This is a genomic window from Novosphingobium sp. HNCC26DJ243 (assembly GCF_057180545.1).
The window spans coordinates 169,831-387,444 of record NZ_JBXUGN010000003.1 but is presented as its reverse complement, the minus strand read 5'-3'; the positions used below and the strand labels follow the sequence as shown (position 1 = coordinate 387,444).

Sequence of the window (217,614 nt, the reverse complement as noted above, 5' to 3'; positions counted from 1 at the left end):
GCCGTCGCCACGGAATTCATCGCGGCGATGGCGACGGGTTCGCCTTTGGCCACGCCCTCGCGCTGCAGGGCCGTCGCGATACGGTCGAGCATCGCATCCATGTCTGACCAGCCGATCGAAGTGTTCTCGTCGGCCAGTGCCACCGCGCTGCCCCGCCGCGCCGCATGGGCGCGCAGGATGTCGCTGAGCGGCGTAAACTCGGATTCGATGATCTGCTCGATCAGCATCGCGACGCCCCGTTGCGGGTTCAGTTGAAGGTTTCGCCCGCAGCGGCCTTGCGTTCCAGCAGCGGTGCCACGGAAAGCCCGTGCTTCTTGAGGCCTGCAACGACCGTATCGAGCCCGATGTGATCGGCCCAGAACATCGGACCACCGGTCCATGCAGGCCAGCCGTAACCGTTGAGCCAGACCGTATCGATGTCGCTCGCCCGCTGCGAAATGCCCTCGTCGAGGATCAGCGCGCCTTCGCTGATCATCGGGTAGAGCAGTCGCTCGCGGATTTCGTCCTTGCCGATTTCGCGCTGCGGCCTGCCGGTCTTCTGGCCCTCCTTGGCGGCGAACTGGGCGATGATCGCCTTCACTTCATCCGAAGGTGTGCGCTGGCGATTGTCGTCGTAATCGTAAAAGCCCTTCTTGGTCTTCTGCCCCCAGCGACCCACGGCGCAGAGCGCTTCGCGTAGCGTCTCGACGCGGGTCGGATCGCGGTGCCAGCCGATGTCGACACCGGCAAGGTCGGCCATCTGCCACGGTCCCATAGGGAAACCAAATTCGAGCAGCGCTTCGTCCACGTCCCAGTAGTTCGCACCTTCCATGATCAGCGCCTGTGCCTGCTGCTGGCGCTGGGCGAGCATGCGGTTGCCGATGAAGCCGAAGCAGACGCCCGATACCACGGGGACCTTCCCGATCTTCACCGCCAGCGCCATCACGGTGGCCAATTGTGCAGCGCCGGTCGCCTTGCCGCGCACGACCTCGAGCAGCTTCATGATGTTGGCAGGCGAGAAGAAGTGCATGCCGAGAACCGCTTCGGGCCGGCTCGTCGCCTGCGCGATCTCGTTGACATCGAGGTAGCTGGTGTTCGAAGCGAGGATTGCACCCGGCTTTGCCACCTTGTCGAGCCGGCCGAACACGTCCTTCTTGACGTCCATGCTTTCATAGACGGCTTCGATGATAAGGTCGGCCTCGGCCAGCGCGCCGAAGTCGAGCGTCGGATTGAGGCGCGCCATCGCAGCCTGCGCGTCGGCTGCGTCCATCTTGCCCCGCTTGACGGTGTTCTCGTAATTCCTGGCCATTGTCGCCACGCCGCGGTCCAGCGCTTCCTGCTTCATCTCGACGATGGTCACCGGGATGCCCGCGCTGAGGAAGTTCATGGTGATGCCGCCGCCCATCGTGCCGGCACCGATCACGCCGACGCGGTTGATCGGCAGCAGGGCAGTGCCAGCCGGAATATCGTCGATAGTCGCTGCCAGCCGCCTTGCAGCTTCGATATGCTCCTTGGCGCCGGTGATGGGGTCGGACATGGTATTCTCCTCAGGTTATGTCAGGCGCGGCTTGCGGCAAGCGCGCCATAGATCAGCGTCTTCAACTGACGCCGGATGGGATAGGTGGACGACGGGTAAAGCTGCGTCATGAAGACCGCATGGATTTTCTCGACCGGATCTACGAAAAACGCGGTCGAGAAGATCCCGCCCCAATAGAACTCACCGACCGAGCCGGGCACGAGGGCCCGTACCGGGTCGATCGTCATGCCGAATCCCAGCCCAAATCCGGCACCGGCATTGTGCGCTTCGCTGAACAGCGCGCGCGACATCTCGGTCAGGTCCGCACCGCCGGGCAAGTGGTTTGCCGTCATCAGTTGCAGCGTCTTGGGGCTGATGATGCGTGCGCCATCGGCGGCCCCTTGGCCGACCAGCATCCGGCAGAAACGGTGATAGTCAGCGGTCGTCGACAGCAGCCCGCCGCCGCCGCTCTCAAATCGCGGCACGCGGCGTGTCCCCGATTTTTCGGCGGGGTCGAACAATTGCGGAGGCCGGCCCGGCTGATAGGCCCAGGCGTCGGCGAGCCGGTGCGCCTTGTCGTCGGGGCAGTGAAACCCGGTGTCGACCATGCCCAGCGGCGCAAAGATGCGTCTGGCGAAGAACTCGCCCAAGCTCATTCCCGAAAGCCGCGCGACAATCACGCCGAGTACGTCGGTACCGACCGAATAATTCCAGCCCTCGCCGGGCGCGAACTCGAGCGGCAACCTGGCAAGCTGCTCGATGAAATGGTCGTTCCCCGGCAAGCTGGCATGACCGTCGAGCCGGGCCTTGCGGTAGGCGGCGTCCACGTTGGTGCGGTTCTGGATGCCATAAGTCAGGCCGGACTGGTGCGTCAGAAGATCGACCATGCGCATGGCCGGGGCAGGGCGGGCGGGCAGAAAGTCCTGCTCCGCTCCGCCACCGGTATAGACGCCGAGGCTGGCAAACTCAGGGATAACCCGCGTCACGAGATCGTCGAGCGCGACTTTGCCTTCTTCGACCAGCATCATGAACGCGATCGAGGTCAGCGGCTTGGTCATCGACGCGATGCGATAGATAGTGTCCGCCGCCATTGCCGTGCCGTCTTCGCGAGCCCGTCCGTTGGTGTGGCGGTAGACGGCCTCGCCATCGCGCGCGACCAGCACGTCGAGTCCCGGCAGGCGACCGGTCGCGATGTAGGTCTCGTCGAGGAACCTGCCGATTCGTGCGAGACGGTCCGGCTCGAAACCGAGGGCTGCAGGGTCGGCCAGGCTCATTGCATCATCTCCTCAACCGAATATCGCAACGCTCTGGAGCCCGCGCATAACTTCAAAGCCCTCGGCATTCCACATCCGCAGCGTCTCGCTGCTGAAGCCATCGGCCATATGGTTGGACCCCGTCTCCATCAGCCACCAGCCGTCCTGCGTCCGGGGATTGTCGCCCAGCAGCGTCAGCGACCAGTTGATCGAACTTATCGGCCCCTGGCGTTCCATCGCGCGCATGGACCCCGGCGGCAGGGCGTCCCCCAACAAGATCAGTTCGCCGATCGGATCAATCCCGCGCCGGTTCTTCAGCCGCACCCAGCGCCGCACCGCACCGTCGCGCAGACCGCCGGGAGGTTCTGCCCGCCGGATATCTAGGTTGCGCAGAAAATGCGGGCCGTCCGGCGCGCTCAGTTCGGTCATTTCGTGCCATGGCAGAAATCGTTCGGCGCTCGCCGCTGCAACGGTTCCGTTCGATGCCCTGCCATCGCCGAACAACCAAAGTCCACGATGCGCGAGCCCGCCCTCGCAAAACAGATCGGACTGGATCTGGCTGACGCTCCGGCCCTCGCGCAATACGCTAACGGCGATGTCCATCTGAGCGCCGACTGGTGCGACAAAGCCGATCTGGGCCCCACGCAACGGAGGCAGATCGGGCATCGCCTTGCGCACTGCGCTGTAGGCCAGAAAAGATGAGGCGCCGCCATACATCGTTCGGCCCTGCATCCAGCCATCGACGCCGTGCAGCACGTAGCGTTCGCCCTCGCGCGCCATCTCGGCCGCAATATCGCCGATTGCGGGCAAGGCCTGCACTGTAGTCATGCCCGGATCGCCGCGCGCCCATGGGGATTGCCTGACTGCAATGTCCTCTCCTCGCGCGTTGTCGCGACTCTTCGAAGACCAGTGCTAGTGCAAGTTTACGTTAAGGGAAAGGGCTCAAACCCGCGCAATTCCGCCAGTCGCGCAGCTTCCGCTACGGAACGCTTGACTGGTTGCCCAAGAAATATTTTTGCGGCCCCGGTTTTTGAACCGGGGCCGCCACGTCTCAGTGAACGCTTTCGCCCGTCGCCCGGCGCACGACCGGTGCCGCGCCGGCGCGCAGCGCGAACAGGACCAGCAGAATGTAGCATGCGCCCGGCACGATGAACGAGGTGACGAAGCTCGTCGCGTCGGTCACGGCACCTGCGATTGCGGGGATCGCCGCGCCGCCGATGATGCCGGTGCACAACAGGCCCGAAGTCGCCTCTTCGCTGGCGGTCGAGCGTTCGAGCGTCAGCGTGAAGATCACCGGGAACATGATCGAGTTGAACAGGCCGATCGCGAGCGCGACATATCCGGACGAAACACCGCCGACGAGCAGAACGTAGGCGCACATCGCAGCGGCAATCGCGGCAAACAGCGCCATCAGGCGGGCCGCCGGGAAGCGTGCGAGCAGGACGGTGCCGATCGCCCGGCCGACCATCGCGCCGCCCCAGTAGAACGAAACCGCCTTGCCTGCCTGTTCAAGGCTGACGCCCCAGATATCGGGCGTGTTGAGGAACAGCGCCATCTGCGTGCCGATAGCCACTTCTGCACCGACGTAGATGAAGATCGCGGCGGCGCCCAGAACCGCCCAGCGCGACGAGAACGCCTCCGTTGCCAGGGCCACGATACCACCGGTTGCCTGTGCCGACGGGGCTGCTGCGGCAATTCGCTTGCGGTTGATGAAGAAGAACACGAGCAGCAGCACCAGCAGGCCGCAGATCCAGAAATAGGCGCGGTCGATTCCTGCCAGTGCGGCCTCGCGCACGTCGGCGGTCAGAGCGGCGCCGTCGGCTACCTCTACGCCCTTCAGAAACAGCGAAGCACCCAGTGCCGGCCCGAGAAACGTACCGAACGAGTTGAACGTCTGCGAGAGCGTCAGGCGGAAGTGGCTGCCTTCGGGCTTGCCCAGCGCCGCGGCGAGCGGATTTGCCGCCACCTGCAGCACGGTGATGCCGGTCGCCAGCAGGAACAGGCCCGCCAGCACCAGCGGATAGGATGCAGCATTGGCTGCCCCCAACATTACCAGGCAGGCCACCGCCATTGTCGCGAGGGCCAGCAGGATAGCGGGCACCGCGCGCAGCTTGCCGATAATCGCGGCGGCCGGGAAGCTCATCAGGCCATAGGCGATGAAGAACGCGCCGGCCGAAAGCTGCGCCTCAAGCGTGGTCAGGGTGAAGATGCCCTTCACTGCGGCCACCAGCGGATCGATCAGCGAGGTGATGAAACCCCAGGCGAAAAACAGCACGGTAACAGCGGCAAAGGCCGCCTTCTGCGATCCGGCGGCAGGGGCACTGGCTGGCGTGGTCGACACGGCGAAACTCTCCTGTTCGGCCGCTCACCGGGCCGTACGCACCGTCTTAGCCATCGTTGGCAGCGTTGTCATGCCCCTGCGTGCGCATAGCTATTCGCGCTTGCGCCGCGATCAGCAGGCAAGGATTGCCGCGGGCATTTCACGCCGCAGCTTGTCGATCAGGAGCTGGACCTTGGGCAGCAAGTGGCGGCGCTGCGGGTAGACCGCCCAGATCGGATCATCGTCGGGCTGGAACGCGTCCAGAACCTTGACCAGATGCCCCTCCGCGATGGCCCGATTCACGTAGAACGCGGGCAACTGGCAAAGGCCCATGCCCGCGAGCGCGGCTTCGAACACGGCGGCACCGCTGTTGCACCGCCAGCGCCCCCGCGGCCTGAGCGAGCGGGTCTCGCCTTCGACCCGGAACCGCCACGCATCCGATGTGGCAAGGATGCACTCGTGCCGATCAAGATCGTCGACCGACTGCGGCGTTCCGCGCGCTTCGAGATAGCCGGGCGAGGCGCAAGTCACGATCCCGCGCGTTGCGACTTGCGTGCGGATCAGCCGGCTGTCGGGCAGGCTTCCGGTGCGGATCGCCAGATCGAACCCCTCCGAGACGAGTTCCACGACGCGGTTGGTCAGGTCGAGATCGACCGATAGCTTCGGAAAGTCCTGTACATACCCGCGCACGATCGGCGCAATGAAACGTTCGCCCAGCGCGGTCGGGCAGGTGATCCTGAGCTGGCCCTGCGGCTCACCCTGCAGGTCGAGCATGGCAATCGCCTCGTCGCGCTCCGCGATCAGGCGGCGGAACTGGTCGACAAGCGTGCGTCCGGTGTCGGTCAGGCTCACCGCGCGCGTGGTGCGATGGAAGAACTGCGCGCCCAGGCTCTGTTCGAGCCGCGCCACTGCCCTGCTTACGTGCGAAGTGGAGGTGCCGAGCCGCTTTGCCGCGCCGACGAAAGTGCCGGTATCGGCCACCGCAACCACTTCGTCGAATCCGTCCCAGCGATTGCTCATTGTTCTCGTCTTGCAACAGTGTTTCGCGTAGAGCGCGATTTAACAGGATCGTTGCAACTATGCTATCGCGCCGCCGATTGAAAGGGAGACCCCGAAAATGCAGACCCGCGCCGCAGTCGCCTTCGCCGCCAAGCAGCCGCTCGAAATCGTCGAGCTTGATCTCGAAGGCCCGAAGGCCGGCGAAGTCCTCGTCGAGATCATGGCGACCGGCGTGTGCCATACCGATGCCTATACGCTCGACGGCTTCGACAGTGAGGGGCTTTTCCCCAGCGTGCTCGGCCATGAAGGCGCAGGCGTGGTTCGCGAAGTCGGCCCCGGCGTGACTTCGGTCAAGCCCGGCGATCACGTGATCCCGCTCTACACGCCCGAATGCGGCAAGTGCAAAACCTGCCTCTCGGGCAAATCGAACCTGTGCACCGCGATCCGTGCCACGCAGGGCAAGGGCCTGATGCCAGATGGCACCACGCGCTTTTCCTACAAGGGGCAGCCGATCTTTCACTACATGGGCTGCAGCACCTTTTCGAACTTCACCGTCCTGCCGGAAATCGCCGTCGCCAAGATCCGTGAAGACGCGCCGTTCCAGTCGGCCTGCTACATTGGCTGCGGCGTAACCACGGGCGTGGGCGCCGTCACCAAGACGGCCAACGTGCAGCCCGGTGACAATGTCGTCGTCTTCGGCCTTGGCGGCATCGGCCTCAACGTGCTGCAGGGTGCGCGGATGGCAGGCGCCAACAAGATCATCGGTGTCGATCTGAATCCGGACCGTGAGGAATGGGGCCGTCGCTTCGGCATGACCGATTTCCTCAACAGCAAGGGCATGAGCCGCGAGGACACGGTGGCTAAGATCGTCGAGATGACCGACGGCGGCGCGGATTACACCTTCGATGCCACCGGCAACACCGAAGTGATGCGCACTGCGCTCGAAGCCTGCCACCGTGGCTGGGGTACCAGCATCATCATCGGCGTGGCCGAAGCAGGCAAGGAAATCAGCACCCGCCCGTTCCAGCTCGTCACCGGCCGCAACTGGCGCGGCACCGCATTTGGTGGCGCCAAGGGCCGCACCGACGTACCCAAGATCGTCGACATGTACATGACCGGCAAGATCGAGATCGACCCGATGATCACCCACGTCATGGGCCTTGAGGAAATCAACACCGCCTTCGACCTGATGCACGCCGGCAAGTCGATCCGCTCGGTCGTGGTGTTTTAAGGCACAGGTTGATTACAGAAAGGCAAGGGGCCGGCCTGACGTCGTGTCGGGCCGGCCCCTCTAATGTCACATCGCCGAAATGCCGCCGTCGAGCTTCAGCTCTGCCCCGGTCATGAACCGGCTCTCGTCGCTCGCAAGATAGAGCACCCCGGCCGCGATATCATCGGGCACGCCGACGCGGCCCAGCGGGATCTGTCGGGCGAGCTTGCCCATGACCACGTCCTTCTCGATATTTGCGTTCGTCGCGATGCCATCCAGGATCGGCGTATCCACGAAGGTCGGGTGGACCGAATTGCAGCGGATATCCCAGCCGCGCTTGGCGCAATAGAGCGCGACCGACTTGGTCAGCATCCAGACCGCCGCCTTGCTGGCATTGTAACCGGGCATCGTGTCGGAGGCGATCAGGCCCGCGATCGAGCTGATGTTGACGATCGAGGCGGGCTGGCTGTCGCGCAGCAGGGGCAGGGCCTTCTGGCAGCCGAGGAACACCGAATCCACGTTAATGGCAAAGCCGCGGTGCCACTCCTCCAGCGTGCAGGTCTCGATATTGCCGCGCACGCCCACGCCTGCATTGTTCACCAGAACCGATAGCCCGCCCATCGTCTCGGCAGCGAGCGCCATCGCGGCGTCCCAGTCGTCGGGGCTGGTCACATCGTGACGCATGGCAAAGGCGGTGCCGGCGCCACGCTCGGCATTGACGGCATCGGCGGTTGCCTGCGCACCCTCGCCGTTGATGTCGGTGAGCAGCACTTGCGCGCCTTCGCGGGCCAGCATCCAGGCGTGTGCCGCGCCAAGTCCCTGCGCCGCGCCGGTGACGAGCGCCTTCTTGCCGCTGACTCTGCCCATTGTCCGATCCTCTCGTTGCTTTCCGCTTGCGTCAAGGAAAGCAAGTGGCGCGCGTCGGCGCAAGCCCTGCAAGTGTCAGCCGACGATGCCCGGCGCCAGAAGCAGCAGCATCCGCACGTCGATGGCATGGCCCTGCGCGCGCTTCTGTTCGAGGAACTGCGAGATTTCCGTAAGGGCAACCCGGTGAACGGTTATGCCTTCGCCCTCCACGCCGCCACCTTCGGAAACTTTTTCAAGTCCATGTGCGCGGAACATCGTGAAAGCCTCGGTGACCATGCCTGGTGAGGAATGGAACTCGCCCAGCGACTCGACCCGGGCCGCGCGGTAGCCGGTCTCCTCCTCCAGTTCGCGCGCAGCGGCGATGGCCGGGGCCTCGTCCTCCTCGCCTTCCTGATCCCCGATCAGCCCGGCAGGCAGCTCTATGCAGGGGCGGCCCAGCGGCACGCGAAACTGTTCGACAAGGATGACGTGGCCATCGTCGATCGCCAGGATCACCGCCGCCTTGATGTTGCGGTTGCGACTGACATATTCCCAGCGCCCGCGCGTCTTGGCGACGATGTAGCGGCCTTGCCAGTGAACCTGCTCCGGGTGGTCGCGGTACTCTTCTTCGAGGCTCATGTTTTCGGGCTCATACTTCGATCAACCTGTCGGGAAGTTCGTTCACATCGTCGTCCGAGCGCGGGAAGTGCTGACCAAGCACCTTGCCCACCTCGCCCACGGCTGCTGCCATGCCTTCGGCCATGCGTCCGCCACGGATCGGATCGAGCATGGCTTTCATCGCGTGTCCCCACGTCTCGGGCGAAACCTTGGAGGCGATTGCGGCATCGGCGATTATCTCGGCGCGGTGTTCTGCAAGGCTCAGGTAGATCAGCACCCCGGTCCGCCCCGAAGTGCGGCTTTCCGCGCCCACGCGGAAGCAGGTGAGCGCGCGCTCGCGCACCCGGCCATTGCGCACGCGACGCGGGGTCAGCCACAGCCCCAGCGGCGTGAATCGCATCAGCAGGTACATGCCCGCAAACTTCAGCGTGGTGACCGTCAGCGCAAGGCCCAGCACCGCGCGCGGACTCCAATCGAAGGCCCAGAGGCCAAGCATGCGCTCGACCAGCGCGAGGTAGAATCCGGGAAAGATCTCCAGCGCACAAAGCGCCACGAACGCCGCGAGCGCGGCCCACACCAGCGCAACGTCATGATAGGCGTCCGAACGCGGCGTGACGATGGTGACGATCTCGCCCGCGCTCTGCGCCTCGGCTGCCGCCACGGCATCGGACACGATCTTGTGATCGGCCTCGGTCATTGTCGGCCCGGCCATCCTCAATCCAGCCATCACCAGTCCCCCGAAGCGCCGCCGCCACCGAAGTCGCCGCCGCCAAAGCCGCCGAAGCCGCCTCCGCCGCCGCCACCCCAGTCGGAGCCGCCACCGCCGCCCCAGCCACCCGGGTGGCGGTTGTCCGACGCTGCGCGGGCGAGCTCGCTGATGCCCCACAATACGATGCCGGGATCAATGCCGCTGCGCCGCTGCGCAAATCCGCGCTTTCGCCGCCCGAATATGCCCATGAACACCACGATCATCACGACCCAGAATATCGCCCCGGCAATCGTCGATCCGCCAGCGGAAGAGCCTTCGCGCTGTGCCGCCTTTGCTGCCTCGGCCACGGCTTTTGCGTCGGCAGGATCGCGATTCAGTTGCGTCAGGATCTGGTCGATCCCGGCATTGATACCGCCCGGATAGTCGCCCGCCTTGAAGCGCGGCGTAATCGCCCCTGAAATGATCCGCCCGGCGAGCACGTCAGGCAGATACTCTTCAAGACCATAGCCGACCTCGATCCGAACCTTGCGCTCGTTGGGTGCCACAAGCAGAATTAGGCCCTGGTCGGTGGACTTGCCGCCTACGCCCCACTGGTGGCCAAGCTCGGTGCCGTAGGTGGCGATTTCCTGCCCGTCGAGCGAGGCGACTGTCGCCACCACGATCGCCCGCCCGGTCTGCGCATTGTATGCCGAAAGCTTCTGCGACAGCGCCGCCTCATCGGCATCAGGAATGATGTTCGCCTGATCGAGCACCGGTCCTGCGGGTCTGGCAGGCATGGCCGCCTGCGCTGCGCCTGCCGCAAGCAGAAACAGCACGGCGACCGCTTGCCACAGTACCCGCACAAAAGCCCACCGGGGGCGGGTCATGTTACTTGCCCGAAGCGGCGGGAGCGGGCGCGTTCATGTCGAAGTTCACCGTCGGCGCGACCTCCGATCCGGCAGCCGCCTTGAACGGCACCATCGGCTTGGCACCGTGGATCAGCTTCGCGCCGATGGCATCGGGGAAGGTGCGGATGGTGGTATTGTAAGCCTGCACCGCCTCGTTGTAGCGCTTGCGACTGGTGTTGATGCGGTTTTCGGAACCTTCGAGTTGCACCATCAGGTCGGCAAAGCGCGCCTGGCTTTGAAGCTGCGGATAGTTCTCCACGACCGTGCGCAGTTGCCCCAAGGCCTGGGTCAACTGGTTTTGCGCATTCTGGAATTTTTCGAACTCCGCCGGGTTTGAAAGGTCATCGGTCGTAATGTTGATCGACGTGGCCGATGCACGCGCGTTGGTCACATTAGTCAGAATTGTCGTTTCCGAACCTGCCGCCGCCTTCACGCTTGAAACCAGATTTGGGATCAAGTCGGCCCGGCGTTGATAATCGCTCTCCACATCGCCCCAGCGGGCCTTGGCCTCTTCCTCGGCAGCGGGGACCGAGTTGATGCCGCATGCCGAAAGGCTTGCAGCGGCAACCGTGGCAAAAGCGATCTGTGAAAAGCGCGAAGCGGCCATCTTGCATCTACCCCTTTGGCAGGCCGCACGCGCGGCCCGCAATGCATGCAGAGATAGCGAACGGGGGCCGCACTTCAAGGGTGGGTCCGATGTGCAACCGATTGAGGCTTGTGACGTTCGGTCCGCAGTGCAACTGTTCGGAAGGGTCATATGGTTAACGACGTGAAGGGGGAAGTTGTGAGCATTCTAGGCGAATTCAAGACATTCATCGCGCGCGGCAACGTGCTGGATCTGGCCGTCGGCGTGATCATCGGCGGGGCGTTCGGCAAGATCGTCACCTCGCTGACCGAAAGTGTCATCATGCCTGTCGTCGGCTGGGTCACGGGTGGCGTGGATTTCACCCGCTTCTTCGTTAGGCTGGGCGACGTTCCGGCCGACTTCAAGGGCGATCCAAATGCCTATGCCGATCTCAAGGCCGCAGGCGTGCCGATGATCGGCTATGGTGATTTCATCACGCAGGCCGTCAATTTCGTGATCGTCGCCTTCATCATCTTCCTGATCGTCAAGGCGGTGAACCGCATGACGGAGAAGCCCGCCGAAGCGCCTGCCGCCCCGGCTGGCCCGAGCGAAGTCGAACTGCTGGCCGAAATTCGCGACGCTCTGCGGGCGAAGGGCTGAATTCACACCTTACACAACGCTGCACGAGGGGCAGGAGCAATCCTGCCCCTTTTCATTTTTGCCGCCGCCCCTATATGGGTCCCTGCCGGTTTCGACCGGCTATGGTGATAAATTGCGGCGTGCAATAGGCACAGCGGACCCGGGGGCGGTACCCGGCGGCTCCACCATCACTACCGTGTTCTTCGGGATGCGGGCCTTGTTGTCGCAAGGGTGTTGATGGGGCCGAACTAGGATCGACGTGTGTTGAAAAGCGCTGTTTTTGCCCGGGCTGAGTAACCCGTTCAAGGCTCAAAACTCACAAGTGCCAACGACAACGAAGCACTTGCTCTCGCTGCATAATTCTAGGGGCTAACGCCCTGAAGTTATAAGGTTAGAGCACGGTTCGGACCGAACCGGGTAACAGAATCGGAAACCGGGGGCTGGGGGCGAGCCTAGCAACAGAATCGCCCTACTACCCTTTTTATCTGCAAACTGCCGGTCGTGCTGAGCCTGTCGAAGCGCGCGTATTGCCGCGCGCCTATGCCTCAACGCGGGCCGCAGCCTCGGCGCGTGCGGCGCTCTCCATCCGCACCGCATCGAGGATCTTGGCACCTGCTACGAAGACCGCGCCGGTTGCCGCCAGAAACAGCAGCTTTCCGCCAAAACCCGGATACTGGAACATGTAGGCCTTGCCGCGCTCTACCGCCCCCAACGCCAGGGCATAGATGATCGCGAACGCCTCGAAGCGGGTCTTGATGACAAACAGGCGACCGATCTTTTGCAGCATGGGGGCAGTTATCCTCTTTGCCGAAGACCCTCGCAACCATCGTGCCAGTTCAAGTTTTGCTGGAAAGTGCCCAGTTAAACTTTTGTTCACTGTAAAGCGGGGCGACAAACAGCGGCATTAGGATAGTCGCCGAACGCTAGATCAGTTCCCGCAACTCCAGTGCGTCCAGCAGGGCCGATCTCGCGGCAATCACCGCCTGCGCCAGTGATTCTCGCCCAAGATCAACGGGATCGATCTGTTCTGGCCAGTGCCCAGCGACAATCCTTTCCAGCAGCGCGGCCTTGCCATCGTTCAGCAGAAAGCGGGGATCGACCGTGGCAGGATCTGCGACAACACGAAGGCGTAGGCAGGCAGGCCCGCCGCCATTGGCCATCGACTGGCGCACATCCACCGGCAATACCCGCCTGATCGGCCCGTTCGAGGCAACGTGCCCGTCCAGCCATCCACGTACCGAAGGCATTTCCCAAGCCTCGAGCGGGACGACGAGGCCCATCTCGCCTGATGGCAGCGTCAGCAACTGGGCGTTGAACAGGTAGCTTTTGATCGCATCGGCAAGACTCACCGCGCTTGCCGGCACAACCACGATCTCTGCCTCGGGAAGCTTGGCACGGATCGCCGCATAAGTTGCGTCAGGCTCGGCAAAAGCCTGTTCGTGCGTGAACAGCACGCGCTCGTTCGCCACCGCCACCACATCGTTGTGGAACGCGCCGGCCGCGATCGCCTCGGCCGATTGCTCGATGAACAGGCAGCGCGCCGGATCAAGCCCGTGAAGGCGCGCAACCGCGCGGCTGGCCTGTTCGTGCTGGCGCGCCGGGAAAGCGCCACCGGTCTTGCCATAGACGAACAGTTCGACGCCCGGCTTATCATGCGCGACACCCATGCGCATGTGGTTGGCTGCGCCCTCGTCACCAAAGCAAGGCGGCACGGCATCATGCACAGCAAAGTGCGCGGTGTCGCCAAATGCCAGCCGCAATTGCCGCACGGTGTCGGGCCATTCCTGCGAACGGTGAGGCATGGTCACCAGATTGGCCGCGGTCAGATGACAGCGCCCGTCGGCCGTATCGGGTGCCGGGCTCACCGTCGCGGCATTGGCCGTCCACATCGACGAGGCGGACCATGCAGCCGCGCGCAACCGGCGCTGCGCCGCATCGCTTTCGTCGATCGCATCGAGCCCAAGCGCGCTGAGCAGCACCGGGTTGGGGCGGGGGAGGGGCGCGAACAATCCCTGCGTCAGGCCCAGCGCGAGATTGTGACGCATCTTGGCGATGCCCTGCAAGGCGGCTGCGCGAGGATACGAGACTTCGCCGGCGTGACTGGCCGAGGCGAGGTTGCCCAGGCTAAGTCCGGCGTAGTTGTGACTTGGCCCGACCAGACCATCGAAATTGATTTCAACGAGAGACATGGAGCTTATCCTGCTGTTCAGCGGCTGACATGCCAAACGGTGTCCCCCACACCAACGCCGAGCGCCGCCGCGGCCACGGGATCCAGCACCAGTCCCTCCGGCCCGTTCGCAACTTCGGCAAAAGTGCAGCGATAATCCGCGAGCCGCCCCGTCGCCACCAGCGACTTGACCGTGCTGCCGCCGCCTTCGGGTGCTTTCACATGCGCCACTACAGACTTCTGCGCCTCGCAGATCGAGCGCACGCGGTCGGTGCGGGCGGTCATCGTCGGCCCGCCGTCGAAGATGTCGACATAGCCCTCGTAGGCAAAGCCTTCCTCCTCCAGCATGCGCATCGCCGCGCGGCCCGAAGGATGCGGCAGTCCGATGGCCGAGCGCGCGGATTCGGGAAGCATGGCGATATAGACCGGGTGCTTGGGCATCAGGTCGGCGATGAACTGGTTGCCGTTGATGGCGTTGAAATAGTCCGCTTCCTGAAAGCTCATGCCAAAGAAGCGTCCGGCCACACCGTCCCAGAAAGGTGACCCGCCGCGTTCGTCGATCACGCCGCGCAGTTCGGCAAGGATCTTGTCGCCAAAACGCTGACGATGCATCGCGATGAACAGGTAGCGGCTGCGCGCGAGCAGCATGCCAAGCCCGCCCGCCCGTTCGGACGGATGCAGGAACAGCCCGCCCACCTCGCTAGATCCTTCGAGATCGGTGACGAGGCCGAGCATCTCGGCGCGGAAGGTGCGGTTCAATTCCTTCGAATGCTGCGTCAGCGTTGCCATGCGATAGGAATAGAACGGCCACTGCCGCCCGACGCTGGTGAAGATCTGCGCCGTACCGCGCACTTCGCCTGTCGCGGTGTCCTCCAGCACGAGCACGAACAGTTCGTCCCTGAGGTTCTTGGGATCGCCTTCTTCCAGATTTCCGAAGCCCTCCGCCGCGCGCTCCAGCTTGGCCGTGAGCGATTTGCGGTCAGGCGGCAGGTTGGTGAAGCCGCCGCCGGTCAGCTTGGCCATCTCGTAGAGCGGTTGCAGGTCACTCGCGCGCGCGGCGCGGATACGGAACGTCATCAGCTTCCCCCGGATAGCCTGTGCAGGACGAGCGCGGACAGAGCCGCCCGCTCGCCCAGAGATGGCACGATCAGAAATTCCTGCGCCGAATGGATTGCCCCGCCGCGCACGCCCATCGTGTCGACCACGGGCACCCCGCATGTGGCGATGTTGTTGCCATCGCACACCCCGCCCGAGGCCTGCCAGCGGATCGGCTGGCCCAGCGCCTCGCCGCATTCGCGCACGAGGCCGAACAGCGCGGTCGCCTGCTCGGTCAACGGCTTGGGCGGGCGTGAGACCCCGCCGTGAAGGTGTATAGACACCTCGTGAAGTTTCTCGATCACCCTGGTTGCCTCACGCACGCCCGCATCGAACGCCTGCGCCAGTTCCGGCATGCGCGGGCGCACGTTGAAGCGCAGTACCGCGATATCAGGCACGACGTTGTTGGCACTTCCGCCATCTATCCGCGCCGGATTGACCGACAGCCCCGGAGCCTCGAGCGCCTTCAATCGCAGCGCCAGATCGGCAGCGGCAAGGATCGCGTTGCGCCCGTCCTGCGGATTGCGCCCGGCGTGGGCCGAGCGGCCGGTAATGATTGCGCTGTAATTGCCGCTCCCCGGCCGTTCGCCTGCAAGCGTGCCATCGGGAAGGGCGGACGGTTCATAGGTCAGCGCCGCCGCCTTGCCTTGCGCAAGTTCGGCGATCAGCCCGGCAGACGATAGACTGCCCGTCTCCTCGTCGGCATTGATCATCACGTCGTAGCCCACCGATCCGGCAATCGGGCTTGCCTCGAAGGCGGTCAGCGCCGCAAGGATCACCGCGATGCCCCCCTTCATGTCGGCGACGCCAGGGCCGTTCAGCGTTTCCGCGTCGAGCCATTGCAGCGTCTGGAAGGGATGGGTGGGCGCAAACACCGTGTCCATGTGGCCGGTGAGAAGATAGCGCCGCGGCGCATTGGGACGCACCGACAACACCAGATGCGCGCCGTTGGCCGTTTCGATCTCGCTGCCGTCGGGCGCGATGGCGGTGACCGGCGCAGGCGCAACCTGGCGCACCTCGCCCGGCAATGCGGCAAACGCGTTCGCCAGCATGTCCCATTGGAGCGAAAGGCCGGGCAGGTTGCCGGTGCCCGTGTTTACCGCGCACCATCGTTCGACCTGCGCCAGCATCGCAGCGGCGTCGATCCCCTCGATCAGGCCTTGTTCGGTTCTGGAAAGCTGTTGCATCTGTAACCGTCGTAGCGGTTCCCGCGTGCGGGGTGAACCCCCCTCTGGACTTTCGCATGATTGCCAAGCCGCCCTTGATGATGCATAGCCTGAGGCGTTCCTCCCCAGGTTCAACGGATTCGGCGCGCGCGGCATTGGCTGCGGGCGCAGATTATGTGAGCGATTGGACATGGGTGAAATGAACGGACGTATCGAGCGTAGCGGGCTTCAGGTTGATGCAGCCCTTGCAACCTTCATCGACAGCGAAGTCCTCGGGCCTTTGGGCCTTGATACCACGGCATTCTGGCAGGGCTTTGCCGGGCTGGTCGCGCATCACGCTCCGGTAAACCGCATGTTGCTCGACAAGCGCGATGCGCTGCAGGCCTTGCTCGATTCCTGGCACCACCAGCGCCGGGGCAAGCCTATCGACGCTGACGAATACCGCGCTTACCTGACCGAAATCGGCTATCTCGTGCCCGAACCGGAAGACTTCGCCATCGGCACGCAGAATGTCGACCGCGAGATTGCCTGCATGGCAGGTCCTCAACTGGTCGTGCCGGTGCTCAACGATCGTTTCGTCCTCAATGCGGCAAATGCACGCTGGGGCAGCCTTTACGATGCCTGGTACGGCACCGACGCGCTCGATGCCCCGCCTGCACGCGCCGGCGGGTATGACAAGGATCGCGGCGCCGCCGTGGTCCGCGCTGGTCGTGCATTCCTCGACATGACCTTCCCGTTGAATGGCCTGGGCTGGAGCGACTGGGATGGCGAGGGTATTCCCCCGCTGTCCAACGCCAGCCAGTTTGCAGGGCAGAAGCCGGGCGGGTTGCTGCTGTCGAACAACGGCCTCCACGTCGAGATCGTGTTCGATCGCTCAACTCCGGTCGGCCGGGACGACAAGGCGGGCATTGCCGACATCGTCATGGAAGCCGCGCTCACCACCATCGTCGATCTGGAAGATTCGATTGCGGCGGTCGATGCCGAGGACAAGCTGCTCGCCTATCGCAACTGGCTCGGCCTGATGCGCGGCGATCTTGAGGCAAGCTTCCAGAAGGGCGGCAAGACCATGACCCGCGCGCTGGAGGGCGATCGCGAATGGACGTCGCCTTCGGGCACCGCTTTCACGCTGCCGGGGCGCAGCCTGCTGTTCGTGCGCAACGTCGGCCACCTGATGACCAACCCGGCGATCCTTCTGCCCGATGGCAGCGAGATTCCCGAAGGCATCATGGATGCGGTCGTGACCTCGGCCATCGCTTGCCACGACGTCAGGGCGCTTGGTCCCCTGCGCAACAGCCGCGAAGGCAGCATCTACATCGTCAAGCCCAAGATGCACGGACCGGAGGAAGTCGCCTTCACCAACGATCTGTTCAACGCGGTCGAGGACCTGCTCGGGCTCGATCGCCACACGATCAAGGTCGGCGTGATGGACGAGGAGCGCCGCACGTCGGCCAATCTCGCTGCCTGCATCCATGCGGTGCGCGACCGCATCGTGTTCATCAACACCGGCTTCCTCGACCGCACCGGCGACGAGATCCACACCTCGATGCAGGCCGGTCCGATGATCCGCAAGGGCGCGATCAAGAACTCGGGCTGGATCGCGGCCTATGAAAAGCGCAACGTCTGCATCGGTCTGGCCCATGGGCTTTCAGGCAAGGCGCAGATCGGCAAGGGCATGTGGGCCGCGCCCGACATGATGCACGACATGATGCAGCAGAAGATCGCGCATCCCCGCACCGGCGCGAATACGGCGTGGGTCCCGTCGCCCACCGCCGCCACGCTTCACGCGATGCACTATCACCAGGTCGACGTGTTCGAAGTGCGCGAAGGCGTGGCGCAGGAACGCACGCCGGGCCTCGACGCGCTCCTGGCGATACCTCTGGCCGATGGCACCAACTGGTCCGAGGCCGAAGTGCGCGAAGAGCTCGACAACAACGCGCAGGGCCTGCTCGGCTACGTCGTGCGTTGGATCGATCAGGGCGTCGGCTGTTCGAAGGTGCCCGACATCAACGATGTCGGCCTGATGGAAGACCGCGCCACCTTGCGCATTTCCAGCCAGCACATGGCCAACTGGCTGCTCCATGGCGTTGCCACCAGCGATCAGGTCATGGACAGCCTCAAGCGCATGGCGGCCAAGGTCGATGCCCAGAACGCAAGCGATCCGCTCTACGAGGCGATGACCGGCAACTGGGAGGAAAGCCATGCCTTCCGCGCCGCCTGCGATCTCGTGTTCAACGGCGTCGACCAGCCCAACGGCTACACCGAACCGCTGCTCCATGCCTGGCGCCGCAAGAAGAAGGCGGCTTTGGCGAAGGTCGAAGAACCGGCGTGATCGGCGTTGACATGAACATGGGCGACATGGTCTTTTTCAGGCCATGACCGAACCCAAAGTGACAGGACCGGCGTCGTATTTCCCCTCTATTGAGAAGAAATACGGCAAGCCGATTGCCCATTGGAAGGCGCTGGTCCGTGCAGCGCTTCCTGCAAAGCACATGGAGCTTGTCGCCATGTTGAAGGATCAGCACGGCATGGGTCACGGGCACGCAAATGCGGTGGTGGCACACACGCTGGCCGAAGACGGTCGGTAGCATTCAGACCTTTGTCGTCAGCACCCGCGCAATGCTGACAAATTCGTCCACGCTCAGTGTCTCGGCCCGGCGCTGGCTGTCGATGCCCAGCGCTTCCAGCGCATCGAGCGCACCGGGCAGGCCCTTGAGCGACTGGCGCAGCATCTTGCGGCGCTGGCCGAACGCGGCCTCGGTCACCCGCTCGAGCATCCGCGCCGAGACGCCTTCAGGCATCGGCCCCGGCACGACATGGACGATGGCCGACATGACCTTGGGTGGCGGGGTGAAGGCGCTGCGGTGGACCTTCATCGCGATGCGCGGGGTCGAGCGCCACTGCGACAGCACGGCAAGCCGGCCATAGGCGTCCGAGCCTGGCGCGGCGATGATCCGCTCGGCCACTTCCAGCTGGAACATCAGCGTCAGCGATTTCCATTGCGGCGGCCATGCCTGCCCTGAAAGCCAGCCGGTGAAAAGCGCGGTGCCGACATTGTAGGGCAGGTTTGCCGCCACGTGCCACGCGCCATCGAACAGCGTTTCGGGCGCGACCTTGGTGGCATCTCCCTGGATCACGGTCAGCTGGCCGGGAAAGGCGTCCGACAGTTCCGCAAGCGCTGGCAAGCAGCGCTTGTCCATCTCGATCGCGGTCACATTCGCGCCTGCGCGCAGAAGGGCACGCGTCAACCCGCCCGGGCCGGGCCCGACTTCGAGCACGTTCTCACCCTTGAGCTTGCCCGGCACCGTGGCAATGCGGCTGAGCAATTGTTCGTCGAACAGGAAGTTCTGGCCGAGCGCCTTGGTCGCGATCAGTCCATGCCGGTTGACGACATCGCGCAACGGGGGAAGGTCGGTCATCGTCCCAGTCTCCGCATCGCGCATTCCCCCGCCATGCGGAGTGCCGCAATAGTCGGTCCGACCCGCGCCGCTCCGGTCCCGGCGATCCCGAACGCGGTGCCATGATCGGGTGAGGTGCGCACGATCGGCAGGCCCAGCGTGACGTTGACCCCCGCATCGAAATCGAGCGCCTTCATCGGGATCAGGCCCTGATCGTGATACATGCAGATCGCAACGTCATAGTTCGCCCGCGCCTCTGTGTGGAACATGGTGTCGGGCGGCAGCGGGCCGAAGGCGTCTATCCCGGCCTCGCGCAGCAGCGCCACGGCGGGTGCCACGATGTCCCGATCTTCCAGCCCCATGCGTCCGTCCTCGCCCGCGTGCGGATTGAGCCCGGCCACGGCAAGGCGCGGCGCGGAAATGTCAAAGTCGCGCACAAGTGCCGCTGCGGTGATTGCCGCACGGTTGCGGATCAGCTCGGTCGAAAGCAGATCGGGCACATCGCGCAAGGAGACGTGGACCGTGATCGGCACGACCCGCAAACTTGGCCCCGCCAGCATCATCACCGCGTTTCCAGGCGTGATGCCGCAGGCCTCGGCCACGAATTCGGTCTGTCCCGGATGATCGAAGCCCACGCGCGCCAGGCGGCTCTTGGCGACCGGCCCGGTAATCAGCGCGCCTGCCGCGCCCGATCGGACAAGCCCTGTCGCCGTGGCGAGAGCGGCCAGCGCCAGCGATGCGCCCGCGTCGTCAGGCTCCCCCGGACGATAGGGCAGATCCGCGAGGTCGAGCACCGGCAAAGCATCGGCAAAGCAGTCTGCCACCTCGTCCGGCGCCTTCACGGCGCAGACCGGCACTGCCAGACCGCGCCGCCGCGCCGCATCTTCGATCACCCGCGCCGACCCGATCACGAGGAACGGTGGCAGCGCTTCGGCATCGCGCAAAGCCCAGGCCGCCGCGGCCAGTTCCGGCCCGACGCCTGCAGGATCACCGATGGAGTAGGCCAGAGGCAACATCATGCGCCCCCCTTAAGGCGAGTGATCCCCACTAGGAACCACCAATCCCCGTTCGTGTCGAGCGCGGCGTTTCTCGCCTTCGCTCGGCACGAACGAGGGTGGTTTAAGGAACCCGCGTGCCTCAGTTGTATTCGATCACCGCGTCACGGCGAAGGTCGCGCAGGTAGGTCTGTGCGCGCTTATTCACGCGATCATCCTCGATCTGCGACATCAGCTCGTCGAAGCTCGGTCCGCTCGAAACCTGCGGATCGTCGCGGCCGCACAGCATCAGCACGCGCACGCCTTCGTCGATCGATCCGAACGGGGGCGTGGTCTGGCCGACAGGCAGGTTCAGCAAGGTTTCCTGCAGCGCGCCCGGAAGGTCGCGCGCCTTGATCTGGTCGTTGGCAACCACGGTCGCGCCGATCTTGGCGGCAGCCCCATCGGCATCGCCGCAGCCCTTGATCGTCTTGACCATGGCGGCGAATTCGGCGGCCTTCTTGCCGGCCACATCGCTGGTCGTGCCCTTGGGGAATTCGATCGAGATCTGTTTGAGGCTGAGCAACGCATCGCGCGGATCAGCGGTCAGCACCTGACGCTTGTCGATCAGGTACAGGATCGAGAACCCGCCCCGGATTTCGACAGGCCCTGCGAGCTGGCCAGGCGCCATGCCGGTTGCTGCCGCGCCCAGTTCCGAGGGAAGCTGGGCAAGCCGGATCCAGCCGAGATCCCCGCCCACTGCAGCGGTCGAAGCCTCGGAGAACTGGCGGGCATAGGCAACGAAGCTGCCGCCGCCCTTGAGCTGCTCGACAATCTTTTCGGCGTTGGCGAAGACCTGCGCCTTGTTCTCGTCGGTCGCGGCAAGGAAGATCTCGCCGATGCGGTATTCCTCTGTGCCCTTCGAGGCCTGGAGGCGCTGCATCATTTCCGTCACTTCGCCTTCCGACACGTTGACGAAAGGCTGGACGTTGCGGCGCAGCAGGTTCTGCCAGGCCAGTTCGCCACGGATCTGGCGCTTGAGCGAGGCGGACGATGAGCCGACGCGGGCGAGGTACTTTTCCAGTGCCTCGGGCGATTGGCCGAAGTTCTGCGTGGCAACGCGCTCATAAGTCGCATCGACCTGTGCGTCGTCTGCCGGAACGTCGGAAGCCTTGGCTTCCTGAATCTGCAGCGTTTCGTCGATCAGGTTGCGCAGCACCTGCATGCGCAGTCGCTCAAGCTCTTCGCCGCTGACCTTGTTGCCGTTGGCCGAGACGATCAGGGCGAGGCGCTGTTCGACATCGGTCCCGGTCACGATCTCGCCATTGACGATTGCGGTCGCGCGGCGGACGTTGGGATCGTTCTTGCCGAACATCACCGGGTTGGCCGGAATGTTGAGCGGCGAACTGGCTCCCTGCGCCAGCACGGGTGTTGCGGAAGTGGCAAACGTTCCGAGCGCGAGCGCAGCAGTTCCGATCGAGCGAATGGCCGCCTTGCGGGTGATCTTCAGCTTGGACATCATGGTCGGGTAAGTGGTCCTGTCGAACTGGCGCGCTCAGTTGGGTGTCTGGCGGCGGCCTTCTGGTATCCTCGGGCATTGGCTGCAAGCGGCTTAACGCAAGCTGAGTGGCGTATCACGTGCAAAAGGGCAAGTGCCGGTGCTTTTGCGCGCTATTTCACCCCGAGGTTCTTGAGCGAGAGCGAAATCTGGAACGAGTTGCCCCGCTCGGCGTCGCCGGTGGTCACATAATCGCGGCGCCAGGTGAACGAAACGTCGAGGCAATCGTCGGTATAGGCGACCCCGATGCGATGGCGCAGCATCTGGAAGCCGTCGGACGTCAGCGTCGGGTCTTCATTGCGGTCGGTCAGGTTGACGATTGCCGATCCGAATACCGAAAACGCACTGGTGATCGGCGTGCGCGCGGCGATGCGCAGTTCCTCGCGATCCTGCAGGTCCTCGAACGAACTGGTGATGTTGCGGTTGAGCCTGAGATAGCCAGCCTCGACGTATCGGCGGTGGTTGCCCAGCGTTGCGTCGAATTCGTTGCGGCGCAGCGCCAGCGTGTCCTTGTCGATGCGGAAGCGGTGCGTCAGCTTGACCACGTCGCCGAACCGCACGCTCGTACGCCCGACGAAATCGGAGGCGCGGCTGGTCAAGCCCGTGCCCGGCGGCAGGATCGAGTTCTGGTTCGACAGGCGATAGGACTGCCCGATGGTCGTCGCGATCCGCAGCCCCGGCCGCTGGTAGTTCCAGTCGAACCCATAAGTGAAGCGCACGCCGTCCTCGATCCGGTCATGCCCTGGAAAGCGGTTGAGCGCGAAGAGGTTCGTGTCTTCCAGATCGACCGAACGCGAATCTTCGTTCGGGATCTCGAAATTGCGCACCCCCGGCGTCGCCACCACTTGGAAACGCGGGGTCAGCACTTGCGCGCCGCCGAACAGGCTGCCCACGAAAGGCCATTTCACGTCGAGTGCAGCCGTGGCGATTCCGCGCTTCTGCCAACCGGGCAGCCCGCGATAGATCGCGGTCTCGGTCAGCTCGTTTTCGGCACTGTGATAGAGGTCGCCGCGGACGAGGCCGGTCAGCGTCACTTCCTGACCAAGCCCGGTGATCGTCCGCAAATCCCATTGCGCGCGGGCAAAGGCGCGCTGGCTGTCCTGTCCGGCGGTGCGCAGGATGGCGAGGCTGTTGGCCTCGAACTCGAACTTGCCCGGAACGCCGTCGATGATCATCCGACGGCGATAGTCGATCGCGGGCAGGGCGAGCGGAACCATGCCCTGCGGATCGTCGACGCGCACGGTCTGCGTCAGCCATCCCGCAATGGAGAGGTAGCTGTCGTCGTCGATCCGCTCGATATTGAGCGAGGAGCGCAACCGGTCGTCGCGGCTGATGTCGTAGCGGCGCAGGAAGGTACGGTCAGACGCGATGCGCCCGTTGCCGGTCAGGCTCCAGTGCGGCGAAAACTGCAGCTTCCCGTTGGCTTCCAGATAGCCGCGCCACGATTGCAGCTTGGCCGTGTTCACCCCGCCTACCGGAATGCGCGAGCTGCGCGTGGCATAGCCGGTGATCTGGAACGCGCCGAGATTGGTCAGATGCCGATACTTGGCCGTCAGCATCGGCAACGACTGGGTATAGAACGTGCCGGTCAGGGCCAGATCGCGATTGTCGGCGATGCGCCAGTACCAGGTGTCGCTGATTTCCGCGCCGTTCGATGCGCTGAGGCGGAAGTCGGGAATCAGCAGCCCGGTCTCGGCGCGGAAGTCGGAGGTGTGGCCAAGGCCCGGCAGCGGCAGGATCGGGATGCCGAACAGGCGCAGCGTCGCGCCATAGTACTTCACCCGCTTTTCCTTCGCGTCGAAATAGACGCGTGCGGCGGTAACTTCCCAGCTCGGTTTCTTGGGGCAGCCCTTGCCATCCTCGACCGAACAGCCCGAATAGGCTGCCGATTCGAGCATCATGTTGCCATCGGCGTCGCGCACGCCGCTTTCGGCCGCCAGCCGGCCGCCGGTACGCAGCACGATCAGCAGATCCTCGATCGCGCCGGCCTTGAACTCGTCGGTCAGCTCGATCCTGTCGGTATAGACGATGTTGCCGTCGTCATCGACGAGACGGATGTTGCCGGTCGCGTCGATCTTGCCGGTATTGCGGTTCCACACCACGTTGTCGGCGCGGACGGTTTGCTCGTCGCGGCGCAGCACCACGTTGCCCTCGGCGGTCACCAGTTCGGCATTGCTGTCGTAGCGGACCTTGTCGGCCTCGAACCTTACGACATCGGTCGCCGCCGATTCGCCGCTAACCGGCACTTGCGCCGGAGCATCCTGCGCATGGGCCGACGCGCTGGCGAAAACGCCCAGGCCCAGTGTCCAGCCTAGTCCAAGGCCCAGTCCAAGCGAGGTCATGGTCATACGCGCAAGGCGCAAGCGTCGTTCAAGGGCTTGCGGCTGCGGCCGCCGGGCGGGTTGCATGGCTTGCCTATCGCACCAGTGCACCCTAACTGCAATTCCACAATTTCCGCCTTGGCCACCCTTGCGCCGAAGCGTGATCTCTTTTCCGACAGGAGTGCCGAATGAAGGTCGTTTTCCGCACCAGCGATGCCCCGCTTCCCCGCCTCGTTGCCCGGCTGGTCACGCAGGATGCGCTGCCGTCCGATCTCGAAGCGGTCGTACGTGAAGGCGCGGGCGCCGCGCGCTTCACCGGCAAGGCAGGCCAGGTGTTCGAGGCCTTCGTCGCGTCCGACGGCGGCATGAAGCGACTGGCTCTGGCCGGTATCGGCAAGGCCGAAGGCGCCGAACGTCTTCCTGCACTCGAAAAAGCGGGCGCGGCGCTCACCGCCAAGTACCTGACTTCGGGTGAGGCATCCCTCGCCATCGACTTCACCGATGCGGGCCTGTCCGGCACTGAAGCTGCCGCCGTCCTGCTCGGCGCGCGCCTGCGCGGCTGGCGCCACGATGTCTACCGCACCAAGCTGGCTGACGAGCAAAAGCGGTCGCTGGCAGAAGTCGTTGCCGTCGGCGCGCCCGAAGGCACTGCGGCAGCCTGGGACGTCGAGAGCGCCGTGGCCGAAGGCGTCGAATTTGCCCGCGAACTGGTCGCCGAACCGGCCAACGTGATTTACCCCGCAAGCTTCGTCGAACGCGCCAAGGCCCGCCTTGAAGGCACCGGCGTCGAGATCGTCGTGCTCGGCCTTGCCGAAATGACTGCGCTCGGCATGGGCGCGCTGCTCGGCGTGGCACAAGGCTCGGTGCGCGAACCGCGTCTGCTCGCCATGCGCTGGAAGGGCGCTGCGGCAGAGCAGCCCACGGCCTTCGTCGGCAAGGGCGTCACCTTCGATACCGGCGGCATCTCGATCAAGCCGGCCGCCGGCATGGAAGACATGAAGTGGGACATGGGCGGCGCAGCAGCCGTCGCCGGCACCATGCTTACGCTCGCCCGCCGCAAGGCCAAGGCCGACGTGATCGGCGTCTGCGGCCTCGTCGAGAACATGCCCGATGGCAACGCGCAGCGCCCCGGTGACGTCGTCACCTCGATGTCGGGCCAGACGGTCGAAGTGATAAACACCGACGCCGAAGGCCGCCTCGTCCTGTGCGATGCGCTTACGTGGGTGCAGAAGGAATACAGCCCGAAGACCGTGATCGATCTCGCCACGCTGACCGGCGCGATCATCATTTCGCTCGGCCACGAATATGGCGGCATGTTCAGCAACGACGATGCGCTGGCGGCAAAGCTCGACAGCGCAGGGAAGGACAGCGGCGACAAGCTGTGGCGCTTCCCCATCGGCGCGGCCTACGACAAGCTGATCGACAGCCCGATCGCCGACATGAAGAACGTCGGCCCGCGTTACGGCGGCTCGATCACGGCCGCGCAGTTCCTCAACCGCTACATCGACAAGGGCGTCGCCTGGGCGCACCTCGACATCGCCGGGATGGTCTGGGCCGACAAGCCGGGCGCAACCTGGGACAAGGGCGCGACCGGCTACGGCGTCCGCCTGCTAGACCGCTACGTTCGCGACGTGCTGGAGGCCTGATCTTGACGCGGCATCTGCCTGCTTCCCCGGCCCGACTGCCCTTTGGCTATGCTCAGGGTGGTCGGGCCGGGGGAGAGGGCTGGTGCCGCACGCAATTCGCGGATGCGGATTGCGCACCCCGCAGGGGGCAAAGTTAATGCCAAAAATGCGGCGCAAGTCCGATCTGCCTAGCAAGACTTGCGCTGCCTGCGGCCTGCCGTTCACATGGCGCAAGAAGTGGGAGCGGGACTGGGACAACGTGAAGTTCTGTTCCGATCGCTGCCGGAGCGGGAAGGGGAAAGCGGTCTGATGCGCGTGGATTTCTACCAGCTTACCAGCGACCCTGCCGAACAGGTCCTGCCGCTGATCGCGCGCAACACGCTGGCAGCGGGTGAGCGGTTGCTGGTCGTGTCCGACGATGCGGCACAACTGAAGCGCGCCAGCGAAGCGCTTTGGACGCGCCTGCCGGAAACTTTCCTCGCCAACGGCCTTGCCACCGATCCCCACGCCGATCGCCAGCCGATCCTGCTCTCCGATGCTCCCGAACCAGCCAACGGCGCGAAGTTCCTTGCCCTTGCCGATGGCGTCTGGCGCGAAGGGGATTTCGAACGCGTATTTTTCCTCTTCCCCCCCGCCCGCATCGACGATGCCCGCGGCTGCTGGCGCATGCTCGGCACGCGCGAGGGTGTGGAGCGGCGTTATTGGCGGCAGGAACAGGGCAAGTGGAAAGAAGGGCCGTAACGGCCTGTCAGGTTAAACGCCGGGCCCGTTCGTGCTGAGCCTGTCGAAGCACGCGCGCAACATTCGCCTCGCTCGGCCCACGCTCCATGTCTTTCGACAGGCTCTGGACGAATGGAATGGAGAATTCCCACCAACCTTGCACCGCAGCGCAATCCCCGCTAGGGGCGCGCCCAACTGATTTCCCATCGTTCGCAAGGAACTTCTCATGGCGGTTACCCGCACTTTCTCGATCATCAAGCCCGACGCCACGCGTCGTAACCTGACTGGCGCGGTCACCAAGATGCTTGAAGAAGCCGGCCTGCGCGTCGTCGCTTCCAAGCGCATCCACATGACCCGCGAACAGGCCGAAGGCTTCTACGCCGTTCACCGCGAACGTCCGTTCTTCGGCGAACTGGTCGAATTCATGATCTCGGGTCCCGTGGTCGTGCAGGTTCTGGAAGGCGAGAACGCGATGCAGCGCAACCGCGACATCATGGGCGCAACCAACCCCGCCAATGCCGAGCCGGGCACGATCCGCAAGGAACTGGCCGAATCGATCGAAGCCAACACCGTCCACGGTTCGGATTCGGACGAGAATGCGGCGATCGAGATCGCCTACTTCTTCAAGCCCGAAGAAATCGTCGGCTGATCGGCAAGCCTGCCATCACGATAGCGAAAGGGCCGGGGCAACCCGGCCCTTTTTCTTTGCGGGCTAGGCGGTGAGCGCCGCCTGCCTGTACCAACCAGCAAGCCCCCACGCGATGGCTGCGATGCCAGCCAGCCCGAGCAGGATCGGCAGCGCATACCCCATGCCCGAAGCGAGCGCGGCGGCGGCCGCAAGGCAGGCCACCGAGCAGCCGAGGTCCCATCCGCCCTCGGTCGCCATGTTGAAACGCAGCGTGCTGCTCGACCGTTTTGCCATGGCATAGAGCGGCGAGAGCATCGCGGTTGCCAGCATCGGCGTCGCCAGCGCGCCCAGTGCGGTAGCGACCAGCGCGGGAAGGGGGGAAGCCCACGCGAGCGCCTTGAGCACCAGCACCCCGGCGCCGAGGCCATAGGCCAGCGCCAGCGAATGCGTGCCGCGCCCGCCATCAATCAGCTTGCCGATCACGAGGCTGCCCGCCGCCGCGCCAAGGCCCGCCAATGCCAGTGCGCCGCCGAAATTCTCGAAGCTTTGCCCGAGCGCGACGAACAGCGCGAGGTTCCACACGATCACCGCGCACCCGGCCTGCAATCCTTCGGCGAAGTAGAGCCGCCGCCCGAAGCGCACGATTTCTGGGTCCGCGCGCAGGCCGGGATCGATCACAGGATTGGCCGCGCCAAGCAATGGCAGCCCCGCGACTAGTTGCAGGGCGGCAATCACCGCAAAGGCAGCAATCGGCCCTGCGCCCGCGATCAGGAATCCGCCTGCAACCGGTGCGATGATGCCAACGCTCGCGTTCGTCGCCTGCTGGATGCTTACCTGCCGCCCCATCGCGGCATCATCGCCCGCCGCCGAGACATAGGCATGGTAGCCGGTCCAGTAGAGCACGCTGCCAAGCCCCGAGACGAGGATGTAGCCAACCAGCATTGCTCCCAGTCCGCCGACGAACGGCAGCATCATGAAGCTGACCGCGCGTACCGCGATGCCCAGCAGCAGCACGCTGCGCAATCCATAGGCATGGGCAAGCGGCAGGACCGCGCCGCGCAGCGCAAAGCGCGAGAGCAGGACGAGCGCCATGCTCACCAGCGCCAGTGCAGGGGAAAGACCCTGTCGCACGAGAAACCCCGCCACAAACAGCCCGCCGCTCGCCTCAACAAACGATTGCAGTGCGGTATGCGCGTAAATCCGTCGTATCGTCGTCAGCGCCATCGCAGCCTCAGAAGTCCATCATTGCGGAAAGACGGCGCGGGGCAACAGCTGCCCAGCTGCGCCGCAGCCAGTCGGCCACGTGATCCCAGTCCACATCGCTGCGGTTGAGGATCAGCCCGGCCCAGCCACTCGCACCGTAATAGGCAGGGCGGAACCAGGTGGCGGGATCCTGCTCGATCAGCGCGGCGAGTTCGTCGGGCCCGCTGGTCTTGACCAGGAGTGCGATGTGTTCGGTGCCATGGTGCTGGTCGTTGAAATGGGCAAAGTATTTGCCGCCCACGCGCCAGCCGGGCGCGCCATGGCTCTCGCGCTCCTCGATTTCCGGCAAGGCGGCGGCAAGCGCGCGGCACTTGTCGAGCAGCCACGCCGGATCGTTGCCGCGCGCCACGAACTTTGCCAGCACGCGCGAATAGAGCTGATGTTCGGCAAACAGCACCCGCGCCGCCAGCGTATCGCCGGTGTCGCCCGGAATGATCGCGACCGCCGTCTGTCCTAGAACAGGCCCGTCATCGAGTTCGGCGGTGACGAGGTGCACCGTGCATCCGCCGTGCGAATCACCGGCCTCGATCGCGCGGTCGTGGGTGTGCAGGCCCTTGTACTTTGGCAGCAGCGAGGGATGGATGTTGAGCATCCGCCCCTCCCAGCGCTTGGTGAACTCGGGGCTGAGGATGCGCATGTAGCCTGCCAGCGCGATCACTTGCGCACCTGCTGCCACCACTTGCGCTTCCATCAGCGCGTCATGTTCGGCGCGGGGAATGCCCTTGTGCGGCAGGCAGAACGTGGCGACCCCCTCCGCCGCGGCCAGCTTCAGGCCCGAAGCATCGGGATTGTTGGAGAGGACAAGCACGACCTCGTACGGGCAGTCATCCGCACGGCTGGCATAGAGCAGCGCGGCCATGTTGGTCCCGCTGCCCGATATGAAGACGGCGACTGGCGTGCGTTCAGCCAAGATGCACGGCTTCCCAGGGCTCGCGCGCCGACCATGTCTCGACGCTGCCGGTAACCGTGCAGCCCTTCTCGCCCGCCACGATCTCGCCGATGCGGAACACGGTCTCGCCCGCGGCGGCAAGGTCCGCTGCCAGTGCCCCGGCTTCGTCCGGAGCCACTGCCAGCACCATGCCCACGCCGCAGTTGAACGTGCGCGCCATTTCCTCGGGCTCGATGTTGCCTTGCGCCTGCAGGAACGCCATCAGGCGGCTCTGCTCCCAACTGTCGGCATCGATCCTGGCGTGCAGGCCCTTGGGCAGCACGCGCGGCACGTTCTCGAGCAATCCGCCGCCAGTGATATGGGCGAGCGCATGGATACGGCCAGCACGGATGAACGGCAGCAGCGTCTTCACGTAGATGCGAGTCGGCTCGATCAGGTAGTCGATCAGCAGGCGCTCGTTGTCGAACAGGGCGGGGCGGTCCAGCTTCCAGCCCTTGTCGGCGGCAAGGCGGCGCACCAGCGAATAGCCGTTCGAATGCACGCCCGACGAGGCAAGTCCCAGCAGCACGTCGCCCGCGGCCACGCGGTCGCCCGTCAACTGCTCGCCACGCTCCACCGCACCGACACAGAACCCGGCGAGGTCATAGTCGCCATCGGCGTACATGCCCGGCATCTCGGCAGTCTCGCCCCCGATCAGCGCGCAACCGGCGACGCGGCAGCCATCGGCGATGCCTGCCACCACGCGTTCGGCAACGCCGTTGTCGAGGCGGCCCGTGGCGAAGTAATCGAGGAAGAACAGTGGCTCGGCACCCTGCACGATCAGGTCGTTCACGCACATGGCGACAAGGTCGATGCCGATTGCGTCATGGCGGTCGTGATCGATCGCGAGCTTGACCTTGGTGCCGACGCCGTCGTTGCCGGCTACCAGCAGCGGGTCCTTGTAACCGGCCGCCTTCAGGTCGAAGAACCCGCCGAAACCGCCGAGTTCCGCGTCCGCGCCGGGGCGGGCGGTGGACCGGGCCAGCGGGCCGATGGCCTTCACCAGCGCATTGCCGGCGGCGATGTTCACGCCTGCCTGGGCGTAGCTGTAGCTCTGCGGCTTTTTGTCATGATCGCTCATGGAACGCGCGCCTAGCGCTTTCCTGCTTGGATTTCCACTTGCCTTTGGGCAAAAGCGCTCGGGCAAGCCGCCTTGTCCCCAAAAAGCGCGGTGCATTTGTATTCGGAGTTCCCTTGGTCGCGCTGCGCCTGCCTTTTCAAAGTGCCAAGAATCGCAAAGCGCTCGTGATCGGGCTTGCCCTGCTCGCGGGGCTGGGCGGGGCTGCGCTCGTCGCGCAGATCGAAGGCGATCGCGGTATCCCCCCGATTGCCAGCAACGGCGATTTCGAGGTGCGCGGCATTGCGGTCAACGTCAGCGGCGACAATGCCGAGGACGCGCGCACCAACGGCTGGCGCGAAGCGCAGCGCAAGGGTTGGGAAAAACTGTGGTCGACCAACGGCGCCGGTGGCGCGGCACCCCGACTCGACGATGCCACGCTCGATTCGATGGTCTCTGCGGTCGTCGTGGAGAACGAACAGATCGGTCCGCGCCGCTACATCGCCACACTGGGCGTGATCTTCGATCGCGCGCGCACCGGCGAACGGCTCGGCATGGTTGGGGCCAAGGCGCGATCGGCACCTGTCCTCGTGATACCGGTGCTCTATCAGGGCGGCGTCGCTACCGTCTTCGAGACGCGCACCCCCTGGCAGAAGGCCTGGGCTGAATATCGCACCGGCAACAGTGCGATCGACTATGTCCGCCCGGCAGGCTCGGGGTCCGATTCGCTACTGCTCACCGCCGGCCAGCTTGATCGCCGCAGCCGCAACTGGTGGCGCCTGATTCTCGACGAATTCGGCGCGGCCGACGTCGTCATGCCACTCGCCCGGCTTGAACGTGCCTATCCCGGTGGGCCGGTTCACGGGACCTTCACCGCCCGCTACGGTCCGGACAATCGCTTCCTGGGCAGCTTTACCCTTGATGCGAAGAACGAGGCAGACTTGCCGCGCATGCTCGAGGAAGCCATCGGTCGGCTCGATCGCATCTATACCGATGCGCTGGGCGCGGGCATCCTGCGGCCTGATCCCACGCTCAACATGGTGCCCGAGATCGATCCGAAGCTGATCGAACAGATCCTTGCCAGCGAAGGGCCCGTCAAATCGAGCGCGGCACCTGCCGCCGGGACCCAGACCGAAGCCCCGGCAACGGCCACGCCGACAGCCGCCGCCGCGACGATTTCTTCGATCACCGTCCAGTTCGCCACGCCCGATGGCGCGGCGGTGGATGCCGGCATGGCGGCAGTGCGCGGCGTTGCAGGTGTGAAAAGCGCATCGTCCACTTCGATCGCGATTGGCGGCACCTCGGTCATGCGCATCACTTATGCCGGCGACATCGACGCGCTTGCCGCCGCCCTGCGCGCCCAGGGCTGGCGGGTGAACGTCGGCTCGGGCGTCATCTCGATCCGCAAGTAAGCCTTTTTCGGGTTTCGAGCGTATAATCGCCAGCATGTCGCAGATCGCTCTTCCGCTTGTGACCGCGCGTGGTGCCGAAACGGTTGTGCTGGGGTCGTCGCTCGCCCCGGTGATCGAGGCGCTGCACTCTGCCGAGAACTGGCCCTTCCGCACCGCCATCCTTGCCGGACCGCCACGCTCGGGCAAGAGCTTGCTCGCTCGCTGGTTCGCCGAAAGCGGCGCGGGCGATGCAGTCGACGGGGCCGATGCCTTGCCGGAAAACGACCTGTTCCACCGCTGGAACCGCGCGCAGGCCGATAGCCGGCCTTTGCTGCTCGTGTGCGACCGCACGCCCGGAAGCTGGGCCATTGCGCTGCCTGATCTTGCCTCGCGCCTCGGTGCGGCGTTGCTGATCGAGATCGGCGCGCCCGATGACGAACTGATCGCAGGGCTTGTCGCCGAACACGCCGCCCGGCGCGGGCTGATTCTGGGGGATCAGGCGGTTGCCTATCTTCTCCCGCGAATCGAGCGCAGCCACGCCGGAATCGAGTTGCTTATCGAAACTCTTGACCGGTTGTCCCTTGAGCGTAAATCACCCGTCACCATATCCCTCGTACGCGACGCACTTGCCGAGCGTTCCGGGGAGTTTCAGCCGCGCTTGCTTTAGCGCTGCTCAAGAGAGAGAATTGGGGCATGTTGAACGGCCTTGTCGCCTATCTGGACTCGATCCGCTCGCGCGATCCCGCGCCCCGTTCGCGCTGGGAGATTCTCCTTTATCCCGGGTTGTGGGCGGTCGGTTTCCACCGCGTCGCGCATTGGCTGTTCGAGGCCGAGCTGTTCTTCCTCGCCCGCCTGGTGAATCACTTCTCGCGCTTCATTACCGCGATCGACATTCATCCCGGGGCAAAGATCGGGAAGCACCTGTTCATCGACCATGGCTTCACCGTCATCGGTGAAACCTGCGAGATTGGCGACAACGTGACGATCTATCAGTGCGTCACGCTTGGCGGCACCAATCCGGCCAACGGCGTTCCCGGCAAGCGCCACCCGACGCTCAGCGACAACGCGATCATCGGATCGGGCGCGCAAATCCTCGGTCCGATCACCGTGGGGCCGCGCGCCCGTGTCGGCGCCAATGCGGTGGTAACCGACGACGTGCCCGAAGGCGCGACGATGGTCGGGCTCAAGGCGCGTTCGACGCTGGTCCCTGCCGAAACCTGGCTCAAGGAATTCATCCCCTACGGCACGCCCTGCAAGGAACCGTGCGAGCCCAATGGCGGCAGCCGGGTCGACGATCTCGAGGGCGAGGTCGCAGCGCTGAAGGCACAAGTCGCCGCACTTGTCGCGGCGCAGGCCGGTGACGATGGCCAGACGCCCGCACCCACGCCCACCACGGCAGGCGCGCGGAGGACCCGCCGCTGAGCGTGAGCGGTTCCGAATCGGGCACGCCGCCTGGCACCATCCTGCCTTTTCCCCATGCGCGCGCCGTCGCGCAGGTGGCGTTCGATCGTGTCGAACTGCTGCGCATTCTCGACCTTTACGGGCGCATGGTCGCAGCTGGAATGTGGCGTGATTACGCTATGGACTTCGGCAAGGACGCGGCAAGTTTCGCCGCGTTCAAGCGCACTGCCGAGCGCCCCTCTGCCCGTATCGAGAAACGCCCGTCGCTGCGCGGCAAGCAGGGGATGTGGGCGCTGTTCGGCGAAGCGGGTCAGGTCCTGAAGCGCGGCCACGATCTGGCAGGCATCCTGTCTCCGCTCGAGCGCCGCCTGCTGAAGGTCGTCGAGTAGCCGTTCAGGCCTTCGGCTTGAGCAGAAAGTTCATCCAGCAGCTTGCCAACGGCTTGTCGCGCTCACCCTGCCAGGCCTCGGCGCGGACGTTGGCAATGCGCCGGCCCGACCGGATGACCTGTCCCCGGGCAAAGGTCGGCACGGTCACGCCGCCGCGCAGATATTCGACCGAGATGTTGACCGGCTTGATCCGCGTGCCCGCCTCGTCCGCGTCCAGATGCGCGCGCAGCGCGGTGATTGCGGCAATCTCGAGCAGTCCTGCGATCGCGCCTCCGTGCAGGTAGCCCGGACGGCCCATGACGCGATTGGCAAAGTCCATCGCCAGAACTGGCGCACCATCCAGCAGGCCCTCGACCCTCATGCCCATCGCGCGCGCATAAGGTGGCAGGGCGTCTGCCAGCCGGGCGGTCAAGGCCTCGTGTTCGATCTCGCTCATGGCTTGGCCCCCGCCGTGTTGGCCCAGCCCTCGGGCTCCACCTGAATGAAGATGCCCGCGACATGTGCCACCGGATCGTCGGGATCGCCATCATGGGCAATGCCACGCACGAATGCCATCGACTGCTTGAGCTGGTAGCACTCGGCGTGGGCGATCACAGTCATTCCCGGCTTTGCTGCGCGCACGTAGTCCACCCGCAGGTCCAGCGTGACCTGAGGACGGAACCCGCCGCGCAACGCCCAGACCGCCATGGACGTGGCATTGTCGAGCAGGCTGACGATCGGACCCGATGCCAGCACGCCGCTTTCCGGATCGCCGACAAGGTCTTCGCGCCAGGGCAGACCCAGTTCGACCCAGTTGGCCCCATGGTCGCGAAACTCCATGCCGATAAAGCCGGTATGCCCATGATTCATCATGAACTTGCCGACTTTTGCCGCGTCGAGCGCCGTGTCTTGCGGAAACGACGCTTTATCGCCGCCAGTCGTGCCGTTCGTCTCTGGGGGTGTGTCCATTGTTGAGCAGTGCCGGGGCACAGAGCCAAGATCAAGTGATTTAAGCGAGCGGTTACACCGCTCAGATCACGCTGCCGACCAGCGCATCGATCGCACCCTGCAGGATCAGCGCGGCGGCGTGCGAATCGATCCTCTCGGCCCGCTTGGCGCGGCTGAAATCCTGCTCGATCATCGTGCGCTCCGCCGCCTGCGTGGTCCAGCGCTCGTCCCACATCAGGATCGGCAGGCCGATGTCCTCCAGATTGCGCGCCATGGCCCGCGCGCCCTGCGAACGGGGGCTTTCGCTGCCATCCATGTTGAGCGGCAGCCCGACGACAAGGCCCTTCACGCCGCGCTCAGCAATCAACGCCACGAGTCGCGCCTTGTCGGCCGTAAACTTGCCGCGCCGCAGCGTGGTCCCCGCCGTGGCAAAGCGCCACTCGCGGTCGCACAGGGCAAGGCCGATGGTCTTCGTGCCGGTATCCAGCCCCAGCAGCATCCCGCCGCCGGGCAGGGCATCGCGCATCTCCAGAACCGATTGGGTGATCATCGGGCGTGCGACTTTTCCCAGGCGATCGTGCGCCGCGCGACGTCGGCGCGCAGGTTCGCCCAGAACAGCGGGATGTCGTAGACGTGGTAGTTGTTGCCCGGCAGCACGAACGGCCCGAGTTCGGGCGGATCGCCGATCATCAGCAGCCCGGTCTTGTCGTCGCAGCGCGCGGGCACGGCCTTGGCGATGATCTCGCCTCCGTCGAGCGATTCAGACGGGCGCAGCGAGCCCAGATTTGCCGATGCCGGGGCGCTTCCGCCCATCCGGCCAGTCAGCGGGTTGGTGCACAGAACCGGCTCGGTGCCCTTTGCCTGCCCGTCGAGCGCGGGCCGCATGCGATAGGCGTCGATCAGGATCGCCGGATCGGCGGGTTCGGCAAAGCTTGCCCACGTCATCACGCAACCGCTCTGATCGGGCGCATTGCAGCCGGGCAGGCCCATGACTGGCAGATCGTGACTGATCGAGATCGGCCAACCGATGGGATAGGCACCGACAATGCGATCCGCCAGAGGCGTGCCCGCGACGCGATCCTTGAGCAGTCGCATCAGGTGCAGCGATCCCTGGCTATGCCCTGCCAGCACGATCGGCGCGTCCTTGGGCGTCGCGGCCAGAAACGCATCGAAAGCCTGGCGAACGTCCATGTAGGCGGCATCGAGCGCCTGCTGGCCCTCGACCTTGTCGGTAAGAAAAGCGCCAAACGCCGCCTGGCGATAGCGCGGTGCCCAGACCTGCGCCTGGCCGTTGAAAGCGGTTGCCATGCCGCGCACGTAGAACTCGGCGCGCCGCGCACTGTCGGCATCGTCGATCGGCGCGTTCCAGTATTGGCGCGCCAGATAGGATGTCGGGTGGATGAAGAACACCAACGCCTTGCCACGTTCGCTGCCTGTGCCCGCCGGTCGCCATTGTGCAGGATCGCCCGTGCCGAAATCGGGCCGCGATATCCACATCTTGCGGCTCTCGTAGATTCCCGAAGGCTGCGGGTCGAGCTGTTCGAACGCACCGCGCGGCACGAAGGCAAAGCCGGTCAGCTCCTTTGACCAGATGCGCAGGACAACCAGCGCCGTGATTACCAGAACGACCAGAACGACGATGAAATAGAGGAACTTGCGAGCCACTTGTGCGGTCCTGTCGATCAGTCGGCGGGGCGGTTTGCGTCGTTGCGTTCGGCCTGTCGCTCCAGCGCGATCTTGATCATCGCAACGATCGGATCGGCCAGCATTAGGCCGAGAATGCCGAACAGCAAGCCGAACACCAGCTGCGCACCCAGGACGAGCGCAGGCGCCAGGTCGGCGGTGCGCTTGGCCACCATCGGCACGATGATGTTGCCGTCCACGGTCTGCACGATCACGTAGACCGCGATGCAGAACAGGCCCATTTCGGTCCCGCCCGAAAAGCCGACCAGCACCATCAGCAGCCCCGAGATCGGCGCGCCGATGTTCGGCAGGAAAGCCAGAAGACCGGTCAGGAGGCCAAGCAGCGCGGCCATCGGCACGCCCCACCACGCCAGCAGCGCCCAGGTCGCAATGCCTTCAACGGCCATGCCGATCAGCCGTCCGAACAGCAGCATTCGCAGCGCCTTGCCCATGCGCAAGGCCGTGCCCTCGAAGTGGTCTCGGCTCTCTTCGGGCATCATCCAGGCAAAGCCCCGACGGTAGATGTCCGGTTCGATCACGAAATAGATCGCAAGGATGAAGATCAGGAAGGCCGTAGTGAAGCCTCCGAAGATACCCCCCAGAGCCCGCGTCACCTGCCCGACGCTGCCCAATACCTGAGAAGCGACCTGCTGCAGGTCGAAGTCCTGCATCGAAATGCCGTGACTCTGGGCCAGCAGGGTCAGGCGCGCGATCTGCGTTTGCACCACGGCGGGGAACTGTGCCGCCTGTGCTGCGATCTGGCCGCCGGCGAACACCACCAGCCAGACGAGGAAGCCAAGCGCACCCAGCAGCACCAGCGTAATCCGCGACCACCTTGGCAGGAACGGCGCGGCTCGTGCGATCAGTCGCTGTCCGCCATCGATCATCGCGGCGAACACGATACCGCCGATGATGACCATGATCGGTTGCGCAAGGAGCACTGCCAGCGCGAAGAGCGCGGCAACGCCGAGCCACACGGCGGCCTTCTTGGCTTCGCGCTTGACAAGATCGTCGGATATGTCGGTGGGGCCGGTGGTCGTGGGCACGACGCTTTCAGGCGAAGCCGGGGTGTCCATGCGGGTCATTTCTCCCTGTCGCCGCTCTGGCTCTTACGGCGGATTTCGGGACGCAATCTGGTCCAGGCGCGACCGTCGCGCAAGGCCGACCACCAGGTCAGCGGATTGAGCGTCTCGCTGCCGTCGAGCGAAAAGGTGATGAACTCGGCGCGCCCGCCGACATTGGCCAGCGGCACCGGCCCGCCCAGACCCTTTTCCTCGATCGAGGCGCGGCTGTCGGCCGAATGGTCGCGATTGTCGCCCATCAGGAACACGTGGCCTGCGGGAACCAGCGTCTCTGGATAGTTGTCGAGGAACTGGTCCGTGTGGTCGATCACCACGTAGCTTGCGCCATTGGGCAGCGTCTCGCGGAAGGCGGGCAGTTCATAGACCTCGCGCCCGTCGGTCAGCCGCGTACGATAGCGCTCGAACACATCGTAGCAGGGCGCACCATCGCATGAGAGCTCAGGGTCGGCCGGGATTTGCACAGGCGGTTCAACCTGTTGCGGCACAAGCTTGCCATTGAGGACGATCTGTCCGTGCACCACCGCAATCCGGTCCCCAGGCAGCGCGACCACGCGCTTGATGTAGTCCTCGTCGCGATCGGGCGGCACAGCGATAACCACATCGCCATATTGCGGCGTTCCGGGCAGCACGCGCTTGTCGCCGCGCGGCATCACGTGAAACGAGGCCGATACCCACGACCAGCCGTAGGGATACTTCGAAACCACCAGCCGGTCGCCCACCAGCAGGTTCGGCATCATCGAGATCGAGGGGATGTAGAACGGCTTGGCGATGAAACTGTGGAAGATCATCACCGCCAGCAACATCGCGAAAAGGCCGCGAATCTCGGCCCACCAGTTCACGCTGCTGTCGGGCGGCGGGGGAGGGGGGCTGACCTGCGTGACGGGCTCTTGAGGATTTTGATCGGTCAAGCTGCGGGATTTCCGGCAAGAGGTCGGGCCTCGATCACAACGAAGGCCTGCGCCCAGGGATGATCGTCGGTAAGCGTGAGATGGACCACGGCTTCATGGCCTTCGGGCGTGATCGCCGCCAGCCGCGCCGCCGCGCCGCCGGTAAGCGCCAGCGTCGGCGCACCCGACTTCGCGTTGACCACGCCGATGTCCTTCATGAACACCCCTGCCTTGAAACCGGTTCCAACCGCCTTGGAAAAGGCCTCCTTGGCAGCAAAGCGCTTGGCGTAAGTCCCGGCCTTGGTGAACGGCCGCCGCTCGGCCTTGGCCTTTTCCACCTCGGTGAACACCCGGTCGATAAAACGCTGCCCGAACCGGTCGAGCGAGTTCTGGATCCGCTCGATGTTGCACAGGTCGGAGCCCATTCCGATGATCACGACCTCAGCCTCACCGCGCATCGTCCATCAGATCGCGCATCCGCCGCACGGCTGCTTCCAGCCCGACGAAGATCGCCTCGCCGATCAGGTAGTGGCCGATGTTCAGCTCGGCCAGTTGCGGGATGGCGGCAATTGGCTGCACGTTCTCATAGGTCAGCCCGTGCCCGGCATGTGGTTCGATGCCGTTGCGCGCCGCCAGCGCCGCCATGTCGGCAATGCGTCGCAGTTCAACCGATACAGCGTCACCCTCGGCATGGGCGTATTCGCCGGTGTGCAGTTCAACCACCGGTGCGCCCAGATTCATCGCGGCTTCGATTTGCCGTGCCTCGGGCGCAATGAACAGGCTGACGCGGATGCCGGCATCGGTCAGCCGCGACACGATCGGCGCAAGCCGGTTGTGCTGGCCCGCCGCGTCCAGCCCGCCCTCGGTGGTGCGCTCCTCGCGCCGTTCGGGCACGATGCAGGCCGCGTGCGGCTTGTGGCGCAGCGCTATCTCGACCATCTCGTCGGTCGCCGCCATCTCAAGGTTCAGCGGCAGGTTGGTCGCGGCCTGGATGCGCGCCAGATCCTCGTCGCGGATATGGCGGCGGTCCTCGCGCAAGTGCGCGGTGATCCCGTCACCGCCCACGCTGGCGACGATCTCCGCGGCGCGCACAGGATCGGGATGATCCCCGCCGCGCGCATTGCGGATCGTCGCGACGTGATCGATGTTGACGCCGAGGCGGAGGCGACCCGGAGTCAGAACGCTCATCAGGGCTTTACCCGGCTGCCGGGCTTCACCGCAGGTGTCGCTGCCAGTTCCGGCGGAAGTTCGTCGGGTGCATATGTCGGGAAGTTCAGCGCGACCAGCGGGAAGAAAGGCACGCCAAGGTCGACGCTGCCTGCCGAACGGTCGATTAGCGCGGCTGCCGCGATTACTTCGCCGCCCGCTTCCTCGATCGCCCGGATCGCCTCGCGGCTCGAAAGGCCGGTGGTCACGACGTCCTCGACCATCAGAACCTTGTCACCGGGGTTGAGCGCGAAGCCGCGGCGTAGCTCGAACGTGCCTGTCGGCCGCTCGACGAACATCGCGTCGACGCCCAGTGCGCGGCCCACTTCATGGCCGATGATCACGCCGCCCATCGCGGGCGCGACGACCTTCTGGATCTGCTGGCGCACGTCGCGCGGCAGCTTCTGCGCGATCGCCACGGCCAGGCGCGATGCACGCATCGGGTCCATCAGCACGCGCGCGCACTGCAGGTAGTGCGCGCTGTGGCGGCCCGACGAGAGCAGGAAATGCCCTTCGAGCAGGGCCTGGCTGGCGCGGAATTCGGAAAGGATCTCGTCTTCGAGCATCTGTCACCTGGAGGCCGGGGGAGTTTCCGCGCAAATGGCGCTTGCGCGCGCACGGAGCAACCCTTTTCGACACGGCGCGCGCGATGCCCTTGCGGCATTGCCCGAAGGGGTGTGCTGCCCTCTTGAAAAATATGCGTCCAGCCGCTTGAGGCTTGTGACAACCGCGCGTATAGGCCGGTCCAATCGAGGGACTTGGAGGGGGTGCGCCAGCGCCCCCTTTGATGCAGCGCAGCTCGCGCGCAAACAGGGAAAAGCGGAAACTTCGACGATGAGTCTTGCCGATACCGCCCGCTCCATGGGCAAAGCAATCAGGACCCTTGGCGTAGCCGCCGCGCTGACGTTCGGAACGCAGGCACTTGCTGCCGCGCCCGTAGCGCCTGCCGCTGCAGCACCCGCGGTCACCGCCGAATCGACCGCGCCTGTCGCTGCCGCTTCTGCAGCCGCGCCTGCCGACAAGGGCTCCTACGTTCCCATGAAGCCGACGCCCGGCAAGGGTCAGCCCGTCGATGGCGGCTGGACCTTCCAGGACCAGTACTCGGCGACCGGCGAAGAAGCGCTGTGGATGCACGATTACCTGCTGATGCCGGTGATCGTCGTGATCTCGTTCCTGGTGCTGATCCTGCTTCTGGTCGTCATGGCCAAGTTCAACAAGCGCGCCAACCCGGTCGCTTCGAAGACCAGCCACAACACGCTGATCGAAGTGGTCTGGACGCTGCTTCCGGTGCTGATCCTCGTGGTCATCGCGGTTCCGTCGATCCGCCTGCTCGCGCATCAGTACGATCCCGCTCCCAAGGGTGCGCTGACCGTCAAGGTCACCGGCTACCAGTGGTATTGGGGCTACACCTACCCCGATAATGGCGGGTTCGAGGTCATCTCGAACATGCTGTCGGAGGAAGACGCGCTCAAGGCTGGCGAGCCGGGCCACCTTGCGGTCGATAACCGCATGGTTGTGCCGGCCGGTGAGCCGATCCGCATCCAGACCATCGGCTCTGACGTGATCCACGCCTTCGCCGTGCCTTCGCTCTGGTTCAAGCTCGACGCTGTTCCGGGCCGCATCAACGAGAAGGTTCTGAACATCAAGGAACCGGGTCTGTACTACGGCCAGTGCTCCGAACTGTGCGGCGCGCGCCACGGCTACATGCCGATCGCGGTCGAAGCCCTGCCGCGCGACAAGTTCGAAGCCTGGGTCAAGACCCAGCCCGGCGGCACCGTCGGTCCGGCAGCACCTGCTGCCGCTCCGGCTGCCGCAGTGGTTCCGGCCGCGGCTGAAGCTCCGGCCGCCGAAGCTTCCGCTGCGCCCGCCGCCTGACGCGATTTCATGGACAAGGTTTGACCGACATGGCCACCATTCCCGCAAACGAAGGTTTTGATGCGCACGATCATGCGCACGACCACGATCATGACCACAAGCCGGGCTTCTTCGCTCGCTGGTTCATGTCCACCAACCACAAGGACATCGGCACGCTGTACCTGATCTTCGCGATCTTCGCGGGGATCATCGGTGGCGCTGTGTCCGGTATCATGCGCGCCGAACTCGCGCATCCGGGTATCCAGTACCTTGGCTACTTCGCCGATCTGCTCGGCACCGCCAATCCCAGCTTCGACCAGCAGCTCCATCTGTGGAACGTGCTGATCACCGCGCACGGCCTGATCATGGTGTTCTTCATGGTCATGCCTGCGATCATCGGCGGCTTCGGCAACTGGTTCGTTCCGATCATGATCGGCGCGCCGGACATGGCCTTCCCGCGCATGAACAACGTGTCGTTCTGGCTCACGTTCGTCGGCTTCTGCTCGCTCATGTTCTCGGCCTTCATGCCGGGTGGCACGGGCCAGGGCGCCGGCACGGGCTGGACCGTCTATGCACCGCTGTCCACTTCGGGCTCGGTCGGTCCCGCGGTCGACTTCGCGATCTTCTCGCTCCACCTCTCGGGCGCTGGCTCGATCCTGGGCGCGGTCAACTTCATCACCACCATCTTCAACATGCGCGCGCCGGGGATGACCCTGCACAAGATGCCGCTGTTCGTGTGGTCAGTGCTGGTTACCGCGTTCCTGCTGTTGCTCGCGCTGCCGGTTCTGGCCGCAGCGATCACCATGCTGCTGACCGACCGCAACTTCGGCACGACCTTCTTCGATCCTGCCGGCGGCGGTGACCCGGTTCTCTACCAGCACCTGTTCTGGTTCTTCGGCCACCCCGAAGTGTACATCATGATCCTGCCGGGCTTCGGCATCATCAGCCAGATCATCTCGACCTTCTCGAAGAAGCCGGTCTTCGGCTACCTCGGCATGGCCTACGCGATGGTCGCCATCGGCGTGGTCGGGTTCATCGTGTGGGCGCACCACATGTACACCACCGGCCTCGACGTGAATACGAAGATGTACTTCACCGCCGCAACCATGGTGATCGCGGTGCCGACCGGCATCAAGATCTTCTCGTGGATCGCGACGATGTGGGGCGGCAGCCTCGAGTTCAAGTCGCCGATGGTCTGGGCGATCGGCTTCATCTTCCTCTTTACCGTCGGTGGCGTGACCGGCGTTGTGCTCGCCAATGGTGGCGTGGACGACAACCTGCACGACACGTACTACGTGGTGGCGCACTTCCACTACGTGCTGTCACTGGGTGCGGTCACTTCGCTCTTCGCCGGGTTCTTCTACTGGTTCCCGAAGATGAGCGGCCGCATGCACTCCGAGTTCCTGAGCCATCTGCAGTTCTGGATCTTCTTCGTCGGCGTGAACCTGATCTTCTTCCCGATGCACTTCCTCGGGGTTCAGGGCATGCCGCGCCGTTATCCCGACTATGCGCTGGCCTATGCCAAGTGGAATGAAGTTGCCTCGATCGGTTACGTCATCATGGCCGTTTCGATCGTGATCTTCTTCATCAACATCGCCTACGCATTCCTCGCCGGCAAGAAGGCGGCCGGGAACTACTGGGGCGAAGGCGCGACGACGCTGGAGTGGACCCTGTCCTCGCCCCCGCCGTTCCACCAGTTCGAGACGCTTCCGGTCATCGACGACAGCGCTCATCACTGAGCCTGACGTTCGGACAGAAAGCAGGCCTCCGGGGAAACCCGGGGGCCTTTTTCGTTGCTATGCTCGCGGGCCAGCCTGCCCATAGGTCCCGATGCTCACCGCTCGTCCCGTTTCGCTTCCCTAGTGGCCCTCTCGCGCGTATAGGCGCGGCCAATCATGGATTCAGGCCAGACCCTTCCGCTCCCCGCCGACTGGCGCGATTTCTTCGCGCTGACCAAGCCGCGCGTGATGACGCTCGTGATTTTCACCGGCTTGTGCGGCCTGCTGGCCGCGCCCGGCAGCATTCACCCTGTAATCGCGTTCACCGCGATCCTGTGTATCGCGGTCGGGGCAGGCGGCGCGGCGGCACTGAACCAGTGGTGGGAAGCCGATATCGACGCCGGGATGAAGCGCACCGCCGCGCGCCCGCTGCCGTCAGGCCGCATGGACCGCACCTCGGCGCGCGATTTCGGCTTTGCGCTTGCCGGCGGATCGGTCTTCGTGATGGGCCTTGGGGTGGGCTGGCTCGCTGCGGCGATCCTCGCCTTTTCGATCTTCTACTACGCCTGGATCTACACCGTCTGGCTAAAGCCGCGCACGCCGCAGAATATCGTGATCGGGGGCGGGGCCGGGGCCTTCCCGCCGATGATCGGCTGGGTTGCGGTGACGGGCGACATCACCCTGATGCCGGTGCTGCTGTTCCTGATCATCTTCATGTGGACGCCGCCGCACTTCTGGGCACTCGCACTGTTCGTCCAGACCGATTACGCCAAGGTCGGCATTCCGATGATGCCGGTCGTCGCGGGCGAGAAATCGACCCGCCGCCAGATCCTTGCCTACGCGCTTGCGCTGTTGCCGCTGACGCTGGTGCCGTGGTGGATCGGTGGAACGGGCGGGATCTACGGCTGGTCGGCATTCGGTCTTGGCGTGGCGTTCGTCCTGCTTTCGGCGAAGGTCGGGCTGCGGCAGTCGGTGCCTGGGGATGGGATGCTGCCTGAAAAGCGGTTGTTCGCGTACTCGATCCTCTACTTATTCGTCCTCTTCGGCATGCTGGTCGCAGACCGGCTCGCCACCGTGCAAGGCTGGCAGTGATGAACGAACCACTCAATGAAGAAAAGACCGCACTTTACCGGGCGCGCCAGCGTGGCCGCAATCGCGTGCTTGGCCTGGTGCTTTGCGCGCTTGCCGTCCTGTTCTTCGCGATCACCATCGTGAAGATCGCGACTCCGGCCACGGGCGCGCACTGACATGACCACGCGCGTCATCGCCGATCCGCGCAAGAACCGCCGCGTCGGGCTGCTCGCGGCGTCGGGCGCGCTGGCCATGCTTGGCCTCGGCTATGCCTCTGTTCCGCTCTACCGTCTGTTCTGCCAGGTCACCGGCTATGGTGGCACAACGCAGCGTGCAGATGCGGCCACTGCGGCCGGCGTCAAGGTCGGTGGCAAGCTGATCCGCGTGCGCTTCGATGCCAATGTTGCGCCCGGAATGCCCTGGCAGTTCCGGCCCGAACAGGTCACGCAGGACATGAAGGTGGGCGAGCGCAAACTCGCGACCTACTACGCGCACAATCTTTCGGGTCGGCCGATAACGGGCACGGCCATCTTCAACGTCTCGCCCGAACAGGCAGGGAAGTACTTCAACAAGATCCAGTGCTTCTGCTTCACCGAGCAGAAGCTCAACCCGGGCCAGGAAGTGCGCATGCCGGTGATCTATTATGTCGATCCCGCGATTCTCGATGATCCTGCGGCGAAGAACATCGAGGAGATCACCTTGAGCTATACCTTCAACGAAACGCCCGACAGCGCCGCTGCGGTCGCGCGGTAGGCGCTTTTGCAACCTATGGAAAAGCCTCTGGACCCGGCGCAAGCGCGGCGATAAAGGCCTCTTTGAACTGCGTGCCGGGCATCATGCCGGGGCCACGCGCACACGACCAGATTTGACTGGGGGATTTCGACGATCATGGCCGGCACCAAGAACCACGATTATCACATTCTGCCGCCCGACATCTGGCCCTTCATCGGTGCCTTCTCGGCGCTGACGATGGCCACCGGCGGCGTCTTCTGGATGCACAAGATGGCCGGCGGCACCGCCGTCTTCTCGCTTGGCCTGCTCGGCGTGCTCGTCACGTTCTTCTCGTGGTGGGGCAAGGTCATCAAGGAAGCGCATGCTGGCGATCACACGCCTGTCGTGCAGCTCCACCAGCGCTACGGCATGATCCTGTTCATCGCTTCTGAAGTGATGTTCTTCGTCGGCTGGTTCTGGGCCTTCTTCGATTTCTCGCTGTTCCCTTCGACGATTGCCGAAGTGGTCGGTGGGCAGTGGCCGCCCAAGGCTGTCGAAGCGGTCATGGACCCGTTCGACCTGCCGCTGCTCAACACGCTGATCCTGCTCTGCTCGGGCACCACGCTGACCTGGGCGCACCATGCGCTGATCCACGGTGATCGCGAAGGCCTCAAGAAGGGCCTCTGGGCAACGATCATTCTCGGCCTCGTCTTCTCGGCGATCCAGGCCTACGAATACGCGCACGCACCGTTCGCGTTCGGCACCAACACCTACGGCTCGGCCTTCTACATGGCGACCGGGTTCCACGGCTTCCACGTGATCGTCGGCACGATCTTCCTGATCGTCTGCCTGATTCGCGCCTACAAGGGCCACTTCACCCCGCGCCAGCACTTCGGTTTCGAAGCCGCCGCCTGGTACTGGCACTTCGTCGACGTGGTGTGGCTGTTCCTGTTCGTCGCCATCTACGTATGGGGCGGTTGGGGCTACAAGATCCACTGATGCCGTCTGGCAATGGCCAGAACACGAAGGGGCAGCCGGGGATTACCCAGGCTGCCCTTTTCGGTTTGTGCCCGCGATGCGGCGCACACGGCCTGTGGGAAGGTGCGGCGAACTTCGCCGGCAAGTGCCGCTCCTGCGGCCTTGACCTTGCGCGGCTCGAGCCCAAGGGCAGGGGCCTCTACCTCGTCGTGCTGCCGGTCACGATCCTGCTGATCATGGCAGCGCTGAAGCTCGACGATACGGTGCAACTGCCCGTGTGGGTGCTGGTCCCGCTATGGGGGATTGTCGTACCGCTCGTGGTGATCGGTGCGATCCGCTTCGCCAAGGCGCTTGTCCTGCGCGCGCGACTTGAAAAAGAAGGATTGCTGTAATGCGCCGCCTGCCGATTTTCCCGACGATCATCGTCCTGATCGCGGTGGGCGTGATGATTCGCCTCGGCGTGTGGCAGCTTGACCGGATGCATGAGAAGGAGGCGATGCTGGCGCGTTATGCGGCTGCGCAGGTGGCCGGCACCGACCTGCCGTTTCCCCGGGCGCCCGACGCGATCGAAGGCGCTCTCTACCACCACTCGTCGGTTGATTGCCTGTCGGTAGCAAATCCGACCTCGCGATCGGGTCGCAATGCCAAGGGTGATGCAGGAATTGCCCAGGTCGTCACCTGCAAGCCGGGCGATGGCGGCAGCGTCGAAGTGGTGCTCGGCGTGGCCCAGTCGCCCGCGCCTGTGGCCTGGAGCGGCGGCAAGGTGACCGGATGGATCGCACCGGGTCCAAAGCTCGTTGCCGATCCTCCGCAAGCTGGCCTCCAGCCGAACGCCCGCCCCGATCCCAACGACATCCCCAACAACCACCTCTCTTACTCGATCCAGTGGTTCCTTTTCGCGCTGGTCGCGCTGGTCATCTACGCCGTCGCCCTGCGTAAACGCTGGCGCGAGCGGGTCGACCGGGCGCATCCTTAGCGTTCTCGTCACCCTGAACTCGTTTCAGGGCCCATTTCTCCCCACACGCGGATGTTCCGTGAGGCGCGATGGATGCTGAAACGAGTTCAGCATGACGGAAGGAGCAGCGCGGGCGCGAGGCCCCCCCCCCGTTCGTGTCGAGCGAAGTCGAGACACAGGCGCACGGTGTCTCGACTTGGCTCGACACGAACGGGTCATGGCGCTCTATGATGACCGCCAGAATCCTTGCCCTTTGCCCCCGTGCCCGCTAACCGGCCAATCCCATGAAGTACGTCAGCACCCGGGGGCAGGCACCCTCGCTCGATTTCCAGGGCGTCACGCTCGCAGGCCTCGCTTCCGATGGCGGTCTCTACGTGCCCGAGACCTGGCCGCAGTTCAGCGCGGACGAGATCGCCGCTATGGCCGGGCTGCCCTATGCGCAGCTTGCCCAGAAGATCATGCTGCCTTTCGTCGGTGATTGCCTGACGCCGGAACGACTGCTGACCTTATGCGAGCAAGCCTATGGCCGCTTCGCCCACGCCGCCGTCGTGCCCTTGAAGCAGCTCGACGAGACGCAGTGGGTGCTGGAATTGTTCCACGGTCCGACGCTGGCGTTCAAGGACGTCGCCCTGCAATTGCTCGGCCTGCTGTTCGAAGAATTCCTGGCAAAGGGTGACGATCACCTGACTATCGTTGGGGCGACCTCGGGCGATACCGGCTCGGCCGCCATCGACGCGGTTGCAGGCCGCGCCAAGGTCGACATCTTCATGCTCCACCCGCATGGCCGCGTATCCGACGTGCAGCGCCGCCAGATGACCACGGTGATCGCGCCCAACGTCCACAACATCGCCATCGACGGCAGTTTCGATGATGCCCAGGCGATGGTGAAGCGCATGTTCAACGATGCTGCGATGACCGGTCGCTTCGGCATCGCTGCGGTGAACTCGATCAACTGGGCGCGCCTGATGGCGCAAGTGGTCTATTACTTCTACGCCGCGCTCCAGCTCGGCGCACCGCAGCGCAAGGTTGCGTTCTCGGTGCCCACCGGCAATTTCGGCGACGTCTTCGCTGGCTACGTCGCTGCCCAAATGGGCCTGCCGATCGAGCGCTTGATCGTCGCGACCAACGTCAACGACATTCTCCACCGCGCGCTGTCGACCGGGGACTATTCGGCCAGCACGGTTACCGCCACCGCCGCGCCTTCGATGGACATCCAGGTTTCGTCGAACTTCGAACGCCTGCTGTTCGACGGTTGCGGTCGCGATGGCGCAGCGCTCTCTGCGCAGATGAAGAACTTCGAAGCAACCAAGGCAATGCAACTGACCAACGCCCAGCGCGAATCGGCCGCCGCCCTGTTCAGCTCCGAGCGCGCCGATGCAGGTGACATGTCCAACGCCATGCGCTGGGCATACGAGGCGACTGGCGAGGTTCTCGATCCGCACACCGCGATCGGGCTCCATGCCGCGCGCGTCGCCAGGGGCATTCCGGCAGGCGTCCCGATCGTCACGCTCGCCACCGCGCACCCGGCCAAGTTCGTCGATGCGGTAGAGCGCGCCACGGGCCTGCGCCCCGGCCTGCCCGCGCGCGTGGGCGACTTGTTCGAGCGTGAGGAGCGCTGCGATCATCTTCCCGGCACGTACGAGGCCGTTGCCGCCTACGTTGCCGAGCGCGCCACCGCCCGCAATGGCTGACCTCGATCTCCAGCCGAAGCTGATGGTCGGCGAGGGCTGGGCGGACTTCGGCCTGCTCGATTCCGGCGATGGCCGAAAGCTGGAGCGCTACGGCAAGTATCGCTTCATCCGTCCGGAACCCCAGGCGATGTGGAGCCCGCGCCTGCCCGACTGGCATGCAGACGCCGAATTCGTCCCCGGCTCGGACGAGGATGGCGGCGGGCGCTGGCAATTTAACGGCCCGGTCCCGCGCGATGGCTGGGAACTTGGCCGGGGCGCCGTGCGCTTCACCGCCTCCTGCACGCCCTTCCGCCACCTCGGCTTCTTCCCCGACATGGCCCCGGTGTGGGACTGGATGGGCGAACGGCTGAGCGGCAAGGCTGATGCGCAGACGCTCAACCTCTTTGGCTATACCGGCGTTGGCACGCTCTCGCTCAGCGAATTTGGCCCGGTCACGCATGTCGATGCGTCCAAGAAGTCGGTCGCACAGGCTCGCGTCAACGCCGAGCTTTCGGCCATGACCGACCGCCCGGTGCGCTGGATCGTTGACGATGCCGCCAAGTTTACCGCGCGCGAGGTGCGCCGCGGCCGCCGTTATGACGGGATAATCCTCGATCCGCCCAAGTTCGGGCGCGGTCCCGATGGAGAAGTCTGGCGGCTCGAGGAAAGCCTGCCAAACCTTGTCGCCGATTGCGCGCAATTGCTCGATGCCGACAGCCGCTTCCTGTTCCTCACGGTCTATGCCGTGCGCATGTCCTCGCTCGCCCTGGCCGGCCTTCTGGCCGAAGCGCTCAAGGGCCTGCCCGGCACGATTGAGCACGGCGACCTTGCCATTCGCGAGGAAGGCCCCACCGGTCGCCACCTCCCTACCGCCATCTTCGCGCGCTGGAAAAACTGAAACCCGCCTGGTGCGCGATGGACTTGGGCGCACGGCAATGCCAAGGCAGACCCCATGTCGGATACCCTGATCCTCGAAGTCGCCAATCTCGAGACCGATGTCCTCACCGGCATCTATTCGGAAGAGACCGGCCGCCCGCAGCCGCTGCGCATCTCGATGCGCGTCGGGTTCAAGGTGCAGGATCGCTACACGCCCGATTGCCCGCTCAGCGCGAGCAAGAACTACATGGACCTCAAGTTCGCGGCGAGCGAGGGTCTGCCCCAAGGGGTTCATTTCAAGCTGATCGAAGCCGTGGCAGATCACATCTGCGAAACGCTGTTTCTTCAGGATGAACGGGTTATGTGGGTTGAAGTGAAGATCGTGAAGCTCGCCATCAGCGAGAACGGCGAGGAAATCGGCATTACGCTGACTCGGAACCGGCGCTCCTGATGCCGCAGACCCCTCCGCTGGCGCTGGTGACGGGAGGCTGGCGGCGGATCGGCGGCGCGATCGCGCGCAAGCTGGCGGCGGAAGGCTGGGACGTCGCGCTCCACGCCCACCATGCCAAATCTTTTGATGCCGAATTCAAGGCCCAGCTCGAATGGCTCGGCGCCGTCGTCCATCCCATTGCCGGTGATCTGGATGATCCCGCGTTTCCGCCCAGCCTGCTCGATCAGGTCACGCGGGCAGCTGGCCGCGCGCCCGAACTGCTCGTCAATTCCGCGTCGCTGTTTCACGATGATCGCGCCGACACGATTACCAGCGCCGAGCTGGAGCAGCACTTCCGGGTCAACCTGTTTGCACCGCTGCTGCTGACCCGCGCCTTTGCCGAGGCGTTGGGCGACAAGTCGGGTTCGGTCGTCAACATTCTCGACCAGCGCGTGATGAATCCCGTACCCGACCAGATCAGCTACACCCTGTCCAAGCAGGCGCTCCACGCATCGGTACGCACGCTCGCGCGCGCCATGGCGCCGCGCGTGCGCATCAACGGCGTGGCCCCCGGCCTGATCCTGCCGACAGCGGACTACGACGCCGAGCAGTGGCAGCGCCTGGAAGAGATCATGCCGCTCAGGCGCCTCCCCGGTGCCGATGAAATTGCCGATGCGGTGCACTTCCTCGCCACCTCGCGGTCGGTCACAGGGCAGACTATTTTCGTCGATGCGGGCGCGAACCTTGAATCCTACCCCCGCGACTTCGTATACATGGAGAAGTGAGCAGCGCTTCTCCCAACGCCACCGGGCCCCTGATCGACCGTTTTGCGCGGAGAATCACCTATCTGCGCCTTTCGGTCACCGACCGTTGCGATCTGCGCTGCGCTTATTGCATGCCCGAACGCATGGAGTTTCTGCCGCGCGCCGAAGTCCTGACGCTTGAGGAAATGCATCGCCTCGCACTCGTCTTCATCGATCGCGGCGTGCGCAAGATCCGCCTGACCGGAGGCGAGCCTCTGGTCCGCCGCGACATGATGCAGCTTGTCCAGGCGCTTGGGCGCAAGATCGGCGACGGGCTCGACGAACTTACGCTCACCACCAACGGTACGCGCCTTGCCGAGTTTGCCGATGATCTTGCCGCAGCCGGTGTCCGCCGCATCAACGTCTCGCTCGACACGCTTGACCGCGAGGGCTTCGCCAGGCTTTCGCGGCGCGACATGCTGCCGCAAGTGCTCGAAGGCATCACCGCCGCCAAGGCAGCAGGCCTCAAGGTGAAGATCAACGCCGTCGCCTTGAAGGACATCAATGAGGCGACGCTGCCCGATCTGATCGAATGGGCCCATGGGCAGGGCCATGACGTGACCCTGATCGAGGTCATGCCGCTGGGCGAGGTCGAGGGCGACCGTTTCGATCATTATCTCCCGCTCGACGCTGTGCGCCGCGATCTCGAAGCGCGCTGGACGCTGAACCCCAGCGATGCCCGTTCAGGCGGCCCCGCGCGCTATGTCGACATTGCCGAAACCGGCGGACGCCTGGGCTTCATCACCCCGCTTACCGGCAATTTCTGCGAGGGCTGCAACCGCATCCGCGTCACCGCCACCGGCCAGCTCTACATGTGCCTTGGCGGCGAAGGCCGGGTCGACCTGCGCGCCGCGCTACGCTCGGACGATCCCGACGGGCAACTCGCCGATGCCTTTGCCCGCGCGATGGGCGAAAAGCAGGAGCGTCATTCCTTCGTGATCGATCGCCCCGGCGGTGCGCCCGCCGTCTCGCGCCACATGTCCACCACCGGCGGCTGAGATGCCCACTCTCGTATTCCTCGGAAAGCTCGAAGACATCGCGGGCAGGGCAGACCTTGTTGTCGCCCCCGGCCCGGTGGAGCAGATCCTTGCCGTGCTCGATCCCGCGCTCGCCATTGAACTGCTGGGCGAAAAGGTGCGCATGGCGCTCAACGGACGCCTGATCACCGATCGCGGCGGTATCGTGCTTGCCGGCGGCGATGAACTCGCCTTCCTCCCGCCCGTCAGCGGCGGCTGACATGGCCGAGGTCCGGCTCGCCGAATCGGTGCTCGATCCCGTGGCCGAGATTGCGGCGTTCAACGCGCGCCACCCTACCGCAGGCGGCATCGTCAGCTTCCTTGGCCAGGTCCGCGAAGGCGGCGGGATCGAGGCGCTCGAGCTCAAGCACTACGGCCCGATGACCCTTCCGGGCATGACCGAGCTTGCCCGCGTCGTCGAAGCGCGCTGGCCGGTCGAAGGCCTGCTGATCGTTCATCGCAGCGGCGTGATGCATCCGGGCGATCCGATCGTCCTAGTTGCTGCAGCAGCTCGCCATCGCCGCGATGCCTTCGCCGCCGCCGATTTCGCGATGGACCATCTCAAGAGCGAAAGCTGGTTCTGGAAGCGCGAGAAGACCGCCCAGGGCTGGCGCTGGATCGAGCCGCGTCCCGAAGACCACCAGGACATCGCCCGCTGGCGGATTTGATTCGCGTCAAGGAACTGCACCCGCCGCTTTGGCAGGGAGGCTCCAGCAAGAGGAGCCCAGTCCATGAGCATGCACATCGCGTCGGACAAGATCGACGCTGTCGCCGATATCGTCACCCAGCCGGTTCACACGGTCGTTGATCGCAACTTCGGCATGCCCGGAGGCGTCTATGCCGTCTCGGCCGGGGGCTATCTCGCGTTCATCGCGATGATGGCGACACTCTTCGCCAATGGCGAACTGGCAATTCCCTTGACGATCTTCGTGCTGTTCATTGCCTGCGCCTTTGGCATTCCCGCCGTCTGGACGCACCTCGGCTCCGACCAGCACCCCGATGCACCGGGCTGGTACGACTTCCGCCGCAAGGGCATCCAGACGCTCTCTGGTGCGCTCGATGCCAACTCGGCGATGGTGCAGGTGCTGATCCTGCCGGTCCTGATCGCGGTCTGGGGATTTGCCATCGCGGTGATCGTCGCCACCGTCCGCTGATCAACCAGTCAGTTCCGAAAGGGCGTCGCGCGACATGCACGGCGCCCTTTAGCTTATCCGCCGATGCGCTTCAGCAGCGAATCGATAATGCGCGTTTCCTCGGCGACAAGCGCCTCGACCTCGACCTGCGTCTCGCGCACGGCGATGAAGTCGGCATCGGTGCCATCGGCAACCCGATTGCTCGCCTCCACTTCCAGCCGGTCGAGATCGGCCAGCGGCACGCCCACGCGCGAACGCTCCGATTCGAGTCCGGCGATGGCCACAGAAGCAACGGACCACGCTTCGGTGCCCTTGGCGGCACCCGCCGCGCCCGAGACTGTGCGCGTGGCCGCGGGCTGCTTTGCGATGAAGCTGGCATGGGCGGCGCGGGCCGTAGCGCGCAACGCGGCAAGCTTTTCGGCCAGACCCGCGCTTACGCCGGGTTGCGGCGCGGGGGGCGTCTGTGCTGCGCGCGCCGCCGCATAGACGTCTTCTGCCGGGCGGCGGGCGAGCGACGGGAAGTCGGAACGGGGGGCGCAGCCCGCAAGCAGCAGGGCAGGGCAGGCCATGAAGGCGAGAGCGAGGCGGGGATTGCACTTTGCCATGGCCGCGCCATAGCATGGCTGGCCGCTCCCGCCAGCGCCCGATGGTCGCAAGGCCCGCCCCGCGCGCATTTTCACGAGGCTCGCACCCACAGGCGGCATTGACAGGCGGCGGACCTTGGATTATCCGCGCCACTCTTTCCGGGACCCCTCGTTTGCGTGGGGAAACGGTGCGTTGCCCGTTGTCAGCGATTCGCAGGCGTAGGGCGCCTCAAGTGAATCGCCTCGGGCAACCGCGGCTTTTGGAACGGATAGCAGAAACCATGTTCGCAATCGTGCGCACGGGCGGCAAGCAGTACCGGGTTGCCGCCGGAGACAAGATCGCGGTCGAGAAGCTGGCGGGTGAAGCCGGCGACACGATCACGCTGGGTGATATTCTTCTCGCCGGTGAAGGCGATTCGCTGGCTGACGCCGCGAAGATCACGGTTTCGGCCGAGATCATCGCTCAGGCGAAGTCGGAGAAGGTGATCGTTTTCAAGAAGCGTCGCCGTCACAACTATCGCCGCAAGAACGGTCATCGCCAGCAGTTGACCCTGCTGCGCATCCTGTCCGTCGCCTAAGCGAACAGTTCGGAGTAATTCGATATGGCACATAAGAAAGCAGGCGGCTCTTCGCGCAACGGTCGCGACTCAGCAGGCCGCCGCCTTGGCGTTAAGAAGTTCGGCGGTCAGGAAGTGATCGGCGGCAACATCATCATCCGTCAGCGCGGCACCAAGGTGTACGCTGGCGCCAACGTCGGCATGGGCAAGGATCACACCCTGTTCGCGCTGACCGAAGGCCGCGTGCGTTTCCACGCCGGCAAGCTCGGCCGCAAGTACGTCTCGGTCGACATGATGGCCGAAGCCGCAGAATAACCGGATGGTCATGCAAAGGGCCGTCCCGATGGGGTGGCCCCGCCAGCACTCACGCGCTGGCCGATAGAGGGAGAGGGCCCCGCCCGTCTCCCTCTTTTCACGTCTCCCTCAGGCTCAACCGCAAACTGCGCTCTGGCCCGGTCACTGGCCGGATCGGCGCAGGGCGCAACACGGCTGTCACTTCGGCGCTCTAGGGGCGCGTGGGTGGGGCCGAGAAGGAGACTGAGATGTTCATTCGCAGCGAACGGCTGTTCCTGCGGCCCGGCTGGCCGGAGGACTGGGCCGAGCTTCACGCCCTGATCGATGACGAAGCGGTCGTGCGCAACCTCGCGCGCGCGCCGTGGCCCTATTCGCCCGAAGACGCCAAGCGGTTTCTCGCTGCCGGACAGGCTGGCCGCCATCCGCACTTTTTCGTGACGCTCCCCGGCGCGCACGGATCGCGACTCGTCGGCTGTGTCGGCCTTGCGTCAGAAGGCGGAGAGACCGAGCTCGGCTACTGGATCGCGCAGGGGCACTGGGGCAGGGGCTATGCCACCGAAGCGGTGCGCAGCATGCTTTCGCTCGCGCGCACGCTCGGCCACAGGCGCGTCACGGCGCGGCACTTCGTTGACAATCCGGCCTCGGGGCGGGTTCTGGAGAAGGCCGGTTTCCGCACGACCGGCGAGATTCGTCTCGGCCACAGTGCCGCCCGCATCGCCCCGGCACCTGCCGTGGTCCATGCGATCGACCTTGCCAGTCCCGCCGATTGCGACGGGCCCGAAGATGGCGGTTTCGCGCCCATGCGACGCGCAGCCTGATGCGAAAAGGGCTCCCTTTCGGGAGCCCCTCACGTGTCACCTTGCCATCACGGCATCGGGAAACTCGCTGTCCAACTTCGCGATCAGCGCCCGGTCGTCGTGCTGCCAGGGATGGAAGCCCGGCATGAAATAGCTGAGCCAGGCCGGGAACACGCGGCGCACGACTCCCGGCTTCCACAGCAGGTAGGCAGCCAGCTTCCACTTCCACTTCGCTCCGGTCAGCCCGTCCTGCGCCAGCAGTTCCAGCGTGTCCTCGACGCGGTGGGTGAAGAAGTTCTTTGTCACGATCACCATCATCAGCGACTTGACCTTCCAGCGCTTCCACCGGCTCCAGTTCCGGGTCGCGTGCAACCAGGTGTCGTAGGCGACGCCCTTGTGTTCGATCTCTTCCATCGCATGCCAGCGCCACATGTCGGCGGTTTCCTTCTCCGCCCCGGCAAAGTGCGCCGGGTTGGCGAGGAATTCATGCGCCATCATCGCGGTGTAGTGCTCAAGCGCCATGGTAGCCGCCAGATTGACGATCACCGGACGGTCCTTGGTCAGAGCCAGCATTTCCTCGACGCGCTTGTCGATGCGGGCGATGTCATAGCCTGCTGCCTCGGCCTGCCGGTTGAACGCCACATGCTCGCGCGTGTGATTGATCTCCTGGCGGATGAAGGCGCGGATTTCTGCCTCGAGCTTGGGCGGTGCGCCGTCTCGGTGCGCTTTCACGGATTCGATGAAGAACGCCTCGCCGCGCGGGAATGTGGCTGACAGGGCATTGTGCCAGGCGGTCGCCACCGGATCGTTGTTCAGCCACCAGCGCCCCGGAGGCGCATTGCGGCCAAACCGGCGATCACGGATCGTGATCGTCAGATCCTCGGGCGTGGGCACCGGCTTGCTCGAAGCGGTGCTGCGTTCTAGGGTCAGGTCTGGGGTCATGGCGTTCATGAGCCATAATCTAAGGCTGCTTACAGTAATGTCAATAAGGAAGCGTCTATCGCCCGAGGAAAGCCGCATGGCCGCACTCGAGGCCGCGCGCGGACTATTGGTCGAAACCGGCCCGCAGGCGGTTACGCTCAAGGCTGTTGCCGGACGCATCGGCCGTACGCACGCCAATCTCCTGCATCACTTCGGCTCCGCTTCCGGCCTTCAGAAGGCGCTTGCCAAGCATCTGGCCGAAACCATCTGCGCCACCATCCGCGATGCGGTGATCGCCAGCCGCTCCGGAATCGGCTCCCCCCGCGACGTCGTAGATCTCACCTTCGATGCGTTTGATCGCGAAGGCGCGGGCGCGCTCGCCTCGTGGATGCTGCTTTCGGGAAATGAGGACGCGCTCGATCCGATCGTCGACACGATCCATGATCTCGTCGTCGATCTCGATGAATACGGCTCGGACATGCAGCGCAGTAACACGCTGGCGCTCACGCTGATGGCGCTGGGCGATGCGCTGATGGGGGGGCCGCTCGCGCAGGCGCTCGAATTGCCGCGCGATGCCGCGCGAGACCGTGCAGAAAAGATGCTGGTCGAGGGGCTTCAGGCCGCGCCTGTCACTCCGGAGGGGTAAGGTCCATCCAGGCCGGCACCAGCGCCGGGGGAATGTCCTCCACGCGCCGGTGATCCACCGCCAGTCCAAGGCCGGGATAGGCCACTCTTCGCCGCGCCTCGTCCGACTCGTCCAGCGGCACAACGAGCAACCGCCGGTTGACCTTCTGCCGCCAGTTCATGCGCGCCGTGTTTTCCTGCCCCACATAGCAACCCTTGGTGAAGCTCACGCCATTGAGGTCCACCGCATTGCATTCCAGCCAGAGCAGGTCACACAGCTCCGCCTGCCCTTCGGTCACGCCCAGCTTGAGGCGGTGCGCCAGCCACTTGTCATCGACGCCGATGTCGGTCTCGCCCGCCGTGCCGATCCAGCGTTGTCCCAGCGCCGAGAGGCGCGGATCGCGCGCGCCGCCATCGCCCGGATGATCTTCCCAGAACACGCCAAGCTCGTCGGCGCGGGCAACCGCGATCTTGCGGCGCAGCTTGTACAGCGTGAGCCGCTTGGCCAAGGCATCGGCCACGCTGGCCTCGCAATCGAGCAGCAAGCCCCTGCTCCCTCTTTCAGCGCTATCCGGCCAGACGATGAAGTCGAACAGGACCTTGCCCTGCGGTGAGAGCAGCGCCGCCCACACCGGCAGCACTCCCTTTACGTCGTTGGTCACCAGCCCCTGCAGGAACGCGGGCACGTCCTCGTCTGGGTCCTGTGGGGAAAGGCGGATCAGCGCGCGCGCGAAAAGACGGGTCATCACTGGAACATAGGAAGCGCCATCGCTAAGGGGAACCCATGACGACGACTCTGACGATCCGCCGCCCCGATGACTGGCATGTCCACCTCCGCGATGGTGAGGTGCTCAAAGGTGTCGCGCCTTACACCGCGCACCAGTTTGCCCGCGCGATCGTCATGCCCAATCTCAATCCCCCGATGACCGACGTCGCGGGCGTCGCCGCCTACCGCGACCGCATCGTTGCTGCACTGCCGGAAGGCGCCGATTTCACCCCGCTGATGACGCTTTACCTGACCGACGGTACCGATCCTGCCGAAGTCGAACGCGGCTTTTCCTCGGGCACGTTCGTCGCCGCCAAGCTCTATCCGGCCCATGCCACCACCGGCTCTGCCCACGGCGTCACCGACATCCGCAACATCTATCCCGTGCTGGAAAAGATGCAGGCGATCGGCATGCCCCTGCTGATCCATGGCGAGGTGACCGATTCCCATGTCGACATCTTCGATCGCGAGGCCGTGTTCATCGAACGCACGCTGTTGCGCCTCGTGGCCGACTTGCCGGCGCTGCGCATCGTGTTCGAGCACATCACAACGCAAGAGGCCGCGCAGTTCGTGGAAGGGGCAGGTGAGACGATCGCCGCCACGATCACGCCGCAGCACCTGCACATCAACCGCAACGCGATGCTTGTCGGCGGCATCCGCCCCCACGCCTTCTGCCTGCCCGTGGCCAAGCGCGAGAAGCACCGCCTTGCGCTGCGCAAGCTGGCAACCTCGGGCTGCACCCGCGTGTTCCTCGGCACCGATACCGCGCCCCATGCCAAGCATCTGAAAGAGGCCGCCTGCGGTTGCGCCGGCATTTTCAACGCGCCTTTTGCGCTCGAGAGCTACGTCACCGTGTTCGACGAGGAAGGCGCGCTAGACCGGTTCGAGGCCTTCGCCTCGCTCAACGGCCCCGCCTTCTATCGTCTGCCGGTAAACGAAACGACGATCACGCTGGAGAAGGCACCGGTCACTGTGCCCGACACGGTCGATGCCAACGGAACGACCATCGTACCGTTCCACGCCGGTGAAACGCTAGGCTGGCGGCTGGCCGACCGGCCCGCGTGACTTGCGCCACATGTCCCAGCTGTAAAGCGCGATAGCCGCCCAGATCAGCGTGAAGCACCCGAGGCGCGCGGCGTCGAGCGACTCGCCGAACACCGTCAGCCCCAGTACGAAGCTGATCGTGGGCGAGAGGAACTGGACGAAGCCAAGCGTCGAAAGCGGCATCGACCGCGCAGCCACGGCGAACAGCAGCAGAGGAATGGCCGTGGCAATGCCGGCCGAGGCGAGCAGCGGCGTGATCGCGCCACCAACAGCCATGCTCGATCCCTGTGGCGACCCTGCCGCAAGCACGACGACGACCAGCGCCGGAACGAACAGCAGCGCGGTCTCGACCGTCAACCCGGGCACGGAACCAACGGGCGCCTGCTTGCGCACGAAGCCATAGAACGCAAAGCTCACCGCAAGGACCATCGCAACCGCCAGCGTATCGATCGCCCCTCCCAGCAGCAGTGCAATCCCCGCACCGGCCAGCGCGACGGCGGCCCATTGAACCCGGCTCAGCCGCTCGCCCAGCAGGATCGTGCCGAGCAGCACGTTTATCAACGGATTGATGTAGTAGCCAAGGCTGGTCGCCAGCACGTGGCCGTTGTTGATCGCGATCACGAAGATCAGCCAATTCGTCCCGATCAGCAGCGAACTCAGGCCAAGCTGCCCAAGCACGCGCGGAGAGGACAGCGCCGCGCGCAGTTCACTGCCCTGCTTGCGCCAGGCCACGATCAGCAGGCAGACCGGCAGGGTCAGGAGTATGCGCCAGCCGACGAACTCCAGCGGCGGCACCTGATGGAGCGCGCGGAAGTAGAGCGGCAGCAGTCCCCAGATGACATAGGCGGTCAACGCGGCGGCAAGGCCACGGCGCAGCGTGGAGGAATGATTCATCCAGCCAGCCTTACGCAGCATCGCGGACACAGGCCAAGCCCTTCTTTGTAAACGCTTCACCGGCCTTGCCGATCATCTCGTCGCAAAATCCGAATCTGACAGTCAGGTTGCGATCTGTTCAGGTTGGCGGACGTAAACATGAACCAACGCAAAGCTTCAGGGCGAAATCGGCATAGAGCCGCTCCGTCCGAAAATGAGGAGAAGGCCCATGATCAATCTCAAGAACGCAGCCCTCGCGCTCCTGGCGGCCTCGACCGTCGCAACCGCCGTTCCCGCTACCGCCGCCACGGCGACGCACGGCCAGTCCGCCGTGGTTGCAACCCAGTGGAACCAGGGCTGGGATGGCGAGCGCTGGGAGCACAGCCGCAACCATCGCGATTGGCGCGGGGATCGTGGCTATCGCGGCGACCGCTACTATGGTCGGGGTTCCGACCGTGGCTATTACCGTGGTAACGAGCGCGCCTATTATGGCGAGCCGGTCTATCGCAACAGTCGCGTCTGGCGTGGCAACGACGGCCGCTATTACTGCCGTCGCTCCAACGGCACGACCGGCCTTCTGATTGGCGGCGCTGCCGGTGCCCTGCTCGGCCGCGAAGTAGCCGGCGACTACGGTGACCGCACGCTTGGCGCCATTCTCGGCGCTGCTGGTGGCGCGCTGCTCGGCCGCGAGGTCGATCGTGGCGGATCGCGCTGCCGCTGATCCGGGCCGCTGACACATTCTGACCGTCCTTCGGGTCGCACTGCAAGGTCGGCAGGGGAGCGCTTCACTCAGGTGGGGCGCTCCCTTTTTGTTAACCGTGATTGCCCTAGAAGCGGACCATGTCTGCCACCCGCCTCATTCTGGTCACGCTGACCCTGGCACTGTCCGCCTGCGGCTCATCCTCGCTCGAACAGGATGGCGCGCCGATCGATCCGGTTATGGCCGAAGCGCTCGAAGGCCAGTTGATGGTCGATCCCGACCTCAGCCAGCAGAACATGCGCAATCTCGCGGTGATTCCCGGCGGTCCGATCGACCCGGCGCTGCCGCTCCCCGATCCCGCCGAATAGGTTGGTATCAGTCGCTGCGCAGGCCGACGCCGATGCTCGCGCGGGGCTGGTCCATCTCGGTCGAGGCGACCGGATAGGCGCAGTAGTCCGCTGCGTAATAGGCGCTCGGGCGATGATTGCCAGAAAGTCCGATGCCGCCGAACGGCGCGGCTGAGCTGGCGCCGTTGGTCGGCCGGTTCCAGTTGACCACGCCTGCGCGAATGTTCGCCCAGAATCGGTTGTAGTCCTGCGGCGTGCCGCCGATCAGCGACGCCGAAAGGCCGAAACGCGTGTTGTTCGCCTCGGCGATTGCCTCGTCGAAATCGTCGACTTTCACCACCTGCAGCAGCGGGCCGAACAGTTCGACGTCGGGCCGCTCTTCCACTCCGGTCACGTCGATGATCGCTGGGCTCAGGAACGGCAGGTCGTCGCGCAGACGCACCATGTGCTTGATCGGGCGCCCACCCGAAGACAGCAGGTAGACGAAGCTTTCGGTAAGGCCGTCTGCGGTCCGGTTGTCGATCACCGGGCCCATGAACGGCGGCGGATCATCGAACGGTGCGCCGACGATGATGCGGTCGGCAAGGCGCTTCACTCCGTCCACGACCTCGTCATAGATCGAAGCCTTGACGATCAAGCGGCGCGCGGCGGTGCAGCGCTGCCCGGCGCTGGTGAATGCCGACTGCACGATCAGCGAAGTCGCATCCTCCATCTTGGGCGTATCCCACATCACGATGGGATTGTTGCCGCCCATTTCGAGCGCGACCATCTTGCCGGGGTTCGATGCCAGCTTGCGGTTGATGGCGATGCCCGCATGGGCAGAGCCGGTGAACAGCACGCCGTCGATGCCGTCGTGCGCAACCAGCGCCTGGCCCTGTTCCGGGCCACCGATCAGCACTTGCACGACGGCGGCGGAAATACCTGCGCGGTTGAAGCACTGCGCCAGCATTTCGCCGGTTGCGGGCGTTTTCTCCGAAGGCTTGAACACCACCACGTTGCCCGCGATCAGCGCCGGAACGATATGGCCGTTGGGCAGGTGGGCGGGGAAGTTGTACGGCCCCAGCACCGCCATTACGCCATGGGGCTTGTGCCGGAGCGCCGCGGTGCCCTGCAGCGCCGAATCGAGCTTGCGCTGCGAAGTGCGGTCGGCATAGGCGCGGACCGAAATCTCGACCTTGTTGATGACGCTTTCGACTTCCGTGCGCGCTTCCCACAGCGGTTTGCCGGTTTCGCGCGAGATCATCGTCGCCAGCTTGTCGGCGTCCTTGCGCACCTCGTTGGCGAAGCGACGCACCAGTTCGATACGGGTCGCAAGCGGCTGTCCGGCCCAGACAGGCCATGCCCGGCGGGCGCGTGCCACCACGTCGTCCACGTCGCCGATTTTCCCGCGCCAGATCTCGGCGCCGGTGGCGGGTTCATACGATACGATTTCGGCAACTGCCACGAATCAGACCTGTCTTTTCTCGTGCTCTTGCGAACGCTGGATGCGGACCCAGTGCAGGGTTCTGTACCCTCTCACCGGTTACCGATTAAACAATATTCATGCTCCATGCCATAGCCGGCAGCGCGATTTCAGGCCCCTTCATGGCCCCAGGGTTCGGGTCTTGTCCCCATAGCCTCGCCCATGCGCCGCACCGCCGCCACTTTTGCTTCAAGAGCGGACCAGTCGTCATCGCGCGCAATCGGCTCCCAGATCGCCTCGACCTCGTCGATCAGCATGGATTGTGCCTCCGGGTCAGACCAGTAGGGATGATCCCCGACCGTTGCGGTATACGCCGCCATTGCCGCCTTCAGTTCAGCGCCTTCCGCAGTCTCGGCAAAAGGCCCGCGCCCGCCGCGATGCGCAAAGAAGAACGCGTCCGGTCCGATGCCACCGGTTCCCATCGCCTTTTCGCAGGCACCGATCAGGGCGGTGTCCTCCTCCAACCCGCGCGGCTCCACGCCGAGCCGCCAGCACCATCGCCGCGTCATCGCCGCCTGATACAGTTCCGGATAGCGATTGAGCGCCTCGATCAGCGGTGCGGCCTCCACCAGCGATCGCAGTGCAATGGCCAGCTGCGCGCAGTTCCAGTGGATGGCCTCGGGCTGGCGGCCATAGGCATAGAGCCCCTGATGGTCGAAATAGGCGGCGGTGAATCCGGGCTCCCACTTTGGCAGCCAGCGCCAGGGCCCATAGTCGAAGCTCTCTCCGGTGACGTTCATGTTGTCGGAATTGAGCACCCCGTGGACGAAGCCTGCCACCATGTAGCTCGCCGCCATGTCGGCCATGCGCTCGACCACCTGGTTGAAGAACCGCACCGCCGGATGCGGCGCATCGGGGAAGTCGTTGCCGGGGAAGTTGGCGAGACAATAGGCGACCAACTGCGCCATCTCGTCTTCGAGTCCCAGCGCGCCCAGCCGCTGGAACGTCCCGATGCGGATATGGCCGTGGCTGAGGCGGACCATCACGGCCGAACGGGTCGGGGAAGGTTCGTCCCCGCGATGCAGCGCCTCGCCGGTCTCGATCACGCTGAACGTGCGGCTGGTGTTGACGCCCAGCGCGCCGAGCATCTCGGTTGCAAGGATCTCGCGCACCGCGCCTTTCAGCGTCAGCCGTCCGTCGCCGCGCCGGCTCCACGGCGTCTGCCCCGAACCCTTGGTGCCAAGGTCCATCAGCCGGTCATCGCCGTCCAGCATCTGCGCGAAAGTGAACCCGCGCCCGTCGCCCAGATCGGGGTTGTACACGCGGAACTGGTGCCCGTGATAGCGCAGCGCCAGCGGGCCCGGCATGTTGTCGGGCAGCGGCTCGAACCGACCGAAATGCCGCACCCAGTCCGCGTCCGACAATCCGGCCAGTCCGACGTCTTCGGCCGCCCGGTCATTGCGCCAGCGAAGCCGCGTTTCGGGGAAGTCCGCTGCGCGCACGGGATCGCCGATCCAGTCCGCTATGGCCATAATCCGGGGCGATGCGCGATAGATCGCGTCTTGCGGGAGCGGCTGCATGTGGCAATAGTGGGCACCACAGCGCCCACCTGCAACCGGGCGCATGCGAATTAGGCCAGCGAAGGGCGGTTTCACCACAATCATGGGCGATTACGAAGATCGTAGCTGGACCAGCAGCGACGGGCTGCAACTGCATTTCCGCGAATATCCCGGCGATGCCGCGCGTCCGCCCGTGCTCTGCCTTCCGGGCCTCACCCGCAATGCCCGCGATTTCGAGGATCTCGCCGCGAGGCTTGGCGGAAAATGGCGCGTACTGTGCCCCGAGATGCGCGGGCGCGGTGACAGCGACTATGCCAAGGACCCGATGACCTATCAGCCACTGCAATACCTGCAGGACCTCGAACTGTTGCTGGCGCAGGAAGGCATAGCCCGCTTCGTCTCGATCGGCACCTCGCTCGGCGGGCTGCTCACCATGCTCCTGGCCGCCAGCAATCCGCAGCGGATCGCCGCCGCAGTGCTCAACGATGTCGGTCCTGAGGTTTCAGCCGCAGGGATTGAGCGGATTCGCGGCTATGTCGGGCAGGGCCGCAATTTCGAGACGTGGATGCACGCCGCCCGCGCGCTGCAGGAAAGCAGCGCCGACATTTACCCCGAATGGCAGATCACCGACTGGCTGCGTTACGCCAAGCGGATCATGGCGCTGGGCACCGGCGGGCGCATTGCCTTTGATTATGACATGAAGATCGCAGAACCGTTTGAGTCTCCGCAGGGCGCGACCCCGCAGGTCGACATGTGGCCGATGTACGATGCGCTCGCCTCTCGGCCATTGCTGGTCCTGCGCGGGGAAAACTCGGACATTCTCGAAGCCCCGGTTGCCGCGCGCATGGCGCAGCGCCCGGGCGTGGAATTTGTCACCATTGCCGGCATCGGCCACGCCCCAACGCTCGACGAGCCGGAGTCGGTCGCCGCGATCGAACGACTGCTCGATCAGGTGGCATGACCGCGCGCGCCACTGGGGCACCGCTCAAGGTGCTCCATCTCCACTCCACGTTCGATGCAGGCGGCAAGGAGCGCCGCGCCGTTGCGCTGATGAACCATTTCAGGCGCGGCGTGGAGCATCACGTCGTCTCCGCGCAACCCGCTGCGATGGGTGCAAAGGCACTCATCGACAAGCGCGTAGCGGCATTCTTTCCGTTCGGTTTCCCGCCACTGGCCGGAAAGCTGCGCATCGGCCGCCTGCAGAAACTAGCCCGCGCGATGCAGGGCTTCGACCTCATCCTGACCTACAACTGGGGCGCGATGGACGCGGTAATGGCGCATGCGGTGTTCGGCCCGACAATGGGCCTTGCCCCGCTCGCCCACCACGAAGACGGCTTCAATGCCGACGAGGCAGGCGGGCTCAAGCGCAGCCGCAACTGGTATCGCATGGTCGCCCTGTCGCGCGCGTCCGCGCTGGTCGTCCCCTCGCGGATACTCGAAGCCATCGCGCTTGGCGCATGGCGCCAACCGCGCGGGCGCGTCTGCCTTGTCCCCAATGGCATCGATACCGCCGCCTATGGCCGCAAGCCACGGCCCGATGTCCTGCCCCGCGTGGTCAAGCGCCCCGGCGAGAAGTGGCTTGGCACGCTTGCGGGCCTGCGCGCGGTCAAGAACCTGCCGCGCATGGTCCGCGCGCTCGCTGCCCTGCCGCCCGAATGGCAGCTCGTCATCCTTGGCGAAGGGCCGGAACGCGATGTGATCCGCGCCGAGGCGATCCGTCTCGATCTCGGCCACCGCGTCCACCTGCCGGGGCACGTGTCCGATCCGGCGGCGGCGGTCGGCCTGTTCGATCTGTTCGCGCTCTCGTCCGACAGCGAACAGGCACCACTCTCGGTGCTGGAGGCCATGGCAGCGGGCCTTGCCGTCGCCAGTCCCGCCGTGGGCGACGTGGCCGCCATGGTGGCCGAGCCCAACCGGTCCTTCATCACGCCCGCAGGCGACGATGCCGCCTTCACCGAAGCGCTCTCCACTTTGTGTCGCGACGATGTCGCCCGCCGCCGCATCGGTGACGCCAACCGCCTGCGCGCAACGGCCGAATTCGATCAGAGCGTCATGTTCGCACGCTACGCCGAGGTCTACGCTGCAGCCCTTGGCAGGGCCAGCTTCCCCTGAAAGGCGCTTCAGCCGCCGTTCACGCGCGAATCCTAGAGAATCAATTCCGTTGAAAAGGCGGTCCCATCCGCTAAACACCGCGCCAGACACCCGCTAGCAATCATCAACCGAATTTCCCGAAAGCGCTGCCTTGGCTCTCCGTCCCGATCGTCCGCAGACCCGTTCCGACCAGCTTGCCGAGCGCGGTTCCCCGCAAGGCGGCGAAGGCTTCCTGCGCGAAGTGGACGATGCCCTGCGCGAGGATCAGGTGTTCACCGCGCTGCAGAAGTACGGAAAGCCCGCTGCGGCGCTGATCGCTGCGGGCCTGCTCGGCCTTGCCGGCTGGCTCTGGTACGACAATCACACCCAGACGGTTGCGGGCGAACAGGGTGAGGCCCTGACCCAGGCGCTCGACAATCTCGAGGCGCGCAATCTCAAGGCCGCCAGTGGCGATCTTGCTCCGCTCGCCAAGGACGGCCATGATGGCTACCGCGCCACGGCCAAGCTGCTCGACGCCGGAATTCTCTCTGAACAGGGCAAAGTCGATGAAGCCGCAAAGGCTTTCGCCGCGATTGCTGCCGATAGCGATGCCCCGCAGGCCTATCGCGATCTTGCGTCGATCCGCGAGGTCGCGCTCACTTTCGACAAGCTCGGGCCAGACAAGGTCGTCGAACGGCTCAAGCCGCTCGCCGTGCCGGGCAATGCCTGGTTTGCCAGCGCGGGCGAGATCGTCGGCACTGCCTATCTGAAGCAGGGCAAGACTGAGCTTGCCGGCGCGCTGTTCGCCCAGATTGCCAAGGACAAGACCGCCCCGGATTCGCTGCGCCGCCGTGCCCGCCAGATGGCCGGCACGCTCGGTGTCGACGCGGTCGAGGAACCGGGCGAAACGACGCTGGTTGCACCGGCGGCACAATGATCACGCGAGGATGCCAAAGCATGACGCCTAACCCCACTGTCCGCCGCGCCGCGCTTTCCAGCGTGCTTGTCCTCGCGCTCGCGCTGGGTGGCTGCGGTATTTTCGGCGGCAAGGACAAGGCCAAGACCACACCCACGGTCGGCCAGCGTACCCCGATCCTTTCCAAGATCGAAGCCGGCACCAAGGTCGACGATTCCATCTCGCTGACCACCGTCGTGCTGCCCGCACCCGAAGCGAACGCCGATTTCGCGCAGGCCGGCGGCACCGCCAGCAAGTCCTACGGCCACGTCGCGCTGGGCGAATCCCCGCGCAAGGCATGGACCGTGGGCATTAAGGGCTCTTCTGCCCGCCAGCGCCTCGCCGCTTCGCCGGTAATCGGCGGCGGCAAGCTGTTCGTGATGGACACCGAAGGTACGGTCCACGCCTTCGACGCCAATTCCGGTTCGCGCATCTGGGACACGGCGATCAAGGCCGAGAAGCAGAACGCCAACTCCACCTTCGGGGGCGGCGCCGCTTTTGACGATGGTGTCGTCTATGTCACCAACGGCGTCGGCGAAGTCGCGGCGCTCGATGCTGCCAACGGTTCGATCAAGTGGCGCGTCAAGCCCGCTGGCCCGATGCGCGGATCGCCCACGATCGCCTTCGGGCAGGTCATGGTGATGACGCAGGACAACCAGATCCTCGCGATCAACGCCGCCGATGGCGCGGTCCTGTGGAACGAGAACGCCTCGGTTGGCCAGACCAACGTATTCGGCGTCGCCGCGCCCGCCGCCGGTCAGGGCACGATCGTCGCGGGGTATTCCTCTGGAGAACTGGTCGCCTACCGCTACGAGAACGGTCGCCAGCTCTGGGCCGATGCCCTCGCGCGCACCAGCATCGCCACCAGCGTCTCGACGCTGACCGACATCGACGCCGATCCGATCATCGAGCGTGGCCGCGTCTATGCCCTGGGCCAGGGCGGTCGCATGGCCGCCTACGAACTGGTCACCGGCCAGCGCATCTGGGAACTCAATCTCGCCGGCATCTCCACTCCCGCCATCGCGGGCGACTGGATTTTCACCCTGACGGATGAGGCCAAGCTGCTGTGCATCTCCAAGGCCAACGGCAAGGTCCGCTGGATGACGCAGCTTTCGCGTTACAAGAACGAAAAGAAGAAAAAGAACCAGATCCTCTGGACCGGCCCCGTTCTAGCCGGAAACCGCCTGTGGATCGCCAACTCGCGCGGTGAGGTAATGAGCGCCTCGGTCACCGATGGCACGGTCAGCGAATTCACCGAGGTCGGCTCCTCGGTCAGCCTCGCGCCCATCGTCGCCAACCAGACGCTCTACATTCTCGACGACGACGGCCGGATCACCGCTTTCCGTTGATCCCACAGCCCCTCCTGCGTGCGGGAGGGGTCGGGGAGGGCCTGTTCAAAAATTCTGGCCGCTCGATCAAAACCGTTTCCTAACCCTTTGCGGGGTAAGGCAGGCGCATGAGCGCGCGCCCATCTCTCCCGCCGTCCGACGTATCTGTCGGGGTCGGCCTTTCCGGCCTTGTCGGATTGGCGTTCTGGGTGCTCGTCTGCCGATTCTGGCCGGCGATCGCCGATGCAATGGCGCTGCCCGGTCCGCGCGCGGTTATGGATGGCCCTTCGGCTGCGATGTCGGCGCTGCTCTTCTCGGGTGCTGGCATGGTCGGCTGGTCGCTGCTGGTGGACAAGGTTCACCGCCGCCCTTCGACCGGCATCGACTGGTCCGCCCCGCGCCCCTTGCGTGACGTCGTCGATATCTCCGTCACCAAGATCGCCGGGCTCTGGGCCACCTGGGCGTTGATCGGCTTCGCCTACTGCATCGCGCGCTGGTACTGGCGCGGGCAATATGTCTTCGCGATGGAAGTGCTCGAAACCGCCGTCCCGTTCCTTTTCCTCGGCGCGATCCCGTACGTTCTCTGGCTAGATCGCGTGCTGGTGAATCCGCGCGATGGCGCCTGGCACTTCGGTGCCATGCTGATCGGCCGCGAGCCGTGGGATTCGGGCGAGGTCAGGCGACACTGGCTGTCATGGCTGGTGAAGGGCTTCTTCTGCGCCTTCATGATCTCGATCGTGCCCGGTGGCTTTGCGGCGGTTGTCCGCTTCGACTGGGCCTCGGTCACCCACGATCCGGTTGCGCTGGCGACATTGCTGATCGAGACGATGTTCATGGTCGACGTGCAGATCGCCATGGTCGGATATCTCGTGACGATGAAACCCCTCGATGCGCAGATCCGCACCGCAAACCCGCATCTGGCGGCCTGGGTCGCCGCGCTGATGTGCTATCCGCCGTTCATCCTGATGGGCGATGGCGATGTGCTTGATTACCGCCACAACGGTGCCGAATGGGCCTTCTGGCTGCAGGGCCACGATACCCTGCTGTGGATCTGGGCGGCAGCGCTCGTCTTTCTGACGGCGGTCTACGCCTGGGCCACCGTCGCCTTCGGCCTGCGTTTCTCGAACCTCACCTATCGCGGCGTGCTGACGAACGGCCCCTACGCTTTCACGCGCCACCCGGCGTACCTGTCGAAGAACACCTACTGGTGGCTCGCCTCCTTGCCGTTTCTCGTCACCAGCAATTCGATGGTCGATGCGATCCGCAACACGGTCATCCTCGCGCTGGTCAGCGGCGTCTATTTCTGGCGCGCAAAGACCGAGGAAAAGCACCTCCTTGCCGAAGACGCCAAGTATCGCGAATACCACGCATGGATGGCCCAATACGGCCCGATCACCCGGATCCTGCGCAAGTGCGCCCGCGCGATCACTCCGAACCGGCCGGTCGCCCAGCCCGCCGAGTAAACCTTAGAGGACGGCACCTTCGTCGGTTTCGAACACGCGGATGTTGCGGCCGTGGAGGCCAAGATCCGCGCGCTCTGCCGCCCAGACTTTCATATGCTCGGTCCCGAAATGTGCCTTGAGCGCGTCCATGTCGCGCCACTTCTCGGCAATGTGGATCAGCCCCGCATCGAGGATATCCTGCGAATAGGCGTATTCGATGCACCCATCCTCGGCCCGCGTCGCCGCGATGACCTTGGCCATCATCGGCCGGATCGCCTCGATGTTCTCTACCGGAACGCGCACGGAACCCATCACGATGATCATCAGAAGCTCTTCTCGTCGTAGATGCGGGAAAGATCGCCTTCCCACGGGCCATTGTAGAGGTCGAGCAGGCGCTCGGCCGGCGTCTTGCCAGTTGCGATGATCTCGTCGAGCGGCTGGAGATAGCCGGTCTCGTTGTCGCCAGCCTCGTTCAGGCGCGCTCTCGCCGACAGGCCGCTGCGCGAAATCGCAAGTACTTCGGCAGCGATGTCGCGCAAGGTGCCGCCGCCCGGCAGCGATGCATCGAGCCCCAGCCGAGGCACTTCGGCGCGCAGCTTCTCGCGCCCGTCCATGTCCCAGTCCTTGACCAGGTCCCACGCCGCATCGAGCGCGCCCTGATCATAGAGCAGGCCGACCCACAGCGCCGGGAGCGCGCAGATCCGGCTCCACGGTCCGCCATCGGCCCCGCGCATCTCGAGGAACGACTTGAGGCGCACTTCGGGGAAGGCCGTCGAAAGATGGTCGATCCAGTCCGATTCCCGTGGCTTTTCGCCGGGAAGGACCGACAGCTTGCCATCAAGGAAATCGCGGAACGAAAGCCCCGAAGCGTCGATGTACTTGCCCTCGCGGAACACGAAATACATCGGCACGTCGAGCATGTAGTCGACATAGCGCTCATAGCCGAAGCCCTCGTCGAATACGAACGAGAGCATCCCCGTGCGCGCCGGATCGGTATCGGTCCAGATGTGACTGCGATAGGAAAGCAGCCCGTTTGGCTTGCCTTCAAGGAACGGCGAATTGGCGAAAAGCGCGGTCGCCAGCGGCTGCAACGCCAGGCTGGTGCGGAACTTCTGCACCATGTCCGCCTCGCTCGAATAGTCGAGGTTGGTCTGGATCGTGCAGGTCCGCAGCATCATGTCGAGGCCCATCGATCCCACGCGCGGCATGTGCCGCAGCATGATGTCGTAGCGCCCCTTGGGCATGATCGGCAGTTCTGCGCGCGTCTTGTCCGGCCACAGGCCCAGACCCAGATAGCCAAGGCCCAGCTTGTCGCCGATGGTCTTGACCTGTGCGAGGTGGCGCCCGGTTTCGGCGCAGGTCTGGTGCAGGTTCTCAAGCGGCGCGCCCGACAGTTCGAGCTGGCCGGCAGGTTCAAGGCTTACCGTCCCGTCCGGACCACCCATGGCGATGACATTGTCACCCTCCATGATCGGCTCCCAGCCGAACTCGGTCAGCGCCATCAGGAGGTCGCGGATGCCGCCCGCTTCGGTGTAGGATGGCGCGCGGCGGTCCTGCGTGCGGTAGACAAACTTCTCGTGCTCGGTGCCGATGCGCCAGTCAGCCTTGGGCTTCTCGCCCTTCTGCATCGGCGCGACCAGCATGTCGCGGCTCTCGAGGATAGGATCGTTGCGATCTGAAACTTGCCGCGTGCTCATGCGCGCTTCCGTTAATGTGCCCGGCGGCTTTACACCAGCCCAATTCGTGAGACTCACTGTTGCCGGAGCGGTTGAAATCTCAGCCGAACCAGTCCCCCTGCAGGCCCATCCATAATGCGCAGCCCGCGATCGAGGCGGTCTCGCCCCGCAGGATGCGCGGCCCCAGCGCAATCGCGACTGTCGCAGGATGTGCCCGGATCGCGGCGCGCTCGGCCTCGTCGAACCCGCCTTCCGGCCCAACCAGCAGCGCCACCGGTTCCTTGCCGTGGATCGAGAACGCCGCTGCCGCCTGCATTCCGCCGTTCTCGTCGGCGAAGAACAGCTTGCGTCCCTCGGGCCAGTCGCGCAGCAACTGGTCGAGCTTCGCTGCCTCGCCCAGCGTGGGCAGGGCGGTGCGCGCGCATTGCTCGGCGGCTTCCGTCACGATTGTGCGGGCGCGTTCGGGATTGAGCTTGTCCGCCACGCAGCGCCGCGTCACCACCGGCACGATTCGCGCCACGCCCAGTTCGGTCGCCTTTTCCAGCACGAGGTCGAAATTCGGCTTCTTGAGCAGGGCGGCGCAAAGCCAGAAATCCGGCACATCCTCGCGCAGCCGCGTCTGCCGCTCCACTTCCACTGTCACGTCGCGCTTGCCGACCTCGGCCACGCGTGCCACCCACTCGCCGGTAGCATCGTCGCAGACGATCACCGCGTCACCCGGCGTCACCCGCATCACCTTGGCCAGATAATGCGCCTGCTGACCTTCGAGCACCAGGCGCATCCCCTCGCTCAAGCGCGGTTCGACGAACAGGCGCGGAGCAGACTTTGGCGGCCAGGCAGGCGTAGCAGGCATCAACAAGCGCCTAGCGCAATTCGTTGCATACAGTAAGGCTTCACGCCATGGACACGGTCACATCGGCACAGATTGTTCCCGACAGCGAGCATCGCGGCCTCGTCGCGCGCCTGCCGCAGCCCTTGCGCAACTATGCCCTGCTGGCCCGGTTCGATCGTCCGATCGGCTGGTGGTTGTTGTTCTGGCCCTGCGCGTGGGGCCTGTTCCTTGGCGGCGGCACCGCGCGCCTGGGCATTCTTGCCTGGATGCTGCTTGGTGCGATTGCCATGCGCGGGGCAGGCTGCGTCTATAACGACATCGTTGATGCCGACCTCGACGCGCGCGTCGCCCGCACCGCCGCGCGGCCGATCGCCTGCGGCGCTGTGTCGAAGAAGGCGGCATGGATCTGGCTGCTCGCGCTCTGCGCCGTTGGCCTCGTCGTCCTGCTGCAACTGCGCTGGCAGGCACAGGTCGTCGCGCTTGCCAGCCTTGCTCTCGTCGCCGCCTATCCTTTCATGAAGCGTATCACCGGCTGGCCGCAAGCGTGGCTCGGGCTGGTCTTCACCTGGGGCGCTCCCGTTGGCTGGGTAGAGGCTGCGGGCTTCGATCGCCTTGGCCCGCTCGCGGCACTCTATGCCGGGTGCTGGGCATGGTGCATGGCCTATGACACCATCTACGCCCTGCAGGACCGCGAGGATGACGCGCTGGTCGGGATCGGTTCCTCTGCCCTCTCGTTCGGCCGGCATGTCCGGGCGGGCGTCGCCGCGCTCTATGCCATGGCGCTGGCTTGCTGGGCTGGCGCGATATGGCTGGTGAGGTCCGATGCGCTGGCGCTGGCCGCGCTTGCGCCCGTCGCGCTCCATCTCGCCTGGCAGGTGGCGACGCTTCGCGAGGACGGAATCGATCCGCTCGCAAAGTTCCGCTCGAACCGCTTCGCCGGCCTGCTCATGGCAGCGGCCTGCTATGTCGTCGGCGGTGCCTGACCGGGCGCGGTGCCGAAATCCCGCGCAATTCGGACCATTAACGGCTTGCCAAGCGGTAACCTCAAGCTAACTTCAGGTCAGCGTTTTCACCCGACAGAACATAATGGATGTCGCAAAGCAGGGGGTGCGCATGAACCGAAACGATCTAATTCCGATCGGCACGCTTGCCCGGCGCACCGGCCTGGCCGTCTCTGCCATCCGTTATTACGAGGAGCGCGGCCTCGTCACCTCGCTGCGCACAGACGGCAATCAGCGCCGCTTTCTGCGCTCCGATATCCGTCGCCTGAGCTTCGTCCAGATCGCCCAGCGGCTTGGCCTTGGCTTGTCCGAGATCGAACGGGAATTGGCTGCCCTGCCACAGGGCCGGACGCCCAACGTGATGGATTGGCAGAAGATCAGCCGCTCGCTCCGCAAGGAAATCGACAGCCGCATCCAGTTGCTCACCCGCACTCGCAACAAGCTTGATGAATGCATCGGCTGCGGCTGCCTCAGTCTCGACCGCTGCCAGCTTTCGAACAAGGGCGACCGTGCGAGTGCCGCCGGCTCGGGCCCCAGATACGTGCTGGACTAGGTGTTCTCAAGCAACTCCACCGCGCCGCCCAGATCAACACTGACCAGTCGCGAGACGCCGCGCTCGACCATCGTCACGCCGAACAGGCGGTGCATGCGGCTCATCGTCACCGCGTTGTGCGTCACGATCAGGTAACGCGTGCTCGTTTCGGCCACCATCGCGTCGAGCAGGTCGCAGAAGCGCTCGATGTTGGCATCGTCCAGCGGCGCATCTACTTCGTCGAGCACGCAGATCGGCGCGGGATTGGTCAGGAACAGCGCAAAGATCAGCGCGACCGCCGTCAGCGCCTGTTCGCCGCCTGAAAGAAGCGTGAGCGATTGCAGGCGCTTGCCCGGTGGTTGGGCGAAGATTTCGAGGCCGGCTTCCAGCGGATCGTCGCTGTCGACCAGCGCCAGATGCGCCTCGCCGCCGCCGAAAAGGCGGCTGAACAGGCGGCGGAAGTGTCCGTCCACGGCTTCGAACGCCGCGCGCAGGCGTTCGCGCCCTTCGCGGTTGAGATTGCCGATCGATCCGCGCAGCCGGTGCACCGCCTCGGTCAGTTCTGCCTGTTCGGCCACGCTCGTGCCGTGGCGTCCTTCGGCCTCGGCCAGCTCCTCGGCGGCGACAAGGTTGACCGGACCGATCCGCTCGCGCTCGCCGGTCAGGCGATCCATCGCCGCGCTTTCCTCGCCCGCCGAAGCCACGAGCGCCGGATCGAATTCGAAGCGCTGCGGCAGCATCGGGGGCGGGCACTGGAAACGTTCGCCCGAAATGCCCGCCATCTCCTGACGCCGTGCATCCTCGTTCTCGGCGCGCGCGGCGGCACCGGCACGCCCTTCGCGCGCTGTCGCCAGCGCCTCGTTGGCATGGGCGAGCGCCGCATCGGCTGCCTTGGCTGCACCATCGGCCTGAGTCAGCGCGGCTTCGGCGGCGGCAAGGTCGGTCGTCAACCGGTTGCGGATTGCCTCGCCATCCTCGATCTCGCGGATCAGGCCTGCAGGTTTTGCCGCCGAGATCGCGCGCTCAGCTTCCAGTTCTTCGCGTCGTCCGGTCATCTCCGCCAGCCGCTTGGCCGCATCGCCCGCGCGCGCCTGCCAGGCGCGGATGTCGCCCTTGAGCGAAGCAAGCCGTTCGCGCCCGACTGCAATCGCCTGTTCGAGCGAGGCCGTCGCCGCCGTTGCGGCCAAGAGTCCGCTTCGCGCCGCATCGTTTCGCGCCCGCGCCGCGTCGAGCGCCTCGCGCCCCGCTGCCGGATCGGGCAAAGCCGCGCGCTTGCCTTCCGCGGCTGTGAGTTCGGCTTCGCCAGATTGCCGCTGCTCGGCAAGATCGCCCTGCGCGCGCGAAATCTCGGCCTTGCGCTGGTCGAGCCTTGCCCGCGCCGCTTCTGCCGCGTCCAGCGCCCGCAGCGCCGCGCGCTCCGCATCCGAAGCGGCCGAGATAGCCTTTTCGACTGTGCCGAGATGCGATTGGATTGCGCCCAGCGCATCGCGCACCGTTGCAAAAGCTGCTTCCGCCTCGGTGACCGCCGCGCGCCGCTCGGGCAGGAGAGCCTGCAGCTGCGCCAACCGGTTCTCCGCCTCCAGCGCGGCCGCCTCTGCCGCGCCTTCGCCGCGCGCGACGAAGCCGTCCCAGCGCCGCAGTCGTCCGCCCCTGGTTACCAGCCATTCGCCGGGCGCCAGACCCCGACCATCGTCTTCGTCCACCACGCGCACCAGCGCCAGTCGCGCCGCAAGTTCGGGCGGGCAATGCGGAATGTGGGCAGCGAGCGAATCCGGCAAGGCTGTCGGCACCTCCGCCCCGGTCCAGAACCGCCCTTCGGCATCTAACGGTGCAGGTCCTACCGGCGCTGCCGCATCGCGTCCCAGCACGGCGGCCAGCGCCCGCTCGTAGCCTGGTTCCGCGCGCGTGCCCGCAATGGCCGAGGCTCCGCGTCCTTTCGCCGCGGCCGCCTTTTCGCGTGCCGCCTTGTCCCTTGCGAGAGCATCTGCCTCGCGTTCTACACCTGCAAGTTCGGCCCGGCTCTGCGCCAGCGCGTTGCTCAAGGCGTCGCGCTCGGCTGAAAGCGCCTCGCGCCGGGTGGTCAGTTCAGCGCGCTCGCTCTGCGCCGCAGCGAGCGCGGCCGAAGCCTCGGACCGCCGTGCCTCGGCCTCGACGATCTGCGCCGCCGGATCGGCCTCGCGCGCAAGTGCCTCTGCCTGCTGGGCAATCCGCGCAGCATCGCCATCGAGCCGCGCCAGCCGCGCGCGTGCTGCCGCCACGGCGGCTTCGGCCACGCGCCATTCGGCATCGATTCCGGCTTGCTCGGCCACGCGCTGGGCAAGCGCCACCTCGGCGGCCCGCGCCGCCCTGTCGGCATCGTCGGCGGCAGCGACCAGCGCCGGTCGCCGCGCCTCGTCTGCCTTCAGCGCCACTTCGGCCACGCCCATGTCAGCCTCGAGTCGCGTCATCGTGGCTGCCGCATCCTCGGTCAGCCGGTCGGCGCTCGAACGATCCTCCTCGATGCGCGCAAGCTGCCGGTCGATGTCCTTGACGCGCTGTTCGGCGGCTTCGAGTTGAGCGGTCAGCGAGGCCATGCGCTGCCCGTGTGCCGACGAGTCCTGCCGCCGGTCAAACAAGTCGTCGCGCGCCTGCGCCAGTGCCGCGGCCGCCTTGTGCTGTGCGTCCTGCGCTGCCTTGGCGAGGCCTTGCGCAGTTTCGACCCGCTCGTCCGCTGCGCGCGCTTCCTTGCGCGCGGCATCGGCCGCCGCTGCGGCATCGCGCCAGCGCGCAAACACCAGCCGCGCTTCGGCCAGCCGGATCTTCTCGCTAACCGCCTTGTAGCGCTCGGCCGCGCGCGCCTGTCGGCGCAGCGTCGCAATCTGGCTTTCGAGGCCCGAAAGCATGTCCTCCAGCCGGGCGAGGTTGGCCTCGGTCGCGCGCAGCTTCTGCTCGGCATCGCGGCGGCGCACGTGGAGGCCGGCAATGCCCGCCGCCTCTTCGAGCATCATCCGCCGCTCGGCAGGTTTGGCGGCGATGACCGCTGCGATGCGTCCCTGGCTGACCAGCGCCGGACTGTGCGCGCCGGTTGCCGCGTCCGCAAAGACCAAGGCAACATCCTTGGCGCGCACGTCTCGCCCGTTCACGCGATAGGCACTGCCCGCGCCACGCTCGATCCGGCGGACGACTTCAAGCTCTCCGCCGAAAGGTCCTGCAGGATCGGTCTCAGCGGTCAGCAGCACTTCGGCAAAGGCGCGCGAGGGCCGTGTCGCGGTCCCGGCGAAGATCACGTCTTCCATGCCCCCGCCGCGCATGGACTTGGCGCTGCTCTCGCCCATGACCCAGCGGATCGCTTCGAGCAGGTTGGATTTGCCGCAGCCGTTGGGGCCGACAACCCCGGTAAGGCCGGGTTCGATGCGCAGTTCGGCAGGCTCGACAAAGCTCTTGAAGCCGGAAAGCTTCAATCGCTTGATCTGCACCGCCTGTCCCCCCGAACCCCGACGCCGCCCTTAGCGCGCGCCTGCCTTCTGCAGCAGGGGTTCAAGCTGGGCCCATTCCGCAACGCCGGTCTTGCTGCCGTTCAGGAAGAAAGTCGGCGTGCCGGTGATGTCGTATTCCTTGCTCCACTGGTCGTTCGTGGTCGCCAGCTTGGTCGCCTTGGCGGTGTCCGCAAGGCAGGCCGACCCTTGCGCCGCTGCAATCCCGCGCGAGGCGAAGAACTCGCTCATTCCGCCCAGTTGCGCGATCCCGGCAAAGCGCTGTTCGACCGGCAGGTTCGATACCTGCTGGAATGCCGCATCGTCTTTCTGCAGGTTGGCGAACATGTTGGGCTGCCATTCCCAGAACTGCTCGGAAAGCGGGATCACCGCCTCGGGCGATCCGCAGGTGGCGAGCAATGCGGCTGGCATGTCGAGCGCGTTCAGGAGGAACAGGCGCAGCTCATAGCTCACCCGGCCCGATGCGATGTATTCGTCGCGCAGCTTGGGGAAGCCCTCCTTCGAAAAGGCCGCGCAGTGCGAGCACGATAGCGCGCCGAATTCGATCAGCTTGATCGGCGCATTCGGGTTGCCCATCAGGTAGCCACCCTCGGGCGTTGGCGCGAACGTCTCGGTCCAGCTCTTGCCGGCAGGTGCTGCGATCTTGGCGATGGGCTCGGAACTGGCGACGTCGCCGCTCGCGGCGTCACCCTTCTTGTCGCATGCGGCAAGGCCGAGCGTCAGGGGCAGGGCGGCAAGAAGCAGGGCGCGGGCGAATTTCATCGTCTGGGGATTCCCGTGGCTGGATTTTGACGGACGCTAGCCGATCAGGGCCTGCGTTTGAAGGGGGAGGCGCATTCGATGCGGGCTTTACTTCAGCCGCGCCTCGAGCTGCGGCTTGAGCGAGGCCCAGTCGTGCGTGCCGGCAAGCAGCACGCCCTCGATCATGAAGCTCGGCGTACCGCTGACGAAATACTTGTCCATCGCCTCGTCCGTCTGTGCGGCCAGCTTCTTGGCCAGCGCCTCGTTGGCCAGGCACCGGTCGACTGCGGTGCGGTCCATCCCGCGCGCAGCCATGAATTCGTAGAACTTGAAGTCGCTGGCGATCGCGCGGGTGCGCGCGGCAAACGGCCCCGTGGTCCAGCGCTGGCGCTGTGCCTCGCTCGATTTGGTGGCAGGCACGATCCATGTCGCCTGGTTGCGCATGAATGCGGTGTGCAGCGGAAAGAAGCGGTTGGCCGGAACGCAATTTGTCAGCAGCGCCACGGTCATGTCGATCGGGTCGCGCACGAAATTGCGCACCTCGATCGCGCCCTTGCCAGGCGCGACCATGCCGATCTTCAGCTGCGCTTCGGATTCCACTTCGAAATGCGAACAGTGCGGGCAGGTGTAGCTGACGAATTCGACCAGACGCAGGGGTGCTGCCGGATTGCCAAGCAGGTGGTTGCCCTCGGCCGTAAGTGATCCGGCCGCCACCCAGTTCGCGCGCGAGACGGGCTTGGCGAGTTTGCCCGCACCCGTCCCCGCACTTGGCCCAGCACCGGTCAGCGTAACAAGCGCGCTGAGGGCCAGCGCCACGGTTGCCCATGCCTTCTTCACGAAACCTTCCCCTTGGCTACCACGTCCAGACTCCGCGCCAGGCTTTCCAGCACCGTACGCAATTCGGGATCGCCGATGTCACGCAATGAATCCCCCAGTTCCATCGGAATGGGCTTGAGCGAAAGCGGCGCGGCCCGCGGCGCTTCCTTCGCCTTTGGCGCCTGAACAACACCTTGCCGGATCTTGACGCGCGCCACCGCGCGATAGCCGAAAAAGCGGTTCACCCGCTCGATGATCTCGGGGATCACGTGCTGGATGATCGTCGCGTGGGCGGGCGTCACCACAAGCTGCAGGATGCCTTCGGCCTTCTCGCCGGGCGCAAAGCGGATCGATTCCGGCATGCAGTGCCGGGCGTGGCGTTCGCCCACGATCTCGGGCCAGCGTGTGACCACACTCGATTGCACGAAGCCGAAGCGGCGGAAGGCGGTGCGGCCGATTGCGGGCATCAGATCGGAAATCTGCCGCGCCTCGCCTCCGCGCGGCCGCTCATAGGGCTTGCCCGAAGCAGGCTTGCCCGCTGCGTGCGTCTTCTTCTTCTTGCCGGCGTCCGAAGGGGTGCTTTCCATCTTGCCCGCCGCCATGCCATAGCGACGCGATGCAAGCCAGAGCGCAACTCACGCCTAATTCTCAAGCCGCTGAGATCGCACCCGAATTGCTCGCCTGGTACGATGCCAATGCCCGCCGCCTGCCGTGGCGCGCACAGCCGGGCGAACCCGCGCCCGATCCTTATCGCGTGTGGCTGTCCGAAGTCATGCTCCAGCAGACGACTGTCGCCGCCGTCGGACCCTATTTCGCGAGATTCACCACTCGCTGGCCCAAGGTGACCGATCTTGCGGCGGCCGACGATGCCGATGTCATGGCCGCATGGGCCGGGCTCGGTTACTATGCCCGCGCTCGCAACCTGCTCGCCTGCGCGCGCGCCGTGGCGGGGCAGGGGGGCACGTTCCCCGATAGCGAAGAAGCCTTGCGCGCGCTTCCCGGCCTTGGCGAATACACTGCCGCTGCCGTCGCCGCGATCGCCTTTGGGCGGCGCGCCGTCGTCATCGATGCCAATGTCGAACGCGTCGTTGCGCGCCTCTTCGCCATCGACGAACCCCTGCCTGCCGCCAAGCCCGCCATCCGCTTTGCCGCCGGGCAAGTCACGCCGGACCTGCGCGCCGGCGATTTCGCGCAAGCCATGATGGATCTGGGCGCCACGATCTGCACCGCCCGTTCCCCGCGTTGCCTGCTCTGTCCCTTGCGCACCCACTGTCGCGGCTATGCCGATGGCGCGCCCGAGCGCTTGCCGGTGAAGGCCGCGAAGAAGGTCAAGCCGACCCGCGCCGGCCGCGCCTACTGGATCGAGCGCGACGGACAGGTCCTGCTTGTCCAGCGCACTGCAAAGGGCATGCTCGGCGGCATGCGCGCGCTGCCCGACGACGGCTGGTCGGCCCGGGGTGACGGCGATCAGCCGCTCGCGGGCGACTGGCGGCCCGGCGGCATCGTCCGCCACGGCTTCACCCATTTCGATCTCGAATTGCAATTGATGCTTTGCGCCTCGCCTGAATTGGCTAGTCTGCCTGCGGGAGAATGGTGGCCGGTCGACGCGATCGAGGTTGCCGGACTGCCGACCGTGTTTGCCAAGGCGGCGCGGCTTGCAGTTGCTGAGAGGAATGCCTGACCACATGAACGCCATGACTTTTTCGCGCCGCGGATTGATCGCAAGCTTCGGCGCCCTGGCCGGAACCTCGCTCCTGCCGCGCATGGCTTTTGCCAGTGCCGCTGCCGAAGCGCGCTATCCCGCCGTCTCGCAGATGATCGAAGGATACGTCGGATCGGGCAAGCTGCCCGGCATGATTGCCGCGCTCGGCCAGGGCAGCAGCGCCGCCCCGCTCGACATCGCGCGCGGCACGCTCGCGAAGGGCAATCCTGTCCCGATCGACATGGACAGCCTGTTTCGCATCTATTCGATGACCAAGCCGATCACCGGCATGGCCGCGATGATCCTGATCGATGAAGGCAAGCTCGGGCTCGACCAGCCGATTGCCGATCTGATCCCCGCGTTCGGCAAGATGCAGGTGCAAGTCACGCCCGATGGCTCCATCACCGACCTGCGTCCCGCGCGCACGCAGATCACCGTGCGCCACCTGCTCACTCACACGGCGGGCCTTGGCTACTCGATCATTCAGTCCGGCCCGATCAAGGACGCCTATATCAACGCCGGCCTCGTCCCCGGACAGGCGAGCCGCATGCCGGTTGCGATGTTCGGTTCGGCCAAGCCGCTCGCCAGCCTCGCCGAATTTGCCGAGGTCCTCGCGACGATGCCGCTCGTCCACGAACCCGGCACCGTTTGGAGCTATTCCGTCGGGCTCGATCTGCTCGGTCGCGTGATCGAGATCGCCAGCGGCATGCCCTTCGACCGCTTCCTCCACGAACGCATCTTCGTGCCCGCGGGCATGGCGTCCACCTGGTTCCGCGTGCCGGCAAGCGAAGCGGCACGCCTCACCACCAATTACGCCGTCGCAGGCGATCTCCTCCTGCCGATCGATCCGGGCAAGGCGTCGATCTATCTCGATCAGCCGCCCTACCCCTTTGGCGGAGCAGGGCTGGTCTCATCCCCGCGCGATTACGACCGCTTTCTCGCCATGCTGCTGGGCTACGGCAAGATCGACGGGCGTCAGGTCATGAGTGAGGCAGCAGTGCGTCTGGGCACCAGCAATCTCCTGCCGCAAGGGACCGACCTTTCGCGCTCCTTCATCGCTGGCAACGGCTTCGGCGCGGGTGGCTCGGTCGGCCTGGGCGAGGATGCCGGAACCTTTGGCTGGGCGGGGGCTGCGGGGACCGTCGGCTTCGTCAACTATCGCGCGGCGATCCGCGCCGGGATCTACACGCAATACATGCCGGCCCAGGCCTATCCGGTGCACCGTGAATTCGCCAAGGCCGTACTGGCCGACGTTACCGCAGGGAAGGTCGCAGCCTGATGGACACCACGATTGCCTTTGCAGGCGCAGGCCTCGATCGCGCCGATCACATCCGCGCCGATGCCGAAAAGCTCGGCGCCTTGAAGAACTGGCGCGCGCGCCTGCTCAGGCTTGACGGGATCGACCCGGTCATCGCGCCTGATGGCAGCCTCGATTGGGGCACGCTGGCCGATGCAGACCCTGCCGCGGAACTGGTGTTCCTCGGCCTCATGGAAGACGGGCGCGCATGCTTCGCGCAAGTCACGCCCGCGATCATGGGCTCGGTCGCCCCGCCCAACCCGCGCCTGTGGAGCGCAATGGGAATGCTCTCCCCGGCCGATCTCGCCATCTATGGCGGCGCGCGCAGTCTTGTCGACTGGCACGCCCGCCACCGCTTCTGCGCCCGCTGCGGCAGCCCCACGGTACTCGCCAAGGGGGGGTGGCAGCGCAATTGCACCAGCCAGACTTGCAAGGGCGAACACTTCCCGCGCGTCGATCCGGTCACGATCATGACCGTCGAATGCGATGGCCAGCTCCTGCTCGGCCGGCAGCCCCGCTTCCCCCCACGCCGCTATTCCGCGCTCGCAGGCTTCGTCGAACCCGGCGAGAGCCTCGAAGGCGCGGTCAAGCGCGAGGTCCTGGAAGAAGCCGGCGTCAAGGCGCACTCGGTCGAATACGTCGCCAGCCAGCCATGGCCGTTTCCGTCATCCCTGATGATCGGCTGCCACGCCTATGCCGACGACAAGACCATCGTGATCGACGAGACCGAACTCGATGACGCCCGCTGGTTCACCCGTGATGAAGTCGCCCACGCAATGACCGGCGCCGAAGACGGCGCCTTCATCGCGCCCCCGCCGTTTGCGGTGGCGCATCATCTGCTGAAGTGGTGGCTGGGGAGGTAGCCGGTCAGACCAGCCCCAGCTTCGCCAGATCCGCCGCGATCTGCGCAGGCAGCACTTCGCCCGCCTCGCCGTCGGCCAGATCCTTTGGCGCGTCGGCGTCTTCCAGATAGCGCCAGCCCTGGTGCGCGCGCTTGGGGCTGGGGTGAACGTCGATCAGTCTGGTCGAGATCACGATGTTCGTGCGCCCGCCATCGGCCTCCTCGAAGCCGAGGATTTCGGACCGCGCGACCAGCTGATGCTTGTGGATCCAGAACAGCGAACTGCCGATCATTTCGGCGGCGCGCTTGGGGCGGTTCTTGGTGGTCAGCCGCGCTTCGCTGGCATCGCCGCGCCGTCCGCCGCTGGAGAACCACTCATGGATCTCGGCCAGCGACTGCGCGCCATAGGCAACCTTGGTCATGTGCAGCGGCATGCAGCTAAACCACACCAAGAGTCGTCATTGCTAGCGCAGCGAAGCAAACCAGAGCCTCTCGCGCCGTGCTCTGGATTGCTTCGCCACGCTCGCAATGACGAATGGTAATGATCAACGGCATTGGAATCACCCGGCCAGCCCGCTCAGCACGGCAAGGCCAAGGAACGAGAAGAAGCCCATGACATCGGTCGCCATCGTCACGAATACGGCAGAAGATACAGCCGGATCGACCTTGAGCCGATCGAGCGTGACCGGCACCATGATCCCGGCAAGGCCCGCTACCAGGTTGTTGATCACCATCGCCGCGCCGATCACCGCGCCCAGCAGCGGATTCCCGAACAGCAGCGCCGTGCCGGTGCCGATCAGCAGGCCCAGCGTCGCACCGTTGGTGGCCGCGATGCGCAATTCGCGCAGGATCATGCGCACGGTGTTCGAACTGGTCAGCTGGTTGGTCGCGATCGCGCGCACCACCACGGCCAGCGTTTGCGTGCCGGCATTGCCGCCCATGCCCGAAACGATCGGCATCAAAACCGCCAGAAGCGCAAAGCGCGCGATCGCTCCCTGGAACATGCCGACCACCGAGGCCGCGACCAGCGCCGTGCCGAGGTTCACCACCAGCCAGGTCAGGCGCGTGCGCACCGTGAGCAGGATCGGCTCGTTGATGTCGCCATCGCCCGCGCCCGACAGGCGCAGGATGTCCTCGCTCGCCTCTTCCTGGATGATGTGCACGATGTCGTCGACCGTGATCTGGCCGACCAGCCGCCCACTCTCGTCCACCACGGCGGCGGAAATCAGTGCGTATTTCTGGAAGCGCAGCGCCACTTCTTCCTGATCCATCGTCACCGGGATCAGGGTCTGGTCGCGCTTCATCACGTCGGACAGGAGGACGCTGCGCGGCGCGCGCAGGATCCACGCCAACTGGCACGTGCCCAGCGGATGGTGCTTGGGATCGACGATGAACACTTCCCAGAACTCGGTGGGAAGATCGTCGTTGCGACGCAGGAAATCGATCAGGTCGCCAACCGTCATCGCCTCGGGCACCGCGATCAGGTCGCGGCTCATCAGGCGCCCGGCGGTCTCTTCCGGATAGGACAGCGCCGATTCGATGGCGGCGCGGTCTTCGGGCTCCATCTCGGCGAGGACCGCCTGCTGGTCCTCCTCGTCGAGATCCTCGATCAGGGCGACGGCGTCGTCCGTCTCCATCTGCTCGGCAAGGTCGGCAACCTCGTCGGGATCGAGTTCCTCGACCAGCAGCTCGCGCACGTGGTCGTTCAGTTCGGCGAGCACTTCGCCGCCCATCAGGTCGTTGATCGCGCGCGCAAGCGCGACGCGGTCGTCCCGATCGATCAGCTCGAACAGATCGGCGATGTCGGCGGGGTGAAGCGGTTCTACGAGATTGTAGACCGTCTCATGTTCGCCGCTCTCGAGCGCTTCTGCAACCTTGCGCACGAAGCCGGGGCGCAGGGTGTTGTCTTCCTCGTCGAGGCTTTCCGAATGGCGCGAGGGCTCGGCCGCCGGGACGATGTCGTCCTCGTCGGGGAGCAGGGTTTCGGCAAGGTCCTCGTCGCGCTCCATCAGGGGCGGGGTTAGCCATTGGACGGGCAATTGCAACCGCCTAGCAGACCTATGCGTGACTTTATGGGGGAAGGCCCTATATCGGCGCGCAAACAGGAAGGAATTGCTACCAATGGCTGACGAAAACCTCGTTCTCACGCTCGATTCGGGCGACGTCGTGATCAAGCTGCGCCCCGATCTCGCTCCCGGTCACGTCGAACGGATCAAGGAGCTTGTGGGCGAAGGCTTCTACAACGGCGTCAAGTTTCACCGCGTGATCCCCGGTTTCATGGCACAGGGCGGCTGTCCGCAGGGCACCGGCATGGGCGGTTCGGACAAGCCCGACCTCCAGGCCGAATTCAATGCCGAACCGCACGTGCGCGGCGTCTGCTCGATGGCCCGCACCAGCTATCCGCACTCGGCCAACAGCCAGTTCTTCATCTGCTTCGACGATGCCCGCTTCCTCGACAAGCAGTACACCGTCTGGGGCCAGGTCGTCAGCGGCATGGAACACGTCGATGCGCTGCCCAAGGGCGAACCGCCGGCAAACCCCGGCGTGATCAAGGAAGCCAAGGTCGTCGCGGCCTGATCCTTTCGATCCACAGCACGAAAAAGGGCGGCACCCGAAAGGTTGCCGCCCTTTTTTCTGTTCCTGATCAGGAAAGTGGTCGGGGAGATAGGATTCGAACCTACGACCCTCTGGTCCCAAACCAGATGCGCTACCAGGCTGCGCTACTCCCCGACGAGGGCCCCCCTAGGCGGTTGCGCCTTTGGGGGCAAGGCAGTTTTGCCGCGAATATGCGTGGCGGCTTGCACGCGCGGCCCGGCGCGCTATCTGCTGGAAGTGATGAAGCCCGCAAATCTTGCAGACCTGAAGACCAACGCCGCGCAGATGGCGGCGCGGATGCGCACGATGAGCCATCCCGAACGGCTGCTGATGCTGTGCCGCATGGATGAGGGCGAGGTCTCGGTCGGCGAACTGGTCGAACTTACCGGCCTCTCGCAGTCGGCGGTCTCGCAGCATCTCGCTCGCCTGCGCGATGAGGATGCGGTCGAGACGCGCGTTGCTGCACAAGTGCGTTTCTACAGCCTCAAGGATGAAGTCGTGCGCGCGATCATCCACGCCCTGTGCGAGATCTGCGAAAAGCGCGGCGGCACCTGACCGCCTCGTCGCGTATTTCAAATCATGGAAAATGCGATAGTCTGCACCGCGCGCGACTGCCCGATTACCGGGCGGCGCGAGGGACGAGGATGTCGTGTCCATGGACGACCTGCCGACCGCGCAATTCCATTCGATGACCGAAGGCACGCAAGCGGACTGGGATGCGATCATGACGCATCTCAAGCCCTATTCGCGCAATGGCGGCGCGCGCGTGCTTGACCACTTGCGCCTGCTCGAAGGTGATTGCGGCGGCTTTGCGGTAGACCGGTTGACACATTGCCTCCAGACCGCCACCCGCGCGCACCGCGATGGCCGGGACGAAGCTTATGTCGTCATGGCCCTGCTGCACGATATCGGCGATACGCTGGGTGCCTACAATCACCCCGATGTGGCTGCCGCGATCCTCAAGCCGTTCGTCTCCGAGGAACTGCTGTGGATCGTCCAGCATCATGGCATCTTCCAGGGCTACAATTTCTTTCAGTTCCTCGGGCTTGATCGCAACATGCGCGACCGCTTCGAGGGGCACGAACACTACGCCGCCACAGCCGAATTCATCGACAAGTACGATTGTCCCTCGTTCGATCCGGATTACGACACATTGCCGTTGTCCTTCTTCGAGCCGATGGTCATGCGCCTGTTCGAATATCCGCGCACCAGCATCTACAAGAAGGCGCTGGCCCAGGGCTGAGGCGAGGTCTCGCTCAGCTTACGCCGCTGCCTGCTGCGCCGAATCCAGAATGCGGCTCGCCAGCGTCTTGCCAGATAACCAGGCGTTTTCCACGCGCGGCCCGAGCAGCCAGTCACCGCACACCCCGATCCGCGACGTGCTGCTCCACAGCGCGCCAAGGTTGCTTCCGGTCGACATCGCATAGCGCCACCGATGCGCCGATTGCACCACCGGCTGCGGCATCACGATCCCCAAAGACTTGCCAAGCGAGAGCAGCAATTGATGGGCAACCTGCTCGGCGGGACACTCGATGTTGTCTGCCGACCATTGCGGATTGGCCTGCACTACCCAGGTTTCAGGCCCTTCGCGCCCCGGCTTGGCGACATTGCGCGCGGCCCAGCTGACCAGGCCTGCATCGCGCACGGTATCGCGCGAGGTCGGCAGGCGTGCGTCGAAGGCGAACATCCCGGTCCAGCACGGTTGAGAACGTGCCGCCAGGGCAGTCGAAGCGAGCGAAAGGTCATGGAGTGCAACGATCGCTGCAGCCTGTTCGGGAGGCAGCGAAACCACTACAGTGTCGAACGGTCCGCTCTGCACGCGTTCGCCGCTGGCAGCGTCGCCTGTAAGGTGCCAGGCGCCATCCCTGCGTACCAGACCACGCACGTGCCAGCCGAACCGCACATCGTGCTGATCGGCCATGTCGCGCACGACCGCGCTCATCGCCGGGACGCCCACCCACGCGCCCGTGCCGGCTGCCGGCCATGGTGCGGCTACCCCACCGGCCGACCAGCGCGCCACTTGCGCCATGAAGCCCGGGTCGCGGACGGTGAAGTATTGTGCTCCGTGGTCGAACTGGACCTCGCCGAGGGGCGTTTCCATCCGGCGGGTAGACATTCGTCCGCCAGGGCCGCGGCCCTTGTCGAACAGGGACACTTCGTGACCCGCATGGCGCAGACGGTCTGCGCAGGAAAGACCGGCCATGCCGGCTCCGACGATTGCAACACGCATGGTGATCGCCGTCCGGGCCTTAACCACGTCCCATCAACGCCAGCACTTCCTTGCGGCTGCTCGCGTCATTCAGGAAGCAACCGAGCATGCGGCTGGTTACCATCCCCACGCCATGAGTCTTCACGCCGCGCCCGGTCATGCAACCGTGCTGCGCTTCGATCACCACGGCAACGCCGTGGGGCTGGAGATTGTCCCAGATGCACTGGGCTACCTCAGCCGTCAGGCGCTCCTGCACCTGCAGGCGCTGGGCATAGCCGTGCAGCACGCGCGCCAGCTTGGAAATGCCGACGACGCGGTCACGGGGCAGGTAGGCGATCGATGCCGTCCCGGTGATCGGCGCCATGTGATGTTCGCAGTGGCTCTGGAACGGGATGTCGCGCAGCAGGACGACCTCGTCATAGCCGCCCACTTCCTCGAACGTGCGCGAAAGATGCACGCCCGGATCGTTGGCATATCCGCTGCAATTTTCGCGCCACGCCCTCGCGACGCGCTTGGGTGTATCAAGCAGACCCTCACGTTCCGGTTCGTCTCCCGACCAGCGGATCAGCGTGCGGATGGCGTCCTGCACTTCGGCAGGAACGGCTATCTTGCCATCCTCGCCCATGACGTCGGCCATGCCAGACGATGCGGCAAGGGAAGGGGACAGGACGTTCATCAGCGGCGGCTCCGGCAAGGCAGGGGGTTCGGCAATGCTGTCCGGATGCGCGTCGGCCCGTTCCGGAACAACACGGACCAAAGGGCACGCATTGGAAACTGGCCCTGACGTGCCTATAGTGAGGTCATGTCTATATCCGAGATGATCGCTTCCAGCCCGACGGCCGCCGTCATCAGCAACCCGCGCCTGCCGGACAACCCCATCATTGCCTGCAATGATGCGTTTGTCGAACTCACCGGCTATTCGCGCGAAGAGATCATCGGACGCAACTGCCGCTTCCTGCGTGGTTCGGCGACCGAAGACGACAAGGCGCTGACGCTGCGCGAAGGCATCTGGCGCAAGCAACCGGTCATGGTCGAGATCCTGAACTACAAGAAGGATGGCACGCCATTCCGCAACGCGGTCATGGTCGCGCCGATCTTCGATGCCTCGGGCGAACTTGAATACTACCTTGGCTCGCAGGTGGAAGTTGGCGAAGACCAGGCCCAGGCCAATGACGCGCGCCGCAACTTTGCGGCAGATCGCGTCGAACGCCTCAGTCGGCGCCAGAAGGAAATCCTCGTTCTCATGGCGGCGGGCAAGCTCAACAAGCAGATCGCTTATGAACTCGGCCTGAGCGAGCGTACCGTGAAGATGCACCGCTCCGCTGTGCTCAAGGGCCTCGAGGTCAAGACCAGCGCAGACGCGATCCGCGTGGCCATCGAAGCCGGGTTCTAGAACGCCCTGCCTACGCTGCCGTCTGCCGCTCGACCGAGGTCGTTACCGGGCGAGCGCCCTCTATGCGAATTTCGCACCAGACGCCTTCAGGGTCGAAGTTGAGGTCAATCGCCGCGATGCCTGGCTGTGCCGTCAGCAGCTTGGAGCCCACTCCGCTATAGTCTGGCACCGCGACGCGCGGGCCTCCGCGCTCGATCCACATTAGGTACAGGGTCGATCCATCGGGGCCGAGAAACCAGTTGAGATCGACCCGACCGGTCTCGTTCGACAGCGCACCATGGCCGATCGCGTTCGAACACAATTCGTGCAGCGTCATTATCAGCGGAATGCAGCTGTCGGCTGGCAGCTTGCACGGTTCGCCACTCAGCCGGATGCGACCTTCACGGTCGAACGGCGCAATTGTCTGGCTTGCGAGTTGGGGTAATCGCCCGTCGCTTTCGGCGCCAATCTGCAAGAGGTCGGTCGAATTGGCGAGCCCTTCGATCCGCAGCGAGAATTCCTTGTAGAAATCCAAGGCGGAGCGAGCCTTTGCCCCGCGCGTGGCCAGCGTCTGGATCATCGTCAGCATGTTGCGCACCCGGTGGCGCATTTCGCGGCTGTACTGCTCCTGCGCCGCGTTGGCCTCCTCGACCTCACGCACGGCGCGTCGCACCATCGATCCCATGGTCAGAATCATCCCGGCCGAAAGCGCAAACATCGCGAAGAACACCACGCGTGCCGGAGTTACCTCGTAGAACCACGCCCCACCGCCGAACACGCGCTGCGCAAAAAAGGCGGTGACCATGGCGAAGACGATGGCGAACCGCAATTCGAGCACCAGCGACGCGATCAGCAGACTTGGCCAATAGGTCAGGAAGGGAAGGCCGAGCGCGCCTGTATCGATGGACATGCGCAAGGCAGTGGGCGCAAGGATAAGCCCTGCAATCCACAATAGCGATTCGCCAAAAGTCCGGTCACGCCTGATCAGCGCACGGACGAACCGGTTCCGACGCGCCTCACCAACACTCAACTCTAATCTCCTGGAATGCGGCCTCAGCCACAGCAACATATCTCGACGTGGTGTGTTCCAATGGCCAATATGCCCAAGCCCATGGCGCCAGCAATGCTTAACGGTTGTTTTACCGCTATTTGGTGGGCAAAAATGAGGGGTATTTCGTGGGTTTTTCAGTGATTTTTCATTGAGTTGCCCGCGAATCATGCCGCGTCGGGCAACACGATCCGGCCTGCAGGCTCCAGCCGCAGCGCGTCGGCCAGCTCGATAACGTCCGCCACTGCCCGTGCTTCGTCCAGCGTCAGTCCTTCAAAACCGGGCAAGAACGCGCGGCAGGTCTGCAGCAGGTTGGCAGGCGACCGTTCAAGTTCCGAACGGTATTCGTCCAGCGTACGGCACCCGTCGATCTCGCTCCATGCGATGCCGCTGGGCGAGGGTCGTTCATGATAGGCCCAGAGCGCATGAATCGCGCGCTCGACCGCGAGGCGCGCCTGCTCCACCACCGCACCACCCGATGCACGGGCCTTGAGGCGTTGGCGATAGCGGCGCTGGCGTTCGGCATTTGTCAGGGGCATGGCGTAAATATACCTATGGATCAAGGATTTGGGCAATCCGTTACGTTACTTAGGTGCGCACGATTTCACGACGCCCGACTTTGACATCGATCAAGGCGAATATTGTATGTGTTGCATATGATTTCTTCATGCCGGACGCCCCAGGTCCGGCCGGGAGATCAAGGCATGACAATCGATCCGGCACTTGCGGAAAAGGCGCGGAGGCGCGCCATTCCCCTGTTCGATGGCGATCTCGCCACGCGCGGCTATGCCCTCAACGCGATGTGCTTCTCGTTCAACGAAAAGGCCAACCGCGAGGCCTTCCTTGCCGACGAGGAGGCCTATTGCGCCCGCTTCAACCTGACTCCGCAGCAGCGCAGGGCCGTCGCCAACCGCGATGTGCTCGCTATGCTCGATGCCGGTGGCAACGTCTATTACCTCGCCAAGCTGGCCGGCATCTTCGGCCTTGGCGTGCAGGACCTCGGCGCCCTGCAGACCGGCATGTCGGTCGATGAATTCAAGGCCATGCTCGTCACCTGGGCCGACAAGATTCCGAACAAGGAGAACGCATGATGGCCAATGTGATCGGCGGCTTTTTCACCAGCCACGTCCCTGGCATCGGCGGCGCGATCATGCGCGGCGATCAGGACACGCCCTACTGGAAACCGTTCTTTGACGGCTTTCCCCCAATTCGCGAATGGCTGGCCGAGGCAAAGCCGGACGTTGCGGTCGTGTTCTCCAACGACCACGGCCTTAACTTCTTCCTCGACAAGATGCCGACCTTCGCGGTCGGCGCAGCACCTGCTTACGACAACGCCGACGAGGGCTGGGGCCTGCCGGTCTACAAGAGCTTCACCGGCCACCCCGCGCTGTCATGGCACGTGATCGACAGTCTCGTGCGCGATGAGTTCGACATCACCACCTGCCAGAAGATGCTGGTCGATCACGCCGTCTCGATCCCGTTCGAACTGGTCTATCCGGGCGCGGAAAGCTGGCCGATCAAGTTGATCCCGATATCGATCAACACCGTGCAATATCCGCTGCCCAGCCCCAGGCGCTGCCTCGCATTGGGCCGCGCAGTCCACCGCGCGCTGCAATCCTGGGGCGGGGACGAACGCATCCTCGTCTGCGGCACCGGCGGGCTCTCGCACCAGCTCGACGGCCCGCGCGCGGGGTTCATGAACCCCGATTACGACCTGTTCTGCCTGGACAACCTCGCCGCCAACCCCGACGCGCTGACCGGCCACACCGCCGAGCAAGTCGCCGAACTCGCGGGCACCCAGGGTGTCGAAATCCTCAACTGGATCGCCGCGCGCGGCGCACTGGGCGATGCGCCCCTGACCGAAGTCAGCCGCAACTACCACATCCCCATCAGCAACACCGCCGCCGCGAGCCTCCTGCTGGAACCCGCCTGAACACAAGCGTCCCGCCAAAGGCCGGGACACCCCAACCTCCCCTCCCGGTTCTGAGCCTGTCGAAGGGGCCGGGGGGAGGGCCTGTCAAGGCGCGCTGCAATGGCATGTTTTGAGGTTCAGGAGGTTTAGGGCGAATGGCGGGAAGTGGGTGGATGATGGAAAACTCCTCAAACAAGCCACCGTCGCCCCGTGCTTGACACGGGGCTTGGCTTCCCTTGCGACCTCACGTTTGGCATGACGGCCCGATGGACAAGGGTGGCTGGGTCTCCATCATGGCAAACCGCTATCGTGGCGGGATGTATGTTGGCGTCACCTGTGATCTGATCCGTCGCGTATGGCAGCATCGTGAGGGTGACGGCTCGATCCACGTGAGCGACTTTGGCAAGACAAGGCTGGTCTACGCCGAACGCCACGGGGAAATCGAACCCGCGATCGCACGCGAAAAACTGGTCAAGAAATGGCGCCGAGAATGGAAATTCGCTCTGATCGAGGCGGACAATCCGGAGTGGTTGGACCTTTGGGACCAGTGGTACCCGGCGGTGGAAGCGGCACGAGGCGACGTCGAAAGGTAGCCAAGCCCCGTGTCAAGCACGGGGCGACGACGATGATGGGGGTTGTTGCACGCGAATGTCCGCAACTGGTCCTGTCCTGACACTCCGCTATCAGGCCGAAATCACCAAAACCAGACGCGCCGACCCTCACCCATCCTGCTCATTCACCGCCAGCAGCGCCAGCTCGGTGCGGTTGTCGATCCCAAGCTTCTGGTACATCGTGTGGAGGTAGACCTTCACCGTGCCCTCGCCGATGCCCATTTCGGCGCCGATGTCGCGGTTGCGCAGGCCGCGTGCGACGAGCGCGGCGATCTTGCGTTCGCGCGGGTTGAGCTTGCCAAGCGGCCCTTGTGAATCGGGTTTGAGCGAAAGATCGAGCGCGCGCTGCAAAAAGTCCGGCCCGATCGCCTTCTGGCCCGCATGGACCTTGTCGAGCACGTCGACCAGCCCGTCCTCGGCGCCGTCCTTCGAGACGATGCCGTCCACCCCGGCGCGCATCACCGACATCAGCTGGCGGTCGTTGATCTCGGCGGTCAGCAGCACGACCTTGCGCTTGTCACCGCGTTCGCGCAGCGCTTCGAGCGCCTGAACCCCGTTCATCCCCGGCATGTTGATGTCGAGCAGCACGATCGAGGGATCGTGCGTCTTGATCGCGTCCAGCGTTTCCTCGCCGCTGGCGGTTGCCGCAACGATCGAGAAGCGCGTGCCGCGCAGCACCGCTTCCACGCCTGCGCGGATGAAGCCATGATCGTCGGCTACCAGAACGGGTATCATGCGGGTTCTCCGGATCGGATGGCGATCTCGAGCCGAGCGCCATCAGTGTTGCTGTGCATGTCGAAACTGCCCCCAAGTGCCGCCACGCGCTCGCTGATCGAGCGCGGATGGATCGCCTCGGGCGTGTCAGGAAAACCTGTGCCGTCGTCGGCGATGCTCAGGTTGAGCATACCCGATTTCTGCGAGAGTTCCACGCGCACATTGCGGCACTTGCCATGGCGGACGGCATTGGCGATCGCCTCGCGCACCAGCTGGCGCACTTCGTGCGAAAGCTGGAGGGGAACCGTCAGTGGATCGTCCGGCAGGACAAGTTCGGTCTTTATGTGCCAGTGCGCGCCGGCCTCGGCCAGAAGGTCACGCAGGTCATCGGCCATTTCGGTGCGGCGGTCACCGTCCTCGCCCCGGCGCAGGCGTTCGATCAACTGGCGCAACTGTCCCTGCTCGCGCCGAAGCGCGTTCTTGATAGAATCGATCTCGCCTTCGGGATCGTTGCCTTCACGGATCCACCGCCGCAGCGCTTCCAGCCGGAACAGTGTGCCCGCCAGGAACTGGGCAACGCTGTCATGCAGATCACGCGCAACCGCGTGGCGCACGCCGGTTTCGGCAGCGCTTCGTGCAAGCGACGCCATGTCCTCGCGGTCGAGCGCTGCGCCCACCTGCTCTGAAATGTCCTGCATGATGCGCAGGTCGTCCGGCCCGAGCGAATTGCAGTTCCAGGCAATCAGCACGCCCGTGCCCGTTGCGCTGCGCACCGGCACCATGATGCCTTCCTCGACACCGAACTCGGCTGCCAGCGACGACATCGCATCGCCTCTTGCCGCAACCACGCCGGAATTGCCCAGGAACAGGCGCCGGCTCCGGATGGTGTTGAAGATCATCGGCACCCGCAGCGAATCGGTTTCCTCGTCCCAACGCGCGGGCCCTGCGCGCTCGCGCGTGATGCCCGAACTGCTCAGGTGGCGAAGCTCCACCCACGGCTCCTCGTTCGCGCCGAAAGCCAGAACGGCATTGCGCGCGCCCAGCACCGAAGCTGTCACGCTCAGCGCGCAATCGAGCAGAGCGTCGCGACGGTTGCCCAGAAGTCCCGGCGGCTCGGGCACATGGAACATGCGTCCATTGCCACGCGACATGCTCAACCAGATCAGGATGCAGGACAGCAGGATCATGTAGATTACCCGGCGTGAGAACCGGAAGAGATCGATTTGCAGCCCCATCTGATAGAGCACGAAGCCGAACAGGAGATTGGTCGTCAGCAGCACGACCGCGGTCAGGGCCGTCGCGCGCCAGTGCCATCGCGCCATGGCGGTCACCAGCAGAAAGGCCGCAAAAGCAAGGAAAGGGCTCTGGAATTCGGTGAAGGGGCTTTCGGTGAAATAGACTGCGGTGATGAACACCGCGATATCTATCCCCTGCGCCAGCGGTGCCAGCCTGAAGTCGAACCACCAGCTTCGCCAGGCGATCACCATCAGGATCGCCGTCCAGAGAAGATATCCGCTCGCAAGCAGGTATCCGCCGGCAATGCCGCGCACCGGCACCGCCGGATCAAGCCAGAGAGCAAGCAGGAACGCCAGTGCCAGAATGGCCCTGCCGGTCGCGATGACCCTGCCTGTCTTGCGTGTCAGTACGCTGCCGTCCAATCCCAAACCCCTGATTCGCCATGGGCACATTGCACCAGGCACGTGTCCGCGAACAGTGCGGCCGCAATCGATCGCAGGAATGTTCGAAAAAAATTCATTAACCCTTTCCGTATCGATCCGGACCTTCACCTGACGAAAGGTCGATTGGAAAGTGCATTCGAATCAGGCACTATAGTAGCCAAAGGCGTTTACCCTTTTACATGGGCCCTGACGTCTCCCCGGGGTGCGACTGAAAATGATGGTTGATGGCGACTTGATCGATAACCCGCTCCTCGAGCTTACCGCCAAGCAGCGCGAAGTTCTCGACCTCGTGATCCAGCACAAGACGTCGAAGGAAATCTCGCGTTTGCTCGGCATCTCGCCGCACACCGTCGATCAGCGCATCATGCTGGCGCGCGGGAAGCTTGGCGTGGGCACGCGTGGCGAGGTGGCGCAGGCCTATCGGCGCCTGCTCGAGATATACGAACAACCCGTATATGAACTTTCCCACATAGGATTTCCGCCACTTCCGGTCGAAAGCCCTGAACGGGACGACGCGATGGTCGACCGGTTCGGGGATCAGATCCTGCCACGGGTGCAAGCCGCGCCCGAGATCGAGGGCAAGATCGAAGTTCCCACGTCATGGCGACAGCAATCGCCTGGCGAGGACGGGATCATCTTCCACCGCGTTCTCCCGGAGATGTTCGACGGGCCTTATGGCACCCTGATCCGGCTGGGTTTCATAGTCGGGATCACGGCGCTGCTGATCATCGTCGTGCTCGGGGGATTGAGCATGTTCGCTCAATTGTCCTCGCTGCTCGATCGCTGACCGAACCTAGAGGCTCGCAGGCCGTCTCCTTCCGTCAACTGTGTGACCGGCGCGGGGGCGTCGCCACGCAATGCCAAAGGGGCCTTCTGCGGAAACGCCGGAGGTGGGAGCTACAATGACCAACGCCAATCTCGTCACCGTACATGGAATCCGTATCACTCGCGATCTGCACGAGGCAGAAGCCGCGATCGATGAAGCCCTGATCCGCCAGGCCAATCTGCTTGCAACCATGGTCCGGGCCCGCCGCGAAGCCAGCGTCGGCGCCTTCACCGGCCAGGAGGCGCTCTTGCGCCTTGCGGCCAGCCAGAAGGCCATGCTCGACGCCAGCAACGAAATCGCCCGCGTCCACGGCAAGCTGCTCGATGTCGGTCGCGAGCTCGGCAGCGGCATGGTCGATGACTGCCCGTCGAAGGGGCAGATCGACAGCGCTGGCGGCAACGTCGCCCTGGTACGCGCGGCCTGATCCGGGCCGCAGATCTGAAACGTCCACAAAGCCGGACAGGGAAATGGTCTTGATCTGGTCGCTACGTCTCCTGATGGCCGCAGTCGTCGTCTATGCCTTCCGCAAGGGGGGCGAGCCCGAACGGCTGGTCGCAATGGTTCTCGTGACGACCGCCGGCCTCGACCTGATCAATCACGCGGTGTTCGGAGTGACCGAATTCTTTTCGGTCGATCCCGGCCACCTCGTGATCGACAGCTGGGCGATGATCGTCTTTCTCGCGATTGCCCTGCGCGCCAATCGTGGCTGGCCCCTCGTGGTCAGCGCGGCGCAGATCATCGTGGTGCTCGGCCACGCGTCGAAGATCATCGAGCTATCCCTGGTCCGCTACGGTTATTTTGCAATGACCCAGATGCCCTTGAACATCCAGGTCGTTGCCCTGCTGCTCGGCACCGTCGCCCATTCGCGGCGCGAAGAGCAGGTCGGTCGCTATCACGCATGGCGACTGGACCGTAGTCCGGCCTGACGGCGCGGCGCCTTGGGGAAGGCGCCAGATCACCCGCCTAAGACATTTGCCCAGGCGTAAATCGCCATGCTGCATCCTGGGGGAGCACAACTCATGACTGTTCGTTCCATGCGCGCAACTTCCGCGCACGTCCGCCACATCGCTACAGGCCGCCGCAGCGAGCCACGCCTGGTCGAACCACCGGTGAATCCGCAGCCCCTTGATCCGCGTTTGGTCGGGCCGCATCTTGCCGTCGCCCGCGAGATCTACGCCGAGCGCCGCCGCCGCCACAAGCATCTGCCCGCCGACCTTTTCGGCGAGCCCACATGGGACATCCTGCTCGATCTCTACATCGCCGCGCGCGAGGATCGCCGCGTGCCCACCACCAGCGCCTGCATCGGCGCGCACGTTCCGCCCACCACTGCGCTGCGCTGGCTGCGCATCCTCGAGGCGCGGGGCCTCGTCGAGCGCGAGGACGACGGCCGCGACGGTCGCCGCACGTTCGTCCGCCTCTCACCGCGCGGCCTCTCCGCGATGGATGCCTGCCTCGCCAGCGCAATCGCCAACTTTTCTCGGGTCTCTGCGCGCCAGACCGAGCGGCAGGCCGACGCCGCCGAATGACGGTTCCCCGGAAGGCCGGGCGGAGAATTGCACCCCACTCCGTCCGGCCGACCGGTGGCGGCTCAGGGCAGGACCCAGCGCACCGCGCTGCTGAAGCTGCCGCTGGTTGGCATGCCGTCTCCGCCCAGAGCGGGGGTGAACTTCGCCCGCGCGCTCACCTTGGCGCAGGTCGCCGCGTCGAGATCGGCCGAGCCGCTCGATCCGGTCACCTCGCATCCCGTCACGCGCCCGTCCGGCCCGATCGTCAGGCGGAAGCGCGTGGTACCCTCGCGTTCCGCGCGGATCGCCGCGCTGGGATAGTCGCGATCCGATACCCATGATCCCGGTGCCGACATCGGTGCCGCAGCGCGCACGGCGAAGCTCGGCGAGGGCGAGGGCGAAGGCTGCGTCCGCGGCTGGATCACGAGTTCCCCCGCCGGAGCGATCACCACCTTGTCGATCTCGCGTATCACCACGCCGGGATCGAGCGGCGCGAGCGTGATCTGCGATTTCGGAACGACCAGCTCGGTCTCCACCGCCTTTGCCGAGGGCTTCACCTCGGGCGGTGCGACCGGCACGATGGTGACATCGTCCTTCCACTGCTGCGCCTTGAGCGTGTCGCGCATGATGGTGACCACGCCGCCTGCAAACCCCGATGCAATCGCCCAGATCGCAACGCCATGCAGCAACCCTACAGCGATGAAAGCCTGCGTCCGCTTCCTGCCGGTGTCTTCGATCGTATATGCCATGTACAACACCTCTCCGTTGCCGCCGCCCCGTGCAGTCATGCGCGGGAGCTTGTCCGGTGAAGCGTCGCCATCCTTGCGGCAACCCGGCCGGAAGATGTGCCCCGACATGCGGGGCGATCGGTAACAATGGAAACTACACCCGATGCCGAAGGCGCGCCAGAAGAATCTCAACCAAATCAATAGATATTAAGCATAACGATCCGCAGTTCGCGCGCGGCCTCTCGACAATTCCTCGTCGCTCGCTCACCAGTTCGTCCATGCAGGACTCAGACGCACCTCCCATCCGGGGCAATTTCGAGCGCGAAACGCACGGACCATGGGCCGGCTGGTGGAAATGGTCGGGCAAGGACCCGTTCGAGGACAGCACTGGCCCGTTTTTCGTCAGGCGCGACGAACGCGGCATCGTCACGGGGTTCATTCCCGAACGCAAGAACCTCAACGGCCACGGCATCGTCCACGGCGGCGCGCTGATGACATTCGCCGATTTCTCGCTGTTCATGATCGCGGCCTCGGGCGGTGAGGAGATCACCGGGGTCACCGTCACTCTCAATTGCGAATTCGTCAGCGGTGGCCGCGAGGGCGAACTGCTCACCGCGCGTGGCGAGCTGGTCCGGGCAGGGGGCAGCCTCGTCTTTGCCCGCGGCACGATCCTCTCGGGCGACAATCCGGTGCTGAGTTTCTCGGGAACCATCAAGCGCGCTAGAGCGGTTTCGCACTGACTCTCCCGACCGGCGGTCAGGTCTGCGATGCCACCGTGCGCATTTCCCCGCGCAGCCAGGCAAGGCCGGGATCGGCCGCGCGTGAATCGTGGAACTGGATCATCTCGTTCATCGCCGGAAATTCGAACGGCATCGGCGCCCACACCAGATTGAATCGCCGCGCGATCTGGCGGACAAGCCGCTCGTGGAGCACGGCTAGCCGCGCCGTGCCCTCGATGAACCATGGCGCCGAGGCAAAGCTGCCGACGGTCACCTCGACATTCCGGGCGCGCCCCATGCGCGAGAGGGTTGAATCGGCAAAGGCCGGCGTCCGGTTCGCCCCGAACTGGACCGAGACGTGTCCGGCCGCGTAGAAATCCTCCTCGGTCAGCCCGCGGGCGAAAACCGGGTTCTCGGCCCATCCCACCACCACTTGACGCTCGGCAAAAAGCACTTCGCTGGGATGCCCGATCGAAAGGAAAGGCTCGGGCGTGACCAGAAGGTCTGCGCGCCCTGCTTCCAGTTCGCCGATGCTGTGCTCGTTGGGCAGGATAATTTCCACCCGCACACCCGGCGCGATCCGTGCCAGTCGCCCGACAAGCGGAACCAGCACGGCAACCATGATGTAATCCGAACCGATGATCCGGAAATTCCGCGTCGACGTTGCCGGATCGAAGGCGGTCGGCGTGGTGATCGCCTGCTCGAGCGCGCGCAGGGTGTCCTGAACCTGCGGATGCAGCGCTTCGGCAAAGGGGGTAGGGTGCATGCGCTTGCCCACCTGCACAACGATCTCGTCGCCGAAATAGTCGCGGAGCCGCCGCAAAGCCGCGCTCGTCGCCGGCTGGGTGAGGCCGATCCGTTCGGCCGCGCGCGTCACGCTGCGCGTTTCCATCAGCGCGTCGAATACCACGAGCAGGTTGAGGTCGAGCCCCTTGAAGCGCATCTGCAGACCTTCGCGATCAGGCCCGATCCAATCAGGCGGTGACTGATCTTCCGCCCAGACCACAAATGCAGCTGATTGTGAAGCGCCAGGGTCCCGTCTCTAGCGTTCCGCCTGTTCGACCAGTCCGCCGCCCAGCGCACGGTAAAGTTCCACCATGTTCGCCATCCGCGTCAACCGCGCCGTCACCAGCGTCTGACGAGCGTTGTAGAGCGTACGCTGCGCATCGAGCGGCTCGAGAAAGTTGGCTATCCCGGCATCATAGCGCGCTTGCGAGAGCCGATAGGCCGTGGCGGCATTGGCCTCGAGCGAGACTTGCGCAGCCAGCCGATCGTCGATCGTGCCGCGCCGCGCCAGAGCATCGGCCACCTCGCGAAAGGCCGACTGGATCGCTCGCTCGTAAGCCGCAAGTGCGGCATCGCGCGCCGCCTTTGCCGCTGCTAGGTTTCCTGCCGTCGCGCCGCCATCGAAGATCGTCTGGCCCAGCCCGGCACTGGCGCTCTTCTGGAAGTTTCCGCCATCGAACAGGGCGCCGAGGCTGCCGCTGGCAAAGCCGAGCAGCCCGGTCAGCGAGATGGACGGGAAGAACGCCGCGCGCGCCGCTCCGATATCGGCATAGGCCCCGCGCAGATCGTGCTCTGCGGCAAGCACATCGGGCCTGCGCAGCAGCACTTGCGACGATAGCCCCACCGGCAGTGCGGCGCGCAAGTGATCGCCGTTGCCCAGCGTCGCTGGCAAAAGGTCGTCAGGAAGTGCGCCACCGGTCAGCAGTTGCAGCGCATTGCGCGCCTGCGCAAGGCTGGTGCGGAAATCGGCGGCGTCGGCTTCGGCGCTGTTGAGCGCTGCCGTCGCTGTCGCCACGTCAAGCTTGGTGCCGATGCCGTTGGCCTCGCGCCGCAGGTTGACCGAAAGCGTCTGGCGGCGCGAGGCGACCGTCTCTTCTGCGATGCGCAAGGCATCGGCGGTGGCGGCATGGCTGAGCCAGGCACTCGCCGCCTCGGCGACCAGCGCGATCTGTGTCGCCTTGCGCCCCTCGTCGGTCGCAAGATAGGCCTGCAACGCCGATGCGCTCTGGTTGCGCACTCGCCCGAACAGGTCGATTTCGTAGGCACTCACGCCTGCCTGGACCGAGAAATTGTCGACCGCCCGGCCAGCATTCCCACGGGTCTCGGAAGCCGTACCGCTTGCGCCAATCGCGGGAACAAGGGCTGCCCGCTCCACGCGGTACAGGGCGCGGGCGCGTTCGACATTGGCCAGAGCCACGCGCAAGTCGCGGTTCTCGCTCAGGGCCTGGGCGATCACCTGCTGCAGGCGCGGATCGGTGAAGAAATCGCGCCAGCCCAGCGCATCGGCACTGCTGTCGCCTGCGGGCAGGGTGGGGTAGGCGCTTCCTTGCGGCAGGTTCGGCGCGACCGGCGCGTCAGGCCGCACGTAGGTCGGTGCAAGATTGCACGCGGCCAATGCGAAGGCGGGCAAAGTCGCCATGAATTGCCGCACCGTCATGCCGGCTCTCCCTGCATGCCGATCTCGCCCTGAGGCTTGTCCTTGCGCCTGAACACGCCCTTCACCAGCACGAAGAACAGCGGCACAAGGAAGATCGCCAGCGGCGTTGCCGATAACATGCCCCCCATCACGCCGGTTCCGATCGCCTGTCGCCCATTCGCACCTGCGCCACCGGCAACCACCAGCGGGATCACGCCAGCGATGAAGGCCACGCTCGTCATGATGATCGGCCGCAGCCGCAGCCGTGCGCCTTCAAGTGCGGCTGCAACCGGCTCGACTCCGCGCGCCATGGCTGCTTCGGCAAATTCCACGATCAGGATCGCATTCTTGGCTGAAAGCCCGATCGTGGTCAGCAAGGCCACCTGGAAGTAGATGTCATTGCTGAAGCCGCGGATCGTCACCGCCAGCACCGCGCCGATGATGCCGAGCGGAATGACCAGCAGCACCGCCACCGGCACCGACCAGCTTTCGTAAAGCGCGGCAAGACACAGGAAGATGAAGAACACCGAGGCGGCATAGAGCAGCAGCGACTGGCTCGACGCTGCGCGCTCCTGATAGGACAATCCGCTCCAGGCGACCGCAAAATTGCCATCCAGCTTGGCCGCGCTGTCTTCCATCATCTGCATCGCATCACCCGAACTCACGCCCGGCGCTCCGCTGCCCTGCAATTGCTGCGCTGATACGCCGTTGAAACGGTCAAGCCTGACCGCGCCTTGCGTCCAGTGCGAGGATGCAAAGGCGGAGAACGGCGCCATCTGTCCACCGGTCCCGCGCACGAACCACTGGCCAAGGTCCGCAGGCTCGTTGCGGTAGGGTGCATCGCCCTGAACATACACGCGCTTGACGCGCCCGCGGTCGACGAAGTCGTTTACGTAGAGCCCGCCCCACGCGATCGAAAGCGTCGAATTGGCATTGGCCGGGGCGATCTGGAAAGCGGTCAACGCGTCGTCGTCGATGTCCACCTTGAGCTGCGGAGTATCCTCAAGCCCGCTCAGACGCACTTGCGCGAGCCTGGGCTCCTCGCCGGCAAGCTGGGTCAACTGGCGTCGCGCTGCAGTCAACGCGGCGCGGCCGGCACCGGCCGCATCCTGCAACCACATCTCGAAGCCGCCCGAACTGCCAAGGCCCCGGATCGGCGGGGGATCGAGCACGAAGATCTGTGCGTCGCGCGATTGCCTGAAATGCGCGTTCAGGCGCTCGGCGATGGCCGAAGCGCTGCGCTCGGCCCCCTTGCGCTCGTCCCAGTCCTTGAGCAGCAGGAATCCCTGCCCGGCGTTCTGCGCCGAGCCCGATTGGCCACGGCCCATCACCACGAAGACCGCACGGACGTTCTCGCTCTCGGTCTGGTTGATGTAGTCCGAAATGCCAGCCGCCACCGCGCGCGTCTGTTCCGATGTCGATCCTACCGGCAACTGGTAGTTGATCGAAAGATTGCCCTGGTCCTCGGCGGGCAGGAAACTGGTCGGCAATTGCACGTAGAGCAGCACCATGCCCACGCAGACCGCTCCGAACACGCCGATCCACGGCGCAGGCCGCCCCACGATCTTTGCCAGTCTTCCGCGATAGCGATCCTCAAGCCGTGCATAACCCTGGTTGAAGGTCGCAAAGAAGCGGCCCTTTGGTCGCTCGTGCGGCTCAACGGGCTTGAGCAAGGTCGCGCACAGCGCGGGCGTGAATACCAGTGCCACCAGAACCGATAGCACCATCGCCGAAACGATCGTCACCGAAAACTGGCGATAGATCGCGCCGGTCGATCCGCCGAAGAATGCCATTGGCACGAACACCGCCGTCAGCACCAATGTGATGCCGATCAGCGCCGAAGTGATCTCGTCCATCGACTTGACCGTCGCCTCGAGCGGGCCGAGCCCTTCCTCGTGCATCACGCGCTCGACGTTTTCGACCACCACGATAGCATCGTCGACCAGCAGGCCGATCGCCAGCACCACGCCGAACATCGTCATGGTATTGATCGTGTAGCCGGCAAGGCTCAACACGCCGAACGTGCCCAGCAACACCACCGGCACCGCGATCGCGGGGATCAGCGTCGCGCGCCAGCTTTGCAGGAACACGAACATCACGATCACCACCAGCACGATCGCCTCGAACAGCGACCACACCACTTCCTCGATCGACAGCTTCACGAAGGTACTGCTGTCGCGCGGATAGGCGGTTGCGTACCCGGCGGGCAGATCTTTGGACAGCTCATCGACCTGGGCCTTGACCAGTTCGGCCGTCTTCATCGCATTTGCGCCCGAGGCGAGGCTGATCGACAGACCGGTCGCGGGCATGCCGTTGAACTTGCTCAGCGAGCCGTAGCTTTCTTCGCCCATCTCGACGCGCGCGACGTCCTTGAGCCTGACCACCGAACCATCGACGTTGGTCTTGACCACCACGTTTTCGAACTGCTCCGGGGTCTCGAGCCGGGACCGCGCAGTCACCGTGGCGTTGAGACGCTGACCTTCGGGTGAGGGGTTTCCGCCGATCTCGCCCGCAGCAACCTGCGTGTTCTGCGCCTGCAAAGCTGTTGTCACGTCCGAGGGCATCAGTTGCACGGCGGCCAGCCGCAGCGGGTCAAGCCAGATCCGCATGGCGAACGATCCGCCGAATACCTGCGTGTTGCCCACGCCCTCGACGCGCGAAAGCGGGTCCTGGAAATGCGTGGTCAGGTAGTCGGATATGTCCGAATTGGTCGCGCGCCCGGTCCGGTCGTAGATCGCTACGACCATCAGTTGGTCGGACTGGGCCTTGTTGACGTTCACGCCCTGCTGCTGGACGACTGCCGGCAGCCGGCTCACCGCCCGCGAAATCGCGTTCTGCACCTGCACTTGCGCGGTATCGGGGTCAGTGCCCTTGTCGAACGTCACCGTGATGCTTGCCGAACCGTTGGACGAATTCGAACTGAAATAGAGCATCCCGTCGAGGCCCTTGAGCTGCTGCTCGAGGACCTGGGTCACGCTGTTCTCGACCGTCGAGGCATCCGCGCCACCATAGGTCGCGTTGATCGAGACGGTCGGCGGTGCGATGTCGGGGTATTGTTCCACGCCCATCGTCGAGACTGCGAACAACCCCGCCGCCATGATGACGATCGCCATCACCCATGCAAAAATCGGGCGGTGCGCGAAGAACCGTGAAATCATGCGACCCTACTTCCCGCCACCGGCAGGGGAGGGCGCCTGCTTGCTGCCAGCGGGCACGACCTTGGCCTTCTGTCCTTCGCGCGCGTTGATCAGCCCTTCCACGACCACGCGATCGCCCGGCTTCAGCCCGCTCGACACCAGCCAATTCTGCCCGACCGGCGTATCGGCCACGATCTCGCGCTTCTCGAGCATGTCCTTGGGCGTAGCCACCAGAACGCTTGCGCGCCCGCGCGGATCGCGGCTGACCGCAGCCTGCGGCACCAGAATCGCGTTAGGCACCGTGCCCTGGCCAACCTTCGCGCGCACGAACAGCCCCGGCAGCAGCTCGCCCTTGGGGTTGGGCACGACCGCGCGCACGGTGATCGTGCCCGTCTCGGGGTTCACGTCGATATCCGCCGGGTTGAGCCGGCCCGCCACCGGATAGGCGCTGCCGTCCGGCAGGATTACCTGGACCGGCGCCGCGCCCGCCACCAGCTTGCCGCTCTCGATCGCGCGGCGCAGGCTGATGAAGTCCGATCCCGATTGCTGGATGTTGACGTACATCGGGTCGAGTCGCTGGACCTTTGCCATGGGTTCGCTCTGGTTGGTCGTCACCAGCGCGCCCTTGGTCACCATCGAAATGCCGATGCGGCCCGAGATGGGCGAGGACACGCGCGTGAAGCCCACGTTGATCTGCGCCGACGAAAGCGCGGCCCGCGCCTGCTGCACGGCCGCGCGCGACTGGTTGTAGGCCGCCCGCGCGTCGGCTGCGTCCTGCCGGCTCACTCCCCCCTGCTCGGCCAGCAGCGCAAAGCGCTCGGCCTTGAGCCGGTTGGCCTCGACGGTCGCCTGAGCCGAGGCGAGCGAAGCCGACGCCTGCGCCTGGCTTGCAGCATATATCCGGGCGTCGATCTGGTAGAGCGGCTGGCCGGCCCGCACAAAGGAGCCTTCGCTGAATAGCCGCGACGTCACGATCCCGGCCACCTGCGGGCGAACTTCGGCGATTTCGGAAGCCTCGGTCCGGCCCGACAACTCGGTGGTGAGTTCGACCGGCCCGGCTCGCGCGATCATCACCCCGACCACGGGGGTTGGCTTGCCCTTGGGCTCGTCGGTCGATCCGCACCCGGCCAGCAACAGGCAGGTTGACACGGTCGCGATGGATACGCGCAGCATTCGTGACGGCAAGTTCGGTCTCACTGGTATCTTCGCACCCGGTCGGTTCCGCAAAAGCAGCCAACGCGTGAACGGCGATCTGGTGTCGCCGTCCATTTGGTGCAGCCCGGCGGGAACGGCTTTCGCGAGGGTATCTAGCAGATTGCTGCACCCGCGCACGTCCCTTGTTGCGCTCGATTCCCGCCTGCGACACAAAGTTACAATCTGTCCGAATGCTCCGGATCGCAGCGATTCGCCGCTGATCAAGCCCAAAATCGACGCAAAATGGCGTGCGCAGCGCGAAATTCGGTGGAAAGTCTGCGGCAGGGCATGGCTTTCGCACTTCGCCATGCGTTAGCCGTTCGGTCCCTTTCAAGTTGAGGACATAACAACATGAACAACAGCGACCTCGCCGACATCATCGCAGCGAACCACGGCCTCTCGAAGGCTGACGCCCGCAAGGCCGTCGACAGCGTGTTCGCTTCGATCGCAGATGCTGCCGCCAAGGGTGAAGAAGTCTCGCTGAACGGCTTCGGCAAGTTCAAGGTCAAGAACACCCCCGCGCGCGAAGGCCGCAACCCCTCGACCGGCGCGACCATCCAGATCGCCGCCTCGAACAAGCTGACCTTCTCGGCGGCCAAGGCCGTCAAGGACAAGCTGAACGGTTGATTCCGCGCAGGCTCGGATGAGCCAGGACCGGCGCCCGCATCGCGCGGGCGCCGGATCCGCATCTGCCGGACAGGCAGGATTGATTCTCCCCACAAAAACAAATTTTCGTGCCTGCGGCCTCCGCATCGGACGGCGGGCATGTAGCCGCGACCCGCGGCAACCCAACCGTCCCAGCCGTTCAGAGATAGCCGTTCGGCCATTGCCAGTCGGTTCCGTGGCTGACAGGACCAATTGCCCGACCAGAGCGAATCGGCCGAGGCCTACTCAAAAGCTATCGCAGGAGCTTTCCCTTTGTCGGGGAGTGGCCAGTTCGATTGGCAAATCCTGGCTAGGCCAACAGGCTTTGACATTCTTAACGAATGCCTAGTCTTAACCATAACTATAGTTATTTCTTAACGGGCCTCGGTGATGAAAGTCACGTTAAAAACACATGACAAATGGCGCGAATGCGCGATTTTTTCCTACTAATTATAGTAAAACCAGCCTCTTAGTGCCCTGCCGCGAATACTTTCACTGTTGCAAGTTGTCGGCCGCTTTCCCCTCCGAAATTAACCAATGCTTAGGTGTGCGTACCTAGGGATCGCTCTGTCCGGTAACCAAACCGGCATGTCCGGTCTCCGTGGTCATCCATGCGGATCCGGTTCGGGACTGCCTCGCTTGCCGCGGGGCAATGGATAGGGGAAGTTGAGATGAAGAAGTTCTTTGCCAGTGCGGTCATCGCCGCCGGGCTGCTGGCCGGAGGCACCGCCTTCGCCCAGTCTGCCGCCAATACCGACAACACTTCGGCTACCGGTTCGGTCACGATCCTGCAGCCGCTGACGATCACCAAGAACTCCGATCTCGCGTTCGGCCGCATCGTACGCCCGCGCACCGGTTCGGGCACGGTCACGCTTGCCAATACTGGCAACGCCGTCGTTGCAGGCACCGGCGCTGTCGCGCTCACCGGCATCACCACCAGCCGCGCCCAGTTCACGGTAGATGGCGAAGGTGGCCAGGTTGTCACGACTTCGATCCCGTCGTCGGTATCGCTGATCAACGGCACGAACTCGATCCCTGTCACGCTGTCGCCCGATTTCGGCAGCACCGTGACGCTGTCGGGTGCGCTGGCCTCGGCCGGTTCGAAGGTCCTCAACGTCGGCGGCAGCTTCTCGCTGCCCAGCACGCAAGCTTCGGGCGCCTATTCCGGCTCGTTCACCGTAACGGTTGCCTACCAGTAACATTGCCGGGCAGCGCCTTGCCCCAAGGGTAAGCGCGCTGGCTGCAATCCGGGGCCGCAATCCGGATTAGTGATGGCCGGGGTTGATGCGGGTGTTCGAAGGGGGACGGGGACATGGAGCAAATCGAGCGAACAGGCCTTTGCGCCGCATTGCCGGCCTTGCTCCTTGGACTGGCTTCGATACCCGCATCGGCCCAGGCCATCGAAGTTACTGCCGAAACCGCCGAAGCTCAGGCTTCGGTAGTCGTGGTGGAGCCGGTCGGTGCGGGCTTCACGTTCGACGTGATGAATGATGCCGTCTCGGCCGTGTTCCTCAATGGCGATGCCGGTGATTCAGTCTCGCTGTTGCTGTCTCGCCGCAAGTCGGCTCCGCAAGGCACGCAGCGCGCTGCAAGCGGGGTCGTGGTCATGGCCAGCGGTGTCTACCGGATCGACATGTTGCAACCCATGGGTGGCAGCCTGCGCCCGTTGCGCTCGGGTCGTGAAGGGCTGCTGCCTGGCATCATGCAGCAGGGCAGTTCGATCCTTTTTCTCGCCCAGTTCAACTAGGGCCATCAGGAATTTCAAGCGATGAAGCGTTCGATGAAAACCTTGGCGGCCGTGCTGCCCTTGATCGCGACCTCGCCAGCTTTCGCGCAAGGCGTGAGCCTGCCGATCGCGCAGCCCAAGCCCGAGGCGGGCGCAACGCAGGTCATCGCGCCTGTGGCCGCAGCCGCCAATATCAACCTCACGCCGCGCCGTGTGATCTTCGATCGCACCAAGCGCACCGAAGCGGTCTATGTCTTCAACCAGGGCAACACCCCGGTCACGGTCGACGTAGCGTTGGTCGACAACGCGATGCTCCCGACCGGAGAGATCGTGCCGATGACGCGCCTTGCCGAACGCGGACCCGATGCCGAAACCGTCGGCGCCAAGGTCCGTTCGGCCAAGCCCTATCTTCTTGCGGCACCCAGCCGCCTTACGCTGCCACCGGGGCAGGGCCGCACGATCCGCGTCCGCGCGACGCTCGCCGACAATGCCGCCGGCGGTGAATTTCGCTCGCACCTGACTGTCACAACCGTGCCATCCGCCGACAGCGGTCTTACTGCCGAGCAGGCCGCGTCTTCGGACAAGGGTGAACTGGTCCTGCGCATCCAGTCGGTCTTCGGCATTTCCATTCCACTGATCGTGCGCGGCGGTGCTGCCGATGCATCGGCCAGCATCGGGCCGATCTCGCAGATCGCGACCCCCGAAGGTCCGGCCCTGTCGGTTCCCTTGCGTCGCCAGGGCACGACGTCGCTTTATGGCAATGTCGAACTGCGCACCGCCAAGGAAGTGGTCGGCGTCATCCGGGGGATCGCGGTCTATCCCGAAGTCGATGAACGCGTTGCGCAAGTGCCTTTGATGCGTCCGCTGAGGAAGGGCGAGACCGTCACGGCAATCTTTACCGCCGACGATATCCGCAAGGCCCAGCCGATCGCCAGCGGGACCTTTACCGCGCCCTGACATGCACATGGCTCCCGCCATGATGGCCCTGGCCGCCGTTGCTTCAAGCGGCGCGCCGGAAGGCCCGGTTGCGTCCACGCAGCCCGTCGCCGTGCAAGCCGAGGCTGCCCTCGCTGCGCCCCCTGTCGGCGCAAACGATGCAACCCCGCCCGAACTGTTGCTGCTTTCGGTCCAGCTTGATGGAACGACAATTTCCGATGCGCTGACCGCCTATGGCGATGCGCATGATCCGCTCCTGCCGCTGGGCGAACTCAGCCGCCTGCTCGAACTTCCGCTCGATGTCGATGTCGGGCAGGGTGTCGTCTCGGGCCGCCTTGGTGAAAGCCAGAAACCGATCACGATCGACCTGCGCTCTGGCCAGGCCCTGATCGGCGGCAAGATCGTCGCGCTCGTGCCGCCCGACAGTCTTACGACCGAAACCGACATCTACCTTCGCGCCTCGCTCATTGCCAAGCTTCTCCCTGTGCGCATCGCTGCATCGGCCGACGAAATGCTCCTCCTCCTCGAGGCGACCGAAAAGCTCCCCGTTCAGGCAGCGCGCGAACGTCTTGCCCGCCTTGCCGGCCTGTCCGGCCAGCCCGAAGCGCAGGACGAGGCGCTGCGTGTTGCCACGCCCTATCGCTGGATTGGCGAGCCTGCGTTCGATTTTACAACCGAGCTTGGCTTTGAAAGCGAGAAGGCAGGTCCACTCACACGCTTTGAAGGTCGCGTTGCCGGCGATCTGCTGCAAACCGGCTTTTCCGCCTGGCTCGCCACCGATGACGATGCCCGGCCATCGGCAGCGCGTGTGGCATTCACCCGCCGGTCCGAAGACGGCCACCTGTTCGGCGCGCTTGGCGGCACGATGGCATCAGCGGGTGACGTCTATACACCCAACCTCGCTCTCGGCCCGCGCAGCATCGGCGGGGCAGGCGTCGTCTTCTCTTCGTCACGCATCGACGAAGCGAGCGTGTTCCAGCGCATCAATCTGCGCGGCGAACTGCCGGTCGGCTACGATGCCGAGCTTTACGTCAACGACATCCTGCGCTCGGGCCAGCGCGGTTCGACCGCGCAAGGCCGCTACGAATTCAACGACATTCCACTCGTACGTGGCCGCAATGCGATCCGCATCGTGCTATACGGCCCCCGCGGCGAACGGGTAGAGCGCACCCGCGTCATCAATGTCGGCGGTGGCCAGCTTGCTGCGGGCCGGACAACGCTCGACATTGGCGTAGTCGCACAGGACCGCGCGGTGATCGACCTGTCCGATGCCAGCCTCGGCGGCTATGGGCGCGGTCGCAACAAGTTGCGTGCCGTGCTCGGTCTTGCCCATGGCGTGACCGAGGATCTCACCGTCACCGCCGGGCTTGCCCGCTATACCGACATTGGCGGAACCACCCGCACGATCGGCACGCTGGGCACGCGCAATTCGCTGCTCGGCATGGCGGTCCAGGCGGACCTCGCCAGCGATTTCAAGTCGGGTCGCGCGGTTTCGCTCGGCCTTGCCGGACGCGTTGCCGGGATCAGCTTCCTCGGCCGTCATGTCGAATATGCCGGCGGCTTTGCCGATGAGGCCAATACCAGCTTCGATGCCGCCCGCCCGATGCGGCGCTACAGCGAAGTCGTGTTTGACCTCGCCGTGCCGCTGCCGGGGTCGCTCGGCCTGCCCATCTCGGGCCGTCTCGACCGCGCCGAATTTCTCGATGGCGGACAGACCTTTACCGCACGGGCCCGGACCACGGCGAGCCTTGGCAACACGCTCGTCGCCATCGGCGCAGACTACAATCACCGCACCCAGCCGGGATTCTCCGAAACGCGCGTCAACGGCAATTTCAGCGCGATGCGGCTCGTCGATTACAAGTGGCAGTTGCGCGCTACCGCCGATTTCCGGCTGAAGCCCGGCCTGCGCATGGAAACGCTCGGTCTCGCAGCAGATCGCGCCATTGGCGATCGCTACTCGGTCCGCCTGGGCGCGACGCGCATTTTTGCCGCCCGCGACGTCGCTCTTCAGGCGGGGCTCACCGCGCGTCTGCCTTTCGCCTCGGCCACTTTGGGTGGGGATTGGTCGACCGGCCAGAACCGCTGGCGCGTCGGCCTCCAGCTCAATTTCGGTCTGGCCCGCGATCCTTTGCTAGGCCGCTACCGTATGACGCCTCCGGGCCCGGCCAATGGAGCCAGCGCCGCGCTGCTCGCCTTCATTGATGCCAACGCCAACGGTCAGCGCGACAACGGCGAGGAAGCCGTTCCCGGGGTTACCGTCGAAGGCGGCGGGCTCAAGGTGGTGACCGACGCGCAGGGCCGTGCTTTCGTCACCGGCCTCGGCGATGGCGCGATGACCACGCTGCGCGCCGACGTTTCGGGCACCGACACCGTGTTCGTCATGCCCCCGCCGCAGAACATCACGTTCGCCGCACGCGCCGGTGGCATGACCACGATTCCCTATCCGCTCGTGCCCACTTCCGAGCTTGTCGCGCGGATCGCCTTCCGCCGTAAGGACGGCGCGCTTGCCGGGCTCTCCGCGGTCAGGCTCCGCCTTGTCTCGGCCAAGGGCAAGGTCGTAGAGGGCATGACCGAGTTCGACGGAACCGCAGTCTTCGACCAGGTTCAGCCCGGTCGCTACGCAATCGAGGTTGACCCGGACCAGGCCGCCCGCCTCGGGATGCGGCTCAAGGAACCGGTCCTCGTTCAGGTCGGTTCGGACGGCATGACGATTGACGCCACCGGCGAAGTCGCCTTCAACGACCCCGTGCAGATGGTGAAACGCTAATGCTCCGCGCCCTGCTTCTCGCGCTCGCGCTACTGCTGTCGCGAACGGCCTGTGCCCAGACCTACGTGGTCAACTCGATCAGCGATGCCAATCTTGGCGACGTGGTCTCCGCCGCGAGCGGCTCTTCCTCGCTACGTGCCGCATCCAGCTCTGGCGCGGTCACCGTCCAGTCGGGTAGCGCGGTGCGCATTTCCACCAATGGTGCGAACGCGATGGTGACCTTCACCTGCACCGGCAGCAACGCCTGCTCGTCGACCAACCCGTACGTTACCCTCGCGCTCGCAGGCACACCCACCGGTCGTCTCGGTTACATCACAACGGTCAACCTCACCAACGGCACCGCGACGATGACTTCGGCTTTCAGCGCCGGCAGTTACGTCGTCATCAACTTCAACCCGATCCCCCGCGATTCTGCGCGCACCTTTTACATCGGCTACGACGTGCCCGTTGCCGGCAGCGATTCCGCCTCGGCCACGGGCAACGCGATCAGCTCCTATCTCATCACCGCCTCGCGCCCCAGCGGTGCCGGGTCGAGTTCGCTTGTCGGCAACATACGAGCCAAGGTCATCCGCCCGATCGACATCACCAAGACCGCCGATCTTCAGTTCGGCGGCGTCACCCGTCCGAGCACCGGCTCGGGCAGCATCACGCTCACCCCCGCAGGTGTAGCCAGCGTCACTGGCAACAACGTCCGCCGCATGGCCAGCCCAAGCCCCACCGCCGCCGCTTTTACCGTAACGGGCGAGGGCGGGCAGGCTGTCACAGTCTCGGTACCCTCCACCTTCACCCTGAGCGGCAGCGCCGGTTCTGTCACCGCCACCACCAGCTCCACAGGCAGCGGCGCGCAAGTGCTGAGCGGCAGCATCGGCAGCGCGGGCACTGTCCAGGTCAAGGTCGGCGGCACCATCCCACTCTCGAGCAGCACCGCTGTCGGCACCTACTCAGGCACGCTGACGGTCACCGTCCAGTACAATTGACGCAAAACGGCGGGGCTCCCCGGGAACATGGGGAACCCCGCCGCGCGTGAGCCGGGGCTCCTGATCCGGGAGCCGCTCGGCAATGGGGAGCCTCGGTGGTGCCGCCGCGAGGCTCCGCCTAACCCGATTTATTGACCTGTGCGGTCGGCTCTCTGCTGGCCCGCGCGATCTTCGCGTCCCGCCTGACGCCCGCCATCCTGCTGCGAGCCGCCCTGATGCCCGCCGCCCTGCTGACCGCCACCGCCGCCTTGCTGCTCCTGCTGCGAACCACCCTGCTGCGAGCCATCATGCTGTCCGGGCTGACCGCCCTGCTGATTCTGCTGCCCGGGGCTATGCTGGTCCATGCCCGGTTCGCGCTGCGCGCCGTCCTGCTGGTGGCCTAGCTTGTTGCCGTCGTTGCGATTGCTTTCCATGATCTCTCTCCGTTGTCGGGGGCCTTCCTTCGGGGCCATGACCGATCAACCGGAGAAGACCTTAGCAGTTCCGTCAACAGTCTAGAATCACATGATTTTCGTCGCATCCAGGGCGTCGCCCGTCGCAAGCTCGGCGTCCGCTGCCTTCCGCGCCAGCGCGGCATCGCGCATCGCGAGCAACTTGGCATGAAGCGAAGCGCGCACCTTGGCTATATCCTCGCCGCCGCGCCCTTCCGCTTCCCACTCGGCGCGCAGCCGATCGTAGACCGGATGCCCCGGCCGCAGATCCGCTGCCCGCAGCACGCCATACTTCTCCGGCCGTCGCGTCCTCAGCAGGAACGCCAGCAGCGCCGTGTCATAGCGCTTCCACGTCGCCACCACGCGCCCGTCCCACACCACCGGACGCTCTTCGCCCGCGATCGCGCGTTCCAGCGCACAGTCCTCCAGCCGCGTGAAACCGCGCTCGATCGCCGCATCCCACGCCGCCGCAAAGCCTTCTGCCCCCTCGCGATTGCGGATCTTGTAGAGCGCCTCAAGGCTCGCCCCGATCGCGCGCGCCGCCTGAGTGACGATCCCCGTCGCCGCCAGCATCGCGATGAACTCGCGCTGCCGGTCCGGCGTGATCGAATTGCGCCGCGGCGCCACATGCACATAGGGCGCAAAGTTCAGCAACGGATCGTCGTCCCTTACCGCCTGGGCAAAGGCGACGCGCGAAGTCCGCCGACCGGGACGGACGGACGTTGTGATCAGATCGTTAGCCATGCCCGCTAATAACCTATACGGTTATATGTAGGACAGCCGAAAATGCAAGTTTGCTAGGTGGGGGCGGGAGGAGGCCGTTCCCCCGCTACAAAGACGTTGGACGTCCGGCGTCAGTCCCGCTGGATCAGCTCGATCTTCACGTTGTCGGGGCCCAGCAGGAATGCGGTTAGCACGCCCGGCTTGGGGCTGCGCACGCCCTGCAGAAATTCGATGTCCATCGTCTTGAGCTTCTCGGTCATCTCGACCAGCCCCTTCACCTCGAACCCGAGGTGATCGATCGGCGCCTCTTCCCGGCCATGCGCGTCGTCCAGCTCCCACGCTGCGGGCGAGATTATGACCTTGAGCCCTGCCAGACGGATATCGATGCGACCGTCCGGAAACGCCGCGATGCGCTCGGCCTCGAGCACTGTCTCATAGAAACTGACCGCCTCTTCCACCGCGTTGCTGCGCAGGTGGATGTGATCGTAAACAACATTCGCCATAAAAACTCCGATCGCCAGCCCGAACCCCGCGCTCCAGCGCCCTGGCCCCACACTCAGACAACGTTATCTACCTCCTTCCACCCCGATGTCAACGCAGGCGAGTTCCCTTACCCGACCCCCGCCCGCCTCGAGCCTGTCGAAGGGCCCGATCTCGTCGACAGACAGCCCCACCTCAGACTTTCCCCGGCTTTCCCAGCAGGGTCTGAGCCACTATGCAACGTACCCCACCCAACCCACCCTTGACCCCACGCCCGAATCCAACTAAGGGCGCACCCTTCCGCGACGGGCCTTGGCCTGATCGGGGTTAGAGCTGAACATTGGCGGTGCATCTGGGCTTCCAGGTTCTCCGGCAAAGTAACCCGGTGACGAAAGTTGCGGGTGGAGCGTTTCGGTTCGTGATTGCGTGTCGGGAAGGGGCCTTCGGGTCTACCTTTCCATCTTGCGCATTCGCGGTGCCCGCATTCCTTCACCTTCGGCCAAAGCGCCACAATCACAGGTGAAGAGTACTTCATGCCCACAATCAATCAGCTGATCCGCAAGGGTCGCGAACCGCAGAAGGCCAAGTCGAAGGTCCCTGCGATGGAGCAGAACCCGCAGAAGCGCGGCGTTTGCACGCGCGTCTACACGACCACCCCGAAGAAGCCGAACTCGGCTCTCCGCAAGGTCGCCAAGATCCGCCTCACCAACAGCCGCGAAGTCATCTCGTACATCCCGGGTGAAGGCCACAACCTGCAGGAGCACTCGGTCGTGCTCATCCGCGGCGGCCGCGTTCGCGACCTTCCCGGCGTTCGCTACCACGTCCTGCGCGGCGTGCTTGATACGCAGGGCGTCAAGGATCGCAAGAAGTCGCGCTCGAAGTACGGCGCCAAGCGCCCGAAGTAATCAACAGGTCAGGCCCGGTTCCGGCCCGCTTCCCCGCCCGGCTACCTTGCAAGGTAGCATCCGGGTGGCCGGGCGGGGGAGCGGGCCGAGACCGGAAGGACCGCCCGGATGGGCGGGCCGCACTCCGAAGGAGTATTGAGTATGTCACGTCGTCGTCGTCCGGAAAAGCGGGTCATCCTGCCCGATCCGAAGTTCGGTGATCAGGTTCTGTCGAAGTTCATGAACAACCTCATGCTCGATGGTAAGAAGTCGGTCGCGGAAAGCATCGTTTACGGTGCCATGGACACCATGCAGACCCGCGCCAAGGCGGATCCGGTACAGCTGTTCCATGATGCGCTGAACAACGTGAAGCCGCAGATCGAAGTGCGCTCGCGCCGCGTCGGTGGTGCCACCTACCAGGTTCCGGTCGAAGTCCGTCCGGAGCGCGCCCAGGCTCTCGCCATCCGCTGGCTGATCACGGCTGCGCGCAATCGTTCGGAAACGACGATGGCTGCGCGTCTCTCGGCCGAGCTGCTCGACGCTGCCAACAACCGTGGCAACGCGGTCAAGAAGCGTGAAGACACCCACCGCATGGCCGACGCCAACCGCGCGTTCAGCCACTACCGCTGGTAAGTGTCTTGGGCCGGCTTCCGCGGTTCGCCTTCGATCAGTCGAAGGCTGGATGCGGGGCTGGTCTTTAAACGGTCACACTTGTAACCATATGGGCGGGGCCGCAGTTCGGCTCCCCCATATTTCCCAAGGAACAGCATCATGGCACGTAGCCATCCGCTCGAGCGCTACCGTAACTTCGGCATCATGGCGCACATCGACGCCGGCAAGACGACGACGACCGAGCGCATCCTGTATTACACCGGCAAGTCCTACAAGATCGGCGAAGTCCACGACGGCGCCGCGACCATGGACTGGATGGAGCAGGAGCAGGAACGCGGCATCACGATCACGTCGGCCGCGACGACCTGCATCTGGAACGACCACCGCCTGAATATCATCGACACCCCGGGCCACGTCGACTTCACCATCGAAGTCGAACGCTCCCTGCGCGTGCTCGACGGTGCCGTGGCGGCCTTCGACGGCGTTGCCGGCGTCGAACCCCAGTCGGAAACCGTATGGCGCCAGGCGGACAAGTACAAAGTCCCCCGCATGTGCTTCATCAACAAGCTCGATCGCACCGGCGCCAACTTCTACTACTGCGTCCAGACGATCATCGATCGCCTTGGCGCGAAGCCTGCTGTGCTCTATCTGCCGATCGGCGCAGAAGCAGACTTCAAGGGCCTCGTGGATCTGGTCGAGAACCGTGCGATCATCTGGAAGGACGAGGCGCTGGGTGCCGAATTCTTCTATGAAGAAATCCCCGCCGACTTGGCCGACAAGGCTGCGGAATACCGCAACCAGCTGATCGAGCTTGCCGTCGAGCAGGACGATGACGCGATGGAAGCGTACCTCGAGGGCAACGAGCCCGACGTGGCGACGCTGAAGGCGCTGATCCGCAAGGGCACGCTGAACCAGTCGTTCGTACCGGTGCTGTGCGGCTCGGCGTTCAAGAACAAGGGCGTTCAGCCCCTGCTCGACGCCGTGGTCGACTACCTGCCTTCGCCGCTCGACATCGAAGACGTGCAGGGCGTGAACCCCGACACCGACGAGCCGGACAGCCGTCCGACCGCCGATGACGCACCGTTCTCGTCGCTTGCGTTCAAGATCATGAACGATCCATTCGTCGGCTCGCTCACCTTCACCCGCATTTATTCGGGCACGCTCAGCAAGGGCAGCTACCTGAACTCGGTCAAGGGCAAGAAGGAAAAGGTTGGCCGCATGCTGCTAATGCATGCGAACAGCCGCGAGGACATCGAAGAAGCCTATGCCGGCGACATCGTCGCTCTGGCTGGCCTCAAGGAAACGACGACGGGCGACACCCTGTGTGCCGAACGCCAGCCGATCATCCTCGAGCGCATGGAATTCCCCGAGCCGGTCATCGAACTGTCGGTGGAACCCAAGACCAAGGCTGACCAGGAGAAGATGGGCGTCGCGCTGCATCGTCTCTCGGCCGAAGATCCCTCGTTCCGCGTTGCGACCGATCATGAATCCGGCCAGACGATCATCAAGGGAATGGGCGAACTCCATCTCGAGATCATCGTCGACCGCATGCGTCGCGAGTTCAAGGTCGAGGCCAATGTCGGTGCGCCGCAGGTGGCCTATCGCGAATACCTCGCGAAGGCTGTCGACGTCGACTACACCCACAAGAAGCAGTCGGGTGGTACCGGCCAGTTCGGTCGCGTGAAGGTCAAGGTCACGCCGGGCGAGCGCGGTTCGGGCATCATCTTCACCGACGAGATCAAGGGCGGTAACATTCCGAAGGAATATATCCCCGCGATCGAGAAGGGCTTCCGCGAGACGGCTGCCACGGGTTCGCTCGTCGGCTTCCCGATCATCGACTTCGAGATCAACCTCTACGACGGCGCCTACCATGACGTCGACTCGTCGGCGCTGGCATTCGAAATCGCAGGTCGCGGTTGTATGCGTGAAGTCGCGCAGAAGGCCGGCATCAAGCTGCTTGAGCCGATCATGAAGGTCGAAGTGATCACGCCCGAGGAATATCTCGGCGACGTGATCGGCGACATCAACTCGCGTCGTGGCCAGATCCAGGGCACCGACAGCCGCGGCAATGCCCAGGCTGTCACCGCCATGGTCCCGCTGGCCAACATGTTCGGCTACGTGAACCAGCTCCGCTCGTTCACCCAGGGCCGCGCAAACTACTCCATGTTCTTCGACCACTACGACGAGGTTCCGGCCAACGTCGCGGCCGAGGTCAAGGCGAAGCTTGCATAAGACCACGGATAGCATTAGGGGCGGCGCTCGATTCAGCGGGTGCCGTCCATTTCCCGCAGTATCTGCACACATACGAGAAGAAGGTTTGAACAATGGCTAAGGCTAAGTTTGAGCGGACCAAGCCGCACTGCAACATCGGCACCATCGGTCACGTCGACCACGGCAAGACCACGCTGACCGCCGCAATCACCAAGGTGCTCGCCGAAACCGGCGGCGCAACCTTCACCGACTACGCGAACATCGACAAGGCTCCCGAAGAGCGCGAGCGCGGCATCACCATCTCGACCGCACACGTCGAGTACGAAACCGCCAACCGTCACTACGCGCACGTCGACTGCCCGGGTCACGCTGACTACGTGAAGAACATGATCACCGGTGCTGCCCAGATGGACGGCGCGATCCTGGTCGTGAACGCTGCTGACGGCCCGATGCCGCAGACCCGCGAACACATCCTGCTCGCCCGCCAGGTCGGCGTGCCTGCGCTGGTCGTCTACATGAACAAGGTCGACCAGGTCGACGACGAGGAAATCCTCGAGCTCGTCGAACTCGAAGTTCGCGAACTGCTGTCGTCGTACGACTTCCCGGGCGACGATATTCCGATCGTCAAGGGTTCGGCTCTGGCAGCTCTCGAAGGCCGTGACGATGCGATCGGTCGCGACTCGATCAACGCCCTGATGGCCGCTGTCGACAGCTACATCCCGCAGCCGCCGCGCCCGACCGACAAGCCTTTCCTGATGCCCGTCGAAGACGTGTTCTCGATCTCGGGTCGCGGTACCGTCGTGACCGGCCGTATCGAAACCGGCATCGTCAAGGTTGGCGAAGAAGTCGAGATCATCGGCCTCAAGGACACCCAGAAGACGACTGTTACCGGCGTCGAAATGTTCCGCAAGCTGCTCGACCAGGGTGAAGCCGGCGACAACGTCGGTGCGCTGGTTCGCGGCATCAAGCGTGAAGATGTCGAGCGTGGCCAGGTTCTGGCCAAGCCCGGTTCGGTCACGCCGCACACCGAGTTCTCGGCTGAAGTCTACGTGCTGTCGAAGGATGAAGGTGGCCGTCACACGCCGTTCTTCGCCAACTACCGCCCGCAGTTCTACTTCCGCACGACCGACGTGACCGGCGAAGTGATCCTCCCCGAGGGCACCGAGATGGTCATGCCTGGTGACAACGTCACGCTGTCGGTCAAGCTGATCGCTCCGATCGCGATGGATCCGGGTCTGCGCTTCGCAATTCGCGAAGGTGGCCGTACCGTCGGTTCGGGGGTTGTCAGCACCATCACGAAGTAATATAGGCCGCGCACCGGCGGGGAGATTCGCTCTTCCCGCCGGTCGGTTTTTTACTTTCTGATCGCTTTTTGGCAGTCGGCCCGCTCTCCCCGAGCTTCGTAACTGGGGCAGGGTTAGAGGGCAGGTCGACTTGCCTTTTTTGTTTTGCTCTTTCGCATCGGTAAACGGACATGGACGCCCAGAATATCCGCATTCGCCTCAAGGCCTTTGATCATCGTGTGCTCGACCATGCCACTGGAGAAATTGCAGATACCGCCCGCCGCACCGGCGCGCTGATCCGGGGCCCCATTCCGCTTCCGACGCGCATCGAGAAGTTCACCGTGAACCGCGGTCCGCACATCGACAAGAAGTCGCGCGAGCAGTTCGAGGTTCGTACGTACAAGCGCCTTCTCGACATCGTGCAGCCGAACGCTGCCACTGTCGACGCGCTGATGAAGCTGGACCTTGCGGCCGGCGTCAACGTCGAGATCAAGCTGGCCTGAGCCGCTTGATGAGCGTCCTGCCCAGGCAGGTGTCCGCTCCGGCCGGATCGTCCGCAACGATCCAGATATTCTGGCCGGTTCGAACCGGCCAAGACCCTCACTCCGGTGAGGGGCCAGAGTTTCCGAGGTAACAAAAGCCTCGTTGACAATGGGATACCTCCGGCGCCGCGAGAGATCGCACAGTCGGGCAAGCGTCCCCCGATTGCTCCTGTTTCCGCAGGGGCACTCAGCCCGGTCGGGGGCGCGCTTCACATACGGGCTGAACACGCATGTCGGAATGGGTCCGGCATGCCTCTGTGAGGAGTATGGATCATGCGCACCGGCGTGATCGCGAAGAAGGTCGGGATGACCCGCCTTTTCCAGGAAGATGGTCGGCACGTGCCGGTCACCGTCCTGTCGCTAGAAAATTGCCAGGTGGTTTCGGTTCGCACGGCTGAGCTTGACGGTTACGTCGCTCTGCAGCTCGGTGCGGGTGAAGCCAAGCAGAAGAACGTTGCCAAGCCGCAGCGTGAGCACTTCGCCAAGGCTGAAGTGCCGCTGAAGATGGAAGTTGCCGAGTTCCGCGTTGCAGACGATGCCACGCTCGATGTCGGTTCGACCATTGCCGCTTCGCACTTCGTTCCCGGTCAGTACGTCGACATCACCGGTCACACGCAGGGCAAGGGCTTCGCCGGCGCCATGAAGCGTTGGGGCTTCGGCGGTATGCGCGCGACGCACGGCGTTTCGATCTCGCACCGTGCCCACGGTTCGACCGGTAACCGCCAGGATCCGGGTCGCGTCTTCAAGAACAAGAAGATGGCCGGCCACATGGGTGATCGCCAGCGTACCCAGCAGAACCTCGAAGTCGTCCGCACGGATGACGAGCGTGGCCTGATCTTCGTAAAGGGCTCGGTCCCTGGTTCGAAGAACGGCTGGCTGCTCGTCCGCGACGCCGTCAAGGTCTCGCGTCACGCTGAAGCGCCCTATCCCGCAGGTCTCAAGCAGGCCGCCAACAGCAATGACTCGGCAGCTGCCGACACCCCGGCGGAAGTCGCGGCAGTCGAAGCCACCGACGGTCAGGAGGGCTAAGTCGTGAAGGTTCAGGTCCTCAATCTCGACGGCAGCACCGCCAAGGGCGAAGTGGAACTTGCAGATGACGTGTTCGGCATTGAGCCGCGCGCCGACATCCTGCACCGCGTCGTTACCTGGCAGCTTGAAAACCGTCGCGGCATTGCCCGCAAGGCGCGTGAGCGCTCGGACGTTGCCCGCACCGGCAAGAAGTTCGGTCGCCAGAAGGGCGGCGGTACGGCTCGTCATGGTGACCGCAAGGCCCCGATTTTCATCGGTGGCGGCAAGGCCCATGGTCCCCGTGTTCGCGAGTTCAACATCTCGCTGAACAAGAAGGTCCGTGCGCTCGGTCTCAAGATGGCGCTCTCCTCCAAGGCGAAGGCCGGTCTCGTGATCGTCGACAATCTCGACGTTGACGGCAAGACCAAGGCTCTCGTCGGCCAGCTCGCTCAGGCGAACTGGGGCAAGAAGGTGCTCGTGATCGACGGCGATGCCGTCAACGACAACTTCGCCAAGGCCGCGCGCAACATCGTCGGCGTCAACGTCCTGCCCGCAGTCGGCGCGAACGTTTACGACATCCTGAAGCATGACACGCTGGTGCTGACGCGCTCGGCTGTCGAAAAGCTGGAGGCGCGCTTCAATGGCTAAGGAAGCGATCGACACCCGTCACTACGACGTGATCGTGGCACCCCACATCACCGAGAAGGCGACGCTGCTCAGCGAGCACAACGCCGTGGTCTTCAAGGTTGCCGACAAGGCGACCAAGCCGGAGATCAAGGCAGCGGTCGAAGCCCTGTTCGACGTCAAGGTCACGAAGGTGAACACCTTGAACCAGGACGGCAAGACCAAGCGCTGGAAGGGCAAGCCCTACAAGCGTTCTGACTTCAAGAAGGCTGTCGTGACCCTGGCCCCGGGCCAGTCCATCGACGTCACCAGCGGTATTTGAGGCGCGCACGATGGCACTCAAGAACTATAACCCGACCAGCCCCGCACGCCGCGGCCTGATCCTCGTCGACAAGTCGTCGCTGTGGAAGGGCAAGCCGCTCAAGGCGCTGACCGAAGGCAAGAGCAAGACCGGCGGCCGCAACAACAAGGGTCATGTGACCTCGCGCGGCATCGCTGGTGGTCACAAGCAGAAGTACCGCTTCATCGACTTTAAGCGTCGCAAGTGGGACATGCCGGCCACCGTCGAGCGTCTGGAATACGACCCCAACCGCACGGCGTTCATCGCTCTCGTCAAGTACGAGGACGGCGAGCAGACCTACATCATCGCACCGCAGCGTCTTGCGGTCGGTGACACGATCGTCGCTGGCGAGAAGACCGACGTGAAGCCTGGCAACGCCATGCTCCTGTCGCAGATGCCGGTCGGCACCATCATCCATAACGTGGAGATGAAGCCGGGCAAGGGTGGCCAGATCGCCCGCTCGGCAGGCACCTATGTCCAGCTCGTCGGTCGCGACCGCAGCATGGTCATCGTTCGCCTGAACTCGGGCGAGCAGCGCTACCTGCGCGGTGACTGCATGGGCACGGTGGGTGCGGTGTCGAACCCCGACAACGCTAACCAGAATCTTGCCAAGGCCGGTCGCAACCGCTGGCTCGGCAAGCGTCCGCTTACCCGCGGCGTCGCCAAGAACCCGGTCGACCACCCGCACGGCGGTGGTGAAGGCCGCACCTCGGGTGGCCGTCATCCGGTCACTCCGTGGGGCAAGCCGACCAAGGGCGCTCGTACCCGTCACAACAAGTCGACGGATAAGATGATCATCCGTTCGCGTCACGCGAAGAAGAAGAGGTAACACCCCATGGCACGTTCCGTCTGGAAGGGCCCCTTCGTCGACCTGCATCTCCTGAAGAAGGCCGAAGTGGCTCAGGATGCAGGATCTCGCGCTGGCCCGATCAAGACATGGTCGCGTCGTTCGACCATTCTGCCGCAGTTCGTTGGACTGACGTTCAACGTCTACAACGGTCACAAGTTCATTCCCGTCTCCGTCTCGGAAGAGATGGTCGGCCACAAGCTCGGTGAATTCGCGCCCACGCGCACCTTCCCGGGCCACGCCGCTGACAAGAAGGGCAAGCGCTGATGAGCAAGCCTGCAGCTCCCCGCCGCGTCGGTGACAAGGAAGCCCTGGCCGTCGGTACCACGATCCGTGGTTCGGCCCAGAAGCTCAACCTCGTCGCCGGTCTGATCCGCGGCAAGAAGGCCGAAGAAGCCATGAACATCCTGTCCTTCTCGAAGAAGGGTATGGCGGTTGACGCACGCAAGGTTCTCGCTTCGGCGATCGCCAACGCGGAAAACAACCACAACCTCGACGTCGACGCGCTCGTCGTGGCCGAGGCCTCGGTTGGCAAGTCGGTAACGATGAAGCGCTTCCACACCCGTGGTCGCGGCAAGTCGACCCGCATCCTGAAGCCGTTCTCGCGGCTGCGGATCGTGGTCCGCGAAGTTGAGGAGGCCTGATCATGGGTCACAAGTCGAACCCCATCGGTCTGCGCCTGCAGATCAACCGTACCTGGGACAGCCGCTGGTACGCCGAAGGTCGCAACTACGCGCAGATGCTCAAGGAAGACCTTGAGATCCGCAAGTTCATCGTCGAGAACCTGCCGCAGGCGGCGATCTCGAAGGTGGTGATCGAGCGTCCCGCCAAGCTTTGCCGCGTGTCGATCTATGCCGCCCGTCCGGGTGTCATCATCGGCAAGAAGGGCGCCGACATCGAGAAGCTTCGCTCGAAGCTTGCCACGATGACCGGCAGCGACGTCAAGCTGAACATCGTCGAAATCCGCAAGCCGGAAATCGACAGCAAGCTCGTCGCCCAGGGCATTGCCGACCAGCTGGTCCGCCGCGTTGCCTTCCGTCGTGCTATGAAGCGCGCGGTGCAGTCGGCGCTGCGTCTTGGTGCTGAAGGCATTAAGATCACTTGCGGTGGCCGTCTCGGCGGTGCTGAAATCGCCCGCGTCGAATGGTACCGCGAAGGTCGCGTTCCGCTGCACACGCTGCGCGCGAACATCGACTACGCGGAAGCCGAAGCCCACACCGCCTATGGCGTGATCGGCATCAAGACCTGGATCTTCAAGGGTGAGATCCTCGGTCACGATCCGATGGCGCAGGACCGACTGATGATGGAAGCCCAGACTTCCGGCGTCCGTCCGGCACGCTGAGCCTCGAGGGTAGAGAAGCACCATGCTGCAACCGAAGAAGACCAAGTTCCGCAAGACCTTCAAGGGCCGTATCCACGGCCTGGCCAAGGGCGGTACGGACCTGAACTTCGGCTCCTACGGCCTCAAGGCCCTGGAGCCCGAGCGGGTCACCGCGCGCCAGATCGAAGCGGCCCGCCGCGCGATCACCCGCCACATTCGCCGTCAGGGCCGTCTGTGGATCCGCGTGTTCCCCGACGTGCCTGTGTCGAAGAAGCCTGCTGAAGTCCGCCAGGGCAAGGGCAAGGGTTCGATCGAATACTGGGCAGCCCGCGTGAAGCCGGGTCGCATCCTGTTCGAACTGGATGGCGTTCCGGGTCCGCTCGCTGCCGAGGCGTTCAGCCGCGCTGCGATGAAGCTGCCGATCAAGACGAAGGTCGTCGCCCGCCTGGGTGACACTTCGCACCTTGGCGGCGAGTAAGGAGGAAAGACGATGGCCAAGTTCGAAGACCTTCGCGTCAAGAGCGACGACCAGCTTTCTGCTGATCTCGCCGAGCTGAAGCGCGAACAGTTCAACCTGCGTTTCCAGGCCGCAACGAACCAGCTTGAGCGCCCTGCGCGCATCAAGGAAGTTCGTCGCGACATCGCGCGCATCAAGACGCTGCAGACTGAGCGTTCTCAGTCGGCCCAGGCGTAAGGAAGCTAGTATGCCCAAGCGTATTCTGGTCGGGACCGTGGTGTCCGACAAGACCGACAAGACGGTGGTCGTGAAGGTCGAGCGCAAGGTGAAGCACCCGCTCTACGGGAAGATCATCCGCCGCTCGAAGAAGTATCACGCCCATGACGAGGCGAATGCCTTCAAGACCGGCGAGACCGTGCGCATCGAAGAAACCGCGCCGATCTCGAAGCTGAAGACGTGGAAGGTCATCGACCGCGTCCAGGCCGGCAAGGGCACCGCAATCGAAGCGGACGTCTGAGCTACAGCGACAATTTGGAACTGCCGGACTGGTTCCGGCAAGCCAGTGAGAAGGAACCGGATCAATGATCCAGATGCAATCCAATCTCGACGTCGCGGACAACAGCGGCGCAAAGCGCGTCCAGTGCATCAAGGTACTGGGTGGCTCCAAGCGTCGGTTCGCGAGCGTTGGCGACATCATCGTGGTGTCGGTCAAGGAGGCGCAGCCCCGCGCCCGCGTTAAGAAGGGCGACGTTCACCGCGCCGTGATCGTGCGTACCCGCAAGGACGTGCGTCGCGCCGATGGCAGCGTCATCCGCTTTGACGGCAACGCCGCTGTGCTCGTCGGCAAGAACGAAGAGCCGATCGGCACGCGTATCTTCGGACCCGTGGTTCGCGAACTGCGCGCCAAGGGCTTCATGAAGATCATCAGCCTTGCGCCGGAGGTGCTCTGATGGCTTCCGCTAAGATCAAGAAGGGCGACACCGTCGTCGTTCGTTCGGGCAAGGACAAGGGCCGTACCGGCACCGTCCTCCAGGTCCTTCCGAAGGATGACAAGGTCGTCGTCGGCGGTATCAATATCGCTGCCCGTCACCGCAAGCCCAGCCAGCAGAACCCACAGGGCGGAATCGACCGCTTCGAGGCTCCGCTGCACATCTCCAAGGTTTCGGTCGCCGACAAGGATGGCAAGCCCACCCGCGTCCGCTTCGAAACCAAGGACGGCAAGAAGGTCCGTGTGGCCGTGAAGTCCGGGGAGGCCATCGATGGCTGATAAGTATACGCCGCGTATGCGGTCGAAGTATGATGCCGAAATCGCTCAGGCGATGCAGGCCAAGTTCGGCTACAAGAACGCGATGGAGATCCCGCGCATCGAAAAGATCACGCTCAACATGGGCGTGGGCGAAGCGAGCCAGGACAAGAAGAAGGTCACGACCGCTGCTGCCGAAATGGAGCTGATCGCTGGCCAGAAGCCCGTCATCACCAAGGCGAAGAAGTCGATCGCGCAGTTCAAGCTGCGTGAAGGCATGCCAATCGGTTGCAAGGTCACCCTGCGCCGCGAACGTATGTATGAATTCCTCGACCGCCTGATCACCATCGCAATGCCCCGCATCCGCGACTTTCGTGGTTTGAACCCGAAGTCGTTCGACGGCCGCGGCAACTACGCGATGGGTCTGAAGGAGCAGATCATCTTCCCGGAGATCAGCTACGACCAGATCGAGAAGGTGCGCGGGATGGACATCATCGTCACCACCACCGCGAAGACTGACGACGAAGCGCGCGAGCTGCTCCGCCTGTTCGGTTTCCCGTTCCCGCAGGAAGCTGCTGAAGAGCAGCAGGCCGCGTGACCCTGATTTGAAGAAGAGAGCTTAAGTCCATGGCGAAACTGAGTTCCATCAACAAGAACGAGCGTCGCAAGAAGCTCGTCGTGAAGTACGCGGCAAAGTACGCCGCGTTGAAGGCCGTTGCCGACGATGAGTCGCTCGATGAAACCGAGCGCCTGATCGCCCGTCTCAAGATGGCCGAGCTTCCCCGCAACGCGAACCCGACCCGGGTGCGCAACCGTTGCGCCACGACCGGTCGCCCGCGCGGCTACTACCGCAAGTTCGGCCTGTGCCGAATCGAGCTGCGCGATCTCGCCAACAAGGGGCTTATCCCCGGCGTGACCAAGTCGAGCTGGTAAGGATCATCCGATGGCTATGACCGACCCCCTGGGTGATATGCTCACCCGCATCCGCAACGGCCAGCAGGCAAAGAAGGACTCGGTCCTTTCGCCTGCTTCCAAGCTGCGTGCACACGTGCTCGAAGTCCTTCAGCGTGAAGGCTACATCCGCGGTTTCTCGGAGGACGCCACCGGCGCCCACCCGCAGCTGCGCATCGAGCTCAAGTATTTCGAGGGCCAGCCTGCAATCAAGCATGTTGCCCGTGTCTCCAAGCCTGGCCGCCGCGTCTACTCGGGTTCCAAGGAACTTCCGGTGATCCGCAACGGCCTTGGCATCACCATCGTCTCGACGCCGAAGGGCGTGCTTTCGGATGCCGAAGCACGCGCTGCCAACGTCGGCGGCGAAGTGCTTGCGGAGGTGTTCTGATGAGCCGCATCGGCAAGAAGCCGGTGACGATCCCCGGTGGCGTCACTGCGAACATCGCGGACGGCGTGCTGACTGTTAAGGGCCCCAAGGGCACCCTGACGCTCACGCTCCGTGACGAAATCAGCTACACCGTCGATGGCGACACGATCCTCGTGAAGCCTGCAAACGACACCAAGGCGGCGCGTGCCTTCTGGGGCATGCAGCGCACCCTCGTCGACAACCTCGTGACCGGCGTTACGCAGGGCTACACCAAGGTCCTCGAGATCACCGGTGTCGGCTACCGTGCCAACTCGCAGGGCAAGAACCTGAAGCTGCAGCTTGGCTACAGCCACGATGTCGATTTCGCGGTGCCGGAAGGCATCGAGATCAAGACCCCTGACAACACTACGGTGGAAATCTCGGGTATCGACAAGCAGAAGGTCGGCCAGGTCGCCGCAGAGATCCGTCGCTGGCGCAAGCCTGAGCCTTACAAGGGCAAGGGTATCAAGTACCGCGGCGAGTTTATCTTCCGCAAGGAAGGGAAGAAGAAGTAATGGCAAAGCTGTCTCTCTTCGCACGCCGCCGCCTGCGTGTTCGCACCGCCCTCAAGGCGCGTTCGGGTGGCCGTCCTCGTCTGTCGGTCCACCGTTCGGGCCGCCACATCTACGCCCAGATCATCGACGATGCGCAGGGCCGTACGATCGCTGCCGCCTCGACGCTCGTGAAGGGCGAAAAGTCGATCGGCGCGAACGTGGCTGCTGCAGCCAAGGTCGGCTCCGAGATCGCCGAGAAGGCCAAGGCTGCCGGCGTTACCACCGTCGTGTTCGATCGCGGCGGCTTCCTGTTCCATGGCCGCGTCAAGGCGCTGGCTGATGCTGCCCGCGAAGGCGGCCTGGAGTTCTGATGATGGCTGACGAAACCAACCTGGAAGGCGAAGTCGCCGTCGTCGCGGAAGCGACCGGCGGTGAGCCGCAGCGTGAAGGTCGTGGCCGTGGTCGCGGCCGTGGTGGCAACGATCGCGGTGGCAACAACGATCGCGGTGGAAACCGTGGCCGTCGTGACGACCGCCGTGGCCGTGGCAACAACGACGAAGACGGTGGTGAGGAGCTGATCGAAAAGCTCGTCCACATCAACCGCGTCTCGAAGACCGTGAAGGGCGGCAAGCGCTTCGGCTTTGCTGCGCTCGTCGTGGTCGGCGACGGCAAGGGCCGTGCAGGCTTCGGCAAGGGCAAGGCCCGCGAAGTTCCTGAAGCGATCACCAAGGCTACTGCCGCTGCGAAGCGCGCGATGGTCCGCGTGCCGCTCAAGGAAGGCCGCACCCTGCACCATGACGGCAAGGGCCGTTTCGGCGCCGGCAAGGTCAACCTGCGTACGGCTCCGGCCGGTACCGGCATCATCGCCGGTGGTCCGATGCGCGCAGTCTTCGAGAGCCTCGGCGTTGCCGACGTGGTGACCAAGTCGGTCGGCACCTCGAACCCCTACAACATGATCCGCGCAACCTTCGACGCGCTCGTCAACCAGACTTCGCCGAAGTCGGTTGCCCAGCGTCGTGGCAAGAAGGTTGCCGATCTGCTCGGTCGCGGCGGCGCCACCTCGGTGGAAGCCGAAGCCGCTGCCGACGCCATCACGGAGTAATCGGTCATGGCTACGATCAAGATCAAGCAGATCGGTTCGCCGATCCGTCGCCCGGAGAGCCAGAAGAAGATTCTGGTCGGCCTGGGTTTGGGCAAGATGCATCGCGTCGTCGAGTTGGAAGACACGGCTGAAGTGCGCGGCGCCATTGCCAAGCTTCCCCACATGGTGGCCGTGGTCGACTGATCAGCGGTTCCATTGCGGGATTACGGAACACCCCGGCCCAGTGCCGGGGTTTTCCATTTGAAAAACGCCGGTGCGATGGGGCCTGTGCGTCTCTTATTGGGGGTGACACGCCTGTGGCTTTGTCCTAAGGGCGCCCCTTCCATTCAGCGCGACAAAAGCGAAAGCGAGTGCACGACATGAAACTGAACGAACTCTCCGACAACAATGGCGCCCGCAAGGGTCGCATGCGCGTTGGCCGTGGCATCGGCTCGGGCAAGGGCAAGACTGCCGGTCGCGGCCAGAAGGGTGCCAAGGCGCGCTCGGGCGTTTCGATCAACGGCTTTGAAGGCGGCCAGATGCCGCTTCACATGCGCATCCCGAAGCGTGGCTTTAACAACATCTTCGCCAAGGACTTCGCTGAAGTTAACCTGGGCATGATCCAGAAGATGATCGACGCCGGCAAGCTCGATGTGTCGGCTCCGGTCGATCACGCGGCGCTCAAGGCTGCCGGTCTTGCCCGTGGCGGCAAGGACGGCGTGCGCCTGCTCGGCAAGGGTGATTTCACCGCCAAGGTCGCCTTCAAGGTCGACGGCGTCAGCAAGGGCGCTCTCGAGGCCGTGCAGAAGGCCGGCGGTTCGGTGGAACTGCCCGAGGCGCAGCCCAGCGAGCACGAAAAGAAGACCGCTCGCCGCGAGGCCAACAAGCAGGCCAAGTGAAGCATTGCAGTCCCCGCCCGCCACACGGGCGGGGATTTTGGCATTGCCCGGGTTCGACATCCGCGAATCCGCACTATATGGGCTAGCTCGACAGGATGAAGACGCGCCGCTGCGCCAATCGCAGATGGCAGTCTCACAGCAAGGCTTGAACCCCCGAAATGGCATCACGCGCCGACAACATCGCCAGCAACCTCAGTCTGGCCAACTTCTCCAAGGCGACCGAGCTCAAGAAGCGTATCTGGTTCACGGTGGGCGCGCTCATCGTCTTCCGGTTCCTCAGCTTCGTGCCGCTGCCGGGTGTGAACCCGCTGATCATGGAGACGCTGTACGACCAGACGCGTGGTGGCGTTCTCGACATCTTCAATGCTTTCTCGGGCGGTTCGCTCGAGCGCATGAGCCTGATCGCGCTGGGCGTGATGCCCTACATCACCGCTTCGATCGTGGTGCAGCTTGCCGCCTCTCTTCATCCCTCGCTTGCGGCGATGAAGAAGGAAGGCGAAAGCGGGCGCAAGAAGCTCAACCAGTACACGCGCTACGGGGCGGTGCTGTTGACTGCCATTCAGGGTTGGGTGCTGGCCTCCGGTCTCGAGGCCTACGGCGCGTCGAGCGGACTGCAGGCTGTGGTCAACCCCGGCATGCTCTTCCGCGTAGGCGCAGTCGTCTCGTTGATCGGCGGAACCATGTTCCTGCTGTGGCTGGGTGAGCAGATCACATCGCGCGGGATCGGCAACGGCGTTTCACTCATCATCATGGCCGGCATCGTCGCGCAGCTGCCGAAATTCTTCGGCAACCTGTTCGAGGGCGGACGCACGGGATCGATTTCGCCATTCCTGATCGTCGGCATCGTGATCATGCTGATCGGCCTGGTGCTTGCCATCTGCTTCATCGAGCGCGCGAGCCGCCGCCTGCTGATCCAGTACCCCAAGCGTGCCACGCAGCGCGGCATGATGAATGCCGACCGCAGCCATCTGCCGCTCAAGCTCAACACCGCGGGCGTGATCCCGCCGATTTTCGCCAGTTCGCTGCTGCTGCTGCCGCTGACGATCACACAGTTCGCCGGGAACTCGATCTCGCCCGACACCACGATGGGGCAGGTAATCGTCTCGCTGAACCAGTATCTGGGTCACGGCAAGCCGCTCTACATGCTGTTCTACGCGCTGGGCATCATCTTCTTCTCGTTCTTCTACACTGCCGTGGTGTTCAACCCGGAAGAGACGGCCGAGAATCTCAAGAAGAATGGCGGGTTCATCCCCGGTATCCGTCCGGGCAAGAACACCCAGAACTACCTGGATTACGTGCTGACGCGGATCACGGTTCTGGGCGCTGCATATATTACTATGGTCTGTGTTGTGCCCGAGTTCATCATGGCCGAAACAGGCATGGGAACGCTGTTCTTCGGCGGCACCAGCCTGCTGATCGTCGTCAACGTGACCGTGGATACGATCACGCAGATCCAGTCGCATTTGCTGGCGCACCAGTATGGCGACCTTATCAAGAAGGCCAAACTGAAGGGGCGGCTGCGCTGACAGGCGAGGCCGAGAGGGGAGCGAATTGGTGAACATCATCCTGTTGGGGCCTCCGGGCGCGGGCAAGGGGACGCAGGCGCACCGCCTGGTCGAACGCCACGGCATGAAGCAGCTGTCGACCGGCGACATGCTGCGTGCCGCCGTGAAGGCGCAGACCCCCGTGGGTCTTCAGGCCAAGGCAGTGATGGAGGCGGGCCAGCTCGTATCTGACGAGATCGTCTCGGCGCTGATCGGTGACGAACTTGACGCGATGGCACCGGGCCAGGGTGCGATATTCGATGGCTATCCGCGCACGGCACCGCAGGCGGCTTCGCTTGAGGCGATCCTCGAGAGCCGGGGTCGCAAGCTTGACCACGTGATCGAGCTTGACGTCAACGAGGACGCCCTCGTCGAGCGTATCACTGGCCGCTACACCTGTGCATCGTGCGGCAAGGGCTATCACGACACGTTCGAGAAGCCGGCTGTCGAAGGCACTTGCGACAAGTGCGGTGCCCATGACTTCAAGCGCCGACCTGACGACAACGAGGAAACCGTGCGCACGCGCATGGCCGAATACCGCGCCAAGACCGCGCCGATCCTGCCGATCTACGAAGCCAAGGGCATCGTGGCACGTGTGGACGGCATGGCCGAGATGGACTCGGTCACGGCAGCCATTGAGGCAATCCTCGCGGCACGCTAAGCATCGCTGAAATCCGCCCGTCGTGGCGCGGACGGAGGCTTGGCGATGCGCAAAGTGTTGATACTTCTGGCGGCGGGGCTCATCGGCTCCGCCGTTCCTGCATCGGCGGAAGTCGTCCAGAAGAGCGAGGCCGGCTTCGTCGTCCGGGTAACGGGCGAAGTCAAGGCAACGCCTGCCGAAGCCTGGAGGGCTTTCACGACGCCCGCGCAGTGGTGGAGCAGCGCACACACTTTCTCGGGCGAAGCGGCGAACATGACGCTCGATCCCGTTGCCAATGGCTGCTTCTGCGAAAAGATGCCGGTGCCCAAGGGAGCGGCCGCCACGCAAAAGGCGGGCTCGGTCATGCACATGCGCGTGATCTATGCCGAGCCGGATCGGGCCCTGCGACTTGCAGGCGCGCTTGGTCCGCTGCAGTCCGAGGCGGTCAACGGCACGATGACCGTGACGTTCAAGCCCGTTGACGGGGCCGACGGCAAGGGCGCGCGCATCCTGTGGGAGTATGTCGTCGGTGGCTACATGCGCTACAAGACCGACACGATCGCTCCTGCAGTCGACAAGGTTCTGGCCGAACAGATCGGCGGTCTGACGAAGCTGCTTGGTCCGCTTGTGGCAAAGCCTGAAGAATCCGTTGTTGCGCCGGAGCCTGAAGCTGCGAAGACCGAAGAGCAGGCCGATTTTGTCGCCGATCCCTCAAAGGGCGAGGCTGCTGCCGGAGAATCGGTGAAGGCCGCGCTGGACAAGATGTTCACGAAGAAGAAATCGACCGAACCCGAGGGGCGCTGATCAACAGCATCCGCGCTTTTGTGCCGCGCAAAAGACGCTAAGCTGCATTTCCATAATAGCGCGACTCGGACCTTTGAGGCCGAAGACGCGTGACCGGGCCGCACTTGCCACCATTGAAGCTTCAAAGGCTTCGCACAGGGGAGAGTACCGTGGCCGTTTCCGATCATGTCGACTTGCCGACGTTCATGGAGGGCGTGAAGAAGCGCAATCCCTATCAACCCGAATTTGTCCAGGCCGTGCAGGAAGTTGCCGAAGACATCTTCGAGTTCATCCAGGACAAGGAAGAGTACCACGCCCAGCAGATCCTGCGGCGCATTGCCGAACCGGACCGGGTGGTTTCCTTCCGCGTGTGCTGGGAGGACGACAAGGGCAACGTTCGCGTGCAGCGCGGGTGGCGCGTGCAGAACAACAACGCGATCGGCCCCTATAAGGGCGGCATCCGCTTCCACCCGTCGGTCACGGAATCGGTACTGAAGTTTCTTGCTTTCGAGCAGACATTCAAGAACGCGTTGACCGGCCTTCCGATGGGCGGGGGCAAGGGCGGATCGAACTTCAATCCCAAGGGCAAGAGCGTGCGCGAGATCATGCGCTTCTGCCAGAGCTTCATGACCGAGCTATATCGCCACATCGGCGCCGACATCGACGTGCCGGCAGGTGACATCGGCGTGGGCGGACGCGAGATCGGCTACATGTTCGGCCAGTACAAGCGCATCACCAACAACTTCACCGGCGTGCTGACGGGCAAGGGCCTTGAATGGGGCGGCTCGCTGATCCGCACTGAGGCGACAGGTTATGGCGCGGTCTATTTCCTTGCCAACATGCTGGCGACGCGAGGCGAAGACCTGACGGGCAAGACCGCGGTGATTTCCGGCTCGGGCAATGTGGCGACGCATGCGGCCGAGAAGATCGTGCAACTGGGTGGCAAGGTGCTGACGCTGTCGGATTCGGGCGGCTACATCCACGATCCGGACGGCATCGATCAGGAAAAGATCGATTGGGTGAAAAGCCACAAGACGCACCGGCGTGGCAGGATCGAGGAATATGTCGAAGCCTATCCGCACGCGACCTTCCATGCCGGCAAGACCCCGTGGGACGTGCCCTGCGACGTGGCGCTGCCCTGCGCCACGCAGAACGAATTGCTGGGGGCCGATGCGCGGACGTTGATCGCCAATGGCTGCAAGGCCGTGGCGGAAGGCGCGAACATGCCGACCGATCTGGAAGGTGTGCATGTGTTCAAGGCGGCCAAGATCCTCTACGCGCCGGGCAAAGCCTCGAATGCCGGTGGCGTCGCTGTCTCGGGTCTCGAGATGAGCCAGAACTCCGAGCGTCGTTCGTGGAAGGAAGAGGAACTCCAGCAGATGCTCAAGGACATCATGGCGGGAATCCACAAGTCCTGCCTTGCCTATGGCGACCAGGGTGGCGGTTATATCGACTATGTAAAGGGGGCCAATATTGCGGGCTTCAAGAAGGTGGCCGATGCCATGCTGGCGTTTGGCGTAGTGTAAATCGAACGCATCAGGACACGATCAGCGGACCGGCTGTGGAGCAGGCGAATCAAAAGCCCTGCTCTGCAGCCGGTTATTTCATTCCCGAAGCAGTTTCGGTCGCGGTCATCTTCCGGAATTGCGGGCTTTCCCACAGGGATGGAGGGCCGTGGCGTGACGGAATTCGCCTTCCGGTCTAGAGGTTTGCCGGGTGTTGTCTCCATTGCGGAGAAAAAATCTCGTTCCCCTCTTGTTCCATGAGAACACAAAGGGTACATAACCCTTGTTGACGGTTCATGTGAGCCAACTCTAGCAAGGGAAACGAAGCCATGGCGGCTCAGCTCAAGCTCATCGAGGAAGGTAAGACCAAGGACATGGATCGTCAGAAGGCGCTCGACGCCGCGCTTGCGCAGATTGACCGCGCGTTCGGCAAGGGCTCGGCAATGAAGCTGGGTTCGAAGGAAGCGATGCAGGTGGAAGCCATTTCCACGGGTTCGCTGGGTCTCGACATCGCGCTCGGCGTCGGCGGCCTGCCGCGCGGTCGCGTGATCGAAGTCTATGGCCCGGAAAGCTCGGGCAAGACCACGCTTGCGCTGCACGTGATTGCAGAAGCACAGAAGGGTGGCGGCACGGCCGCGTTCATCGATGCCGAACACGCGCTCGATCCGGTCTATGCCCGCAAACTTGGCGTCAACATCGACGAATTGATCGTTTCGCAGCCTGACACAGGTGAACAGGCGCTCGAGATCGTCGATACGCTGGTGCGCTCCAATGCGATCGACGTGCTGGTGGTGGACTCGGTCGCCGCGCTGGTGCCGCGTGCGGAAATCGAAGGCGAGATGGGCGACAGCCACGTCGGCTTGCAGGCCCGCCTGATGAGCCAGTCGCTGCGCAAGCTGACCGGCTCGATCAGTCGGTCGCGCTGCATGGTGATCTTCATCAACCAGCTGCGCATGAAGATCGGCGTGATGTACGGCAATCCCGAGACGACCACGGGAGGCAACGCGCTCAAGTTCTACGCCTCGGTCCGCCTCGACATCCGCCGCACCGGACAGATCAAGGATCGTGACGAAATCGTCGGCAACGCCACGCGCGTGAAAGTGGTCAAGAACAAGGTCGCCCCACCGTTCAAGCAAGTCGAGTTCGACATCATGTATGGCGAAGGCATTTCGAAGATCGGCGAAATTCTCGATCTCGGGGTCAAGGCCGGCCTGGTCGAGAAGTCGGGCGCCTGGTTCAGCTATGACTCCATTCGCATCGGGCAGGGGCGTGAGAACGCCAAGAACTTCCTGCGCGAAAATTCCGAACTTTGCAGCCGCCTCGAAGCCGCGATCCGCGGTCGCACCGAGCAGGTTGCCGAAGGACTGATGGCGGGCCCGGACGCGGACGACGACATCTGATCCTTCAAGGCGGCAGTTGCGGGCAATCTGCAACTGCTGGCCAGTCCAAAAGGCCCGCGTGTTCCCCGGCAGGAACACGCGGGCTTTTTGTTTGCGTTCCGTGACATGGCGCTTAACCTTGCGATTAAATCATCGGGAGAATCGTCGTGAGCATCATCGTCCACCATCTCAACAACAGCCGCTCGCAGCGAGTGCTCTGGCTGCTCGAAGAACTGGGCGTCGATTACGAGATCCGGCATTACCAGCGTGATGCCGTGACCAATCTTGCCCCGCCCGAGCTCAAGGCTGTCCATCCCCTGGGCAAATCGCCGCTGCTCGAGATCGATGGCCGCGTGATCGAGGAATCCGGCGCGATCGTGCAGGTTCTTTGTGAGCGCTACGGCAACGGCGCGTGGCTGCCGACCGCTGGGTCCGACGATGCCTTGCGGCATCTTGAACTGATGCATTTCGCCGAAGGCTCGGCGATGACGCCGGTTCTGCTCCAACTCTATACCTCTCGCCTTGGGGAGGCAGCCGCCCCCCTGCAGCCGCGCATTGCGGAACAACTTGCAGCGCACTTCGGATACATGGAGCAGATCTTGCGGCCCTCGGGCCATTTTATCGGCGACAGCTGGACGGGAGCCGACGTGATGCTGAGCTTCCCGGCGGAAGTCGCGGTCATGCAGGGTGCAGGAGCAGGCCTGCCCAAGCTTGCTGCATTCGTTGCGGCGATCCACGCCCGTCCGGCATGGCAGCGCGCCCGAGAGAAGGGCGGAGCCTACTTCAACATGTGACGGAACGTGGTGCTTGTATGGCGTCAAGGAGGGGCATAGCCTCGTTCGCATGACGAATGCATCCGACTGGCAGGGCGGCGTCGGCCGCAACTGGGCCGCCGAATGGCGTCGCACCGACGTAACCTTCAGCGGGCTCACGCCGCATTTGCTGGCGGCGATCGCGCGCGAGCCTGGACAGAGGATCATCGACATCGGCTGTGGCGCCGGCGAGGTGGCCGTGGCGGTTGCGGATGCCCGGCCCCAGGCGCGCGTCGTCGGCATCGACATTTCGCCCGATCTTGTCGCCGCAGCGACCGAGCGAGGTGCAGGGCGGCCCAACCTGTCGTTTCATCTGGCTGACGCATCCCAGTGGATCAATCCAGAAGGACCGTCCGATCTCTATGTCTCGCGCCATGGGGTGATGTTCTTCGCCGATCCGGCAGCGGCTTTCCGGCACCTCGCGGCCTCGGCAACTTCGGCAACGCGTATGGTATTGTCATGCTTTCGCGCGCCTGCAGAGAACGAATGGGCCAGCGCGATCGCCAGCCTGCTCCCGACCGTCGATGCGCCGTTCGAGGGCTATGTCCCCGGTCCGTTCGCTTTCGCACAGCCCGATCGCGTGCGTGAATGCTTGGCCGGATGGCGGGACCTCGCATTTACGCCGGTCGATTTCGCCTATGTGGCAGGCGCGGGCGAGGATCCGGTGGTGGAAGCCATGGCGCTGTTCCTGCGAATCGGGCCCTCTGCCTTTGCGATGCGCACATTACCCGAGCGGGAGCGTGTGGCGTTCGAACGGCGGCTTCTCGAACTGGTCGAGGCACATTGCGATGGCAATCGCGTCACCTTCAGGGCGGCGGCATGGCTGATTAGCGCCACCTCCGATCACCATGATGGATGAAACGTGCTTGTAGCACGCCGAACCCTCGCCTAATCGGCGGTTCATGACTTCGACGAACGAAATCCGCCGCTCCTTCCTCGACTATTTCGGCTCGGCCGGACACGACGTGGTGCAGTCCGCGCCGCTCGTGCCCTACAACGATCCGACCCTGATGTTCGTGAACGCCGGCATGGTCCCGTTCAAGAACGTTTTCACGGGGCTGGAAACCCGGGCCGTGCCTCGCGCGACCTCGTCGCAGAAGTGCGTGCGGGCGGGCGGCAAGCACAACGATCTCGACAACGTGGGCTATACCGCGCGGCATCACACGTTCTTCGAGATGCTCGGCAATTTCTCGTTCGGCGATTATTTCAAGGAGCAGGCGATCACCCATGCGTGGACGCTGCTGACGCGCGAATGGGGTCTGCCCAAGGACAAGCTGCTCGCCACGGTCTATCACACCGATGACGAGGCGTTCGAGTTGTGGAAGAAGATCGCGGGCCTGCCTGAGGACCGCATCATCCGCATCGCGACGAAGGACAACTTTTGGGCGATGGGCGATGATGGTCCGTGCGGCCCGTGTTCGGAAATCTTCTTCGACCACGGCGATCACATCTGGGGCGGTCCTCCGGGATCGGCTGAGGAGGATGGTGACCGTTTCATCGAGATATGGAATCTCGTGTTCATGCAGTTCGAACAGACTGCGGGCGAGATCACCGGCAGCCTGCCCAAGCCCAGCATCGATACCGGCATGGGACTGGAACGCATCGCGGCTGTGCTGCAGGGAGAGCATGACAATTACGATACCGACACGTTCAGGGCGCTGATCGCCGCGTCGGAAAGCCTGACCTCGGTCAAGGCCGAGGGCGAGCAGCGCGCCAGCCATCGGGTGATTGCCGACCATCTGCGTTCGACCAGCTTCCTGCTGGCCGATGGCGTGCTGCCTTCGAACGAAGGGCGCGGCTATGTGCTGCGCCGGATCATGCGCCGCGCGATGCGCCACGCGCACCTGCTGGGCGCGCGCGACCCGTTGATGCACCGCCTTGTGCCCGCGCTGGTGGCGGAGATGGGCGCGGCCTATCCCGAGCTTGGCCGCGCGCAGCCGCTGATCGAGGAAACGCTGCTCCGCGAGGAAGTGCAGTTCCGCCGCACGCTTTCGAACGGACTCAAGCTGCTTGACGAGACGACCGGCGCGCTGGGCGAAGGCGACAAGCTGCCCGGCGAAACCGCGTTCAAGCTCTACGACACCTACGGCTTCCCCTACGATCTGACCGAGGACGCCCTGCGAGCCCGCGGTATCAGCGTTGATCGCGAGGGCTTTGATGCCGCGATGGCGCAGCAGAAGGCGGCAGCGCGTGCGGCGTGGAAGGGCTCGGGCCAGGCTGCCGATGGCGAGGTGTGGTTCGATATCGCCGAACGCGTCGGCGCAACCGAGTTCACCGGTTACACCGCCACGACCGGCGAGGCGCAGGTTGTTGCGCTGGTCAAGGACGGCAGGGAAGTCGAGAGCGCGGGCGCTGGCGAAGCCGTAACGGTGATCGTCAACCAGACGCCCTTCTATGGCGAGAGCGGCGGCCAGACCGGGGATGCGGGGACGATCACCGGGACCGACGGCCTTGCTATCACCGTTGGCGACACGTCGAAGCCGCTTGGCCGCCTGCACGCGCACAATGCGAAGGTGGATGCGGGAACGATAAAGGTCGGTGACGTCGTGAAGCTCGACATCGACGTCGAGCGTCGTGATGCAATCCGTGCCAACCATTCGGCCACGCACCTTCTTCATGCGGCGCTGCGCAACCGGCTTGGCGGGCACGTTACCCAGAAGGGATCGCTGGTTGCTGCCGACCGCCTGCGCTTCGACTTTGCACAGCCGACCGCACTCACTCCGGAAGATATCGCTGCGATCGAAGCCGAGGTGAACGCCGAGATCCGCGCAAACGAAACCGTGTCCACGCGCCTGATGAGCCCGGATGACGCGATCGAGGCCGGTGCCATGGCGCTGTTCGGCGAGAAGTACGGTGACGAAGTACGCGTGCTCAGCATGGGTCGCGCGACCGACAAGCACTATTCGGTGGAACTGTGCGGCGGGACGCATGTGCGGGCACTGGGCGATATCGGCGTCTTCCGCATCGTCAGCGAAAGCGCGGTTTCGTCGGGCGTCCGCCGCATCGAAGCGCTGACCGGCGAAGGGGCGCGCCAGTGGTTCGTTGCGCGCGAGGATGCGCTCAAGAATACCGCCGCAATCCTGCGCACCACGCCCGAGGACGTCGAGGCGCGCGTGGCGGCACTCATGGACGAGCGCAAGAAGCTCGAGCGTGAACTCGCCGAAGCCAAGAAGGCGCTGGCGCTTGGCGGCGGCGGAGCCAAGGCCGAAAGCGCCGACGAGGACGTGAACGGCGTGAAGTTCTCAGGCCAGGTTCTTGACGGACTGGATCCCAAGGAACTGCGCGGGTTGCTCGATCAGGCCAAGCAGCGCCTCGGCTCGGGCGTGGCAGTTGTCGTTGCGGTCAATGAGGGCAAGGCGAGCATTGCCGCTGCCGTGACCGAGGATCTTATCGGCAAGGTCAGCGCGGTCGATCTCGTGCGTGCCGGCGTCGAAGCGCTCGGCGGCAAAGGCGGCGGTGGTCGCGCAGACATGGCGCAGGGCGGCGGGCCGGACGGTTCGAAGGCCGTGGAAGCCGTTGCAGCCGCAAAGGCTGTGCTGGCAGCCTGAAGCTACTGTATACCGTAAATGCAAAACCCCTCCTCGTTAGAGGAGGGGCTTTTGCGTTCAGCGTTGCCTGCTGGGACCGCGCGTCTCAGGCTCCGAGCCTCGTGCGAGGTCTTTTTCACGCATTGTCGCATCGGTCTGTTGAGGCGATTTGATCGCGCCTTTGTCCGGCTGGTCGCGCTGGGTCCTGGGGCTGAGGTCGGGCTCGTTGGACTTGCTCATATCTGCTCTCCTTGCCCCACCAACGCACGAGGCGAGCCGCGGTTGCGCTCTAGGTGGAGCGTTCGCGCAACGAGGCGGACTTGAGCTTGGGCAGCGAGTTCAGTTCGCCCTCTTCCTTGATCTGCTGGCGGAATTCGTCGCGCTTTTCGTGGATCGAAGCGATGACCGGGCCCATCGGGAAGCCGAGATCGACCAGCACGGCTTCGGACAACTGTAGCGAGCTTTCAAGGGTTTCGGGCACCGCATGGCTGGCTCCGGCCTTGTAGAGCTCGGCGGCGTGAGCAGCGTCGCGCGCGCGCACGATGATCGGAAGGTTGGCGTGCGCGGCGCGCAGGCGCTTGACCATGCGCAGGATCAGCACAGGCTCGTCCATCGTCAGGATCATCGCGCGGGCGTTGTCGAGGCCGAGGCGCTGGATCGCGGTTTCGCTGTCGACATTGCCGAACAGAACGGGGCGACCCTCCTTGCGGGCGGCTTTGACGATTTCCGGGTTGCTGTCGATGCCGAGCCATTGGGCGCCATGGACAGTGAGCATGTCGGAGATCAGGCGGCCGACGCGGCCGAAGCCCATCACCACGACACGCTCGCCGTCAGGTTCGGCGACGGGCATGGACTGGCCCGCATCGGCAGTGCCCTTGTCGAGACGGCCCGCCCAAGTCTCGCCAAGCTTGGCCAGCATGGGGGTGATCGTCAGGCCGATGGCAGTGACGATCTGCCAGAACTGCGCGGTCTCGCGATCGATCAGCGCGGCTTCGGCAGCGGCGGTCAGCACGATCAGTGTGGTTTCCGACGGGCTGGCCATGAGGATGCCGGTCTGGAGCGCAGTGGCACGCGCCTTGCCCATGGCGCGCAGGGCAAAGCCGGTGACCAGCGCCTTGAGCACGACCACGCCGAGAACGGCGATCGTCAGTGGCACGATTTCGGCCCAGACCACGCGCAGGTCGATGCCCATGCCGATGGTGATCAGGAACACGCCGAGTGCGAGGCCCTTGAACGGCTTCGTGATCGCCTCGACTTCGGTGTGATACTCGGTCTCGGCGATCAGCAAGCCAGCGAGCAATGCGCCCATGATCGGCGAGAGGCCGACAAGCGAGGTGGACAGCGCCGAGGCGATGACGACGAGCATCGTGGCGGCCAAGAAGAGTTCGGGGCTCTTGGTCTGGGCGGCCTGGGCAAAAAGGCGCGGCAGGAGGAGGCGGCCGAAGACGAGCAATGCGGCGACGACCAGCGCGCCATAGAGCAAAGTCTCACCGATGCTGGGGCCTGCATCCTGCGCCGCAAAGGGCGCAAAGGCGCCGAGCAGGAAGATGATCGGCACGAGTGCGATGTCTTCGAACAGAAGCATGGCGAGTGCAGCGCGTCCTACCGGACCATGCGTGCCACTGATCGGCAGCACAAGCGCGGTCGAAGATAGCGCGAGCGCGAGGCCGAGGCCGAACGCGCCGCTGATCGGCAGGCCCGTTGCCATGAGCACGCCGGAAAGCAGGAACGCCGAGACGCCCAGTTCCATTGCGCCGAGGCCGAAGACAAGGCGGCGCATGTCCCACAGGCGGTTGAACGAGAGTTCGAGGCCGATCTCGAACAGCAGCAGGATTATGCCGAATTCGGCAAAGGGCGTGATCGCGGCGGGGTCGGTTATGGTGACGTGATAGAGCCACGGATATTGCGCAACCAGCGATCCGAGGCCGAACGGGCCGACCGCAAGGCCAACGAGAATGAAGCCGATGATCGGGGTGATGCGCAACCGCGCGAAGGCCGGAATGACGATCCCGGCAGCGCCAAGGACCACGAGAACATCGGAAAGTGCGGTAGTCGGTTCGAGATTGCCTGCCATGCCATGAGGTTAGGGGAGGGCGTGCAGGGTGTCACGGCCAAAGGCATGTCCGAATATTGCCGCAATGGACTGCAGCGGCGATCTGGCAAAGAAAAAGGCCCCGGGGTGAACCGGGGCCTTCGTCATTCATGCGATGAGTACGCGGCTCAGGCGTCCTTGGCCATTTCCGCCTCGAGGTTCTCGACGATGGCTTCGAAGAACTTCTCGGTGGTCATCCAGGCCTGGCTGGGGCCGATGAGCAGCGCGAGGTCCTTCGTCATCTTGCCGCTCTCGACGGTTTCGATGCAGACGCGCTCGAGCGTCTCGGCAAACTTCACGACTTCCGGCGTCTCGTCGAACTTGCCACGATACATCAGGCCGCGGGTCCAGGCAAAGATCGACGCAATCGGGTTGGTCGAGGTCTGCTTGCCCTGCTGGTGCTGGCGATAGTGACGTGTGACGGTGCCGTGTGCGGCTTCGGCTTCGACGGTCTTGCCGTCCGGCGTCATCAGGACCGAAGTCATCAGGCCGAGCGAGCCGAACCCTTGCGCGACGGTGTCGGACTGAACGTCGCCGTCATAGTTCTTGCATGCCCAGACGAACTTGCCCGACCACTTGAGGGCCGATGCGACCATGTCGTCGATCAGGCGGTGTTCGTACACGATGCCGGCGGCAGCAAACTTTTCCTTGAAGCCTTCACTGTCGAACACTTCCTGGAACAGGTCCTTGAAGCGGCCGTCATAGGCCTTGAGGATCGTGTTCTTGGTCGACAGGTAGACCGGCCAACCGAGGTTCAGACCGTAATTGAACGAGGCGCGCGCAAAGTCGCGGATCGAATCGTCGAGGTTGTACATCGCCATGGCGACGCCGGCCGACGGGTACTTGAAGACTTCGCGGTCGATCACTTCGCCGTTGTCGCCTTCCCAGACGAGGCGCAGCTTGCCGGGGCCGGGGACGAGGAAGTCGGTGGCGCGATACTGGTCACCAAATGCGTGACGGCCAACGACGATAGGATCGGTCCAGCCCGGCACGAGGCGCGGCACATTCTGGATCACGATGGGTTCGCGGAAGACCACGCCGCCGAGGATATTGCGGATGGTACCGTTGGGCGACTTCCACATCGACTTGAGATTGAATTCCTCGACGCGCTGTTCGTCAGGCGTGATCGTGGCGCACTTCACGCCGACGCCGTACTGCTTGATCGCGTTGGCGGAATCGATCGTGATCTGGTCGTTGGTCTCGTCGCGCTTCTGGACCGAGAGATCGTAGTACTTCAGATCGATGTCGAGATATGGGAGGATCAGGCGTTCGCGGATCCATTCCCAGATGATCCGGGTCATTTCGTCGCCGTCGATCTCGACGACCGGGTTTTTCACCTTGATCTTCGCCATGTCCGTCCTGTCTTTCGATGCTGGGGAGAAATTGCGCTTCCCCTTAGCAGAGGCGCGCGCGCGCGCAAGAAGGCGCGCCAATTCGGGTAGAACGGGGCAATAGAGGGCTGGACTTGAGGGTCGAGGTCACTCTAGAGCTTAATCAAACGATTAAGCCCAAGGAGACAAGCATGAGCGAAGTCCTGACCGAAGTGGACGGCAACGTCCTTATCATCACGATCAACCGTCCCGAGGCGAAGAACGCGGTGAACGGCGCGGTGGCGCAAGGGATCGCCGACGCGCTTGACCGTCTCGACGCGGAAGCCGAGCTGCGCTGCGCGATCATCACGGGTGCGGGCGGCACGTTCTGTTCGGGGATGGACCTGAAGGCTTTCGTGCGCGGCGAGAAGCCGCATGTCGAAGGGCGAGGATTTGCCGGTATCGCGATGCGCGGGGCCAAGAAGCCATTGATCGCGGCGGTCGACGGCTATGCGCTGGCAGGCGGCATGGAAGTGGCGCTGGCCTGCGACCTTATCGTTGCAAGCGCGGGCGCGCAGTTCGGCATTCCGGAGACCAAGCGCGGGCTGGCAGCAGCGGCGGGCGGGCTGATCAAGCTGCCACGCCAGATCCCGCCCCGCATCGCGATGGAACTGGCGCTGACCGGTGACTTCATCGGCGCGGCGCGTGCTTATGAGCTGGGTTTCGTCAATCGGGTGTCCGATGGCCCGGCGCTGGCCGAGGCGCGTGCATTGGCCGAGCGGATCGCCGCGAACGGCCCGCTTGCGCTGATCGCGTCGAAGGCGGTGATCAGCCAGTCGCACGAATGGACCGACGCCGAGATGTGGGACAAGCAGCAGGCGATTGTCGGGCCGGTGTTCGTCTCGGCCGACGCGCGCGAGGGCGCGACAGCCTTTGCCGAGAAGCGCAAGCCCGACTGGCAGGGCAAGTGAGCTTCCGGGCGGGGCGATCCGATCGCTCCGCCAGCAGGATCAGGACAAGAAAAAACCCCGCGGAGGCGGGGTTTTTCATGCGATGGTGGGCGTAGCAAGGATTGAACTTGCGACCCCTACGATGTCAACATAGTGCTCTACCACTGAGCTATACGCCCGCACCATCGTGCTTGCCCTGCGGTGCCTTGGTTGCCCTTGGCATCGTCGGGAAGCGGCCCATTAGCCCCCGCATTTGGCCAAGGCAAGGGGGTAATTGCAGAGAATCGGGAAGACCTTGCCGAGGGTTGGCGAATCAGGGCTGGCGGCTACCGGCAAACGGGGTGTCCTCGAACACGCGCTCCACCTCGAGCACGAGATCCTTGAGGTGGAACGGCTTTGACAGGACGCGCGCCTGGGGTGCTTCGCGATTTGCCTTGAGCGTGACGGCGGCAAAGCCGGTGATGAACATGACCTTCGTGGTCGGGCTGATTTCGGCACAGCGCTGAGCGAGTTCGATTCCGTCCATTTCCGGCATGACGATGTCGGAAAGCAGCAGGTCGAAGTGCTCGCGTTCGAGAAGCGGGATGGCGGCAGTGCCGCGATCGACCGAAACCACCAAGAAGCCGGCGTTTTCCAGAGCGCGCGAAAGATATGTGCGCATCGCCTCTTCGTCTTCGGCGAGCAGGATCCGGATCATGGCCAACCTTTGTCTGTTATCGTGGTCTGAAGTTCGGGTCAGATGGCACCGAACGGGCGCTCGATATAGACCTGATCGGGTTAAGATTCTCCCGACAAAGGCACCGGAGCATTTTTGACTTCGCTGCGAATCGGTTGCACGGTTTCGTCATGCATCAGTCAGGCGAGCAAGCGGGCGATTCGATACTGGTCCAGGGTGGGGCGGTGCCCGGCAACCCCGGCGTGCCTGCTTTTTCGCTGAAAACCAGCAATCCGTCTCCAATCCCAGTCGTCATCGCCGTCCCGCACGCAGGGCGCGCCTATGCCAAGTCGCTGCTCGACCGGATGCGCCATCCCGCCTTTGCCGCGCCCCGGCTCGAGGATCGCTATGCCGACCTGCTCGGCGAGGCAGTCTCGCGCGAGACTGGAGCGGCACTGCTGATCGCCCACGCCCCGCGCGCCATGCTCGATCTCAACCGGTCGAGCGACGACGTCGACTGGGAAATGCTCGGTGGGGCCCCGGCGGACGCTTCTGCAGCACCCAGTGCGTTCGGACGAAGGGCACGCAGCGGGCTCGGCCTCATTCCGCGCCGTTTGCCCGGTCTGGGCGAATTGTGGAAGCGTCGGCTCGATCACGGCGAACTGCACGAGCGAATCGCCTCCATCCATCAGCCCTATCACGCGGCTCTGGCCAACGCGCTCGAGTCGATCCGTGACCGGTGGGGCGCTGCGCTGCTGATCGATCTGCATTCGATGCCGCCGCTTGCCGCGCGATCGCCGGGCGAGGGTGCACCCGAATTCGTCGTCGGAGACCGCTTCGGAGCGTCGTGCGATGGCGGGATTGTCGGGTCGGCCTTCAGCGTGTTCACCGAATCGGCGCGACGGGCGGCTCACAACCGGCCGTACGCCGGCGGCTTCGTGCTCGAGCGCCATGCACGGCGGCATGAAGGCCTGCACTGCCTGCAGTTAGAGGTCGATCGCACCTGTTATCTCGATTCGCGGCTGGCAGAACCCGGTCCCGGGTTTAACGCCACGGTCGATCTGCTGATCGGGCTGGTGCGGCGGCTGGCCGTGGATGTGGCCGATCTTGGCCGCGCATCCGATCGCGATCGTTGGCGCGCGGCCGCCGAGTAAACTCCTGAAGGCCAAGAAAAAGCCACCTGGAGACATGCTCCAGGTGGCCAAGGTTCAGGGAGGAGGTGCACCGAGGTGCACCAGTTGCAACGGGCCATGAGGGGAGCCACGCCGCAACGACTCACATTTAGGTGACCGGTTGATTGCTCGCAAGGGGTTTCGAGGGAAATTTGTCACACCCCAAGGAAAAAGGCGACGAACCGTTGGGTCCGTCGCCTTTTTTGTTGACCTGTGGCCAGAATGTTTCCGGACGCGATTACTCGGCAGGAACTGGAACTGCCGGGATCGGACCCTTGCCCTGGTTGACCTGCGCGCCAAAGACCTGGCTGATCAGTTCGAGCGAGAACAGGTGCGCGTAGAGCAGCGGCAGAAGCCCGCTCTGCGCCCAGCCACGCAGGATGTCGCCGCGCACTTCGCGGAGCTTCTCCTGGTTCACCATCTGAAAGCCGCGGTAGATGAACGGCTGCTCGTTACCTTCCTGCTGGATGGCGACTTCGCCTTCCATCAGCAGATCATGCTTCTTGAGTTCGTCGATGAACGCCTGGGTGCGCTGACCGGCCTGTTCGAACTGTTCGCAGAAACCGAGGGCTGCCTTCGTTGCGTCCGAGGGCTGGCCGTCGGTGAACAGGTCCTGCCCTTCGCCGACCGAATCACCGATCAGGCCCGACGACGGGTCGAAGCAGAGCGAAAGCTCGTCGCTGCTGGGGTTCAGCTTGGCGAGCAGGAAGGGATAACGGCGCACATAGGCCGGGATGTAGATCGGCTGCGTGACCTTGCCATCTTCGTCGACAAAGACATTCACGCCTTCGTTGAGACCCATCAGGGCGAGCGGGACGGGGTTGTCACCCGATGCAAAGATGATCGGATAGTGACGCGCAGCCTGCGGAAATTCCTCTGCCGTCAAGGGGATGGCGTGCTGGCCGACGAGCCAGGGCGCTGCATCCGCGTTCTTGGCCTTCCACGTGGCGTGGTCACGGCTGTTGAGCGGCATGAGGTCGTTGTAGAACATCGGCAGGTTGGCTTGCGGCGCGCTGGCCATTTGGCATCTCTCCAGAAATTCAACAGATAACGCGCGGCACGCCGCGGTACTGGCGGGAACGGACGTCTTTAGGGGCTGGCAATAGGCCGCGCAAGCTGCGTCAGACAAGCTTTCCCGGGTTCATGAGACCCTGTGGGTCGAGCGCGCGCTTGATCGCACGCATCGTCGCCAACATCACCGGGTCGGCCAGGCGCTCCAGTTCGTCGCGCTTGAGACGGCCAATGCCGTGCTCGGCGGAGATCGAGCCGCCCCATGCCGTGACCATGTCGTGGACCTGCCGACTGATTGCCTTGCCATCGCCCGCCTCCCAGGCCGCGCGTTCGGCGCCGGCTGGGGCAATCACGTGAAAGTGGACGTTGCCATCGCCAAGATGCCCGAAGCAGACTGCCCGCGTGCCTGGCCAGTCGGCCTCAAGTCGGGGAACAGCCGCTTCGACGAAAGCGGGCATCTGCGCGACGGGGACCGAGATGTCGTGTTGCATCGCAGGGCCGATCGCGCGCTCGGCAGGCGAGATGGTCTCGCGGATCAGCCAGAGCCGCTCGGCCTGATCCTCGCTCGCTGCGATCGTGGCATCGGCAATGATGCCTTTGTCGAATGCCGTGGCGAGCAGACGCTCTGCCACCTCCGGCAGGCGTGCGGCAGTCGCGGCATCACCGGCTACCAGTTCGACCAGGGCGTGCCACGCGTGCGGTTCGCCCAGAGGTGCGCGAGCATCTGGCAGATAGGCCAGGACTGCCTCCAGGCTGTGCTGGGGCAGCACCTCGAAGCCTTCGAGCAGGTCACCCGCCATGTCCTGCGCCAGAAGCAGCAGCGCGCGGGCGGCGTGGAGCGACGGGGCGCCGGCCCACATGACGCATCGGCCCGCGATGGCCGGCTCCAGCCTGAGCGTCGCGGCCGTGACAATACCGAGCGTGCCTTCGGAACCGATCAGGATCTGCTTAAGGTCGAACCCGCGATTGTCCTTCTTGAGCGGGACAAGCTGGTTGAATACCGCGCCATCGGGAAGCACGCCTTCCAGCCCCGTCACCAGCGCGCGCATCGAACCGTGGCGCAGGACCTGGGTGCCGCCGGCGTTGGTCGAAACAAGGCCGCCGATCGTTGCCGAGCCCTTGCCACCCAGCGACAGCGGGAAGCGCAGGCCCTGTGCTTCGGCGGCTTCGTGCAGAACCTGAAGAATGACGCCTGCCTCGCAGGTTGCGCTGCGGGCCTGCGCGTCGAGAGCGATGATGCGGTTCATCCGGCGCAGCGAGATAATGAGTTCGGTGCCACTGTCGAACGGGGTGGCGCCGCCCGACATTCCGCTGTTGCCCCCTTGCGGCACGATCGGCACACCATGCCGCGCACAGAGCCGGACCAGCGCCGATACTTCGGCCGTGCTGGCGGGGGAGGCGAGGGCCAGCGCCTTGCCGGTGTAGCGCCCGCGCCAGTCGGTCAACCACGGCGCGAGGTCGGCCGGGTCGGTTGTCAGGCCCTTGGCGCCAAGGAGCAGCGCCGCTTCTTCAAGGAAGGCATTGGTCATCGCGTGTCCGGCTATTGTGCACCTTCGACAAGGGCAATTCATTTTTCGTCGCGTACAGGTTAAGCCAAGGTTCAAGCCTTGGGGCTAGGGGTAAAAAGGTACGGGGCAGGCGTCGGGAGCCTGCTGTCGCGTGGGGTCAAAAAGGTATTTACGCCGCAATCATGCCGAGCATTGCCCACCTTCTCGCGTCACTGGCGCTACTGCTTCCGGCAGCGTCGGTCGAGCAGACCGGCGCTGCGGGTGGCGTGCGGCAGATGGATCTTGCGCAGCAGTGGGCCGCATCGAGCATTCCGGATGGTCCGCCGATGGCCGACGATGCCTTCGACCAGCGCGCCTTTGCCGATTTCATCACCCAGGGTCTGGGCGAAGAACGCTGGAATCAGGTTCGGATCGAACAGCGCATGATCATCCGTATTGCGCCGCGCGTTCCGGGGCAGATGTTCGCTCCCTTGCCGGGGCCGCCGCAGCCACCGCGATTTTTTGAACGCAAGACATCGAAATGCCTGCCGATCGCGAGCATCGCGGGGGTTCAACCCGATTCGTCGGACCGGCTGCTGCTGATCACGCGAAGTCGAAAGCTGATCGGTGCCAGCCTCGACAAGTCGTGCCACGCGCGCGACTTCTATTCGGGATTCTACGTCGAACGGAACGAGGACGGCCAGCTTTGTGCGGGCCGCGACACGATCCATTCCCGCGCCGGCGCCAACTGTGCGGTCACCAAGATGCGGGAGCTGGTCCCGGACGATGATTGAAGTCTTGCTGATCATGCGGATTTCTTGACTTTTCGTCCCATATCGTCTTAGCGCGACAACGGTGTCGGCCTGACCTCGCGGAGGTCCTGACCGGACAGGCGCCAAACCATTGCGCCCCCTCTTGTTTTCGGAACATTGCCTGCATGAAGTTTGCCGATCTCGGCCTCTCGGATGAATTGCTCCAGTCGGTGCTCGACGCCGGTTATGACGAGCCGACCCCGATCCAGGCGCAGGCGATTCCATCGGTTCTGATGATGCGCGACATCATCGGCATTGCCCAGACCGGCACGGGCAAGACGGCGGGCTTCGTGCTGCCGATGATCGATATTCTCGCGCATGGTCGCCGTCGTGCGCTGATGCCGCGTTCGCTGATCCTCGAACCCACGCGCGAACTGGCAGCGCAGGTAGCCGAGAACTTCGAGAAGTATGGCAAGAACCATGACCTCAAGATGGCGTTGCTGATCGGCGGCGTGCAGATGGGGGATCAGGTCAAGGCGTTGCAGGATGGCGTCGACGTGCTGATTGCAACGCCGGGCCGTCTCATGGACCTGTTCGAACGCGGCAAGATCCTGCTCACGGGCTGCGAACTGCTGGTGATCGACGAGGCTGACCGGATGCTCGACATGGGGTTCATTCCCGACATCGAAAACATCTGCACCAAGCTACCCGCCCAGCGTCAGACGCTGCTGTTCTCGGCAACGATGCCGCCGGTGATCAAGAAGCTGGCCGACAAGTTTCTGTCGAACCCCAAGCACATCGAAGTGGCGCGGCCCGCCAGCACCAACACCAACATCGTCCAGCACAAGGTCCGCTGTGCCTCGCGCGCCAAGCGCGAAGTGTTGCGCCACCTGCTGCGCACCGACAACGTGACCACCGCGATCGTTTTTGCCAATCGCAAGACGACCGTGCGTGAACTCGCAAAGTCGTTGCAGAGCCATGGCTTTGCGGCGGGTGAAATCCATGGCGACATGGACCAGAACGCGCGCAATGCCGAACTGCAGAAGTTCAAGGACGGCGGGATCAACATCCTGTGCGCCTCGGACGTTGCGGCACGCGGGCTCGACGTCAAGGGCGTGAGCCACGTGTTCAACTTCGACACGCCGTGGCACCCGGACGATTACGTCCACCGCATCGGCCGCACCGGCCGTGGCGGCGCGACCGGCCGGGCGTTCACGCTGGTTTCGGACGACGATGTCGAGGCGATCGAGAACGTCGAGAAGCTGCAGGGAACCAAAATTCCCGAATTCAAGATCGAGGTTGCCGAAAAGGCCGAACGCAAGCCGCGCGGCGCCAAGGCCGAGGTGGCTGAGGCGGAAGAGGCCAAACGCCCGGAACGTGCGCCACGCGAGAAGCGCCCCGCGCGCGAAGCTCGCACGCCGCGTGAAGAGCGCACACCGCGCGAGCCGCGTGCTCCGCGTGAGGAACGACCTGCCCGCGAAGACCGTCCCGCCCGTCAGGAGCGAGCGCCCGTTGCCGAGCCTAGCCGCGCTCTCCGGTCGGAGCCGACGCCGCGCCGCGACGGTGGCGACGGTCCGGGCAAACCGGGTGACTGGAACGGCCCAGTTCCCGGTTTCCTGGGTGTTTCTGCACTCTGATCAAGCCGGTTGGCTGGCCCTAAGCTGGCCACTTTCCTTGGAAGGCCAAGGGGCGAGCACCCAAACTATTCCGCCAGTTTGACGAAGCTGTCGATCACGCGCTTGCGGCCGCTGCTCTCGAAATCGATCTCGAGCTTGTTGCCTTCCTGCTCGACCACCGCGCCATATCCGAACTTCTCGTGGAAGACACGTGCGCCTATGGCGATGTCGCCGCGCGGTTTCGCAGCGAAGCTTGCGGCGCTGCGGGTGGCTTCGGGGATGCGGCGGGCAGGGGCAAGCGGCTGGGCGGCGGCGCGCTGCCAACCGGGGCCACGGTTCATGCCTCGCGAGGGCTTGGCTTGCGCAACGTGGGCGAAGGGATCATCGCGCTCGCTCCAGTTGGCGCGCCATAGCGATGCTCCGCCTGACAGGGTTGTTTCCTCCTCGACATGTTCAGGCGGCAGTTCGCCGATGAAGCGCGAGGGGATCGAGCTTGTCCATTGGCCGTAAATGCGGCGATTGGCGGCGTGGAGGATCGTGCAGCGACGGCGCGCGCGGGTGATCGCGACATAGGCAAGGCGGCGCTCTTCCTCGAGGCTGGCGAGGCCGCCTTCGTCGAGTGCACGCTGCGAGGGGAATACGCCTTCCTCCCAACCCGGCAGGAACACATGGTCGAATTCGAGGCCCTTGGCGGCGTGGATGGTCATGATCGTGACCTTCTCGGTGTCCGCCGCAGCCTCGTTGTCCATTACGAGGCTGACGTGCTCGAGGAAATCGCCGAGCGTTTCGTATTCCTCCATCGCGCGGGCGAGTTCGGAGAGGTTTTCCAAACGGCCTGTCGCCTCGGCCGTCTTTTCGGCCTGAAGTGCGCCGGTATAGCCGCTCTCATCGAGGATCGTGCGGACGAGTTCTGCGGGGACCAGGGTTTTGGCGTCGTCGCGCCACTTGGCGAAATTGCGCATCAGCGCGGCGAGCGTTCCTCGCGCGCGGGCGGGCAATTCGTCGGTGTCGAGGATTTCGACCGCCGCCAGCGAAAGCGGCATGGTGCGCGCACGGGCATGGCGATGGAGCTTTTCCAGCGTCTTGTCGCCAAGGCCGCGCTTGGGGGTGTTGTAGATGCGCTCGAAGGCAAGGTCGTCCTGCGGGCTGGCAATAATGCGCAGGTAGGCGAGTGCATCGCGGATTTCGGCGCGTTCGTAAAAGCGGAAGCCGCCGACAATGCGATAACCCAGCCCGATCTGGATGAAGCGATCTTCGAACTCGCGCGTCTGGAACTGCGCGCGCACGAGGATGGCGACGCGGTCGAGCGGCAGCCCCTCACGTTCGAGGCGTTCGATCTCCTCGCCGACGCGGCGCGCTTCTTCGGGCCCGTCCCATACGCCGATCGCGCGGACCTTTTCGCCACTGTCGATCTCGGTCCACAGTGTCTTGCCAAGCCGTTCGGAGTTCTCCGCAATCAGGCCTGATGCCGCGCCGAGGATGTGCGGGGTGGAGCGATAGTTCTGTTCGAGCTTGATTACTTTCGCGCCGGGAAAGTCCTTTTCAAACCGCAGGATGTTGGCCACTTCTGCGCCGCGCCATGAATAGATCGACTGGTCGTCGTCGCCCACCACGCAGATGTTCTTGCGGTTCTGGGCGAGCAGGCGCAGCCAGAGGTACTGCACCGCGTTGGTGTCCTGGTATTCGTCCACCATCACGTATTTGAAGCGCTGCTGCCAGCTCTCCAGAATGTCGCGCTCACGCCGGAAGATGTTGAGCATGTGCAGGGTCAGGTCGCCGAAATCGCAGGCGTTGAGATCCTTCAGGCGGTTCTGATAGAGCGCGTAGAAGCGCTGGCCCTTGCCATTGGCATAGGCCTCGTTCTCCAGCGCATCGAGATCGGCCGGATTGAGCCCGCGGTTCTTCCACCGGTCGATCAGGCCGGCAAGCTGCTTGGCCGGCCAGCGCTTGTCGTCGATGCCCTCCGCCTGAATCAGCTGCTTGAGCAGGCGCAACTGATCATCGGTGTCGATTATGGTGAATGTCGGTTGCAGGCCGACGAGTTCGGCATGGCGGCGCAGCATCTTGGCCGCGATGGAATGAAAGGTGCCGAGCCACGGCATTCCTTCGACCGCAGGCCCGATCAGTGCGCCCACACGCTCGCGCATTTCGCGCGCGGCCTTGTTGGTGAAGGTCACGCACAGAATTTCGCTTGGCCAGGCGAGGCGCTGGCGCAGCAGGTTGGCAAGGCGTGCGGTGAGCGCGGCGGTCTTGCCGGTGCCTGCGCCCGCAAGCATGAGCACGGGGCCTTCGGTTGTGGTTACCGCCTCGCGCTGGGGCGGGTTCAGGCCTTCGAGCCAGGCACTATCGTGATTCGCGTTTTCGGGCACGGTGGAACGCTTAGAGAACATTCCTCGTTGCCACAAGGGGCGGCAAGCCCCGCAGCTTACTCGTAATTCTCGTAATAATCCGCGTTGTAGTCGGAATGCTCGTGATAGGCGGCGTCGCGATTGTCGCGATCGTTATGGTACTTTAGCTCCTCATCGTCGTACTTCTTGGCGACCTTCTCCGCGCCTTTGGAAACGACAACCGCAGTGCCGACGCCCAACATCGTGCACGACCCCATCACGAGGATGAACAGGCACCCCAAACCCATCAAGATGTTACGAAGCATTGCAGTCAACAGCCTTTGAACCGCCCGAAGATTTTGAAGGCACCATAGTCGTCGCAAGTAAATAGATGATTGCTGCCGGCTATGGGAGACACGTTTCGGACAATTACAATTTTTTCGGACTTCCACCTTCGCGCCCAACAGCGTTCGCTTCGTCGTGCGACAGGGCGCGGTCCGTCTCATTGCCGGGAACCTTGGCACAACAGCAAGCTTGGGTTGGTCAATAATCCTTTTTGTTTCAGGAGAATTCCCATGCGACGCTTTCTTGCAGCGAGCACGCTCGTCCTCGCGATTGCGGCTACCCCGATGGTGCTGAACGCGCAGTCGACAACCTCGGCAACGACCACGACCAATACTCAGACGATGCCCGATACGACGTCTCCTGCCGGCGCGCAGGACACGACCGGCACGAAGGCGACCACCGCCTCGACCTCGCCGTCTGCCTCCACGATGACGTCCGATCAGATAGCGATGATGGATGCGTGGCCGGCTGAACAGAAATCGAAGTTCAAGGCATGGCCTTCGACCTACCAGGACTACTTCTGGACGCTCGATGCCGACCAGCAGAAGGGCTGGTGGGCTCTGACTGACGAACAGAAGGGGCAGATTTATGCGATGACCCCTGAGCAGCGAATGCAGGTCTGGCCTTCGATCGTCGGCCAGGTGAAGGGTACGGCTTCGGCAAGCGGCAACATGCCGTCCATGGCTGCCAATCCCGCGCAGTCGTCGATGCAGTCGGGTGACATGACGCGCCCGATGCCCTCGGCTGAAATGGGCGCGACCTCGCCCGGCATGGGCAGTGGAATGGGTGGAAACATGAGCAGCGGCATGAGCGGCAGCATGGGTTCGGGATCGATGTCCTCGATGTCGAGTGAGGGCAACATGAGCGCACCTCCTGCCTCGGCGATGAACAAGAAGTACCCGGTATGCAGCAAGACCGTGACCGACAGCTGCCGCAATCGCGGCGGCGTTTGATCGCGAATTGATCTGACCTGCAGCAAAGGGGGCGTCGGGCGACCGGCGCCCCTTTTTCGTGACTGCCTTTCCCGTGTCTGGTTGACCCGGCCCGCGCGACGCCCAATGAACGATCCCGCGACAGGTGGGGAGAGCGCGCCAATGAATCCGATTCGCCAGCACGGCCGCGTACTTACTGCCAGCCTCGTCGGCACGGCGGTCGAGTTCTACGACTTCTACATCTACGCGACGGCGGCGGCTCTGGTGATCGGCCCGCTGTTCTTTCCTTCAGAATCGCAGACCGCCCAGACGCTGCTCTCGTTCATGACGTTCGGACTTGCCTTCTTTGCAAGGCCGGTTGGTGCCGTCGTATTCGGCCACTTCGGCGATCGCATCGGGCGCAAGTCCACGCTCGTCGCCTCGCTGATGCTGATGGGCACATCGACGCTGCTGATCGCCTTCCTGCCGACATACGCCATGGCCGGATGGATCGCGCCCGCGCTGCTTTGCCTGCTTCGCTTCGGTCAGGGCTTCGGGCTTGGCGGCGAGTGGGGCGGCGCGACGCTGCTGGCGGTAGAGAATGCGCCAAAAGGATGGGAAGCTCGCTTCGGATCGGCTCCGCAGCTCGGCGCACCGCTCGGGTTCTTCTTTGCCAACGGACTGTTCCTGTTGCTGGGTCTTGGCCTGTCGGAGGAGGATTTCGCCGCGTGGGGCTGGCGCGTGCCGTTCCTGGCGAGCGCGGTGCTGGTGGGCGTGGGCCTGTGGGTCCGGCTCAAGATCGGCGAGACGCCCTCCTTCCGCGAGGCGATGGACAAGGCGCCGCCGCCCCAGGTGCCGATCTCGCGGCTGGTTCGGGGGCACATGCCAGCAGTGCTGGCGGGTATCGCGGGCGTCGTCGCGTGCTTTGCCGTGTTCTACCTCGCAACGACCTTCGCGCTGTCTTTCGCCACGACCAAACTGGGCTATGCCAAACAGGAATTCCTTGCGGTGCAGCTTGGCGCGAACATCTTTTTCGCATTGGGAATCTTGGTCGCCGCCTATTGGGCCGACAAGGCCTCGGTCCAGCGCGTGCTTGGCACGGGCGCGGCGCTGACCGCGGTGATCGGGCTGTTCTTCGGAACGGGGCTGGGTTCCGGTTCGCTGCCGGTGGTCTTCACGACGCTGGCAGGATCGTTGTTCGTGATGGGACTTGCCTACGGACCTCTTGGCGCATGGCTGCCGACGCTGTTTCCCGTAGCGGTGCGCTACACCGGCATTTCGCTTGCGTTCAACGTCGGCGGAATCATCGGCGGCGCGCTTTCACCCTTCGCTGCCGCATGGGCCGCAGCGGAAGGCGGCACGGCCTATGTCGGCGCGTTCCTGACCATTGCCGGTGCCATGACATTGGCCGGCGTGCAATTTGCGCCGAGGTTGCCGGATTAACCCTTCAACCGCATCAACGTGATCAGCGCCTTGCCGACCTTGCGGTCGGCATCGACCTCGCAGATGCGTACGTCGGGCACTTCCTTGGCGGCGGTTTCGAGGCAGATCCACGTGGCCTCGCCGATCCAGCCAAGGCGCGTCAGGCGCTCGATCGCCACTGCGCCCGCGCCGGTGCCGTAGGGCGGATCGAGCAGAACCAGATCGAGCGGCTGCTTGACCGGTCCAAGCGTCAGGACCGAGGACGCGCGCACATCACATTGCGGGGCGCAGCGCAGGGCAGCGATGTTCGTACGGATGGTGCGGACGGCGGCAGCGTCACTTTCGACGAACACTGCCGAGGCCGCGCCGCGCGACAGGGCTTCAAGGCCAAGCGCCCCTGAACCTGCGAAGAGGTCGGCGACGGCAAGGCCCTCGAAGCTGCCGAGGCGGCTGGCAAGCATCGAGAACAGCGTCTCGCGCGTACGATCAGCGGTGGGGCGGGTGGTGTCGCCCTCGGGCGCGCGCAAGGGGCGGCCACGCCATTCTCCGGCGATGATCCTCATCGTGAAATCCTCAGGCGGTCTTGAGTGTCTTGCGGAAGCGTTCGACCATGACCTGCGGGATTTCCTCGACGGAACCGCGTTGCAGGTCGGCCAGTTCGAACGGGCCATAGCGCGTGCGCAGCAGGCGCGAGACTTCGAGCCCGAGATGCTCGAGCACGCGGCGGATCTCGCGGTTCTTGCCTTCGATCAGGGTCAGCTCGATCCACTTGTTGCGACCGGCGCTGCGTTCGAGATTGGCGTTGATCGGGCCATAGCGTACGCCGTCGATCTCGATGCCCTGCATCAGTTCCTCGAGCCGGGCCTGCGAAATGTCACCAAAGGTGCGCGCGCGATAAGTGCGCGGAATGCCAGTAGACGGCAGTTCCAGGGCGCGCTTCAGTTCGCCGTCGTTGGTCATCAGCAACAGACCCTCGGTGTTCACGTCGAGGCGGCCGACCGGCATCACGCGCGGCGTATCGCTCGGCATCGAGTTGCGCAGCGCGGTATAGATCGTCGGGCGTCCAGTAGGGTCACGCTCGGCGGTGATCAGACCGGCTGGCTTGTGGAAACGGAACAGGCGCGGCGGCGCGATCGGGCCGACGGCCTTGCCGTCAACCGAGACGCCGCGCAGCGACGTGAGCAGCGTTGCAGGCGTGGTGACGACCTCGTCGTTGAGCTTGACGCGGCCATCCTCGATCATGCGTTCCACTTCGCGGCGGCTGGCGATACCGGCGCGGGCGAGCAGCTTGGCGATACGATCGCCTTCGCGCTCGGAGCCATCGGCGGCTGGCGCGCGCTTTGCGGGGACAACCGGCTCCGAGGTGCGCGGCGCACCGCTGCGCATCGAAAAGGGCTTCTTTTCGGGCGTGCCGGTGCGAGGGCTGAACCGCTTCGGGCGATCGCCGCCGCTTCGTGGGGGAAAAGTCATGCGCAGCCCCTTACGCGAGATAGCGCAATCCGTCACCCCGAGTCATCTGCCTCTGGCGCCACGCGATTTGGCCGCTAGTCTGCGGGCCGGAACGAGGGAGCATTGGCGTCAATGAACGCAGATACGTCGAATCAGCGCAGCCTGTGGCATTCAGTGCGGCCTTACCTCGAGAAAGAATCGCTGGCGGCGTTCTTCCTCGGCGTTTCATCGGGCTTTCCTTATGCGATGATCGGCGCGACGCTGACGACGCGCTTGGCGCAGGACGGAATCGACAAGAAGACGGTCACCGCCTTCACGCTTGCCTTCCTAGTCTACAATCTCAAGGTTTTCTGGGCCTGGGTCGTCGATGGCGTGCATTTGCCGCTGCTTGGACGCATGGGGCAGCGCGTTTCGTGGATGCTGCTGGCAGGATCGCTGGTCATGGCGGCGGTGGCCAACCTCGCGCTGGTCGATCCCTCCGCCGATCTTGGGGCGACCGTGCTGGCCGCGGTGCTGGTGGGCGTTGCGGGTGCCACTTTCGACATCGTGATCGATGCCTACCGGATCGAGACGCTCAAGCCATACCAGCTCGGCACGGGATCGGGGATGAGCCAGTATGGCTGGCGTATCGGTTCGGCCGGTGCGGGCGCGCTTGCGCTGATCGTGGCCTCTCGCGGTGGCTGGAGCGCGGCGTATCTGGCCTGCGCACTGTTTGCGCTGCCTGCGATGATCACCGCACTGGTGCTGGGCGAACCTGCCCGCCATCGCGATCCATTGGCGCGCAAGGGTGTAAGCGAGGTTTTCGCATCGATCATCGGGCCGTTCGGGGAGTTCTTCCGTCGCAATGGTGCGTGGCTCGTCCTGCTGTTCATCCTCGTCCACAAGGTCGGCGATACGCTGGCGAACCTCACGTTCCGGTTGTTGTTCGACGATCTCGGTTTCAGCAATGACGAGATCGCGATCTGGGACGTTGGCGTGGGCTTCTGGGCCTATCTGATCGGCGTGTTCATCGGGGGCGTGGCCTATGCCAGGCTGGGGCTCAAGCGCTCGGTTCTGCTCGCTTTGGTGCTGATGGCCGTATCCAACCTGTCGTTCGCCGCGCTGGCGGCGGCAGGACATTCGAACCTCGGCATGGCAGGCGCGATCGGCTTCGAGAACATTGCCTCAGGTTATGGCGGAGTGGTCGTGGTCGCCTATTTCTCGGCCTTGTGCGATCTGCGGTATACCGCTGCCCAATATGCGCTGATTTCGGCAAGCGCGAGCGTGGTCGGGCGGTTTGCGACCGGCACGACGGCAGGCGGGCTGATCGAATCGATGGGCTATGTGAACTTCTACCTGCTCACCACGCTTCTGGCGCTGCCGGGCATCGTGCTGTTCTGGTGGATGAGCCGGAGCGGACTTGTCGATGCTGCGATGGGCACGGCAGGGGAAGAGGAAGCGTAACCCACGGACGGGTCAAGGTTAGTCCGGTATTTCCTCGTTCAGCCGCAACACCTCGCCTGCGAGGTAGAGCGAGCCTGCAATCAGGACGTCGCCTTCTGGCGGAAGCGTGGCCAGTGCCTCGGGCACGGTGGCGAAGCTGCGGACGGGCAGGGCGGTGAAGGGCGCGAAGTCCTCCGGCTTGTGCGCGTCATGGCCGGGGGCCGGGACCACCGAGATCGACAGCGCCCTGTCCGCCAGCGGCGCGAGGATCGCGGAAGGGTCCTTGTTTGCCAGCATGCCCATGATGAGGTGAACCGGCGGCTGGCTCTCAAGATGGCGCGCGATGGCGAGGCCCGCGTCGGGGTTGTGGCCGCCGTCGAGCCAGACGGTGCGGCCCGGCGTGAGCGCGGTGATCGGCCCGGCACCCAGGCGTTGGAGGCGCGCCGGCCAGCGGGCATTGACGATGCCCTTGCTGACCGCGCCAAGCGTGACCTGAACCGCGCGCTGGTGGCGGATCATCGCCACGGCGAGCGCCGCGTTCTCGGCCTGATGCGTGCCGGGGAGGGCAGGCAATGGCAGCGGCAATTCGCCATGCTCGTCGCGATAGAGGATCGAGCCTGCAATCTCGGCATCCCAGTCGCGCCCACGCATGATCAGCGGCGCTCCGATGCGCGCTGCGGTCTCCGCCACGGAATCGGCGGCGACTTGTGGATAGGCCATCGTCACCAGCGGTACGCCGGGTTTGGCGATGCTCGCCTTCTCGAAAGCGATGCGGGCCAGCGGATCGGTGGGCGTGCCGTCCTCTGGCGTGAGCAGGAACGCTTCGTGGTCGATGCCGAGCGTGGCGATGCCGCAGACGGCAGCCGACGGCATGACGTTCGTCGCATCGAGCCTGCCACCCAGCCCGGTCTCGATCACACAGGCATCGGCGGGCACGCGCGAAAAGGCGAGAAACGTGGCGGCCGTGGTGACTTCGAAGAAGCTCGGCTCAAGGTCTTCGCCTGCGTCGAGCACTTCCTTGAGAAGAGCGGCAAGCAGATCGTCCTCGATCAGCTTGCCTGCGATGCGGAAGCGTTCGTTGTAGCGGACCAGGTGCGGTTTGGTGGCCGAGTGGACTGTCAGCCCCTCGGCTTCAAGGATATGGCGCAAGTAAGTGCAGGTCGACCCCTTGCCGTTGGTGCCCGCGACATGGAACACCGGCGGCAGGCTGTCCTGCGGATTGCCGAGACGCGCGCAGAGTTCGCGGACAGTATCGAGACCGAGGCGGCCCGAAGGCAGCGACAGCGCCCCCAGGCGATCAAGCTGGGCCTGCACCGCCGGGTCTTCGGAGATTGCGAAGTCCTTCACTGCCCCTCTCCACCCCAATGTAGGGCTGACGCGCTTATGCCGCCTTTGCCGCCATCAGATAGTCGATCACCTGCGCCAGCGTGACCTTGAGGTCGCGGCGGTGGGTGACCATGTCGACCATGCCGTGGGCGTGGAGATATTCGGCGCGCTGGAAGCCTTCGGGCAGCTTTTCGCGGATCGTGTCCTGGATGACGCGCTGTCCGGCAAAGCCGATGAGGGCGCCGGGTTCGGCGATCTGCACGTCGCCCAGCATGGCGTAGCTGGCGGTGACGCCGCCCGTGGTGGGATCGGTCAGCACGACGATATAGGGCAGGCCCGCAGCGCGCAGGCGGGCAATCGCCACGGTTGAGCGCGGCATCTGCATAAGGCTGAGAATACCTTCCTGCATGCGGGCGCCGCCAGCGGCAGTAACGGCCACGTAGGGGCACTTTTCACGTATCGCGCGTGTCACACCTGCGACGAAGGCATTGCCCACGGCCATGCCCATCGATCCACCCATGAACGCGAATTCCTGCACGCCGACGACGCACCTTTGCCCTTCGATCCGGCCGAAGGCGTTGGTCAGTGCATCGGCATGAGGGTTGGCGGCGCGGGCGGCCTTCAAGCGATCGACATACTTCTTGCTGTCGCGGAACTTGAGCGGGTCTTCCTTGACCTTCGGAGCGGGCAGCAGTTCGTAGCCCGCGTCGAGCAACTGGTCGAACCGTGCGTCGGCACCGATGCGGCCGTGATGATCGCAATGCGGGCAGACCGAGAGGTTGTCCTCATAGTCCTTCACGAACAGCATTTCGCTGCACGAAGGGCACTTGATCCACAGGTTATCCGGCGTGTCCCGCTTCGGCGTGAAGGGGAGAGCGTTGCGGACCTTGTTGAGCCAACTCATGACTGGACCTTTATCCTCATTCCTTCGTCATTGCGAGTGGCGAAGCCGCGAAGCAATCCAGAGGCGGTTCTGCGCGGCTCTGTATTGCTTCGCGCGGCGCTTGCCGCACTCGCAATGACGATTCTATTGTGTGCGGGCAGAGTGGACAGCAGCGGCGAGCGCGGCGGTGAGTTCGCGCACCGGGCCTGCGGCATCGGCGCCGTGCTGTGCGACGAGATCGACCAGCGCCGAACCGACGACGACACCATCAGCGACCTTGGCGATGGCGGCGGCCTGATCGGGCGTGCGCACGCCGAAACCGACCGCAACCGGGATCGTGGCCGTGGCCTTGATGCGCGAAACCGCCTCGTCGATGCTCGCCTGCGCGGCCTGCTGCATCCCCGTGATGCCCGCGACCGAGACGTAATAGAGGAAGCCCGACGAGCCTTCGAGCACGGTGGGAAGCCGCGCCGCGTCGGTGGTGGGCGTGGCAAGGCGGATCGGCGAGACGCCCGCGCCGCGCAGGGCAGGGCCGAGTTCGGCGTCTTCCTCGGGCGGAATGTCGACGCAGATCACGCCATCGACGCCAGCCTTGACGCATTCGGCGGCGAACCACTCAGCCCCGCGCGTAATCATCGGATTGGCATAGCCCATCAGCACCAGCGGCACTTCCGGGTGGCGTGCGCGGAACTCGGTGGCGATGCGGAAAAGGTCGGTGGTGGTCGTGCCTGCGCCGAGCGAGCGCAAGTTCGCCAGCTGGATCGCCGGACCATCGGCCATCGGGTCGGTAAACGGCATGCCCAGCTCGATCACGTCGGCCCCGCCTTCGACGAGGGCGTCGAGGATGGAAGCAGTGGCCTCAGGCGTCGGGTCGCCGCCCGTGACGAAGGTGACGAGGGCCGGGCGGCCCTTGGCGAAGGCGTTGGAGAGGCGGGTCACTTAGCCCTCTCTCCTTCAGGGGAGAGGGTTGGGAGAGGGGGCTGCATTTCCCCAATCACGCTCGCCAGATGGATCAAAACGCCCTCCAAATTCTGCATAACGTCCACATTCGTATATCGCACAACCCGATAGCCTTCCGATTCCAGAAAGCGAGTCCGGATTGCATCGCGGGCATCATCGACATCGTGGGTATTTCCATCGATCTCGATCACAAGCTTGGGCTCGTTGGCGGAAAAATCCGCGATGTAAGATCCGATCACTTTTTGTCGACGGAACTTCACGCCCTGGAAACGCTCGGCACGCAACTGCAGCCACATGCGTGTTTCCGGCTCGGACATGGCCTTGCGGTTGTCGCGGGCGAACTCCGTAATTCTCGGGTCGCGCACTTCCCCTCTCCCAACCCTCTCCCCTGAAGGGGGGAGGGCTATATGTCAAAGCGAAACCCCCAGATGCTCCGCCACGGAAAAGATGTCCTTGTCGCCGCGGCCGCACAGGTTGGCGAGGATGATCTGGTCCTTGCCCATCGTCGGCGCGAGCTTCTTGACGGCGGCGATGGCGTGGGCGGGTTCGAGCGCGGGGATGATGCCTTCGGTGCGGCAGAGCAGCTGGAATGCGTCCAGCGCTTCCTTGTCGGTTACCGAGGTATAATCGACGCGGCCCACTTCCTTGAGCCATGAATGCTCAGGACCGATGCCGGGATAATCGAGGCCTGCGCTGATCGAGTGGCCCTCGGTGATCTGGCCGTCCTCGTTCTGCAGCAGGTAGGTCTTGTTGCCGTGGAGGATGCCGGGGCGTCCGCCCGCCAGCGATGCGGCATGTTCCTTGTCGAGCCCATGGCCCGCCGCTTCGACGCCAAGCATCTTCACGCTGGCATCATCGAGGAACGGGTGGAACAGGCCGATGGCGTTCGATCCGCCGCCGATGGCCGCCACCAGCACGTCGGGCAGGCGGCCAGTGCGGGCGAGCATCTGCGCGCGCGCTTCCTTGCCGATCACGCTCTGGAAATCGCGGACCAGTTCCGGATAGGGGTGCGGGCCAGCAGCGGTGCCGATGATGTAGAAGGTGTTGTGGACGTTGGCGACCCAGTCGCGCAGCGCCTCGTTCATCGCGTCCTTGAGCGTGCCTGCGCCTGCCGTCACCGGCACGACTTCGGCACCGAGCAGCTTCATGCGGAACACGTTGGGCTTCTGCCGCTCGACGTCGGTCGCGCCCATGAAGATCACGCAAGGCAGGCCGAAGCGCGCGCAGACCGTGGCGGTGGCCACGCCGTGCTGGCCCGCGCCGGTTTCGGCGATGATCCGCGTCTTGCCCATGCGCATGGCGAGCAGGATCTGCCCGATGCAATTGTTGATCTTGTGCGCGCCGGTGTGGTTCAGCTCGTCCCGCTTGAACCAGACTTGCGCGCCACCCAGTTCCTCGGTGAGGCGCGGTGCGAAGTACAAGGGGCTCGGGCGGCCGACATAATGTTCGAGCAGGTCGTCGAACTCGGCCTGGAACGCCGGGTCGGCCTTGGCCTTGCGATATTCCTGCTCAAGATCGAGGATCAGCGGCATCAGCGTTTCGGCAACGTAGCGTCCGCCGAACTGGCCGAAGTGGCCGCGCTCGTCAGGCTGGTTCCGGAAGCTGTTGGGTGTCTGAACGGTCATGGCTTGGCGCTTGGCAGAGGGCACGGCGCTTGTCCAGATTCGCCTGACGCGATCTGCGGTTTTGCGCCCTTTCAGGCAGGCACGGCCGAGGTTGCCGGACAGGTCCCGCCGGTCGTTCATGTAGCGGCAATATGGCGGGAACTAGGTGGGAAGGGCTACGTCGTGAAGGCGGCTCCAATGGGGGCCGCCTTCATTTTTTCAAGTAAGGCGGAAACATAATTTCTATCATAAAAATTGTTAGAGAGTAGGATGTTGCGAGAAAGTCACATTTCTCGAGACTTATTTAATCCATGTGAATTTCGGCATTGTCACCGGATTGCGTGGTTACTACCTGCCGCCTCGCTCACTTCACAAAGAAGGGGCCAAAAAGTCAGGAGTACTACTATGCGTCTGGTTCTTATCTCTCTCGCCGCCTCGCTTGTTGCGGCAACTCCGGCTCTTGCCAACGAAGCACGCGTCGAAGCACGCGGTGGCGTTGCATGGAGCAACGGTGAAAGCGAAGCCATCGCTGGCGTTGCCGCCGGTTACGATTACGATCTCGGCCAGACCGCTTTTGTCGGTGCCGAAGTTACCGCTGACAAGCTGCTGACCGACAACACCAAGGTTTCGTTCGGTTTCAACGGCCGTCTTGGTGCCAAGATCGCCGAAGCCGGCAAGCTCTATGCCGTTGGCGGCTACAACACCGAATTTTGTGACCTGTGCGATGGCACCTGGACCGCAGGCGCTGGCTACCAGCACTCGTTCGGCAAGCTTTACGGCAAGGTCGAATACCGTCACTTCTTCGTCGATTCGAACTTCGGTGACGACGTTGACGCCGTGGCTGTCGGCCTTGGCGTGAAGTTCTGATCGCATAACCATCCACGGTTGATCAGGCGGGCGGCCTCCTTGGGGAGGCCGCCCGTTTTTGCCTAGAGAGGTCAGACGTTGCGGGCGTTGAAGCAGAAGCTGCGTATGCGGTCCGCGTCCTTCACACCGGGCGCGCTTTCGACGCCCGAGGATACATCGACCAGCGGAGCGCCGGTGCGCCGCACCGCTTCGGCCACGTTGTCCGCCGAGAGACCGCCGGCAAGGCCCCACGGCATGGGGCCGCGATGGGCCGTGAGCAGGCTCCAGTCGAAGACGAGGCCGAGACCGCCGGGAAGATCCGCGCCCTTGGGGGCCTTTGCATCGAACAGCACGAGGTCGGCCGCACCGGAATAGGACTGCGCGCGCAGGACGTCATCGCGTGTTGCAACGGAGAGTGCTTTCCACACGGGCAGGCCGAGGTTGCCGCGTAACTGGGCGAGAGTTTCGGGCGTCTCGCTTCCGTGGCACTGAACTACGTCGAGCCGTGCAGCGATGGCAGCTTCGGTGATGAAGCTGGCATCTGCATCGACGAACAGGCCGACAATCTTGGCCCGGCCCGAAGCACGATCGCCCAATGTCGCAGCCGCGGCCAGCGAGACATTGCGCGGACTCTTGGCGAAGAACACTAGTCCGATGTAGTCGGCGCGCGCGGAAATGGCCGCGTCGAGCGCCTGAGGCGTGTTGATCCCGCAGATCTTGATGGCAGGCGCAGGCATGAGCGGCGCGTTACGGGTAACGCGCCGCACCTGTCAATTTATGCCTGAAGGTCAGGGCGCCAGTTCGTAGCTCACGTTGATCGTCACCGTCATTTCAAGCTCGCCTGCCGCAACGGGCGAGGCCTTGGGCGCACTGGCCATGTCTGCGCGCGCAAACATGATCGGAGGCGCAGGCGGCGGCGCCCAACCTGCGTTCTCGCTGATGGTCAGGATGCGGACGACGCGCAGTCCGGCGGCTTTGGCATAGAGGTCTGCCCGGGCGCGAGCCTTCTTCATCGCCTCGATCCGGGCCTCGTCCATCGCGGCGTCGGCATTGTCGAGCTGGAAAGAAGGACCGTTGACCTGGTTCGCGCCATTGGCGACGAGGGTGTCGATGACCTTCCCGTAGCTGTCGAGCTTGCGTTGGCGGACGGAGACCTGATTGGTCGCCTGATAGCCGATGATGACAGGGTCCTGCTGCTCGATCGAGCCATCGGGCATGCGCTGCGGCTGGCCATAGACCGGATTGACCGAGAGGTTGCTGGTCTGGATGTCGCGCTCGGCAATGCCCGCCTTTCGCAACGCCGCGATAACCGCCGTCATGCGTTGGGCGTTCTCGGTCAGCGCCGCGCCAGCGGTCTTCGCCTGCGTGGTGACGCCAGCGCTGAACACAGCGAGATCGGGCGTGCGCGTGGACTTGCCTTCGGCGGCAACGTTCAACAGCGTGTTGCCCGAAGCGACGACGGGGCCTGAGGACATGGTCTGGGCCTGTGTGGAAAGCGGAACAAGCGCAGCAAGCGCGGCGGCAGCGAGCAGGATGGGGCGTTTCATACGTGTATTCTCCCTCAGGTCGTCGACAAGAACTGGCAGGTCGTCGCTTTCGTGACGATGAATTGGCGTTGAGCCGATCGTTAAGCTTTCCCTGTTACTCGCCGGGTGTCGGATCGTTCCGTTGGGGGTGGGGAATGGACAAGAGGAAGATCGTGCCTGCGCTGGCCTTGCTTGCATTTCTGGCAGGCTGTGCCGAGCCTGATGATTACCCGATGGGACGCAAGGCCGCGTACGACAAACTGATGACGGCAAAGATCGAACCGTCAGCGACCGGACCCTTCTTCCGCCTCGAAACCACAATTGACGGTAACGGCGGCTCGGAAGTCACGTACGATGCCAGCGGCTCGATGGCCCATCATGCCTGTACCGTGAGGTTGACAGAACTTGCCGCAGACAAGACGAAAGTCGCCGTCATTTGCGAGGGCGGCGGCGCGGGTGACGGTGCCGCAGCTGGCATGGCCCATCACTTGATCCGCAATCGTGTGATCGAGCTGGTCGATGCAACGCTGAAGGATCGGCCATTCGATCCGCAGCTCGCCGAAGGCTCGACGGCCTATCGCTGGCCGAACGACGGCGTGGATGGCAGCTATGGCACTGCCGCCAGGAACGCGCTTCAGATGGAAGCGGACATGAAGCGCGAAATTGCCGAATCCCCAATGGATTCGCGGCCGATCGAGGCCGAACCGGCCGCAGATTTTGTCGATCCTGCAAGCGGCCCGGAGCAAAGCTTCGAATAACGGCCGAACTGAGCCAGGAGTCGGGTCAACCCAAGCGGCGTTCGAGTACAACCATGGTGATGCCGTCGTTGCCAAAAACGGGCATCGGACGCGTTTCGCCGGTGCGGACATAGCCACGCCGCTCGTACCAGGCGATAAGCTCTGGTCGTGCCGCGATCACGGTCATCTCCATGATCCGGGCACCGAACTGCTCGGCAGCCGTGTCCTCGGCATCGGCGATGAGCGCGCGGCCAAGGCCTTCGGCCTGCCATTGCGGCAAAACGCACAGCATGCCGAGATAGGCGCGCGCCTTTCCGAGATCGGTGATCGTTACGGTGCCGACGAGTTCTCCATCCATTTCGGCAAGAAGCACCCGAACGTCAGGAGCGGCAATGGCCGCAGACAGCTCCGTATCGCTTGTGCGCTCGTCGTCGAGTAAGTCGGCTTCGTGGGTCCAACCCTGCCTGGCGCTGTCGCCGCGATAGCATGCTTCGACCAGTGCCCGCAGGCGCGCTACATCGGCAGGGCCAGCAGGCCTGAAACGGATCATGGGGTCAAAGAGTGGCTTCGATCGCGCGGGCGGCGGCCACCGGGTCTTCGGCGCGGCTGATCGGACGGCCGATCACGAGCACGCTGGCTCCGGCGTCGCGCGCAGCGCGCGGGGTGACGATGCGCTTCTGGTCGGCCACGGTCCCGTCTGCCGGGCGCAGGCCGGGGACGACGAAGTACCCGTTCTTCCAACGCTTGTGGACCGCGCCAACCTCGTGCCCAGAACAGACGATGCCGTCGAGTCCGGCCTCCTGTGCGATATCGGCGAGGCGCAGCGCCTGATCGTGGGCCGAACCCGCGACGCCCATGCCATTGAGATCACCATCGTCGAGGCTGGTCAGGACCGTGACGGCGACGACCTTGGTGCGCTCGCCAGCAGCAGCCTTGGCGTCTTCCATCATCGCGCGACCGCCCGTGGCGTGGATCGTGACAATGGCCGGTTCCAGGACGTGGATCGCCTGCATGGCACCTGCCACGGTGTTCGGAATGTCATGCAGTTTCAGGTCAAGGAAGATCGGCAGGCCAACCTTGGCCACTTCGTGCACGCCGTGATGGCCATGTGCGCAGAAGAACTCGAGTCCGAGCTTCAGCCCGCCGACATGGCCCTTGACCTTCTGGGCAAGGGCAATGGCGGCATCGAGGCGGGGCAGATCGAGGGCAAGGTAGATCGGGTTGCTCACAGGGTCTCGCTTCTGATGTCCCGGCTCTGGGCCGCTTCGAGGTTGGTGGAGGAGAGCGATGGCGCAGTGCGGGTTGCGGCTGCAGCTTCGAGCGTGGCGACGCGGCGGGTCAGGCGCCAGCGGGTGGCGCGGTAAAGCAGCCAGGTCGGCACTAGGCCCAGCAGGAACGCGGCGATGACGAGTGCGGGCAGCCGGGTTTCGAGCAGCAGGCCCTCCCAGATGCGCACTTCGACCGGCACCCAGTTCGCCGCACTGAACGCGGCAAGGGCAGAAATGACCAGAACCCAGAATATCGTGCGCAGCATGCTCATGCCTCCCGCTTCATGACCTGCCCGTCCGCCTGCGATGCTAGGGCAGGTGAACGCGCTTGGCCAGTCCCCGCGAAAGCGCGCTGGATCAAGCCTCGCCGAAGACGCGGGCGAAGATCGTGTCGATGCCCTTGAAGTGATAGTCGAGGTTGAACTTGTCCTCGATCTGCTCGGCCGTGAGCACCGCAGACACTTCCGGATCGGCCTTGAGCAGTTCCATCAGCGAAAGCTGACCGTCCGATTCCCAGACCTTCATCGCATTGCGCTGGACAAGGCGATAGGAAGCGTCGCGCTCGAGCCCGGCCTGGGTCAGCGCGAGGAGAACTCGCTGCGAATGGACAAGGCCGCCCATCTTGTCGAGGTTCTTCTGCATCCGTTCGGGATAGATGACGAGCTTGTCGATGACCGACGTAAGTCGGGCGAGCGCGAAGTCGAGCGTGATCGTGGCGTCAGGCCCGATGAAGCGCTCGACCGAGGAGTGCGAGATGTCGCGCTCGTGCCAGAGCGCCACGTTTTCCAGCGCTGGTGTAACGGCCGAGCGAACCATGCGTGCAAGGCCGGTGAGGTTCTCGGTGAGGACCGGATTGCGCTTGTGCGGCATGGCCGACGAGCCCTTCTGGCCCGGCGAGAAGTATTCCTCGGCCTCAAGCACTTCGGTGCGCTGGAGGTGACGGACCTCGACGGCGAGGCGCTCGATGCTGCTGGCGATCACGCCGAGGGTAGCGAAGAACATCGCGTGGCGATCGCGCGGGATGACCTGCGTCGAGACCGGCTCGACCTCAAGCCCGAGCTTCTCGGCGACATATTCCTCGACCGATGGATCGATGTTCGCGAACGTGCCAACCGCGCCCGAGATCGCGCAGGTGGCGACTTCGGCGCGCGCGGCGACGAGGCGCGCACGGCAGCGGGTGAACTCGGCATAAGCCTCGGCGAGCTTCTTGCCGAAAGTGGTCGGTTCGGCATGGATGCCGTGGCTGCGGCCAATGGTGGGCGTATACTTGTGTTCGAAGGCGCGGCGCTTGATCGCTTCGAGCAGCGCGTCGAGATCGGCGATCAGCAGATCCGATGCGCGCGCAAGCTGGACGCTGAGCGTAGTGTCGAGCACGTCGGAGCTGGTCATGCCCTGATGCATGAACCGTGCTTCTGGGCCAACCTGCTGGGCGACCCAGTCGAGGAAGGCGATGACGTCATGCTTGGTGACGGCTTCGATCGCGTCGATCGCGGCAACGTCGATGGTCGGGTCTTTCGCCCACCAGTCCCAAAGTGCTTTTGCGCCCGAAGGCGGCACCACGCCAAGCTCGCCGAGCTTTTCGGTGGCGTGAGCCTCGATCTCGAACCAGATGCGATAGCGGGCTTCAGGCTCCCAGATCGCGGTCATGGCAGGGCGGGCGTAGCGGGGGACCATGTTCGACTCCGATAAAATGCTCGCCGCGCCGCTAGGGCGGGGGGGGCGCAAACGCAAGGGGCGAAGCGTCCCGATTGCCATTCCTCCTCGATTCGCCGGTGCGTTTCAGGGGGAAGGGAAGCGGGAAACCACCTGACGCGCAAAGCGTGGAACCAGATGCGTATGATCGGCATAGACGGGACTTCCCTCGATCACGAGCGGACACAGCGGCCCTGCGCAGAGCATGTCCGCCGTATCGACGAACGCCACTCCGGGATGCTGTGCGGCATATATGGCAAGTGCCTCGTTTATGCCTCGGGCCTCGGCTTGCACCGAAGGAAAAGCGGTAGGGCAGACCACGTTGATGAACGCGCGACAGCGCAGGTAGCCGCCGGACATTACCGGACCTGCCGCGAGCGCGGTCGGCACGTTGCCGATCAGGACTAGGCGAGTGCCGGCCGGCAGGCGGCGGCGCAAGCGGTCGATGCCGGTGAGCAGTTCGGGCAAGCCGTCAGACGATGTCGATCCCAACGCTGCACCGGTGGCGGTGCTCAGTAGATCCCTCTCCCATCTCTGCGCCCAGTAGACCGTGCTAACGTGCCGGCGCAGGACCATGTTGACCAGCCTGTCGGCCATTGCAATGCAGGCCGGCCCGCCGCTGTCTGTGGGCAGAAAATTGCTCGATCCCGGCAACGAGAGGCAGGCTGATTGGCCAAGCAGCGCCGCTTTGCCGAAGCGCTTGGTCAATGCCGGATAATATTGCCGGGCGTGACTGTCCCGGTAAAGCACAAAACTTAGCGCCCCTTCGGGCACGACCTCGTCCGGAGCCTCTGCGGCTGCATTAGCGGGCCCCTTTGCGGGAAGGAGGCGGAAGTGCGCAGCGGCTCCGAACGCCACGGCAATCGCAATGCCTGAAAGGCAGAACGTCGAAAAACGTGAACCGGCCGGCCTCGTGATCCTGCAATATCGTTGTTGTGATGAGGAAGCCACTGATCACGAAGAAGATGTCGACGCCGACAAAGCCTCCATCCCACCCCGGAATTCCGGCATGAAAGAGAACCACCGGAATTATCGCGAGAGCGCGCAGTCCTTCGATTTCACGACGATGGTGCAAAGTGATCCCGGTGCTGGAGTTCTCCGCCTCGGACCATGGCGAAAGGCATCATGCCGTGCAACCTTGGCCTGATTTGCGCCTGGCGTCGGCGCCCGGTGTCGGCGCCCGGTGCCGGCAAACCCCGGGCGTCAGATAAGTCCCTGAGCCTTTAGCGAGGTGTGGCCTTCGCGCCCGATGATGATGTGATCGTGTACCGACATACCCATCATGCGTGCGGCCTCCATGATCTTCTGGGTGATCTGGATATCTGCGCGGCTGGGCTTGGGTGATCCTGACGGGTGATTGTGCACGAGGATCATCGCGGCCGCGCCAACGTCCATCCCCTTCTTGATCACCTCCCGGGTATAGATCGGGCTTTCGTCGAGGGTGCCTTCACTCACGAGATGGTCGAGGATGAGCATGTTCTGCGTGTTGAGGTAGAGCACGCGCACGCGCTCGACATTGAGATGCGCCATGTCGATGTGGAGATAATCGAGCAGCGCCTGCCAGTTGGATAGGACCGGCTGTTCGCGCACCGTGGTGCGTGCAAGGCGCCGCGCGGCAAGAGCGACGATGCGCAGGGCGGCAGCGCTCGTTTCACCCATGTTGGGATGGAGCGCGAGCGCTTGCGGATCGGCGGTGAGAACACCCGCCAAACTGCCGAAGCGCTGCACCAGCGAACGCGCGATCGGCTTGGTGTCGATCCGCGGCCTTGCCACCATGAGCAGGTATTCGATCACCTCGTGATCGGCGAGCGCATCTTCTCCCCCGTTCATCAGTCGCTTGCGCAGGCGGGCGCGGTGGCCGCTCGAATCCTTGCCGTCGAATCCCGTGTCCGTTGCAACGGCGTTCTGTTCAGGAAAGAGTCGGGTTTGGTCGGCCATGTGTCCGTAACGCGGGCACCACAATTATTGTCGTGCGTTCAGTGCCGTGCATTGCCGAAGCGGGGGTAGTGCGCAAGAAGGGGGCAGATGGCAGATCGTTTCGAAATGGCGGAATCCGACGCGCCGCCAGTCCCCGAGTCAACAAGGCCGCGGCTACGCTGGCGCCGCATCGCCGTGCCCGCGCTTGCCATTGCGCTGGTTGCAGGCGGGGGGCTGTGGCTCTCGCGCAACCAGCTGGCCGACCGGGTCATCGCAGGACAACTTCGGGCTTACGGCTTGCCCGCCACCTATGAGATCGAATCGATCGGACCGGGGACGCAAGTCCTGCGCAATCTTGTCGTTGGGGATCCCAGGCGTCCGGACCTGACGGTGGAGCGCGTGCTGGTGGGTATCGAGTATCGCCTTGGCACGCCGGTCATCGGTTCGGTCAGGCTCGTGCGCCCAAGGGTTTACGGGCAATATCTTGATGGAAAGCTGAGCTTCGGTTCGCTTGACAAGGTGCTGTTTGCACCCCGCAGGAAAAATGAGCCGTTCGCGCTGCCCAAGCTGAAGCTTGCGGTCGAGGATGGCCGCGGATTGATGCTGACCGGATTCGGCAAGATCGGGCTGAAACTCGATGGTAGCGGGGCGTTGCAGAACGGCTTTTCCGGGACGCTGGCAGCCGTTGCGCCGCGCCTTGCCGGTGCTGGCTGTACGAGCGATGGCGCGAGCCTGTTCGGCAAGATCGCCATTCGCGACGAGCGACCGTCGCTGACCGGGCCACTGCGGCTCGCCGGACTGTCCTGCACCGGCGGAGTAAGCGCAGGTGCGATGACCGCGCAGATCGATCTGCGAGCCGACAAGGGGCTGACCGGTTTTGCAGGCGATGCCAATGTGCGCGGCAAGCGACTTGTCCTCCCGGGTGCCTCTGCCGAATCGCTCGCGCTGGATGCCCGACTTGGCTGGCGGGATCGCGTGCTCACCGGGCGCGTCGAGGCAAATGCCGGGAGCGTGCGCAGCGGCGGCGTGAGTGTCGGTCTGCTTGGCGTCGAAGGTCTGGTCAAGGCACGCAACGGTTTCGAGAAGGCGGAATTTCGCGGAAGCCTCAATGGCGAAGGGCTGCGCCAGGGCGCGGCGCTGGATGGCGCGCTGGCCGATGCGCAGACGGCCTCTGTTGGCACGCTTCTTGGCCCGATGCTGGCCCAGTTGCGCGGGGCGCTCAGGCGCGAAGAGCGCGGCAGTCGGCTTTCGGGCGAAATCGCTTTGCGGCGCAATGGTGGCGCAGGTCTGTCGCTGGTGGTCCCGCAGGCGCAACTGACCGGGGGCAGCGGCGCAGCGCTGCTCACTTTGTCGCGTTTCCAGATGGCCAGCGGGGGCGACAAGCGACCGCCACGCCTTGCGGGCAACTTCACAACCGGCGGCAACGGGATTCCGCACATCATCGGGCGCATGGAGCGCGGGCGTGCGGGGCAGGCGCTTTTCCGGCTGACCATGGCGCCCTGGCGCGCGCAAAGAGGGTCGATCGCGATCCCCGAAATGATGATTGCGCAAGTGGCCGACGGGTCGATCGGCTTTTCCGGAAGCGCGCGCGTTTCGGGTGCGATTCCGGGTGGTTCGGTCCAGAATCTCGTGCTGCCTGTGAACGGCGCCTATGGTTCGCGCGGGGAACTGGCGCTGTGGAAGCGCTGCGTGAGTGCGCGGTTTGATCGGCTGGTGCTGGGCGAAATGGCGGTCGACGGCAACACGCTCAACCTGTGTCCTCCGGGAGGCACTGCGATCGTGCGCCATGGTCCGGGCGGTTTGCGCGTGGCTGCAGGCACCCCTTCGCTCGATCTTTCTGGTCGGCTGGGCGAGACTCCGCTTGTCGTACGGACAGGCGCGGTCGGCTTTGCCTGGCCCGGCGTGCTCAACGCCAAGGCGGTCGAAGTCACGCTCGGGCCAGCGGCAACCGCCACGCATCTGAAGCTCTCCGAACTCGATGCGCGGCTGGGCAAGGACTTTACCGGGCGTTTTGGCGGCGTCGATGCGCGACTTGCCGCAGTCCCTCTCGATGTCAGCAACGCCGCCGGGGACTGGCGCTATGCCAAGGGCGCGCTGGTTCTGTCGGGCGTGGGCTTCGATCTGACCGATCGGCTCGATCCGGCGCGGTTCGAAAAATTGCGCAGCGAAGGCGCGACGCTGACACTGGCCGACAATCGCATCACGGCCAATGCCTTGCTGCAAGAAGCGAAGTCTTCGCGTGAGGTTGGTCGCACCGCTATCAAGCATGATCTGGCCTCCGGTCGCGGGCATGCTGACATAGCGGTGGATGGCCTGATGTTCGACAAGGCGTTCCAACCTGCGGACCTGACGCGGCTTGCCCTCGGCGTGGTCGCCAATACCTCCGGCACCGTGCGGGGAACCGGCGTGATCGACTGGAACGCGCGCGGCGTGACGAGTTCTGGCCGCTTCGGGACCGAGGCTATGGACCTTGCCGCGGCCTTCGGTCCTGTGCGGGGGCTTTCGGGTTCGCTCGAATTCACCGACCTGCTGGGCATGGTCACTGCGCCGCATCAGAAGCTGAAAGTTGCCTCGATCAATCCGGGAATCGAGGTTACTGACGGGATCGTTGATGTGTCGCTGCTTCCGGATCAGGTGCTGCGCCTGCACGAGGCGAACTGGCCCTTCCTTGGCGGAACGCTGAAGCTTGAGCCGACAGATCTGCGTCTCGGTGTGGCCGAAGCACGGCGCTACACGCTGACGATCGTTGGCCTCGATGCGGCCAAATTCCTCGAGAGAATGGAACTGGGCAATCTAGCGGCAACCGGCATCTTCGACGGCCAATTCCCGCTGGTGTTCGACGCAGATGGCGGGCGGATCGAGGAAGGCACGCTTGTTTCGCGTCCGCCCGGGGGTAACGTTTCTTACGTTGGCGCGCTGACTTACGAGAACATGGGCGCGATGGCGAACTTTGCCTTCGATGCTCTCAAGTCGCTTGATTACCGGACGATGACCATCGCGATGCGCGGCGATCTGGAAGGCGAGATCGTGACCAACGTGAAGTTCGGCGGGGTCAAGCAGGGCGCTGGCACGAAGAGCAATTTCATCACAAAGCAGGTGGCCAATCTGCCGATCCAGTTCAACGTCAATATCCGCGCCCCGTTCTACCAGCTGATCACCTCGTTCAAGGCGATGTACGATCCGTCGTTCGTGAAGGACCCGCGCACTCTGGGTCTGGTCGACGCCAACGGCCGACCGGTGCAGCGCCTCACCAACGGCGTGCGGCCGGGCGGTCGCCGGTGATTGTCCTTCCCCGCACGCCTTCGACCATTCAGCCTGCAGAAAGCGCAAACCTGCCATGAGGAGCCTGCAATTGACCCGATCCACGAAGCCTGCAACGATCATGCAGATGAGGGAGACCGGAACACGATTGTGGCGGCGCGGCCTGCTGGCGCTGCCGTTGCTGGCGGGGCTGGCGACGGGGGGATGCATTTCGGTCAAGGCACCGGACAAGCCCATCGTCATCGAGCTCAACATCAACATCAAGCAGGAGGTCGTGTACCGGCTCGCGGCAGACGCGGGCAACACGATCGACGAGAACCCGGGCATCTTCTGATGGCCCGTGACATGATTGGGAATACGCAGATGGCGAAGTTCACTGTTCGCAATTGCATGATGACGATCGCCGCTTCCGGCCTCGCGCTCGGCGCGCTGGCACCTGTGGGGGCCTATGCGCAGGCGCGCGATCCGGCCTATGCCGCCGCGCGCGCCGCGGGGCAGGTCGGCGAGAAGATGGACGGTTATCTCGGCTATGTGACGCCGCCGGCGGCCTCGCTGCGCGCCGTGGTCGAGGACATCAACATCAAACGCAAGGCGGTCTACGCCGACAAGGCCCAGGCCAACAAGGCAACCGTCGAGGAATACGCGCTGACATCGGGTTGCCTGCTCATTGCGCAGACCAAGCCGGGCGAAAAGTACCAGGCACCCGATGGTTCGTGGCAGACCCGCGGCAACGGACCGCCGCTGCGTGATTCGCGTTGCCCCTGACGCAGCGTTCGCATACGAATCGCCGACGCATTTTCGCCCTTCTCCACAACCGTGGGGGAGGGCATTTGCTTTTCGTCTCATACCTTGGAGCATGACCGGTCCGTAGCGGTTGACTCGAATGTACCCCCCGCCTAAGGGGGCGGCGCCCTCGGCGGTCCTCCGTCGTTTGTGCTGCACTTTTTGTCGGGCAACTGGCTTCGGCCGGGAAGAATGACAGGGGACTGGCATGGATGATGAACCGTCCGGGATGGAGCCCATCGGCGAGGATGCGCGTATCGACGCGCTCGACAAGCGGCTGAAAGCCCTTCGAGAGCGCGAAGATGAACGCAACCGGCCAAAGGCAGGCGGAGAAACCGACGCGAACTATCGCCTCGGCAACCGCGTGCTGGCGGAACTGATCGGGGGTCTTGTAGGTGGTGCGTTCATCGGCTGGGTCATCGACCAGTTCGCCGGGACGAGCCCCTGGGGGTTGCTGGTGATGTTGTTCATGGGTGTCGTAGTGGCGTTCCGGAACATCATCCGAATTTCGAGCCGGCGCCCCGAATAAGGGCGCTGTTGTTGTATTCGAGTGTAACGGGGTTTTGCGCGTGGCCGAAGGCAAGGTCGATCCGGTTCACCAGTTCACGATCGAGACCCTTTTCGGGACCGATCACTGGGCAATCGGCGGTTACAACATCGCTTTCACCAATTCGGCGCTGTGGATGGCGATCACCACGGTCGTGCTGATCGTGTTCGTCGCAGGCGGTGCCAAGCGCGAGCTGGTGCCCGGTCGTTGGCAGATGGCGGTCGAGGGGCTTACCGGCTTCGTCGACAACCTGCTGCAGGCGAACATCGGCAAGGCGGGCCGCAAGTACCTGCCTTACGTTTTTTCGCTGTTCGCGTTCATCCTGTTTGCCAACATGCTCGGCCTGATGCCGCTGGCGCTGGTCGGGGTGCACCCGTTCACCGCCACGAGCCACTTTACGGTGACCGGCGTTCTCGCGATCATGAGCTTTGCCATCGTGCTCGGCGTCGGCTTTGCCAAGCATGGTTTTCATTTCTTCTCGCTGTTCGTGCCGCACGGTACGCCCGTTGCGATGATCCCGATCATTTTCCCGATCGAGCTGATCTCGTTCATGGTGCGTCCGTTCAGCCTTGGCCTTCGACTCTTTGTGGCGATGATGGCCGGCCACGTGCTGCTTGAAGTGCTCTCGGGCTTCGTCATCTCCGGCACCAACGCCGGGGTAGGCATCTTCTTCCTCGCTGCACTGCCGAGCTTCCTGCTGATGATCGGCATCTGCGCGCTGGAACTTCTGGTGGCGGGCATTCAGGCTTATGTCTTTGCCCTGCTCACCTGCGTCTATCTGAATGACGCCGAGAACCTTCACTGATACCTGCAACCTATCGATTTTTGGCCACCAGTATTTGGGACGATGGTCCCATACGGATTTGAGAAAAGGGAGTTTTTGACATGGACGCAGAAAGCGCAAAGCTGCTCGGAGCCGGTCTCGCCGCTGTTGGCGCCGGTCTTGCCTCGCTCGGCGTGGGCAACGTGTTTGCCAAGTTCCTCGAAGGCGCGCTGCGCAATCCGGGCGCTGCCGACGGCCAGCAAGGTCGTCTGTTCATCGGCTTCGCGGCTGCTGAACTTCTCGGCCTGCTGTCGTTCGTCGTCGCGATGATCCTGATCTTCGTCGCCTAAGCGCTTCGAAGTTCACAGATTGTTGAAATGCTGGCCGGGGTTCGCCCCGGCCGCCTGACGCCCGGACACCCGCGATGCCTCAGATTGAACAGCTTGCCAGCACCTATTCCAGCCAGGTCTTCTGGCTGCTGGTGTTTTTCGGCGTGGTCTTCTTCGTGATCGGCCGGGGCATGGTGCCCAAGGTCATGGCCACGATGGATGGCCGCGACAAGCAGATCGCCGACGATCTCGCTGCGGCAGAAGCCGCGCGCGCCGCCGCCGATGCCGAAGAAGAGGCTTGGCGCGTCCAGGCGAACCAGCAGCGCGCACAGGCCCAGGCCGTGATCGCTGCTGCCAAGGCCGATGCCGCAAAGAAGACCGAAGCGACGCTCGCCGTCGCATCGGCCCGCATCGACGAGACTTTGGCTGCCGCCGAAGCCCGCATTGCTGCAGCACGCGCTGCCGCACTGGGTGAAGTGGAAGGCGTGGCCGCCGAAGCCGCGCAGGATATCGCGAGCCGCATCGCCGGTCTTTCGATCCCTGCCGACGAGGCACAGGCCGCCGTGAAGGGAGTTCTCGCTCATGGCTAATGCCGCTGCCACCACCGCCGTTGTCGAACATGCCGTTCCGGGCGGCGAGCATCACGTCGAACCTTCCGCGCTGGGCCTTGGGCCGGGCGCGTGGGTCGCGCTTTCGATGCTGATCTTCCTCGGCATCCTGGCTTTCAAGAAGGTGCCAGGCGCTATTGTCGGCGGTCTCGACAAGCAGATCGATGCGATCCGCAAGCAGCTCGACGAAGCCAAGGTGCTCCGTGCCGAAGCCGAGAAGCTGCGTGCCGAATACGCAAGCAAGATCGCCAATGCCGAGAAGGATGCGGCATCGATGGTCGAGCACGCGAAGACTGAGGCCGCCGCGATCGTCGCCAAGGCCGAAACCGACGCGACTGCAATGATCGGCCGCCGTGAAAAGATGGCCGCCGACAAGATCGGCGCGGCCGAACGCGCCGCTGTCGACGAACTGCGCGCCAAGGCTGCCGAAGCGGCAACTGCCGCTGCACGCCAGCTTATCGCCAAGAACCACTCCGCCGGAGCCGACAAGGCGCTGGTCGATGGCGCCATCGCGGGGCTCGTGAACTGATCGCCTAGTTGGTCTCACCGGCTTCCGAACAAAAGCCCCTTCCGGCCCGCGCCGGGAGGGGCTTTTGTTTGTGGAATGATCCTCGGTATGGTCGGCTCCGGCTTCGGCCGTACTCAGAGCAGGCAGGGAGAAGGTGGTGGCGCTCTATGACACGATCGGCGAGGGCTATGATCTCCTGCGCAAGCCGGATCCTCGCATAGCATTGCAGATCCGTTCTGCGCTCGGGACGGCGCGTAGTGTCGTCAACGTCGGTGCCGGAACTGGTTCCTACGAACCGGATGATCGCGAGGTGACTGCGGTAGAGCCGTCTGCCGAGATGATCGGCAAGCGTGGAGACGGGGCCGCACCCGCCTTGCAAGCGTCTGCAGAGGCCTTGCCGTTTGGCGACAATGCCTTCGATGCAGCCATGGCGGTATTGACGATCCACCATTGGCAGAATCAGCAAGCGGGCTTGCGCGAAATGCGACGCGTGTCGCGCGGGCCCGTTGTTGTCGTTACCTACGACCCGGCGCATCGCCCGTGGTTGACTGAGTACCTGCCCGAGCTTGCATGCCTCGACGAGCGCCAGATGCCGCCCATGGACTTTTACGAGCGGTGTCTAGGCCAAGTGAAGGTCATGCCGTTGCTGGTTCCGCACGATTGCTCGGACGGCTTTCTCTACGCCTACTGGCGCAGGCCGCACGCCTATCTTGACCCTGCGCTGCGCAAGGGCAGTTCATCGTTCTGGGCCTTGGGCGAGTCCGTCGATTCAGGCCTTGCAAGGCTGCGGGACGACCTGTCGACCGGGCAATGGCAAGAGCGTCATGCAGGACTTCTCTCGCAAGAGGCGTGGGATGTCGGCTACCGGTTAGTGGTGGCCGCGTGACGTCGCGGGCGGCCTCTTCAACCCGGGCCCCGCCATTCGTTGCCAGGGTCGATTCGGTGATGTAAAAGCCGCGTGAATAGACAGTCAGTGTATCGGGGTTCTCACATGCGCGTTGGAAACATTGTACTCGGCACATTGGCCTACACAGCCGTCACATTCCCAATAGCCGTGGTATGGCATCTTGTTCTATTCAAGGAGAAATATGCAGCCTTTGGCTATTTCAGCGGCGAGCCGAACATTCTTTTGGGGTTTATTTCCATTGTAATTCAAGGAGCTGTTCTGTCTGCACTGTTTCCTCGGGTTTTGTTCGCCGGCACGCCTGTCATGCGGGGCCTAAAGTTTTCGGCGATGATCGGCACCTTCTTCTGGACTTCGCATGTCCTGGCACTCGTGGCCAAGCAAGAGGTTCCCGGGGCTCCCCTTTTTGTGGTCATGGAGACGGGCTATCTTGGGGTGCAGTTCGGCATTTTCGGGCTGCTGATTGCACTGATCCATGAACGCCGACGGAGTGAAGTCCCCGCGTCCGTTCAAGGCTAGCTCTGCCCCGCTCGTCGATAAGCGGTCAGCCGGATTTCTTGAAAAGACGGACGTGGGCTCCGCACTTTCGGCCGAATAGTCGTCGATCTGCTGGCTGGACCGTGATGTGATCTCAGGCCCGCGTCGAACCCCGGATCAGCAGCTTGACCGGTACGCGACGGCCGGAGCCTTCGGTGCCGCTGATCTTGGCCAGGAGCTGTTCGACCATCAGGCTTCCCGCCATCTGGAAGTCGGGCTCAATCGTCGTGAGCGGCGGGGTTGACCATGCTCCGGCGCGGATGCCGTCAAAGCCGATGATACCCACCTGATCGGGGATGGAATAACCTCGCGCGGTCAGTTCCTTGAGTGCGCCGAGCGCCATCTCGTCGCAGACGGCGAAGATTGCGTCGAACGGCGCGCCGGCCTCGCATAGGGCAATGGCGGCGCGGCGGCCCTGTTCCTCACGCGAGAGGCCTGATTCCACCTGTACAAGCCGTGGTTCCTGCCCGGCGCTGCGCATGGCTTCGGCATAGCCCTCATAGCGCTCCTGGAACTGGCGCTGGGGCGACGTGGCCGAGCCGAGGCAGACGATGTCGCTATAACCGCGCACGAGCAGGTGGCGGGTCGCGAGCATCGCGCCGGACAGGTTGTCGCTGCGCACCCACGGCATCTCGTTGTCGGGCGAGCCCCAGCAGGTCCAATGCGTGCCCTGCGGCATATCGCGGAAATAGTCCCACGCCTTGGTGTTGGTCGTGGTGCCGATCACGATCATGCCATCGGCCTTTCGCCGTTCCTGGAAATGGCCCCAGAAATTCTCGGGCGCATCTTGGAACGAGACCAATGTCTCGTAGCCCTTGGCCGAGGCAGCCGCGCAAGTGGAGCCGAGCAGGGAGAAGTAGAAGGGATTGATATCCTTGCGATCCTGCGCCTCTCGGCAGATCATCACAACCGCAAGCGTGCCGGTGCGGCCCCGGCGCAGTCGAGCGGCGTTTTCGTCCACCTGATAGTTCAGTCGGCGCGCAGCCTCGATCACGCGCTGGCGCGTCGGCTCGCTGATCGACGTATCGCCGGCGAGGGCGCGGCTCACGGTCGACTGACTGACGCCTGCCGCTTCTGCGACGTCGAACGACGTTACTCGGATGATCTTCCTGTCGCTCGGCATTCGCGCATCTTCCCCCGGTCAACTCTCCTTTAGCAGGATCGGCGTCAGCGGAAAGTGTCCTTCGCGGCACGCAGCGCGGCAAATGTCTCGACCGGGGAATTGCCGCCCCAGCGCTCGGCCATATCGGGCGCATCGGCGCGCAGGAACGGGTTTGCGGCAAGCTCGGCTTGAAGCGTTGTCGGCACGGTCCATTGTCCTTGTTCCCGGCGAGCGTCGACATTGGCGGCATAGGCTTCGAGCGCCGCATTGTCGGGATCGGCAAAGAGGGCAAAGCGTGCGTTGGACTGGGTATATTCGTGCGCGCTGTAGAGCGTCGTGGCGGCGGGCAGTGACTTGAGGCGCGAAAGGCTGGCCCAGAACTGATCGGGCGTCCCTTCAAACATGCGCCCGCAACCGAGCGGGAACAGCGCATCGCCAACAAAGGCCACACAGGCCTCAGGCAGATGGTAGGCGCAATGGCCGAGCGTGTGGCCGCCGACGTCGATCACTTCGGCGGTGTAACTACCCAGGGTGACGCTATCGCCCTGCGCGACAGTGCGATCGACCGCGGTGATCTTGCCGGCATCGGTGGCAGGCGCAACAATCGTGCAGCCGGTGGCCCGCTTGATCGCCTCGTTTCCGCCTGCATGATCGGGGTGCCAGTGGGTGTTCCAGATCTGGGTGATGCGCCAACCCTTCGCTTCGGCCTCGCGCAAGTAGGCATCGGCATCGGGTGTATCGATGCACGCCGTCTCGCCGCTGGCGGGATCGTGGACGAGGAAGCCGTAGTTGTCGGACAGGCAGGGGAACTGGTGGATTTGCAGGGTCATGCCGGCTTTCTAGCGGCGTCTGCCGCACAAAGCAAAAGCCCGCCCGGATTTCTCCGGACGGACTTTTGCTTGTTCGGTGCCTTGAAGGCGGTGAAGCTTACTGCTTCGCCTTCAGCGCGGCGCCGAGGATGTCGCCCAGCGAAGCGCCGGCATCCGACGAGCCGTACTGCTCCACGGCTTCCTTCTCTTCGGCGAGCTGACGCGCCTTGACCGAGAAGTTCGGCTTCTTCGAACGATCGAAGCCGGTGACCATGGCATCGAGCTTCTGGCCGACCTGGAAGCGGTCCGGACGCTGTTCGTCACGGTCGCGGCCCAGATCCGAGCGCTTGATGAAGCCGGTCGCGCCGTCTTCGCCAGCCTGCACTTCGAGGCCGCCATCGCGGACTTCGAGGATGGTGACGGTGACGACTTCGCCGCGGCGCAGCGAACCGGTTGCAGCTGCCGAAGCACCGCCGGCAGCCGGAGCGCCCTTTTCAAGCTGCTTCATGCCGAGGCTGATGCGTTCCTTCTCGACGTCGACATCGAGAACCACGGCCGAAACCTGCTCGCCCTTGCGGTGCAGTGCCAGCGCGTCTTCGCCCGAGATGCCCCAGGCGATGTCCGACATGTGAACCATGCCGTCGACGTCGCCGTCCAGGCCGATGAACAGGCCGAACTCGGTGGCGTTCTTGACTTCGCCTTCCACGGTCGAACCGACCGGGTGCTTTTCGGCGAAGGCTTCCCACGGGTTCTGCTGGGCCTGCTTGAGGCCGAGGCTGATGCGACGCTTGTCGCTGTCGACCTCGAGAACCAGCACGTCGACTTCCTGCGAGGTCGAGACGATCTTGCCGGGGTGGACGTTCTTCTTGGTCCAGGACATTTCCGAAACGTGGACGAGGCCTTCGATGCCAGCTTCCAGTTCGACGAATGCGCCGTATTCGGTGATGTTCGTGACAACGCCCGAGAGCTTCGCACCGACCGGGTACTTGGCGGCAACGCCATCCCACGGATCCGATTCCAGCTGCTTCATGCCGAGGCTGATGCGCTGGGTGTCCTGGTTGATGCGGATGATCTGCACCTTGACGGTATCGCCGATGGCGATCACTTCGCTCGGGTGGTTGACGCGCTTGTAGCTCATGTCGGTGACATGGAGCAGGCCGTCGATGCCGCCCAGATCAACGAACGCACCGTAATCGGTGATGTTCTTGACCACGCCGTCGATGATCTGGCCTTCCTTGAGGTTCTGGATCAGGCCCGAGCGCTGTTCGGCGCGGGTTTCTTCCAGCACCGCACGGCGCGAGACGACGATGTTGCCGCGGCGGCGGTCCATCTTGAGGATCTGGAAGGGCTGCGGCATGTCCATCAGCGGGGTGACGTCGCGCACGGGGCGGATGTCGACCTGGCTGCCAGGGAGGAAGGCCACGGCGCCGTCGAGGTCGACGGTGAAGCCGCCCTTGACGCGACCGAAGATCACGCCTTCGACGCGCTTGCCTTCGCCAAATTCGTTTTCGAGCTTGTCCCACGCGGCTTCGCGGCGAGCGCGGTCACGCGAGAGCATTGCTTCGCCGTCGGCGTTCTCGACGCGGTCGACGTAGACTTCGACTTCGTCGCCGACCGAGAGGCCGTGCGGCTGGCCGGGTGCGGCAAATTCGCGCAGGGCAACGCGGCCCTCGCTCTTCAGGCCCACGTCGATGACGGCCTTGTCGTTTTCGATGGCGGTGATGGTGCCCTTGACGACGCGGCCTTCAAAGCCACCGTTGGCGGCTCCGCCAAGCGTTTCGTCAAGCAGCGCGGCGAAATCGTCGCGCGAGGGATTGGTAGCCATTGTGAGCTTCCTGTAACGATGTTTCCGGCCTGGCGGTTGAATCCGCCGGTCTTTCCTCCACTCGTCCGCCCCATGCGGAAAGTGGGCCAAAAAGGGCCGAGCCACCCGCCGGGCCGTATGCCATGGCGGGTATCCGGGCAGACGCAAGCGCCTGTCGGACCGGCGGCCCTTAGGCGCGGGGGGCGTGAAAAGCAAGGAAAATGGGGAGGCCGCCGCGTTAGGAAACAAAGGGGAAAACCCGTTAACCGCACCGTGCTATGGTTCATGCCGATAAGGGGGAAATCATGGAGCAGCCCGGCGTGTTCAGCAGTTTCGGCGATGCATCCACCGAAGCGCGCTACAATGAGACCGCGCGTGCGCTGCGCATGCCGTTCGTGCGCATCTATGGGGCGATCTTCATGGTCGTTGCGCTGGCCTATTCGATCGTAAACCCTGTTTATCTCGTGCCCGAGGAGAATGCGACGCTGGCCATACTGCTCGGCACCGCCTTGCTGGTCTGCGGAATCTATATCGCGGGCACCTTCTGGCAGAATTACATCCGGCACCCGATGATCGACTTTACGGCATTGCTGGTGCTGGCCTTGCTCGTCGGGCGGATCAACGTGGTGTTGTTCGAGCATCTGGAAGGCGATGGCAGCACGCTCCACGCGGTAGGTGTGATCAACCGGCTCGTAATTACCGCCTTTGCCGCTGTGACGCTCGCGGGGCGTCCGCGACTGTTCCTCGCGTGGATGACTTGCGATGCCTTTGGCTGGATCGCGCAAGTTGCGACCGGGAGGCCGGACCTGTCCTCGCTGATCTATGCAATCCTGAGTTATTGCAGTGGCGCATTCATCATGATCGCAATCAACCTTGCGGTGGGACGGACCAGCAGGTCGGCGTTCCAGCTCGCCGATGCTCTTGATGCGGAGCGTCAGCGCAACGAGGAACTGGTGCTCAACATGCTGCCATCGGCGGCAGTGGCGCGCATTCGCGGTGGTTTGATTGTGGCCGACTCCTATTCGGACGCGAGCGTGATCTTCATCGATATGGTGGGCTTCTCCAAACTGGCCAAGCGCATCTCGCCGGGGCATCTCGTCGAATTGCTCAATACCTTCTTCAACCACGCCGATTCCTGCGCCCGGGAATTCGGGGTGGAGAAGGTCAAGACCGTGGGCGATGCCTATCTGGCGATTGCAGGCGGCAACGTTTCGACTGGAAACAGCGCCGACGCCGCCATTGCCTTTGCCCATGCAGTTCTCGAAGGCGTCGATGATTTGCGCCGCGTGGCAGGCGTAGACGAAGTCGGTCTGCGGGTCGGCGTCCACTCGGGGCCGGTCGTCGGCGGGGTTATCGGCGCGACGCGGATGGCCTATGATTACTGGGGCGACACGGTGAACATCGCTGCGCGCATCGAAGGCACTGCCGCGATCAATGGCATCGCGATCTCGGAAAGCACGTGGCTGCGCGCTTCGGACCGTTCCAGCTTCGGACCGCCCTGCATGACCACGCTCAAGGGCGTCGGCGATACTTGCGTCTTTCACACCGTTGTGGACTGCGCACAGACGGCAAGCGTTCCCGAAGGCGGGCAGGAAGCGGCTTAGTCTTCACTTACCACTTCCTGCGTACCTCATTAGACCGCGAGTTGCGTTGCAGCGGGGGCAACGGCTTCTGGAGGTGGAGCTGAAGAGGCGGGGACTTCAAGCACGCGCGGTTCCGTGATCGTTGCGCGGAAAGCGATATCTTCATCCAGGAATCCCTTGACCCCTGAGCCGCTGGCAATGAACGCGCTCGTTCCGGTGGTAAAGAAACCTGCGAGGGGAATAAGGGCAACGGAAGCCACAACGCCTCCAGTTCCGGTTACGCCTTTGTCGTCAAAAGTCCCGGTGAGCCGAATGTTTCGATCACCTACGCGCATTGAGATGACGCGAGCGCCGATTCAGTACTAACGCACTGTTGGCTGAATGCACCTGATTTTTCTACAGACTTTGCACGGGCCGAAGTGCTGGGCGGGGATATTCATCAAGTTATCGTAGTTGAGATTTCGCCCTCAATTGCTTCTCGACCAGCGCAATCGCCGTAGCCACGGCCATTTCCTTCGCCAGATTCGACGTATCGAGCAAAACCGCCCCTTCTGCCTGGCGCAAGGGGGCCTCTGTGCGGTTGCGGTCGCGTTCGTCGCGGGCTTCGAGGTCGGCTTCGATTTCGGCGCGGTCCACGTCCAGCCCCAGGCCCTTCATTTCCATCCAGCGGCGCAGGGCGCGAGCCGGGACGCTGGCGGTCACGAACAGCTTGGCGTCGGCGTGGGGGGCGATGACGGTGGCGATGTCGCGGCCGTCGAGGACCGCGCCGCCGGGTTGGTTGGCAAAGGCCTGCTGGCGCGCGAGCAGCGCGGCGCGCACGGCGGGGTGGACCGACACGCGGCTGGCATATCCGCCGGTTTCCTCGGTGCGCAGGTCCGGGTCGGCCAGCAGCGCGTCGTCGAAATGGCACGCGGCGAGGGCGTCCGTCGGATCGTCGGGATTGCCGCCGGTGAGGAACACTTGCCGTCCGACCGCGCGATAGAGCAGGCCGGTGTCGAGGTGGGGCAGTCCGAAATGCGCAGCCAGAGCCTTGGCAATGGTGCCCTTGCCCGAGGCGGTCGGACCGTCGACAGCGATGATCATTTCGCGTTACCCCGCGCGCGGAAGGCCTTCACGAGGCCCCAGATGGCGATGGAAGCCCAGAAGAATTCGAGAACGAACGAGGCCGGGTTCATGTTGTAAAGCAGGGACACCGTCAGCAGCGCAGCGCCGGCCAGATTGACGCCATGCTGCACGAACGGATTTGGGCTTCCGGCCTTTGTGGCATAACCATAGGCGAAAATGATGCAGCCCATGCCGATAAAACCGCAGATATTGGCAAGCGTCGCACTCATGCCGCTGTGCTGACGCTTTCCAGCAGGCTTTCGAACACGGGGAAGCTGGTGGCGATCGGGCGGGTGTCGTCCACCTCCACGCCAGTGCGGCTGGCGATCCCGGCCACAGCCATGGCCATGGCGATGCGGTGATCGAGGTGCGTGACGACGCTGGCGCCCTCGGCTGTGCCGGGGAGGGGATCGCCGCCGGTGCCGTCGATGATCAATCCATCTTCGATCTCGGTGACGGTAGCGCCCGCCAGGGTCAACGCGGCATGCATGGCGCTGATCCGGTCGGATTCCTTGACGCGCAGTTCTTCGAGGCCGGTCGTCACCGTGCGGCCGTTGGCCAGCGCGGCGGCGACGAACAGGATCGGGAATTCATCGACCATGCTCGGCACCACGGCAGGATCGACGTCGATCCCGGTGAGCACCGAGTGCCGCACGCGCAGGTCTGCCACCGGCTCTCCGCCGACATCGCGGCGGTCCAGTTCCTCGATCGATCCGCCCATCAGGCGCAACACGTCGAACAGGGCGGCGCGGGTGGGGTTGAGGCCGACGTTCTCGACCACGAGGTCCGAGCCTTCGACCAGCAGTGCGGCGACGACGAAGAACGCGGCGGAAGAGGGATCGCCGGGGACGACGATGTCCTGCGGGCGGAGTTCCGCCTCGCCGGTGACGCGAATGACGCGCGCGCCGTCGTCGGCAATGTCCACGGACAGTTCGGCGCCGAAGCCGCGCAACATGCGTTCGGAGTGATCGCGCGTGGGTACAGGTTCGATCACCGTGGTGACGCCGGGCGTGTTGAGTCCGGCCAGCAGGATCGCGCTCTTGACCTGCGCCGAGGCGACGGGGAGGCGATATTCGATCGGCACGGCGGGCGAAATTCCGCGCAAGGTCAGCGGCAGGCGACCGCCTGGGCTGGCGGTGAATTGCGCGCCCATTGTCGAAAGCGGATCGATCACGCGGCCCATCGGGCGCTTCGAGAGGCTGGCATCGCCGACGAACGTGGCGGTTATCGGGTGCGTGGCAACCAGTCCCATGAGCAGGCGTGTGGACGTGCCCGAATTGCCCATGTCGAGCGCCTGCTGCGGCTGGAGCAGGCCACCGACGCCCACGCCGTGGACGTGCCACATGGCGTCTGCATCGCGCTCGATCGTCGCGCCCATCGCGCGCATGGCGGCAGCGGTGGAGAGTACGTCCTCGCCTTCGAGGAGCCCGGTGACGCGTGTTTCGCCCACGGCCAGCGCACCCAGCATGATCGACCGGTGGCTGATCGACTTGTCGCCGGGGACGCGAATCCTTCCCTTTAGCGGGCCGGTGGCGGTGAAGCGGCGAGGCTGCTTGCTGGCGAGATCGTGGGACGACACGGTGTTCATCAACTTTCGCGAGGGAGATGACAGGGAAAAGCGCGCGGCTTTTGACAGCGTGGCGCGCCTATGGCAAGGCGCGCCCTCTCTTGATTCCGCGAAGACGCGGACCCATCAAGCGTAGAGTTTCTCCGCCCGGCCAATCCTGTCGCCGGGCCAGACTTGAGGAAGTTTCATGGTCAAGCCGGAATGGGGCGCCAAGCACAGCTGTCCGAAGTGCGGCACCCGCTTCTACGATCTGGGCAAGGATGACCCGATCACCTGCGTCGAATGCAAGTATGCATGGACCGCCGAACCGGTGCTGAAGTCTAAGCAGCCGATCCCCTACGAGGAAATCCAGAAGGAGAAGGTCGACGTCGCACCTGACGTTGATCTGGCCGACGAGGATCTCGACATCGACGAAGACGGCGATTCGCCCGACAACGACGTCGATCTTGGCGGTGACGACGATCTTGGCGTCCCGGGCCAGAGCGGCGACGAGGACGAAGTCTGATGCAAGCTGGGCCCGCGTTTGCGCGCGGGTCCTGCAGCTGCCCGGCAAAAAAATCCGGGCTGGCGAAAAATGGTCTTGCCAGCGCCAAGGGCTTCTCTTAGAGGCGCGGCTCCCGGCGAGAGACACCGCCGGAACGGTCCGCCTCCCAGGGCGAACCTGATGGATAATGGGGCCTTAGCTCAGCTGGGAGAGCGCCTGCATGGCATGCAGGAGGTCAGCGGTTCGATCCCGCTAGGCTCCACCATCCTTTTCGAACAGGCCGTCTTCGGGCGGCCTTTTTCGTTTTGCGCCCGGACGTTTGCCACGCGCGGCATATCCGCTTGCGATTGACGCACATCACACCCCTGATAGCATTGGAAGGCGTAAGGGCGCGGGAACATGGAACACAAGGCAGGATGATTCGCATGAATAGGCGCGCCCCTCGGACATTTCGCACGGCAGGCCGTCTGGTTTGCGCGCTGACCATATCGGCGCTTTTTGCCTCACAGGCCTCGGCGCAATTCGGCGGGTTCAGCATTCCCTCCATCCCGCGCGCTTCATCCTCCTCTGCCAAGTCGTCTGATGGCTGTCCCAAGGGCAAGAGCAAGAGTTCGGGATCGTCCGTGCTGGGTGGATTTCTGAGCCAGGGCCTGGGCCGGGTCGCCAGTTCGGCAGGCGTTTCGAGCTTCTTTCCTTCGGCCGAGGTCGCCGACACCCTGACCAATGCGATCGCCTGCCGCCTCGATCCCGAGGAGCAGAAGCAGGCGGCCGAGGCCACGGTTGAGGCAACGCGGGGCGAGGAAGTGGGCAGCACGGCCTCATGGACGTCGAACACACGCGAGAACGTGTCGGGCACCTCGACGATCATCGCGCGTAATGACGAGCCCGCCGACAGCGCCGGCGAGGGGCGTCAGTGCATCATGGTGACCGACGTGATCATCGTGAACGGCGAGGAGACGACCGCCAACAAGCGCATGTGCCGTGCGCCGGGCTCGGCACGCTACGCTCTGGCGGCCTGACGAATGCGGACCCTGCGGCCCGCATTTCTGGCGTTTTCGCTGCTGCTGACGACCGGAGCAACCAAGCCACCGATAATGGACGTCAAGAACCCCACCTGCCCTGAAAAGGTGGACTGGGGACAGGCGCGGGCCATGACCCTGACCGTTGCCGACAAGGGCGCAAGGCGCGTGCTGATCGCCGACGGTATCATCGATTCACGGCTGCCTGAACGGCTCAAGGGCGCGATCGACGCGGACGAGCGGATCGAGGAAGTCTGGCTCAAGTCGCGCGGGGGCGACGCCGAGGCGGGCAACCGCGCGGGCAAGGTCATTCGTTCCTATCCGGGAATGGTCACGCGAATTCCGGCGGGATGGACGTGTTTTTCTGCCTGCAACTTTGTGTTCATGGGCGGCGACCGGCGCTTCGTCGATCCGGGCGGCGTGTTCATGGTCCACATGTTCACGCACACGGGCGATCGCGACGTGATCGAGATTTCGGTCGACGAGGGCACCGAGGAAACCACGCGCCTCATCGGTGAGATCGAACAGGCCAGCGCGCTTCTGGCGAGCGAGGATAACGACTTCCTGATCCGTATGGGCATCAGCCGCAAGCTGCTGACCGAGATCATGTACAAGCAGCAAGCGGTGGCGTCGAAGGAGAACCCCTCGACGCGCTATTGCCTGAGCCAGGAAGAAGTGCGCCGCTACAACGTGATGCCGGTGGAGCGACCGGCAGGTTGAGCGACTACTTCTTCAATCCGATTTCGCGCAGCCGTTCCTGCAGGTAATCGTCAGCAGTGATTGAATCCGGATAGCGATCGGGGTTTTCCGGCGTCACGCAGTGCGGCAGCGTGTGGAACGCAAAATCGCTGCGCAGGTGCAGGAAGAACGGCATCGAATAGCGGCTGTGACGCGCACGCTCGCCCTCGGGATTGCGCACCCGGTGCGTGGTCGATGGCAGGACATGGTTGGTCAGGCGCTGCAGCATGTCGCCGATGTTGATCACCAGCGCACCCTCGGGCGGCGAGACACTGATCCAGCGCCCATCCTTGGCGAGCAATTCCAGCCCTGCTTCCTCGGCCCCGAGCAGCAGGGTGATGAGGTTGATGTCCTCGTGCGCACCGGCCCGGATCGCACCACTTTCAGCATCAGGGACCGGCGGATAGTGCAGCAGGCGCATGACCGAGTTGCCATCCTCGATTGCAGGATCGAACCAGTGCTCATCAAGGCCGAGCCACACGGCTATGCGCGAAAGGATGCGCGCGCCGACCTTGTCGAATTCGGCGTAGAGCGCTTCGAAGGTTTCGCGGAATCCCTGGGGTTGAGCGGGCCAGATGTTGGGCGGCATCGATGGCCCGGACAATGGGTGGCCCGTAGGCAGGTCTCTGCCTACATGGCAGAATTCCTTGAGGTCGTGCAGCTTTGCGCCCTTGGCGATTTCGGTGCCGAAGGGCGTGTAGCCGCGCGCACCGCCTTGGCCCGCGATGTGGTAGCTGCGCTTTTCGGCGTTTGAGAGGGCGAAGAACTGCGCGGTGAGGTCCCAGGCCCGCGCGATCAGGCGGCGATCGATCCCGTGATCCTTGACCATGGCGAAGCCGAAGGTCTGGAAGCTGTCGCCCAGTTCGCGCGACAGGGCGGCCGGCTCGCGCGTCAGCGAGATAACCGGCAGGGTTTCGAGAGGCATGGTGTTCCAGTTCGCAGAATTGTCGCTATGGAAACCGCCTCTAGCGGGATTCGAACGGGGATTCATGACCAAAATCAACATTGCCGACACGGCTGGCCGCAATCTGTGGCTGATGAAGTCGGAGCCGGACGTCTATGGCTGGGACGATCTGGTGGCCGAAGGCGAGGGCACGTGGGACGGCGTTCGCAACCACCTAGCGGCTCGCAACCTGCGCACCATGCAGGAGGGGGACCTTGCCTTTTTCTACCATTCCAACATCGGCATCGAGATCGTTGGGGTCATCGTGATCAGCAAGGGCGGGCTGACCGATCCAACCGATCCCGAAGGCAAGTGGGCGGCGGTAAAAGTCAAACCAGTTGAAAAGCTTCCGAATTCGGTGACCCTGAAAACGATCAAGGCGACGCCAGAGCTTGCAGGGATGGACCTGATCCGGCTTTCACGCCTGTCCGTAGGTGCGGTGCGACCAGAAGAGTGGGCGCTGGTGCTGAAGATGGCTGGAGCCGTCTGACGGGAACCGCGGTCATTTTCAGACGTAGTATTCTTCGACGAGACGGCAGAGCAATCCGCCGATTTTTCAAGGAGATATCTGATGGGTGAACTGACCGACAAGGCCAAGGGTCTTGCCAACGAAGCTGCCGGAAACATCAAGCAGGGCGTCGGCAAGGCAACTGATGACGCCAGCCTCCACGCCGAAGGCGTGGCGCAGGAGCGCAAGGGCGAAGGCCAGGAAATCAAGGGCAAGGTCAAGGGCGCGCTCGGCGACGACATCTGACCTGACAGTTCGAATGCTTAATCCGGGCCGCCATCCTTCGGGAGGGCGGCCTTTCTTTTTGCACCCGCGCTGATCTGTCCCGCCTTGGAACGGCGCTCAAATTGGCGAGCGGCCCCGGATACCGAATGGTGAAGAAAGCGTTAAAGTGACCTCATGAACAGGTCGCCCGCTCTCGCAACTGCCGCATACGGCACTGCCCGTCACCCCTTCCGCGCATCGCTGCCGCTGCATGCTTTGCGCGAGCTGCCCAGGCTTGAGCCGGAAGTTGTTGCCGCAATGCGGCGGGCCGAGGATCGGCTGCGCGAAGTCGACCTGCGATCCGAGCCAGTCAACCTCAAGCGCATCACGATGCAGGATGTGCGCGACTTCCTGATCGCCTATTGCGCCTGCTTCCTCGCGGTAATGGTCTTCATCGCCTGATTCAGCGGTCGGCGCATTCTGCCTTGTAGAGCAGATAGCCAAGCCAGGCCGAAACGACGCACATGGCGGCACCGAGCAGCAACTGGTCGACGATGGCGACGCCCATCGCGCTCAATGCCACTGCCAGCAGCGATCCGATCACCATCGCGCCGGAGTTGACGATGTTGTTCGCCGCGATCGTGCGCGCGGTTTCCGACTTGTCGACCACGGTTGTGAGGAATGCATAGAGCGGGACCACGAACATGCCGCCCGCGATCGCAATGCCGAGCAGGCAGAGCAGCAGGGGCACGGCCAAAGGCTGGGCAAGGAATGTGCTGACGTCCATCAGCGGCATGCCGGGATGCGGCGTCCATGCCTGGCAGACGAAATGGAAAGCCGCGATGAACAGCCCCATCGCAATGACAGAGGCAGGCGAGTAGCGCGCCGATACAGTACCCTTGAGCAATGCGTTGATCGAGACCGATCCGATCGCAATGCCGACCGAGAACATCACGAGGAACAGGCTGGCCACTTCCTTGCTGGCCGAAAGCACGTTCTTGGCAAGCGGCGGGAACTGGATGAATAGCACCGTGCCCACGGTCCAGAAGAAGCTGATGGCGATGATCGCCATGAAAACCTGCCGGTGCCGCGTGGTGTTGCGGATGAGCTGCACCGATGAGCGCCAGACATTGTAGTCGACCGGCTGCGCGTCGATCATGGGCGGGGCAGGGGGCACCTGTCGCCCGGAGAGGTAGCCGATCATTGCAGTCATAACCACACCGCCTGCGGCCACTTCAACCGGTATCCACCCCGCAAGGATCGTGCCTGCAAGGATTGCGATATAGGTGCCAGCTTCGACAAGGCCCGTTCCGGCGAGAACTTCACCCTCATGCAGATGTTGCGGCAGGATCGCGTATTTGATCGGTCCAAAGAACGTGGAATGCACGCCCATGGCCAGCAATGCCGCCAACATCAGCGGGATCGCGATTGCCTGCACCTCCACGCCGGCCCACGCCAGCACCAGCCCGCCACCGCCGACCAGCATGATCGCGATTTCGCAGGCTTTCACGATGCGGATGATCCGCGCCTTGTCGCGCATGTCGGCCAACTGGCCTGCGAGCGCCGACAGCAGGAAGAACGGCAGGATGAACAGGCCCGAGGCAATCGCCGAGAAACGTGCCTCGGCAGCTTCGGAACTGTAGACGCTGTACACCACGTACAGCACCATCGCGTTCTTGTAGAGATTGTCGTTGAAGGCGCCCAGCAATTGCGTGACGAACAAGGGCAGGAAGCGGCGCGTGCGCACCAGATGCGTCGATGTTGTCATGTACCTGTTTGCCAGCCACCCACTTCGCGCGCACCCTTAACCCGATGGGAGACATGGGCAAGGGGCTTTTGCTGCAAGAACACCTGGCCGATGCAGGTTACAATTCCGTTCGGCGCATTTGCCGGTTATGGCGGGCATAATGCTGACGCTGCCCAACCTGCTCACCCTGTCGCGCATCGTGACCGTCCCGCTGCTTGCCGCGCTGCTGTGGTGGCCCGCCTGGCGCCTGGGCTATGCGCTCGCTTTCGGCGTCTACTGCCTGATGGGCATCACCGACTATTTCGACGGCTACCTTGCCCGGGCGCAGGGCGCGGTCAGCAAGCTCGGCATCTTTCTCGATCCGATTGCCGACAAGATCATGGTCGCGGCGGTGATTCTCGTCCTGACCGCACAAGGCATCCTGACCGGACCCTACGTGGGCGACATGCATGTGATTGCAGGCCTTGTGATCCTCGTGCGCGAGATCGCGGTATCGGGCCTGCGCGAATTTCTCGGCGGCATCCAGGTCTCGGTCCCGGTCAGCCGCCTCGCCAAATGGAAGACGACCTTCCAGATGGTTTGCCTTGGCGCGCTGATCCTGGGTCAAGCCATGCCCGGCTGGACGCTCGACGTTGGCCTGATCGTGGTCAACGTGCCGCACACTGTCGGCCTGACGACACTGTGGGCCGCTGCCGTGCTGACTCTTATCACCGGCTGGGACTATTTGCGGGTCGGCCTCAAGCACATGGATTGAGGCTTCAGAAGCCGGTGATCAGCATGTCGAGCGCCAGATTTATGCGATCTTGTTCATGCATGAGGCTGGCAATTCGCTCGCCCATTTCGCGCACAGGCATCGAAGCGGCATATTGCGTCACCATCACATAACGCTGCTCGTTCATCACAAAAACGGGATTGAGCCGTGCTGCAGGTTGCGGGGCGTCCTTTTCACACAGCAACGGCACAACCAATCGGGTGGCAAGATCGTTCAGCAAATCGGCCTGGCAATCAAGCAACAACGTGCCATCGTTCCTGCCAAGATAAACGTCGAATTTTGCCATCAGAACTGGCGGTAGCGGGCGAGTGGCAAACCGTTACGTTCGGCCCAATCGTTTGAACTGGCCAATGCTGCAGCGTTATCCCGCTTCCACTGTTGTGCGTTAGCTGCGGCAATCTCGGCAGCCAGACCAGCCTCGCAGGCGCGCGACACGTTTATGCCGAGGCGTTTGGCCTCATCCACCATGCCGACCTGGAGCGACACATTGGTGGCCTTCCGCTGCCCGTTCGGAAAATCGTGCTTGTGCCGCGTCATATGCGCATTTTTCTGCGCATGATTGCATAAAGTCAACCCGCCCTCAGTTCCGTCGCCAGCATCCGGAATTCTTCGGCGCGCGGGCTGTTCTTGCGCCAGACCAGCGCGATATCGCGCCAGGCGTGGTCGGCCTTGAGCGGGCGGACAACGATCTGGGTGTCGTGGAGAATGCCGGCGTCGATCGCCATCTGCGGCAGCATCGTCAGGCCGAGGCCGTTGTCGACCATCTGGACGAGGGTGTGCAGGGACGTGCCGATCATGGTTGCACTCGCCCGCATTTCCGGGCGGTTGCATGCGGCGAGCGCGTGTTCCTTGAGGCAGTGGCCGTCCTCGAGCAGGAGCAGGCGGGTCTCGTCGATCAGCGCAGGGCTGATCGTGGCCGGAGGATCGCGAGGATCGTCCTTGGGGAAAGCGACGAGCAGCGGGTCCTTGAACAGAATCTCGGATTCGACTTCGCCCGTGGCGAAGGGCAGCGCAAGCAGCACGCAATCGGCGCGGCCATGATGGAGCGATTCGATCGCCGCGGCGCTCGGCTCCTCGCGCAGGAACAGCTTGAGCTGCGGGCGCTCCTTGCGCAGGCGCGGCAGGATGCGGGGCAGGAGAAACGGCGCGATCGTCGGAATCACGCTCATCCGCAACTCGCCTCCTAACGGCGTGCCGTGGCTTTGGACGAGTTCCGACAGTTCCTCGGCCTCGCGCAGCAGGCGATGCGCCTTCGCCACGACCTGGTTGCCGAGCGGCGTGAAGCGCACCACGCGGCGCGTCCGCTCGACCAGTGTCACGCCCAGCAGCGATTCCAGCTCGCGCAGGCCTGCCGACAAGGTCGATTGCGAGACGAAGCAGGAATCTGCGGCGCGCCCGAAATGCCCGTGCTCATGCAGCGCGACGAGGTATTGCAACTGCTTGAGCGTGGGCAGGTACGTGCTCATTCGTCGACGTGCACCACGACTTCGGGTTCATCCGACGAGCCACCGATGTCGTCGATATGCGCCATCTTGAGCTTGCCGCCGACAACGGCGAAGGCGAGCTTGCCTTCGACCAGTTCGAGCGCGTCACGGCCAAACTGTTCGAAGCGCCAGCCTTCGAGGATCGGCAGGTTCTTGCGCTGTCCTGCGGCCAGCAGTTCGAGATCGTCGGTGCGGGCAAGCAGGCGTGCGGCGATGTCGATCTCCCGGCTGCGAATCTTGAGCAGCAGCTTGAGCAGATCGGCCACGAGCGCGCCTTCCTTGCCCAGCGGCGCACCACGCGGAGCCTTGGGCGGCATCTCGGCGTCGGTCAGCGGCTTTGCATCGGCAAGCGTCTGCATCAGGCGGCGGCCGATGTCGTTTTCCTTCCAGCCCGATGAAAGTCCGCGGACCTTGGCAAGGTCTGCCTGATCACGCGGCGGGTGGCTGGCGATGTCGGCCAGGGTTTCATCGCGCATGATGCGGCCGCGCGGAATGTTCTTGTCCATCGCCTCGCGCTCGCGCCAGGCGGCCAGCGCCTTGAGGCGGCCGAGCACGGCGGGATTGCGGCTGGGCGCGCGGATCTTCTGCCACGCGGTTTCCATGTCGGTGCGATAGTTCGCCGGATCGGCGAGCTTTTCCATCTCGATGTCGAGCCATTCGCCGCGCCCGGTCTTGATCAGGCGCTTCAGCAGCTTGGGGAAAATCTTCGAGAGGTGGGTGACGTCGCCAATGGCGTATTCGATCTGGCGTTCGGTCAGGGGGCGGCGTGACCAGTCGGTAAAGCGCGCGCCCTTGTCGATCGTCAGGCCAAGCCAGCTCTCGACAAGGTTGGAATAACCGATCTGCTCGGACTGGCTGACCGCCATCATCGCGATCTGCGTGTCGAAGATCGGGTGAGGGGTCTTGCCGGTGAGGTTGTAGATGATTTCCACGTCCTGCCCGCCGGCGTGAAAGATCTTCAGCACGTCTTCGTTGTCGCACATGAGATCAAGCAAGGGCTTCAGGTCGATGCCGGGCGCAAGCGGATCAATTGCCGCGGCTTCCTTGTCGTCCGCGATCTGCACCAGGCAGAGTTCGGGCCAATAGGTGTTCTCGCGCATGAATTCGGTGTCGACCGTGACGAAATCGGCGGTGGAAAGCCTTGCGCAAAGTTCGGCGAGGGCTTCGGTCGTGGTGATCAGCGGATGTATCTTCATCGGACTTTTCTGGTATGGCCCGATCGCGGGAAAGGGCCCGGTGGTGTCCCCTGCCGGGGACTTCGTCTTGCCCCGCCCTCTTTTGCCTGAGGGGGCTGTGGCTTGACAAATCCGCAGCCATCGCCTGTTAGCCGCGCATTCCCCCTGCCCGATTGCAGACCGATTGGAAAGAGTTTCAATGCACCTTTATCGTTCCCATACCTGCGGCGCCCTCACGCGCGGTGATGTCGGACAGACTGTCCGCCTTTCGGGCTGGGTGCATCGCAAGCGAGACCATGGCGGCGTGCTGTTCGTCGATCTGCGCGACCACTACGGCATGACCCAGATCGTCGCCGATGCCGACAGCCCGGCTCTGGCGATCCTAGAAGGCCTGCGCGTGGAATCGGTCGTCACGATCGACGGTGAGGTCAAGGCGCGTGCCGAAGGTACCGCCAACGCCAACCTTTCGACCGGCGAAATCGAAGTCTTCGCACGCGGTGCCACGGTGCTTTCGGCTGCCGAAGAACTGCCGATGCCGGTGGCGGGTGAGCAGGAATACCCTGAGGACATCCGCCTGCGCTATCGCTTCCTCGACCTTCGCCGCGAAACGCTGCACGCCAACATCGTCACCCGTACCAAGGTCATCTCGGACATGCGCCGCCGGATGGAAGGCGCCGGCTTCACCGAATATTCGACGCCGATCCTGACCGCGTCCTCGCCCGAAGGTGCGCGCGACTTCCTCGTGCCGAGCCGCATCCATCCGGGCAAGTTTTACGCGCTGCCGCAGGCGCCGCAGCAGTACAAGCAACTGCTGATGGTCGCGGGCTTCGATCGCTATTTCCAGATTGCGCCCTGCTTCCGCGACGAAGACCCGCGCGCAGATCGTCTGCCTGGCGAGTTCTACCAGCTCGACCTCGAGATGAGCTTCGTCACTCAGGAAGAAGTGTGGGAGACGATGGAGCCGGTGATCGGCGGCGTGTTCGAGGCGTTTGCCGAAGGTCGCGCGGTGACGCCGACCGGCAGCTTCCCGCGCATCCCCTATGCCGAAGCCATGCTCAAGTACGGCTCGGACAAGCCCGACCTGCGCAACCCGATCATCATCCGCGAAGTCTCGGACGAATTCCGCGAATCCGGATTTGGCCTGTTCGAGAAGATCGTCGGTTCGGGCGGCACCGTCCGCCTGATTCCTGCGCCGAACACCGCCGAGAAGAGCCGCAAGTTCTTCGACGAAATGAACGACTGGGCGCGTGCGGAAGGCCACGCAGGGCTTGGCTATGCCACTCGCAAGGGCGGCGTGTTCGGCGGGCCGATCGCCAAGAACCACGGCGAGGACAAGATGGCCGCGCTGTTCGACGCATTGGGTCTGGGGCCGGACGACGGCTGCTTCTTTGCCGCAGGCAAAGAAGAGCAGGCGGCGAAGCTCGCCGGTCTAGCGCGTACCCGCGTTGCCGAGCAACTCGGCCTGATCGACAAGGATCGCTTCGAGTTGTGCTGGATCGTCGATTTCCCGTTCTACGAATGGGACGAGGACAACAAGAAGGTCGAATTCAGCCACAACCCGTTCTCGATGCCGCAGGGCGGACTTGAAGCGCTGAACACGCAGGATCCGCTGACGATCAACGCATTTCAGTACGATCTGGTTTGCAACGGCTTCGAGATCGCATCGGGTTCGATCCGCAACCAGTCGCCCGAGACGATGGTCAAGGCGTTCGAACTGGTCGGCCTGTCGAAGCAGGACGTCGAGGACCGCTTCGGCGGCCTCTACCGCGCCTTCCAGTACGGCGCTCCGCCGCACGGCGGCATGGCAGCGGGCGTGGACCGCATCGTCATGTTGATCTGCGGTGCGCAGAACCTGCGCGAAATCACGCTGTTCCCGATGAACCAGCGCGCCGAAGACCTGCTTATGGGGGCGCCGTCTCCGGCAGCCCTGAAGCAGTTGCGCGAGCTGCATGTCCGCGTGATCGAGCCGAGCAAGGGATGAGCCGGATCGTGCGCGCGCTGTGGTGATCCGCAGCGGGGCACTTGCCAGCGTTCAATCCGTTCATTAGGGCGAAAGCCGAACAAATAACCAACCGCTTTCCTTCGAAGGGGCATTTCATGAGCGATACCGCCGACCGCGTTAAGAAGATCGTTGTCGAGCACCTCGGCGTCGAGGCTGACAAGGTCACCGAAGAGGCTAGCTTCATTGACGATCTGGGCGCTGACTCGCTCGACATCGTCGAGCTGGTGATGGCCTTCGAAGAAGAATTTGGCGTCGAGATCCCCGACGATGCGGCCGAGAAGATCTCGACCGTGCAGGACGCGATCAAGTACATCGACGAAAACAAGGGCTGATCGCCCAGAGCCACCCGGGGTTCCCGGCCTGTCGCAGGCGGTGGAGCCGTCCGGCCTGAACGGGCTGGGCAGGGGAGGACTTCGGCAGGCTCAGCCTCTTTTACGGGGCTGGGCCTGTTTGCATATTTCCCGGAGATTTCAATGCGTCGTGTCGTCGTAACCGGACTTGGTCTTGTCACCCCGCTGGGTGCGGACGTTGAAACCGTGTGGAAGAACCTGCTTGCCGGCAAGTCCGGTGCAGGGCCGATCACGCGTTTCGATGCGAGCGACCAGAAGTGCCAGATCGCTTGCGAGGTAAAACCGGCCGACCATGAATACGGCTTCGATCCGAACAAGCGCGTCGACCACAAGGTGCAGCGCCAGGTCGATCCGTTCATCGTCTACGGCATCGATGCTGCAGGGCAAGCGATCGAGGACGCAGGGCTCGAGGACATGCCTGAGGACATGCGCATGCGCGCGGGCTGCTCGATCGGCTCGGGCATCGGGGGCCTTCCCGGTATCGAAAGCGAATCGCTGGTGCTTGCGGGCAAGGGCCCCTCGCGCGTCAGCCCGCACTTCGTGCACGGCCGCCTCATCAACCTGATTTCGGGCCAGGTATCGATCAAGTACGGCCTCATGGGCCCGAACCACGCCGTCGTCACCGCCTGCTCGACCGGTGCGCACTCGATCGGCGATGCCGCGCGCATGATTCGTGATGATGATGCCGACATCATGCTGGCAGGCGGTGCCGAAGGCACGATCTGCCCGATCGGCGTGGCCGGGTTCGCTCAGGCACGCGCACTTAATTGCAGCTTCAACGACCGCCCCGAGCAGGCAAGCCGCCCCTATGACAAGGGTCGCGACGGGTTCGTCATGGGCGAAGGCGCCGGCGTCGTCGTCCTCGAGGAGTATGAGCACGCCAAGGCCCGCGGTGCGAAGATTTACGCCGAAGTCGTCGGTTACGGCCTCTCGGGCGACGCCTATCACGTCACCGCGCCGCATCCTGAGGGCAAGGGTGCGGAACTGGCGATGCGCATGGCGCTGAAGAAGGCTGGCCTGAACGCGGGCGACATCGACTACGTCAACGCCCACGGCACCTCGACGATGGCCGACACGATCGAACTGGCAGCGGTCAAGCGCGTGCTGGGCGACGATCTGTCCGGCGCATCGATGAGCAGCACCAAGTCTGCCATCGGTCATCTGCTGGGCGGCGCTGGTGCGGTCGAGGCAATCTTCTGCATTCTTGCGCTGCGCGACCAGATCGTCCCGCCGACGCTGAACCTCGAAAACCCCGATGAAGGCACCGAAGGCGTCGATCTCGTCCCGTTGGTCGCCAAGAAGCGCAAGGTGCGCGCAGCGCTGAACAATTCGTTCGGCTTTGGCGGCACCAATGCGAGCATCATCGTCAAGGCGGTGGAAGACTGAGAGGGGCGATCGCGATGGCGCGCCGTCGCAAACGCTTGGCCCCGATTGCGGGTGCCCTTGTTCTGCTCGCGAGCATTCTGTGGCTGGTGGGCGGCTGGTTCGCATCGGGCCCGCTCGCCAGCCAGCTGGAATTCGACGTGGGCGAGGGCGAAGGGCTGAGCGCGCTTGCCGACGATCTCGAGCAAGATGGCGCAATTGATTCGGCCACGGTGTTCAAGCTGCGTGCGCGACTGCTGGGAGGCGGCACCGAAGTAAAGGTCGGTTCGTTCCTGCTGCCCAAGGGCGTCAGTGAAGCGACCATTCTCGAGATCCTAAAGGGCGACAAGGTCATCCGCCGTCTCGTCACGATCCCCGAAGGCATGCCCTCGGTCATGGTGGCCGAACGCCTGACCGCCAACAAGGATCTGGTCGGTCCGGTCGTGGTTCCCGGTGAAGGCACCGTGCTGCCCGACAGTTACGACTGGCAGAAGGGCGAAACCCGCGCCGCGGTGCTCAAGCGGATGCAGGCGGCCATGGACAAGACGCTTGCCGAGCTATGGGCCAAACGCTCCTCCCGAACGGTTGCAAAGACACCGCAGGAGGCTCTCGTCCTGGCATCGATCGTCGAAAAGGAAACCGGCAAGCCCTCGGAGCGGCGCATGGTAGCCGGGCTCTATTCCAATCGCCTTCGCCAGCGCATGCTGCTTCAGGCCGATCCCACGATCATCTACCCGATCACCAAGGGCAAGCCGCTCGGCCGGCGGATACGCCAGTCCGAAATTCAGGCGGTCAACGGCTACAATACCTATACGATGATCGGCTTGCCGGTGGGGCCCATCACCAACCCGGGCCGCGATTCCATCGCCGCCGTGCTCGATCCTGCAGAAACGGACGCGCTCTTCATGGTTGCCGACGGTTCGGGCGGGCATGTCTTTGCCAGTACGCTGCAGGAGCACAATGCCAACGTCGCCAAGTGGTTCGCCTTGCGCAAGGCGCGGGGCGAGATGTGACATCCGAGCCAAAACAGTCCGTTCTGGTGGTGAATTGCTGTTAATTTAAGAATGTGGCCCTAAGGTGTTTTCCGGAGGCACGGGGTGCAGGCATTGCTTGCACCCGGAATCCAGGGAACATTCAGGCTGTGCCGGATGATCTGCGCAAGCACGTCGCCGCGGCTTTGCCGAATGTTCCCGCTGCTCCAACTTCATCCCGACCTGTCTCGATGGGCACTTGCCTTTGGTCGGCCGCTGGGCTGAGCATCGGCAGGTGAACGATCGTCCCAAGCATCTCGCCCCGCTGATCGTGACGGCGCAGTTGCCGCCTCAGCTTGGAGGCTGGGCAGATGCCTTGCGCAAGGCGCACTTCCCGCCAGAGCGCAATCACCTGCGCGCGCATGTCACGTTGTTCCACGCGCTTCCTGCGCCCCTGCTCGACGAAGTCAGAGCCCTGCTTGCCAGCCTTGCGGCCGAACATGCGCCCGTCGCGGCGCGGCTGACCTCGATCATGGATCTGGGAGGGGGAACTGCCTTCCGCATAGACAGCCCCGGGATGGTAGAATTGCGTGAACGCATTGCCGAGCACTTCCACGGCATGCTCACCGCGCAAGACGGCCACGGTCTCCGCCTTCACGTCACCATTCAGAACAAGGTCGAGCGCAAGGCAGCACAGGCACTTCAGGCAAGCCTTGCAGCGACATTCATCCCCCGCGACTTTGTCTTCGCTGGCCTTGGCCTTCATCATTACATGGGCGGCCCGTGGGAAGAAGCTGGGCGCTGGTCCTTTCGCGGCCGCACAAGGGCTCCGGGTTGAAACAGCAACACGCCGTGGCTTGATTGCAAGGGCGTCACAGGGCATCGCCAGCGCCGCGATACGTGCAAAGGACACGCGATGACCGAGCCCCAATGGTACGCAGCCGGACGTGAGCACGTGTGGCTGCCCTATACGCAGATGAAGACGGTGCGTCCCGCCCTGCCGGTCGTCTCTGCGCAGGGCACGCGGCTCACGCTTGCCGATGGCCGTGAACTGGTCGACGGCATTTCCAGCTGGTGGGCGACCGTTCATGGCTATCGCCACCCCCACATCGAGGAGGCGGTGTGTCGCCAGCTCGAGACCCTGCCGCACGTCATGCTGGGCGGGCTTGCGCATGAGCAGGCCTATGTTCTGGCGCGGCGGCTGGCTGCTCTGCTCCCGGGCGATCTCGACCACGTGTTCTACAGCGATTCCGGCTCTGTCGCGGTTGAAGTCGCGATGAAGATGGCCGCGCAATACTGGCTCAACCAGGGCCAGCGCCGCGTGAAGTTTCTTTGTTTTCGCGGCGGCTATCATGGCGACACTTTCGCCACGATGAGCGTGTGCGACCCCGACGAGGGCATGCACAGCCTGTTCAAGGGTGCGCTGCTCGAACAGGTCGTTGTCGATCTGCCGCGCAATGCCGCAGATGAGGCGGCGCTCGACGAATTGATCGGGCGCCATCGCGGCGAACTTGCCGGAATCATCGTCGAGCCACTGGTGCAGGGCGCGGGTGGCATGGTGTTTCACGAGAGCGTCACGCTGCAGGCCCTGCGCCGGCTTGCCGACGCGCACGATCTCCTCCTGATCTTCGACGAGATATTCGTCGGGCTGGGTCGCCTGGGCGAGGCCATGTTCGCCTGTCAGATCGCAGGCGTCCAGCCCGACATCGTGACGCTGTCCAAGGCGCTGACCGGCGGCACGCTGCCTCTTGCCGCGACCATCGCCAGCCGTCGGATCTACGAACGCTTCCTCTCGGACGATCCGCTCCACGCGCTGATGCATGGTCCAACCTACATGGGCAACGCCATGGGCTGCGCGGCGGCGAATGCCTCGCTCGACCTGTTCGAAAGCGAGCCCCGGCTGGAACAGGCGCGCGCCATCGGTGCGCAGCTAGAAAGTCTGCTCACCCCGGCGCGCGATCTGCCTGGTGTACGTGACGTGCGCGTGCGCGGGGCGATCGGCGTGATCCAGCTTGACGGGCCCGCGCCCGCTGATCGTCTCTCGGCTGCTTGCATCGCGCGCGGCGTCTGGCTCCGCCCCTTCCGCGACATTCTCTACACCACTCCGCCACTCGTCACCGGCGAAGAGGACATCGCCCGTATTGCGTGCGCCATGGTCGAATCCGTGCAGGAATGGAGCCGAGAGAGACCCGTTTGACCGGCAACGAAGAAATCCCCGAAAAAGGGTTGCCACTCTCCAGCCCCATGGCTAAACGGCGCCCCTGTCCAAGAGGCACGCCGCTTTAGCTCAGTCGGTAGAGCACATCATTCGTAATGATGGGGTCACGTGTTCGAGTCACGTAAGCGGCACCACTTCTCCCATTCGCCAATGGCCGCGTTTGGTTGAAAAACCCCGGAAATCTGTCATAAACTGGAATGGCTTAACCGCCAGTGCTCGCTGACGTTCGTCTCTGATGAAAGTCGTGGCCCCCGGTGGCAATTTCGACGACCGCAATCCGAAACGCGAAGCCGCAAGCGAAGCCCTGCAAGCTGACCGACGAAAAGGGGCTGTTTCTGCTCGTCCATGCATCGAGGGGCATGCTCTGGCGCATGAAAATCGGGTCAGTGGTCTGGCCCAGTCGGCAACCTTCAAAGCGTCGTCCAGATCAGTTTCGCCATTCGCAACCGGCCGGTGGTTTATGTTCGCAGACCTGCTAGGCAGGGCAGCATGACCAAGATCCACAAGCTTTCCGGTATCGTCGAAGTTGACGGGTATCAATACGAGTGGGAGCTGCGGAGCGAGCCGCAGTGGAGCGAGTCTGAAGGCTGGAAGGGCATGACCGTTTCTTTGCTGCGCAGGCAAACCCTACGCGGAGCCTTGCTGGAATTCCCCCCGCCGAAGCGCTTGCTGAAAGGCATGCAACGAGGCCGCCTCCAGATCGGCGACGCTGTGGTAATCAGGGGCATTCAGGCAGCGCTGCTCGCCGGTTGGGAGCCTGCTTCTCGGGGAAAGCCCATGGTTTTCGAAGTCGATGCTGATGGCAATTAGCCGCAGGCACCTGACAGTTGGCGCCTGCTGCTCGGCTATTTGTCCTTTCGGATAAGGGCACGATGAGGATTTGTTCTAGTCGCTCAGCCAATCGGCTGTGATTTCGCCCCTATGCCCCTCGGGCGCCAGCGCGAAGCGCAAGGTTTCCAGAAGAGGCGGCAGTGCCTGCGTGAAGGCGTACGGCGGGTTGACGATGAAAAGGCCCGCACCGTTATAGATGCCGGGCTGAACGCCGTCGTACAACCAATGCTCCACGCACAGCAATTTCGGGATGCCGAGCTTGCTCAGTTGTTCCTTCCATCGCCAATGTGCGGCACGGTCTTTCAGCGGATACCAGATCACCGTCACACCATGCGCCCATTTGCGGTGAGCCGCAGCGAGAGTCGCTGTAATACGCGCGCGTTCGTCCAGTTGTTCGTACGGCGGGTCGACCACCACCACGCCGCGCGGGGTGCGAGGTGGCAGCATCGCGAGCCAAAGCTCATAGGCGTCGCGCTCATGCACGGCAGCGGAAGTGTCGCGCATCACACCGCGCAGGGCATAGGCGTCCTCGGGATGCTTTTCGTTCAGTATCAGGAAATCCTGTGGGCGCAGAAGCTGCGCCAGGATCCGCGGTGAGCCCGGGTACAGGCGCGGCTCAGCTCCGACATTCACGGCCTGTACGGCGGCGCGGTAGTCGTTCAGCAAGGGGTTCGGTTCGTCAAAGGCCCGCAACACGCCCTGCGTGGATTCGCCGGTGCGTTGGGCCTCATCGCCATAGAGGTTATACAGCCCGCAGCCGGCATGGGTGTCGATCAGGGTCAGCGCGCTTTCTTTGTGCTGAAGGGCCTTCACGAGAGCGATCAGCAGGCTGTGCTTCACGACATCGGCGCTATTGCCCGCATGGAAAGAATGGCGATAATTCATTGTGATTTAGAACCTGACGAACTGCCTTTGGACGTAGCCGCTGGTCGCCGAAGCCAAACACGAGGCGATTGAAGCAACCAATCGGATGCCCGTATAGCTTCGAGCGGAAACCTTCAAAGCACTTCTGCGCATAGCAGAAATGCCGCATTGGTGATCGTCACAAGAGCTGGAGAAGAAGGGCTACGGTCGCGCGGAGTTGTCAGTGGCTGCTTGAACTGATTGCCTCTAAATTCCGACGAGTGAGCAGCATGGCGGTCAGGCGATGCGCGCGGGCAGGGGCTTCGTCATTTTTACGAAGGGGACGGGCGTGCCATCGCAGTCGAAGGCGATGCGTTCGATGGGGGTGTAGCCGCAGGTTGCGTAAAAGGGTTCACCGGGCAGGGTTGCCATTAATTCGCACTGTCTGAAGCCGGCGGCGCAGGCCGCGCTTTCGCAGGCGTCGAGAAGAGCCCGGCCAACGCCTGACCTTGCGGCATCGGGCGCGACGAAGAACGCGCGAATCTTGGCAGGATCGTGCGCAGGATCCAGCAGGCCCGATTGCCGACCGATGAAACGGTCGCCGCCAAAAAGCGTGGCGCGCCTGCTCCACCCGCCGCACCCGAGGAGAATTCCGGGCTCACCGGCCTTTTCGGCAACGAGATAGGTGCCGTCCGCAACGAGTTCGCTGTCAACGCCGAAGACATGGGCAATGGCCGCCTCGATTTCGGCTTGGGAGTAGTATCCTTGGCTCAGCGCACGCGCCGATTGCTCGATGATCGCCTCGAGCGCGGGAATTTCGGCCGCCAAGGCGGGGCGGATGGTCGCTTTCATAGTCATGTGCTGGCTGCTTTAACGTCCGATGCGCCGAAACGCACGAGCGGACGCGACAGTCGCGCCCGCTCGCCGATTGTCGAATTCAGGCGGCCATTGCCCGTTCATGTAGGCGGGTAATTGCATCGAGCGACGAGAGCATTGCGCCTTCCTGCCAGCAACCGTAATAGGATGCGTGTTCGCCCGCCAGAACGATGCGGCCGTCCATGCTGACAAGGTTCTGGTAATGCGCGGCGCGGCTTTCTTCGGTCCAGGTGGCGCAGCAGCCGAGGATCCACGGCATGCGGCTCCAGGCGAGCGATGCGCCCGTGCGGAATTCGGACTTGTACTCTGCAGGATGGAACACCGATCCCTGATCGAGAGCGGTCTGGATGCGCTTCTCGGGCGTCATGCCGGCAAGCATGTAGGCACCGGGACCGAACGGGTATGCACCCAGGATCACCGCCGGACCATCGCTGAACGATCCCGCGCTCGGATAGGAAATCAGCGAGATCGCCTGGTCCGTGAACGAGATGCCGCCATAGATCGCGTGATCGGTTTCCCAGAAGCGGCGCTTCATTTCGAGCCCGATCTTGACGGAATTGCCATAGGGGAGGGCGCGGATCGCCGCCTTCTTTTCGGCCGAGACCTGGAAGTCGATCTGGTTGAGCACGGGCGCAGGAATCGTGCAGACCATCCAGTCGGCGCTGGTCGTGCCCGTGGTGCCAGACTTCGTGTCGGTCCAGGTAGCGGTTACTCCCTTGTCGTCCTGTGCGATTTTGGTCACGCGCGTGTTGAAGCGGATCATCTTGCCCAGGCGCGACTGAAAGGCCTTGCCGATGTTGTCCATCCCGCCCTTGGGCTGAAACATCGTGGTCTGCATGACGTGCTCGGCGAAGAAGCCGATCTGGTTCCAGATCTTGCTGTCGAGCGTCTGGGACAGGCTGAAGGGATCGTTCGGGATCGGCGCGCCATTGACTCCGCCACCGGGAGGCCGCTCCCATCCGCGTTCGTTGCCCAGCGCCATGCTCTTGGTGTATTTCATGTCCTTGTCGAGCACGCCCCACTCGCGCATCGCCTCGAGCAGACGCGCCTTGTCCTCGGCCGTCACGGTGCTGTCGAGCGCGCCCGCATCGAGCGATTTGGCGAGCAGCTCCGAGACGTGGCCCTTCCAGTCCACGCTGAGATCGCGGTAGGTCTGGGGCTTGCCGCCGAACGCATTCTTCTGATGGATCAACGCATTGTGGTTGATCTGGAGGAACGGCTCCAGCGCGACGCCAAGTTCCTTGCAGTAATGCAGCACGGTGCGGTGATGATAGGGAATGCGCCAAGGGCCGGGGTTGAGATAATTGCCGGGAGCGAAATCGACCTTCTGGGTCGATCCGATCTCGGTAATCGTATCGCCGCCGCGCACGGTGTAGTTGCGCCCCCCTGCGCGCCCTTGAAACTCGAGGATCTGCACCTTGTACCCGGCTTTCACCAGTTCATAGGCGGCAAGCATCCCGGCAAGGCCCGCGCCGAGAACCAGCACGGTCGAACCCGGCTTTGCGCCCGAAAGCTTCGGCGGGCCGGAAAACTGGCTGTCCTTGGCATGCCCCAGCACGGTCATGGCCTGATAGAGCGCGGCAGCGCCCCCGGCCTTGCCGATCATGGTCAGAAGATCGCGGCGGGTAGGCGGCGTGAAATCGTCGAGCATTGAGACCCCCTCGTGGTCGGGTAGGAACTGTCCTTGCGCTGCCGTCAGTGGCCGCAGGTGCCGCACTCAGGTACCGGCGGGTTCGCCGAGCCGATGCGCTCGATATCGGCTACGGTGACCGGATCCTGGTAATCGTTGAAATGGCCACGAACGTAAGTGAGGACCGACGCCATTTGCTTCTTGTCGAGAATGTCGGTGAACCAGGGCATGCCGCCGCGGCCCTTGAGCAGGATGATGATCGGGTAGTCCTTGTCGGCAAGGTTGGCATTACCGGCCAGCGCAGGGATCATCGCGCCGTATTCGCCGCCGCCCTTGGCATCGGCCATGTGGCAGGCCTGACAGATCTGTTCGTAGATTTCCTTGCCCTCGCTGGGGACTTCGACGTCGGCACCAGGACCGGGCCGATCCTGCGCAATGCCGGGGGAAGCAACGATGGCACCTGCGGCGATGGTCGCAGAAACAAAGAGGCAGAGTGCTTGCCCGGTTATCTTTTTCATGGTGCTCTCTTGCTTGCGGGAAATGTCATTGGCGCCAGCTCTCAAGGTCTGGCCCCAGCGTCTGCGCCAGTGGTCCGAGAAACGGCTCGAACTTGCGCCAATGATCGAGGCCCGAGCGGTAGATCGGCTGGCGTACCTGCTCGGAACTTACCGTGCGCACGGCGCGATCGTTTTCGAAGAAGCGCAAGGTCGCAGGATCGAAATCGACGCCAACAGCCTCAAGCAGCGCACGTATTTCAGGCTCGGTCCGATCGACGAGATCCTCGTAGATCACCGTATGAACCGCGCCCGGGCGGATGCTGCCGAAGTGCCTCACGATTGCGAGGTAATGGCGGTAGTATGCTGCCAGATCCGCTTGCGCGTAGGAGTACTCCTGCCCTTCGGCAAAGAGCTGCTTGAAGGCGGAAAAGCAGGCCGCCATCGGATGGCGCCGCACGTCGATGATGCGCGCCCTGGGCAGGATCAGGCGGATCAGCCCGATGTGCCGAAAGTTGTTGGGCATCTTGTCGATGAAGCGGGCCCGCCCGAGCCGGCGGTGGACTTGTGCGAGTGCCAGGTATTCCTCACCCCAACCGCGCAGTTCGGCGGCCGTCGCACCGGCGAGCCGCTGCGCACCACCTTCGCGTTCGATGCGGTCGGCGATCAGGCCGATGTAGGGCAGTTCCATCGTACCTTCGATGGCGGGATGGCTGGCGAGAATCTGTTCAACCAGCGTCGATCCTGAGCGCGGCAGGCCCACAATAAAGATCGGAGAGTCATCGGTCGCTCCCATGCCGTCGCGCTCGGCAAGGAACTGGGCGGTAAAGCCCTGTTGCAAGTGGGCTGCCTCTGCGGCGTAGTCGCGTTCCGCAATCAGAAAACGTCTGCGGGCAAGCGCCGCTCCCGTTTCGTAATGGGCAAACGCACCGGCAGCATCGCCGGCATCCTCGAAACGCCGGCCCAGCGCATATTCGAGATGCATCCGATCGCCCTCGGGCAGCAGCAGGACGCGCTGGCGCAACATTTCCGCTTCGTCGGCAGCGGTAAGCGCGCCGACCTTGAGGTTCGCAAGGCTCCACCACGCCTCGCCTGATTGCGGAGCAAGCGCCGCGGCACGGCGGTAGGCGGCGATGGCTGTGTCACGCATCCCGGCAGTGCGGGCAGCATGACCATGGTTGATGGCAATGGCGGCGTTAGCCGGGAAGGCCGCAACCAGTTCGGCGTGAATGGCCTCTGCGCCTTCGTCGTCGCCCAGCAGGGCAAGGCATGCCGCCTGCAGATTGCGATAGGCAAGGTTCGAAGGATCGGTCTCGAGCAGGGGCGCGAGTTCCTGCATCGCACGTCCCGCCTTCCGCGCGGCATAAAGCGCGTGGGCAAGGTCGAAGCGGATGCGATTTGCCGAGGGAGCCAGTGCCAGTGCGTGGCGCAGAAGCGTCTCGGCCGATTGCAACGAATGCCGTGCGACATGGCAGGCGGCCGTCAGACGAAAGGCCTCGGCGTTGCGGGTGTCGGCAAGGCAGAAGCGCTGAAGGATGGGTTCAGCCTCATCATGGTGCCCGAGCACGACGAGTTCGGCAGCGCGACCGAGGTCCGGATGGCCTGCGGAGATGCGCGCGAGCGCTGCCTTGGCGCGCAGCTCGCGGATTTGATCCCCGCTTGCAAAGGCACGCTGCTCGATCGCCGCCCAGGTCTCGCCATGTCCGGGATCGAGGCGGACGGCTTCGTCGAGTTGCCGGTCGCCTTCTCGTCCGCGTCCCGCAGCGCAGAGACTGAGGCCGAGCTCGTAGCGGGTGCGCGCCGCTTTGGGCCAGGCGCGTGCAAGGTCGTTGAGAAGTGCGATCGCTTCGACCGGTCGATCCAGCCTTCGCAGCGCTGAGGCCAGGATTAGCCGGGGGCGCGGATCGGACGGGGCGCGCGAGACGATGCTGCGGGCGATCGCCTCGGCCCGCGCCGGATCACTTGCCAGCGCCGCGGCAGCCTGTTCAAGCGGGTCCTTTGTCATGATCATCATGGGTGTGCGCGACCAGCTGTCATGGACATATACGTAAAACGTGCCGCAAAGCCCCGGTTGCGGAGAGAGAGGACGGCAACCGGGACCTTGCGGACTTTGTTCATCAGAACGTGAAGGTGGCGCGGGCGTAGTAGTAACCGCCGTTGATACCCCACGGTGTGAACGTCATGGCTGAATCGAAGACGTTGCCGCCATTTGCCGGACGTCCGCCCACGGTCGGGACGGTCGGTGCCTTCTTGTTCAGCAGATTGTTGGCGCCCAGATCGAAGCGCATGAACGACGTCAGCTTGTAGCCCACGTTGAGGTCGGTGATCAGGGTCGTGCCGATCTTGAACTCGGTTGCCCCGGCACCGGTGCCGCTGCCACTGTAGCTGTTCCACTGCGCGGCGGTGCCGTAGAGCGTTTCGCGCAGGTTGATCGAGAAGTCGCCGACGTTCCAGAGCGCGTTGGCGATGACCTTGACCTTGGGAGTCGAGCGGGTCAGCGCATCACGCGAATTGAGGTCGAGCAGCGCTGTCTGGCCGTAGGCGACATTGGTCACCTGTGCCGGAAGCGCATAGACCTTCAGCAGCTTCGTCGTGTTGTAGTTGAAGCCGAGCGTCCAGTTGACCTTGCCCGCATCACCGAAGTCGGACGTGTAGTCCATCGTCGCTTCCACGCCGCGGGTGCGCGTATCGGCACCGTTGGTGAAGATGTTGATGCCGGCATAGGACGTGGCGTCGGTGGTATCGACACCGCGTGCCACCAGCGCATCCATGATCGCCTGCGAGACGATGCCGAACGTGCTGTCGAAGCCGAAGATCGCGGCCGAAGGAACGATGCGCTTCTTCAGAGTGATCTGGTAGGCATCGACTGTGAGCTGCAGGCCCGGCAACGGGTGCGAGACGAAACCGACCGAGTAGTTCATCGACTTTTCAGGCTGAAGATTGCCGAAGCCCAGCGCCTTGGATGCTGGCGAGTTGGGCGGGAATTGCCCGAAAATCGTGCCGGGGCCGACATTGACCGACGAATAGTACGATTCAGCCAGCGTCGGAGCGCGGAAACCGTTCGACACCGTGCCGCGCAGACCGAAATCGGGGCTGAAGTCGTAGCGGGCGGTTGCCTTGCCGGTCCAGACATCTCCGAAATCGCTGTAGTGTTCGTAGCGTCCGGCGAGGTCGAGATGCAGGCCTTCGACCGGATCGGCGGCTATGTCGATGTAACCGGCATAGGCCTTGCGCCCGTTGGTGCCCGCATCGGTCGGTGCAAAGCCAGGATAGGCCTGTGCGCCGCCCTTGTAGTACGATGCAGGCTCACCCGGCGAGATGGCGTAGGTATCCTTGCGGTACTGTCCGCCGAAAGCCAGCGTGATCGGCTTGGCGAGGCCCGCCTCGAAGTCCTTGGTCACGCCTGCTTCAACGGCCCATTCCGAATTGCTCAGGTTGCCGTCGTAGAAATCGGTCTGCGGCGTGATGAGCGTCGGATTGAGCGACTGGAGATCGGCGTAGAGCGCCGGGTTGACAGAGGTGACGGTGTAGAGGTCGACCGAATCCTTGCCGTAAGTCACCGCCAAGTCCCAGGCCCAGCCATCGGCATCGCCCTTGAGGCCGCCGGTCAGCGAGAAATCTTCCTCGCGGATGTTTTCCTGCGGATTGAAGCCGCCGGGGAAGGGATAGACCGTGGTGCCGGTGCTGGTAACGCCCGTGACGCGGGTTGCACGGCGATAGTTCTGGTAGGCATAGGCGGTGCGGTTGCCGTAGCTGCCGAAAGCATAAGCCTGGACGTCGTCGGTCAGGTCATAGCCGGCGTTCAAGGTGGCATTGTAGAGCGAATAGCGGGCATTGCCGTTGATCGGATTGACGCGCGGGGAGAAGGGATTGATCTTCACGCCAGCTGCATCAATCGGATTGATGTCGGTGCGCACTTCGCAGGTCGGCGTGAAATAGCGGCGATCGCAGGTCCCGCGCTGGGTGTTGTCGGCATACTTGTATTCGCCGGTCACGTTCACGAAGCCGCGGTCGCCGATCTTGAAGCCGAAGTTTGCGGCCGTTGCGATGGAATCGCCGTCACCCTTGTAGAACTGGCCCCCGTTGATCGTGAACATTCCGCCCGAGGAATTTTCCTTGAGGATGATGTTGACCACGCCGGCAATGGCGTCCGAACCATACTGGGCGGCGGCACCATCCTGCAGAATTTCGATGCGACCGATGGCATTGGTCGGAATGAAGCTGAGATCGGTCGTGGCCGCACCTGAATAGGGCGAACCGCCCAGCACGGCGAGGTTGGCAGTGAAATGGCGGCGCTTGCCATTGACCAGCACCAGCGTGTCGTTGGGCGAAAGGCCGCGCAGAGCCGCCGTCAGGGTAAGGTTGGCGGTATCGCCACCGGTCGCCTGGAAGTTGAGCGAAGGCAGGCTTTGCGCAAGGACCTGGGTCAGGTCCTGCTGGCCGACGGCGGCCATGGCCTGTGTGCCGACGACTTGGACCGGGGCGGCGCTGTCTGCAGCACGCATGCCGGTCACGCGCGTACCGGTGACGATGATATCGGAAGGCGCTTCTTCGGCTGCGGGCACTTCCTGCGCCATGACAACGGTGGGAAGGCTCGCCGAGGCGAGAAGAGTGGCGATTAGAATTCTGGACTTCGGCGACATACATTGACCCCCTAAGATCGTGTCGCCTTCCACACCCTCATGCGGCGGGGCTGCTTTGCTGACCGGCCCGTCTGACTGGACTTGCAACCCTCATTTTTCATTCACTGCCGGGTGGCCCCGGACAACGCCCCCGACAAAGGCAGTATTGTGACGCGCGCGCCCATACGCCGATTGACGTAGCTCGGGTGCGGAGTGAGCGCTTATGCTGGATAGCGGTTGCAATCGATGCGCACCCGTTGCCCATCTGCCACGCTTAAGGAACTGCCATGCGTCTCAACGTCCGCTCGAAGACTGTCTCGCTTGCCCTCGGAACGGCGGCCCTGCTGGCCACGACGGCAGGTGCCCATGCGCAGGTGACCAAGCTGCAATCGAACCCGCAGGCCCTGATTCTCGACGCTGCGGACGTCAAGGCGGGTACGGACATGATGTTCCTGTCGGGCCAGCTTGCCTCGCCGGTGGACCCGGCCAAGACCTTTGCCGAGGTCAAGGCAATCGAGGATCTGGGCGATACGAAGACCCAGACGATCAGCGTGCTGACCAAGATCAAGGCTCTGCTCGAAAGCCGTGGCTACACGATGGCCGACCTGATCAAGCTGACCCTGTTCGTCGCCGCCGATCCGAAGCTTGGGAAGATGGACTTTGCCGGTGCGAACGAAGGCTTCAAGCAGTTTTTCAAGACGGCCGAGAACCCTACGACTGTTGCACGTTCGACCTTTCAGGTGGCGGCTCTGGCAGGGCCCTATTTCCTGATCGAGATCGAAGCGATCGCGGCTAAGAAGAAGTAGCAGCCCGCCCCGTCAGCCCGTTGCAAACGCAACCTTAACCCATCCTCGTGCACACTACGTAGATGGACAGGAACACCTCGGAGGTCGCGCCCATCGCGCGGTTGCAGGGCCGGCGTTCGAGCGATCGTCGCACCATGCCGGAGATCATCAATCCGGCGCTCGCTCCGGCAGGGCAGGGCGCCGCTCTGCTCGACATCTCGACGCATGGCTGCCGCGTGGCGGGGCTGACGGGGACGCCGGGAATCGGAGCGCCGCTGCTCGTCCTGATCGGCGGACGCATTCGCATGACCTGCTGGCTGCGTTGGGCCAGCGATAGCGAAGCCGGGCTGGAGTTTGCGCGCCCGCTGGCCGACGAGGTTGTCGACCTGCTCAGCGAAGCCCATGGCGTTGGCGTCGAATTCCCGGACCTTGCAGCCGCCTGATCAGGATCGGCTGGCGACTCGCCGTGAACCAGCGGCGATGATTGCCACTACGGCACCTGCCGCTGCGAGATAGCCGAGCATCTGGAAACCCCGCATCAGCCCACCGCTGCGCAGCGAGAGGAACGTGACAACTACCGGGCTCAGCCATTGGCCAAGGGCGAAGGCAGACTGCCAGAAACCGGTGCCGCGGCTGCGCACTTCGAACGGGAGAATGCTCATCGCCCAAACCAGCAGGGTCGGCAGCAACAGGCCTGCGCCGAGTTGGTTGACGAAGCAGCCGACGAGGAAACCGGTTACGCTGCCGCTGCTGCCCATCGTCAGGAACCCGGTCGCCAGAAGCGCGAATTCGCAAAGCAGCAGCTTGCCCACACCGAGGCGTCCGACACGTGAGTAGATGAACGTGCCAAGCGGGACCCCGATGCTTGCCACCGAAGTCAGGAATCCGATGCGCGCGGCGCTGGTCAGGCCGAGCACGGCGAGGCCGCTCGATGCCTGGATCTGCACGGTGTAGAAGAAGATCGAGCCGTAGATCGTGATCGCCGCGATCAGCGCCATGCGGCTCCACGGGAACGCGGCCCAGCTCAGGTTGTGCGGCGCGGCGGCAGCCTCGTCGTCGGGCCCGTCATCTCCGGCAGGCTCCCAGGTGAAGCGCAACACAAGCGCAAACATGACCAGGGCCGAGGCATAGACCCAGAACGGCGCACGCCATCCCGCTTCGCCAAGCGCGCCACCGAGGTTGAAGAACACCAGCGCTGAAACCGAGGCAAACGCAGTCTGCCCCGCCAGCCAGCGATCGCGCGCCGCGCCCTTGTAGTAGTCGGCGATCATCGTGGTCGACAGGACATAGATCAGGGCTTCGGCAATGCCGACGCCGATGCGCGAAACCAGAATGGGCACGATCCCGGTGAGAAAGACGGGCGCGACGCCGACCACGGCGTAGATCACGAATGAGGCCAGCAGCAGGCGTCGGCGACCGAAGTAATCGCCCAGAATGCCCGCGAACGGGCACAGGATCGCCACGCACAAGGCGGGCAGGGTGAGGACCATCGGCACGAGATATTCGTGATTGGGAACGCCCGAGAACTCGACCATCAACTGCGGCAGGACCGGCGCGAGCAGGACGATTGCCATCGTCGTCAGCGTGATCGGCAGCAGCAGCGATATGCCGGTCATGAAACTCGGGGTACGGTGCTTCGTCATCGGGTGCTCGCTCTCCACGGGTCCGGACTGTCGCAGCGGCGCTTGTGCCACCTTTCGCAACCGGTTGCAGCCTCGGTGCAGGCGATTGCCCGGAGCGTCCAATCGATAGCGTCGGGCCAGACCTATCGGCGCGCTCGATTTGTCGCCGCCAGACGCTCTTTCAACTCGTCGAGCAGCACCCGGAACGCGGGCGACAGGTTGTGGCGGTCGGGATAGTAAAGGTGATGCCCCGCAAACGGCGGACTCCAGTCCTGCAGCACCGCCACGAGCACGCCCGACGCGAGCTTGTCCTCGATCCTGTCCATCATTGCGTAGGCAAGGCCTTGCCCTGCCACGGCCGCGCGCACCGCCATGTCGGCATTGTTCACCGTCAGCCGGCCGTTGACGCGGACACGCAGGGCATGGCCACCCTTCTCGAATTCCCAGGCATAAAGATCGCCCTTGGTTGCCATGCGCATGTTGATGCAATCGTGCCCGGTCAGGTCACGCGGGGTGAGCGGCGTCCCGGCCTTGGCAAAGTATTCCGGCGATCCAACTACCAGCATGCGCAGGTCCGGCCCGATCCGCACCGCGATCATGTCCCGTTCCACCTGCTCGCCCAGGCGTACGCCCGCATCGAAGCGGTCCGCGACGATATTGGTCAGTGCGCCGTCGATCGACAACTCCACGCTGATGTCGGGATAACGCGCCATGACCGCCTCGACCGCTGGCCACAGCACTGTCTGTGCCGCATGATCGCTGCAGGTGATCCGGACGGATCCCGAAGGACTTTCGCGCAAGCGGCTGAGATCGGCCAGACGCGTGCGGATTTCATCGAGTGCCGGGGCGAGCGTATCCAGTAGCTGTGCGCCAGCCTCGGTCAGCCCGACGCTGCGCGTCGTTCGTGACAGCAGCTTGAGGCCAAGTGACTCTTCCAGCCTGCGCACAGTGTGGCTGAGCGAGGACTGCGACGTGCCGAGACGCGAGGCTGCCCGGGTGAAACTGCGTTCCTCGGCCACGACGGCAAAAGCAGCGAGATCACCGAGTTCGTTCTTGGCCATTGATGAAAATCCAATATCAGTTCATGCCGATCTTAGCGGATAATCAATAAGAGGGCGATGGCGTAGAAAGCTGGTCAGCCGAAAGGGTTTCGGCACGGAGTTATCGGCATGGACAAGCGCACCCTGGGCCAAGGCCTTGAAGTTTCAGCATTGGGCTTTGGCTGCATGGGCCTGACGTTTGGCTATGGTCCGGCGCAGGATCGCGGCGACGCCATCGCATTGATCCGTGCCGCATTCGACATGGGCGTGACGTTCTTCGATACAGCCGAAGCCTATGGCCAACTGAACGAGGAGATCGTTGGGGAGGCGCTGGCACCGATGCGCGACGAGGTCGTCATTGCCACCAAGTTCGGCTTTCGCGAAGGCGACAACACCAAGGGGCTCGACAGCAGCCCGGCGCGCATCCGCACCGTGATCGAGAACAGCCTGCGCCACTTGCGTACAGATTACGTAGACCTGTTCTACCAGCACCGGGTCGATCCCACGGTGCCGATGGAAGACGTCGCGGGAACCGTGAGGGACCTGATCGCAGAGGGCAAGGTGCGTAACTTCGGCCTTTCGGAGGCGGGCGTGGATTCGATCCGAGCCGCTCATGCCGTGCAGCCCGTCGCGGCGCTGCAGAGCGAATACTCGATGTGGTGGCGCGCACCCGAGGCGGAAATCCTGCCGCTTCTGGAGGAACTGGCCATAGGGTTCGTGCCGTTCAGCCCGCTCGGCAAGGGCTTCCTGACCGGCGCGATCACCACCGAGACTCAGCTCTCGCCCGACGACTTCCGCAACATCGTCCCGCGCTTCTCGGCGGACAATCGCGCCGCGAATCATCATCTGGTCGAGCGCATCGGACAGATTGCAAACCGCCTTGGCGCTTCGAACGCGCAAGTCGCCTTGGCCTGGGTCATGGCGCAGAAGCCCTGGATCGTTCCGATACCGGGCACGACCAAGCTTTCGCGGCTCACGGAAAATACAGCCGCCGCGATGGTCAACCTGACACAAGCGGACCTTGCGGAAATCGCGGGAATCCTTGATGGTTTTACAGTCAGCGGCGATCGCTATCCGGCAGCGCTGGCTGCACGCGTCGGTCGTTGAGCGGTACGGGGGAAACGTGGTGACAAAACTCAAGGTCAATGGCGCGATGCGTGACGTGAAGGCAGCGCCCGAAACGCCGCTGCTCTATGTCCTGCGCAACGAACTCGATGTGATGACGCCCAAGTTCGGCTGCGGCATGGCCCAGTGCGGGGCCTGTTCCGTGCTGGTCGATGGCGAGGAAATGCGCGCTTGCGTGACGCCGGTCGCCTCGATCGAGGGCAAGGAAGTCACCACTGTCGATGGGTTGCCCGCGCGCTGGGCGGCAAGGCAGGGGCTTTCACCCGAACAGATGAAGGGCAAGCTGCACCCGGTGCAGGAAGCCTGGGATGCAGAGCAGGTGCCCCAGTGCGGGATCTGCCAGTTCGGCATGATGATCAAGGTCACCGAACTGCTCGAAGCCAATCCCAAGCCGACCGATGCCGACATCAAGGAGGCGCTCACCACCTCCGGCCCTTCGCCGCATCTGTGCCGTTGCGGCAGCTACGCCGCCATCCTCGAAGGTGCGCACCGCGCCGCACGCCTCATGGCTGAAGGAGGCGCAAAGTGAGCACCATGATCGACACCGCCTATGACATGACCATACACGGCGCGAAGCTTACGGGTGTCAGCCGTCGCGGCTTTATCGCCACCGGCGGCGCTCTGGTTGCGGCGCTCTCGCTTCCGGCAGGCCGGGCAACGGCGGCGACCGGCAATCTGCCGGCCGCAAGCTACGCCAGCTGGATCGAGATTCACGCCGATGGCAACGTCCTGATCCGCACTGGCAAGTGCGACTTCGGCCAGAGCAGCATCTACACTGCCTATCGCCAGATCGTCGCCGAGGAATTATGCGTTCCGCTTTCGGCCATGACCACGGTGGTATCGGGCGATACCGATCGCACGCCCGATGGCGGCGGCACGTTCGGGCTGCTGCGCTATGGCCAGAACATGCGCAAGGTCGCCGCGATGATGCGCGAAGCCGCGCTTGAACTGGCGTCCAGGAAGCTCGGCGTTCCGCTCGCGCAGCTCACCGTCAAGGACGGGGTGATTGCGGGCGGTGGTAAGTCGGCCAGCTACGCCGATCTGGTGCGGGGCGAAGACCTGAAGCTGACGGTCGAAGTGCAGGGCGATCTCACCAGCCCGCTCGGCTACTTCGTCAAGGGCGAACCGCCGATGAAACCGTTCGCCGACTACACGATCATCGGCAAGCCGGTGATGAACCCCTCGATCAGGCCAAAGGTGGCGGGCGAGACGGTCTGGGTGGGCGACGTGAAGCTCCCCGGCATGCTCCATGCCCGCACGATCCATCCTGCCACGCTCGGCTCGACGCTTGTCAAGCCGGGCAAGCTCGATGCGACCCAGTTCCCCGGCGCGCGCCTC

Annotated in this window: 239 protein-coding genes, 4 tRNA genes, 1 other RNA gene and 1 pseudogene (2 of these 245 cut by a window edge); 140 read left to right on the top strand and 105 right to left on the bottom strand. The window is 64.1% G+C overall.

The features are described from left to right. The 6 genes and pseudogenes from AC2A04_RS12355 to AC2A04_RS12330 all read right to left on the bottom strand — a co-directional run. Positions 1–227: the start of a class I adenylate-forming enzyme family protein gene (locus AC2A04_RS12355; protein ID WP_484212633.1), read on the bottom strand. The gene continues 1,357 nt to the left of window position 1, outside the view; 227 of the gene's 1,584 nt are visible here — the first part of the coding sequence; it begins with the start codon at positions 225–227; its stop codon lies beyond the left edge, outside the window. A 20-nt stretch (positions 228–247) separates the two neighbouring features. Further along, a pseudogene (locus AC2A04_RS12350) lies at positions 248–1,495 on the bottom strand (3-hydroxyacyl-CoA dehydrogenase); the annotation flags it as partial. A gap of 41 nt (positions 1,496–1,536) precedes the next feature. Next, a complete protein-coding gene (locus AC2A04_RS12345) occupies positions 1,537–2,769 on the bottom strand; it encodes a serine hydrolase domain-containing protein (protein WP_484212632.1) in 1,233 nt (410 codons plus the stop codon). Positions 2,770–2,781: 12 nt separating this feature from the next. Next, entirely contained in the window at positions 2,782–3,576 is a 795-nt protein-coding gene (locus AC2A04_RS12340) for a thioesterase family protein (RefSeq protein WP_484212631.1), read from the bottom strand. A gap of 223 nt (positions 3,577–3,799) precedes the next feature. After that, complete coding sequence (gene gluP, locus AC2A04_RS12335; protein ID WP_484212630.1) at positions 3,800–5,089, bottom strand: glucose/galactose MFS transporter; 1,290 nt, start codon at positions 5,087–5,089, stop codon at positions 3,800–3,802. 111 nt (positions 5,090–5,200) lie between these two features. Beyond that, on the bottom strand, positions 5,201–6,088 hold the full coding sequence (locus AC2A04_RS12330; protein WP_484212629.1) for a LysR family transcriptional regulator: 888 nt from the start codon (positions 6,086–6,088) through the stop codon (positions 5,201–5,203). A gap of 97 nt (positions 6,089–6,185) precedes the next feature. Between AC2A04_RS12330 and AC2A04_RS12325 the strand changes: the two genes are divergently transcribed. Then, positions 6,186–7,298: an S-(hydroxymethyl)glutathione dehydrogenase/class III alcohol dehydrogenase gene (locus tag AC2A04_RS12325; protein WP_484212628.1), complete on the top strand. Its 1,113-nt coding sequence runs from the start codon at positions 6,186–6,188 to the stop codon at positions 7,296–7,298. Positions 7,299–7,364: 66 nt separating this feature from the next. Here AC2A04_RS12325 and AC2A04_RS12320 read toward each other — a convergent pair whose 3' ends face one another. From AC2A04_RS12320 to AC2A04_RS12300, 5 genes are all read right to left on the bottom strand, one after another. Beyond that, positions 7,365–8,144: an SDR family oxidoreductase gene (locus tag AC2A04_RS12320; protein ID WP_484212627.1), complete on the bottom strand. Its 780-nt coding sequence runs from the start codon at positions 8,142–8,144 to the stop codon at positions 7,365–7,367. Positions 8,145–8,219: 75 nt separating this feature from the next. Further along, complete coding sequence (locus tag AC2A04_RS12315) at positions 8,220–8,762, bottom strand: NUDIX hydrolase (RefSeq protein WP_484212626.1); 543 nt, start codon at positions 8,760–8,762, stop codon at positions 8,220–8,222. Positions 8,763–8,772: 10 nt separating this feature from the next. Next, positions 8,773–9,468 (bottom strand): TPM domain-containing protein, encoded by a 696-nt coding sequence (locus AC2A04_RS12310; protein ID WP_484212625.1) that lies wholly within the window; start codon positions 9,466–9,468, stop codon positions 8,773–8,775. Next, positions 9,468–10,316 (bottom strand): TPM domain-containing protein, encoded by an 849-nt coding sequence (locus AC2A04_RS12305; protein WP_484212624.1) that lies wholly within the window; start codon positions 10,314–10,316, stop codon positions 9,468–9,470. The genes AC2A04_RS12310 and AC2A04_RS12305 overlap by 1 nt, the downstream gene beginning before the upstream one ends. Before the next feature lies 1 nt (position 10,317). Then, a complete protein-coding gene (locus AC2A04_RS12300) occupies positions 10,318–10,944 on the bottom strand; it encodes a LemA family protein (protein ID WP_484212623.1) in 627 nt (208 codons plus the stop codon). Between the two features lie 150 nt (positions 10,945–11,094). Between AC2A04_RS12300 and mscL the strand changes: the two genes are divergently transcribed. Next, positions 11,095–11,562: a large conductance mechanosensitive channel protein MscL gene (mscL, locus tag AC2A04_RS12295; protein WP_484212622.1), complete on the top strand. Its 468-nt coding sequence runs from the start codon at positions 11,095–11,097 to the stop codon at positions 11,560–11,562. A 45-nt stretch (positions 11,563–11,607) separates the two neighbouring features. After that, positions 11,608–11,976: a transfer-messenger RNA gene (ssrA, locus tag AC2A04_RS12290) on the top strand. A 103-nt stretch (positions 11,977–12,079) separates the two neighbouring features. Here ssrA and AC2A04_RS12285 read toward each other — a convergent pair. From AC2A04_RS12285 to AC2A04_RS12270, 4 genes are all read right to left on the bottom strand, one after another. After that, a complete protein-coding gene (locus tag AC2A04_RS12285) occupies positions 12,080–12,328 on the bottom strand; it encodes a hypothetical protein (protein ID WP_484212621.1) in 249 nt (82 codons plus the stop codon). Positions 12,329–12,464: 136 nt separating this feature from the next. Beyond that, complete coding sequence (locus AC2A04_RS12280) at positions 12,465–13,730, bottom strand: N-succinylarginine dihydrolase (protein ID WP_484212620.1); 1,266 nt, start codon at positions 13,728–13,730, stop codon at positions 12,465–12,467. Between the two features lie 17 nt (positions 13,731–13,747). After that, a complete protein-coding gene (locus tag AC2A04_RS12275) occupies positions 13,748–14,785 on the bottom strand; it encodes an arginine N-succinyltransferase (RefSeq protein WP_484212619.1) in 1,038 nt (345 codons plus the stop codon). Continuing rightward, entirely contained in the window at positions 14,785–15,990 is a 1,206-nt protein-coding gene (locus tag AC2A04_RS12270) for a hydrolase (protein ID WP_484212618.1), read from the bottom strand. Before AC2A04_RS12270 ends, AC2A04_RS12275 begins: the two co-directional genes overlap by 1 nt. A gap of 178 nt (positions 15,991–16,168) precedes the next feature. Here AC2A04_RS12270 and AC2A04_RS12265 point away from each other — a divergent pair, with 178 nt between their 5' ends. Then, positions 16,169–18,298, top strand: coding sequence for a malate synthase G (locus AC2A04_RS12265; RefSeq protein ID WP_484212617.1), 2,130 nt, complete (start codon positions 16,169–16,171; stop codon positions 18,296–18,298). 43 nt (positions 18,299–18,341) lie between these two features. Beyond that, on the top strand, positions 18,342–18,554 hold the full coding sequence (locus AC2A04_RS12260) for a DUF4287 domain-containing protein (RefSeq protein ID WP_484212616.1): 213 nt from the start codon (positions 18,342–18,344) through the stop codon (positions 18,552–18,554). Positions 18,555–18,557: 3 nt separating this feature from the next. Here the strand turns inward: AC2A04_RS12260 and rsmA are convergent, their stop codons facing one another. The 4 genes from rsmA to AC2A04_RS12240 all read right to left on the bottom strand — a co-directional run bounded on the left by rsmA (position 18,558) and on the right by AC2A04_RS12240 (position 24,244). Next, complete coding sequence (gene rsmA, locus AC2A04_RS12255) at positions 18,558–19,385, bottom strand: 16S rRNA (adenine(1518)-N(6)/adenine(1519)-N(6))-dimethyltransferase RsmA (protein ID WP_484212615.1); 828 nt, start codon at positions 19,383–19,385, stop codon at positions 18,558–18,560. Next, positions 19,382–20,383: a 4-hydroxythreonine-4-phosphate dehydrogenase PdxA gene (pdxA, locus tag AC2A04_RS12250; protein ID WP_484212614.1), complete on the bottom strand. Its 1,002-nt coding sequence runs from the start codon at positions 20,381–20,383 to the stop codon at positions 19,382–19,384. Before pdxA ends, rsmA begins: the two co-directional genes overlap by 4 nt. 118 nt (positions 20,384–20,501) lie before the next feature. Further along, complete coding sequence (locus tag AC2A04_RS12245; RefSeq protein ID WP_484212613.1) at positions 20,502–21,860, bottom strand: peptidylprolyl isomerase; 1,359 nt, start codon at positions 21,858–21,860, stop codon at positions 20,502–20,504. 149 nt (positions 21,861–22,009) lie between these two features. Further along, on the bottom strand, positions 22,010–24,244 hold the full coding sequence (locus tag AC2A04_RS12240; RefSeq protein WP_484212612.1) for an LPS-assembly protein LptD: 2,235 nt from the start codon (positions 24,242–24,244) through the stop codon (positions 22,010–22,012). 161 nt (positions 24,245–24,405) lie between these two features. On the opposite strand from AC2A04_RS12240, the gene AC2A04_RS12235 reads away from it, so the two are divergent. The 4 genes from AC2A04_RS12235 to ndk all read left to right on the top strand — a co-directional run bounded on the left by AC2A04_RS12235 (position 24,406) and on the right by ndk (position 27,211). Further along, the gene (locus tag AC2A04_RS12235; RefSeq protein ID WP_484212611.1) at positions 24,406–25,863 is read left to right on the top strand and encodes a leucyl aminopeptidase; all 1,458 of its coding nucleotides are present in this window, start codon (positions 24,406–24,408) and stop codon (positions 25,861–25,863) included. A gap of 136 nt (positions 25,864–25,999) precedes the next feature. Next, entirely contained in the window at positions 26,000–26,152 is a 153-nt protein-coding gene (locus AC2A04_RS12230) for a DUF2256 domain-containing protein (RefSeq protein ID WP_484212610.1), read from the top strand. Next, positions 26,152–26,583 carry a DNA polymerase III subunit chi gene (locus AC2A04_RS12225; RefSeq protein WP_484212609.1) on the top strand — a complete coding sequence of 144 codons (432 nt, stop codon included), beginning with the start codon at positions 26,152–26,154 and terminating at the stop codon, positions 26,581–26,583. The genes AC2A04_RS12230 and AC2A04_RS12225 overlap by 1 nt, the downstream gene beginning before the upstream one ends. 205 nt (positions 26,584–26,788) lie before the next feature. Beyond that, a complete protein-coding gene (gene ndk / locus AC2A04_RS12220) occupies positions 26,789–27,211 on the top strand; it encodes a nucleoside-diphosphate kinase (protein ID WP_168852546.1) in 423 nt (140 codons plus the stop codon). 63 nt (positions 27,212–27,274) lie between these two features. Here the strand turns inward: ndk and AC2A04_RS12215 are convergent, their stop codons facing one another. The 3 genes from AC2A04_RS12215 to purM are packed head-to-tail and all read right to left on the bottom strand — an operon-like array spanning position 27,275 to position 30,462. Continuing rightward, complete coding sequence (locus AC2A04_RS12215; RefSeq protein ID WP_484212608.1) at positions 27,275–28,414, bottom strand: MFS transporter; 1,140 nt, start codon at positions 28,412–28,414, stop codon at positions 27,275–27,277. A gap of 7 nt (positions 28,415–28,421) precedes the next feature. Beyond that, positions 28,422–29,363, bottom strand: coding sequence for a phosphoribosylglycinamide formyltransferase (gene purN, locus AC2A04_RS12210; protein WP_484212607.1), 942 nt, complete (start codon positions 29,361–29,363; stop codon positions 28,422–28,424). Then, complete coding sequence (gene purM, locus AC2A04_RS12205; RefSeq protein WP_484212606.1) at positions 29,356–30,462, bottom strand: phosphoribosylformylglycinamidine cyclo-ligase; 1,107 nt, start codon at positions 30,460–30,462, stop codon at positions 29,356–29,358. Before purM ends, purN begins: the two co-directional genes overlap by 8 nt. A gap of 164 nt (positions 30,463–30,626) precedes the next feature. Between purM and AC2A04_RS12200 the strand changes: the two genes are divergently transcribed. Genes AC2A04_RS12200 through AC2A04_RS12185 form a run of 4 tightly spaced genes read left to right on the top strand, consistent with a single transcriptional unit; the run spans position 30,627 to position 33,619 of the window. Then, the gene (locus tag AC2A04_RS12200) at positions 30,627–31,850 is read left to right on the top strand and encodes a heavy-metal-associated domain-containing protein (RefSeq protein ID WP_484212605.1); all 1,224 of its coding nucleotides are present in this window, start codon (positions 30,627–30,629) and stop codon (positions 31,848–31,850) included. Positions 31,851–31,884: 34 nt separating this feature from the next. Further along, complete coding sequence (locus AC2A04_RS12195) at positions 31,885–32,496, top strand: HdaA/DnaA family protein (RefSeq protein WP_484212604.1); 612 nt, start codon at positions 31,885–31,887, stop codon at positions 32,494–32,496. Positions 32,497–32,522: 26 nt separating this feature from the next. Further along, complete coding sequence (gene epsC, locus AC2A04_RS12190; RefSeq protein ID WP_484212603.1) at positions 32,523–33,251, top strand: serine O-acetyltransferase EpsC; 729 nt, start codon at positions 32,523–32,525, stop codon at positions 33,249–33,251. Positions 33,252–33,289: 38 nt separating this feature from the next. Continuing rightward, positions 33,290–33,619 (top strand): DUF2794 domain-containing protein, encoded by a 330-nt coding sequence (locus tag AC2A04_RS12185; protein WP_484212682.1) that lies wholly within the window; start codon positions 33,290–33,292, stop codon positions 33,617–33,619. A gap of 4 nt (positions 33,620–33,623) precedes the next feature. Here AC2A04_RS12185 and AC2A04_RS12180 read toward each other — a convergent pair whose 3' ends face one another. From AC2A04_RS12180 to pyrE, 9 genes are all read right to left on the bottom strand, one after another. Then, positions 33,624–34,055 carry a PaaI family thioesterase gene (locus AC2A04_RS12180; RefSeq protein WP_484212602.1) on the bottom strand — a complete coding sequence of 144 codons (432 nt, stop codon included), beginning with the start codon at positions 34,053–34,055 and terminating at the stop codon, positions 33,624–33,626. Next, the gene (locus AC2A04_RS12175; protein WP_484212601.1) at positions 34,052–34,567 is read right to left on the bottom strand and encodes a PaaI family thioesterase; all 516 of its coding nucleotides are present in this window, start codon (positions 34,565–34,567) and stop codon (positions 34,052–34,054) included. The genes AC2A04_RS12180 and AC2A04_RS12175 overlap by 4 nt, the downstream gene beginning before the upstream one ends. A 61-nt stretch (positions 34,568–34,628) precedes the next feature. Continuing rightward, positions 34,629–35,096, bottom strand: coding sequence for a Holliday junction resolvase RuvX (gene ruvX, locus AC2A04_RS12170; RefSeq protein ID WP_484212600.1), 468 nt, complete (start codon positions 35,094–35,096; stop codon positions 34,629–34,631). After that, complete coding sequence (locus tag AC2A04_RS12165; RefSeq protein WP_484212599.1) at positions 35,093–36,211, bottom strand: DUF3089 domain-containing protein; 1,119 nt, start codon at positions 36,209–36,211, stop codon at positions 35,093–35,095. Before AC2A04_RS12165 ends, ruvX begins: the two co-directional genes overlap by 4 nt. 17 nt (positions 36,212–36,228) lie before the next feature. Next, complete coding sequence (locus AC2A04_RS12160; protein WP_484212598.1) at positions 36,229–37,314, bottom strand: AI-2E family transporter; 1,086 nt, start codon at positions 37,312–37,314, stop codon at positions 36,229–36,231. After that, positions 37,311–38,219: a signal peptidase I gene (lepB, locus tag AC2A04_RS12155; RefSeq protein WP_484212597.1), complete on the bottom strand. Its 909-nt coding sequence runs from the start codon at positions 38,217–38,219 to the stop codon at positions 37,311–37,313. Before lepB ends, AC2A04_RS12160 begins: the two co-directional genes overlap by 4 nt. Beyond that, on the bottom strand, positions 38,216–38,635 hold the full coding sequence (gene acpS, locus AC2A04_RS12150) for a holo-ACP synthase (protein ID WP_484212681.1): 420 nt from the start codon (positions 38,633–38,635) through the stop codon (positions 38,216–38,218). The genes lepB and acpS overlap by 4 nt, the downstream gene beginning before the upstream one ends. 10 nt (positions 38,636–38,645) lie before the next feature. After that, a complete protein-coding gene (locus tag AC2A04_RS12145) occupies positions 38,646–39,386 on the bottom strand; it encodes a pyridoxine 5'-phosphate synthase (protein WP_484212596.1) in 741 nt (246 codons plus the stop codon). Further along, positions 39,386–39,970, bottom strand: a complete 585-nt coding sequence (gene pyrE, locus AC2A04_RS12140; protein WP_484212595.1) for an orotate phosphoribosyltransferase — start codon at positions 39,968–39,970, stop codon at positions 39,386–39,388. Before pyrE ends, AC2A04_RS12145 begins: the two co-directional genes overlap by 1 nt. A gap of 268 nt (positions 39,971–40,238) precedes the next feature. Here pyrE and coxB point away from each other — a divergent pair, with 268 nt between their 5' ends. From coxB to AC2A04_RS12060, 16 genes are all read left to right on the top strand, one after another. Then, positions 40,239–41,279, top strand: coding sequence for a cytochrome c oxidase subunit II (gene coxB, locus AC2A04_RS12135; protein WP_484212594.1), 1,041 nt, complete (start codon positions 40,239–40,241; stop codon positions 41,277–41,279). A gap of 29 nt (positions 41,280–41,308) precedes the next feature. Beyond that, positions 41,309–42,997, top strand: coding sequence for a cytochrome c oxidase subunit I (gene ctaD, locus AC2A04_RS12130; protein WP_484212593.1), 1,689 nt, complete (start codon positions 41,309–41,311; stop codon positions 42,995–42,997). Between the two features lie 156 nt (positions 42,998–43,153). Continuing rightward, the gene (locus AC2A04_RS12125; RefSeq protein WP_484212592.1) at positions 43,154–44,068 is read left to right on the top strand and encodes a heme o synthase; all 915 of its coding nucleotides are present in this window, start codon (positions 43,154–43,156) and stop codon (positions 44,066–44,068) included. Beyond that, complete coding sequence (locus AC2A04_RS12120; RefSeq protein ID WP_484212591.1) at positions 44,068–44,223, top strand: hypothetical protein; 156 nt, start codon at positions 44,068–44,070, stop codon at positions 44,221–44,223. Before AC2A04_RS12125 ends, AC2A04_RS12120 begins: the two co-directional genes overlap by 1 nt. A 1-nt stretch (position 44,224) precedes the next feature. Beyond that, positions 44,225–44,800, top strand: coding sequence for a cytochrome c oxidase assembly protein (locus AC2A04_RS12115; RefSeq protein WP_484212590.1), 576 nt, complete (start codon positions 44,225–44,227; stop codon positions 44,798–44,800). A 135-nt stretch (positions 44,801–44,935) separates the two neighbouring features. Then, positions 44,936–45,757, top strand: a complete 822-nt coding sequence (locus tag AC2A04_RS12110; protein ID WP_484212589.1) for a cytochrome c oxidase subunit 3 — start codon at positions 44,936–44,938, stop codon at positions 45,755–45,757. Then, positions 45,757–46,128 (top strand): DUF983 domain-containing protein, encoded by a 372-nt coding sequence (locus AC2A04_RS12105; protein ID WP_484212588.1) that lies wholly within the window; start codon positions 45,757–45,759, stop codon positions 46,126–46,128. Before AC2A04_RS12110 ends, AC2A04_RS12105 begins: the two co-directional genes overlap by 1 nt. Then, complete coding sequence (locus AC2A04_RS12100) at positions 46,128–46,712, top strand: SURF1 family protein (protein WP_484212587.1); 585 nt, start codon at positions 46,128–46,130, stop codon at positions 46,710–46,712. The genes AC2A04_RS12105 and AC2A04_RS12100 overlap by 1 nt, the downstream gene beginning before the upstream one ends. Positions 46,713–46,975: 263 nt before the next feature. Beyond that, positions 46,976–48,382, top strand: coding sequence for a threonine synthase (gene thrC / locus AC2A04_RS12095; RefSeq protein WP_484212586.1), 1,407 nt, complete (start codon positions 46,976–46,978; stop codon positions 48,380–48,382). Further along, the gene (locus tag AC2A04_RS12090; protein WP_484212585.1) at positions 48,375–49,259 is read left to right on the top strand and encodes a class I SAM-dependent rRNA methyltransferase; all 885 of its coding nucleotides are present in this window, start codon (positions 48,375–48,377) and stop codon (positions 49,257–49,259) included. The genes thrC and AC2A04_RS12090 overlap by 8 nt, the downstream gene beginning before the upstream one ends. 54 nt (positions 49,260–49,313) lie before the next feature. Beyond that, on the top strand, positions 49,314–49,688 hold the full coding sequence (locus tag AC2A04_RS12085; protein ID WP_484212584.1) for a dihydroneopterin aldolase: 375 nt from the start codon (positions 49,314–49,316) through the stop codon (positions 49,686–49,688). Beyond that, entirely contained in the window at positions 49,688–50,452 is a 765-nt protein-coding gene (locus tag AC2A04_RS12080; RefSeq protein WP_484212583.1) for an SDR family oxidoreductase, read from the top strand. The genes AC2A04_RS12085 and AC2A04_RS12080 overlap by 1 nt, the downstream gene beginning before the upstream one ends. Further along, positions 50,449–51,468: a GTP 3',8-cyclase MoaA gene (moaA, locus tag AC2A04_RS12075; RefSeq protein ID WP_484212582.1), complete on the top strand. Its 1,020-nt coding sequence runs from the start codon at positions 50,449–50,451 to the stop codon at positions 51,466–51,468. Before AC2A04_RS12080 ends, moaA begins: the two co-directional genes overlap by 4 nt. Before the next feature lies 1 nt (position 51,469). Continuing rightward, a complete protein-coding gene (locus AC2A04_RS12070) occupies positions 51,470–51,706 on the top strand; it encodes a MoaD/ThiS family protein (protein WP_484212581.1) in 237 nt (78 codons plus the stop codon). Position 51,707: 1 nt separating this feature from the next. After that, the gene (locus tag AC2A04_RS12065; protein ID WP_484212680.1) at positions 51,708–52,154 is read left to right on the top strand and encodes a molybdenum cofactor biosynthesis protein MoaE; all 447 of its coding nucleotides are present in this window, start codon (positions 51,708–51,710) and stop codon (positions 52,152–52,154) included. Between the two features lie 63 nt (positions 52,155–52,217). Then, entirely contained in the window at positions 52,218–52,640 is a 423-nt protein-coding gene (locus AC2A04_RS12060; protein WP_484212580.1) for a hypothetical protein, read from the top strand. 53 nt (positions 52,641–52,693) lie between these two features. Here the strand turns inward: AC2A04_RS12060 and AC2A04_RS12055 are convergent, their stop codons facing one another. Next, the gene (locus AC2A04_RS12055; protein ID WP_484212579.1) at positions 52,694–53,293 is read right to left on the bottom strand and encodes a hypothetical protein; all 600 of its coding nucleotides are present in this window, start codon (positions 53,291–53,293) and stop codon (positions 52,694–52,696) included. A 191-nt stretch (positions 53,294–53,484) separates the two neighbouring features. On the opposite strand from AC2A04_RS12055, the gene rplU reads away from it, so the two are divergent. From rplU to AC2A04_RS12040, 3 genes are all read left to right on the top strand, one after another. Further along, positions 53,485–53,781 (top strand): 50S ribosomal protein L21, encoded by a 297-nt coding sequence (gene rplU, locus AC2A04_RS12050; RefSeq protein ID WP_484212578.1) that lies wholly within the window; start codon positions 53,485–53,487, stop codon positions 53,779–53,781. Between the two features lie 24 nt (positions 53,782–53,805). After that, the gene (rpmA, locus tag AC2A04_RS12045; protein WP_484212577.1) at positions 53,806–54,075 is read left to right on the top strand and encodes a 50S ribosomal protein L27; all 270 of its coding nucleotides are present in this window, start codon (positions 53,806–53,808) and stop codon (positions 54,073–54,075) included. A 227-nt stretch (positions 54,076–54,302) separates the two neighbouring features. Further along, positions 54,303–54,872, top strand: coding sequence for a GNAT family N-acetyltransferase (locus tag AC2A04_RS12040; RefSeq protein WP_484212576.1), 570 nt, complete (start codon positions 54,303–54,305; stop codon positions 54,870–54,872). 36 nt (positions 54,873–54,908) lie between these two features. Here AC2A04_RS12040 and AC2A04_RS12035 read toward each other — a convergent pair whose 3' ends face one another. Then, complete coding sequence (locus AC2A04_RS12035) at positions 54,909–55,793, bottom strand: metal-dependent hydrolase (RefSeq protein ID WP_484212679.1); 885 nt, start codon at positions 55,791–55,793, stop codon at positions 54,909–54,911. Positions 55,794–55,830: 37 nt separating this feature from the next. Here AC2A04_RS12035 and AC2A04_RS12030 point away from each other — a divergent pair, with 37 nt between their 5' ends. Continuing rightward, the gene (locus AC2A04_RS12030) at positions 55,831–56,418 is read left to right on the top strand and encodes a TetR/AcrR family transcriptional regulator (protein WP_484212575.1); all 588 of its coding nucleotides are present in this window, start codon (positions 55,831–55,833) and stop codon (positions 56,416–56,418) included. Here AC2A04_RS12030 and ygfZ read toward each other — a convergent pair. Then, positions 56,402–57,142, bottom strand: coding sequence for a CAF17-like 4Fe-4S cluster assembly/insertion protein YgfZ (gene ygfZ, locus AC2A04_RS12025; RefSeq protein WP_484212574.1), 741 nt, complete (start codon positions 57,140–57,142; stop codon positions 56,402–56,404). The two genes, AC2A04_RS12030 and ygfZ, sit on opposite strands and share 17 nt — an antisense overlap. 38 nt (positions 57,143–57,180) lie before the next feature. Here ygfZ and pyrC point away from each other — a divergent pair, with 38 nt between their 5' ends. Continuing rightward, positions 57,181–58,227: a dihydroorotase gene (gene pyrC, locus AC2A04_RS12020; RefSeq protein ID WP_484212573.1), complete on the top strand. Its 1,047-nt coding sequence runs from the start codon at positions 57,181–57,183 to the stop codon at positions 58,225–58,227. Here pyrC and rarD read toward each other — a convergent pair. After that, a complete protein-coding gene (rarD, locus tag AC2A04_RS12015; RefSeq protein WP_484212572.1) occupies positions 58,195–59,100 on the bottom strand; it encodes an EamA family transporter RarD in 906 nt (301 codons plus the stop codon). The two genes, pyrC and rarD, sit on opposite strands and share 33 nt — an antisense overlap. Before the next feature lie 208 nt (positions 59,101–59,308). On the opposite strand from rarD, the gene AC2A04_RS12010 reads away from it, so the two are divergent. Both AC2A04_RS12010 and AC2A04_RS12005 read left to right on the top strand, forming a co-directional pair. Further along, positions 59,309–59,800 (top strand): glycine zipper 2TM domain-containing protein, encoded by a 492-nt coding sequence (locus tag AC2A04_RS12010; protein WP_484212571.1) that lies wholly within the window; start codon positions 59,309–59,311, stop codon positions 59,798–59,800. 119 nt (positions 59,801–59,919) lie between these two features. Further along, positions 59,920–60,147 (top strand): hypothetical protein, encoded by a 228-nt coding sequence (locus AC2A04_RS12005; RefSeq protein WP_484212570.1) that lies wholly within the window; start codon positions 59,920–59,922, stop codon positions 60,145–60,147. Positions 60,148–60,154: 7 nt separating this feature from the next. On the opposite strand, the gene astD is transcribed toward AC2A04_RS12005, so the two are convergent. Both astD and AC2A04_RS11995 read right to left on the bottom strand, forming a co-directional pair. After that, positions 60,155–61,570, bottom strand: a complete 1,416-nt coding sequence (astD, locus tag AC2A04_RS12000; protein ID WP_484212569.1) for a succinylglutamate-semialdehyde dehydrogenase — start codon at positions 61,568–61,570, stop codon at positions 60,155–60,157. Between the two features lie 128 nt (positions 61,571–61,698). Continuing rightward, entirely contained in the window at positions 61,699–63,108 is a 1,410-nt protein-coding gene (locus AC2A04_RS11995) for a protein adenylyltransferase SelO (protein WP_484212568.1), read from the bottom strand. 82 nt (positions 63,109–63,190) lie between these two features. On the opposite strand from AC2A04_RS11995, the gene AC2A04_RS11990 reads away from it, so the two are divergent. From AC2A04_RS11990 to AC2A04_RS11970, 5 genes are all read left to right on the top strand, one after another. Continuing rightward, positions 63,191–64,048, top strand: a complete 858-nt coding sequence (locus AC2A04_RS11990; RefSeq protein ID WP_484212567.1) for an alpha/beta fold hydrolase — start codon at positions 63,191–63,193, stop codon at positions 64,046–64,048. Continuing rightward, a complete protein-coding gene (locus AC2A04_RS11985; RefSeq protein WP_484212566.1) occupies positions 64,045–65,199 on the top strand; it encodes a glycosyltransferase family 4 protein in 1,155 nt (384 codons plus the stop codon). Before AC2A04_RS11990 ends, AC2A04_RS11985 begins: the two co-directional genes overlap by 4 nt. A gap of 130 nt (positions 65,200–65,329) precedes the next feature. Next, positions 65,330–66,094 (top strand): tetratricopeptide repeat protein, encoded by a 765-nt coding sequence (locus tag AC2A04_RS11980; RefSeq protein ID WP_484212565.1) that lies wholly within the window; start codon positions 65,330–65,332, stop codon positions 66,092–66,094. A 20-nt stretch (positions 66,095–66,114) separates the two neighbouring features. Then, on the top strand, positions 66,115–67,461 hold the full coding sequence (locus tag AC2A04_RS11975; RefSeq protein WP_484212564.1) for an outer membrane protein assembly factor BamB family protein: 1,347 nt from the start codon (positions 66,115–66,117) through the stop codon (positions 67,459–67,461). Positions 67,462–67,568: 107 nt separating this feature from the next. Further along, positions 67,569–68,903: a methyltransferase family protein gene (locus tag AC2A04_RS11970; RefSeq protein WP_484212563.1), complete on the top strand. Its 1,335-nt coding sequence runs from the start codon at positions 67,569–67,571 to the stop codon at positions 68,901–68,903. A gap of 3 nt (positions 68,904–68,906) precedes the next feature. Here AC2A04_RS11970 and AC2A04_RS11965 read toward each other — a convergent pair whose 3' ends face one another. From AC2A04_RS11965 to AC2A04_RS11955, 3 genes are all read right to left on the bottom strand, one after another. Then, positions 68,907–69,206: a putative quinol monooxygenase gene (locus AC2A04_RS11965; protein ID WP_484212562.1), complete on the bottom strand. Its 300-nt coding sequence runs from the start codon at positions 69,204–69,206 to the stop codon at positions 68,907–68,909. Continuing rightward, on the bottom strand, positions 69,206–70,579 hold the full coding sequence (locus AC2A04_RS11960; RefSeq protein WP_484212561.1) for a glutamate--cysteine ligase: 1,374 nt from the start codon (positions 70,577–70,579) through the stop codon (positions 69,206–69,208). The genes AC2A04_RS11965 and AC2A04_RS11960 overlap by 1 nt, the downstream gene beginning before the upstream one ends. Before the next feature lie 79 nt (positions 70,580–70,658). Next, entirely contained in the window at positions 70,659–71,411 is a 753-nt protein-coding gene (locus tag AC2A04_RS11955) for a 16S rRNA (uracil(1498)-N(3))-methyltransferase (protein ID WP_484212560.1), read from the bottom strand. Between the two features lie 47 nt (positions 71,412–71,458). Between AC2A04_RS11955 and ubiA the strand changes: the two genes are divergently transcribed. After that, a complete protein-coding gene (gene ubiA, locus AC2A04_RS11950; RefSeq protein WP_484212559.1) occupies positions 71,459–72,373 on the top strand; it encodes a 4-hydroxybenzoate octaprenyltransferase in 915 nt (304 codons plus the stop codon). A 130-nt stretch (positions 72,374–72,503) separates the two neighbouring features. After that, positions 72,504–72,944 carry a redox-sensitive transcriptional activator SoxR gene (soxR, locus tag AC2A04_RS11945; protein ID WP_484212558.1) on the top strand — a complete coding sequence of 147 codons (441 nt, stop codon included), beginning with the start codon at positions 72,504–72,506 and terminating at the stop codon, positions 72,942–72,944. On the opposite strand, the gene AC2A04_RS11940 is transcribed toward soxR, so the two are convergent. From AC2A04_RS11940 to AC2A04_RS11925, 4 genes are all read right to left on the bottom strand, one after another. Then, positions 72,941–76,378 carry a chromosome segregation SMC family protein gene (locus tag AC2A04_RS11940; RefSeq protein WP_484212557.1) on the bottom strand — a complete coding sequence of 1,146 codons (3,438 nt, stop codon included), beginning with the start codon at positions 76,376–76,378 and terminating at the stop codon, positions 72,941–72,943. The genes soxR and AC2A04_RS11940 overlap by 4 nt on opposite strands. A 30-nt stretch (positions 76,379–76,408) precedes the next feature. After that, entirely contained in the window at positions 76,409–77,158 is a 750-nt protein-coding gene (locus AC2A04_RS11935) for a thioredoxin domain-containing protein (RefSeq protein WP_484212556.1), read from the bottom strand. Positions 77,159–77,245: 87 nt separating this feature from the next. Continuing rightward, on the bottom strand, positions 77,246–77,974 hold the full coding sequence (locus AC2A04_RS11930; protein ID WP_484212555.1) for a thioredoxin domain-containing protein: 729 nt from the start codon (positions 77,972–77,974) through the stop codon (positions 77,246–77,248). After that, a complete protein-coding gene (locus AC2A04_RS11925) occupies positions 77,971–78,540 on the bottom strand; it encodes a DUF721 domain-containing protein (RefSeq protein ID WP_484212554.1) in 570 nt (189 codons plus the stop codon). Before AC2A04_RS11925 ends, AC2A04_RS11930 begins: the two co-directional genes overlap by 4 nt. Before the next feature lie 29 nt (positions 78,541–78,569). On the opposite strand from AC2A04_RS11925, the gene AC2A04_RS11920 reads away from it, so the two are divergent. From AC2A04_RS11920 to nudC, 3 genes are read left to right on the top strand one after another with little or no spacing between them, the layout of a single operon-like run. Beyond that, positions 78,570–79,634, top strand: coding sequence for an A/G-specific adenine glycosylase (locus tag AC2A04_RS11920; protein WP_484212553.1), 1,065 nt, complete (start codon positions 78,570–78,572; stop codon positions 79,632–79,634). Next, complete coding sequence (locus tag AC2A04_RS11915) at positions 79,627–80,934, top strand: serine hydrolase domain-containing protein (RefSeq protein ID WP_484212552.1); 1,308 nt, start codon at positions 79,627–79,629, stop codon at positions 80,932–80,934. The genes AC2A04_RS11920 and AC2A04_RS11915 overlap by 8 nt, the downstream gene beginning before the upstream one ends. Next, complete coding sequence (gene nudC, locus AC2A04_RS11910; protein ID WP_484212551.1) at positions 80,934–81,815, top strand: NAD(+) diphosphatase; 882 nt, start codon at positions 80,934–80,936, stop codon at positions 81,813–81,815. Before AC2A04_RS11915 ends, nudC begins: the two co-directional genes overlap by 1 nt. 4 nt (positions 81,816–81,819) lie before the next feature. Here nudC and AC2A04_RS11905 read toward each other — a convergent pair whose 3' ends face one another. Both AC2A04_RS11905 and mgtE read right to left on the bottom strand, forming a co-directional pair. Further along, positions 81,820–82,227, bottom strand: coding sequence for a DUF1489 domain-containing protein (locus AC2A04_RS11905; RefSeq protein ID WP_484212550.1), 408 nt, complete (start codon positions 82,225–82,227; stop codon positions 81,820–81,822). Between the two features lie 126 nt (positions 82,228–82,353). Further along, a complete protein-coding gene (gene mgtE, locus AC2A04_RS11900) occupies positions 82,354–83,802 on the bottom strand; it encodes a magnesium transporter (RefSeq protein ID WP_484212549.1) in 1,449 nt (482 codons plus the stop codon). A 112-nt stretch (positions 83,803–83,914) separates the two neighbouring features. Here mgtE and AC2A04_RS11895 point away from each other — a divergent pair, with 112 nt between their 5' ends. Next, on the top strand, positions 83,915–84,370 hold the full coding sequence (locus tag AC2A04_RS11895) for a peptidylprolyl isomerase (protein ID WP_484212548.1): 456 nt from the start codon (positions 83,915–83,917) through the stop codon (positions 84,368–84,370). Between the two features lie 76 nt (positions 84,371–84,446). On the opposite strand, the gene AC2A04_RS11890 is transcribed toward AC2A04_RS11895, so the two are convergent. Further along, a tRNA-Pro gene (locus tag AC2A04_RS11890) sits at positions 84,447–84,523 on the bottom strand. A 60-nt stretch (positions 84,524–84,583) separates the two neighbouring features. On the opposite strand from AC2A04_RS11890, the gene AC2A04_RS11885 reads away from it, so the two are divergent. Together AC2A04_RS11885 and AC2A04_RS11880 are read left to right on the top strand one after the other, a co-directional pair. Then, a complete protein-coding gene (locus AC2A04_RS11885) occupies positions 84,584–84,943 on the top strand; it encodes an ArsR/SmtB family transcription factor (RefSeq protein ID WP_484212547.1) in 360 nt (119 codons plus the stop codon). 100 nt (positions 84,944–85,043) lie between these two features. Continuing rightward, positions 85,044–85,631, top strand: a complete 588-nt coding sequence (locus AC2A04_RS11880; RefSeq protein WP_484212546.1) for an HD domain-containing protein — start codon at positions 85,044–85,046, stop codon at positions 85,629–85,631. 18 nt (positions 85,632–85,649) lie between these two features. Here AC2A04_RS11880 and AC2A04_RS11875 read toward each other — a convergent pair whose 3' ends face one another. Both AC2A04_RS11875 and folE read right to left on the bottom strand, forming a co-directional pair. Continuing rightward, positions 85,650–86,618 carry an NAD(P)/FAD-dependent oxidoreductase gene (locus AC2A04_RS11875; RefSeq protein WP_484212545.1) on the bottom strand — a complete coding sequence of 323 codons (969 nt, stop codon included), beginning with the start codon at positions 86,616–86,618 and terminating at the stop codon, positions 85,650–85,652. Positions 86,619–86,637: 19 nt separating this feature from the next. Beyond that, positions 86,638–87,234 carry a GTP cyclohydrolase I FolE gene (folE, locus tag AC2A04_RS11870; RefSeq protein WP_484212678.1) on the bottom strand — a complete coding sequence of 199 codons (597 nt, stop codon included), beginning with the start codon at positions 87,232–87,234 and terminating at the stop codon, positions 86,638–86,640. 165 nt (positions 87,235–87,399) lie between these two features. Here folE and AC2A04_RS11865 point away from each other — a divergent pair, with 165 nt between their 5' ends. Then, complete coding sequence (locus AC2A04_RS11865) at positions 87,400–87,990, top strand: LuxR C-terminal-related transcriptional regulator (RefSeq protein WP_484212544.1); 591 nt, start codon at positions 87,400–87,402, stop codon at positions 87,988–87,990. A gap of 10 nt (positions 87,991–88,000) precedes the next feature. Here the strand turns inward: AC2A04_RS11865 and AC2A04_RS11860 are convergent, their stop codons facing one another. After that, positions 88,001–88,879 (bottom strand): sensor histidine kinase, encoded by an 879-nt coding sequence (locus tag AC2A04_RS11860; RefSeq protein ID WP_484212543.1) that lies wholly within the window; start codon positions 88,877–88,879, stop codon positions 88,001–88,003. A gap of 305 nt (positions 88,880–89,184) precedes the next feature. After that, positions 89,185–89,556 (bottom strand): hypothetical protein, encoded by a 372-nt coding sequence (locus tag AC2A04_RS11855; RefSeq protein ID WP_484212542.1) that lies wholly within the window; start codon positions 89,554–89,556, stop codon positions 89,185–89,187. 165 nt (positions 89,557–89,721) lie between these two features. On the opposite strand from AC2A04_RS11855, the gene AC2A04_RS11850 reads away from it, so the two are divergent. From AC2A04_RS11850 to AC2A04_RS11840, 3 genes are all read left to right on the top strand, one after another. After that, positions 89,722–90,108: a protocatechuate 4,5-dioxygenase subunit alpha gene (locus tag AC2A04_RS11850; protein WP_484212541.1), complete on the top strand. Its 387-nt coding sequence runs from the start codon at positions 89,722–89,724 to the stop codon at positions 90,106–90,108. Continuing rightward, on the top strand, positions 90,108–90,950 hold the full coding sequence (locus tag AC2A04_RS11845; RefSeq protein ID WP_484212540.1) for a class III extradiol dioxygenase family protein: 843 nt from the start codon (positions 90,108–90,110) through the stop codon (positions 90,948–90,950). The genes AC2A04_RS11850 and AC2A04_RS11845 overlap by 1 nt, the downstream gene beginning before the upstream one ends. Positions 90,951–91,195: 245 nt before the next feature. After that, on the top strand, positions 91,196–91,522 hold the full coding sequence (locus AC2A04_RS11840; RefSeq protein WP_484212539.1) for a GIY-YIG nuclease family protein: 327 nt from the start codon (positions 91,196–91,198) through the stop codon (positions 91,520–91,522). Positions 91,523–91,648: 126 nt separating this feature from the next. Here the strand turns inward: AC2A04_RS11840 and AC2A04_RS11835 are convergent, their stop codons facing one another. Beyond that, the gene (locus AC2A04_RS11835; RefSeq protein ID WP_484212538.1) at positions 91,649–92,275 is read right to left on the bottom strand and encodes a response regulator; all 627 of its coding nucleotides are present in this window, start codon (positions 92,273–92,275) and stop codon (positions 91,649–91,651) included. After that, the gene (locus tag AC2A04_RS11830; RefSeq protein ID WP_484212537.1) at positions 92,272–93,912 is read right to left on the bottom strand and encodes a sensor histidine kinase; all 1,641 of its coding nucleotides are present in this window, start codon (positions 93,910–93,912) and stop codon (positions 92,272–92,274) included. Before AC2A04_RS11830 ends, AC2A04_RS11835 begins: the two co-directional genes overlap by 4 nt. Positions 93,913–94,147: 235 nt before the next feature. On the opposite strand from AC2A04_RS11830, the gene AC2A04_RS11825 reads away from it, so the two are divergent. From AC2A04_RS11825 to AC2A04_RS11810, 4 genes are all read left to right on the top strand, one after another. Next, complete coding sequence (locus AC2A04_RS11825; RefSeq protein ID WP_484212536.1) at positions 94,148–94,720, top strand: helix-turn-helix domain-containing protein; 573 nt, start codon at positions 94,148–94,150, stop codon at positions 94,718–94,720. 115 nt (positions 94,721–94,835) lie between these two features. Beyond that, complete coding sequence (locus AC2A04_RS11820) at positions 94,836–95,183, top strand: hypothetical protein (protein WP_484212535.1); 348 nt, start codon at positions 94,836–94,838, stop codon at positions 95,181–95,183. A gap of 43 nt (positions 95,184–95,226) precedes the next feature. Further along, positions 95,227–95,685 (top strand): hypothetical protein, encoded by a 459-nt coding sequence (locus AC2A04_RS11815; protein ID WP_484212534.1) that lies wholly within the window; start codon positions 95,227–95,229, stop codon positions 95,683–95,685. Positions 95,686–95,778: 93 nt separating this feature from the next. Then, positions 95,779–96,285 (top strand): winged helix DNA-binding protein, encoded by a 507-nt coding sequence (locus AC2A04_RS11810; protein WP_484212533.1) that lies wholly within the window; start codon positions 95,779–95,781, stop codon positions 96,283–96,285. 62 nt (positions 96,286–96,347) lie between these two features. Here the strand turns inward: AC2A04_RS11810 and AC2A04_RS11805 are convergent, their stop codons facing one another. Further along, positions 96,348–97,013 carry an energy transducer TonB gene (locus AC2A04_RS11805; RefSeq protein WP_484212532.1) on the bottom strand — a complete coding sequence of 222 codons (666 nt, stop codon included), beginning with the start codon at positions 97,011–97,013 and terminating at the stop codon, positions 96,348–96,350. A 257-nt stretch (positions 97,014–97,270) separates the two neighbouring features. Between AC2A04_RS11805 and AC2A04_RS11800 the strand changes: the two genes are divergently transcribed. After that, positions 97,271–97,732, top strand: a complete 462-nt coding sequence (locus AC2A04_RS11800) for a PaaI family thioesterase (RefSeq protein WP_484212531.1) — start codon at positions 97,271–97,273, stop codon at positions 97,730–97,732. A 16-nt stretch (positions 97,733–97,748) separates the two neighbouring features. Here the strand turns inward: AC2A04_RS11800 and AC2A04_RS11795 are convergent, their stop codons facing one another. The 4 genes from AC2A04_RS11795 to AC2A04_RS11780 all read right to left on the bottom strand — a co-directional run bounded on the left by AC2A04_RS11795 (position 97,749) and on the right by AC2A04_RS11780 (position 104,443). Beyond that, positions 97,749–98,654, bottom strand: coding sequence for a LysR family transcriptional regulator (locus AC2A04_RS11795; RefSeq protein ID WP_484212530.1), 906 nt, complete (start codon positions 98,652–98,654; stop codon positions 97,749–97,751). Between the two features lie 99 nt (positions 98,655–98,753). Next, on the bottom strand, positions 98,754–100,154 hold the full coding sequence (locus AC2A04_RS11790; protein WP_484212529.1) for an efflux transporter outer membrane subunit: 1,401 nt from the start codon (positions 100,152–100,154) through the stop codon (positions 98,754–98,756). Then, a complete protein-coding gene (locus AC2A04_RS11785) occupies positions 100,151–103,291 on the bottom strand; it encodes an efflux RND transporter permease subunit (protein WP_484212528.1) in 3,141 nt (1,046 codons plus the stop codon). The genes AC2A04_RS11790 and AC2A04_RS11785 overlap by 4 nt, the downstream gene beginning before the upstream one ends. A 6-nt stretch (positions 103,292–103,297) precedes the next feature. Further along, a complete protein-coding gene (locus AC2A04_RS11780; RefSeq protein ID WP_484212527.1) occupies positions 103,298–104,443 on the bottom strand; it encodes an efflux RND transporter periplasmic adaptor subunit in 1,146 nt (381 codons plus the stop codon). Here AC2A04_RS11780 and AC2A04_RS11775 point away from each other — a divergent pair. From AC2A04_RS11775 to AC2A04_RS11740, 8 genes are all read left to right on the top strand, one after another. After that, positions 104,427–104,780 carry a hypothetical protein gene (locus tag AC2A04_RS11775; RefSeq protein ID WP_484212526.1) on the top strand — a complete coding sequence of 118 codons (354 nt, stop codon included), beginning with the start codon at positions 104,427–104,429 and terminating at the stop codon, positions 104,778–104,780. The two genes, AC2A04_RS11780 and AC2A04_RS11775, sit on opposite strands and share 17 nt — an antisense overlap. A 35-nt stretch (positions 104,781–104,815) precedes the next feature. Next, the gene (locus AC2A04_RS11770) at positions 104,816–105,091 is read left to right on the top strand and encodes an HU family DNA-binding protein (protein WP_484212525.1); all 276 of its coding nucleotides are present in this window, start codon (positions 104,816–104,818) and stop codon (positions 105,089–105,091) included. A 689-nt stretch (positions 105,092–105,780) separates the two neighbouring features. Continuing rightward, the gene (locus tag AC2A04_RS11765) at positions 105,781–106,308 is read left to right on the top strand and encodes a DUF4402 domain-containing protein (protein WP_484212524.1); all 528 of its coding nucleotides are present in this window, start codon (positions 105,781–105,783) and stop codon (positions 106,306–106,308) included. Positions 106,309–106,466: 158 nt separating this feature from the next. Continuing rightward, positions 106,467–106,856, top strand: coding sequence for a hypothetical protein (locus tag AC2A04_RS11760; RefSeq protein ID WP_484212523.1), 390 nt, complete (start codon positions 106,467–106,469; stop codon positions 106,854–106,856). A gap of 21 nt (positions 106,857–106,877) precedes the next feature. Next, on the top strand, positions 106,878–107,792 hold the full coding sequence (locus tag AC2A04_RS11755; protein ID WP_484212522.1) for a fimbrial biogenesis chaperone: 915 nt from the start codon (positions 106,878–106,880) through the stop codon (positions 107,790–107,792). A gap of 7 nt (positions 107,793–107,799) precedes the next feature. After that, the gene (locus tag AC2A04_RS11750) at positions 107,800–110,538 is read left to right on the top strand and encodes a hypothetical protein (RefSeq protein WP_484212521.1); all 2,739 of its coding nucleotides are present in this window, start codon (positions 107,800–107,802) and stop codon (positions 110,536–110,538) included. Beyond that, positions 110,538–111,515 carry a DUF4402 domain-containing protein gene (locus AC2A04_RS11745; RefSeq protein ID WP_484212520.1) on the top strand — a complete coding sequence of 326 codons (978 nt, stop codon included), beginning with the start codon at positions 110,538–110,540 and terminating at the stop codon, positions 111,513–111,515. The genes AC2A04_RS11750 and AC2A04_RS11745 overlap by 1 nt, the downstream gene beginning before the upstream one ends. 131 nt (positions 111,516–111,646) lie before the next feature. Next, on the top strand, positions 111,647–111,898 hold the full coding sequence (locus tag AC2A04_RS11740) for a hypothetical protein (RefSeq protein WP_484212519.1): 252 nt from the start codon (positions 111,647–111,649) through the stop codon (positions 111,896–111,898). Between the two features lie 117 nt (positions 111,899–112,015). Here the strand turns inward: AC2A04_RS11740 and AC2A04_RS11735 are convergent, their stop codons facing one another. Continuing rightward, positions 112,016–112,690 (bottom strand): hypothetical protein, encoded by a 675-nt coding sequence (locus AC2A04_RS11735; protein WP_484212518.1) that lies wholly within the window; start codon positions 112,688–112,690, stop codon positions 112,016–112,018. A 110-nt stretch (positions 112,691–112,800) separates the two neighbouring features. Continuing rightward, entirely contained in the window at positions 112,801–113,172 is a 372-nt protein-coding gene (locus tag AC2A04_RS11730; protein ID WP_484212517.1) for a VOC family protein, read from the bottom strand. Positions 113,173–113,682: 510 nt separating this feature from the next. On the opposite strand from AC2A04_RS11730, the gene rpsL reads away from it, so the two are divergent. The 33 genes from rpsL (at position 113,683) to alaS (ending at position 138,563) form a co-directional block, all read left to right on the top strand. Continuing rightward, positions 113,683–114,054: a 30S ribosomal protein S12 gene (gene rpsL / locus AC2A04_RS11725; protein ID WP_484212516.1), complete on the top strand. Its 372-nt coding sequence runs from the start codon at positions 113,683–113,685 to the stop codon at positions 114,052–114,054. Positions 114,055–114,195: 141 nt separating this feature from the next. Further along, positions 114,196–114,666: a 30S ribosomal protein S7 gene (gene rpsG / locus AC2A04_RS11720; RefSeq protein WP_484212515.1), complete on the top strand. Its 471-nt coding sequence runs from the start codon at positions 114,196–114,198 to the stop codon at positions 114,664–114,666. 138 nt (positions 114,667–114,804) lie between these two features. Beyond that, on the top strand, positions 114,805–116,877 hold the full coding sequence (gene fusA, locus AC2A04_RS11715) for an elongation factor G (protein WP_484212514.1): 2,073 nt from the start codon (positions 114,805–114,807) through the stop codon (positions 116,875–116,877). 92 nt (positions 116,878–116,969) lie between these two features. After that, on the top strand, positions 116,970–118,160 hold the full coding sequence (gene tuf, locus AC2A04_RS11710) for an elongation factor Tu (protein WP_484212513.1): 1,191 nt from the start codon (positions 116,970–116,972) through the stop codon (positions 118,158–118,160). 170 nt (positions 118,161–118,330) lie between these two features. Beyond that, on the top strand, positions 118,331–118,642 hold the full coding sequence (gene rpsJ, locus AC2A04_RS11705) for a 30S ribosomal protein S10 (RefSeq protein WP_484212512.1): 312 nt from the start codon (positions 118,331–118,333) through the stop codon (positions 118,640–118,642). A 312-nt stretch (positions 118,643–118,954) separates the two neighbouring features. After that, a complete protein-coding gene (gene rplC / locus AC2A04_RS11700) occupies positions 118,955–119,710 on the top strand; it encodes a 50S ribosomal protein L3 (RefSeq protein ID WP_484212511.1) in 756 nt (251 codons plus the stop codon). 3 nt (positions 119,711–119,713) lie between these two features. Further along, positions 119,714–120,337, top strand: a complete 624-nt coding sequence (rplD, locus tag AC2A04_RS11695) for a 50S ribosomal protein L4 (protein ID WP_484212510.1) — start codon at positions 119,714–119,716, stop codon at positions 120,335–120,337. Beyond that, entirely contained in the window at positions 120,330–120,635 is a 306-nt protein-coding gene (locus tag AC2A04_RS11690; RefSeq protein ID WP_054107588.1) for a 50S ribosomal protein L23, read from the top strand. The genes rplD and AC2A04_RS11690 overlap by 8 nt, the downstream gene beginning before the upstream one ends. Before the next feature lie 10 nt (positions 120,636–120,645). Next, positions 120,646–121,482, top strand: coding sequence for a 50S ribosomal protein L2 (gene rplB, locus AC2A04_RS11685; protein WP_484212509.1), 837 nt, complete (start codon positions 120,646–120,648; stop codon positions 121,480–121,482). Between the two features lie 6 nt (positions 121,483–121,488). Next, complete coding sequence (gene rpsS, locus AC2A04_RS11680; RefSeq protein ID WP_185684756.1) at positions 121,489–121,767, top strand: 30S ribosomal protein S19; 279 nt, start codon at positions 121,489–121,491, stop codon at positions 121,765–121,767. Beyond that, positions 121,767–122,144 carry a 50S ribosomal protein L22 gene (gene rplV / locus AC2A04_RS11675; protein ID WP_484212508.1) on the top strand — a complete coding sequence of 126 codons (378 nt, stop codon included), beginning with the start codon at positions 121,767–121,769 and terminating at the stop codon, positions 122,142–122,144. The genes rpsS and rplV overlap by 1 nt, the downstream gene beginning before the upstream one ends. Positions 122,145–122,146: 2 nt before the next feature. Continuing rightward, positions 122,147–122,842 carry a 30S ribosomal protein S3 gene (gene rpsC / locus AC2A04_RS11670; RefSeq protein ID WP_484212507.1) on the top strand — a complete coding sequence of 232 codons (696 nt, stop codon included), beginning with the start codon at positions 122,147–122,149 and terminating at the stop codon, positions 122,840–122,842. A 22-nt stretch (positions 122,843–122,864) separates the two neighbouring features. Further along, the gene (rplP, locus tag AC2A04_RS11665; protein WP_144902025.1) at positions 122,865–123,299 is read left to right on the top strand and encodes a 50S ribosomal protein L16; all 435 of its coding nucleotides are present in this window, start codon (positions 122,865–122,867) and stop codon (positions 123,297–123,299) included. A 12-nt stretch (positions 123,300–123,311) separates the two neighbouring features. Beyond that, complete coding sequence (rpmC, locus tag AC2A04_RS11660; RefSeq protein WP_484212506.1) at positions 123,312–123,515, top strand: 50S ribosomal protein L29; 204 nt, start codon at positions 123,312–123,314, stop codon at positions 123,513–123,515. Between the two features lie 10 nt (positions 123,516–123,525). Further along, on the top strand, positions 123,526–123,795 hold the full coding sequence (rpsQ, locus tag AC2A04_RS11655; RefSeq protein ID WP_011444916.1) for a 30S ribosomal protein S17: 270 nt from the start codon (positions 123,526–123,528) through the stop codon (positions 123,793–123,795). 64 nt (positions 123,796–123,859) lie between these two features. Then, positions 123,860–124,228 (top strand): 50S ribosomal protein L14, encoded by a 369-nt coding sequence (rplN, locus tag AC2A04_RS11650; protein WP_305616354.1) that lies wholly within the window; start codon positions 123,860–123,862, stop codon positions 124,226–124,228. Continuing rightward, positions 124,228–124,545 carry a 50S ribosomal protein L24 gene (gene rplX, locus AC2A04_RS11645; RefSeq protein WP_484212505.1) on the top strand — a complete coding sequence of 106 codons (318 nt, stop codon included), beginning with the start codon at positions 124,228–124,230 and terminating at the stop codon, positions 124,543–124,545. The genes rplN and rplX overlap by 1 nt, the downstream gene beginning before the upstream one ends. Further along, entirely contained in the window at positions 124,538–125,119 is a 582-nt protein-coding gene (gene rplE, locus AC2A04_RS11640) for a 50S ribosomal protein L5 (RefSeq protein ID WP_484212504.1), read from the top strand. The genes rplX and rplE overlap by 8 nt, the downstream gene beginning before the upstream one ends. A 29-nt stretch (positions 125,120–125,148) precedes the next feature. After that, entirely contained in the window at positions 125,149–125,454 is a 306-nt protein-coding gene (gene rpsN / locus AC2A04_RS11635) for a 30S ribosomal protein S14 (protein WP_484212503.1), read from the top strand. 10 nt (positions 125,455–125,464) lie between these two features. After that, the gene (gene rpsH / locus AC2A04_RS11630; protein WP_039334346.1) at positions 125,465–125,860 is read left to right on the top strand and encodes a 30S ribosomal protein S8; all 396 of its coding nucleotides are present in this window, start codon (positions 125,465–125,467) and stop codon (positions 125,858–125,860) included. Continuing rightward, positions 125,860–126,393, top strand: a complete 534-nt coding sequence (gene rplF, locus AC2A04_RS11625; protein ID WP_484212502.1) for a 50S ribosomal protein L6 — start codon at positions 125,860–125,862, stop codon at positions 126,391–126,393. The genes rpsH and rplF overlap by 1 nt, the downstream gene beginning before the upstream one ends. Next, entirely contained in the window at positions 126,393–126,743 is a 351-nt protein-coding gene (gene rplR / locus AC2A04_RS11620) for a 50S ribosomal protein L18 (RefSeq protein WP_484212501.1), read from the top strand. The genes rplF and rplR overlap by 1 nt, the downstream gene beginning before the upstream one ends. Before the next feature lie 2 nt (positions 126,744–126,745). Beyond that, the gene (rpsE, locus tag AC2A04_RS11615; RefSeq protein ID WP_484212500.1) at positions 126,746–127,474 is read left to right on the top strand and encodes a 30S ribosomal protein S5; all 729 of its coding nucleotides are present in this window, start codon (positions 126,746–126,748) and stop codon (positions 127,472–127,474) included. A 6-nt stretch (positions 127,475–127,480) separates the two neighbouring features. Further along, complete coding sequence (rpmD, locus tag AC2A04_RS11610; RefSeq protein WP_084278955.1) at positions 127,481–127,657, top strand: 50S ribosomal protein L30; 177 nt, start codon at positions 127,481–127,483, stop codon at positions 127,655–127,657. A 176-nt stretch (positions 127,658–127,833) separates the two neighbouring features. Beyond that, entirely contained in the window at positions 127,834–128,352 is a 519-nt protein-coding gene (rplO, locus tag AC2A04_RS11605; RefSeq protein WP_484212499.1) for a 50S ribosomal protein L15, read from the top strand. A gap of 158 nt (positions 128,353–128,510) precedes the next feature. Continuing rightward, positions 128,511–129,878, top strand: a complete 1,368-nt coding sequence (gene secY, locus AC2A04_RS11600; protein ID WP_484212498.1) for a preprotein translocase subunit SecY — start codon at positions 128,511–128,513, stop codon at positions 129,876–129,878. 28 nt (positions 129,879–129,906) lie between these two features. Beyond that, on the top strand, positions 129,907–130,557 hold the full coding sequence (locus AC2A04_RS11595; RefSeq protein WP_484212497.1) for an adenylate kinase: 651 nt from the start codon (positions 129,907–129,909) through the stop codon (positions 130,555–130,557). A gap of 45 nt (positions 130,558–130,602) precedes the next feature. Beyond that, positions 130,603–131,340, top strand: a complete 738-nt coding sequence (locus AC2A04_RS11590; protein ID WP_484212496.1) for an SRPBCC family protein — start codon at positions 130,603–130,605, stop codon at positions 131,338–131,340. Between the two features lie 149 nt (positions 131,341–131,489). Beyond that, entirely contained in the window at positions 131,490–132,845 is a 1,356-nt protein-coding gene (gene gdhA / locus AC2A04_RS11585; RefSeq protein WP_484212495.1) for an NADP-specific glutamate dehydrogenase, read from the top strand. 308 nt (positions 132,846–133,153) lie between these two features. Then, on the top strand, positions 133,154–134,224 hold the full coding sequence (recA, locus tag AC2A04_RS11580) for a recombinase RecA (RefSeq protein WP_484212494.1): 1,071 nt from the start codon (positions 133,154–133,156) through the stop codon (positions 134,222–134,224). A gap of 146 nt (positions 134,225–134,370) precedes the next feature. Then, entirely contained in the window at positions 134,371–134,997 is a 627-nt protein-coding gene (locus tag AC2A04_RS11575) for a glutathione S-transferase family protein (protein WP_484212493.1), read from the top strand. Between the two features lie 49 nt (positions 134,998–135,046). Then, entirely contained in the window at positions 135,047–135,874 is an 828-nt protein-coding gene (locus tag AC2A04_RS11570; RefSeq protein WP_484212492.1) for a class I SAM-dependent methyltransferase, read from the top strand. A 43-nt stretch (positions 135,875–135,917) separates the two neighbouring features. Beyond that, positions 135,918–138,563, top strand: coding sequence for an alanine--tRNA ligase (gene alaS / locus AC2A04_RS11565; RefSeq protein WP_484212491.1), 2,646 nt, complete (start codon positions 135,918–135,920; stop codon positions 138,561–138,563). 57 nt (positions 138,564–138,620) lie between these two features. On the opposite strand, the gene AC2A04_RS11560 is transcribed toward alaS, so the two are convergent. The 3 genes from AC2A04_RS11560 to AC2A04_RS11550 all read right to left on the bottom strand — a co-directional run bounded on the left by AC2A04_RS11560 (position 138,621) and on the right by AC2A04_RS11550 (position 141,986). Continuing rightward, positions 138,621–138,782, bottom strand: a complete 162-nt coding sequence (locus AC2A04_RS11560) for a hypothetical protein (protein ID WP_484212490.1) — start codon at positions 138,780–138,782, stop codon at positions 138,621–138,623. Between the two features lie 49 nt (positions 138,783–138,831). Further along, positions 138,832–140,616: a cation:proton antiporter domain-containing protein gene (locus AC2A04_RS11555; RefSeq protein ID WP_484212489.1), complete on the bottom strand. Its 1,785-nt coding sequence runs from the start codon at positions 140,614–140,616 to the stop codon at positions 138,832–138,834. A 146-nt stretch (positions 140,617–140,762) separates the two neighbouring features. Then, positions 140,763–141,986: an NADP-dependent isocitrate dehydrogenase gene (locus AC2A04_RS11550; RefSeq protein ID WP_484212488.1), complete on the bottom strand. Its 1,224-nt coding sequence runs from the start codon at positions 141,984–141,986 to the stop codon at positions 140,763–140,765. Between the two features lie 170 nt (positions 141,987–142,156). On the opposite strand from AC2A04_RS11550, the gene AC2A04_RS11545 reads away from it, so the two are divergent. Continuing rightward, entirely contained in the window at positions 142,157–142,915 is a 759-nt protein-coding gene (locus AC2A04_RS11545) for a crotonase/enoyl-CoA hydratase family protein (protein ID WP_484212487.1), read from the top strand. An 83-nt stretch (positions 142,916–142,998) separates the two neighbouring features. Here the strand turns inward: AC2A04_RS11545 and AC2A04_RS11540 are convergent. Then, positions 142,999–143,073, bottom strand: a tRNA-Val gene (locus AC2A04_RS11540). A 134-nt stretch (positions 143,074–143,207) separates the two neighbouring features. Beyond that, positions 143,208–143,591, bottom strand: coding sequence for a cell cycle two-component system response regulator CpdR (cpdR, locus tag AC2A04_RS11535; protein ID WP_484212486.1), 384 nt, complete (start codon positions 143,589–143,591; stop codon positions 143,208–143,210). 149 nt (positions 143,592–143,740) lie between these two features. On the opposite strand from cpdR, the gene AC2A04_RS11530 reads away from it, so the two are divergent. Then, positions 143,741–144,703 carry an N-formylglutamate amidohydrolase gene (locus tag AC2A04_RS11530; RefSeq protein WP_484212485.1) on the top strand — a complete coding sequence of 321 codons (963 nt, stop codon included), beginning with the start codon at positions 143,741–143,743 and terminating at the stop codon, positions 144,701–144,703. Between the two features lie 256 nt (positions 144,704–144,959). Here AC2A04_RS11530 and AC2A04_RS11525 read toward each other — a convergent pair whose 3' ends face one another. After that, positions 144,960–145,742: a SapC family protein gene (locus AC2A04_RS11525; RefSeq protein ID WP_484212484.1), complete on the bottom strand. Its 783-nt coding sequence runs from the start codon at positions 145,740–145,742 to the stop codon at positions 144,960–144,962. 100 nt (positions 145,743–145,842) lie between these two features. Then, complete coding sequence (locus AC2A04_RS11520; protein WP_484212483.1) at positions 145,843–147,261, bottom strand: FAD-binding oxidoreductase; 1,419 nt, start codon at positions 147,259–147,261, stop codon at positions 145,843–145,845. Positions 147,262–147,422: 161 nt separating this feature from the next. Here AC2A04_RS11520 and AC2A04_RS11515 point away from each other — a divergent pair, with 161 nt between their 5' ends. Both AC2A04_RS11515 and AC2A04_RS11510 read left to right on the top strand, forming a co-directional pair. After that, positions 147,423–148,013: a hypothetical protein gene (locus AC2A04_RS11515; protein WP_484212482.1), complete on the top strand. Its 591-nt coding sequence runs from the start codon at positions 147,423–147,425 to the stop codon at positions 148,011–148,013. A 143-nt stretch (positions 148,014–148,156) separates the two neighbouring features. Beyond that, the gene (locus AC2A04_RS11510) at positions 148,157–149,608 is read left to right on the top strand and encodes a DEAD/DEAH box helicase (RefSeq protein ID WP_484212481.1); all 1,452 of its coding nucleotides are present in this window, start codon (positions 148,157–148,159) and stop codon (positions 149,606–149,608) included. Positions 149,609–149,673: 65 nt separating this feature from the next. Here the strand turns inward: AC2A04_RS11510 and AC2A04_RS11505 are convergent, their stop codons facing one another. Continuing rightward, on the bottom strand, positions 149,674–151,977 hold the full coding sequence (locus AC2A04_RS11505) for an ATP-dependent helicase (protein ID WP_484212480.1): 2,304 nt from the start codon (positions 151,975–151,977) through the stop codon (positions 149,674–149,676). Positions 151,978–152,012: 35 nt separating this feature from the next. Continuing rightward, positions 152,013–152,240: a hypothetical protein gene (locus AC2A04_RS11500; RefSeq protein WP_484212479.1), complete on the bottom strand. Its 228-nt coding sequence runs from the start codon at positions 152,238–152,240 to the stop codon at positions 152,013–152,015. A 249-nt stretch (positions 152,241–152,489) separates the two neighbouring features. Here AC2A04_RS11500 and AC2A04_RS11495 point away from each other — a divergent pair, with 249 nt between their 5' ends. Both AC2A04_RS11495 and AC2A04_RS11490 read left to right on the top strand, forming a co-directional pair. Then, entirely contained in the window at positions 152,490–153,212 is a 723-nt protein-coding gene (locus AC2A04_RS11495; RefSeq protein WP_484212478.1) for a hypothetical protein, read from the top strand. Between the two features lie 141 nt (positions 153,213–153,353). Further along, complete coding sequence (locus AC2A04_RS11490; protein ID WP_484212477.1) at positions 153,354–154,613, top strand: MFS transporter; 1,260 nt, start codon at positions 153,354–153,356, stop codon at positions 154,611–154,613. Here the strand turns inward: AC2A04_RS11490 and rsmD are convergent. Both rsmD and AC2A04_RS11480 read right to left on the bottom strand, forming a co-directional pair. After that, positions 154,610–155,155 (bottom strand): 16S rRNA (guanine(966)-N(2))-methyltransferase RsmD, encoded by a 546-nt coding sequence (gene rsmD, locus AC2A04_RS11485; protein ID WP_484212476.1) that lies wholly within the window; start codon positions 155,153–155,155, stop codon positions 154,610–154,612. The genes AC2A04_RS11490 and rsmD overlap by 4 nt on opposite strands. Positions 155,156–155,165: 10 nt before the next feature. Next, positions 155,166–156,062 (bottom strand): pseudouridine synthase, encoded by an 897-nt coding sequence (locus tag AC2A04_RS11480; RefSeq protein ID WP_484212475.1) that lies wholly within the window; start codon positions 156,060–156,062, stop codon positions 155,166–155,168. A gap of 111 nt (positions 156,063–156,173) precedes the next feature. On the opposite strand from AC2A04_RS11480, the gene AC2A04_RS11475 reads away from it, so the two are divergent. Then, a complete protein-coding gene (locus AC2A04_RS11475; RefSeq protein ID WP_484212474.1) occupies positions 156,174–157,484 on the top strand; it encodes an AmpG family muropeptide MFS transporter in 1,311 nt (436 codons plus the stop codon). A gap of 18 nt (positions 157,485–157,502) precedes the next feature. Here AC2A04_RS11475 and AC2A04_RS11470 read toward each other — a convergent pair whose 3' ends face one another. The 5 genes from AC2A04_RS11470 to trpB form a co-directional block, all read right to left on the bottom strand. Beyond that, positions 157,503–158,810 (bottom strand): bifunctional folylpolyglutamate synthase/dihydrofolate synthase, encoded by a 1,308-nt coding sequence (locus AC2A04_RS11470; protein WP_484212473.1) that lies wholly within the window; start codon positions 158,808–158,810, stop codon positions 157,503–157,505. A gap of 34 nt (positions 158,811–158,844) precedes the next feature. Further along, positions 158,845–159,693 carry an acetyl-CoA carboxylase, carboxyltransferase subunit beta gene (gene accD, locus AC2A04_RS11465; protein ID WP_484212472.1) on the bottom strand — a complete coding sequence of 283 codons (849 nt, stop codon included), beginning with the start codon at positions 159,691–159,693 and terminating at the stop codon, positions 158,845–158,847. A 123-nt stretch (positions 159,694–159,816) separates the two neighbouring features. Beyond that, a complete protein-coding gene (trpA, locus tag AC2A04_RS11460; protein WP_484212471.1) occupies positions 159,817–160,611 on the bottom strand; it encodes a tryptophan synthase subunit alpha in 795 nt (264 codons plus the stop codon). Continuing rightward, a complete protein-coding gene (locus AC2A04_RS11455; RefSeq protein WP_484212470.1) occupies positions 160,608–160,997 on the bottom strand; it encodes an endonuclease domain-containing protein in 390 nt (129 codons plus the stop codon). Before AC2A04_RS11455 ends, trpA begins: the two co-directional genes overlap by 4 nt. Positions 160,998–161,042: 45 nt before the next feature. After that, positions 161,043–162,257 (bottom strand): tryptophan synthase subunit beta, encoded by a 1,215-nt coding sequence (gene trpB, locus AC2A04_RS11450; RefSeq protein ID WP_484212469.1) that lies wholly within the window; start codon positions 162,255–162,257, stop codon positions 161,043–161,045. Between the two features lie 384 nt (positions 162,258–162,641). Between trpB and AC2A04_RS11445 the strand changes: the two genes are divergently transcribed. After that, complete coding sequence (locus AC2A04_RS11445) at positions 162,642–163,103, top strand: outer membrane protein (RefSeq protein WP_484212468.1); 462 nt, start codon at positions 162,642–162,644, stop codon at positions 163,101–163,103. 71 nt (positions 163,104–163,174) lie between these two features. Here AC2A04_RS11445 and AC2A04_RS11440 read toward each other — a convergent pair whose 3' ends face one another. Together AC2A04_RS11440 and AC2A04_RS11435 are read right to left on the bottom strand one after the other, a co-directional pair. Next, entirely contained in the window at positions 163,175–163,819 is a 645-nt protein-coding gene (locus AC2A04_RS11440; protein WP_484212467.1) for a phosphoribosylanthranilate isomerase, read from the bottom strand. 51 nt (positions 163,820–163,870) lie between these two features. Beyond that, complete coding sequence (locus AC2A04_RS11435) at positions 163,871–164,629, bottom strand: SIMPL domain-containing protein (RefSeq protein ID WP_484212466.1); 759 nt, start codon at positions 164,627–164,629, stop codon at positions 163,871–163,873. A gap of 134 nt (positions 164,630–164,763) precedes the next feature. Here AC2A04_RS11435 and AC2A04_RS11430 point away from each other — a divergent pair, with 134 nt between their 5' ends. Continuing rightward, complete coding sequence (locus AC2A04_RS11430) at positions 164,764–165,366, top strand: hypothetical protein (protein WP_484212465.1); 603 nt, start codon at positions 164,764–164,766, stop codon at positions 165,364–165,366. Between the two features lie 25 nt (positions 165,367–165,391). Here the strand turns inward: AC2A04_RS11430 and AC2A04_RS11425 are convergent, their stop codons facing one another. From AC2A04_RS11425 to radC, 7 genes are all read right to left on the bottom strand, one after another. After that, entirely contained in the window at positions 165,392–165,895 is a 504-nt protein-coding gene (locus tag AC2A04_RS11425) for a GNAT family N-acetyltransferase (protein ID WP_484212464.1), read from the bottom strand. A 4-nt stretch (positions 165,896–165,899) separates the two neighbouring features. Beyond that, entirely contained in the window at positions 165,900–166,574 is a 675-nt protein-coding gene (pyrF, locus tag AC2A04_RS11420; protein ID WP_484212463.1) for an orotidine-5'-phosphate decarboxylase, read from the bottom strand. After that, positions 166,571–166,885, bottom strand: coding sequence for a DUF1049 domain-containing protein (locus AC2A04_RS11415; RefSeq protein ID WP_484212462.1), 315 nt, complete (start codon positions 166,883–166,885; stop codon positions 166,571–166,573). Before AC2A04_RS11415 ends, pyrF begins: the two co-directional genes overlap by 4 nt. An 85-nt stretch (positions 166,886–166,970) precedes the next feature. Next, positions 166,971–168,287, bottom strand: a complete 1,317-nt coding sequence (gene purB, locus AC2A04_RS11410) for an adenylosuccinate lyase (RefSeq protein ID WP_484212461.1) — start codon at positions 168,285–168,287, stop codon at positions 166,971–166,973. Between the two features lie 105 nt (positions 168,288–168,392). After that, entirely contained in the window at positions 168,393–169,163 is a 771-nt protein-coding gene (locus AC2A04_RS11405; RefSeq protein ID WP_484212460.1) for an SGNH hydrolase domain-containing protein, read from the bottom strand. Next, positions 169,108–169,329, bottom strand: coding sequence for a hypothetical protein (locus AC2A04_RS11400; RefSeq protein ID WP_484212677.1), 222 nt, complete (start codon positions 169,327–169,329; stop codon positions 169,108–169,110). Before AC2A04_RS11400 ends, AC2A04_RS11405 begins: the two co-directional genes overlap by 56 nt. A gap of 179 nt (positions 169,330–169,508) precedes the next feature. Further along, the gene (gene radC, locus AC2A04_RS11395) at positions 169,509–170,243 is read right to left on the bottom strand and encodes a RadC family protein (RefSeq protein ID WP_484212459.1); all 735 of its coding nucleotides are present in this window, start codon (positions 170,241–170,243) and stop codon (positions 169,509–169,511) included. 87 nt (positions 170,244–170,330) lie between these two features. Here radC and AC2A04_RS11390 point away from each other — a divergent pair, with 87 nt between their 5' ends. The 10 genes from AC2A04_RS11390 to AC2A04_RS11345 all read left to right on the top strand — a co-directional run bounded on the left by AC2A04_RS11390 (position 170,331) and on the right by AC2A04_RS11345 (position 178,444). Beyond that, complete coding sequence (locus tag AC2A04_RS11390; protein WP_484212458.1) at positions 170,331–173,504, top strand: intermembrane phospholipid transport YdbH family protein; 3,174 nt, start codon at positions 170,331–170,333, stop codon at positions 173,502–173,504. Between the two features lie 106 nt (positions 173,505–173,610). Next, positions 173,611–173,817 (top strand): YnbE family lipoprotein, encoded by a 207-nt coding sequence (locus AC2A04_RS11385; RefSeq protein ID WP_484212457.1) that lies wholly within the window; start codon positions 173,611–173,613, stop codon positions 173,815–173,817. Between the two features lie 29 nt (positions 173,818–173,846). Then, the gene (locus AC2A04_RS11380; RefSeq protein WP_484212456.1) at positions 173,847–174,248 is read left to right on the top strand and encodes a YdbL family probable chaperone protein; all 402 of its coding nucleotides are present in this window, start codon (positions 173,847–173,849) and stop codon (positions 174,246–174,248) included. 226 nt (positions 174,249–174,474) lie between these two features. Next, complete coding sequence (locus tag AC2A04_RS11375) at positions 174,475–174,795, top strand: AtpZ/AtpI family protein (RefSeq protein ID WP_484212455.1); 321 nt, start codon at positions 174,475–174,477, stop codon at positions 174,793–174,795. A gap of 40 nt (positions 174,796–174,835) precedes the next feature. Then, on the top strand, positions 174,836–175,618 hold the full coding sequence (locus AC2A04_RS11370) for a F0F1 ATP synthase subunit A (RefSeq protein ID WP_484212454.1): 783 nt from the start codon (positions 174,836–174,838) through the stop codon (positions 175,616–175,618). An 80-nt stretch (positions 175,619–175,698) separates the two neighbouring features. Next, positions 175,699–175,926, top strand: coding sequence for a F0F1 ATP synthase subunit C (locus AC2A04_RS11365; protein WP_011444975.1), 228 nt, complete (start codon positions 175,699–175,701; stop codon positions 175,924–175,926). A gap of 74 nt (positions 175,927–176,000) precedes the next feature. Then, a complete protein-coding gene (locus AC2A04_RS11360) occupies positions 176,001–176,495 on the top strand; it encodes a F0F1 ATP synthase subunit B family protein (RefSeq protein ID WP_484212453.1) in 495 nt (164 codons plus the stop codon). Next, positions 176,488–177,042 carry a F0F1 ATP synthase subunit B family protein gene (locus AC2A04_RS11355; RefSeq protein WP_484212452.1) on the top strand — a complete coding sequence of 185 codons (555 nt, stop codon included), beginning with the start codon at positions 176,488–176,490 and terminating at the stop codon, positions 177,040–177,042. The genes AC2A04_RS11360 and AC2A04_RS11355 overlap by 8 nt, the downstream gene beginning before the upstream one ends. A gap of 136 nt (positions 177,043–177,178) precedes the next feature. Continuing rightward, positions 177,179–177,907, top strand: coding sequence for a class I SAM-dependent methyltransferase (locus AC2A04_RS11350; RefSeq protein ID WP_484212451.1), 729 nt, complete (start codon positions 177,179–177,181; stop codon positions 177,905–177,907). A gap of 105 nt (positions 177,908–178,012) precedes the next feature. After that, positions 178,013–178,444, top strand: coding sequence for a hypothetical protein (locus AC2A04_RS11345; protein WP_484212450.1), 432 nt, complete (start codon positions 178,013–178,015; stop codon positions 178,442–178,444). Between the two features lie 112 nt (positions 178,445–178,556). Here AC2A04_RS11345 and AC2A04_RS11340 read toward each other — a convergent pair whose 3' ends face one another. From AC2A04_RS11340 to rpsA, 3 genes are all read right to left on the bottom strand, one after another. After that, the gene (locus tag AC2A04_RS11340) at positions 178,557–179,585 is read right to left on the bottom strand and encodes a LacI family DNA-binding transcriptional regulator (protein ID WP_484212449.1); all 1,029 of its coding nucleotides are present in this window, start codon (positions 179,583–179,585) and stop codon (positions 178,557–178,559) included. 44 nt (positions 179,586–179,629) lie between these two features. After that, positions 179,630–180,394, bottom strand: coding sequence for a hydroxyacylglutathione hydrolase (gene gloB, locus AC2A04_RS11335; RefSeq protein WP_484212448.1), 765 nt, complete (start codon positions 180,392–180,394; stop codon positions 179,630–179,632). Positions 180,395–180,491: 97 nt separating this feature from the next. Next, positions 180,492–182,198, bottom strand: coding sequence for a 30S ribosomal protein S1 (rpsA, locus tag AC2A04_RS11330; protein WP_484212447.1), 1,707 nt, complete (start codon positions 182,196–182,198; stop codon positions 180,492–180,494). Between the two features lie 284 nt (positions 182,199–182,482). Here rpsA and AC2A04_RS11325 point away from each other — a divergent pair, with 284 nt between their 5' ends. Then, on the top strand, positions 182,483–183,781 hold the full coding sequence (locus AC2A04_RS11325; protein ID WP_484212446.1) for an adenylate/guanylate cyclase domain-containing protein: 1,299 nt from the start codon (positions 182,483–182,485) through the stop codon (positions 183,779–183,781). Positions 183,782–184,204: 423 nt separating this feature from the next. On the opposite strand, the gene AC2A04_RS11320 is transcribed toward AC2A04_RS11325, so the two are convergent. From AC2A04_RS11320 to aroA, 3 genes are read right to left on the bottom strand one after another with little or no spacing between them, the layout of a single operon-like run. Further along, positions 184,205–184,843, bottom strand: coding sequence for a (d)CMP kinase (locus AC2A04_RS11320; RefSeq protein ID WP_484212445.1), 639 nt, complete (start codon positions 184,841–184,843; stop codon positions 184,205–184,207). Beyond that, positions 184,840–185,094, bottom strand: coding sequence for a CBU_0592 family membrane protein (locus tag AC2A04_RS11315; protein ID WP_484212444.1), 255 nt, complete (start codon positions 185,092–185,094; stop codon positions 184,840–184,842). The genes AC2A04_RS11320 and AC2A04_RS11315 overlap by 4 nt, the downstream gene beginning before the upstream one ends. Continuing rightward, positions 185,091–186,452, bottom strand: a complete 1,362-nt coding sequence (gene aroA, locus AC2A04_RS11310) for a 3-phosphoshikimate 1-carboxyvinyltransferase (RefSeq protein ID WP_484212443.1) — start codon at positions 186,450–186,452, stop codon at positions 185,091–185,093. The genes AC2A04_RS11315 and aroA overlap by 4 nt, the downstream gene beginning before the upstream one ends. A 166-nt stretch (positions 186,453–186,618) precedes the next feature. Between aroA and AC2A04_RS11305 the strand changes: the two genes are divergently transcribed. The 4 genes from AC2A04_RS11305 to AC2A04_RS11290 all read left to right on the top strand — a co-directional run bounded on the left by AC2A04_RS11305 (position 186,619) and on the right by AC2A04_RS11290 (position 188,654). Continuing rightward, a complete protein-coding gene (locus tag AC2A04_RS11305) occupies positions 186,619–186,936 on the top strand; it encodes an FYDLN acid domain-containing protein (protein ID WP_484212442.1) in 318 nt (105 codons plus the stop codon). Between the two features lie 168 nt (positions 186,937–187,104). Continuing rightward, positions 187,105–187,180: transfer RNA gene (locus AC2A04_RS11300), tRNA-Ala, on the top strand. Positions 187,181–187,340: 160 nt separating this feature from the next. Further along, complete coding sequence (locus AC2A04_RS11295) at positions 187,341–187,934, top strand: hypothetical protein (protein ID WP_484212441.1); 594 nt, start codon at positions 187,341–187,343, stop codon at positions 187,932–187,934. A gap of 3 nt (positions 187,935–187,937) precedes the next feature. Further along, positions 187,938–188,654 carry a COG3904 family protein gene (locus AC2A04_RS11290; RefSeq protein ID WP_484212440.1) on the top strand — a complete coding sequence of 239 codons (717 nt, stop codon included), beginning with the start codon at positions 187,938–187,940 and terminating at the stop codon, positions 188,652–188,654. A 4-nt stretch (positions 188,655–188,658) separates the two neighbouring features. Here AC2A04_RS11290 and AC2A04_RS11285 read toward each other — a convergent pair whose 3' ends face one another. Next, the gene (locus AC2A04_RS11285) at positions 188,659–189,597 is read right to left on the bottom strand and encodes an isopenicillin N synthase family dioxygenase (RefSeq protein WP_484212676.1); all 939 of its coding nucleotides are present in this window, start codon (positions 189,595–189,597) and stop codon (positions 188,659–188,661) included. Positions 189,598–189,661: 64 nt separating this feature from the next. Here AC2A04_RS11285 and AC2A04_RS11280 point away from each other — a divergent pair, with 64 nt between their 5' ends. The 3 genes from AC2A04_RS11280 to AC2A04_RS11270 all read left to right on the top strand — a co-directional run bounded on the left by AC2A04_RS11280 (position 189,662) and on the right by AC2A04_RS11270 (position 190,789). Then, on the top strand, positions 189,662–190,105 hold the full coding sequence (locus AC2A04_RS11280; protein ID WP_484212439.1) for an EVE domain-containing protein: 444 nt from the start codon (positions 189,662–189,664) through the stop codon (positions 190,103–190,105). Positions 190,106–190,186: 81 nt separating this feature from the next. Beyond that, positions 190,187–190,369: a CsbD family protein gene (locus AC2A04_RS11275; protein ID WP_484212438.1), complete on the top strand. Its 183-nt coding sequence runs from the start codon at positions 190,187–190,189 to the stop codon at positions 190,367–190,369. A 153-nt stretch (positions 190,370–190,522) separates the two neighbouring features. After that, a complete protein-coding gene (locus AC2A04_RS11270; RefSeq protein WP_484212437.1) occupies positions 190,523–190,789 on the top strand; it encodes a hypothetical protein in 267 nt (88 codons plus the stop codon). Position 190,790: 1 nt separating this feature from the next. Here AC2A04_RS11270 and AC2A04_RS11265 read toward each other — a convergent pair whose 3' ends face one another. Then, entirely contained in the window at positions 190,791–192,095 is a 1,305-nt protein-coding gene (locus tag AC2A04_RS11265) for an MFS transporter (protein WP_484212436.1), read from the bottom strand. A 139-nt stretch (positions 192,096–192,234) separates the two neighbouring features. Here AC2A04_RS11265 and pgsA point away from each other — a divergent pair, with 139 nt between their 5' ends. Beyond that, complete coding sequence (gene pgsA / locus AC2A04_RS11260) at positions 192,235–192,828, top strand: CDP-diacylglycerol--glycerol-3-phosphate 3-phosphatidyltransferase (protein WP_484212435.1); 594 nt, start codon at positions 192,235–192,237, stop codon at positions 192,826–192,828. A gap of 4 nt (positions 192,829–192,832) precedes the next feature. Here the strand turns inward: pgsA and AC2A04_RS11255 are convergent, their stop codons facing one another. From AC2A04_RS11255 to rnd, 4 genes are read right to left on the bottom strand one after another with little or no spacing between them, the layout of a single operon-like run. Further along, positions 192,833–193,132 carry a CcdB family protein gene (locus tag AC2A04_RS11255; protein ID WP_484212434.1) on the bottom strand — a complete coding sequence of 100 codons (300 nt, stop codon included), beginning with the start codon at positions 193,130–193,132 and terminating at the stop codon, positions 192,833–192,835. Further along, positions 193,132–193,383 carry a type II toxin-antitoxin system CcdA family antitoxin gene (locus AC2A04_RS11250; RefSeq protein ID WP_484212433.1) on the bottom strand — a complete coding sequence of 84 codons (252 nt, stop codon included), beginning with the start codon at positions 193,381–193,383 and terminating at the stop codon, positions 193,132–193,134. Before AC2A04_RS11250 ends, AC2A04_RS11255 begins: the two co-directional genes overlap by 1 nt. Positions 193,384–193,415: 32 nt before the next feature. After that, the gene (locus AC2A04_RS11245) at positions 193,416–194,312 is read right to left on the bottom strand and encodes a hydrogen peroxide-inducible genes activator (protein ID WP_484212432.1); all 897 of its coding nucleotides are present in this window, start codon (positions 194,310–194,312) and stop codon (positions 193,416–193,418) included. Then, positions 194,309–195,526, bottom strand: a complete 1,218-nt coding sequence (rnd, locus tag AC2A04_RS11240; protein WP_484212431.1) for a ribonuclease D — start codon at positions 195,524–195,526, stop codon at positions 194,309–194,311. The genes AC2A04_RS11245 and rnd overlap by 4 nt, the downstream gene beginning before the upstream one ends. 178 nt (positions 195,527–195,704) lie before the next feature. On the opposite strand from rnd, the gene aspS reads away from it, so the two are divergent. The 8 genes from aspS to AC2A04_RS11200 all read left to right on the top strand — a co-directional run bounded on the left by aspS (position 195,705) and on the right by AC2A04_RS11200 (position 203,218). Beyond that, positions 195,705–197,486: an aspartate--tRNA ligase gene (gene aspS, locus AC2A04_RS11235; RefSeq protein ID WP_484212430.1), complete on the top strand. Its 1,782-nt coding sequence runs from the start codon at positions 195,705–195,707 to the stop codon at positions 197,484–197,486. A 116-nt stretch (positions 197,487–197,602) separates the two neighbouring features. Continuing rightward, positions 197,603–197,839 (top strand): acyl carrier protein, encoded by a 237-nt coding sequence (locus AC2A04_RS11230; RefSeq protein ID WP_168853306.1) that lies wholly within the window; start codon positions 197,603–197,605, stop codon positions 197,837–197,839. 141 nt (positions 197,840–197,980) lie between these two features. Further along, complete coding sequence (fabF, locus tag AC2A04_RS11225) at positions 197,981–199,243, top strand: beta-ketoacyl-ACP synthase II (RefSeq protein ID WP_484212429.1); 1,263 nt, start codon at positions 197,981–197,983, stop codon at positions 199,241–199,243. A gap of 14 nt (positions 199,244–199,257) precedes the next feature. Beyond that, the gene (gene mltG, locus AC2A04_RS11220) at positions 199,258–200,232 is read left to right on the top strand and encodes an endolytic transglycosylase MltG (protein WP_484212428.1); all 975 of its coding nucleotides are present in this window, start codon (positions 199,258–199,260) and stop codon (positions 200,230–200,232) included. A gap of 253 nt (positions 200,233–200,485) precedes the next feature. Then, complete coding sequence (locus AC2A04_RS11215) at positions 200,486–201,028, top strand: 2'-5' RNA ligase family protein (protein WP_484212427.1); 543 nt, start codon at positions 200,486–200,488, stop codon at positions 201,026–201,028. A 78-nt stretch (positions 201,029–201,106) separates the two neighbouring features. Next, positions 201,107–202,387 carry an adenosylmethionine--8-amino-7-oxononanoate transaminase gene (locus AC2A04_RS11210; protein ID WP_484212426.1) on the top strand — a complete coding sequence of 427 codons (1,281 nt, stop codon included), beginning with the start codon at positions 201,107–201,109 and terminating at the stop codon, positions 202,385–202,387. Between the two features lie 79 nt (positions 202,388–202,466). Further along, positions 202,467–202,542, top strand: a tRNA-Thr gene (locus AC2A04_RS11205). A gap of 355 nt (positions 202,543–202,897) precedes the next feature. Next, a complete protein-coding gene (locus AC2A04_RS11200; protein ID WP_484212425.1) occupies positions 202,898–203,218 on the top strand; it encodes a hypothetical protein in 321 nt (106 codons plus the stop codon). A 75-nt stretch (positions 203,219–203,293) separates the two neighbouring features. Here AC2A04_RS11200 and AC2A04_RS11195 read toward each other — a convergent pair whose 3' ends face one another. From AC2A04_RS11195 to AC2A04_RS11170, 6 genes are all read right to left on the bottom strand, one after another. Continuing rightward, the gene (locus tag AC2A04_RS11195) at positions 203,294–204,124 is read right to left on the bottom strand and encodes a 23S rRNA (adenine(2030)-N(6))-methyltransferase RlmJ (protein ID WP_484212424.1); all 831 of its coding nucleotides are present in this window, start codon (positions 204,122–204,124) and stop codon (positions 203,294–203,296) included. Positions 204,125–204,379: 255 nt separating this feature from the next. Further along, positions 204,380–204,940 (bottom strand): GNAT family N-acetyltransferase, encoded by a 561-nt coding sequence (locus AC2A04_RS11190; RefSeq protein WP_484212423.1) that lies wholly within the window; start codon positions 204,938–204,940, stop codon positions 204,380–204,382. A 79-nt stretch (positions 204,941–205,019) separates the two neighbouring features. Continuing rightward, positions 205,020–206,609 carry a flavin monoamine oxidase family protein gene (locus AC2A04_RS11185; protein WP_484212422.1) on the bottom strand — a complete coding sequence of 530 codons (1,590 nt, stop codon included), beginning with the start codon at positions 206,607–206,609 and terminating at the stop codon, positions 205,020–205,022. A 44-nt stretch (positions 206,610–206,653) separates the two neighbouring features. Next, positions 206,654–207,106 (bottom strand): c-type cytochrome, encoded by a 453-nt coding sequence (locus AC2A04_RS11180; RefSeq protein ID WP_484212421.1) that lies wholly within the window; start codon positions 207,104–207,106, stop codon positions 206,654–206,656. A 25-nt stretch (positions 207,107–207,131) separates the two neighbouring features. Continuing rightward, positions 207,132–209,096, bottom strand: coding sequence for a sulfotransferase (locus AC2A04_RS11175; protein ID WP_484212420.1), 1,965 nt, complete (start codon positions 209,094–209,096; stop codon positions 207,132–207,134). A gap of 103 nt (positions 209,097–209,199) precedes the next feature. Continuing rightward, complete coding sequence (locus tag AC2A04_RS11170; protein WP_484212419.1) at positions 209,200–211,725, bottom strand: TonB-dependent receptor plug domain-containing protein; 2,526 nt, start codon at positions 211,723–211,725, stop codon at positions 209,200–209,202. A 266-nt stretch (positions 211,726–211,991) separates the two neighbouring features. Between AC2A04_RS11170 and AC2A04_RS11165 the strand changes: the two genes are divergently transcribed. Together AC2A04_RS11165 and AC2A04_RS11160 are read left to right on the top strand one after the other, a co-directional pair. Beyond that, positions 211,992–212,510 carry a Rid family hydrolase gene (locus AC2A04_RS11165; RefSeq protein ID WP_484212418.1) on the top strand — a complete coding sequence of 173 codons (519 nt, stop codon included), beginning with the start codon at positions 211,992–211,994 and terminating at the stop codon, positions 212,508–212,510. Between the two features lie 62 nt (positions 212,511–212,572). Beyond that, positions 212,573–212,932, top strand: coding sequence for a hypothetical protein (locus AC2A04_RS11160; RefSeq protein WP_484212417.1), 360 nt, complete (start codon positions 212,573–212,575; stop codon positions 212,930–212,932). Here AC2A04_RS11160 and AC2A04_RS11155 read toward each other — a convergent pair whose 3' ends face one another. Next, the gene (locus AC2A04_RS11155; RefSeq protein WP_484212416.1) at positions 212,933–214,132 is read right to left on the bottom strand and encodes an MFS transporter; all 1,200 of its coding nucleotides are present in this window, start codon (positions 214,130–214,132) and stop codon (positions 212,933–212,935) included. It lies immediately after the preceding gene. A 122-nt stretch (positions 214,133–214,254) separates the two neighbouring features. After that, the gene (locus AC2A04_RS11150) at positions 214,255–215,172 is read right to left on the bottom strand and encodes a LysR family transcriptional regulator (protein ID WP_484212415.1); all 918 of its coding nucleotides are present in this window, start codon (positions 215,170–215,172) and stop codon (positions 214,255–214,257) included. Positions 215,173–215,280: 108 nt separating this feature from the next. On the opposite strand from AC2A04_RS11150, the gene AC2A04_RS11145 reads away from it, so the two are divergent. The 3 genes in view from AC2A04_RS11145 to AC2A04_RS11135 are tightly spaced (at most 19 nt apart) and all read left to right on the top strand, a layout consistent with a single transcriptional unit that may run on beyond the window. Further along, complete coding sequence (locus tag AC2A04_RS11145; RefSeq protein WP_484212414.1) at positions 215,281–216,258, top strand: aldo/keto reductase; 978 nt, start codon at positions 215,281–215,283, stop codon at positions 216,256–216,258. 19 nt (positions 216,259–216,277) lie between these two features. After that, positions 216,278–216,805: a (2Fe-2S)-binding protein gene (locus AC2A04_RS11140; RefSeq protein WP_484212413.1), complete on the top strand. Its 528-nt coding sequence runs from the start codon at positions 216,278–216,280 to the stop codon at positions 216,803–216,805. A gap of 5 nt (positions 216,806–216,810) precedes the next feature. Beyond that, positions 216,811–217,614, top strand: the 5' end (the start) of a protein-coding gene (locus tag AC2A04_RS11135; RefSeq protein ID WP_484212675.1) for a xanthine dehydrogenase family protein molybdopterin-binding subunit. 1,524 nt of this gene lie beyond the right edge of the window; 804 of the gene's 2,328 nt are visible here — the first part of the coding sequence; its start codon is at positions 216,811–216,813; its stop codon lies off the right edge, out of view.

Excerpts from the sequence above, each read along its gene's own strand:
- AC2A04_RS11425 (WP_484212464.1), bottom strand. The coding sequence starts at position 165,895 with ATGATCCGTTTCAGGCCTGCTGGCCCTGCCGATGTAGCGCGCCTGCGG.
- coxB (WP_484212594.1), top strand. The coding sequence starts at position 40,239 with ATGAGTCTTGCCGATACCGCCCGCTCCATGGGCAAAGCAATCAGGACC.
- AC2A04_RS11195 (WP_484212424.1), bottom strand. The coding sequence starts at position 204,124 with ATGAATTATCGCCATTCTTTCCATGCGGGCAATAGCGCCGATGTCGTG.
- AC2A04_RS11320 (WP_484212445.1), bottom strand. The coding sequence starts at position 184,843 with ATGATCATCGCTGTCGACGGTCCGACCGCCTCGGGCAAGGGCACCATT.
- cpdR (WP_484212486.1), bottom strand. The coding sequence starts at position 143,591 with ATGATCCGGATCCTGCTCGCCGAAGACGAAGAGGCGATGCGCACATAT.
- AC2A04_RS11165 (WP_484212418.1), top strand. The coding sequence starts at position 211,992 with ATGCGTCTCAACGTCCGCTCGAAGACTGTCTCGCTTGCCCTCGGAACG.
- AC2A04_RS11960 (WP_484212561.1), bottom strand. The coding sequence starts at position 70,579 with ATGAGCACGCGGCAAGTTTCAGATCGCAACGATCCTATCCTCGAGAGC.
- ruvX (WP_484212600.1), bottom strand. The coding sequence starts at position 35,096 with ATGATCACCCAATCGGTTCTGGAGATGCGCGATGCCCTGCCCGGCGGC.
- AC2A04_RS11560 (WP_484212490.1), bottom strand. The coding sequence starts at position 138,782 with ATGAGCAAGTCCAACGAGCCCGACCTCAGCCCCAGGACCCAGCGCGAC.
- rplX (WP_484212505.1), top strand. The coding sequence starts at position 124,228 with ATGGCTTCCGCTAAGATCAAGAAGGGCGACACCGTCGTCGTTCGTTCG.
- AC2A04_RS12305 (WP_484212624.1), bottom strand. The coding sequence starts at position 10,316 with ATGACCCGCCCCCGGTGGGCTTTTGTGCGGGTACTGTGGCAAGCGGTC.
- AC2A04_RS11735 (WP_484212518.1), bottom strand. The coding sequence starts at position 112,690 with ATGGCTAACGATCTGATCACAACGTCCGTCCGTCCCGGTCGGCGGACT.
- AC2A04_RS11730 (WP_484212517.1), bottom strand. The coding sequence starts at position 113,172 with ATGGCGAATGTTGTTTACGATCACATCCACCTGCGCAGCAACGCGGTG.
- AC2A04_RS11835 (WP_484212538.1), bottom strand. The coding sequence starts at position 92,275 with ATGATACCCGTTCTGGTAGCCGACGATCATGGCTTCATCCGCGCAGGC.
- rplV (WP_484212508.1), top strand. The coding sequence starts at position 121,767 with ATGAGCAAGCCTGCAGCTCCCCGCCGCGTCGGTGACAAGGAAGCCCTG.
- AC2A04_RS11765 (WP_484212524.1), top strand. The coding sequence starts at position 105,781 with ATGAAGAAGTTCTTTGCCAGTGCGGTCATCGCCGCCGGGCTGCTGGCC.
- pyrE (WP_484212595.1), bottom strand. The coding sequence starts at position 39,970 with ATGCTCGAAGACGAGATCCTTTCCGAATTCCGCGCCAGCCAGGCCCTG.
- rplF (WP_484212502.1), top strand. The coding sequence starts at position 125,860 with ATGAGCCGCATCGGCAAGAAGCCGGTGACGATCCCCGGTGGCGTCACT.
- ndk (WP_168852546.1), top strand. The coding sequence starts at position 26,789 with ATGGCGGTTACCCGCACTTTCTCGATCATCAAGCCCGACGCCACGCGT.
- AC2A04_RS12040 (WP_484212576.1), top strand. The coding sequence starts at position 54,303 with ATGTTCATTCGCAGCGAACGGCTGTTCCTGCGGCCCGGCTGGCCGGAG.
- epsC (WP_484212603.1), top strand. The coding sequence starts at position 32,523 with ATGTTGAACGGCCTTGTCGCCTATCTGGACTCGATCCGCTCGCGCGAT.
- AC2A04_RS11500 (WP_484212479.1), bottom strand. The coding sequence starts at position 152,240 with ATGCTTCGTAACATCTTGATGGGTTTGGGGTGCCTGTTCATCCTCGTG.
- AC2A04_RS11480 (WP_484212475.1), bottom strand. The coding sequence starts at position 156,062 with ATGACTTTTCCCCCACGAAGCGGCGGCGATCGCCCGAAGCGGTTCAGC.
- AC2A04_RS11555 (WP_484212489.1), bottom strand. The coding sequence starts at position 140,616 with ATGGCAGGCAATCTCGAACCGACTACCGCACTTTCCGATGTTCTCGTG.
- AC2A04_RS11280 (WP_484212439.1), top strand. The coding sequence starts at position 189,662 with ATGACCAAAATCAACATTGCCGACACGGCTGGCCGCAATCTGTGGCTG.
- AC2A04_RS12285 (WP_484212621.1), bottom strand. The coding sequence starts at position 12,328 with ATGCTGCAAAAGATCGGTCGCCTGTTTGTCATCAAGACCCGCTTCGAG.
- AC2A04_RS11545 (WP_484212487.1), top strand. The coding sequence starts at position 142,157 with ATGAGCGAAGTCCTGACCGAAGTGGACGGCAACGTCCTTATCATCACG.
- rpmD (WP_084278955.1), top strand. The coding sequence starts at position 127,481 with ATGGCTACGATCAAGATCAAGCAGATCGGTTCGCCGATCCGTCGCCCG.
- aroA (WP_484212443.1), bottom strand. The coding sequence starts at position 186,452 with ATGAACACCGTGTCGTCCCACGATCTCGCCAGCAAGCAGCCTCGCCGC.
- AC2A04_RS12010 (WP_484212571.1), top strand. The coding sequence starts at position 59,309 with ATGATCAATCTCAAGAACGCAGCCCTCGCGCTCCTGGCGGCCTCGACC.
- AC2A04_RS11915 (WP_484212552.1), top strand. The coding sequence starts at position 79,627 with ATGCCTGACCACATGAACGCCATGACTTTTTCGCGCCGCGGATTGATC.
- folE (WP_484212678.1), bottom strand. The coding sequence starts at position 87,234 with ATGGCCGACGTCATGGGCGAGGATGGCAAGATAGCCGTTCCTGCCGAA.
- AC2A04_RS11770 (WP_484212525.1), top strand. The coding sequence starts at position 104,816 with ATGAACAACAGCGACCTCGCCGACATCATCGCAGCGAACCACGGCCTC.
- AC2A04_RS12070 (WP_484212581.1), top strand. The coding sequence starts at position 51,470 with ATGCCCACTCTCGTATTCCTCGGAAAGCTCGAAGACATCGCGGGCAGG.
- AC2A04_RS11805 (WP_484212532.1), bottom strand. The coding sequence starts at position 97,013 with ATGGCATATACGATCGAAGACACCGGCAGGAAGCGGACGCAGGCTTTC.
- AC2A04_RS11430 (WP_484212465.1), top strand. The coding sequence starts at position 164,764 with ATGGACAAGAGGAAGATCGTGCCTGCGCTGGCCTTGCTTGCATTTCTG.
- AC2A04_RS11340 (WP_484212449.1), bottom strand. The coding sequence starts at position 179,585 with ATGCCGAGCGACAGGAAGATCATCCGAGTAACGTCGTTCGACGTCGCA.
- soxR (WP_484212558.1), top strand. The coding sequence starts at position 72,504 with ATGAACCGAAACGATCTAATTCCGATCGGCACGCTTGCCCGGCGCACC.
- fabF (WP_484212429.1), top strand. The coding sequence starts at position 197,981 with ATGCGTCGTGTCGTCGTAACCGGACTTGGTCTTGTCACCCCGCTGGGT.
- AC2A04_RS12055 (WP_484212579.1), bottom strand. The coding sequence starts at position 53,293 with ATGCGCGCGGGGCGGGCCTTGCGACCATCGGGCGCTGGCGGGAGCGGC.
- AC2A04_RS11305 (WP_484212442.1), top strand. The coding sequence starts at position 186,619 with ATGGTCAAGCCGGAATGGGGCGCCAAGCACAGCTGTCCGAAGTGCGGC.
- AC2A04_RS11965 (WP_484212562.1), bottom strand. The coding sequence starts at position 69,206 with ATGATCATCGTGATGGGTTCCGTGCGCGTTCCGGTAGAGAACATCGAG.
- AC2A04_RS11390 (WP_484212458.1), top strand. The coding sequence starts at position 170,331 with ATGGCAGATCGTTTCGAAATGGCGGAATCCGACGCGCCGCCAGTCCCC.
- rpsA (WP_484212447.1), bottom strand. The coding sequence starts at position 182,198 with ATGGCTACCAATCCCTCGCGCGACGATTTCGCCGCGCTGCTTGACGAA.
- AC2A04_RS11255 (WP_484212434.1), bottom strand. The coding sequence starts at position 193,132 with ATGGCAAAATTCGACGTTTATCTTGGCAGGAACGATGGCACGTTGTTG.
- rplO (WP_484212499.1), top strand. The coding sequence starts at position 127,834 with ATGAAACTGAACGAACTCTCCGACAACAATGGCGCCCGCAAGGGTCGC.
- AC2A04_RS11985 (WP_484212566.1), top strand. The coding sequence starts at position 64,045 with ATGACCGCGCGCGCCACTGGGGCACCGCTCAAGGTGCTCCATCTCCAC.
- aspS (WP_484212430.1), top strand. The coding sequence starts at position 195,705 with ATGCACCTTTATCGTTCCCATACCTGCGGCGCCCTCACGCGCGGTGAT.
- rplB (WP_484212509.1), top strand. The coding sequence starts at position 120,646 with ATGGCACTCAAGAACTATAACCCGACCAGCCCCGCACGCCGCGGCCTG.
- AC2A04_RS11315 (WP_484212444.1), bottom strand. The coding sequence starts at position 185,094 with ATGAGTGCGACGCTTGCCAATATCTGCGGTTTTATCGGCATGGGCTGC.
- AC2A04_RS12180 (WP_484212602.1), bottom strand. The coding sequence starts at position 34,055 with ATGAGCGAGATCGAACACGAGGCCTTGACCGCCCGGCTGGCAGACGCC.
- AC2A04_RS11445 (WP_484212468.1), top strand. The coding sequence starts at position 162,642 with ATGCGTCTGGTTCTTATCTCTCTCGCCGCCTCGCTTGTTGCGGCAACT.
- AC2A04_RS12225 (WP_484212609.1), top strand. The coding sequence starts at position 26,152 with ATGCGCGTGGATTTCTACCAGCTTACCAGCGACCCTGCCGAACAGGTC.
- AC2A04_RS11905 (WP_484212550.1), bottom strand. The coding sequence starts at position 82,227 with ATGCCGCTGCACATGACCAAGGTTGCCTATGGCGCGCAGTCGCTGGCC.
- rplP (WP_144902025.1), top strand. The coding sequence starts at position 122,865 with ATGCTGCAACCGAAGAAGACCAAGTTCCGCAAGACCTTCAAGGGCCGT.
- AC2A04_RS12215 (WP_484212608.1), bottom strand. The coding sequence starts at position 28,414 with ATGGCGCTGACGACGATACGACGGATTTACGCGCATACCGCACTGCAA.
- AC2A04_RS12310 (WP_484212625.1), bottom strand. The coding sequence starts at position 9,468 with ATGGCTGGATTGAGGATGGCCGGGCCGACAATGACCGAGGCCGATCAC.
- AC2A04_RS12100 (WP_484212587.1), top strand. The coding sequence starts at position 46,128 with ATGCGCCGCCTGCCGATTTTCCCGACGATCATCGTCCTGATCGCGGTG.
- AC2A04_RS12260 (WP_484212616.1), top strand. The coding sequence starts at position 18,342 with ATGACCGAACCCAAAGTGACAGGACCGGCGTCGTATTTCCCCTCTATT.
- AC2A04_RS12340 (WP_484212631.1), bottom strand. The coding sequence starts at position 3,576 with ATGACTACAGTGCAGGCCTTGCCCGCAATCGGCGATATTGCGGCCGAG.
- rsmA (WP_484212615.1), bottom strand. The coding sequence starts at position 19,385 with ATGACCGACCTTCCCCCGTTGCGCGATGTCGTCAACCGGCATGGACTG.
- AC2A04_RS11840 (WP_484212539.1), top strand. The coding sequence starts at position 91,196 with ATGGACAAGGGTGGCTGGGTCTCCATCATGGCAAACCGCTATCGTGGC.
- AC2A04_RS12115 (WP_484212590.1), top strand. The coding sequence starts at position 44,225 with ATGACCACGCGCGTCATCGCCGATCCGCGCAAGAACCGCCGCGTCGGG.
- AC2A04_RS11495 (WP_484212478.1), top strand. The coding sequence starts at position 152,490 with ATGCGACGCTTTCTTGCAGCGAGCACGCTCGTCCTCGCGATTGCGGCT.
- AC2A04_RS12105 (WP_484212588.1), top strand. The coding sequence starts at position 45,757 with ATGCCGTCTGGCAATGGCCAGAACACGAAGGGGCAGCCGGGGATTACC.
- AC2A04_RS11230 (WP_168853306.1), top strand. The coding sequence starts at position 197,603 with ATGAGCGATACCGCCGACCGCGTTAAGAAGATCGTTGTCGAGCACCTC.
- AC2A04_RS11490 (WP_484212477.1), top strand. The coding sequence starts at position 153,354 with ATGAATCCGATTCGCCAGCACGGCCGCGTACTTACTGCCAGCCTCGTC.
- AC2A04_RS12160 (WP_484212598.1), bottom strand. The coding sequence starts at position 37,314 with ATGACCCGCATGGACACCCCGGCTTCGCCTGAAAGCGTCGTGCCCACG.
- AC2A04_RS11245 (WP_484212432.1), bottom strand. The coding sequence starts at position 194,312 with ATGAGCACGTACCTGCCCACGCTCAAGCAGTTGCAATACCTCGTCGCG.
- AC2A04_RS12085 (WP_484212584.1), top strand. The coding sequence starts at position 49,314 with ATGTCGGATACCCTGATCCTCGAAGTCGCCAATCTCGAGACCGATGTC.
- AC2A04_RS11345 (WP_484212450.1), top strand. The coding sequence starts at position 178,013 with ATGCGCGTTGGAAACATTGTACTCGGCACATTGGCCTACACAGCCGTC.
- AC2A04_RS11955 (WP_484212560.1), bottom strand. The coding sequence starts at position 71,411 with ATGCCTGCTACGCCTGCCTGGCCGCCAAAGTCTGCTCCGCGCCTGTTC.
- mgtE (WP_484212549.1), bottom strand. The coding sequence starts at position 83,802 with ATGGAGCGCGACGAGGACCTTGCCGAAACCCTGCTCCCCGACGAGGAC.
- mltG (WP_484212428.1), top strand. The coding sequence starts at position 199,258 with ATGGCGCGCCGTCGCAAACGCTTGGCCCCGATTGCGGGTGCCCTTGTT.
- AC2A04_RS12235 (WP_484212611.1), top strand. The coding sequence starts at position 24,406 with ATGAAGGTCGTTTTCCGCACCAGCGATGCCCCGCTTCCCCGCCTCGTT.
- AC2A04_RS11150 (WP_484212415.1), bottom strand. The coding sequence starts at position 215,172 with ATGGCCAAGAACGAACTCGGTGATCTCGCTGCTTTTGCCGTCGTGGCC.
- mscL (WP_484212622.1), top strand. The coding sequence starts at position 11,095 with ATGGTTAACGACGTGAAGGGGGAAGTTGTGAGCATTCTAGGCGAATTC.
- rpsS (WP_185684756.1), top strand. The coding sequence starts at position 121,489 with ATGGCACGTTCCGTCTGGAAGGGCCCCTTCGTCGACCTGCATCTCCTG.
- AC2A04_RS11530 (WP_484212485.1), top strand. The coding sequence starts at position 143,741 with ATGCATCAGTCAGGCGAGCAAGCGGGCGATTCGATACTGGTCCAGGGT.
- AC2A04_RS11995 (WP_484212568.1), bottom strand. The coding sequence starts at position 63,108 with ATGCAGCCGCTCCCGCAAGACGCGATCTATCGCGCATCGCCCCGGATT.
- fusA (WP_484212514.1), top strand. The coding sequence starts at position 114,805 with ATGGCACGTAGCCATCCGCTCGAGCGCTACCGTAACTTCGGCATCATG.
- AC2A04_RS11810 (WP_484212533.1), top strand. The coding sequence starts at position 95,779 with ATGACTGTTCGTTCCATGCGCGCAACTTCCGCGCACGTCCGCCACATC.
- AC2A04_RS11860 (WP_484212543.1), bottom strand. The coding sequence starts at position 88,879 with ATGTCCATCGATACAGGCGCGCTCGGCCTTCCCTTCCTGACCTATTGG.
- AC2A04_RS11855 (WP_484212542.1), bottom strand. The coding sequence starts at position 89,556 with ATGCCCCTGACAAATGCCGAACGCCAGCGCCGCTATCGCCAACGCCTC.
- AC2A04_RS12175 (WP_484212601.1), bottom strand. The coding sequence starts at position 34,567 with ATGGACACACCCCCAGAGACGAACGGCACGACTGGCGGCGATAAAGCG.
- AC2A04_RS12065 (WP_484212680.1), top strand. The coding sequence starts at position 51,708 with ATGGCCGAGGTCCGGCTCGCCGAATCGGTGCTCGATCCCGTGGCCGAG.
- AC2A04_RS11875 (WP_484212545.1), bottom strand. The coding sequence starts at position 86,618 with ATGCGTGTTGCAATCGTCGGAGCCGGCATGGCCGGTCTTTCCTGCGCA.
- AC2A04_RS11935 (WP_484212556.1), bottom strand. The coding sequence starts at position 77,158 with ATGAAATTCGCCCGCGCCCTGCTTCTTGCCGCCCTGCCCCTGACGCTC.
- AC2A04_RS11780 (WP_484212527.1), bottom strand. The coding sequence starts at position 104,443 with ATGCTGCGCGTATCCATCGCGACCGTGTCAACCTGCCTGTTGCTGGCC.
- rpsJ (WP_484212512.1), top strand. The coding sequence starts at position 118,331 with ATGGACGCCCAGAATATCCGCATTCGCCTCAAGGCCTTTGATCATCGT.
- AC2A04_RS11920 (WP_484212553.1), top strand. The coding sequence starts at position 78,570 with ATGCAAGCCAGAGCGCAACTCACGCCTAATTCTCAAGCCGCTGAGATC.
- thrC (WP_484212586.1), top strand. The coding sequence starts at position 46,976 with ATGAAGTACGTCAGCACCCGGGGGCAGGCACCCTCGCTCGATTTCCAG.
- AC2A04_RS12005 (WP_484212570.1), top strand. The coding sequence starts at position 59,920 with ATGTCTGCCACCCGCCTCATTCTGGTCACGCTGACCCTGGCACTGTCC.
- trpB (WP_484212469.1), bottom strand. The coding sequence starts at position 162,257 with ATGACCGTTCAGACACCCAACAGCTTCCGGAACCAGCCTGACGAGCGC.
- AC2A04_RS11180 (WP_484212421.1), bottom strand. The coding sequence starts at position 207,106 with ATGAAAAAGATAACCGGGCAAGCACTCTGCCTCTTTGTTTCTGCGACC.
- AC2A04_RS11170 (WP_484212419.1), bottom strand. The coding sequence starts at position 211,725 with ATGTCGCCGAAGTCCAGAATTCTAATCGCCACTCTTCTCGCCTCGGCG.
- AC2A04_RS11790 (WP_484212529.1), bottom strand. The coding sequence starts at position 100,154 with ATGACGGTGCGGCAATTCATGGCGACTTTGCCCGCCTTCGCATTGGCC.
- rplR (WP_484212501.1), top strand. The coding sequence starts at position 126,393 with ATGGCAAAGCTGTCTCTCTTCGCACGCCGCCGCCTGCGTGTTCGCACC.
- AC2A04_RS11895 (WP_484212548.1), top strand. The coding sequence starts at position 83,915 with ATGGCTGACGAAAACCTCGTTCTCACGCTCGATTCGGGCGACGTCGTG.
- AC2A04_RS12240 (WP_484212612.1), bottom strand. The coding sequence starts at position 24,244 with ATGACCATGACCTCGCTTGGACTGGGCCTTGGACTAGGCTGGACACTG.
- AC2A04_RS11505 (WP_484212480.1), bottom strand. The coding sequence starts at position 151,977 with ATGTTCTCTAAGCGTTCCACCGTGCCCGAAAACGCGAATCACGATAGT.
- AC2A04_RS12245 (WP_484212613.1), bottom strand. The coding sequence starts at position 21,860 with ATGATGTCCAAGCTGAAGATCACCCGCAAGGCGGCCATTCGCTCGATC.
- AC2A04_RS11775 (WP_484212526.1), top strand. The coding sequence starts at position 104,427 with ATGGATACGCGCAGCATTCGTGACGGCAAGTTCGGTCTCACTGGTATC.
- AC2A04_RS11755 (WP_484212522.1), top strand. The coding sequence starts at position 106,878 with ATGAAGCGTTCGATGAAAACCTTGGCGGCCGTGCTGCCCTTGATCGCG.
- AC2A04_RS12315 (WP_484212626.1), bottom strand. The coding sequence starts at position 8,762 with ATGAGCCTCGAAGAAGAGTACCGCGACCACCCGGAGCAGGTTCACTGG.
- AC2A04_RS11850 (WP_484212541.1), top strand. The coding sequence starts at position 89,722 with ATGACAATCGATCCGGCACTTGCGGAAAAGGCGCGGAGGCGCGCCATT.
- radC (WP_484212459.1), bottom strand. The coding sequence starts at position 170,243 with ATGGCCGACCAAACCCGACTCTTTCCTGAACAGAACGCCGTTGCAACG.
- rpsH (WP_039334346.1), top strand. The coding sequence starts at position 125,465 with ATGGCTATGACCGACCCCCTGGGTGATATGCTCACCCGCATCCGCAAC.
- AC2A04_RS11295 (WP_484212441.1), top strand. The coding sequence starts at position 187,341 with ATGAATAGGCGCGCCCCTCGGACATTTCGCACGGCAGGCCGTCTGGTT.
- AC2A04_RS12145 (WP_484212596.1), bottom strand. The coding sequence starts at position 39,386 with ATGAGCGTTCTGACTCCGGGTCGCCTCCGCCTCGGCGTCAACATCGAT.
- purB (WP_484212461.1), bottom strand. The coding sequence starts at position 168,287 with ATGGTCCCCCGCTACGCCCGCCCTGCCATGACCGCGATCTGGGAGCCT.
- rplN (WP_305616354.1), top strand. The coding sequence starts at position 123,860 with ATGATCCAGATGCAATCCAATCTCGACGTCGCGGACAACAGCGGCGCA.
- AC2A04_RS11415 (WP_484212462.1), bottom strand. The coding sequence starts at position 166,885 with ATGAGCATGCTGCGCACGATATTCTGGGTTCTGGTCATTTCTGCCCTT.
- AC2A04_RS11155 (WP_484212416.1), bottom strand. The coding sequence starts at position 214,132 with ATGACGAAGCACCGTACCCCGAGTTTCATGACCGGCATATCGCTGCTG.
- AC2A04_RS11550 (WP_484212488.1), bottom strand. The coding sequence starts at position 141,986 with ATGGCGAAGATCAAGGTGAAAAACCCGGTCGTCGAGATCGACGGCGAC.
- AC2A04_RS11990 (WP_484212567.1), top strand. The coding sequence starts at position 63,191 with ATGGGCGATTACGAAGATCGTAGCTGGACCAGCAGCGACGGGCTGCAA.
- AC2A04_RS11265 (WP_484212436.1), bottom strand. The coding sequence starts at position 192,095 with ATGACAACATCGACGCATCTGGTGCGCACGCGCCGCTTCCTGCCCTTG.
- rpsE (WP_484212500.1), top strand. The coding sequence starts at position 126,746 with ATGGCTGACGAAACCAACCTGGAAGGCGAAGTCGCCGTCGTCGCGGAA.
- rpsQ (WP_011444916.1), top strand. The coding sequence starts at position 123,526 with ATGCCCAAGCGTATTCTGGTCGGGACCGTGGTGTCCGACAAGACCGAC.
- AC2A04_RS11820 (WP_484212535.1), top strand. The coding sequence starts at position 94,836 with ATGACCAACGCCAATCTCGTCACCGTACATGGAATCCGTATCACTCGC.
- pyrC (WP_484212573.1), top strand. The coding sequence starts at position 57,181 with ATGACGACGACTCTGACGATCCGCCGCCCCGATGACTGGCATGTCCAC.
- AC2A04_RS11175 (WP_484212420.1), bottom strand. The coding sequence starts at position 209,096 with ATGATGATCATGACAAAGGACCCGCTTGAACAGGCTGCCGCGGCGCTG.
- nudC (WP_484212551.1), top strand. The coding sequence starts at position 80,934 with ATGGACACCACGATTGCCTTTGCAGGCGCAGGCCTCGATCGCGCCGAT.
- AC2A04_RS12230 (WP_484212610.1), top strand. The coding sequence starts at position 26,000 with ATGCCAAAAATGCGGCGCAAGTCCGATCTGCCTAGCAAGACTTGCGCT.
- AC2A04_RS11795 (WP_484212530.1), bottom strand. The coding sequence starts at position 98,654 with ATGCGCTTCAAGGGGCTCGACCTCAACCTGCTCGTGGTATTCGACGCG.
- tuf (WP_484212513.1), top strand. The coding sequence starts at position 116,970 with ATGGCTAAGGCTAAGTTTGAGCGGACCAAGCCGCACTGCAACATCGGC.
- rpmA (WP_484212577.1), top strand. The coding sequence starts at position 53,806 with ATGGCACATAAGAAAGCAGGCGGCTCTTCGCGCAACGGTCGCGACTCA.
- AC2A04_RS11925 (WP_484212554.1), bottom strand. The coding sequence starts at position 78,540 with ATGGAAAGCACCCCTTCGGACGCCGGCAAGAAGAAGAAGACGCACGCA.
- AC2A04_RS11385 (WP_484212457.1), top strand. The coding sequence starts at position 173,611 with ATGAGGGAGACCGGAACACGATTGTGGCGGCGCGGCCTGCTGGCGCTG.
- AC2A04_RS11970 (WP_484212563.1), top strand. The coding sequence starts at position 67,569 with ATGAGCGCGCGCCCATCTCTCCCGCCGTCCGACGTATCTGTCGGGGTC.
- AC2A04_RS12280 (WP_484212620.1), bottom strand. The coding sequence starts at position 13,730 with ATGTCTCTCGTTGAAATCAATTTCGATGGTCTGGTCGGGCCAAGTCAC.
- rnd (WP_484212431.1), bottom strand. The coding sequence starts at position 195,526 with ATGAAGATACATCCGCTGATCACCACGACCGAAGCCCTCGCCGAACTT.
- AC2A04_RS11510 (WP_484212481.1), top strand. The coding sequence starts at position 148,157 with ATGAAGTTTGCCGATCTCGGCCTCTCGGATGAATTGCTCCAGTCGGTG.
- AC2A04_RS11525 (WP_484212484.1), bottom strand. The coding sequence starts at position 145,742 with ATGGCCAGCGCGCCGCAAGCCAACCTGCCGATGTTCTACAACGACCTC.
- AC2A04_RS11325 (WP_484212446.1), top strand. The coding sequence starts at position 182,483 with ATGGAGCAGCCCGGCGTGTTCAGCAGTTTCGGCGATGCATCCACCGAA.
- AC2A04_RS11210 (WP_484212426.1), top strand. The coding sequence starts at position 201,107 with ATGACCGAGCCCCAATGGTACGCAGCCGGACGTGAGCACGTGTGGCTG.
- AC2A04_RS11690 (WP_054107588.1), top strand. The coding sequence starts at position 120,330 with ATGGCTAAGGAAGCGATCGACACCCGTCACTACGACGTGATCGTGGCA.
- AC2A04_RS11515 (WP_484212482.1), top strand. The coding sequence starts at position 147,423 with ATGCCGAGCATTGCCCACCTTCTCGCGTCACTGGCGCTACTGCTTCCG.
- AC2A04_RS11590 (WP_484212496.1), top strand. The coding sequence starts at position 130,603 with ATGCGCAAAGTGTTGATACTTCTGGCGGCGGGGCTCATCGGCTCCGCC.
- AC2A04_RS12125 (WP_484212592.1), top strand. The coding sequence starts at position 43,154 with ATGGATTCAGGCCAGACCCTTCCGCTCCCCGCCGACTGGCGCGATTTC.
- AC2A04_RS12320 (WP_484212627.1), bottom strand. The coding sequence starts at position 8,144 with ATGGGCAGAGTCAGCGGCAAGAAGGCGCTCGTCACCGGCGCGGCGCAG.
- ygfZ (WP_484212574.1), bottom strand. The coding sequence starts at position 57,142 with ATGACCCGTCTTTTCGCGCGCGCGCTGATCCGCCTTTCCCCACAGGAC.
- AC2A04_RS11475 (WP_484212474.1), top strand. The coding sequence starts at position 156,174 with ATGAACGCAGATACGTCGAATCAGCGCAGCCTGTGGCATTCAGTGCGG.
- pdxA (WP_484212614.1), bottom strand. The coding sequence starts at position 20,383 with ATGATGTTGCCTCTGGCCTACTCCATCGGTGATCCTGCAGGCGTCGGG.
- accD (WP_484212472.1), bottom strand. The coding sequence starts at position 159,693 with ATGAGTTGGCTCAACAAGGTCCGCAACGCTCTCCCCTTCACGCCGAAG.
- AC2A04_RS12060 (WP_484212580.1), top strand. The coding sequence starts at position 52,218 with ATGAGCATGCACATCGCGTCGGACAAGATCGACGCTGTCGCCGATATC.
- AC2A04_RS11375 (WP_484212455.1), top strand. The coding sequence starts at position 174,475 with ATGGATGATGAACCGTCCGGGATGGAGCCCATCGGCGAGGATGCGCGT.
- AC2A04_RS11190 (WP_484212423.1), bottom strand. The coding sequence starts at position 204,940 with ATGACTATGAAAGCGACCATCCGCCCCGCCTTGGCGGCCGAAATTCCC.
- AC2A04_RS11145 (WP_484212414.1), top strand. The coding sequence starts at position 215,281 with ATGGACAAGCGCACCCTGGGCCAAGGCCTTGAAGTTTCAGCATTGGGC.
- AC2A04_RS12090 (WP_484212585.1), top strand. The coding sequence starts at position 48,375 with ATGGCTGACCTCGATCTCCAGCCGAAGCTGATGGTCGGCGAGGGCTGG.
- AC2A04_RS11355 (WP_484212452.1), top strand. The coding sequence starts at position 176,488 with ATGGCTAATGCCGCTGCCACCACCGCCGTTGTCGAACATGCCGTTCCG.
- rpsG (WP_484212515.1), top strand. The coding sequence starts at position 114,196 with ATGTCACGTCGTCGTCGTCCGGAAAAGCGGGTCATCCTGCCCGATCCG.
- AC2A04_RS11250 (WP_484212433.1), bottom strand. The coding sequence starts at position 193,383 with ATGACGCGGCACAAGCACGATTTTCCGAACGGGCAGCGGAAGGCCACC.
- AC2A04_RS12265 (WP_484212617.1), top strand. The coding sequence starts at position 16,169 with ATGAACGGACGTATCGAGCGTAGCGGGCTTCAGGTTGATGCAGCCCTT.
- AC2A04_RS11290 (WP_484212440.1), top strand. The coding sequence starts at position 187,938 with ATGCGGACCCTGCGGCCCGCATTTCTGGCGTTTTCGCTGCTGCTGACG.
- AC2A04_RS11520 (WP_484212483.1), bottom strand. The coding sequence starts at position 147,261 with ATGACCAATGCCTTCCTTGAAGAAGCGGCGCTGCTCCTTGGCGCCAAG.
- AC2A04_RS11815 (WP_484212534.1), top strand. The coding sequence starts at position 95,227 with ATGGTCTTGATCTGGTCGCTACGTCTCCTGATGGCCGCAGTCGTCGTC.
- AC2A04_RS11275 (WP_484212438.1), top strand. The coding sequence starts at position 190,187 with ATGGGTGAACTGACCGACAAGGCCAAGGGTCTTGCCAACGAAGCTGCC.
- AC2A04_RS12195 (WP_484212604.1), top strand. The coding sequence starts at position 31,885 with ATGTCGCAGATCGCTCTTCCGCTTGTGACCGCGCGTGGTGCCGAAACG.
- purM (WP_484212606.1), bottom strand. The coding sequence starts at position 30,462 with ATGAGCGATCATGACAAAAAGCCGCAGAGCTACAGCTACGCCCAGGCA.
- rarD (WP_484212572.1), bottom strand. The coding sequence starts at position 59,100 with ATGAATCATTCCTCCACGCTGCGCCGTGGCCTTGCCGCCGCGTTGACC.
- AC2A04_RS12330 (WP_484212629.1), bottom strand. The coding sequence starts at position 6,088 with ATGAGCAATCGCTGGGACGGATTCGACGAAGTGGTTGCGGTGGCCGAT.
- AC2A04_RS12300 (WP_484212623.1), bottom strand. The coding sequence starts at position 10,944 with ATGGCCGCTTCGCGCTTTTCACAGATCGCTTTTGCCACGGTTGCCGCT.
- alaS (WP_484212491.1), top strand. The coding sequence starts at position 135,918 with ATGACTTCGACGAACGAAATCCGCCGCTCCTTCCTCGACTATTTCGGC.
- secY (WP_484212498.1), top strand. The coding sequence starts at position 128,511 with ATGGCATCACGCGCCGACAACATCGCCAGCAACCTCAGTCTGGCCAAC.
- AC2A04_RS12325 (WP_484212628.1), top strand. The coding sequence starts at position 6,186 with ATGCAGACCCGCGCCGCAGTCGCCTTCGCCGCCAAGCAGCCGCTCGAA.
- AC2A04_RS12345 (WP_484212632.1), bottom strand. The coding sequence starts at position 2,769 with ATGAGCCTGGCCGACCCTGCAGCCCTCGGTTTCGAGCCGGACCGTCTC.
- rpsL (WP_484212516.1), top strand. The coding sequence starts at position 113,683 with ATGCCCACAATCAATCAGCTGATCCGCAAGGGTCGCGAACCGCAGAAG.
- AC2A04_RS11270 (WP_484212437.1), top strand. The coding sequence starts at position 190,523 with ATGAACAGGTCGCCCGCTCTCGCAACTGCCGCATACGGCACTGCCCGT.
- AC2A04_RS11880 (WP_484212546.1), top strand. The coding sequence starts at position 85,044 with ATGGACGACCTGCCGACCGCGCAATTCCATTCGATGACCGAAGGCACG.
- rpsN (WP_484212503.1), top strand. The coding sequence starts at position 125,149 with ATGGCGAAACTGAGTTCCATCAACAAGAACGAGCGTCGCAAGAAGCTC.
- AC2A04_RS12270 (WP_484212618.1), bottom strand. The coding sequence starts at position 15,990 with ATGCAACAGCTTTCCAGAACCGAACAAGGCCTGATCGAGGGGATCGAC.
- ctaD (WP_484212593.1), top strand. The coding sequence starts at position 41,309 with ATGGCCACCATTCCCGCAAACGAAGGTTTTGATGCGCACGATCATGCG.
- AC2A04_RS11380 (WP_484212456.1), top strand. The coding sequence starts at position 173,847 with ATGGCGAAGTTCACTGTTCGCAATTGCATGATGACGATCGCCGCTTCC.
- AC2A04_RS11975 (WP_484212564.1), top strand. The coding sequence starts at position 66,115 with ATGACGCCTAACCCCACTGTCCGCCGCGCCGCGCTTTCCAGCGTGCTT.
- AC2A04_RS11185 (WP_484212422.1), bottom strand. The coding sequence starts at position 206,609 with ATGCTCGACGATTTCACGCCGCCTACCCGCCGCGATCTTCTGACCATG.
- AC2A04_RS11360 (WP_484212453.1), top strand. The coding sequence starts at position 176,001 with ATGCCTCAGATTGAACAGCTTGCCAGCACCTATTCCAGCCAGGTCTTC.
- gloB (WP_484212448.1), bottom strand. The coding sequence starts at position 180,394 with ATGACCCTGCAAATCCACCAGTTCCCCTGCCTGTCCGACAACTACGGC.
- AC2A04_RS11825 (WP_484212536.1), top strand. The coding sequence starts at position 94,148 with ATGATGGTTGATGGCGACTTGATCGATAACCCGCTCCTCGAGCTTACC.
- AC2A04_RS11440 (WP_484212467.1), bottom strand. The coding sequence starts at position 163,819 with ATGCCTGCGCCTGCCATCAAGATCTGCGGGATCAACACGCCTCAGGCG.
- rpsC (WP_484212507.1), top strand. The coding sequence starts at position 122,147 with ATGGGTCACAAGTCGAACCCCATCGGTCTGCGCCTGCAGATCAACCGT.
- AC2A04_RS11365 (WP_011444975.1), top strand. The coding sequence starts at position 175,699 with ATGGACGCAGAAAGCGCAAAGCTGCTCGGAGCCGGTCTCGCCGCTGTT.
- ubiA (WP_484212559.1), top strand. The coding sequence starts at position 71,459 with ATGGACACGGTCACATCGGCACAGATTGTTCCCGACAGCGAGCATCGC.
- AC2A04_RS11160 (WP_484212417.1), top strand. The coding sequence starts at position 212,573 with ATGGACAGGAACACCTCGGAGGTCGCGCCCATCGCGCGGTTGCAGGGC.
- AC2A04_RS11800 (WP_484212531.1), top strand. The coding sequence starts at position 97,271 with ATGCAGGACTCAGACGCACCTCCCATCCGGGGCAATTTCGAGCGCGAA.
- AC2A04_RS12030 (WP_484212575.1), top strand. The coding sequence starts at position 55,831 with ATGTCAATAAGGAAGCGTCTATCGCCCGAGGAAAGCCGCATGGCCGCA.
- AC2A04_RS12275 (WP_484212619.1), bottom strand. The coding sequence starts at position 14,785 with ATGACGTTCCGTATCCGCGCCGCGCGCGCGAGTGACCTGCAACCGCTC.
- rsmD (WP_484212476.1), bottom strand. The coding sequence starts at position 155,155 with ATGAGGATCATCGCCGGAGAATGGCGTGGCCGCCCCTTGCGCGCGCCC.
- recA (WP_484212494.1), top strand. The coding sequence starts at position 133,154 with ATGGCGGCTCAGCTCAAGCTCATCGAGGAAGGTAAGACCAAGGACATG.
- AC2A04_RS11285 (WP_484212676.1), bottom strand. The coding sequence starts at position 189,597 with ATGCCTCTCGAAACCCTGCCGGTTATCTCGCTGACGCGCGAGCCGGCC.
- AC2A04_RS11570 (WP_484212492.1), top strand. The coding sequence starts at position 135,047 with ATGACGAATGCATCCGACTGGCAGGGCGGCGTCGGCCGCAACTGGGCC.
- AC2A04_RS11750 (WP_484212521.1), top strand. The coding sequence starts at position 107,800 with ATGGCTCCCGCCATGATGGCCCTGGCCGCCGTTGCTTCAAGCGGCGCG.
- AC2A04_RS11745 (WP_484212520.1), top strand. The coding sequence starts at position 110,538 with ATGCTCCGCGCCCTGCTTCTCGCGCTCGCGCTACTGCTGTCGCGAACG.
- AC2A04_RS11435 (WP_484212466.1), bottom strand. The coding sequence starts at position 164,629 with ATGAAACGCCCCATCCTGCTCGCTGCCGCCGCGCTTGCTGCGCTTGTT.
- rplU (WP_484212578.1), top strand. The coding sequence starts at position 53,485 with ATGTTCGCAATCGTGCGCACGGGCGGCAAGCAGTACCGGGTTGCCGCC.
- AC2A04_RS11785 (WP_484212528.1), bottom strand. The coding sequence starts at position 103,291 with ATGATTTCACGGTTCTTCGCGCACCGCCCGATTTTTGCATGGGTGATG.
- rpmC (WP_484212506.1), top strand. The coding sequence starts at position 123,312 with ATGGCCAAGTTCGAAGACCTTCGCGTCAAGAGCGACGACCAGCTTTCT.
- AC2A04_RS11845 (WP_484212540.1), top strand. The coding sequence starts at position 90,108 with ATGGCCAATGTGATCGGCGGCTTTTTCACCAGCCACGTCCCTGGCATC.
- pgsA (WP_484212435.1), top strand. The coding sequence starts at position 192,235 with ATGCTGACGCTGCCCAACCTGCTCACCCTGTCGCGCATCGTGACCGTC.
- rplC (WP_484212511.1), top strand. The coding sequence starts at position 118,955 with ATGCGCACCGGCGTGATCGCGAAGAAGGTCGGGATGACCCGCCTTTTC.
- AC2A04_RS11200 (WP_484212425.1), top strand. The coding sequence starts at position 202,898 with ATGACCAAGATCCACAAGCTTTCCGGTATCGTCGAAGTTGACGGGTAT.
- rplE (WP_484212504.1), top strand. The coding sequence starts at position 124,538 with ATGGCTGATAAGTATACGCCGCGTATGCGGTCGAAGTATGATGCCGAA.
- AC2A04_RS11865 (WP_484212544.1), top strand. The coding sequence starts at position 87,400 with ATGTCTATATCCGAGATGATCGCTTCCAGCCCGACGGCCGCCGTCATC.
- AC2A04_RS12035 (WP_484212679.1), bottom strand. The coding sequence starts at position 55,793 with ATGACCCCAGACCTGACCCTAGAACGCAGCACCGCTTCGAGCAAGCCG.
- AC2A04_RS12120 (WP_484212591.1), top strand. The coding sequence starts at position 44,068 with ATGAACGAACCACTCAATGAAGAAAAGACCGCACTTTACCGGGCGCGC.
- AC2A04_RS12110 (WP_484212589.1), top strand. The coding sequence starts at position 44,936 with ATGGCCGGCACCAAGAACCACGATTATCACATTCTGCCGCCCGACATC.
- AC2A04_RS12080 (WP_484212583.1), top strand. The coding sequence starts at position 49,688 with ATGCCGCAGACCCCTCCGCTGGCGCTGGTGACGGGAGGCTGGCGGCGG.